At 62.1% G+C, this 211,635-nt stretch carries 212 protein-coding genes, 4 tRNA genes, 2 pseudogenes and 2 riboswitches (1 of these 220 running past the window's edge); of the genes and pseudogenes, 86 read left to right on the top strand and 132 right to left on the bottom strand.

Features of this window, described 5'->3' with window-relative positions; all coding sequences use genetic code 11:
- On the top strand, positions 1-209 hold the 3' end of the coding sequence (locus tag KPG71_RS02205) for an exonuclease domain-containing protein (RefSeq protein WP_216336439.1). It extends 1,852 nt beyond the left edge of the window; the window shows 209 of its 2,061 coding nt (coding positions 1,853-2,061); its start codon lies off the left edge, out of view; the stop codon is at positions 207-209.
- 33 nt (positions 210-242) lie between these two features.
- Here the strand turns inward: KPG71_RS02205 and KPG71_RS02210 are convergent, their stop codons facing one another.
- Both KPG71_RS02210 and KPG71_RS02215 read right to left on the bottom strand, forming a co-directional pair.
- Positions 243-1,271 carry a diguanylate cyclase gene (locus tag KPG71_RS02210; protein WP_367397295.1) on the bottom strand — a complete coding sequence of 343 codons (1,029 nt, stop codon included), beginning with the start codon at positions 1,269-1,271 and terminating at the stop codon, positions 243-245.
- On the bottom strand, positions 1,268-1,864 hold the full coding sequence (locus KPG71_RS02215; protein WP_216336440.1) for a heme NO-binding domain-containing protein: 597 nt from the start codon (positions 1,862-1,864) through the stop codon (positions 1,268-1,270). Before KPG71_RS02215 ends, KPG71_RS02210 begins: the two co-directional genes overlap by 4 nt.
- Before the next feature lie 130 nt (positions 1,865-1,994).
- Positions 1,995-2,094, top strand: a riboswitch (TPP riboswitch).
- A 64-nt stretch (positions 2,095-2,158) separates the two neighbouring features.
- Here KPG71_RS02215 and KPG71_RS02220 point away from each other — a divergent pair.
- The 5 genes from KPG71_RS02220 to KPG71_RS02240 are packed head-to-tail and all read left to right on the top strand — an operon-like array spanning position 2,159 to position 5,898.
- The gene (locus KPG71_RS02220; RefSeq protein WP_216336713.1) at positions 2,159-3,094 is read left to right on the top strand and encodes an ABC transporter substrate-binding protein; all 936 of its coding nucleotides are present in this window, start codon (positions 2,159-2,161) and stop codon (positions 3,092-3,094) included.
- Positions 3,091-3,765, top strand: a complete 675-nt coding sequence (tenA, locus tag KPG71_RS02225) for a thiaminase II (protein ID WP_216336441.1) — start codon at positions 3,091-3,093, stop codon at positions 3,763-3,765. The genes KPG71_RS02220 and tenA overlap by 4 nt, the downstream gene beginning before the upstream one ends.
- Positions 3,762-4,487, top strand: a complete 726-nt coding sequence (locus KPG71_RS02230) for an ABC transporter ATP-binding protein (protein WP_216336443.1) — start codon at positions 3,762-3,764, stop codon at positions 4,485-4,487. Before tenA ends, KPG71_RS02230 begins: the two co-directional genes overlap by 4 nt.
- A gap of 17 nt (positions 4,488-4,504) precedes the next feature.
- Complete coding sequence (locus tag KPG71_RS02235; RefSeq protein WP_216336445.1) at positions 4,505-5,161, top strand: TenA family protein; 657 nt, start codon at positions 4,505-4,507, stop codon at positions 5,159-5,161.
- Complete coding sequence (locus tag KPG71_RS02240; RefSeq protein ID WP_216336447.1) at positions 5,158-5,898, top strand: ABC transporter permease; 741 nt, start codon at positions 5,158-5,160, stop codon at positions 5,896-5,898. Before KPG71_RS02235 ends, KPG71_RS02240 begins: the two co-directional genes overlap by 4 nt.
- A gap of 157 nt (positions 5,899-6,055) precedes the next feature.
- On the opposite strand, the gene KPG71_RS02245 is transcribed toward KPG71_RS02240, so the two are convergent.
- From KPG71_RS02245 to KPG71_RS02260, 4 genes are all read right to left on the bottom strand, one after another.
- On the bottom strand, positions 6,056-7,618 hold the full coding sequence (locus KPG71_RS02245; RefSeq protein ID WP_216336449.1) for a trimethylamine methyltransferase family protein: 1,563 nt from the start codon (positions 7,616-7,618) through the stop codon (positions 6,056-6,058).
- 107 nt (positions 7,619-7,725) lie between these two features.
- Positions 7,726-8,613: a DMT family transporter gene (locus tag KPG71_RS02250; protein WP_216336451.1), complete on the bottom strand. Its 888-nt coding sequence runs from the start codon at positions 8,611-8,613 to the stop codon at positions 7,726-7,728.
- Positions 8,610-9,326, bottom strand: a complete 717-nt coding sequence (locus KPG71_RS02255; protein ID WP_253196014.1) for an HAD family hydrolase — start codon at positions 9,324-9,326, stop codon at positions 8,610-8,612. The genes KPG71_RS02250 and KPG71_RS02255 overlap by 4 nt, the downstream gene beginning before the upstream one ends.
- Positions 9,323-9,607: a DUF3572 domain-containing protein gene (locus KPG71_RS02260; protein ID WP_216336715.1), complete on the bottom strand. Its 285-nt coding sequence runs from the start codon at positions 9,605-9,607 to the stop codon at positions 9,323-9,325. The genes KPG71_RS02255 and KPG71_RS02260 overlap by 4 nt, the downstream gene beginning before the upstream one ends.
- Positions 9,608-9,693: 86 nt before the next feature.
- On the opposite strand from KPG71_RS02260, the gene KPG71_RS02265 reads away from it, so the two are divergent.
- A complete protein-coding gene (locus KPG71_RS02265; RefSeq protein WP_216336454.1) occupies positions 9,694-11,085 on the top strand; it encodes a diguanylate cyclase in 1,392 nt (463 codons plus the stop codon).
- A gap of 28 nt (positions 11,086-11,113) precedes the next feature.
- On the opposite strand, the gene KPG71_RS02270 is transcribed toward KPG71_RS02265, so the two are convergent.
- The 4 genes from KPG71_RS02270 to KPG71_RS02285 form a co-directional block, all read right to left on the bottom strand.
- A complete protein-coding gene (locus tag KPG71_RS02270) occupies positions 11,114-11,590 on the bottom strand; it encodes a periplasmic heavy metal sensor (protein ID WP_216336455.1) in 477 nt (158 codons plus the stop codon).
- Positions 11,590-11,967, bottom strand: coding sequence for a hypothetical protein (locus KPG71_RS02275; protein WP_216336457.1), 378 nt, complete (start codon positions 11,965-11,967; stop codon positions 11,590-11,592). The genes KPG71_RS02270 and KPG71_RS02275 overlap by 1 nt, the downstream gene beginning before the upstream one ends.
- Positions 11,960-12,538: an RNA polymerase sigma factor gene (locus KPG71_RS02280; RefSeq protein WP_216336459.1), complete on the bottom strand. Its 579-nt coding sequence runs from the start codon at positions 12,536-12,538 to the stop codon at positions 11,960-11,962. Before KPG71_RS02280 ends, KPG71_RS02275 begins: the two co-directional genes overlap by 8 nt.
- 107 nt (positions 12,539-12,645) lie before the next feature.
- Complete coding sequence (locus KPG71_RS02285) at positions 12,646-13,308, bottom strand: EF-hand domain-containing protein (RefSeq protein ID WP_216336461.1); 663 nt, start codon at positions 13,306-13,308, stop codon at positions 12,646-12,648.
- Positions 13,309-13,534: 226 nt separating this feature from the next.
- Here KPG71_RS02285 and KPG71_RS02290 point away from each other — a divergent pair, with 226 nt between their 5' ends.
- Both KPG71_RS02290 and KPG71_RS02295 read left to right on the top strand, forming a co-directional pair.
- Positions 13,535-13,924: a DUF983 domain-containing protein gene (locus KPG71_RS02290; RefSeq protein ID WP_216336716.1), complete on the top strand. Its 390-nt coding sequence runs from the start codon at positions 13,535-13,537 to the stop codon at positions 13,922-13,924.
- 28 nt (positions 13,925-13,952) lie between these two features.
- Positions 13,953-14,651, top strand: coding sequence for an NUDIX hydrolase (locus tag KPG71_RS02295; RefSeq protein ID WP_216336463.1), 699 nt, complete (start codon positions 13,953-13,955; stop codon positions 14,649-14,651).
- Positions 14,652-14,676: 25 nt separating this feature from the next.
- Here the strand turns inward: KPG71_RS02295 and KPG71_RS02300 are convergent, their stop codons facing one another.
- Genes KPG71_RS02300 through KPG71_RS02310 form a run of 3 tightly spaced genes read right to left on the bottom strand, consistent with a single transcriptional unit; the run spans position 14,677 to position 16,708 of the window.
- Positions 14,677-15,579: a DMT family transporter gene (locus KPG71_RS02300; RefSeq protein ID WP_216336465.1), complete on the bottom strand. Its 903-nt coding sequence runs from the start codon at positions 15,577-15,579 to the stop codon at positions 14,677-14,679.
- Between the two features lie 21 nt (positions 15,580-15,600).
- Positions 15,601-16,509, bottom strand: a complete 909-nt coding sequence (locus KPG71_RS02305) for a fatty acid desaturase (protein ID WP_216336467.1) — start codon at positions 16,507-16,509, stop codon at positions 15,601-15,603.
- Positions 16,502-16,708 (bottom strand): DUF2061 domain-containing protein, encoded by a 207-nt coding sequence (locus tag KPG71_RS02310; protein WP_216336469.1) that lies wholly within the window; start codon positions 16,706-16,708, stop codon positions 16,502-16,504. Before KPG71_RS02310 ends, KPG71_RS02305 begins: the two co-directional genes overlap by 8 nt.
- Before the next feature lie 106 nt (positions 16,709-16,814).
- Between KPG71_RS02310 and KPG71_RS02315 the strand changes: the two genes are divergently transcribed.
- Entirely contained in the window at positions 16,815-17,681 is an 867-nt protein-coding gene (locus tag KPG71_RS02315; protein ID WP_216336472.1) for a helix-turn-helix domain-containing protein, read from the top strand.
- A 3-nt stretch (positions 17,682-17,684) separates the two neighbouring features.
- Here KPG71_RS02315 and KPG71_RS02320 read toward each other — a convergent pair whose 3' ends face one another.
- The gene (locus KPG71_RS02320; RefSeq protein ID WP_073033210.1) at positions 17,685-18,269 is read right to left on the bottom strand and encodes an HNH endonuclease; all 585 of its coding nucleotides are present in this window, start codon (positions 18,267-18,269) and stop codon (positions 17,685-17,687) included.
- Positions 18,270-18,506: 237 nt separating this feature from the next.
- On the opposite strand from KPG71_RS02320, the gene KPG71_RS02325 reads away from it, so the two are divergent.
- Positions 18,507-18,938, top strand: coding sequence for a VOC family protein (locus KPG71_RS02325; protein WP_216336474.1), 432 nt, complete (start codon positions 18,507-18,509; stop codon positions 18,936-18,938).
- A gap of 32 nt (positions 18,939-18,970) precedes the next feature.
- Here the strand turns inward: KPG71_RS02325 and KPG71_RS02330 are convergent, their stop codons facing one another.
- The 4 genes from KPG71_RS02330 to KPG71_RS02345 are packed head-to-tail and all read right to left on the bottom strand — an operon-like array spanning position 18,971 to position 22,030.
- Positions 18,971-19,636: an alpha/beta hydrolase gene (locus KPG71_RS02330; RefSeq protein ID WP_216336476.1), complete on the bottom strand. Its 666-nt coding sequence runs from the start codon at positions 19,634-19,636 to the stop codon at positions 18,971-18,973.
- Positions 19,633-20,262 (bottom strand): DNA-3-methyladenine glycosylase, encoded by a 630-nt coding sequence (locus tag KPG71_RS02335; protein WP_216336478.1) that lies wholly within the window; start codon positions 20,260-20,262, stop codon positions 19,633-19,635. The genes KPG71_RS02330 and KPG71_RS02335 overlap by 4 nt, the downstream gene beginning before the upstream one ends.
- Positions 20,259-20,987: a cobalt-precorrin-6A reductase gene (locus tag KPG71_RS02340; RefSeq protein WP_216336480.1), complete on the bottom strand. Its 729-nt coding sequence runs from the start codon at positions 20,985-20,987 to the stop codon at positions 20,259-20,261. The genes KPG71_RS02335 and KPG71_RS02340 overlap by 4 nt, the downstream gene beginning before the upstream one ends.
- The gene (locus KPG71_RS02345) at positions 20,984-22,030 is read right to left on the bottom strand and encodes a cobalt-precorrin-5B (C(1))-methyltransferase (protein ID WP_216336482.1); all 1,047 of its coding nucleotides are present in this window, start codon (positions 22,028-22,030) and stop codon (positions 20,984-20,986) included. Before KPG71_RS02345 ends, KPG71_RS02340 begins: the two co-directional genes overlap by 4 nt.
- A 143-nt stretch (positions 22,031-22,173) precedes the next feature.
- Here KPG71_RS02345 and cobA point away from each other — a divergent pair, with 143 nt between their 5' ends.
- From cobA to metG, 9 genes are all read left to right on the top strand, one after another.
- The gene (cobA, locus tag KPG71_RS02350) at positions 22,174-23,025 is read left to right on the top strand and encodes a uroporphyrinogen-III C-methyltransferase (protein ID WP_216336484.1); all 852 of its coding nucleotides are present in this window, start codon (positions 22,174-22,176) and stop codon (positions 23,023-23,025) included.
- Between the two features lie 91 nt (positions 23,026-23,116).
- Positions 23,117-24,391, top strand: a complete 1,275-nt coding sequence (locus KPG71_RS02355; RefSeq protein WP_216336485.1) for a cobyrinate a,c-diamide synthase — start codon at positions 23,117-23,119, stop codon at positions 24,389-24,391.
- 56 nt (positions 24,392-24,447) lie between these two features.
- Positions 24,448-25,665, top strand: a complete 1,218-nt coding sequence (locus KPG71_RS02360; RefSeq protein ID WP_216336486.1) for an MFS transporter — start codon at positions 24,448-24,450, stop codon at positions 25,663-25,665.
- Between the two features lie 417 nt (positions 25,666-26,082).
- Complete coding sequence (locus KPG71_RS02365) at positions 26,083-26,736, top strand: isochorismatase family protein (protein WP_216336487.1); 654 nt, start codon at positions 26,083-26,085, stop codon at positions 26,734-26,736.
- Between the two features lie 184 nt (positions 26,737-26,920).
- Positions 26,921-28,342 carry a cytochrome P450 gene (locus tag KPG71_RS02370; protein ID WP_216336488.1) on the top strand — a complete coding sequence of 474 codons (1,422 nt, stop codon included), beginning with the start codon at positions 26,921-26,923 and terminating at the stop codon, positions 28,340-28,342.
- Positions 28,339-29,478, top strand: coding sequence for an alkane 1-monooxygenase (locus tag KPG71_RS02375; protein WP_216336489.1), 1,140 nt, complete (start codon positions 28,339-28,341; stop codon positions 29,476-29,478). The genes KPG71_RS02370 and KPG71_RS02375 overlap by 4 nt, the downstream gene beginning before the upstream one ends.
- A 95-nt stretch (positions 29,479-29,573) precedes the next feature.
- The gene (locus tag KPG71_RS02380; RefSeq protein WP_216336490.1) at positions 29,574-30,797 is read left to right on the top strand and encodes an MFS transporter; all 1,224 of its coding nucleotides are present in this window, start codon (positions 29,574-29,576) and stop codon (positions 30,795-30,797) included.
- A gap of 153 nt (positions 30,798-30,950) precedes the next feature.
- Positions 30,951-32,297 carry a ferric reductase-like transmembrane domain-containing protein gene (locus KPG71_RS02385; RefSeq protein ID WP_216336492.1) on the top strand — a complete coding sequence of 449 codons (1,347 nt, stop codon included), beginning with the start codon at positions 30,951-30,953 and terminating at the stop codon, positions 32,295-32,297.
- A gap of 195 nt (positions 32,298-32,492) precedes the next feature.
- Positions 32,493-34,211 carry a methionine--tRNA ligase gene (gene metG / locus KPG71_RS02390; RefSeq protein WP_216336494.1) on the top strand — a complete coding sequence of 573 codons (1,719 nt, stop codon included), beginning with the start codon at positions 32,493-32,495 and terminating at the stop codon, positions 34,209-34,211.
- Positions 34,212-34,383: 172 nt separating this feature from the next.
- Here metG and KPG71_RS02395 read toward each other — a convergent pair.
- From KPG71_RS02395 to KPG71_RS02405, 3 genes are all read right to left on the bottom strand, one after another.
- Positions 34,384-34,469 (bottom strand) — tRNA-Leu (locus KPG71_RS02395).
- Positions 34,470-34,515: 46 nt separating this feature from the next.
- The gene (locus tag KPG71_RS02400) at positions 34,516-35,061 is read right to left on the bottom strand and encodes a tetratricopeptide repeat protein (protein WP_216336496.1); all 546 of its coding nucleotides are present in this window, start codon (positions 35,059-35,061) and stop codon (positions 34,516-34,518) included.
- A 32-nt stretch (positions 35,062-35,093) separates the two neighbouring features.
- Positions 35,094-35,570: an Lrp/AsnC family transcriptional regulator gene (locus tag KPG71_RS02405; protein WP_216336498.1), complete on the bottom strand. Its 477-nt coding sequence runs from the start codon at positions 35,568-35,570 to the stop codon at positions 35,094-35,096.
- A gap of 108 nt (positions 35,571-35,678) precedes the next feature.
- Between KPG71_RS02405 and putA the strand changes: the two genes are divergently transcribed.
- From putA to KPG71_RS02420, 3 genes are all read left to right on the top strand, one after another.
- Entirely contained in the window at positions 35,679-39,110 is a 3,432-nt protein-coding gene (gene putA / locus KPG71_RS02410) for a bifunctional proline dehydrogenase/L-glutamate gamma-semialdehyde dehydrogenase PutA (protein WP_216336500.1), read from the top strand.
- A 106-nt stretch (positions 39,111-39,216) separates the two neighbouring features.
- Positions 39,217-39,963: a rhomboid family intramembrane serine protease gene (locus KPG71_RS02415; protein WP_216336502.1), complete on the top strand. Its 747-nt coding sequence runs from the start codon at positions 39,217-39,219 to the stop codon at positions 39,961-39,963.
- Positions 39,960-40,328, top strand: coding sequence for a GFA family protein (locus KPG71_RS02420; protein WP_216336504.1), 369 nt, complete (start codon positions 39,960-39,962; stop codon positions 40,326-40,328). Before KPG71_RS02415 ends, KPG71_RS02420 begins: the two co-directional genes overlap by 4 nt.
- A gap of 108 nt (positions 40,329-40,436) precedes the next feature.
- On the opposite strand, the gene KPG71_RS02425 is transcribed toward KPG71_RS02420, so the two are convergent.
- Together KPG71_RS02425 and KPG71_RS02430 are read right to left on the bottom strand one after the other, a co-directional pair.
- On the bottom strand, positions 40,437-41,225 hold the full coding sequence (locus KPG71_RS02425) for an inositol monophosphatase family protein (protein WP_216336506.1): 789 nt from the start codon (positions 41,223-41,225) through the stop codon (positions 40,437-40,439).
- 52 nt (positions 41,226-41,277) lie between these two features.
- A complete protein-coding gene (locus KPG71_RS02430; protein ID WP_216336507.1) occupies positions 41,278-42,207 on the bottom strand; it encodes a LysR family transcriptional regulator in 930 nt (309 codons plus the stop codon).
- Positions 42,208-42,309: 102 nt separating this feature from the next.
- Between KPG71_RS02430 and metF the strand changes: the two genes are divergently transcribed.
- The gene (gene metF, locus KPG71_RS02435) at positions 42,310-43,176 is read left to right on the top strand and encodes a methylenetetrahydrofolate reductase [NAD(P)H] (protein WP_216336508.1); all 867 of its coding nucleotides are present in this window, start codon (positions 42,310-42,312) and stop codon (positions 43,174-43,176) included.
- A 72-nt stretch (positions 43,177-43,248) separates the two neighbouring features.
- Positions 43,249-43,731, top strand: a complete 483-nt coding sequence (locus tag KPG71_RS02440) for a PaaI family thioesterase (protein WP_216336509.1) — start codon at positions 43,249-43,251, stop codon at positions 43,729-43,731.
- Here the strand turns inward: KPG71_RS02440 and KPG71_RS02445 are convergent.
- From KPG71_RS02445 to KPG71_RS02455, 3 genes are all read right to left on the bottom strand, one after another.
- Positions 43,699-44,808: a DUF2235 domain-containing protein gene (locus KPG71_RS02445; RefSeq protein WP_216336510.1), complete on the bottom strand. Its 1,110-nt coding sequence runs from the start codon at positions 44,806-44,808 to the stop codon at positions 43,699-43,701. The two genes, KPG71_RS02440 and KPG71_RS02445, sit on opposite strands and share 33 nt — an antisense overlap.
- A complete protein-coding gene (locus KPG71_RS02450) occupies positions 44,786-47,083 on the bottom strand; it encodes a xanthine dehydrogenase family protein molybdopterin-binding subunit (RefSeq protein ID WP_216336511.1) in 2,298 nt (765 codons plus the stop codon). The genes KPG71_RS02445 and KPG71_RS02450 overlap by 23 nt, the downstream gene beginning before the upstream one ends.
- 65 nt (positions 47,084-47,148) lie before the next feature.
- Entirely contained in the window at positions 47,149-48,279 is a 1,131-nt protein-coding gene (locus KPG71_RS02455; RefSeq protein WP_216336512.1) for a type III PLP-dependent enzyme, read from the bottom strand.
- 113 nt (positions 48,280-48,392) lie between these two features.
- Between KPG71_RS02455 and KPG71_RS02460 the strand changes: the two genes are divergently transcribed.
- The gene (locus tag KPG71_RS02460; RefSeq protein ID WP_216336514.1) at positions 48,393-48,827 is read left to right on the top strand and encodes an Lrp/AsnC family transcriptional regulator; all 435 of its coding nucleotides are present in this window, start codon (positions 48,393-48,395) and stop codon (positions 48,825-48,827) included.
- A 6-nt stretch (positions 48,828-48,833) separates the two neighbouring features.
- On the opposite strand, the gene KPG71_RS02465 is transcribed toward KPG71_RS02460, so the two are convergent.
- Positions 48,834-49,793: a zinc transporter ZntB gene (locus KPG71_RS02465; protein WP_216336516.1), complete on the bottom strand. Its 960-nt coding sequence runs from the start codon at positions 49,791-49,793 to the stop codon at positions 48,834-48,836.
- Positions 49,794-49,945: 152 nt separating this feature from the next.
- Here KPG71_RS02465 and KPG71_RS02470 point away from each other — a divergent pair, with 152 nt between their 5' ends.
- The 3 genes from KPG71_RS02470 to KPG71_RS02480 all read left to right on the top strand — a co-directional run bounded on the left by KPG71_RS02470 (position 49,946) and on the right by KPG71_RS02480 (position 54,305).
- On the top strand, positions 49,946-52,810 hold the full coding sequence (locus tag KPG71_RS02470; protein ID WP_216336518.1) for a valine--tRNA ligase: 2,865 nt from the start codon (positions 49,946-49,948) through the stop codon (positions 52,808-52,810).
- A gap of 116 nt (positions 52,811-52,926) precedes the next feature.
- Positions 52,927-54,033, top strand: coding sequence for a pyridoxal phosphate-dependent aminotransferase (locus tag KPG71_RS02475; protein WP_216336520.1), 1,107 nt, complete (start codon positions 52,927-52,929; stop codon positions 54,031-54,033).
- A gap of 56 nt (positions 54,034-54,089) precedes the next feature.
- Positions 54,090-54,305, top strand: a complete 216-nt coding sequence (locus tag KPG71_RS02480) for a hypothetical protein (RefSeq protein WP_253196016.1) — start codon at positions 54,090-54,092, stop codon at positions 54,303-54,305.
- Here KPG71_RS02480 and KPG71_RS02485 read toward each other — a convergent pair.
- Positions 54,270-55,466, bottom strand: a complete 1,197-nt coding sequence (locus KPG71_RS02485; protein WP_216336522.1) for an alanine--glyoxylate aminotransferase family protein — start codon at positions 55,464-55,466, stop codon at positions 54,270-54,272. The genes KPG71_RS02480 and KPG71_RS02485 overlap by 36 nt on opposite strands.
- Positions 55,467-55,601: 135 nt before the next feature.
- Here KPG71_RS02485 and KPG71_RS02490 point away from each other — a divergent pair, with 135 nt between their 5' ends.
- Entirely contained in the window at positions 55,602-56,285 is a 684-nt protein-coding gene (locus KPG71_RS02490; protein ID WP_216336524.1) for a tyrosine-protein phosphatase, read from the top strand.
- 3 nt (positions 56,286-56,288) lie between these two features.
- On the opposite strand, the gene KPG71_RS02495 is transcribed toward KPG71_RS02490, so the two are convergent.
- Positions 56,289-56,960 carry a TIGR04283 family arsenosugar biosynthesis glycosyltransferase gene (locus tag KPG71_RS02495; protein ID WP_216336526.1) on the bottom strand — a complete coding sequence of 224 codons (672 nt, stop codon included), beginning with the start codon at positions 56,958-56,960 and terminating at the stop codon, positions 56,289-56,291.
- Positions 56,961-57,025: 65 nt separating this feature from the next.
- Between KPG71_RS02495 and KPG71_RS02500 the strand changes: the two genes are divergently transcribed.
- Together KPG71_RS02500 and KPG71_RS02505 are read left to right on the top strand one after the other, a co-directional pair.
- Positions 57,026-57,757: a folate-binding protein YgfZ gene (locus tag KPG71_RS02500; protein WP_216336528.1), complete on the top strand. Its 732-nt coding sequence runs from the start codon at positions 57,026-57,028 to the stop codon at positions 57,755-57,757.
- Positions 57,754-58,554 carry a fructosamine kinase family protein gene (locus tag KPG71_RS02505; RefSeq protein ID WP_216336530.1) on the top strand — a complete coding sequence of 267 codons (801 nt, stop codon included), beginning with the start codon at positions 57,754-57,756 and terminating at the stop codon, positions 58,552-58,554. The genes KPG71_RS02500 and KPG71_RS02505 overlap by 4 nt, the downstream gene beginning before the upstream one ends.
- Before the next feature lie 3 nt (positions 58,555-58,557).
- On the opposite strand, the gene efp is transcribed toward KPG71_RS02505, so the two are convergent.
- Complete coding sequence (gene efp, locus KPG71_RS02510; RefSeq protein WP_073033284.1) at positions 58,558-59,121, bottom strand: elongation factor P; 564 nt, start codon at positions 59,119-59,121, stop codon at positions 58,558-58,560.
- A 217-nt stretch (positions 59,122-59,338) separates the two neighbouring features.
- Between efp and KPG71_RS02515 the strand changes: the two genes are divergently transcribed.
- Together KPG71_RS02515 and KPG71_RS02520 are read left to right on the top strand one after the other, a co-directional pair.
- On the top strand, positions 59,339-59,659 hold the full coding sequence (locus KPG71_RS02515; protein WP_073033294.1) for a DUF6280 family protein: 321 nt from the start codon (positions 59,339-59,341) through the stop codon (positions 59,657-59,659).
- Between the two features lie 144 nt (positions 59,660-59,803).
- The gene (locus tag KPG71_RS02520; protein WP_216336532.1) at positions 59,804-61,255 is read left to right on the top strand and encodes a cobyric acid synthase; all 1,452 of its coding nucleotides are present in this window, start codon (positions 59,804-59,806) and stop codon (positions 61,253-61,255) included.
- Here KPG71_RS02520 and KPG71_RS02525 read toward each other — a convergent pair.
- The 3 genes from KPG71_RS02525 to KPG71_RS02535 all read right to left on the bottom strand — a co-directional run bounded on the left by KPG71_RS02525 (position 61,252) and on the right by KPG71_RS02535 (position 64,370).
- On the bottom strand, positions 61,252-62,184 hold the full coding sequence (locus KPG71_RS02525) for a hypothetical protein (protein WP_216336534.1): 933 nt from the start codon (positions 62,182-62,184) through the stop codon (positions 61,252-61,254). The genes KPG71_RS02520 and KPG71_RS02525 overlap by 4 nt on opposite strands.
- 72 nt (positions 62,185-62,256) lie before the next feature.
- Positions 62,257-63,630, bottom strand: coding sequence for a TolC family outer membrane protein (locus tag KPG71_RS02530; RefSeq protein WP_216336535.1), 1,374 nt, complete (start codon positions 63,628-63,630; stop codon positions 62,257-62,259).
- A gap of 86 nt (positions 63,631-63,716) precedes the next feature.
- Positions 63,717-64,370 carry a protein-L-isoaspartate O-methyltransferase gene (locus tag KPG71_RS02535; protein ID WP_216336538.1) on the bottom strand — a complete coding sequence of 218 codons (654 nt, stop codon included), beginning with the start codon at positions 64,368-64,370 and terminating at the stop codon, positions 63,717-63,719.
- Positions 64,371-64,516: 146 nt separating this feature from the next.
- Here KPG71_RS02535 and KPG71_RS02540 point away from each other — a divergent pair.
- Positions 64,517-64,590, top strand: a tRNA-Cys gene (locus tag KPG71_RS02540).
- 671 nt (positions 64,591-65,261) lie between these two features.
- Here KPG71_RS02540 and KPG71_RS02545 read toward each other — a convergent pair.
- The 8 genes from KPG71_RS02545 to KPG71_RS02580 form a co-directional block, all read right to left on the bottom strand.
- Positions 65,262-66,752, bottom strand: coding sequence for a TadE/TadG family type IV pilus assembly protein (locus tag KPG71_RS02545; RefSeq protein WP_216336540.1), 1,491 nt, complete (start codon positions 66,750-66,752; stop codon positions 65,262-65,264).
- Entirely contained in the window at positions 66,752-67,144 is a 393-nt protein-coding gene (locus KPG71_RS02550) for a TadE/TadG family type IV pilus assembly protein (protein WP_216336541.1), read from the bottom strand. The genes KPG71_RS02545 and KPG71_RS02550 overlap by 1 nt, the downstream gene beginning before the upstream one ends.
- A gap of 983 nt (positions 67,145-68,127) precedes the next feature.
- Positions 68,128-68,586 (bottom strand): GNAT family N-acetyltransferase, encoded by a 459-nt coding sequence (locus tag KPG71_RS02555; protein ID WP_216336543.1) that lies wholly within the window; start codon positions 68,584-68,586, stop codon positions 68,128-68,130.
- A 275-nt stretch (positions 68,587-68,861) separates the two neighbouring features.
- Positions 68,862-69,278: a DUF4345 domain-containing protein gene (locus KPG71_RS02560; protein WP_216336545.1), complete on the bottom strand. Its 417-nt coding sequence runs from the start codon at positions 69,276-69,278 to the stop codon at positions 68,862-68,864.
- 25 nt (positions 69,279-69,303) lie between these two features.
- Complete coding sequence (locus KPG71_RS02565) at positions 69,304-70,131, bottom strand: NAD(P)H-binding protein (RefSeq protein ID WP_216336548.1); 828 nt, start codon at positions 70,129-70,131, stop codon at positions 69,304-69,306.
- Positions 70,132-70,239: 108 nt separating this feature from the next.
- Positions 70,240-71,244 (bottom strand): AraC family transcriptional regulator, encoded by a 1,005-nt coding sequence (locus tag KPG71_RS02570; protein ID WP_216336550.1) that lies wholly within the window; start codon positions 71,242-71,244, stop codon positions 70,240-70,242.
- Between the two features lie 419 nt (positions 71,245-71,663).
- Complete coding sequence (locus tag KPG71_RS02575; protein WP_216336552.1) at positions 71,664-72,413, bottom strand: DUF6782 family putative metallopeptidase; 750 nt, start codon at positions 72,411-72,413, stop codon at positions 71,664-71,666.
- Between the two features lie 489 nt (positions 72,414-72,902).
- Entirely contained in the window at positions 72,903-73,244 is a 342-nt protein-coding gene (locus tag KPG71_RS02580) for a c-type cytochrome (RefSeq protein ID WP_216336554.1), read from the bottom strand.
- A gap of 522 nt (positions 73,245-73,766) precedes the next feature.
- On the opposite strand from KPG71_RS02580, the gene KPG71_RS02585 reads away from it, so the two are divergent.
- On the top strand, positions 73,767-73,982 hold the full coding sequence (locus tag KPG71_RS02585) for a hypothetical protein (protein ID WP_216336556.1): 216 nt from the start codon (positions 73,767-73,769) through the stop codon (positions 73,980-73,982).
- 105 nt (positions 73,983-74,087) lie between these two features.
- Here the strand turns inward: KPG71_RS02585 and KPG71_RS02590 are convergent, their stop codons facing one another.
- Both KPG71_RS02590 and KPG71_RS02595 read right to left on the bottom strand, forming a co-directional pair.
- Positions 74,088-75,305: a hypothetical protein gene (locus KPG71_RS02590; protein ID WP_216336558.1), complete on the bottom strand. Its 1,218-nt coding sequence runs from the start codon at positions 75,303-75,305 to the stop codon at positions 74,088-74,090.
- A gap of 145 nt (positions 75,306-75,450) precedes the next feature.
- Complete coding sequence (locus KPG71_RS02595; RefSeq protein ID WP_216336560.1) at positions 75,451-77,805, bottom strand: outer membrane beta-barrel protein; 2,355 nt, start codon at positions 77,803-77,805, stop codon at positions 75,451-75,453.
- A gap of 248 nt (positions 77,806-78,053) precedes the next feature.
- On the opposite strand from KPG71_RS02595, the gene KPG71_RS02600 reads away from it, so the two are divergent.
- A complete protein-coding gene (locus KPG71_RS02600; protein ID WP_216336718.1) occupies positions 78,054-78,527 on the top strand; it encodes a GNAT family N-acetyltransferase in 474 nt (157 codons plus the stop codon).
- A 303-nt stretch (positions 78,528-78,830) separates the two neighbouring features.
- On the opposite strand, the gene adh is transcribed toward KPG71_RS02600, so the two are convergent.
- Both adh and KPG71_RS02610 read right to left on the bottom strand, forming a co-directional pair.
- Positions 78,831-80,351, bottom strand: coding sequence for an aldehyde dehydrogenase (gene adh, locus KPG71_RS02605; RefSeq protein WP_216336562.1), 1,521 nt, complete (start codon positions 80,349-80,351; stop codon positions 78,831-78,833).
- Positions 80,352-80,473: 122 nt separating this feature from the next.
- The gene (locus KPG71_RS02610; RefSeq protein WP_216336563.1) at positions 80,474-81,439 is read right to left on the bottom strand and encodes a GAF domain-containing protein; all 966 of its coding nucleotides are present in this window, start codon (positions 81,437-81,439) and stop codon (positions 80,474-80,476) included.
- A 367-nt stretch (positions 81,440-81,806) separates the two neighbouring features.
- On the opposite strand from KPG71_RS02610, the gene KPG71_RS02615 reads away from it, so the two are divergent.
- The 3 genes from KPG71_RS02615 (at position 81,807) to KPG71_RS02625 (ending at position 84,096) form a co-directional block, all read left to right on the top strand.
- Positions 81,807-82,403 carry a hypothetical protein gene (locus tag KPG71_RS02615; protein ID WP_216336564.1) on the top strand — a complete coding sequence of 199 codons (597 nt, stop codon included), beginning with the start codon at positions 81,807-81,809 and terminating at the stop codon, positions 82,401-82,403.
- Between the two features lie 271 nt (positions 82,404-82,674).
- Positions 82,675-83,655 carry an NAD(P)-dependent alcohol dehydrogenase gene (locus KPG71_RS02620; RefSeq protein ID WP_216336565.1) on the top strand — a complete coding sequence of 327 codons (981 nt, stop codon included), beginning with the start codon at positions 82,675-82,677 and terminating at the stop codon, positions 83,653-83,655.
- 144 nt (positions 83,656-83,799) lie between these two features.
- Positions 83,800-84,096, top strand: coding sequence for an antibiotic biosynthesis monooxygenase (locus KPG71_RS02625; RefSeq protein WP_216336566.1), 297 nt, complete (start codon positions 83,800-83,802; stop codon positions 84,094-84,096).
- A 299-nt stretch (positions 84,097-84,395) separates the two neighbouring features.
- Here the strand turns inward: KPG71_RS02625 and KPG71_RS02630 are convergent, their stop codons facing one another.
- Positions 84,396-86,408 (bottom strand): DEAD/DEAH box helicase, encoded by a 2,013-nt coding sequence (locus tag KPG71_RS02630; RefSeq protein ID WP_216336719.1) that lies wholly within the window; start codon positions 86,406-86,408, stop codon positions 84,396-84,398.
- A 908-nt stretch (positions 86,409-87,316) separates the two neighbouring features.
- On the opposite strand from KPG71_RS02630, the gene KPG71_RS02635 reads away from it, so the two are divergent.
- The gene (locus KPG71_RS02635; protein WP_216336567.1) at positions 87,317-87,961 is read left to right on the top strand and encodes a hypothetical protein; all 645 of its coding nucleotides are present in this window, start codon (positions 87,317-87,319) and stop codon (positions 87,959-87,961) included.
- Positions 87,962-88,105: 144 nt separating this feature from the next.
- Here the strand turns inward: KPG71_RS02635 and glpK are convergent, their stop codons facing one another.
- From glpK to glpD, 9 genes are all read right to left on the bottom strand, one after another.
- A complete protein-coding gene (gene glpK / locus KPG71_RS02640) occupies positions 88,106-89,602 on the bottom strand; it encodes a glycerol kinase GlpK (protein ID WP_216336568.1) in 1,497 nt (498 codons plus the stop codon).
- Positions 89,603-89,773: 171 nt separating this feature from the next.
- Positions 89,774-91,495, bottom strand: a complete 1,722-nt coding sequence (locus KPG71_RS02645; RefSeq protein WP_216336570.1) for an ABC transporter substrate-binding protein — start codon at positions 91,493-91,495, stop codon at positions 89,774-89,776.
- 103 nt (positions 91,496-91,598) lie between these two features.
- Positions 91,599-91,871 carry a DUF2160 domain-containing protein gene (locus KPG71_RS02650; RefSeq protein WP_216336572.1) on the bottom strand — a complete coding sequence of 91 codons (273 nt, stop codon included), beginning with the start codon at positions 91,869-91,871 and terminating at the stop codon, positions 91,599-91,601.
- A 12-nt stretch (positions 91,872-91,883) separates the two neighbouring features.
- Entirely contained in the window at positions 91,884-92,213 is a 330-nt protein-coding gene (locus tag KPG71_RS02655; protein WP_253196018.1) for an SH3 domain-containing protein, read from the bottom strand.
- A gap of 64 nt (positions 92,214-92,277) precedes the next feature.
- Positions 92,278-93,129, bottom strand: coding sequence for a carbohydrate ABC transporter permease (locus tag KPG71_RS02660; protein ID WP_216336573.1), 852 nt, complete (start codon positions 93,127-93,129; stop codon positions 92,278-92,280).
- 1 nt (position 93,130) lies between these two features.
- Positions 93,131-94,006, bottom strand: coding sequence for a carbohydrate ABC transporter permease (locus tag KPG71_RS02665; protein ID WP_216336721.1), 876 nt, complete (start codon positions 94,004-94,006; stop codon positions 93,131-93,133).
- Positions 94,006-95,082 carry an ABC transporter ATP-binding protein gene (locus KPG71_RS02670; protein ID WP_216336574.1) on the bottom strand — a complete coding sequence of 359 codons (1,077 nt, stop codon included), beginning with the start codon at positions 95,080-95,082 and terminating at the stop codon, positions 94,006-94,008. Before KPG71_RS02670 ends, KPG71_RS02665 begins: the two co-directional genes overlap by 1 nt.
- A 12-nt stretch (positions 95,083-95,094) precedes the next feature.
- Entirely contained in the window at positions 95,095-96,183 is a 1,089-nt protein-coding gene (locus KPG71_RS02675) for an ABC transporter ATP-binding protein (protein ID WP_216336576.1), read from the bottom strand.
- Entirely contained in the window at positions 96,180-97,811 is a 1,632-nt protein-coding gene (glpD, locus tag KPG71_RS02680) for a glycerol-3-phosphate dehydrogenase (protein WP_216336577.1), read from the bottom strand. The genes KPG71_RS02675 and glpD overlap by 4 nt, the downstream gene beginning before the upstream one ends.
- A gap of 257 nt (positions 97,812-98,068) precedes the next feature.
- On the opposite strand from glpD, the gene KPG71_RS02685 reads away from it, so the two are divergent.
- The gene (locus KPG71_RS02685) at positions 98,069-98,830 is read left to right on the top strand and encodes a DeoR/GlpR family DNA-binding transcription regulator (protein ID WP_073033313.1); all 762 of its coding nucleotides are present in this window, start codon (positions 98,069-98,071) and stop codon (positions 98,828-98,830) included.
- Between the two features lie 6 nt (positions 98,831-98,836).
- Here KPG71_RS02685 and dacB read toward each other — a convergent pair whose 3' ends face one another.
- On the bottom strand, positions 98,837-100,327 hold the full coding sequence (dacB, locus tag KPG71_RS02690; RefSeq protein WP_216336579.1) for a D-alanyl-D-alanine carboxypeptidase/D-alanyl-D-alanine-endopeptidase: 1,491 nt from the start codon (positions 100,325-100,327) through the stop codon (positions 98,837-98,839).
- Between the two features lie 60 nt (positions 100,328-100,387).
- The gene (locus KPG71_RS02695) at positions 100,388-101,002 is read right to left on the bottom strand and encodes a nicotinate-nucleotide adenylyltransferase (protein ID WP_216336722.1); all 615 of its coding nucleotides are present in this window, start codon (positions 101,000-101,002) and stop codon (positions 100,388-100,390) included.
- 86 nt (positions 101,003-101,088) lie between these two features.
- Here KPG71_RS02695 and KPG71_RS02700 point away from each other — a divergent pair, with 86 nt between their 5' ends.
- Both KPG71_RS02700 and ettA read left to right on the top strand, forming a co-directional pair.
- The gene (locus KPG71_RS02700; protein WP_216336581.1) at positions 101,089-101,979 is read left to right on the top strand and encodes a helix-turn-helix domain-containing GNAT family N-acetyltransferase; all 891 of its coding nucleotides are present in this window, start codon (positions 101,089-101,091) and stop codon (positions 101,977-101,979) included.
- Between the two features lie 73 nt (positions 101,980-102,052).
- Entirely contained in the window at positions 102,053-103,708 is a 1,656-nt protein-coding gene (gene ettA, locus KPG71_RS02705) for an energy-dependent translational throttle protein EttA (protein ID WP_216336584.1), read from the top strand.
- Positions 103,709-103,775: 67 nt separating this feature from the next.
- On the opposite strand, the gene KPG71_RS02710 is transcribed toward ettA, so the two are convergent.
- Positions 103,776-104,258, bottom strand: coding sequence for a transposase (locus tag KPG71_RS02710; RefSeq protein WP_216336586.1), 483 nt, complete (start codon positions 104,256-104,258; stop codon positions 103,776-103,778).
- 242 nt (positions 104,259-104,500) lie between these two features.
- Between KPG71_RS02710 and KPG71_RS02715 the strand changes: the two genes are divergently transcribed.
- Complete coding sequence (locus KPG71_RS02715; RefSeq protein WP_216336587.1) at positions 104,501-104,707, top strand: cold-shock protein; 207 nt, start codon at positions 104,501-104,503, stop codon at positions 104,705-104,707.
- Between the two features lie 86 nt (positions 104,708-104,793).
- Here the strand turns inward: KPG71_RS02715 and KPG71_RS02720 are convergent, their stop codons facing one another.
- Positions 104,794-105,201 (bottom strand): BrnA antitoxin family protein, encoded by a 408-nt coding sequence (locus tag KPG71_RS02720; RefSeq protein WP_216336588.1) that lies wholly within the window; start codon positions 105,199-105,201, stop codon positions 104,794-104,796.
- 200 nt (positions 105,202-105,401) lie between these two features.
- Between KPG71_RS02720 and KPG71_RS02725 the strand changes: the two genes are divergently transcribed.
- Together KPG71_RS02725 and KPG71_RS02730 are read left to right on the top strand one after the other, a co-directional pair.
- Complete coding sequence (locus tag KPG71_RS02725) at positions 105,402-105,956, top strand: L,D-transpeptidase (protein ID WP_216336589.1); 555 nt, start codon at positions 105,402-105,404, stop codon at positions 105,954-105,956.
- 209 nt (positions 105,957-106,165) lie between these two features.
- Complete coding sequence (locus KPG71_RS02730; protein ID WP_073033336.1) at positions 106,166-106,372, top strand: cold-shock protein; 207 nt, start codon at positions 106,166-106,168, stop codon at positions 106,370-106,372.
- Between the two features lie 58 nt (positions 106,373-106,430).
- Here the strand turns inward: KPG71_RS02730 and KPG71_RS02735 are convergent, their stop codons facing one another.
- A complete protein-coding gene (locus tag KPG71_RS02735) occupies positions 106,431-107,108 on the bottom strand; it encodes an arylesterase (protein WP_216336590.1) in 678 nt (225 codons plus the stop codon).
- Here KPG71_RS02735 and KPG71_RS02740 point away from each other — a divergent pair.
- The 4 genes from KPG71_RS02740 to KPG71_RS02755 all read left to right on the top strand — a co-directional run bounded on the left by KPG71_RS02740 (position 107,107) and on the right by KPG71_RS02755 (position 113,152).
- Positions 107,107-107,796, top strand: a complete 690-nt coding sequence (locus tag KPG71_RS02740; RefSeq protein ID WP_216336591.1) for an ABC transporter ATP-binding protein — start codon at positions 107,107-107,109, stop codon at positions 107,794-107,796. The genes KPG71_RS02735 and KPG71_RS02740 overlap by 2 nt on opposite strands.
- Positions 107,793-110,312, top strand: a complete 2,520-nt coding sequence (locus KPG71_RS02745) for an ABC transporter permease (RefSeq protein WP_216336592.1) — start codon at positions 107,793-107,795, stop codon at positions 110,310-110,312. The genes KPG71_RS02740 and KPG71_RS02745 overlap by 4 nt, the downstream gene beginning before the upstream one ends.
- Positions 110,313-110,382: 70 nt before the next feature.
- Positions 110,383-111,264 carry an inositol monophosphatase gene (locus KPG71_RS02750; RefSeq protein ID WP_216336593.1) on the top strand — a complete coding sequence of 294 codons (882 nt, stop codon included), beginning with the start codon at positions 110,383-110,385 and terminating at the stop codon, positions 111,262-111,264.
- Between the two features lie 103 nt (positions 111,265-111,367).
- Positions 111,368-113,152 carry a LuxR C-terminal-related transcriptional regulator gene (locus KPG71_RS02755; RefSeq protein WP_216336594.1) on the top strand — a complete coding sequence of 595 codons (1,785 nt, stop codon included), beginning with the start codon at positions 111,368-111,370 and terminating at the stop codon, positions 113,150-113,152.
- A gap of 357 nt (positions 113,153-113,509) precedes the next feature.
- On the opposite strand, the gene gcvP is transcribed toward KPG71_RS02755, so the two are convergent.
- The 4 genes from gcvP to KPG71_RS02775 all read right to left on the bottom strand — a co-directional run bounded on the left by gcvP (position 113,510) and on the right by KPG71_RS02775 (position 118,705).
- Positions 113,510-116,359 (bottom strand): aminomethyl-transferring glycine dehydrogenase, encoded by a 2,850-nt coding sequence (gene gcvP / locus KPG71_RS02760; protein ID WP_216336595.1) that lies wholly within the window; start codon positions 116,357-116,359, stop codon positions 113,510-113,512.
- A 98-nt stretch (positions 116,360-116,457) separates the two neighbouring features.
- The gene (gene gcvH / locus KPG71_RS02765; RefSeq protein WP_073033351.1) at positions 116,458-116,817 is read right to left on the bottom strand and encodes a glycine cleavage system protein GcvH; all 360 of its coding nucleotides are present in this window, start codon (positions 116,815-116,817) and stop codon (positions 116,458-116,460) included.
- 31 nt (positions 116,818-116,848) lie between these two features.
- On the bottom strand, positions 116,849-117,976 hold the full coding sequence (gene gcvT, locus KPG71_RS02770) for a glycine cleavage system aminomethyltransferase GcvT (RefSeq protein ID WP_216336596.1): 1,128 nt from the start codon (positions 117,974-117,976) through the stop codon (positions 116,849-116,851).
- Positions 117,977-118,136: 160 nt separating this feature from the next.
- Positions 118,137-118,223, bottom strand: a riboswitch (glycine riboswitch).
- 29 nt (positions 118,224-118,252) lie between these two features.
- Positions 118,253-118,705: an Rrf2 family transcriptional regulator gene (locus KPG71_RS02775; protein ID WP_216336597.1), complete on the bottom strand. Its 453-nt coding sequence runs from the start codon at positions 118,703-118,705 to the stop codon at positions 118,253-118,255.
- Positions 118,706-118,800: 95 nt separating this feature from the next.
- Here KPG71_RS02775 and KPG71_RS02780 point away from each other — a divergent pair, with 95 nt between their 5' ends.
- Entirely contained in the window at positions 118,801-119,367 is a 567-nt protein-coding gene (locus tag KPG71_RS02780; protein WP_216336598.1) for a gamma-glutamylcyclotransferase family protein, read from the top strand.
- Positions 119,368-119,433: 66 nt separating this feature from the next.
- On the top strand, positions 119,434-120,681 hold the full coding sequence (locus KPG71_RS02785) for a DUF2254 domain-containing protein (RefSeq protein WP_216336599.1): 1,248 nt from the start codon (positions 119,434-119,436) through the stop codon (positions 120,679-120,681).
- Between the two features lie 25 nt (positions 120,682-120,706).
- Here KPG71_RS02785 and gltX read toward each other — a convergent pair whose 3' ends face one another.
- A complete protein-coding gene (gltX, locus tag KPG71_RS02790) occupies positions 120,707-122,032 on the bottom strand; it encodes a glutamate--tRNA ligase (RefSeq protein WP_216336600.1) in 1,326 nt (441 codons plus the stop codon).
- Positions 122,033-122,243: 211 nt separating this feature from the next.
- Between gltX and KPG71_RS02795 the strand changes: the two genes are divergently transcribed.
- Entirely contained in the window at positions 122,244-123,173 is a 930-nt protein-coding gene (locus KPG71_RS02795) for an MBL fold metallo-hydrolase (RefSeq protein WP_216336601.1), read from the top strand.
- A gap of 44 nt (positions 123,174-123,217) precedes the next feature.
- The gene (locus tag KPG71_RS02800; RefSeq protein ID WP_216336602.1) at positions 123,218-123,613 is read left to right on the top strand and encodes a metallopeptidase family protein; all 396 of its coding nucleotides are present in this window, start codon (positions 123,218-123,220) and stop codon (positions 123,611-123,613) included.
- Between the two features lie 267 nt (positions 123,614-123,880).
- Here the strand turns inward: KPG71_RS02800 and KPG71_RS02805 are convergent, their stop codons facing one another.
- Positions 123,881-124,411: a hypothetical protein gene (locus KPG71_RS02805; protein WP_216336603.1), complete on the bottom strand. Its 531-nt coding sequence runs from the start codon at positions 124,409-124,411 to the stop codon at positions 123,881-123,883.
- A 66-nt stretch (positions 124,412-124,477) separates the two neighbouring features.
- Positions 124,478-126,142 (bottom strand): NAD+ synthase, encoded by a 1,665-nt coding sequence (locus tag KPG71_RS02810; RefSeq protein ID WP_216336604.1) that lies wholly within the window; start codon positions 126,140-126,142, stop codon positions 124,478-124,480.
- A gap of 154 nt (positions 126,143-126,296) precedes the next feature.
- Here KPG71_RS02810 and KPG71_RS02815 point away from each other — a divergent pair, with 154 nt between their 5' ends.
- The 3 genes from KPG71_RS02815 to KPG71_RS02825 all read left to right on the top strand — a co-directional run bounded on the left by KPG71_RS02815 (position 126,297) and on the right by KPG71_RS02825 (position 130,014).
- Positions 126,297-127,778 (top strand): MORN repeat-containing protein, encoded by a 1,482-nt coding sequence (locus KPG71_RS02815; RefSeq protein ID WP_216336605.1) that lies wholly within the window; start codon positions 126,297-126,299, stop codon positions 127,776-127,778.
- Positions 127,779-127,905: 127 nt separating this feature from the next.
- The gene (locus KPG71_RS02820) at positions 127,906-128,202 is read left to right on the top strand and encodes an antibiotic biosynthesis monooxygenase (protein WP_216336606.1); all 297 of its coding nucleotides are present in this window, start codon (positions 127,906-127,908) and stop codon (positions 128,200-128,202) included.
- Positions 128,203-128,424: 222 nt separating this feature from the next.
- On the top strand, positions 128,425-130,014 hold the full coding sequence (locus KPG71_RS02825) for a 2-isopropylmalate synthase (RefSeq protein ID WP_216336607.1): 1,590 nt from the start codon (positions 128,425-128,427) through the stop codon (positions 130,012-130,014).
- A gap of 215 nt (positions 130,015-130,229) precedes the next feature.
- Here the strand turns inward: KPG71_RS02825 and KPG71_RS02830 are convergent, their stop codons facing one another.
- Positions 130,230-132,137: an acyl-CoA synthetase gene (locus KPG71_RS02830; protein WP_216336608.1), complete on the bottom strand. Its 1,908-nt coding sequence runs from the start codon at positions 132,135-132,137 to the stop codon at positions 130,230-130,232.
- 140 nt (positions 132,138-132,277) lie between these two features.
- A complete protein-coding gene (locus KPG71_RS02835) occupies positions 132,278-133,342 on the bottom strand; it encodes a zinc ABC transporter substrate-binding protein (protein WP_216336609.1) in 1,065 nt (354 codons plus the stop codon).
- A gap of 91 nt (positions 133,343-133,433) precedes the next feature.
- Here KPG71_RS02835 and KPG71_RS02840 point away from each other — a divergent pair, with 91 nt between their 5' ends.
- The 6 genes from KPG71_RS02840 (at position 133,434) to KPG71_RS02865 (ending at position 138,655) form a co-directional block, all read left to right on the top strand.
- Positions 133,434-133,913: a transcriptional repressor gene (locus tag KPG71_RS02840; protein ID WP_216336610.1), complete on the top strand. Its 480-nt coding sequence runs from the start codon at positions 133,434-133,436 to the stop codon at positions 133,911-133,913.
- On the top strand, positions 133,910-134,671 hold the full coding sequence (locus KPG71_RS02845) for a metal ABC transporter ATP-binding protein (protein ID WP_216336611.1): 762 nt from the start codon (positions 133,910-133,912) through the stop codon (positions 134,669-134,671). The genes KPG71_RS02840 and KPG71_RS02845 overlap by 4 nt, the downstream gene beginning before the upstream one ends.
- On the top strand, positions 134,668-135,477 hold the full coding sequence (locus KPG71_RS02850) for a metal ABC transporter permease (protein ID WP_216336612.1): 810 nt from the start codon (positions 134,668-134,670) through the stop codon (positions 135,475-135,477). Before KPG71_RS02845 ends, KPG71_RS02850 begins: the two co-directional genes overlap by 4 nt.
- Positions 135,478-135,602: 125 nt before the next feature.
- On the top strand, positions 135,603-136,625 hold the full coding sequence (locus KPG71_RS02855; protein WP_216336613.1) for an extracellular solute-binding protein: 1,023 nt from the start codon (positions 135,603-135,605) through the stop codon (positions 136,623-136,625).
- A 152-nt stretch (positions 136,626-136,777) separates the two neighbouring features.
- The gene (locus KPG71_RS02860) at positions 136,778-137,668 is read left to right on the top strand and encodes a cation diffusion facilitator family transporter (RefSeq protein ID WP_216336614.1); all 891 of its coding nucleotides are present in this window, start codon (positions 136,778-136,780) and stop codon (positions 137,666-137,668) included.
- A 33-nt stretch (positions 137,669-137,701) separates the two neighbouring features.
- A complete protein-coding gene (locus KPG71_RS02865; RefSeq protein WP_216336615.1) occupies positions 137,702-138,655 on the top strand; it encodes a cation diffusion facilitator family transporter in 954 nt (317 codons plus the stop codon).
- 21 nt (positions 138,656-138,676) lie between these two features.
- Here the strand turns inward: KPG71_RS02865 and KPG71_RS02870 are convergent, their stop codons facing one another.
- Positions 138,677-139,570, bottom strand: a complete 894-nt coding sequence (locus KPG71_RS02870) for a hydrogen peroxide-inducible genes activator (protein WP_216336616.1) — start codon at positions 139,568-139,570, stop codon at positions 138,677-138,679.
- 177 nt (positions 139,571-139,747) lie between these two features.
- Here KPG71_RS02870 and katG point away from each other — a divergent pair, with 177 nt between their 5' ends.
- From katG to KPG71_RS02895, 5 genes and pseudogenes are all read left to right on the top strand, one after another.
- On the top strand, positions 139,748-141,913 hold the full coding sequence (gene katG / locus KPG71_RS02875) for a catalase/peroxidase HPI (RefSeq protein WP_216336617.1): 2,166 nt from the start codon (positions 139,748-139,750) through the stop codon (positions 141,911-141,913).
- Positions 141,914-142,163: 250 nt separating this feature from the next.
- A pseudogene (locus tag KPG71_RS02880) lies at positions 142,164-143,474 on the top strand (circularly permuted type 2 ATP-grasp protein); the annotation flags it as partial.
- Positions 143,475-143,480: 6 nt separating this feature from the next.
- Positions 143,481-144,422, top strand: a complete 942-nt coding sequence (locus tag KPG71_RS02885; protein WP_216336618.1) for an alpha-E domain-containing protein — start codon at positions 143,481-143,483, stop codon at positions 144,420-144,422.
- A 4-nt stretch (positions 144,423-144,426) separates the two neighbouring features.
- Positions 144,427-145,224 (top strand): transglutaminase family protein, encoded by a 798-nt coding sequence (locus KPG71_RS02890; RefSeq protein WP_216336619.1) that lies wholly within the window; start codon positions 144,427-144,429, stop codon positions 145,222-145,224.
- 10 nt (positions 145,225-145,234) lie between these two features.
- Positions 145,235-145,975, top strand: a complete 741-nt coding sequence (locus KPG71_RS02895; RefSeq protein ID WP_216336620.1) for a proteasome-type protease — start codon at positions 145,235-145,237, stop codon at positions 145,973-145,975.
- Positions 145,976-146,066: 91 nt separating this feature from the next.
- Here KPG71_RS02895 and KPG71_RS02900 read toward each other — a convergent pair whose 3' ends face one another.
- Positions 146,067-149,696 carry a hydantoinase B/oxoprolinase family protein gene (locus tag KPG71_RS02900; RefSeq protein WP_253196021.1) on the bottom strand — a complete coding sequence of 1,210 codons (3,630 nt, stop codon included), beginning with the start codon at positions 149,694-149,696 and terminating at the stop codon, positions 146,067-146,069.
- A gap of 142 nt (positions 149,697-149,838) precedes the next feature.
- Here KPG71_RS02900 and KPG71_RS02905 point away from each other — a divergent pair, with 142 nt between their 5' ends.
- The 5 genes from KPG71_RS02905 to KPG71_RS02925 all read left to right on the top strand — a co-directional run bounded on the left by KPG71_RS02905 (position 149,839) and on the right by KPG71_RS02925 (position 154,189).
- Entirely contained in the window at positions 149,839-150,819 is a 981-nt protein-coding gene (locus tag KPG71_RS02905) for a TRAP transporter substrate-binding protein (protein ID WP_253196023.1), read from the top strand.
- 76 nt (positions 150,820-150,895) lie between these two features.
- Entirely contained in the window at positions 150,896-151,438 is a 543-nt protein-coding gene (locus tag KPG71_RS02910) for a TRAP transporter small permease (protein WP_253196025.1), read from the top strand.
- Positions 151,438-152,742: a TRAP transporter large permease gene (locus KPG71_RS02915; RefSeq protein WP_216336622.1), complete on the top strand. Its 1,305-nt coding sequence runs from the start codon at positions 151,438-151,440 to the stop codon at positions 152,740-152,742. Before KPG71_RS02910 ends, KPG71_RS02915 begins: the two co-directional genes overlap by 1 nt.
- Positions 152,739-153,269 carry a winged helix DNA-binding protein gene (locus tag KPG71_RS02920; RefSeq protein ID WP_216336623.1) on the top strand — a complete coding sequence of 177 codons (531 nt, stop codon included), beginning with the start codon at positions 152,739-152,741 and terminating at the stop codon, positions 153,267-153,269. The genes KPG71_RS02915 and KPG71_RS02920 overlap by 4 nt, the downstream gene beginning before the upstream one ends.
- Entirely contained in the window at positions 153,266-154,189 is a 924-nt protein-coding gene (locus KPG71_RS02925) for a hypothetical protein (RefSeq protein WP_216336624.1), read from the top strand. Before KPG71_RS02920 ends, KPG71_RS02925 begins: the two co-directional genes overlap by 4 nt.
- An 80-nt stretch (positions 154,190-154,269) precedes the next feature.
- Here KPG71_RS02925 and KPG71_RS02930 read toward each other — a convergent pair.
- The 10 genes from KPG71_RS02930 to KPG71_RS02975 all read right to left on the bottom strand — a co-directional run bounded on the left by KPG71_RS02930 (position 154,270) and on the right by KPG71_RS02975 (position 161,179).
- Positions 154,270-154,344 (bottom strand) — tRNA-Phe (locus tag KPG71_RS02930).
- A 79-nt stretch (positions 154,345-154,423) separates the two neighbouring features.
- On the bottom strand, positions 154,424-154,606 hold the full coding sequence (locus tag KPG71_RS02935; protein WP_073033491.1) for a DNA gyrase inhibitor YacG: 183 nt from the start codon (positions 154,604-154,606) through the stop codon (positions 154,424-154,426).
- Complete coding sequence (locus KPG71_RS02940; RefSeq protein WP_216336625.1) at positions 154,603-155,628, bottom strand: ribonuclease E/G; 1,026 nt, start codon at positions 155,626-155,628, stop codon at positions 154,603-154,605. The genes KPG71_RS02935 and KPG71_RS02940 overlap by 4 nt, the downstream gene beginning before the upstream one ends.
- A complete protein-coding gene (locus tag KPG71_RS02945; protein WP_216336626.1) occupies positions 155,625-156,203 on the bottom strand; it encodes a nucleoside triphosphate pyrophosphatase in 579 nt (192 codons plus the stop codon). Before KPG71_RS02945 ends, KPG71_RS02940 begins: the two co-directional genes overlap by 4 nt.
- Before the next feature lie 66 nt (positions 156,204-156,269).
- Positions 156,270-156,488 carry a translation initiation factor IF-1 gene (gene infA / locus KPG71_RS02950; protein WP_023849011.1) on the bottom strand — a complete coding sequence of 73 codons (219 nt, stop codon included), beginning with the start codon at positions 156,486-156,488 and terminating at the stop codon, positions 156,270-156,272.
- 82 nt (positions 156,489-156,570) lie between these two features.
- Positions 156,571-157,455, bottom strand: a complete 885-nt coding sequence (locus KPG71_RS02955; protein ID WP_216336627.1) for a carbon-nitrogen hydrolase family protein — start codon at positions 157,453-157,455, stop codon at positions 156,571-156,573.
- Between the two features lie 135 nt (positions 157,456-157,590).
- A complete protein-coding gene (lysM, locus tag KPG71_RS02960) occupies positions 157,591-158,019 on the bottom strand; it encodes a peptidoglycan-binding protein LysM (RefSeq protein WP_216336628.1) in 429 nt (142 codons plus the stop codon).
- A 71-nt stretch (positions 158,020-158,090) separates the two neighbouring features.
- Positions 158,091-159,887, bottom strand: coding sequence for an ABC transporter transmembrane domain-containing protein (locus KPG71_RS02965; protein WP_216336629.1), 1,797 nt, complete (start codon positions 159,885-159,887; stop codon positions 158,091-158,093).
- A gap of 125 nt (positions 159,888-160,012) precedes the next feature.
- A tRNA-Gly gene (locus tag KPG71_RS02970) sits at positions 160,013-160,086 on the bottom strand.
- Positions 160,087-160,351: 265 nt separating this feature from the next.
- On the bottom strand, positions 160,352-161,179 hold the full coding sequence (locus tag KPG71_RS02975; protein WP_216336630.1) for an ATP-dependent Clp protease proteolytic subunit: 828 nt from the start codon (positions 161,177-161,179) through the stop codon (positions 160,352-160,354).
- A gap of 170 nt (positions 161,180-161,349) precedes the next feature.
- Here KPG71_RS02975 and KPG71_RS02980 point away from each other — a divergent pair, with 170 nt between their 5' ends.
- Positions 161,350-161,688, top strand: a complete 339-nt coding sequence (locus tag KPG71_RS02980) for a hypothetical protein (RefSeq protein WP_216336631.1) — start codon at positions 161,350-161,352, stop codon at positions 161,686-161,688.
- 15 nt (positions 161,689-161,703) lie between these two features.
- Here the strand turns inward: KPG71_RS02980 and KPG71_RS02985 are convergent, their stop codons facing one another.
- Positions 161,704-162,507, bottom strand: coding sequence for an ABC transporter permease (locus KPG71_RS02985; RefSeq protein ID WP_253196027.1), 804 nt, complete (start codon positions 162,505-162,507; stop codon positions 161,704-161,706).
- Positions 162,508-162,639: 132 nt separating this feature from the next.
- Here KPG71_RS02985 and KPG71_RS02990 point away from each other — a divergent pair, with 132 nt between their 5' ends.
- Positions 162,640-163,221 (top strand): GcrA family cell cycle regulator, encoded by a 582-nt coding sequence (locus KPG71_RS02990; protein WP_073033504.1) that lies wholly within the window; start codon positions 162,640-162,642, stop codon positions 163,219-163,221.
- Between the two features lie 64 nt (positions 163,222-163,285).
- Here the strand turns inward: KPG71_RS02990 and KPG71_RS02995 are convergent, their stop codons facing one another.
- The gene (locus KPG71_RS02995; protein WP_216336632.1) at positions 163,286-165,292 is read right to left on the bottom strand and encodes an AsmA family protein; all 2,007 of its coding nucleotides are present in this window, start codon (positions 165,290-165,292) and stop codon (positions 163,286-163,288) included.
- A 103-nt stretch (positions 165,293-165,395) separates the two neighbouring features.
- Between KPG71_RS02995 and rimO the strand changes: the two genes are divergently transcribed.
- The 3 genes from rimO (at position 165,396) to cutA (ending at position 167,955) form a co-directional block, all read left to right on the top strand.
- The gene (gene rimO, locus KPG71_RS03000; RefSeq protein ID WP_216336633.1) at positions 165,396-166,775 is read left to right on the top strand and encodes a 30S ribosomal protein S12 methylthiotransferase RimO; all 1,380 of its coding nucleotides are present in this window, start codon (positions 165,396-165,398) and stop codon (positions 166,773-166,775) included.
- Positions 166,776-166,859: 84 nt separating this feature from the next.
- On the top strand, positions 166,860-167,510 hold the full coding sequence (locus tag KPG71_RS03005) for a hemolysin III family protein (RefSeq protein ID WP_216336634.1): 651 nt from the start codon (positions 166,860-166,862) through the stop codon (positions 167,508-167,510).
- Between the two features lie 133 nt (positions 167,511-167,643).
- Positions 167,644-167,955: a divalent-cation tolerance protein CutA gene (gene cutA / locus KPG71_RS03010; RefSeq protein WP_084728919.1), complete on the top strand. Its 312-nt coding sequence runs from the start codon at positions 167,644-167,646 to the stop codon at positions 167,953-167,955.
- Positions 167,956-167,989: 34 nt separating this feature from the next.
- Here the strand turns inward: cutA and KPG71_RS03015 are convergent, their stop codons facing one another.
- From KPG71_RS03015 to KPG71_RS03035, 5 genes are all read right to left on the bottom strand, one after another.
- Positions 167,990-168,268: a DUF6455 family protein gene (locus tag KPG71_RS03015; RefSeq protein ID WP_216336635.1), complete on the bottom strand. Its 279-nt coding sequence runs from the start codon at positions 168,266-168,268 to the stop codon at positions 167,990-167,992.
- The gene (locus KPG71_RS03020) at positions 168,265-168,537 is read right to left on the bottom strand and encodes a DUF6455 family protein (protein ID WP_216336636.1); all 273 of its coding nucleotides are present in this window, start codon (positions 168,535-168,537) and stop codon (positions 168,265-168,267) included. The genes KPG71_RS03015 and KPG71_RS03020 overlap by 4 nt, the downstream gene beginning before the upstream one ends.
- Position 168,538: 1 nt before the next feature.
- Positions 168,539-168,805 (bottom strand): DUF6455 family protein, encoded by a 267-nt coding sequence (locus KPG71_RS03025; RefSeq protein WP_216336637.1) that lies wholly within the window; start codon positions 168,803-168,805, stop codon positions 168,539-168,541.
- An 85-nt stretch (positions 168,806-168,890) separates the two neighbouring features.
- Positions 168,891-169,247 (bottom strand): YigZ family protein, encoded by a 357-nt coding sequence (locus KPG71_RS03030; protein ID WP_216336638.1) that lies wholly within the window; start codon positions 169,245-169,247, stop codon positions 168,891-168,893.
- Complete coding sequence (locus KPG71_RS03035) at positions 169,244-169,957, bottom strand: M48 family metallopeptidase (protein ID WP_216336639.1); 714 nt, start codon at positions 169,955-169,957, stop codon at positions 169,244-169,246. The genes KPG71_RS03030 and KPG71_RS03035 overlap by 4 nt, the downstream gene beginning before the upstream one ends.
- Before the next feature lie 118 nt (positions 169,958-170,075).
- Here KPG71_RS03035 and KPG71_RS03040 point away from each other — a divergent pair, with 118 nt between their 5' ends.
- Positions 170,076-170,321: a hypothetical protein gene (locus KPG71_RS03040; protein WP_216336640.1), complete on the top strand. Its 246-nt coding sequence runs from the start codon at positions 170,076-170,078 to the stop codon at positions 170,319-170,321.
- Positions 170,322-170,333: 12 nt separating this feature from the next.
- Here the strand turns inward: KPG71_RS03040 and KPG71_RS03045 are convergent, their stop codons facing one another.
- Positions 170,334-170,597: a DUF167 domain-containing protein gene (locus tag KPG71_RS03045; RefSeq protein WP_216336641.1), complete on the bottom strand. Its 264-nt coding sequence runs from the start codon at positions 170,595-170,597 to the stop codon at positions 170,334-170,336.
- Between the two features lie 113 nt (positions 170,598-170,710).
- On the opposite strand from KPG71_RS03045, the gene KPG71_RS03050 reads away from it, so the two are divergent.
- Together KPG71_RS03050 and KPG71_RS03055 are read left to right on the top strand one after the other, a co-directional pair.
- On the top strand, positions 170,711-171,289 hold the full coding sequence (locus KPG71_RS03050) for a nitroreductase (protein ID WP_216336642.1): 579 nt from the start codon (positions 170,711-170,713) through the stop codon (positions 171,287-171,289).
- A complete protein-coding gene (locus KPG71_RS03055; protein ID WP_253196029.1) occupies positions 171,286-171,984 on the top strand; it encodes an EI24 domain-containing protein in 699 nt (232 codons plus the stop codon). The genes KPG71_RS03050 and KPG71_RS03055 overlap by 4 nt, the downstream gene beginning before the upstream one ends.
- A 31-nt stretch (positions 171,985-172,015) precedes the next feature.
- On the opposite strand, the gene KPG71_RS03060 is transcribed toward KPG71_RS03055, so the two are convergent.
- Together KPG71_RS03060 and mce are read right to left on the bottom strand one after the other, a co-directional pair.
- On the bottom strand, positions 172,016-172,315 hold the full coding sequence (locus KPG71_RS03060) for a DUF1467 family protein (protein ID WP_216336644.1): 300 nt from the start codon (positions 172,313-172,315) through the stop codon (positions 172,016-172,018).
- Entirely contained in the window at positions 172,315-172,719 is a 405-nt protein-coding gene (mce, locus tag KPG71_RS03065; protein ID WP_073033537.1) for a methylmalonyl-CoA epimerase, read from the bottom strand. Before mce ends, KPG71_RS03060 begins: the two co-directional genes overlap by 1 nt.
- A 148-nt stretch (positions 172,720-172,867) precedes the next feature.
- Here mce and KPG71_RS03070 point away from each other — a divergent pair, with 148 nt between their 5' ends.
- Complete coding sequence (locus KPG71_RS03070) at positions 172,868-173,590, top strand: response regulator (protein WP_216336645.1); 723 nt, start codon at positions 172,868-172,870, stop codon at positions 173,588-173,590.
- Here KPG71_RS03070 and KPG71_RS03075 read toward each other — a convergent pair.
- On the bottom strand, positions 173,587-174,294 hold the full coding sequence (locus tag KPG71_RS03075; protein ID WP_216336646.1) for a GNAT family N-acetyltransferase: 708 nt from the start codon (positions 174,292-174,294) through the stop codon (positions 173,587-173,589). The two genes, KPG71_RS03070 and KPG71_RS03075, sit on opposite strands and share 4 nt — an antisense overlap.
- 88 nt (positions 174,295-174,382) lie before the next feature.
- A complete protein-coding gene (gene aspS / locus KPG71_RS03080) occupies positions 174,383-176,161 on the bottom strand; it encodes an aspartate--tRNA ligase (protein ID WP_216336647.1) in 1,779 nt (592 codons plus the stop codon).
- Between the two features lie 254 nt (positions 176,162-176,415).
- On the opposite strand from aspS, the gene KPG71_RS03085 reads away from it, so the two are divergent.
- On the top strand, positions 176,416-177,648 hold the full coding sequence (locus tag KPG71_RS03085) for a cyclopropane-fatty-acyl-phospholipid synthase family protein (RefSeq protein ID WP_216336648.1): 1,233 nt from the start codon (positions 176,416-176,418) through the stop codon (positions 177,646-177,648).
- Between the two features lie 7 nt (positions 177,649-177,655).
- Here the strand turns inward: KPG71_RS03085 and KPG71_RS03090 are convergent, their stop codons facing one another.
- A complete protein-coding gene (locus KPG71_RS03090; protein ID WP_216336649.1) occupies positions 177,656-178,783 on the bottom strand; it encodes an aminodeoxychorismate synthase component I in 1,128 nt (375 codons plus the stop codon).
- A gap of 186 nt (positions 178,784-178,969) precedes the next feature.
- Between KPG71_RS03090 and carB the strand changes: the two genes are divergently transcribed.
- A complete protein-coding gene (gene carB / locus KPG71_RS03095) occupies positions 178,970-182,266 on the top strand; it encodes a carbamoyl-phosphate synthase large subunit (RefSeq protein ID WP_216336650.1) in 3,297 nt (1,098 codons plus the stop codon).
- Positions 182,267-182,720: 454 nt separating this feature from the next.
- Here carB and KPG71_RS03100 read toward each other — a convergent pair whose 3' ends face one another.
- The 28 genes from KPG71_RS03100 to KPG71_RS03235 all read right to left on the bottom strand — a co-directional run bounded on the left by KPG71_RS03100 (position 182,721) and on the right by KPG71_RS03235 (position 205,429).
- Positions 182,721-184,412 (bottom strand): ABC transporter ATP-binding protein, encoded by a 1,692-nt coding sequence (locus KPG71_RS03100; RefSeq protein ID WP_216336651.1) that lies wholly within the window; start codon positions 184,410-184,412, stop codon positions 182,721-182,723.
- Position 184,413: 1 nt separating this feature from the next.
- Positions 184,414-185,478, bottom strand: a complete 1,065-nt coding sequence (locus KPG71_RS03105) for an ABC transporter permease (RefSeq protein WP_216336652.1) — start codon at positions 185,476-185,478, stop codon at positions 184,414-184,416.
- Positions 185,479-185,491: 13 nt separating this feature from the next.
- Positions 185,492-186,448 carry an ABC transporter permease gene (locus KPG71_RS03110; protein WP_216336653.1) on the bottom strand — a complete coding sequence of 319 codons (957 nt, stop codon included), beginning with the start codon at positions 186,446-186,448 and terminating at the stop codon, positions 185,492-185,494.
- Between the two features lie 209 nt (positions 186,449-186,657).
- Entirely contained in the window at positions 186,658-188,268 is a 1,611-nt protein-coding gene (locus KPG71_RS03115; RefSeq protein ID WP_216336654.1) for an ABC transporter substrate-binding protein, read from the bottom strand.
- Positions 188,269-188,475: 207 nt separating this feature from the next.
- The gene (locus tag KPG71_RS03120; protein WP_216336655.1) at positions 188,476-190,086 is read right to left on the bottom strand and encodes an ABC transporter substrate-binding protein; all 1,611 of its coding nucleotides are present in this window, start codon (positions 190,084-190,086) and stop codon (positions 188,476-188,478) included.
- Between the two features lie 297 nt (positions 190,087-190,383).
- On the bottom strand, positions 190,384-191,697 hold the full coding sequence (locus KPG71_RS03125; protein WP_216336656.1) for a replication-associated recombination protein A: 1,314 nt from the start codon (positions 191,695-191,697) through the stop codon (positions 190,384-190,386).
- Between the two features lie 3 nt (positions 191,698-191,700).
- Complete coding sequence (locus KPG71_RS03130; RefSeq protein WP_216336657.1) at positions 191,701-193,080, bottom strand: trypsin-like peptidase domain-containing protein; 1,380 nt, start codon at positions 193,078-193,080, stop codon at positions 191,701-191,703.
- Between the two features lie 159 nt (positions 193,081-193,239).
- A complete protein-coding gene (gene rplQ / locus KPG71_RS03135) occupies positions 193,240-193,665 on the bottom strand; it encodes a 50S ribosomal protein L17 (RefSeq protein ID WP_216336658.1) in 426 nt (141 codons plus the stop codon).
- Between the two features lie 182 nt (positions 193,666-193,847).
- Positions 193,848-194,864 (bottom strand): DNA-directed RNA polymerase subunit alpha, encoded by a 1,017-nt coding sequence (locus KPG71_RS03140; protein ID WP_216336659.1) that lies wholly within the window; start codon positions 194,862-194,864, stop codon positions 193,848-193,850.
- A 110-nt stretch (positions 194,865-194,974) separates the two neighbouring features.
- Entirely contained in the window at positions 194,975-195,364 is a 390-nt protein-coding gene (gene rpsK, locus KPG71_RS03145; RefSeq protein ID WP_073033583.1) for a 30S ribosomal protein S11, read from the bottom strand.
- Positions 195,365-195,379: 15 nt separating this feature from the next.
- Complete coding sequence (gene rpsM / locus KPG71_RS03150) at positions 195,380-195,748, bottom strand: 30S ribosomal protein S13 (RefSeq protein WP_073033585.1); 369 nt, start codon at positions 195,746-195,748, stop codon at positions 195,380-195,382.
- Between the two features lie 192 nt (positions 195,749-195,940).
- Entirely contained in the window at positions 195,941-196,585 is a 645-nt protein-coding gene (locus tag KPG71_RS03155) for an adenylate kinase (RefSeq protein ID WP_216336660.1), read from the bottom strand.
- A complete protein-coding gene (gene secY, locus KPG71_RS03160; protein WP_216336661.1) occupies positions 196,582-197,952 on the bottom strand; it encodes a preprotein translocase subunit SecY in 1,371 nt (456 codons plus the stop codon). The genes KPG71_RS03155 and secY overlap by 4 nt, the downstream gene beginning before the upstream one ends.
- Positions 197,953-198,062: 110 nt before the next feature.
- Positions 198,063-198,536, bottom strand: a complete 474-nt coding sequence (rplO, locus tag KPG71_RS03165; RefSeq protein WP_216336662.1) for a 50S ribosomal protein L15 — start codon at positions 198,534-198,536, stop codon at positions 198,063-198,065.
- 173 nt (positions 198,537-198,709) lie between these two features.
- Positions 198,710-199,354 carry a MarC family protein gene (locus KPG71_RS03170; RefSeq protein ID WP_253196033.1) on the bottom strand — a complete coding sequence of 215 codons (645 nt, stop codon included), beginning with the start codon at positions 199,352-199,354 and terminating at the stop codon, positions 198,710-198,712.
- Between the two features lie 173 nt (positions 199,355-199,527).
- Complete coding sequence (rpmD, locus tag KPG71_RS03175) at positions 199,528-199,716, bottom strand: 50S ribosomal protein L30 (RefSeq protein WP_216336664.1); 189 nt, start codon at positions 199,714-199,716, stop codon at positions 199,528-199,530.
- A 12-nt stretch (positions 199,717-199,728) separates the two neighbouring features.
- Positions 199,729-200,292: a 30S ribosomal protein S5 gene (gene rpsE, locus KPG71_RS03180; RefSeq protein ID WP_073033596.1), complete on the bottom strand. Its 564-nt coding sequence runs from the start codon at positions 200,290-200,292 to the stop codon at positions 199,729-199,731.
- A gap of 123 nt (positions 200,293-200,415) precedes the next feature.
- Positions 200,416-200,775, bottom strand: a complete 360-nt coding sequence (gene rplR, locus KPG71_RS03185; protein WP_073033598.1) for a 50S ribosomal protein L18 — start codon at positions 200,773-200,775, stop codon at positions 200,416-200,418.
- Between the two features lie 11 nt (positions 200,776-200,786).
- Positions 200,787-201,320: a 50S ribosomal protein L6 gene (gene rplF / locus KPG71_RS03190; protein WP_073033600.1), complete on the bottom strand. Its 534-nt coding sequence runs from the start codon at positions 201,318-201,320 to the stop codon at positions 200,787-200,789.
- 11 nt (positions 201,321-201,331) lie between these two features.
- Positions 201,332-201,724, bottom strand: a complete 393-nt coding sequence (gene rpsH, locus KPG71_RS03195; protein ID WP_073033602.1) for a 30S ribosomal protein S8 — start codon at positions 201,722-201,724, stop codon at positions 201,332-201,334.
- A 12-nt stretch (positions 201,725-201,736) separates the two neighbouring features.
- Positions 201,737-202,042, bottom strand: coding sequence for a 30S ribosomal protein S14 (rpsN, locus tag KPG71_RS03200; RefSeq protein WP_073033604.1), 306 nt, complete (start codon positions 202,040-202,042; stop codon positions 201,737-201,739).
- Between the two features lie 18 nt (positions 202,043-202,060).
- Positions 202,061-202,624 (bottom strand): 50S ribosomal protein L5, encoded by a 564-nt coding sequence (rplE, locus tag KPG71_RS03205; RefSeq protein ID WP_216336665.1) that lies wholly within the window; start codon positions 202,622-202,624, stop codon positions 202,061-202,063.
- Positions 202,617-202,928, bottom strand: a complete 312-nt coding sequence (gene rplX / locus KPG71_RS03210; RefSeq protein ID WP_216336666.1) for a 50S ribosomal protein L24 — start codon at positions 202,926-202,928, stop codon at positions 202,617-202,619. The genes rplE and rplX overlap by 8 nt, the downstream gene beginning before the upstream one ends.
- Position 202,929: 1 nt before the next feature.
- Positions 202,930-203,298: a 50S ribosomal protein L14 gene (gene rplN / locus KPG71_RS03215; protein ID WP_073033610.1), complete on the bottom strand. Its 369-nt coding sequence runs from the start codon at positions 203,296-203,298 to the stop codon at positions 202,930-202,932.
- 75 nt (positions 203,299-203,373) lie between these two features.
- Positions 203,374-203,604, bottom strand: a complete 231-nt coding sequence (gene rpsQ / locus KPG71_RS03220) for a 30S ribosomal protein S17 (protein WP_073033613.1) — start codon at positions 203,602-203,604, stop codon at positions 203,374-203,376.
- A 15-nt stretch (positions 203,605-203,619) separates the two neighbouring features.
- Positions 203,620-203,826 carry a 50S ribosomal protein L29 gene (rpmC, locus tag KPG71_RS03225; RefSeq protein ID WP_216336667.1) on the bottom strand — a complete coding sequence of 69 codons (207 nt, stop codon included), beginning with the start codon at positions 203,824-203,826 and terminating at the stop codon, positions 203,620-203,622.
- 275 nt (positions 203,827-204,101) lie between these two features.
- Positions 204,102-204,587: a bacterioferritin gene (locus tag KPG71_RS03230; protein WP_216336668.1), complete on the bottom strand. Its 486-nt coding sequence runs from the start codon at positions 204,585-204,587 to the stop codon at positions 204,102-204,104.
- Positions 204,588-204,808: 221 nt separating this feature from the next.
- The gene (locus tag KPG71_RS03235; RefSeq protein ID WP_216336669.1) at positions 204,809-205,429 is read right to left on the bottom strand and encodes a 2OG-Fe(II) oxygenase family protein; all 621 of its coding nucleotides are present in this window, start codon (positions 205,427-205,429) and stop codon (positions 204,809-204,811) included.
- A 101-nt stretch (positions 205,430-205,530) separates the two neighbouring features.
- Here KPG71_RS03235 and KPG71_RS03240 point away from each other — a divergent pair, with 101 nt between their 5' ends.
- Positions 205,531-206,226 (top strand): class I SAM-dependent methyltransferase, encoded by a 696-nt coding sequence (locus KPG71_RS03240; protein ID WP_216336670.1) that lies wholly within the window; start codon positions 205,531-205,533, stop codon positions 206,224-206,226.
- Between the two features lie 92 nt (positions 206,227-206,318).
- Here the strand turns inward: KPG71_RS03240 and rplP are convergent, their stop codons facing one another.
- From rplP to tuf, 10 genes and pseudogenes are all read right to left on the bottom strand, one after another.
- On the bottom strand, positions 206,319-206,732 hold the full coding sequence (rplP, locus tag KPG71_RS03245) for a 50S ribosomal protein L16 (RefSeq protein WP_073033628.1): 414 nt from the start codon (positions 206,730-206,732) through the stop codon (positions 206,319-206,321).
- A gap of 13 nt (positions 206,733-206,745) precedes the next feature.
- Positions 206,746-207,453: a 30S ribosomal protein S3 gene (gene rpsC, locus KPG71_RS03250; RefSeq protein WP_073033629.1), complete on the bottom strand. Its 708-nt coding sequence runs from the start codon at positions 207,451-207,453 to the stop codon at positions 206,746-206,748.
- Positions 207,453-207,833, bottom strand: coding sequence for a 50S ribosomal protein L22 (rplV, locus tag KPG71_RS03255; RefSeq protein WP_073033630.1), 381 nt, complete (start codon positions 207,831-207,833; stop codon positions 207,453-207,455). The genes rpsC and rplV overlap by 1 nt, the downstream gene beginning before the upstream one ends.
- A gap of 3 nt (positions 207,834-207,836) precedes the next feature.
- Entirely contained in the window at positions 207,837-208,115 is a 279-nt protein-coding gene (gene rpsS / locus KPG71_RS03260; RefSeq protein ID WP_216336671.1) for a 30S ribosomal protein S19, read from the bottom strand.
- A gap of 3 nt (positions 208,116-208,118) precedes the next feature.
- The gene (rplB, locus tag KPG71_RS03265) at positions 208,119-208,961 is read right to left on the bottom strand and encodes a 50S ribosomal protein L2 (RefSeq protein ID WP_073033632.1); all 843 of its coding nucleotides are present in this window, start codon (positions 208,959-208,961) and stop codon (positions 208,119-208,121) included.
- Between the two features lie 385 nt (positions 208,962-209,346).
- Entirely contained in the window at positions 209,347-209,643 is a 297-nt protein-coding gene (locus KPG71_RS03270; protein WP_216336672.1) for a 50S ribosomal protein L23, read from the bottom strand.
- A complete protein-coding gene (gene rplD / locus KPG71_RS03275; RefSeq protein WP_216336673.1) occupies positions 209,640-210,257 on the bottom strand; it encodes a 50S ribosomal protein L4 in 618 nt (205 codons plus the stop codon). Before rplD ends, KPG71_RS03270 begins: the two co-directional genes overlap by 4 nt.
- Complete coding sequence (gene rplC / locus KPG71_RS03280; protein ID WP_073033635.1) at positions 210,254-211,078, bottom strand: 50S ribosomal protein L3; 825 nt, start codon at positions 211,076-211,078, stop codon at positions 210,254-210,256. Before rplC ends, rplD begins: the two co-directional genes overlap by 4 nt.
- A 13-nt stretch (positions 211,079-211,091) precedes the next feature.
- Positions 211,092-211,400, bottom strand: a complete 309-nt coding sequence (gene rpsJ / locus KPG71_RS03285; RefSeq protein ID WP_057795293.1) for a 30S ribosomal protein S10 — start codon at positions 211,398-211,400, stop codon at positions 211,092-211,094.
- 104 nt (positions 211,401-211,504) lie between these two features.
- Positions 211,505-211,635, bottom strand: a pseudogene (gene tuf / locus KPG71_RS03290) (elongation factor Tu); the annotation flags it as partial.

A 211,635-nucleotide genomic window follows, 5' to 3' on the forward strand; every position in this document is an offset into this window, starting at 1 on the left:
GGCAGCACACGCTGGATGCGCTGGCAGAACGCTTTGGCGTCACGATCCCGCCCGAACACCGTCATACCGCGCTTGGCGATTCCTTCGCGACGGCCGAGGTTTTCGTGCATATGCTGGATGTCATGAAATCTGCCGGCATCGTAACCTTGGGCGACGCCTTGGCCGAGGCCGAGCGGATGGTCAAAATCCGCCGCGCCCAGGCCTATTAGCAACTGAATCTTGCGACCTCACTTGCGGCCTCCTTACCTGTCTGGGCCGGATATGCTTGTTTCCTGCATATGAACGACATGGCAACCGCGCCCGCGCTCCTTGGCGGCATACAACGCCCGGTCGGCGTCTTCCATCATGCGCTGCCCGGACGGAACACGATAATCGCGGGACAGCGCGGCACCGATACTGGCCGAAACGCGGCAAGTCCCGTTCGGCAACGCGATCGGATGCTCAAGCCGTTTGACTAGACGCGCCGCGATCTCGCCAACGCGGTAATGGTCGGCCACATCAGGCAGAATCACCACGAATTCGTCGCCACCAATTCGCGCAACAATATCGGCGCTGCGCGTTTCCGCGACCATTGCCTGCGCAACGGCCTGCAGCACATGATCGCCCGCTGCGTGGCCCAACCGATCGTTAACCGCCTTAAAGTAATCCAGATCCACATTCATCAGCGCGAAGTCCCGTTCGCCCTCCGTCAGGCGGGTCAGAACCGCGTCCAGGGCGCGGCGGTTCCTCAATCCCGTCAAAGTGTCGGTAAAGGCCTGCTCTTCTGCCGCGATCTTGGCGCCTTGCAACCGACTGTTCAGTTTGCGCGAGGCCTCCATCGCAACTGACTTGGCCTCGATCAGGTACAGCAGTTCGATGGCCAGATCCGTTGCGGCAAAATCCCTGCTGGTCAGGGCAAAATCACGCACCGCCTCCTGTAATCCAATGCCGAAGGACAGGTTCAGCACCACACCACCGCTCAACGGCCCGTCACCGTCGTCGGGCAAGGGAACCAGCATACCCTTCACCTCGGTCTGGCGTGGGCTGCACAGACGCAAATGCAACTTTGCTCCCGCCAGCCCACGCAATGCCGCCATCGAGCCATCGGTGTGCGGGCGGCGCAATTCGAACGCGTCCTGAAACGTCCGGTCGATCAGATCGCCGTTCTCATACAGCTTGGCCAATGTCGGCCCGGCATGCAAAACACGACCGGACGCGCCCAGAACCGCATGCATCGGGCAAAACATGTCCAGCAGCGATATCAGGGTATTTCCGGTCAGGCCCAACGTCACGGCGCCGCCTTTCCAAGGGTAAAGACCCGTCCTTGGCCATGCGCAGCCGACAGAAGATGGATACGCAGCGTTTCCTGATGCCCCGCCGCCCCCATGTGTTCCAGCATGACCAGTGCCCCATAGTCATCGGCCAAAGCCCGCAACAACCCAAGCACCACATAGCCAAACGGCACATCCACCGCCTGCGGATTATGTACCTTGAGACAAAACCGACCCGGCCCGAGATCAACGAGCGTCAATTCCGGCAAGGCCAAATCCGGTAGGGCGAGCCGCGTTCTCTCGGGCAGATCGTCAAGCGAATGCAGAAATTCCTGAAATGTCGGACCTCCGAACCGCAACAAACGCCGGACCGCAGCCATGTTGGGATGAGACACCAGGTAGGTGCCGATATCCTCCAGCACCTCGTCACGGGATTTGTTCAACCTGTCGGCAACCGCTCCCAACAAACGGGGCGTGACGTGCGCATCATAGCTCAACATCGCCTCGAACTCGCTAAATCCAAGATCGAGGCACCTCATGATGTCCAGCCAGACATCACGTCCGTATGTATCGCGCACGAACCGTTCCACCGCGCGATTGATCACCCCGTGCATGACACACCCCTTACAATCGACAGTAGCGTCGCTCACAAAGATTAACGCTCTGCCAACAGATACAATTGCCGGGATTTTTATCGCCCGGCAACGGACCGCTTGCCGTCGGACAGCACCGTTGTTACAGTCCGGCCATCCGTTGGGGTGCCGCATGCGGCTGAGAGACCTCTGGTCAACCCATCGAACCTGATCCGGTCAGCACCGGCGGAGGGAACGGAGATTCGACAGGGCGCTCGCACCTGTCCCGCTCTTCCTTAGGCTGGCCGCAACGCGCACGAAAGGAGAGCCCCTTTGATACGCCTTCTCGCACTCGCGGCCAGTCTTCTGACGGCTGCACCAGCCATGGCTCAGGACAAGCTGACGCTGGTTCTGGACTGGTTCGTCAACCCCAATCACGGCCCGATCATCGTTGCACAGGAACAGGGCTATTTCGAGGATGAGAACCTCGAGGTCGAGGTGATCGCCCCCGCCGATCCGTCCGCGCCCCCCAAGATGGCCGCCGCGGGCAAGGCCGATCTGGCGATTTCCTATCAGCCGCAATTACACCTCCAGGTCGCCGAGGGCCTGCCTCTCAAACGTGTGGGCACGCTCGTGGCCAGCCCTCTGAACTGCTTGCTGGTGCTTGAGGACGGCCCCATAAAGTCGGTCGCCGATCTTGAGGGTGGCAAGGTGGGTTATTCCGTCGCCGGCGTGGAAGAGGCCCTTCTGGGCGCCCTTCTGGCCAACGCGGGCCTGACCATGGACGATATCGACCTGATCAACGTCAATTGGTCGCTATCGCCCTCGCTGATGTCGGGACAGGTCGATGCCGTTCTGGGGGCCTACCGCAATTTCGAACTGAACCAGATGGAACTGGAAGGTATCGAAGGCCGTTGCATGTATCTGGAAGAAATGGGCGTGCCCGCCTATGACGAGTTGATTTATGTCGCCAATCCCGACCTGGCCGACATGGACGCCATCGCACGTTTCCAGCGCGCAACCGGACGGGCCACGCAGTATATCGTAAACCACCCCGAGGACAGCTGGGAGGTTTTCTCGGGCACTTCGGCCGACCTTCAGGACGATCTGAACGCCATGGCATGGGCCGATACGCTGACCCGCTTCGCCCTGCGCCCTGCGGCTCTGGATCACGGGCGGTACCGCGATTTCGGCGCCTTCCTGCAAAAGGCCGGCTTGATCGACACCGCCCCGCCGGTGAGCGCCCTCGCCCTGGACCCGAACGAACAATGACGGGCTATGGCGATACGTTCACGGCTTGGCGCACGGCGGCGGGCGATCAGTGGTCCGCCTATACGCGTCATGCCTTTGTCGAGGGGCTGCGCGACGGCACTCTGCCGCCCACGGCTTTTCTGGATTACCTGGTGCAGGATTACCTGTTCCTCATCCACTTCTCGCGCGCTTGGGCCCTGGCGGTGACCAAGGCCGATACCGTGGATGAAATGCGCCTTGCCGCCACCACGGTGAACGCGTTGATCAATGACGAACTCGCCTTGCATATCCGGACCTGCGCCAAAGCCGGGCTTTCGGAATCCGATCTGTTCACGGCGCAGGAAAAACCGCAGAACATCGCCTATACGCGCTATGTTCTGGATGCCGGGCACTCGGGCGATTTTCTGGATTTGCTGGCCGCCCTTGCACCCTGCGTCATGGGGTATGGAGAAATCGGCACGCGGCTGGCCACTGAAAAGACCTCGACCACCTATGCCGAGTGGATCGGCACCTATGCCGGCGAGGAGTACCAACAGGTCTGCCGCGACGTGGGCGGCCTGATCGACACCGCCATCACCCGCCGCCTGGGCGATAGGCCACAAAACAGCCCCCGCTGGCCCCACCTGTGCCAGAGGTTCACAACGGCCACTCGGCTTGAGGTCGGGTTCTGGGACATGGGGCTTGAGACATGACATCTCCGGGCCTGCATATCCGTGGCACCGCCCGGATCGGCGACACCCATGTGTTCGGCCCGCTGGACCTGACCGTCGCGGGCGGGGAATGGACCTGCCTCCTGGGCCCCTCCGGTGTGGGCAAGACGACCCTCTTGCGCCTTGTCGCGGGGCTGGATCGGGTGACCACGCTTGACGGGCAGATCGCCGCCTCGGACGGCAAACCCCTACAGGGCCGGCTGGCGCTGATGGCGCAAAGCGATCTGCTGATGCCGTGGCTCGACGTGATGGGAAATACCCTGCTGGGCGCGCGCCTGCGCGGGGAGCGCCCCGACCGGCATCGCGCGACCGATGTATTGGCGCGCGTGGGGCTGAGCGATCACGTACATAAAACGCCTGGCCAGTTGTCTGGCGGGCAACGACAGCGCGTGGCGCTCGCCCGAACCCTGATGGAGGATAGGGCCATCGTGCTGCTCGACGAACCCTTTTCCGCCCTCGATGCGCGCACCCGCTCGCAAATGCAGGATCTCGCCTGTGATCTGCTGGCGGGCCGCACCGTTCTCATGGTCACACATGACCCGGCCGAGGCCGCCCGGCTGGGCGACACGATCCTGATCATGGAACCCGGTGGTCTTTCGCCCTTCGCCCCGCCCCCCGGCGCAGCACCGCGCCCGATAGACGACCCCGCGACTCTCACCGCACAGGCCGATTTGCTGACCCGCCTGCGCAACAGCGCCGCCTGATCAAAGGACACCCGCCCATGCGCCCCACCGATCACCTGCGTGCCCTCGCCATCGACGACTGGCAGGCCGCCACCCGGCACCCGTTCACCGACGCTCTGGCCGATGGGACATTGCCCGCCGACAGGATGCTGGCCTATCTGCAACAGGATCACCTGTTCATCGACGGTTTCGTGCGCCTCCTGGCCTCGGCCATCGCCCACGCCCCCAGCCTGCCCGATGCGATCCCGGCGGCGCAGTTTCTCGGCCTGATTTCAGGACCGGAGAACACTTATTTCCTGCGCGCGATCGACGCGCTTGGCGGCACCTGCGAGCCTCTCGCACCCGCAGCCCCCATCACCGCCGAGTTTCAGGCACTGATGGCACAGGCGGCCCGTTCGGGCCGCTATGAGCAAATGCTCGCGGTGCTGGTGGTGGCGGAGTGGAGTTATCTCGACTGGGCCACACCCCATGCCGACAAGGCCGCCGATCTGCCCTTCTGGTTCGGGGAATGGATCACCCTGCATTCCGGCGAGGGGTTCGAAGGCGTCGTCGCCTATCTGCGCGGTCAGCTTGATAGCGCCTGGCACACACTGGACGACGACGCAAAACATGCCGTCGAAACCACCTTCCACCATGCCGTAACCCTTGAGCGCCGCTTCTTCGATGCAGCGCAGTCCGGTTTCCCATCCCCATGAAGAACTGGCTTTCAATCCTTGCGTCGACGGTTTTCGGTCTGGCCCTCTGGCAGGCGGTCGTCACGCTGACTGCACCCCCCTCCTACATCCTGCCCGCCCCGTGGGACGTGGCCGAAACCCTCTGGACCGCACGAGGGCAGATCGCCCATCACTCGCTTTACACCATGGGCGAGGTGCTTCTTGGCCTCGTGCTTGGTGCGGCGCTTGGGGCGCTGTCGGCCATCGGTTTGGCCTCTTCATCGCTGGCACAAACCCTTTTGCGCCCGATGATGGTGTTCAGTCAGGCGATCCCTGTTTTCGTGCTCGCCCCGATCCTGACGCTCTGGCTGGGATACGGCATCTGGCCCAAGGTGATCATGGCCTTGCTGATCATCTACTTCCCCGTCACATCGGCCTTTTTCGACGCTCTGATGCGCACGCCCGTGCCGTGGCTGGATCTGGCACAGGTCATGGGCGCAAGTCGGCGGCGGGTCATGTGGCACATCCGCATTCCAGCCGCCCTGCCCGGTCTCGCCTCGGGCCTGCGGCTGGCCGCCGTCTATGCCCCCATCGGCGTGATCATCAGCGAATGGGTCGGCGCATCACAAGGGCTCGGCTACCTGATCCTGCTGGCCCTAGGGCGCGTCAAGGTGGACCTGATGTTCGCCACAACCATCGCCCTGGCCGTCTTTACCCTGCTGACCTACGTCGCGGTCGACCGTTTCTGCCGCCGCTGGCTCGATGCCCCAGCGGAGTGATCTCTGATTGGTCAGGGTCCAATACGCCCGCCGGGTGCTCCTGCCCTGTCCAAAAGCCCCCGTCTATCAACTGCCCCACCCATGTCGCGAGAGCGGGCGGGAGGACACCGACACAATACCGACGCGATACCGACGTTATACAGATGCCGGTTTCGGCTCAAAAATCGGTTGGCGCTCCCCCCTCGGCCTTGCGGCGCTCGACGAAGGATTCCAGCTCTTCCCGGATCGCCTCGTCCATCGGCGGCGCCTCGAATTCGGCGATGATCTCCTGATAGATCTGATGGGCCCTTTGCGCCGTCCAGACGCCGCCCGCCGCCTCCCACGCCTCGTAGTTGCGCCAGTCGCTCAGGAAGGGTTGATAGAACGCGGTGGTATAACGATCCTGCGTATGCTGGATGCCAAAGAAATGCCCCTGATCCCCCACCTCACGCACCGCCTCGACCGCGATGTCGTCCGGGCCCGTCGCCATGATCGCAGGGTCCATATACCTCTGAATATGCTGGATTATTTCACAATCCATCACGAATTTCTCCGGGCTGGCGATCAGCCCGCCTTCCAGCCATCCGGCCGAATGATAGACCATATTGGCGCCCGCCTGCACTGCCGACCAAAGGCTGTTCGAGGTTTCCCACATCGCCTGCCCATCCGGCACATTGGCCGCACAGACCCCGCTAGCACGCATCGGCAACCCGTAGAACCGCGCCAGTTGCCCGGTCATTTGCGTGGCTCGCATATATTCCGGCGTCCCGAACGCCGGCGCACCCGATTTCATGTCCACATTGCTGGTGAAGGTTCCGATTGCACAGCACGCACCGGGCCGGATCACCTGCGCCAGCACCACGGCGCACAGGCTTTCGGCGAGGGATTGCGCCACCGCCCCGGCCATGGTCACTGGCGCCATCGCCCCGGCCAGGGTGAAGGGTGTCACGACCAATCCCTGATTGCGCCGCGCGATCCGCATCCAGCCATCCAGCATCGGGTAATCGTGTTTGAGCGGCGAGGTCGAGTTGATGTTGGTGTACATGTGAGGGCGGGCCTCGAACTCGTCATCGTTCAACCCGCCCGCAATGCGCACCATCTCCATCACGTCCTCGACCCGCTCCTTGCCCAGACAATAGGCATGGGCGACCTTGTCGGTGAGTGTCAGCTTGTCATACAGAACATCCAGATGCCGCACGCTGGCGTGAATATCCTGCGGCTCGACCGGATAGCCGCCGACGAAGTGGATACAATTGAAAAACTGGCTGAGCTTGAGCAGATCACGGCACATTTCCCGCGTACCCGTCACCTTGCGTCCCAGCTTCATGTCCCAATAACTGGGAGGCGAGGACACGTTGCCGAAATTGATGTGTCGCGCCCCCATCGTCAGGGTATGGTCAGGGTTGCGCGGTGTGATCGTCCATTCGGACGGGGCCTTGCCGATCATCTCCATCACGAAATCGCGCCCCATACGCACATTTTCGCCATTGATCGTACATCCGCCCGAACCGCGCAGGATCTCAACAGCCTCTTCATGAAGGAACTGGATGCCGATTTCTTCAAGGATTTGCATCGCGCCGTTATGAATGGCCTCCACGCCCTCGTGGCTCAGAGGTTCAATCGGCCGGTCGATATTGATCGGCGGGTTCCACGGCATCTGTTCGATCACCGCTCCGCCGCGCCGTTGTGCATTTCCAGCCCGTCCGCCGCTGCGCTTCCTGCGTTTTGGTGCTTCTGCCATGGGGCTCTCCGCTTGTGGTTCCATCTATGGAAACACTGAGCGCCCCTGCAGGTTTGCCGCTTTGCGACTGATCCTGTCGTTTTTGTGAAAGATGAAATAGCCGAGCGTCAGGCCAGGCACCTCCGGCGCGACCGCCCGGTCAGAAAAACATAAAGCGCCAGACTGCTCACCACGATCCCACCGCCAACCAGCATGGCCGGTGTTGGCTTTTCCCCGACACCAAACCAGACCCAAAGCGGCCCAAGAACGGTTTCCAACAGCATCAGCAAGCTGACATTGGACGCGTGCGTGTAACGCGACGCCAGAGACAAAAGAAAGAACGACAAGGGCAACACCAACATACCGGTCATGGCCATCGCCCAAACCTGCCCGTCCAACATCCGGGCGGGCCCCGTCACGATCAATCCGAACACCCCCGCCAGAAAAGCGCCGACGCCGACCACCAGCAAGATCGGCAATTGCGGATGCGCCCGGATAACGACAAAATTCAGAGCAAGCGCAAGCGCCACCCCGAGGCCAAGCCCTGCCCCGATCAGAGCGTGCAGGTTCAGGCGCATCTCGTCTCCTTCACCCCCCGTGACGGCAATCAGGATTCCCGTGATCACCGCAGCAATTGTCAGCCATGTCGCCGCGCGCGTTGGTTCACCCGAAATCAACCACGCCAGCACTGCGGCGCAAACCGGCACTGTCGCCAGCCCGAACAACACCACCGCCACCGGTGCCACCGCAATAGCGAGGCAAAACAACAGCGAATTGAAAAACTGACAGGCTATGATGACCGCACCGGGTTTACTGAACAGGTGGCGCATGTCGCCGCCCCGATCACGCCCGAAGCACGCCCATAGCGCAATCATCACCGCCCCCATCAGCAGACCGCGCCAGGCGGTCATCTGAAAGCCGTCCATTTGCGACAAACGCATGAACAGGGAATCCGGGGTCAGAACCAGGGTTCCGACCGCTGCCAGGCCCAAACCATAGTACGGGTGACGTGTCACGCGGCAAGCCAGGTGGGAAGATGCCCGATATCGGGCAGAACGACATCTGCAAGCGCAGAAAGTTCATCGTGCCCGGCCATGCCGGTCAGAACGCCCACCGTCTGCATACCCGCCGCGCGCCCCGCAACCAGATCATGAGCGCTGTCGCCCACCATGACCACCCGCGCGGGCGCAAGCTGCATCTCGCGGGCGAACGCCAGCAACGGGTCAGGATCGGGCTTGGCCCCATGCCCGGAATCGAACCCGGCAATAAAATCGAAATGTCCCTCGATGCCTGCCGTCCGCAGGTGGCTGCGGGCGCCGAACTCGGTATCGTTCGTCATGACCCCCAGTTTGAGCCCCCGCGCCGACAAACCTTGCAGGAACGGCGTTAACGGCACCGCAGGAGCCAAGGGGGCGTCGGTGGAGCTGTGCATCAGAAAATGCTCGATCTCTTCCACGGATTGATCGGGCAAAACCCGCACCAGACGTTCCGCGGCCTCGCGATTGGTTTCGGCGATGATCGGGCTTGTCGGGTGGAACCGTGTTTCGGCCAGGTCGAACTCCAGCGCTTGCGCGATACGCTCCATCAGGTCCGGTTGATCTTGCGCCAGTTCCCGGATCGCTCCCGCCGCCCAAGTATTCCATGTTGCGCCGAAATCGAACAGCGTGCCGTCCTTGTCGAACAGAACACCGTCAACCCTCATTGAAGAAATCTGAATGTTCAAGGTCATGTCCAGTTCACCTGCTCGCCACCCGGCAATGCCATCCGTGCACGCATCGGTATATCTGCCGCGATGCCCTGCGCCTCGCAAAAGGAAACGACCCAAGCATCGTCCATCAGGACAAAATCCAAGACCGACCCAAGAAAATCAGGGTTTTGCGCGCCTTCACGAATATCCGCTTCGGATACGCCGGTGGCCCCCATAAAGACGGGAAGCAATTCGTCATTTCCGGCCAGCCAGGCCAGGCATTGCAATGCGACGGTTTGAGCGGATTCCTGCGTAAGTGCCAAAAGCGTTAATTCCCGGAAAGGTTTTCTTAACCTCTGACAGGGATAGTCGAGCAAACAAAAAGAGCAAGTCTGAAAGGCGGCATCCCATGTCAGGGAAAATCCTTGTGGTGGACGGTTTGGCGACGAACAGGATCGTTCTCAAGGTCAAGCTGGCCACAGCATATTACGAAGTGATCCAGGCCGCTAACGGTGCCGACGCCCTGTCGCTTGCTCAACGCGAACGCCCCGACCTGATCCTGCTGGCCGCCCGGCTTCCCGACCAATGCGGATCTGATTTTCTGACGGCCCTCAAAGGACGACTGGGGCGGGAGGCCCCTCCAGCCCTCATGTTCCTTACAGAGGACAATTCACAAACACGGCTGGACGCACTCAAGGCGGGCGCGGCGGACATTCTGGTCAAACCGGTTGACGAACAGGTATTGCTGGCTCGACTGCGCAGCTTGTTGCGTCAGCATCAGGCAGCACGCGACATGCGCATGCACCTGGAAAGCGCAAGCGAATTCGGGTTTTCCGAAGCTTCGGGGCGCTTCGAGATACCAGGCCGGATCGGCCTGATATCTGGCGGGAATGCCGCTGCCGAACGGCTTCAGACCGAGTTGCGGACAATGAGCCGACATCGAGTGATGTCTCTCGACCCCGAAGGCGCATTGACCTCGCCCGGACCGGAAGAGGGACCGGATGTTTACCTGCTTTGTATCAGTGCCTCCAATGCCAATGAAATGCGCGGTCTGATCACCAAACTGCGTGCCGCGCCCCACAGCCATCACCGCCCGGTCATGGTTATACTTGCACCGGATGCCTCTGAGCAAATGGCCAGCGCACTGGACCTGGGAGCCGATGACGCCATACAAGACATGCAGGATATGCGAGAACTGGCGTTCCGGATCGACCGGCAAATAAACGAAATGCGCTGTGCGGAATCGATGCGCAAACACCTGCGGCATAGCCTTCAGGCCGCGATGGTCGATCCTTTGACCGGCCTCTATAATCGCCGATATGCACTGCCCTATCTCGACAGGTTGATCGACGCGGCCCATTGCGAAAATCGCAGCTACGCCGTGATGGTCGCCGATCTGGACTATTTCAAACGGGTCAACGATCGCTACGGGCATGCGGCGGGTGACGCAGTGCTCAATCATGTCGCGCGCATTCTGAAATCCTGCCTGCGACCAGACGACATGATCGCCCGCATCGGCGGTGAAGAATTTCTGATCGTTGTCCCAAACAGTTCCCCGGCAGCGGCGCGGGAACTGGCCAGCCATCTGTGCGACACGGTGCGCAAATGCCCTGTCCATACCGTGGCCGGAGCGCCTCCGGTAACGGTGACCGTCAGCATTGGGGTCATGCTGGGACATCCGTTGCCAGATGGCGCCAAACCCGATGCGCATACGCTTCTGGACGAAGCGGACCGTGCGCTCTACCGCTCGAAATCGATCGGGCGCGACACGGTGACTTTCGGGCCGCGAACTGCGGCCTGACGGCACCGTATACACCTTGAAAAGGGTGTCAGCGGCGGCGCTTACCCTCAGTCAAGCGATCCGCATACTCCGCACGCTCCTGCGGAGACATGGCTTCCAGACGGTCCAGAAGCAGGGTCTCTCCCAGTTCCAGACGATCCCGCATCAGAGTGCGCATTTCCGACATGCGGGACTGAACGACTGCACGCTCGAACGGATTGGCCCGCAGCGCCGTTATCAATCCGTCGAACGCCTCACGCTGCGCAGTCCGGCCCGGCCTGCCGTCACGATAGGCGGCACGCATTTGCCGACCGATCTCACGACGATCATCGTGACTCAGCGCCCGTGTCATTGGCCCGCCCGCCCTGTCAAAGCCCGGCGCATGGTGCGGATGTTTACCTCCGCTCATGATCAAAACACCGCCGACCGCCCCGACCACAAGCAGATTCAAAGCCAGAGACGCCACGAGAATCAAACGCATCCACCGACCGCCGCCGACCTTGGTTTCGTTGTCGTTCACACCCATCACAATGCTCCTTCGTCAAGCTCGAACAGGGCGTCGGCAGACAGATCCACAAGGTACAATGCTTCGTCCGGCTCGTCATAGGTAGCGTAGGCGATCAATGCCGATGACTGGCTCATTCCGATCCAAAGTCCCGTGACTGTCGCTGCAGCCAGGCCAGCCACGGCAGGCCAGCCGCCCAATCCCTGCACCAATTGCCGGACAAACCCGCCCACTCGCACGCCCGATGCTCGGCCTACAGGAAATCCGGCCTGTACATCTGCCGCGTCCGCCAAAATCCGGGCCATCAACTCGGATGAAGGAGCACGACATTCCTTGCGGGCGGCTTCAAAATAGGTCTCCAGCACCCGGCCAGCATTATGTTTATCTGTCTCACGCATCGCCAAATCCCAGTTCTTCACGTCGCCCGGCCAGATCCGCCATCAAACCTCTGCGGCCTCGGGCCAGCAGGCTTTCCACGGCCTCGACGCTGGTTTCCATGATTTCCGCGACCTCGGGATTGGCCAGCCCTTCGAGGTCGCGCAGAACAACTGCCTGTCTTTGCCGCGCGGGCAAATGACCAAGCGCCACCTGCAAAGCCTGCGCGCGTTCAGCCCCCTGCAGCGTTTCCGCAGGGCCCTTGCGTTCATCCTGAGGCTCGGGCACCGACTCCAGAGATTCCCCCTGTGTCCGGCGCAAGCGGTCAATGCACAAATTGGCAACCACGCGATACAGCCAAGTCGTGATACGCGCTTCGCCCCTGCGCCACTCGGGCGCGATTTTCCAAAGCCTCAACATCGCCTCCTGGCTGACATCTTCGGCCTCGGCATGATTGCCCAACAAACGAAAGGCGTGGGCCATGACCTGCGGCGTCAATCGCATCGTCAGTGCGCGTGCCGCCGCCGCATCGCCAAGAGCGAAACGCTCCAACAAGGCCTCATCCGGTATATCGCTCATCATGTCCAGCGGCATGTCCCTTGTCCTGCACCACAGTCTGAGCCGGTCCACCGCCGCCGACAATGGGAAAAAACCGGGACGGAGCGGCGGATCATACGCCACCCCGCCCCCGGCGCAAAAGATCACTGGTTGCCCTGGCCTTTCTGTTGACCCTGACCGGGTTTCATTCCCTGACTATCGCCATAATAGTGATAGTGATAATGGATTTCCTGCCCGTGGCCGTGGTGGCCGCCTTTGTGCATGCCACCATGGCGGCCCGCTCCTTTCATGCCATCGCACTGGCCCCGATCATGCATGCGGCCCTGCCGGCCCTCGCCGCTGCGTGCTTTGCGATGCGCCTTGCGCTTGTCGCCCATGGCTTCGAATTCTTCTTCTGAAATCGCACCATCACCATCCGTGTCGGCACGTTCCATCATCCGACCCATACGGCCCCCGCGCATTTCATCAAGGCTCAGCATGCCATCGCTATCGCCATCCATACGCTCGATCATCTGAGTTGCACGGCGCGCCATGCGTTCAGCCATCTGGGCGCGCATGCGCTCAGTCATTTCCTCTGCCGACAGCTTGCCGTCGCCATCGGTGTCCGCTTCGCCAAAACGCGTCTCCGCGCGCGTTGACATCTCTTCAGCGGTGATCTTGCCATCGCCATCCGTATCCAGTTCTTCGAAATCGAAGGCAGGACCAGCCGGACCTTTGCCCATGCCGCTTTGCTGGGCCATGACAAAACCCGAGGTTGCGGCTACAAAGGCCACTGCAGCGCCAGTCATCAGGTACGCGCGTTTCATGAAAAATCTCCTTCACGTTTGTCTGGTTCCGAAACGTGCCCGCAGGCCATTTCACCCTGTCAAACGCTGGCCTTCCCCAATTCCGTCGAAAAAAGTGGCGCATTGACTTCACGGATGCGTGAATGTCGGCGACACTTTGCGACATCGGGACGCAAGACCAACCTCCTGTCTTCATATCTTCGGGCAAATGCCCCATCTTTTCAGGATTCGTTATCCGAGGGACGTTATGACTGATCAGACTATTAATCGAAGCGAACGCGATCTGTGGCCCGCATTGCGCAAGGGTTTCCGCCGCAAATGCCCCAATTGCGGCAGCGGCCCGCTGCTGCAAAGTTATCTTAAAGTAAGAGATACCTGTGCAGTCTGCCGCGAAGATTTGAGTCATCATCGCGCCGATGACGGCCCTGCCTATCTGACGATCCTGCTGGTCGGTCACCTGATGGCGCCGCTGCTACATGTGTCCTTCGTGATGTGGCGCCCCGAGCCCCTGGTGCTGTTCACCATTTTCGCGGTTGGATGTGTCACACTCTCGCTATACCTTCTGCCACGACTGAAAGGGATGATCGTGGCGTTCCAATGGGCCCGGCATATGCATGGGTTCGGAAACACGGCTTGACCCTTTTCGCAATCTGAAATGGGTTATCATGAACGCTGTCGACAAATCCGCCATCCGAAATGCCTCCACGGTGATCGCTCTTCGCAACCGCATGGACGACCCCCATGTGCTTATGGGGCAGCGCGGGTCCAAAGCCGCGTTCATGCCCAACAAGTTCGTCTTTCCCGGCGGCGCGGTCGATCCCGACGATGCAACCATCCCCTTGGCGCGTCCCCTGCCCGCACTGTGCACCAAGCGCCTGACCGAAGATTGCACGGCGGATATCGGCCATGCCCTGGCCGCCGCCGCAATTCGCGAACTATGGGAGGAAACGGGCCTGATTCTGGGCGCTCCCGGCAAATGGCCGGCCATAGCGCCACGGGACTGGGCCGGTTTTGCCGCGCAGGGCTTCATGCCGTCGGCCCACGCGTTGCAATTCGTCTTCCGTGCGATCACCCCGCCGGGGCGGCCCCGTCGGTTTGACGCGCGGTTTTTCCTGATCGACGCGGATGAAATCGCAAGCGACCTCGATGATTTCTCAGGCGCCTGTGACGAGCTTTCTCACCTGCAATGGATACCGTTGGCCCGCGCGCGGGAATTCGACCTTCCGTTTATCACCGAGGTCGTTCTCGCGGAAATCTCGGCGCGGGCGCAGGATACGTCGCCACCCGCCTCTGTGCCATTCTTCCGCAACAACGACGAAGAAAGCCTGTTCTTGCGCCTGCAAGGCAAAAGCCCACTCGACTGAGTGAGGCGCTGCCATTCGGCGTGGTTCACCCCAGCCACACCAGTGCAAGAATACTGACGCTCAACAAGGCGATTCCCACGATTTCGCGCATGGTCACGCGCTCGCGAAACACCAATACGGACGCCATCAACGAAAAGATCACCTCGATTTGCCCCACGGCAAACACCAGCGCGGCAGCCTGTAACGTAAAGGCCGTGAACCAGCACAGGCTTCCGCCCATGCTCGTAAGCCCCACCCACACCGCTACCCGCCGGGCGCGCCATACAGCTGCCAACTGCCCGGTCTCTCGCCAATGCAGCCACAACGCCAACCCCACAGCCTGGCTGCTGGTCACGACGGCCAGCGCGAGCCCTGCCCGCACCAACAAATCGCTGCTGGCAATTTCCAGCGTCGCACCGCGATAGCCTACGGCGGAAACCGCAAAGAGCCCCCCCGAAGCCAGCCCGAGCACCGCTGCACGATTGATCATCCGCTGCAGACTCAACCCCGGCAGGCCAGCGTTATCCGACAGGATAAGAACACCGATCAACCCGAGGACAATCGCGGCAAGAGCCAATAGGCTGATACGATCCCCCAGGATCACGAGACCGACCAATGCTGTCAGAACCACTTCGGTTTTCTTGAACGTAATTCCCACAGCGAAATTCCGGGCAGAAAACAAAGCAATGACACACCACGTCGCCACCACCTGCGCGACGGCCCCTGTCAGTGCATATATCCAGAACAGTCCCGACAGGCCCGGCACACCGCCCCCCTGCCAGATCATATACCCGGTCATTCCTGCCACGACGAAGGGAGCAGAATAGGCAAATCGTGCAAATGTCGCGCCCCCTGCGGAAAGCGCACCAAGGCTGAGTTGCTTTTGCAACATGAATCGCAGCGTCTGAAAGGCCGCAGCGGCAATGGAAAGAATGATCCAGGCGTCCATGGATTGGGCTATGCCCGGAAATCACTCCTTGCGCCAGAGCGGATGCGGCACCGGGTCTTTCGCGCGCAGGAAATGCTTGCGAAAAATCTCGCCATAGGACCGGTAGAGATACCCGTCATTGCGGCCAAGGTAATGACTGCGATGCGCCGCATAAAGCGCAGGCAGACGATACCACGGAACCTTGGGGTGCATGTGATGCACGACATGCAGATTGTTGTTCAGAAATATCAGCGCCAGGGGGCCGCGATCCTCGATGATCACCGTGCGGCCACGCGCCTTTTCGTGGGCACGATGTTCCAGAAAGGTGCGGATTTTCAGGATCGAAAGTCCCGCGTAAGTCGCCAGCAAATAGGCCCAGACCGGCATGACTGAGAAACTGGTGATCCACCAGACAACCAGCCCAACAGCCGGAAGATGCCACAGCCATGCGGCCAAGACCCCCGGCACCCCGGCGCGGATTGCGCGCCAGTCGTCTCGCATGAAGGCAACCTGCCCGACCACGGGACCGACCAACAAACGCCCCACCAGCGTGTTGTTGAAGGCCAGAACCATTCTGGCCCATCCCGGCAAGGTCTGCCAGACAGCAGGGTCCATGTAGTTCGACTCGGGATCGTCATAGGGGTCTGTCAGATGTTCATCATGGTGATGTGCCAGATGCGTGTCACGGAACCGCCGATACGGTACGATCAGCGCAAGCGCCGGAAACACCAGACTTTCGTTCAGACGGTCGTTGCGAAACGGATGACCATGCAGCGCCTCATGGCACAACGATGAATGCAGCGCGATGCAAATGGCGGTAACGACGATCCCCAACGGCAGCCACAGCGCGGCAAACCAGGTCGTTCCGGCGATCCATCCCCCATAACACACCACCAGCAGGGCCAGTGTCGGCCATTCGGCGAACGCGCGGGCCTTCAACACCTCAGACATGATGGCGGCCCCAACTGATACGCGCCCAGACACGCTCGTACAGAACATACATCGTGAGGCCGATCATCGTATTGACGACCGCCATCGCGCCACCCACCGCGACCGAGCCGGTCAGAGTCAGACCCACCAACGCCATCACGGTCAAGCCGATGATATTCCAGACGATTGCTTTCACAAGCGTGCGCTTGCGCGTTTCCATAAGGCCCTCCGTTGTTTGATGCTGATCCTGTGGTATGACGAATTGCGGCAGCCGGGGATTGCCAATCTGGTTAACATTTTTCTGCGTTGGTGATATTTATCACCACATGGTGAAAAATACCGACAAACGCCTGCGCGCCGATCTGTTCCGCACCCGCCTGAGTGAAGCCATCCGCGAGCGTGACACCAATCAAAGCGCGCTCGCCCGCGCCGTGGGCGTAGATCGTTCGACCATTTCGCAACTGCTCAAAGGAGAAGGCGCACGCCTGCCCAATGCGCAGGTCGTAGGCGAGTGCGCCCGCGCACTCGGCGTATCCGCCGACTGGCTTCTCGGCCTTACCGATCGCCCGGAAACCGCCGCCGACATCCTGCGCACCACCATGTCACTGACCGAAGCCCCCCGCGCCCTGGTGGATGAACAGATCTTCCAGTGGCACAAGGAGGCCGCCGGCTACAAGATTCGCCATGTTCCGGCAGGCCTGTCGGATATGCTCAAGACCCGCGAAATGCTGGAATGGGAATACACCCCCCATCTGGGCCGCAGTACGCAACAGGCCATCGGAGCGTCCGAGGACCGGATGGACTGGATGCGCGGCACGCAGTCGGATTACGAAATCGCCATGCCGCTGTTCGAGGTCTACAGCCTTGCCCGTGGCGAAGGCTATTACGCCGGTTTGCCCTACGAGGTGCGCAAGGCACAGGTCGAGCGCATGATTGATGTTACTCAGCAGTTGTATCCACGATTGCGCATCTATCTCTATGATGCCCGTCGGCTTTTTTCAGCGCCTGTCACGATCTTCGGCCCGCTGCTGGCCGTGGTGTATATCGGACAGAATTACATGGCCTTTCGGGATACAGAACGCGTGCAGGCCCTGACCCAGCATTTCGATCATCTGGTACGGGAGGCACATGTCAGCGCCCGGCAGTTACCGGATCACTTGCACAAGCTTTGGCAGGATGCCGAACGCGGCTGAGTTTCAGGCTTCGAGTTCGGCGTCCCAGTACAGGAAGTCCAGCCAACTGTCGTGCAGGTAATTGGGCGGAAATTTACGGCCCATATTGCGCAACTGCTCGGCCTCGGGTGCGCGTGGCGGCTTGTAAAGGCTCATCCCTGCCTGCCGCAGACTTTTCGATCCTTTGCGCAGATTGCACCTGCTGCAGGCCGCTACCACATTTTCCCAGCTCGTGATCCCGCCCCGTGCGCGGGGTATCACATGATCGAAAGTCAAATCGCCCTTAGAGCCACAGTACTGGCAGCGGAATTCGTCCCTCAGAAAAAGATTGAAGCGCGTGAATGCCACGCGCTTCTGGGGTTTGACGTAATCTTTCAGGACGATAACGCTTGGTATGCGTATTTCGGTACTTGGGCTTCGGACCGTGCTTTCGTACTCGGCAACGATGTCAACCCGATCCAGATAGACCGCCTTGACCGCATCCTGCCACGGCCAGAGCGACAACGGGTAATAGGACAAGGGCCGATAATCGGCGTTCAACACCAAAGCCGGATGCTGTCGTAACGCCGAGGGCTCCCTTACGAACTCCGTCCTGAAATCACCATCCATCTCGTTCAAAGCTCCCCGCCCGGATCACCTTCTGTCGGTTCCGGGGCGGGACACCCGCCCCTTCCATATAGCCACTATATATCGTGTTCGCAGACTGGCAAGCCCAACATATGCGGCACATTTAGCGCGGTGATAACCTGCCCTCGTAACGGCGACATGACAGTTATCCACAGGCTGCGGGTCCCCTTGACCGGCACCGCCCCGCACCGCACACTCGGGCAAAGCTCAGGAGGTTCGATGACCGACGACACCCTGCCCGCGGCACCGCCGCCAGAGGCCATACTGGAAGCCGCGCTTTACGCCGATGATCTGGATGCGGCGCAGCGGTTTTACAGCGATGTAATGGGGTTCGAGGAACTCGCTCGCGTCGAAGGTCGGCATGTATTCTTCCGTGTCGGGCAATCTGTTTTGCTGATTTTCAACCCTGCGGCCACGGCACGCGGTTCGTCCAATGCCGCCCTGCCGGTTCCGGCGCATGGTGCGCAGGGCCCTGGCCATGTGTGCTTTGCCGCCAGCCGGTCCGACATCGCGGCATGGCATACCCGGCTCGCAGCCGCAGGCCATCCTGTCGAGGCTGAATTCGACTGGCCGAACGGCGCGCATTCACTCTATTTCCGTGATCCGGCGGGGAATTCCATTGAATTCGCCGAACCGCGCCTGTGGTTCTGAACACGAGCGAAACGCCCTTCAGGGCGCTCTCATCAAAGCCCCAGCTTGTCGCGCATGAAGGCCAGAGCCACCTGCAGCCCGTCCGGAGCAATCCCGTGGGCCGTGCCTTTCATGATATGCGCATAGACATCCTGCCAGCCTGCGCCCTGCAATGCCTCGGCGGCCTGTGGCAGCGATTGCGGCGGCACCACATCATCGGCATCGCCATGAATCAGGATCACCGGCGGTTTGCTGATCGCTTCATCTTCCAGCAACTCGGGCCGCAGCAAACGGCCGGAAAAGGCCACGACACCCGCCACCGGATCTTCGCGGCGGGGGGCGACATGCAGGGCCATCATCGTGCCCTGACTGAACCCGAACAGAACAACCTGCTCGGGCAGCACGTCCTCGTCCACCATCAGCGCATCCAGAAACGCGTTCAGATCGTCCGCCGCAGCCAACAGTCCGCGCTCGGACTCTTCCTCGGACGAACCGTCGATCCAAGGGATAGGAAACCATTGCAAACCCGTAGGCATCATCGGGATCGTTTCGGGCGCATCGGGGGCCACGAACAATGTGTCGGGCAGATGCTCGCCCAGAACATCGGCAATCCCCAGCAGGTCCGCGCCATTCGCGCCATAGCCATGCAGGAACACCACGATTGACCGGGTGGTTCCCGAAATCGGCTCTTTCCGGCCAGCTTGCAATACCCGTGTCATCTGATCCCTTCCCTCTGTTTCTCATGCGCGTAGTAGGCCCATAACAGACGCGCGGCAACCGATCTCCACGGGGCCCACTCCTGTGCCATCTCGCGCAACGCACGTTCTTTCGGGCGCTCCGGCAAGTCGTAGAGCAGCCGCGCACCTTCCTGCAAAGCCAGGTCGCCGGGCGCGAACACATCCGCACGGCCAAGGCTGAACATCGCATAAATTTCCGCCGTCCAGACACCGACACCGGGCACTTCGGTCAGGGTCGCGATCACCTCATGCGTAGGAGCATCCCGCAACCGGCGATAGTCGATCCGCGCTTCGGCAAGTGCACGGGCATAGCGGATTTTCTGACGGCTCAGACCTGCGGCGCGCAGATCGTCGTCCCCGGCCCAGATGATCTTGCGCGGTCCGGTCAGGCGCGCGGCCTTCATCCGCCGCCAGATCGCATCGGCCGCTGCCACGCTGACCTGCTGACTGACAATCGCGCTCAACAACTGTGCAAACCCGTCGGGGCGGCGGCGCAATGGCAAGGGCGAAGTCAGATCATGGGCATGCGCCATGCGCGGGCAGATCGCGCGCAGATGGGCCGCGCCTTCCTCGACATCCTCACGCGTTTCGATCACCCGTTCTGTCATAGTGCCGCCACCCAATCCAACGCCGCCTGCACGGTTTCGACGCATTCCGCAGCCGGCTGCGCAGGCCGGTTCAGCATGGCGACCCGGACACCGAGTTCCCGCGCGGCCGTCAGCTTGGCGCGGGATGCCTCGCCCCCGGCATTCTTGACCACCAGCCAATCCACCTTCAGGCGGGCAAACGTCTCTCGTTCACTTTCAACCTGAAACGGCGGGCGTCCCACAAGGAAATCCCCCTTGGGAAAGGGAAACGGCCCTTCTGGCGGATCGACCACGCGGCATATCAGATGACAGGCCGAGAGGCCTGCAAACCGTTCAAGCGTTTGCCGACCCGTCGCCAGAAAGACGGTCGATCCCGGCGGGATATGCTGCCCGGCTTCATCTTCGTGATCCAGAAACACCCAGTCGTCACCTGGCTCCGGCCGCCATTCGGGCCGCAAGACCTGACAATACGGCAGGCCCAACTCTGCGCACACTCGTGCGGTGCGGTGCGAAATGTCGGCGGCAAACGGATGCGTGGCATCCAGAACCGCAGTGATTCCGAGGTCTGCCAGACAGGCACGAAACCCCGCCTCACCACCAAAACCGCCCACCCGCGTCGGTATGCCGAGGGGTTTCGGGGTGCGCGTCGCGCCGAACAACGACGCCACCGCCGATATGCCCTGTCTGGCCAAGGCCTGCGTGAGCCGCTGTGCCTCGGTCGTGCCCGCCAACAACAACAGGGTCATACCCCGGCCTTCGCGATAATCGTCCCTGCGCGATCAATCACCACCGTATCGGCGAACACCTCGTCGGGCAGCATGTTCCGCACCCTCTCACGGGCCGCACTGGCCACCCAATCCGCCATCCTGTCTCCAACAATTTCATAGGCTTGCAGCGCAGTGTTCATGTAGCGCACTTCCGGTTCGCCCAAGGTTTCGGCCAACCGCTCGAAATCCACCTGAGACCGCCCCGAATGCAAATCGCGCGCGCCTTGCGCCAGCTTAGTCATCTTGCCGATGCCCCCCCCGATGGTGATGCGCGGCACCGGGTGTTTCGCCAGGTATTTCAGCAACCCGCCCGCAAAATCCCCCATATCCAGCATCGCCACATCTGGCAGATCATAGAGTTCCTGCACGACTTTTTCGCTGGTCGCCCCGGTACATCCTGCCACGTGATCCAGGCCGTTCGACCGCGCCACATCTATACCGCGATGGATCGAAGCGATCCATGCCGCACAGGAAAACGGGCGCACGATTCCGGTTGTTCCGAGAATCGACAGCCCGCCCTTGATGCCCAATCTCGGGTTCCATGTTTTCTGCGCCAGGGCCTGCCCGCCGGGAATGGACACTGTGATTTCGATATCCGGGCTTTCGCCCAATCGCTCTGCCATATCCTCTACCGTGGCGGTCATCATCTGGCGGGGCACCGGGTTGATCGCCGGTTCTCCGGGCGGGATGGGCAGCCCCGGCATCGTCACCCTGCCGACCCCATCGCCTGCGCGAAAAAACACCCCCGCTGCCGAAGCAGTTACCCGCGCGATGACCATCGCACCATGGGTCACATCCGGATCGTCGCCCCCATCCTTGACAATCCCGGCCTCGGCCCATCCATCGCCTTGTCTGACATGGGCGATCTCGAACTCAGGAGTTTCCCCTTTCGGCAAAGTGATCCGCACTTTTGCAGGCACCCCTTCGCCCCAAAGCATCATCAGCGCCGCCCGCACGGCGGCGGTCGCGCAGGCGCCCGTGGTCCAGCCACGGCGCAGTTCTTTCGCCGGTGTCCTGCTCATCCTGCCGCAGACTATAGGGACGCCCCCTGCCCGCGCCAATTACCATTTTCGCATCCATCCACCGCGACGCATGTCGCGACTGGCCGGTGTCCGGGTCGTTTGCAACCTTTCCCGCCTCGGCCGTTCGGGGCATAAAGTAACGCATGAGCGATTCACTGCCCCTCCCCCACGGCGACTGGCCGGTTCTCGAACCCGGCTGGGTCTGGCTGTGCGGCGCGGGCCCCGGCGATCCCGGCCTGCTGACGCTGCACGCGGTAAATGCGCTGCGTCGGGCCGACGTGGTGGTTTACGACGCGCTGGTGCAGGAAGCGATCCTCGACTGGGCACCGCAGGCCGAACACATCTACGCCGGGAAACGTGGCGGCAAACCCTCGGCCAAACAACGCGACATTTCCTTGCGGCTGGTGGACCTGGCGAATGAAGGCAAACGCGTGTTGCGACTCAAGGGGGGCGATCCGTTTGTGTTCGGGCGCGGTGGAGAAGAGGCGCAAACACTGATCCAGCACGGCGTTCCCGTGCGCATCATCCCCGGTATCAGTGCAGGCATCGGCGGGCTGGCCTATGCGGGTATTCCCGTCACCCATCGCGACGTAAACCAGTCGGTCACCTTCGTCACCGGGCACGATCAGTCGGGCGAAACGCCCTCCTCCCTTGACTGGCGGGCCATCGCCAAGGGCAGTCAGGTGCTGGTGATCTACATGGGCATGAAACATGTCGAACGGATCGCAGGGGAACTGCTGAAAGCGGGCAGACCCGGCAGCGAACCCTGTGCCGTGGTCTGTTCGGCCACCACCGGCGATCAGAAGGTGCTGGAAACCACATTGGCCACCATGCCCGCCGATATCGCCGCAAGCGGACTGGAACCGCCGGCAATCCTGTGCGTGGGGCGCTCGGTGCTGATGCGGCAGGTGCTGGACTGGCAGGCGTTGGCCGCTGGCAAATCGCCGCGCAATCTCGACCCGCTTGGCCGGGGGCGTCCGGCCGAAAGCGCATGAGGCGGTTTACGGTCGCGAGGGGGCTCTGCCCCCGTCGCCGCAAGCGGCGACTCCCCCGGGATATTTCCGGCAAGAAGAAGTTGGGCCGCGAATGACCCATGGCGTGATTCTGGCCGCGCCGTCTTCGGGCAGTGGTAAAACAACCGTGACACTGGCGCTGCTCCGGCTGCTGGCACGGCAGGGCATAGCGGTGCGCGGGGCGAAATCCGGCCCAGACTATATCGACCCCAGGTTTCACGAGGCCGCCTGCGCCGCGCCATGTGTCAACCTCGATGCATGGGCGATGACACCCGAGCGCCTGTGTAGCCTTGCGGCGGGCGAGGGAATGCTGATCATCGAGGGCGCGATGGGCCTGTTCGATGGCGCGCCTCCGGATGGCCGTGGCGCTGTTGCCGATCTGGCGCGGCATCTGGCGCTGCCCGTGGTGCTGGTGGTGGATGCCGCGCGCATGGCGCAATCGGTGGCCCCTTTGGTGGCCGGATTTGCCCGACATGACCCACAGGTGCGGGTGGCCGGGGTGATCCTGAACAATATCGGGTCTGACCGGCACGAGGCGATGCTGCGCCGGGCACTGGCCCCGTTGAACCTGCCGGTACTGGCGGCCCTGCGGCGCGACCCTGCGCTGGCCTTGCCTTCGCGCCATCTTGGGCTGGTGCAGGCAGGGGAGCGTGACGATCTGGACGCTTTTCTGGACCGCGCCGCCGATGCGCTGGCCGAGACGCTGGAGCGGGATACATTGCTCGGCCTGGCCTCACCGCTACCCGAGCCGGGACAGACTCGGCGCATGGCGCCGCCCGGGCAAGTGATCGCCGTGGCGCGGGATGCGGCCTTTGCCTTTTCCTATCCGCATCTGCTGAACGATTGGCGGGCACAGGGCGCGGAGTTGCGGTTTTTCTCGCCGCTGGCCGACGATCCGGTGCCCGAGGCCGGTTTCGTTTACCTTCCGGGCGGCTACCCGGAACTGCATGCTGGCCGCATCGCCGCGTCCGCGCGGTTTCTGGGCAGCCTGCGTCACGCGGCGCGAACCACGCAAATCTACGGCGAGTGCGGCGGCTACATGGTGCTTGGGGACGGCCTGACCGACGCCGGGGGTATTCGGCACCAAATGGCGGGGCTGCTGCGGCTGGAAACCTCGTTCGCCACGCGCAGGCTGCATCTGGGATACCGGCACCTGACACCGCTGAACGGCCCCTTCGATACATGTTTCATGGCCCATGAGTTCCATTACGCGACAACGCTAAGCGCCTGTGGAGAAACCCTTTTCAAGGCCACGGACGCAGAAGGCGCGCCCTTGCCCGACATGGGGTTGAGCGATGGAGCGGTCTGCGGGTCATTCGCGCATGTGATAGACGCCATACAGGTCTGAACTGGCAAAGGTCCGTGTCCTTGCGCCCCGGCGTGAATGGGGCTAGCAGGTAGTCCATGACTGACGCCACCCTTCCATATGAGCACAATCGCGCGCGCCGCAATGTCGTCGTTCTGACGTCGGCGCAGGCGTTTCTGGGGGCGCAGATGCCGATGCTGTTCGTGGTCGGCGGGCTGGCGGGACAGACACTGGCCAGCAATGTCTGTTTCGCCACATTGCCGATTTCGCTGATCGTGCTCGGCTCGATGCTGGCGGCTAATCCGTTGTCGTGGTTCATGCAGCGCGCGGGGCGCCGGGCGGGGTTCGTTCTGGGCGCGGGGGCTGGTGCGACGGGGGCGGCCATCGGGGCCTACGGGCTTTATCTGGCCTCCTTTCCCGTCTTCCTGCTGGGCAGTCTGATTACGGGTATCTACATGTCGGCGCAGGGGTTTTACCGCTTTGCCGCCGCCGATACGGCCAGCGACGATTTTCGGCCCAAGGCGATTTCCTATGTGATGGCCGGGGGGTTGGCCAGTGCGATCATCGGGCCGCAGTTGGTCAAGGTGACCAGCCAGTCGATGATCATTCCGTTCATGGGCACCTATCTTGCGGTCGTGGCGGTTAACCTGTTGGGATCGCTTCTTTTTCTGTTTCTCGACATCCCGAAGCCGCCGGTGCCGTCCGAGGATGCCCCCAAGGGGCGGACGCGGTGGGAGTTGATCACGACGCCGCGCATTCTGGTGGCGGTAATCTGCGCGATGGTGTCCTATGCGCTGATGAACCTGGTGATGACCTCGACGCCGCTGGCGGTGGTGGGGTGCGGGTTCGACGAGGGCAACGCGGCGGATATCGTGACCGGGCATGTGCTGGCGATGTATCTGCCGTCATTTTTCACCGGCCACATGATCGCGCGGTTCGGCGTGGAAAAGGTGGTGGGCACGGGGTTGGTGATCCTGGCCGCAGCCGGGGCCGTGGCGCTGCAAGGCGTTGCTTTGGAAAACTTTTTCATCGCCCTGATCCTGTTGGGCGTGGGCTGGAATTTCGGGTTTATCGGCGCGACGACCATGCTGGCCGGGGCGCATGAGCCGCATGAGCGCGGGCGAATGCAGGGGTTGAACGACCTGCTGGTCTTTGGCGGTGTGACGATGGCGTCGCTGTCTTCGGGCGGGTTGATGAACTGTTCGGGCGGGGATGCGCAGACCGGGTGGATGTCGGTCAACCTTGCGATGATCCCGTTCCTGGCGCTGGCGGGGGGTGCGCTGATCTGGCTGGCGATGCGCCCCGCCGACGACTGATCCCCTCAGACAGGCAAGCCCCGGAGTTTCGTACGTTTTGTACGAAGTGTACGCGGGTTTTGTACGAAATTCGGGGGGTGCGCCGGAGTTTGTGTCCATGATGGGCGCAAAGCGGCCTGTCAAAGCCCATGCCGGACCCTGCGCACGCCGGAGCAAGCCGCCGTTAACGTATTCGTGTCAATGATCGGGTATCGCCAAAGGGCGGACATGACGCAATCGAAAGGCCAAACCATATGCTTCGGACACGCGCGCAACTGCACAGAGCCCGCGCTGCGACGCAGGGCGATAACGGATCGGGCATGTCTGCCCCAAACACGCGATCCCCGACCTGACATATTGCGGGTCATGGCGTTGACTCTGTTCCGATGTGCAGGCTGATATGGTCACGACACGCCCTGCAACAGATGGATATTCGAAATGATCCGGCAATTCGGCCTCGACACCGCGCTTCTTTTGATTGACGTTCAGAAGGGGGTTCATGTGTTCGACCACTGGGGCGGCCCGACCGGGCGGATGAACAATCCGGCCTGCCAGGCGCGGCTGGTGTCTCTGCTCAGGGCCTTCAGGGCGGCGGGGCGCGTGGTTGCCTTCACCCGGCATGACAGCCTGGAGCCCGACAGCCCGCTGAAACTCTCGCTGGAGACTGGCGAACAACTGGAGGGGCTGGAGACCGAACCGGACGACATTGTCGTGCGCAAGGATGTCAATTCGGCTTTCCTGGGCACATCGCTTGAGATCGAGCTGCGCCGCGCGGGAATTCAGCGGCTGGTCGTTGCGGGCTATTTTACCAATTTCTGCGTGGAAACATCCGTGCGGATGGCCGGGAACATGGGGTTCGATGTGTATCTGGCGCATGATGCCTGCGCGACCTGCAACCGGATCGACCTGAACGGCACCGACCACGACCCGGATCACCTGCACGATATTTCGGTGGCCGTGATGCATGGCGAATTCTGCACGGCGCTGCCAACGGACAGGTTGACCGGGTTGCTGACCGAACCGGCAGCAGACCTGAACCGCGCCCAGGGGAATGAGGCAGGAAGCCTCAAGCCGGAAATCAGAATTGCCTGACAACTCTGTTTCCCGGGCGGCCTGACGGGGCCTGCCCCCTGCGGCAAATTGAACCTTCGCGCCCCGGTATCGGAAAAGTCGCCGGTGCGAGCGGTGCGATTTGACTTGTATCAAATCACGGCATTCCCGACCGGGCATAGTTGCACCGTAGGCAAAGGTGTGACGCATGTATGTAAAAGGTGCCATGAACGACGAGGGAGAGCCGCCGCCGGGCTGTCCCGTGTCGCGCCCCGTTCCGGCCAAACCGGCACAGCGCCCCGAGCGGGTATCGTTGCTGTCCTACCTGCTGCGGTTTCGCCGGGATATCCTGTCGGCGCAGCCGGCGCGGCTGTACCGGGCGTGGATGGCCGAGTTTCGCACGCCGTTCTTCACGTCGTTCCTGTGCAACGATCCCGACCTGGTCGATCTGGTGCTGACCGAACGCCCCGGCGATTTCCCGAAATCGGGGCGGCTGTTCGAGGCGTTGCAGCCCTTGCTGGGGCATTCGATCTTCATCACCAACGGCAAGGAATGGGAGCGCCAGCGGCGGATCATCGACCCGGCCTTTGAAAGCGGGCGCATCCGCGAGGTGTTTCCGGCGATGTGGGATGCCGCGGTGGCGGCGGTCGGGCGGCTGGAGCCGCTGGCGGACGGGCAGCCCATCGACATCGAGCCGCAGACCTCGCATGTGGCGCTGGACGTGATCTTTCGGGCGCTGTTCTCGATCCCGGTCGAGGACCGCACGGCAAGCGCGGTGTTCGATGCGTTCCGCGCGCATCAGGCCTCGCGTCCGATGATCAATACCGGGTCGTTATTGCCGCTGCCGCGATGGGTGCCGCGCTGGCGGGCGCGCAAGACCAAGGCCACGGCCCGCATCATTCGCGGGCTGATCCAGCAATTGGTGGAGGAACGTCAGGCCGGTCTGGAGGCAGGTCGCGCGCTCGACGATCTGGCGACGCGGATCATGACCACGGCGGACCCGCAGGACGGCAGCACCTTCAGCCCCGAGGAAATGGCCGATCAGGTAGGCATTTTCCTGTTGGCGGGGCATGAGACCTCGGCGGCGGCGCTGGCCTGGGCGCTGTATCTGATGGCGCTGTTCCCCGACTGGCAGGAACGCGTGGCGCAGGAGGCCGAGGCGGTGATCGACCCCGGCAAAATCTATTTCTCGACCGTGTCGAAGCTGAAACTGGCGCGCGCGGTGTTTCGCGAGACGATGCGCCTCTATCCGCCGGTGCCGATGTACCTGCGCGAGGCGGCCCGTGCCGAACGGTTCCGCGCCCGCGACGTGCCCAGAGGGGCGCAGATCATCGTCAGCCCCTGGCATTTGCACCGGCACGAGCGCATCTGGCGCGATCCCGACGGGTTCGACCCGACCCGGTGGGACACGCCCGAGGGGCGCGAGAGTTCGCGCCGGGCCTATATCCCGTTTTCGGCCGGGGCGCGGGTGTGTCCCGGCTCGGCCTTTGCCATGACCGAGGGGCAACTGATCCTCGCGATGATCCTGCGCCATTACCGAGTGGCGCTTGCCCCCGGACATACCCCGGTTCCCGTCGCGCAACTGACCGTGCGCGGGCGTGACGGAATCCGGCTGACCCTGACCCCGCGCAAGTCGGAGACCCCATGACATCCCCCAGCCCCTCTCGACCGCCCGCCGCATGGCCCTATTGGATCACGCTGAGTTTCGTGCCGCTCGCGATCCTCGCGATCGTGAAAGGCGGCTGGTGGATCGCGCTGATCCCGCTCTGGGGCTGGGCGGCGATGCCACTGTTCGACACGCTCCTCGGGCGGGACCTGAGCAACCCGGACCCGGACACGCCCGATACCGAGCTGTTCTGGTTCCGGCTGCTGACATGGATCTGGTTTCCGGTCGAGGCGGTGCTGGTGTTCGGGGCGATCTGGTATCTGACCCCTGTCGCCCAGTATCCGGTGCACGAGAAATTCGCCGTCATGTTCGGCATCGGCGTGACCACCGGAACGGTGGGGATCGTCTATGCGCACGAGTTGTTCCACAAGGCCAACAAGGGCGAGCGGTGGCTGGGCGATCTGCTGATGGCGATGGTGCTCTATTCGCATTTCCGCACCGAGCATCTGCTGGTGCATCACCCCTGGGTCGGCACCCCGCGCGATACGGTGACCGCGCGCTATAACGAAGGGTTCCTGCGGTTTTTCCCGCGTGTCCTGTGGCAGGGGCCGGGCTCGGCGCTGCGGGCGGAAAAGGCGATGCTGAAACGCGCCGGGCTGTCGCCGTGGCATCGGCGCAATCCGCTGTGGCGCTATGGGGCGTTGCAGCTGGGTGTGCTGGGTCTGGCCTTCGTGCTGGGCGGCTGGATGGGGGTGGGCCTGTTCGCGTTTCAGGCCTTTGTCGCGATCTGGCAGCTCGAGCTGACCAATTACGTCGAGCATTACGGGCTGACGCGCCGCCATCTGGGGGACGGGAAATACGAACCCGTCGGCCCGCATCATTCGTGGGATTCGACCCATCGGGTGTCGAACCTGCTGCTGATCAACCTGCAACGGCATGCCGATCATCACCTGCATCCGATGCGGCGGTTTCCGCTGTTGCAATCCTATGCACCCGAGACGGTGCCACAACTGCCCACCGGCTATCCGCCGATGACGGCGCTGGCGATGGTGCCGCCGGTGTGGCGGCGCATGATGAACCCGAAGGTGCGCAACTGGCGGCGACGGCATTATCCCGACATCACCGACTGGACCCCCTACAAGGCGGGCACCCTGCCCGAGCCGCGCGGCGCGGGGTGATCTGACGCGAAAATGAGTCACCAGCGCGGAAAACGACAGCCTCCTGTCGAATACGCGCTGGATTTCCCCGGCCAGACTGTCAGTGTGGGCGCGTCATGCGTTTGCTCATTTCCTTTGCCGCCCTGTTCCTGTCGATCATCCTGCTGCAACTCTCGACCGGAGGGGTTGCGCCGCTGGATGCGATTTCGGGGCTGGCGCTGGATTTCACGACCGAGCAGATCGGTTTCCTGGGCTCGGCTCATTTCCTGGGGTTCTTCATCGGCTGCTGGTGGGCGCCGCGCCTGATGGGCAGCGTCGGGCATTCGCGCGCCTTTGCCGCGATGACGGCGGCGGGCGCGATCGGGCTCTTGATGCATATGCTGATCGTCGATCCCTATGCCTGGGCGCTGATGCGTGTCGCCTCGGGGCTGTGCATCGCGGGCTGTTTCACGGTGATCGAGGCATGGTTGCAGGCCAAGGTCACCAACACCACGCGCGGGCGCACCATGGGGGCCTACCGGGTGGCCGATATGGGCGCGTCGCTGGTGGCGCAGATGTTCATCTCGGTTCTGGAGCCGGCCTCTTACGTGTCCTACAACCTGCTTGCGCTGTTGTGCTGTGCATCGCTGTTGCCGCTGACGCTGACCCGCGTGCGCCCGCCCGAAACGCCGGAGGCCCCGCGCCTGCGGCCCGGTCTGGCCATCGCCTGTTCGCCGCTGGCGGCGCTCGGTGTGGTGGTGGCGGCGCTGTCGAGCGCGACCTTCCGCATGGTCGGGCCGGTCTATGGGCAACAGGTGGGGCTGGCGGTGGACCAGATCGCGTGGTTCCTGGCGGCCTTCGTCCTGGGCGGGGCGCTGGCGCAATATCCCGCCGGGTGGCTGGCGGATCGCTATGACCGGCGATGGGTGCTGATCGGGTTTTCCATTGCCGCCATCGTCAGTTGCGCGGTCACGGCGATGACCCATAACCTGACCTCGAACGGCGTGTTCCTGACGGCGTTCTTCTTCGGGCTGACGACATTCCCGATCTTCTCGGTCTCGGCGGCACATGCCCATGATTTCGCCGAGTCCGATCAGCGGGTGGAGTTGTCGGCGGCGCTGATGTTCTTCTATGCCATCGGAGCCATTGCCGCGCCGCTCTTCGCCTCGAGCCTGATCGAACATTTCGGCCCTGCGGCGATGTTCGTGATGATCGCCGTGGGGCATCTGGTGCTGATCCTGTTCGGCCTTGCCCGGATGCGCGCCCGCAGCGCCAACCGGCCGCGCACACCCTATATCTGGTCGCCGCGCACCAGTTTCCTGATCGGCCGCCTGACCGGACGCAGCCGCGACAGCGACTGAGCCTGCCCGCATTGCAACACATCGAAAAACTTCGGGAATTGCGCGACGGAACAGACCGGCGTGCACGTATGACCATACGGTGCCAGAGGAGAGTCGTCGTTTCAGGCAGGGCAGGCGCCGCACGAGGGTTTCCAAATAACGGGATAATGAAAAATGTCACGGTTGAACTTGCGATTGTTCTGGGGGTTCTGGAGTGTGGCCGGCACGCTCTGGCTTGTCCTCAACCTCGAAATTTTCTCGGCGTCCGGCCTGTTCCCCATCCGGGGGCATATCGTGCAGTGGTCGGGGTTTCTGGCCATGACGGCGATGAGTGTGGCGATGATCCTCTCGCTGCGCCCCCGTTGGCTGGAACCCTATGTCGACGGGCTGGACAAGATGTATCGCATTCACAAGTGGCTCGGGATCGGCGCTCTTGGGGTGTCGGTGTTCCACTGGCTTTGGTCGCAGGGTCCGAAATGGGCGGTCGGCGCGGGATGGCTGGCGCCTCCGGTGCGTGGCCCGCGACCGGAATTCACCGATCCGCTGCGCGCCCTGTTCAGCTCGCTGCGCGGCACGGCCGAAGCTGTGGGCGAATGGGCCTTCTACGCCTCGGCGGCCCTGCTTGTCATCGCGTTGGTGAAACTTGTTCCCTACCGGCTGTTCCGCCAGACGCACCGCCTTTTGCCGGTGGCCTATCTGGTGCTGGTCTTTCACTCGGTGGTGCTGATCGAATACGATATGTGGGTCACGCCGCTTGGCCCGGTTTTCGGGCTGCTGCTGCTTGCGGGCAGCTACGCCGCGCTGGTTTCGCTGCTGGGGGCCATCGGCAAACGCCGCCGCGTTCCGGGTGAAATCACCGCCATGCGCCACTATCCCGGCGTGCGCTCTCTTGAAACCGAAATCCGGCTTGGCGACGGGTGGCCGGGGCACAAGGCCGGACAGTTCGCTTTCGTGACCTCGGACCGGAGCGAGGGCGCGCACCCCTATACCATCGCCTCGTCCTGGCAACCGGACGATCCGAAAATCACCTTCGTGACCAAGGATCTGGGCGATCACACCTCGAAACTGCCCGAAAAGCTGAAGACCGGCCAGCAGGTCAGCGTCGAAGGCCCCTATGGCCGCTTCACCTTCGACGATGGGCTGCCGCATCAGATCTGGGTCGGGGCGGGCATCGGCATCACACCGTTCATTGCCCGCCTGAAAGAGATGGCCACCGCCGCCCCCGATGCGCCCCGGCCCGAAATCGACCTGTTCCATTCAACGCGCGAGGTCGACGATGCCGCGCTGGATCGCCTTGCCGCAGACGCCCGCGCAGCGAATGTGCGCCTGCATGTGCTGATCGACGAACGCGACGGCCACCTTGGCGGCGATCGCATCCGTCAGGCCGTGCCCGACTGGCGCAAGGCCAGCCTGTGGTTCTGCGGGCCGGGCGGTTTCGGCAAGGCCCTGCGGGCCGATTTCGCCGAAAACGGCGTGGATGTGGACGCCCGCTTTCACCAGGAACTTTTCGAGATGAGATGACAGCCCCGCCGGGGGCACTGTCCCGCCCCCGGTCGCACCGCAGCTGAACGACTGTTCCGTATATCGGCACCACCGCCACAGCGCCGGACATTTTGCCGGGGGCAGAGGGCTGCGGCCTCTGGCCCTTTGACGTTCGGGGCATTAAACGGGGGCAACGCGACAGCACATGCAGACGACAAGGCGGGACCACAGACCATGGCACGGCACCTGATCACCTCGGCCATTCCCTATATCAACGGGATCAAACACCTGGGCAATCTGGTGGGCAGCCAGTTGCCCGCCGACCTGTTCGCCCGCTACCAGCGCGGGCGCGGCAACGAGGTGCTGTTCCTGTGCTCCACCGACGAACACGGCACCCCCGCCGAACTGGCCGCCGCCAAGGCCGGGGAACCCGTGGCCGAATATTGCGCGCGGATGCACAAGGTGCAGGCCGACCTGGCCCGCGGTTTCCGGCTGAGCTTCGATCATTTCGGGCGCTCCTCGAGCCCGCAGAACCACAAGCTGACGCAGCACCTTGCCGGGAAACTCCACGAGGCCGGGCTGATCGAGGAAGTGACCGAGAAACAGGTGTATTCCAATGCCGACGGGCGATTCCTGCCGGACCGCTATATCGAGGGCACCTGCCCCAATTGCGGCTATGACAAGGCCCGTGGCGATCAGTGCGAGAACTGCACCAAGCAGCTCGACCCGACCGATCTGATCGATCCGCGCAGCGCGATTTCCGGCTCGACCGACCTCGAGGTGCGCGAAACCAAACACCTCTACCTGCGCCAGAGCCAGATGCGCGACACGCTGAACGCCTGGATCGACTCCAAGACCGACTGGCCGGTGCTGACCACCTCGATCGCCAAAAAATGGCTGAACGACGGCGACGGGTTGCAGGATCGCGGCATCACCCGCGACCTCGATTGGGGCATCCCCGTCAAACGCGGCGACGAAGACTGGCCCGGCATGGAGGGCAAGGTGTTCTACGTGTGGTTCGACGCGCCCATCGAATATATCGCCTGCGCCGCCGAATGGGCCGAGGCACACAGCCTTGACGATGCCGCATGGGAACGCTGGTGGCGCACCGAAAAAGGCGCCGACGACGTGCGCTATACCCAGTTCATGGGCAAGGACAACGTGCCGTTCCACACGCTCAGCTTCCCGGCCACGATGATGGGCTCGGGCGAGGATTGGAAGCTGGTCGATTACATCAAGTCGTTCAACTATCTCAACTATGACGGCGGGCAGTTTTCCACCAGCCAGGGGCGCGGCGTGTTCATGGATCAGGCGCTGGACATCCTGCCTGCCGATTACTGGCGCTGGTGGCTGCTCAGCCATGCGCCCGAAAGCTCGGATTCCGAATTCACCTGGGAAAACTTCCAGCAATCGGTGAACAAGGACCTGGCCGACGTGCTGGGCAATTTCGTCAGCCGCGTGACCAAGTTCTGCCGCTCGAAATTCGGCGAGGCGGTGCCAGCGGGCGGCGAGATGCGCGCGCGCGAACGCGCGCTGATCGACGATCTGGGCGACCGGGTGCGCGCCTATCAGGACCACATGGAGGCGATGGAAGTCCGCAAATCCGCCGCCGCCCTGCGCGCGATCTGGGTCGAGGGCAACGAATACCTGCAGGAGGCCGCCCCCTGGGCCACCTTCAAGGAAGACCCCGAACAGGCCGCCGCGCAGATTCGGCTGGCGCTGAACCTGATCCGGCTCTACGCGGTGCTGTCGGCGCCGTTCATCCCCGATGCCTCGGCGGCGATGCTGAAGGCCATGCAGACCAGCGACGACAGCTGGCCCGACGACGTGGCGCAGGCGCTCGCCCATCTCGAAGCGGGCCACGCCTTCAACGTGCCCGACGTGCTGTTCGCCAAGATCACCGACGATCAGCGCGAAGACTGGGAAGCGCGGTTCTCGGGTACGCGGGACTGATCCGGCAGACGCCTGCCGCAAGAGACGGAGGCATGTGAGCCAGGAAGACTCACTAGCGCAAGTTGCCTCTTCTTCTTGCCGAAAATATCCCGGGGCGTTTGAGGGGCAGCGCCCCTCATTCTAACGAAACAGCGTGGCGCAGCCACTCTATGGGGTCACGTTTCACCCTGGCTGGTACCCGCGGCCGGACTCGAACCGGCACGGCCTTGCGGCCTGGAGATTTTAAGTCTCCTGTGTCTACCATTCCACCACGCGGGCCAGTGAGGCGGCACAATATCGGCTTCGCGCGGGGTGTAAAGGCGGCTTACAATTCTTCTTCCGCGGCTTCCAGCGCGGGAAGGAGATGGCGCTCCTGCAGCCACGGGTTCAGCGTCAGCGCCCGGCGCAATTCCAATGCAGCCTCGGGTTTGCGATCCAGCGCCATCAGCGTCAGCGCCCGGCCCGTCATCGCCGCGACATGGCGCGGCTGGCGCGCCAGCGCATGGTCGAGATCGGGCAGCGCGGCCTCGTAATCCTGGCGGATGAAGTTGACGAAAGCACGCTGGTTGTAGCCCTCGGCGTAATCCGGGCAATAGGCGATCACGGCATCGAAGGCCTTGAGCGCGCCGGTGAAATCATAGGCTTCGCGCCGGGTCATGCCTTCGTCCAGCCAGTCCTGCGCCTGGGAGTCGGGCGCGTCGGCCCACAGCGCCCACATCCGGTTGGCGACTTGCTGCGCCTGGCGTTCGGTTTCGGCGGCCTGCACCTCGGCGAACAGATCGGACAGGGCCGCGCCGTGATCGGGCGGATCGGGGCATTCCCCCGCAAGGGCGGGTGGGGCCAGCATCAGTGCAAGAAGCGCGTGTCGCATGGCCCCACAGGATGGGGCATTTCACTCAGCGGTCAAATAAAATCCGAGAGAGCGTTTTCCTTGACCGCCTGCATCGCCACATAGGTCGAGGTGTTGGCCACATGCGGCAGGGTCGAGATTTTCTCGGCCAGAACAAGACGATAGTCGGTCATGTCCTGGGTGCGCACCTTCATCAGGTAGTCGAAATTCCCGGCGATCAGGTGGACCTGCTCGATCTCGGGGATCTTGCGCACGGCGGCATTGAATTCGGCCAAGGCGGCTTCGCGGGTGTCGTGCAGGCGCACCTCGACAAAACTGACGTGATCCATGCCGAGGCGGATCGGATCGAACAGCGCGCGATAGCCGGTGATCACCCCGTCCTTTTCCAGCCGCCGCAGGCGCGCCTGCGTGGGCGATTTGGACAATCCGATCTCGCGCGCGAGATCGGTGATGCTGATGCGCCCGTCCGCCGCCAGAACCCGCAGAATCGCCCGGTCGAAACGGTCGAGCTCGGAGTGATCGTTTGTCATTTCAAACCCTCGAATTTCTGTTCGGTTTGGCCTGTCGCGGGGCATCATTCGGGAAAACCGACTTATCACCCGATGATATGATAGGTCAATCACCTTGGGGAAATTGCCATGCCTTACGACACCGATATCCGGCGCATCATGGATGCGGCCACCTATGCCGACGAGGCCGAAACCATCAACCGGCTGACAGGGGTTGCCGATCTGAGCGAAAGCGACCGCGCCCGGATTGTCGAAAAGGGCGCGCAACTGGTGCGGGATATTCGCGGCCAGTCCAGCCCCGGCCTGATGGAGGTGTTCCTGGCCGAATACGGGTTGTCCACCGAGGAGGGCATCGCCCTGATGTGCCTGGCCGAGGCGCTGTTGCGGGTGCCGGATGCCGAAACCATCGACGCGCTGATCGAGGACAAGATCGCGCCGTCGGACTGGGGCAAGCACATGGGGCATTCGACCTCGCCGCTGGTCAATGCCTCGACCTGGGCGCTGATGCTGACGGGCAAGGTTCTCAAGGATGAAGAGCCCGGCGTGGTGGGCCATCTGCGCGGCGCGATCCGCCGTCTGGGCGAGCCCGTCATCCGCACCGCCACGGGCCGCGCGATGAAGGAAATGGGCCGTCAGTTCGTTCTGGGCGAAACCATCCAGTCGGCGATGAAGCGCGCCGCCGAGATGGAGAAAAAGGGCTATTCCTATTCCTATGACATGCTGGGCGAGGCCGCGCGCACCGATGCCGACGCGACACGCTATCACTTGGCCTATTCCCGTGCGATCACCGCCATTGCGGACGCCTGCACCAACGCCGACATTCGCGACAACCCCGGCATTTCGGTCAAGCTGTCGGCGCTGCATCCGCGTTACGAGGTGGCCCAGCGCGACCAGGTGATGGATGTTCTGGTGCCGCGGTTGCGTTCGCTGGCGCTGTTGGCGAAATCGGCCCGGATGGGGCTCAATATCGACGCCGAAGAGGCCGACCGCCTGTCGCTGTCTCTGGATGTGATCGAAACCGTGCTGAGCGAGCCCGCGCTGGCAGGCTGGGACGGGTTCGGCGTGGTGGTGCAGGCCTATGGCCAGCGCGCCAGCCATGTTCTGGATTACCTGCACGATCTGGCCACCCGTCTGGATCGCAGGATCATGGTGCGGCTGGTCAAGGGCGCCTATTGGGATACCGAGATCAAGCTGGCGCAGGTCGAGGGCATCGACGGTTTCCCCGTGTTCACCTCAAAGGCGGCGACCGACATTTCCTATATCGCGAATGCGCGCAAGCTGCTGAACATGACGGACCGGATCTATCCGCAATTCGCCACGCATAACGCCCATACGGCAGCGGCGATTCTGGACATGGCGACGGACAAATCCACCTTCGAGTTCCAGCGCCTGCACGGCATGGGCGAGGCGCTGCATGACATCATCCTCAAATCCGAGGGCACGCGTTGCCGCATCTATGCCCCGGTGGGCGCGCATCGCGACCTGCTGGCCTACCTGGTGCGCCGCCTGCTGGAGAACGGGGCGAATTCCAGTTTCGTCAACCAGATCGTCGATGAGGACGTGCCCCCCGAGGTGGTGGCCCGCGATCCGTTCGAAACCATCCATGACGACAGCCCGACGCTGACCACCGGGCCGGACCTGTTCCAGCCCGAGCGCGAGAATTCGAAAGGGTTCGATCTGGCGCATCAGCCGACGCTGGATGCCATCGACGCCGCGCGCAACCCCTATTCAACGCATCAGTGGCAGGCCGCGCCCCTGCTGGCGGGCAAGGCCGCGCCCTTGCCTCCCGAACCGGTCACCAACCCCGCCGACCCTGCGGACAGCCCCGGCACCGTGGCCTGGGCCAGCCCGGCGGATGTGAACACCGCGCTGGAGGCCGCGAAACCGTGGAATGTGCCTGCCTCCGAGCGGGCGGCGGTGCTGAACAAGGTGGCCGATCTCTATGAGGAGAACTTTGGCGAGTTGTTCGCGATCATCCATCGCGAGGCGGGCAAGATGGTGTTCGACGCCGTGGCCGAACTGCGCGAGGCGGTGGATTTCCTGCGCTATTACGCCGCCAACGCGCCCGAGGCCACGCCGGTGGGCACCTTCACCTGCATCAGCCCGTGGAACTTTCCGCTGGCGATTTTCACCGGGCAGATCAGCGCAGCGCTGGCGGCGGGCAATGCGGTGATCTCGAAACCCGCAGAACAGACGCCGCTGATTTCGCATCTGGCGGTGCAACTGATGCACAAGGCGGGCGTGCCACAGGCGGCGCTGCAACTGCTCCCCGGCGCGGGGGATGTGGGCGCGGCGCTGACCTCGGACTCGCGTGTGGACGGCGTGGCCTTTACCGGATCGACCGACACCGCCCTGAAAATCCGCGCTGCGATGGCCGCGAACATGGCGCCCGGCGCGCCGCTCATTGCCGAAACCGGCGGGCTGAACGCGATGATCGTCGATTCTACCGCCCTGCCCGAGCAGGCCGTGCAGGCGATCATCGAATCCGCCTTCCAGTCGGCCGGTCAGCGGTGTTCGGCGCTGCGCTGTCTTTACGTGCAGGAGGATATCGCCGGGCCGTTCATCGAAATGCTGACCGGCGCGATGGACGCGCTGAGCATCGGCACGCCCTGGTACCTGTCCACCGATGTCGGCCCGGTGATCGACGAAGAGGCCCGCCAGGGCATCGCCGATCACATCCAGACCGCGCGCGCCGAAGGCCGCCTGATGCACGAGTTGAAAACCCCCAATGCGGGCACCTTCATCGCCCCCAGCCTGATCCGGGTAAAAGGGATCGGCGATATGGAGCGTGAAATCTTCGGGCCGGTCCTGCATCTGGCCACCTTCAGGTCGGAGGACCTGGACGATGTGATCGACGCGATCAACGCCACCGGCTACGGGCTGACCTTCGGGCTGCAAACCCGGATCGACGACCGCGTGCAGCACGTGACCGACCGCATCCATGCGGGCAACATATACGTGAACCGCAACCAGATCGGCGCGATCGTCGGCAGCCAGCCCTTTGGCGGCGAGGGGCTGTCGGGCACCGGGCCCAAGGCGGGCGGGCCGCATTATCTGGCGCGGTTCTGCCGCCATGACGCCCCGCAACAGGGCGGGGACTGGCCGCGCGACATACCGAAGAACGACCTGCAAGGCGCGCTGGACCGGGCCAACGCCCATATGGCGGAACGCCGTCAGGACATCGTCCTGCCCGGACCGACAGGGGAATCCAACCGCCTGACCACCCATACGCGCGAGGCGCTCCTGTGCCTCGGGCCGGGGGCGCAGGCCGCCGCCGCGCAGGCGCGCGCGGTTGAGGATCTGGGCGGGATCGCCGTGCAGGCCACCGGCCATGTCGCACCCGAGATGCTGAAAATCACGGGCGGGCTGTCCGGTGCCTTGTGGTGGGGCGACGACGCCACAGCACGCGCCTATGGACAGGCCCTGAGCGAGCGCGCCGGCCCGATCATCCCGCTGATCACCGGCCTGCCCGATACCGGCCATGCGCTGCATGAACGCCATGTCTGCGTCGATACCACCGCTGCGGGCGGTAATGCGGCGCTTCTGGGCGGCATGGCCTGACCCACACGCCCATATCCACGGCAGAACGCCCGCCCGACCCGGCGGGCGTTATCATGTCCGCGCGGTTGCGCTTGACCTCTCTCGCGGCGCAGGCCAGTTTCAGCGCATGTTCCCGATCCGCGATCACAACCCATCGACACAGACGCCCTATGTCACCTATGCGCTGATCGCGATCAACGTGGCGGTGTTTCTCAGCTACTGGCCGTTCATCGCCGACCCAAGGCAGTTGCAGATCTTTTTCTACGACTGGGCCATGACGCCCGTGCTGGTCAGCGAACAGGGCACATGGAGCACGTTGTTCACCTCGATGTTCCTGCATGGCGGATGGATGCACCTGGCGGGAAACATGCTGTTCCTGTGGATCTTCGGCGACAACCTCGAAGAGGAAATGGGCCATGTCGGCTATCTGCTGTTCTATATCGCCTCGGGCGTGGGGGCAGCGGCGGCGCATCTGATCTCGGCCCCCTACAGCCAAGTGCCCACGGTGGGGGCCTCGGGGGCGATTGCCGGGGTGATGGGTGGCTATCTGCTGCTATACCCCAAGGCGCGGGTGGACGTGCTTCTGATCTTCATCGTCTTCGTCAAGATCATCCCGGTCCCGGCCTGGCTGATGCTGGGAATCTGGTTCGGGCTGCAATTGTTCAGCGGCATCGGCGCCGATCCGATGGGCGGCGGGGTGGCCTATTGGGCCCATGCCGGGGGCTTCGTGTTCGGCCTGATCCTGACCCTGCCCCTGTTCCTGAAACACGGCGGCCCGGCCTACTGGAACCGCACTCACGGCCACCCGCCACATCCCGAAGCCCGCTATACCTACCGGCGCAGCGATATTCCCCGCGTAAGGAAAAAGAAATGACGCCCCCTCTCAAAGCCACCTGTCACTGCGGCGCGGTCGAGCTGCGCGTCACCCTTGCCGGCGGGTTCGAAGCTGCCCGGCGCTGCGATTGCTCGTTCTGCCGACGGCGCGGCGCGGCGGCCGTCACCGCCCCGCTCGACCAGCTCGAGATCGTAAAGGGCGCGGACAAGCTGACGCTCTACCAGTGGGGGACCAATACCGCGCAACACTATTTCTGCTCGGTCTGCGGCATCTATACCCATCACCAGCGCCGCTCGGACCCCACGCATTACGGGGTCAACCTCGGTTGTATCGAGGGCGTCAACCCGCGCGATCACGAACCGATCGGCTGGGTGGACGGGGTCAATCACCCGTCCGACCGATAACCCTTCTCCTGCTCGTAAATATCCCAGGGGGTTCGGGGGACAGCGTCCCCCGAGGCCTGCGTGGCCCGAACGCGAACGCCCCCTGCGCGCCAGCGGCGCACATCCGGGTCACGCGCCGCGGATCACCTTGGAGAACTTGTCGAAAATCACCTCGTTGGCGCAGATCACATCGCCGCTGTCCAGAATACCTGCGCCATCGGTGAGCGGTTCGGCGAAACCGCCCGCTTCCTGGACGATGATCAGACCGGCGGCCAGATCCCAGGCGTTCAGGCGGCGTTCCCAGAACCCGTCATAGCGGCCCGCGGCCACATAGGCCATGTCCAGCGCCGCCGAGCCCCAGCGCCGCACCCCGGCACAGGCGGGCATCAGCCGCGCCAGATCCTGAAGCGTCAGCGGCAGGTCCGAGCGCCCGCCGAACGGCACGCCCGTGGCGAAGATCGATTCGATCATCCGGCCCCGGCCCGACACGCGCAGGCGGCTTTCGTTCAGCCATGCGCCTTCGCCCTTTTCGGCAAAGAACATTTCGTCCTTGGCGGCGTCGTAGATCACGCCGGCGACGACCTTGCCCTTGTGCTCCAGGGCGATGGAGATCGCCCAATGCGGCAGGCCGTGCAGGAAATTTGTGGTGCCGTCCAGCGGATCGACGATCCAGCGGCGGGTGGGGTCTTCGCCGTCTTCGCCGCCGCCTTCCTCGGCCAGCCAGCCATAGGTGGGGCGTGCGCCCATCAACTCGTCCTTGAGGATCTGCTCGGCGGCGATGTCGGCGCGGCTGACGAAATCGCCCGCGCCCTTCATCGAGACCTGAAGCTGTTCGACCTCGCGGAAGTCCTTGACCAGCGACCGGCCCGCCTTGCGCGCGGCCTTGATCATGATGTTGAGGTTGGCACTGCCCGGCATCGCATCCGCTCCTTTGCGTTCAAGCCGCGCGTATACGCGCCCCGCGCCTTGCTTACAAGGGGCCTTGCCTGCCCAGTTCTCCGCGTTGCAGGCGCACCGGGATTTCCCGCGCGAGCCGCACCAGATGGGCGACATAGGGCTTGTCGGCGTCGTCCTCGCGGATCGCGGCGTAGAGCCGTTTGGTCAGGCCCTTTTCGGTGATCGGGCGGGTCACGAAATCGCTGCTGGTCCTGACTTCGCGCACGACCCAGTCGGGCAGGACGGCAACGCCGCGATTCGAGGCCACCAGAAGCAGGATCACCGCCGTCAGTTCCACCTGCCTCACGGCGCGGGGTTCCACCTTGGCCGGGCTCAGCAATTCCGTGAACACGTCCAGCCGTGAGCGGTCCACCGGGTAGGTGATCAGCGTTTCGTCGCGGAAATCGTCGGCCTCGACAAAGGGTTTCTGCGCCAGCGGGTGCTGGCTGGAGGCGACGAAAACCGGCTCGTAATCGAACAGCGGCTTGAATTCGATTCCCGGCAGGTCCTCGGGGTCGGAGGACACGACCAGATCGACCTCTTCCTTGCGCAGGGCGGGCAGCGCATCGAAGGCGAGGCCGGGGCGGATATCCACATCGACCTCGGGCCAGGCCTTGCGGAAGCGTTCGAGCACCGGGAACAGCCATTCGAAACAGGCGTGGCATTCGATGGCGATATGCATCCGCCCGGCGCTGCCCTGCCGCAATCCGCCGAATTCGCCTTCCAGCGCCTCGATCTCGGGCAGCACCTTTTCGGCCACGCGCAGCAGGCGCTGCCCCGCCGCCGACAGTTTGAGCGGTTTCGAGCGGCGCACGAAGAGTTCGACCCCCGCCTGATCCTCCAACCCCTTGATTTGATGGCTCAATGCGGACTGGGTGATGTGCAGCATATCCGCCGCGCGGGCGATGCCGCCCGCCTGATGGATGGCCCGGATCGTTCGCAGGTGCCGCAACTCGATATGCATTATATTAGCGCGCCTCACATAAACCATGAATATTATGAAGTTGTCTCACAATGCTGCACCTGCAACAAGAGGCCAACGCATATTTCCGCAGGATACACAAAAATGAAAAAGCCGAATGTTTCCTTCGAATTCTTCCCGCCCAAATCGCTGGAGGCGTCGTTTCGCCTGTGGGATACGATTCACACGCTGGCCCCGCTCGGCCCGCGTTTCGTGTCCGTCACCTATGGCGCGGGCGGCACCACCCGCGAGTTGACGCGCGAGGCGGTGGGCACGCTGCACAAGGCCACCGGCCTGAACGTGGCCGCGCACCTGACCTGTGTCGATGCGACCCGCGAGGAAACGCTGGCTATCGCCGATGATTTTCACAAGGCCGGTGTGAGCGAGATCGTCGCGCTGCGGGGCGATCCGCCCAAGGGGTCGAACGGGTTTACCCCCAACCCCGAGGGGTTCGCCAATTCCTGCGAGCTGATCGAGGCGCTGGCCGACACCGGCAAGTTCACCATCCGCGTGGGCGCCTATCCCGAAAAGCACCCCGAGGCGGCGGACCGGCAGGCCGATATCGACTGGCTCAAGCGCAAGATCGACGCCGGGGCGAACGAGGCGATCACGCAGTTCTTCTTCGAGGCCGAGACGTTTTTCCGCTTCCGCGACGATTGCGTGAAGGCCGGGATCGACGCCCCGATCATCCCCGGTGTGCTGCCGATCGAGAACTGGACCGGGGTGCGCAAGTTCGCGCAGGCCTGCGGCACGGCGATTCCGGCTTGGCTGGACGACACGTTCGACAAGGCGATCCGCGACGACCGGCAGGAACTGCTGGCCACCGCGCTGGCAACGGAACTGTGCAGCGAGTTGATCGAAGGCGGGGCCGAAGACCTGCATTTCTACACGCTGAACCGCCCGGAACTGACCCGCGACGTGTGCCATGCGCTTGGCGTGACGCCCAAGGTCGAACTGCGCGACGTGGCGTAACGCTGGCGGCCATTCCCTTTCGGCGTCCGCGCGCATAACGTGGCCGCCGAACACACACGAATGGGAATGGATATGGCGAAACTGGCCGAAACACTCGACGATATGCCGGGCATGGACGATCTGCTGTCGCGGTCGGGGATGGAATTCATGCAGGACATGATCGCGGGCCGCCTGCCTGGCCCGCCCATCGGCGCGACGCTCGGGTTTGCGCCGGTCTCGGTCGAGGAGGGGCGCGTGGTGTTCGAGGGCGCGCCGCAGTTCGCTGTCACCAACCCGATGAGCGCGGTGCATGGCGGCTGGTACGGCGCGATCCTGGACAGTTGCATGGGCTGCGCGGTGATGACCACGGTGCCGCGCGGATCGGTCTATACCACACTGGAATACAAGGTGAATATCACCCGCGCGATCCCGCTTGGCACCCGTGTGCGGGCCATCGGCACGGTCGACCACGCGGGCCGCTCAACGGGTGTGGCCTCGGGTGAAATTCGCGGGATCGACGACGACCGGCTCTATGCGACGTCCTCAACCACTTGTCTGATCATGAAAATGGCCTGAGGCGGGGGCGTCCTCGGTCGCCCGGTCCTTGATGCCGAAGCGTTCGGCATCGCGCCCGTTGACCGTTTCGTGCAGGCGTTCGGACGGGTCGTGCCCGACCCGGCGCCGTTCGCGCATCAGGAAAATCTTGCCCCAGCCCCGCCATGTGCCGACCGATGGGGCCTCGGGGTCCGTCAGGAAGCGGGCGTGCCAGCCTTGCGGTAATGACAGGCCGCATTCCTCAATCCGCTCCAGCATCCAGACCAGCGGGATATTGGCCAGCGGCCGGGCCGGGTGAAAGCCGCTCAGGTGGCCGCCCACATCGCCATGCGTTCCCCGGAACCAGACCTGTTCGACCCGTCCCGTCCAATCCGGCGAGGTCTTCCACAGGACGGGGTCGAAAACGGCGCGGGTTTCGTGCAGGGCCAAGGCGTGAAAGCCGTGCCTGACGGCCGGCCCCAGTTCGTGGCTGTGAAAGGCGTGCGCCTCTTCGCTCCAGCGCCACAGGACCGGCAGGCGCAGGCCGAGCGCCTTGACCGTGTCCCAGCATCCGACCATCTCGACCGGGGTTTCCTCGTGGCAGAAGCGGCGGGTGAAGGCGAGCGCCGCGGCGCTGCCGGGCGGTGACTGGTAGTGACGATAGGCGGTGAGGATATTGCGCTCGGTCGCGTTTTCGGCACGCAGGAGGCCGACCTGGTCGATCACCCCGGCCAGCGAGCGCACCGCATAGCCCCCGCGCGAATAGCCGATCAGGTAAATCCGGTCGCCCGCGCGATAGCGGCTGGCCAGATAGCCATAGGCGCGGCGAATCTGCCGGTTGATGCCGCGCCCCATCATCACGTCCAGCGTGCTGCCCCAGTCCTGCCATTGCAGCCCGGCCTCGTAATAGACCGTCAGGTTGGGTCCGCTGATCTCGGACAGAAGTTTATAGGTCAGCCCGGCATTGCTTTCGCTGCCATCGTCCAGAGAGGACATGGTGCCGTCGAGGATCAGAACATGGCTGACCTGCCCGCGCCTGTGGGCAAGTCCGGTCTGCCCCCGGCGCAGGCCGGGGCGCAGAAACCCGGCAAGTCGTTCAATCCACCGGCGCCACGGCATCGTTCAGCATCTTCCATACACGGTGCGGCGTGAACGGCATATCGGCCTGCCGCACCCCGCGATCCCACAGCGCATCGGCCACCGCATTGGCGGTGGCGGCCATCGCGCCGACGGTTCCCGCCTCGCCGCAGCCTTTCATGCCCATGGCATTGGCCGTCGATGGCACGGGTTCTGTCGCGAAACGGATCATGGGGACATCATCGGCCCTCGGCATCGCGTAGTCCATGAAACTCGCCGTGAGGAGCTGACCGTCCTCGTCATGCACCACATGCTCCACCAGCGCCTGCCCCACGCCCTGAACGGTGCCGCCATGCACCTGACCGGCGACCAGCAAGGGGTTGATCAGGTTGCCGAAATCATCGACCACGGTATAGCGTTCCAGCGTGACCTTGCCGGTGTCGGGATCGACTTCGACCTCGGCCACATGCGCGCCGTTGGGAAAGGAGCGCGCGGGCAGCGTGGCGGTTTCCTTATGCACCAACAGGTCGGTGCGCCCGTCCGCACGGGCCATCTCCGCCGCTTCGATCAGGGTCGGCGTCAGGTTCGAGCCACCGGCGCGGAAGGTTTCATCGTCAAAGCCGACCTCGCCCTCGTCGACGCCCATCTTGTCGGCCAGGTAGGGGATGAAGGCCGCGATCATCTTCGACACGGTGGCAAGCGTGGCGTTGTTCTGCGTGGTCACCGATCGCGAGCCGCCCGTGCCGCCGCCGGTGGCGATGCGGTCGCTGTCGCCCTGCACCACGGTGATGCGATCCACCGGGATGCCCGTCTGGTCCGACAGGAACTGCGCATAGACCGTTTCATGCCCCTGCCCGTTGGATTGTGTGCCCACATAGATCGACACGCTGCCATCCTCGTTGAACTCGACCTTCGCCGTCTCCGAAGGATTCCCCAGAATACTTTCGATATAGTAACACAGCCCCATCCCGCGCAGCCGCCCGCGCGCCGCGCTTTCGGCCTTGCGCGCGGCGAACCCGGCGCGGTCGCTCTCGGCTTCGATCCGGTCGAGCACGCGCGCGAAATCGCCCACGTCATAGGTTTCCCCCGTCGAGGAGACATAGGGGAAGGCGGATTTGGGAATGAAATTCCGGCGGTGCAGGTCCCATGTATCGACGCCCAGTTCGCGCGCCGCGCGGTCCATGATGCGTTCGAGCGCATAGATCGCCTCGGGGCGGCCCGCGCCGCGATAGGCATCGACCTGCGTGGTGTTGGTAAAGAAGCCTTCGACATGCAGGAACGTGTCCTGCACGTCATAAACCCCCATCAGCACCTTCGAGAACAGGTCGGTCTGGATGCCCTGCCCCATGGTGCTGCAATAGGCGCCCAGATCGACGCGGCTGTCCACGCGGTAGGCGGTGATCTTGAGGTCGGCGTCGAAGGCCAGTGTCAGGTCGTGATCCAGCCCGCGGCCGGAATTGTCGCTGAGCATCGTTTCGGTCCGGTCGGCCATCCAGCGCACGGGCCGGTCCAGAACCCGCGCGGCATGGGCCACCAGATAGGTTTCGGGGTAATCCATCGCCTTGGTGCCGAAGCCGCCGCCGACATCGGGATTGGTCACGCGGATATCGCCGGGCTGCATCCCCAGAACACGGGCCAGGTTGCCCTTGGTGCCCCAGACCCCCTGCCCGTTCACCGCGACGTGCAGGCGGTCGCCCGTGGTTTCGGCATAACAGCCGCGCGGCTCCATCGGGTTGGCGATGATCCGGTTGTCGCGCAGGGGCATGCGCACCACATGGGCGGCCTTTTCGATTGCCGCCGTGACGGCCTGTTCATCGCCCATCGCCCAGTCGAACGCGCGGTTGTCGGGGGCGTCGTCATGCAGGGCCTGCCCGCCCGGCCCGATCTCCATATGCGCGGGCAGGTCGTCATGGTCGAATTCGATCATCTCGGCGGCATCGCGGGCCTCTTGCAGGGTGCCGGCCACGATCATCGCCACGGGTTCGCCGACGAAACGCACATGGCCCTCGGCCAGAATGGGGCGGCGGGGGGCGGCGGATTTCGAGCCGTCGCGATTGGTCACGGTGTTGATCGCCATGCCCTCGGTCACGCCCGCACCGGCCAGATCACCGGCGGTCAGCACCAGATGCACGCCGGGGGCCTCGCGGGCCTCGTCGACATCCAGCGTCGTGATCCGTCCATGCGCCACGGATGAGCGCAGGACATAAGCGAACAGCGCCCCCTGGGGGGTAATGTCATCCACATAGCGGCCATGTCCTGTCAGAAACCGCTGATCTTCGAATCGCGTGACGGGTTGGCTTTTGCCGAACTTGTCCATGATTTGCCCTTTCGCACGTGCCTGGGGCCGAACGTAACGGCCCTCACGCTCATGTCCAGAGCCACTCAGCCCAAATGTGCCACCGTCACCGGATCGCCCAATCCGTAACCGTTGAACCGGGTGGTCAGGCTGCGCGAATAGGCGCCCATACCGTCGAACAGCACATAATCGCCCTCGGCCAGGTCGGCGGGCAGCGGCAGCGGATCGGGCAGCCGGTCGATGCTGTCGCAGGTCGGGCCGAACACGATGCGCGGCTGATCCCTGCCGGTGCGCGGCATTCCGTCGGGCGCCAGAACGCGAATCCGCCCCGGCGCACCGATATCGCGCGCCTCGGTCAGGCCGCCATAGATTCCGTCATTCAGGAACACCGCCCCGGTATCGCGCAGCGCCTTGACGCGCGTGCCCAGGGTAAAGGCATCGGCCACCATCGCGCGGCCCGGCTCGCATACCAGATCGGGGGCATGATCGGGGAAATGGCGGTCCAGCTCGGCGCGGATATGGGTGAATATCGCCTCGAGGTCGGGCGCCCGCCCGTCGCGGTGCGACGCGAAACCGCCGCCCACGTTCAGCCGGGCAATCCGCACACCGGCCATCCGGGCCACATCGGCGGCCTCGGCGATATATGCGCCCCATGCGGACGGGTCGGCGCATTGGGTGCCGGGGTGAAAGGTGATCGCCGGGACAAAGCCGCGCGCGGACACCTCTTGCAGCAATTGCGCCGCACGGTCGGGACCGAGGCCGAATTTCTCGCCGAAATCATAAGCCGCGCCCGCCACCGGCAGGGCCAGCCGCACGGCGATCTCGGTGCGCTTGGGCAAGACCGACAGTTTGTCCAACTCACGCCAGCAATCGACCGAGGCCGAAGCCACGCCCAGCGCGCGCGCCACGGTGACCTCTTCGACCGAGCGCACGGGATTGTTGTAATGCAAGACCGCATCGGGGCAGACGGCGCGCACGGCATACATTTCACGCGGGCTGGCCACGTCGAAGGCGCGAATGCCCGCCGCCACCAGATTTGTCAGCACCTCTTCGCCCGCGTTGGCCTTGACCGCGTATGTCACCAGCCCGTCGAACCCGGCCTGAAACCGCTGCGCCGTGGCCTGCAAGGCGGCGGGGCTGAAATACAGCATCGCGGTGTCGGGGGAATGCCGGGCGATATGCGCCGCGGGATCGGGCCAGTTCGGGGTTTCGCGCATCTGAATATCCTGTCGGGCTGCTCGTTTTTTTCAGGATGCGGGCAAAAGGCGTCGATTCCGCGCGTCACTTCGCATAAAGTGACTCTTATTGACGTCATTATGCCGAAACAACGATGCAAACAGACGAAACAGACCGCGCCCTGATTGACCTTCTGGCCGAAAACGCCCGCACGCCGGTGGCCACGCTGGCCCGCAAGCTGAACCTTGCCCGCACCACCGTGCAGGCGCGGCTGGAGCGGCTGGAGAATTCGGGCGTGATCCAGGGCTATACCCTGCGACTGAGCGACAGCCAGCGCGCCCCGCTGCGGGCCACGGCGCTTGTCAGCATCGAGCCGCGCAGCGCCCCGGCCGTGCTGGCGCGGCTGCGTTCGCTGCCGGACGTGAAGACGGTGCATACCACCTCGGGGCGGTTCGACCTGATCGTCGGGATCGAGGCCGCAACGACCGAGGCACTGGACGACACGCTGGACCGCATCGGCGAAACCCGTGGGGTGAAGGGCTCGGAAAGCCTGATCCAGCTGTCCACGAAACTGGACCGGCGCAGGTAGGCGGCGTTAGCGGCGCAGCCAGCCGCGCGCGCGGAAGACCAAGTAGAGCGCCAGCCCGACCACCACGATCCCGGCGGTGACGATCCAGAACGCCCTAGGGTCATCTGCCCCCGGCATACCGCCCACGTTGATTCCCAACAGCCCGGTCAGCAGGCCGAGCGGCAGGAAGATTGCCGCCACCACCGACAGGATCAGCATCTGGTGGTTCATCACCTCCGAGCGATGCTCCATGATCTGATCCTGCACCACCTGCGCACGGTCGCGGATGGCGTCGAGTTCCTCGGACAGGCGGGTGACGCGTTCGACCGCCTCGCGCAGGCGGCTGCGGTCGGCATGGGTAATCCAGGGCAGGTCCTCGATCTCGAAGGTGCTGAGCGCATCGCGCTGCGGGGCGATATGGCGGCGCAGCTTGATCGCCATGCGCCGCACATCCGCCAGATCGGCCCGCGACACCGCCCACGGCCCCTGATCGACCTGCTCCTCGATATCGTCGATCCGTTCGTTCAGCCCGGCGATCACCGGCTCGGCCCGGTCGGCCAGCCGCAACGCCAGCCGCGCCACCAGATCGCCGGTGCGCACCGGCCCCTGCCCGCGCATTGCCGAGTCCCACACATCGCCCACGGCCATCAGCCGCCTGAGCTGCGCCGACACCACCGCATCCCCGGTGATCCACAGCCGGACCGAAACCATGTCCTCGACCTCGTCGCCGGGGTTCAGGTTGACGCCCCGCAGGTTCATCAACGCCCCATCGCCATGCACCGTGCAGCGCGGGCGCGTGTCCTGCGCGGTCAGGGCCGAGACCACCAGCGGATCGAGCCCCGATTGATGCAGCCAATCCCCCGCGCCCTCCTGCGACAGGGCCACCCGCGTCCAACACAGCACACCGCCCTCTGCCGGGGCGATCCCCGGCGTTGTGGCATGGCCCTGCCCGGTTTCGTCGATCTCGATGGATTGCACCGCCTGCATACCGCACCCCCGCTTACCATCCTCAGACGATCCGACAGCCCGCGCGCAAGGTCAATCGCGCAGGGGCAATAATTTCCCGCACCAGCCTTTTCCTTGGGCATCGCATTCGCTAGAGACATCCCGACCCGAGACTTTCCGCAGGACACATCGCAATGGCCATGGACAAGACCTTTAACGCAGCCGAGGCCGAGGGCCGCATTTACGACGCCTGGGAACAGGCCGGGGCCTTCAGGGCCGGCGCGAACGCCAAACCGGGCGCCGATCCCTATTGCATCATGATCCCGCCGCCCAACGTGACCGGCAGCCTGCATATGGGCCATGCCTTCAACAACACCTTGCAGGATATCCTGATCCGCTGGCACCGGATGCGCGGTTTCGACACGCTGTGGCAGCCGGGGCAGGACCATGCGGGCATCGCCACGCAAATGGTGGTGGAGCGCAAACTGGCCGAGGATGGCAACCAGTCGCGCCGCGAACTGGGCCGCGAGAAGTTCCTCGAAAAGGTGTGGGAGTGGAAAACCCATTCCGGCGGCACGATCATCAACCAGCTCAAGCGCCTCGGGGCGTCCTGCGACTGGTCGCGCAACGCCTTTACCATGTCCGGCGCGCCGGGTGCGCCCGCGGGCGAAGAGGGCAATTTCCACGATGCCGTGATCAAGGTGTTCGTGGACATGTACAACAAGGGGCTGATCTATCGCGGCAAGCGTCTGGTCAACTGGGACCCGCATTTCGAAACCGCGATTTCCGACCTGGAGGTCGAGAATATCGAAAAGCCCGGCCATATGTGGCATTTCAAATACCCGCTGGCGGGGGGCGAGACCTATACCTACATCGAAAAGGACGAGGACGGAAATGTCGTGCTGGAGGAAGAGCGCGATTATATCTCCATCGCCACCACGCGGCCCGAAACCATGCTGGGCGACGGGGCGGTCGCGGTTCATCCATCGGATGAACGATACGCGCCAATCGTCGGGAAACTTTGTGAAATCCCTGTCGGTCCCAAGGAACATCGCCGCCTGATTCCGATCATTACGGACGAATACCCCGACCCCGATTTCGGCTCGGGCGCGGTCAAGATCACCGGCGCGCATGATTTCAACGACTACGAGGTCGCCAGGCGCGGCGGCATCCCGATGTACCGTCTGATGGACACCAAGGGCCATATGCGCGCCGACGGCGATGGCTACGCCGCCTGCGCCACCCGCGCGCAGGAGATCGCCAACGGGGCCGACTTCACCGAGGTCGAGGCCGACACGCTGAACCTCGTGCCGGACGATCTGCGCGGGCTGGACCGGTTCGAGGCGCGCCAAAAGGTGGTGGATCAGATCACCTCCGAAGGTCTGGCGGTGATGGTTGAAAATGATCAAGGCGAAACGGTGCCGCTTGTGGATAACAAGCCGATCATGCAGCCTTTTGGCGACCGCTCGAAGGTGGTGATCGAACCGATGCTGACCGATCAGTGGTTCGTGGACACCGCGAAAATCGTCGGCCCGGCGATCGAGGCCGTGCGCTCGGGCGAAACCACGATCATGCCGGAAAGCGACCGCAAGGTGTATTTCCACTGGCTGGAAAATATCGAACCGTGGTGCATCTCCCGCCAGTTGTGGTGGGGGCATCAGATTCCGGTCTGGTATGACGAGGACGGCAACCAGTACTGCGCCGCGACCGAGGCCGAAGCCAGCGAACTGGCAGGCGGCAAGGTCCTGACGCGGGACGAGGATGTGCTCGACACATGGTTCTCGTCGGGCCTCTGGCCCATCGGCACGCTCGGCTGGCCGGAACAGACTCCGGAACTGGAAAAATACTTTCCCACCAATGTGTTGATTACGGGCTTCGACATCATCTTTTTCTGGGTCGCCCGGATGATGATGATGCAATACGCCGTGGTCGGCCAGAAGCCGTTCAGCCATGTCTATGTCCATGCCCTTGTCCGCGACGAGAAGGGCAAGAAGATGTCGAAATCGCTTGGCAATGTTCTGGACCCGCTGGAACTGATCGACGATTACGGCGCGGATGCGGTGCGCTTTACGCTGACGGCGATGGCCGCGATGGGCCGCGACCTGAAGCTTTCCACGCAACGTATTGCGGGCTATCGCAATTTCGGCACCAAGCTGTGGAACGCCGCCCGCTTTGCCGAGATGAACGGCGCGGTCGGAAGCAGCGGCGAAATCCCGCAGCCCACCGCCACGGTGAACAAGTGGATCGTCGGCGAAACCGCCAAGGTGCGCGAAGCGGTGGACGAGGCGCTGGAAAACTTCCGCTTCAACGATGCGGCCAATGCGCTTTATGCCTTTGTCTGGGGCAAGGTCTGTGACTGGTATGTGGAACTGTCCAAGCCCCTGCTGCTGGACGGGGACGACGCCACCAAGGCGGAAACCCAGGCCACGATGGCCTGGGTGATCGACCAGTGCCTGATCCTGCTGCACCCGATCATGCCCTATGTCACCGAGGAACTTTGGGGCACACTGGGCGAGCGTCAGAAAATGCTGATCCATGCCGACTGGCCCGGCTACAGCGCCGCCGATCTGGTGGACGCCGATGCCGACCGCGAGATGAACTGGGTGATCTCGGTGATCGAACAGGTCCGCTCGGCCCGCGCGCAGGTGCATGTGCCCGCCGGTCTTTATGTGCCGGTGCTGTGTACCGATCTGGGCGAGGCCGAACAGCGCGCATGGGATCGCAACGAGGTGATGATCAAGCGCATCGCCCGGATCGAAAGCCTGACCCATGTCGATGCCCTGCCCAAGGGCAGCATCACCGTGGCGGTCGAGGGCGGGCATCTGGGCCTGCCGGTGGCCGACATCATCGACGTGGCCGAGGAAAAGGCGCGGCTCGAGAAAACCCTTGGCAAGCTGGAGAAGGAACTGGGCGGTCTGCGCGGCCGGCTGAACAACCCCAAATTCGTCGCCAGCGCCCCCGAAGAGGTGGTCGAGGAAGCCCGCGAAAACCTGGCCCTGCGCGAGGAAGAAGAGGGCAAGCTGCGCACCGCGCTGGAGCGTCTGGCCGAACTGGGCTGACGGGGGCCGCGCACCGACGCGATACCGACGTTATACCGACACGATACCGAAGGCCGTTTTTCGGCCTTCGGACACACCGCTTGCACATTGGCGCGCAATGGCATTAGCTGCGCGCCATGACCGCACCACGCTATACCGACCTTGTCCAATCCCTGCCCTCAACCGTGCCCTTCGTCGGCCCCGAGGAACAGGAACGCGCCCGCGGCGCCCCCTTCCGCGCCCGTCTGGGCGCGAACGAAAGCCTGTTCGGCCCCTCTCCCGCCGCGGTCAAGGCGATGCAGGCCGAGGTGCTGGAGATCTGGAAATATGGCGAGCCAAGCAGCTATGATCTGCGCCAGGAACTGGCCCGGCACATGCGGGCCCGGCCTGAAAATATCCTTGTGGGAGAAGGGATTGACGGGCTGTTGGGCAATCTGGTGCGGCTGCTGATCGGTCCCGGCGATGCGGTCGTGACCTCGGACGGGGCCTACCCGACCTTCAACTATCATGTGGCCGGGTTCGGCGGTGCGCTGCACAAGGTCCCCTACAAGGACGATCACGAAGACCCAACCGCGCTGTTCCACAAAGCGCGCGAGGTGAACGCCAAGCTGGTCTACCTTGCCAACCCCGACAACCCGATGGGTACATGGCACAGTGGAGAAACCATCGTCGCCGCTCTGGACGACCTGCCCGAAGGCTGTTTGTTGCTGCTGGACGAGGCCTATGTCGAATTCGCCCCCCAAGGCACCGCCGCCCCGATTGAGGTCGACGATCCGCGCGTCATCAGAATGCGCACTTTTTCAAAAGCTTACGGCATGGCAGGCGCGAGGATCGGCTATGCCATCGGCGCGCCCGACCTGATCCGCAGCTTCGACAAGATCCGCAATCATTTCGGGATGAATCGGGTGGCACAGGCTGGGGCGCTGGCCGCTGTTCGCGACAGCGCGTGGCTGGCCCATGTGACGGATCAGGTGGCAAAGGCGCGCGCGCGTATCACGGCCATTGCCACGGAAAATGGACTAAGCGCCCTGCCTTCGGCCACGAATTTCGTGGCAGTCGATTGCGGGGCTGACGGGGCGTTTTCCACCCGCGTTCTGGAAGGGTTGGTGGCGCGTGACGTGTTCGTTCGCAAACCCTTTGTCGCCCCGCAAGACCGCTGTATTCGGATCAGTTGCGGGCGACCGCAAGATCTGGACGTTCTGGCCGAAACCCTGCCCGAGGCTTTGGCCGCAGCCCGCTCATAGCCCGCGATCGCGCGAAATTTGGCTGACAGCTGCGGTGGTCGCGGTAAACTGTCGGCATGAATCGTGGCGTCCTGTCAAAAGCCCCGAATTACACGACCGCCGCATTGGTGATGGGGTTCGTGAATTTGATGTGGGTTTTCATGGTCTTGCGGGCCAGCTTTGGGCTGCCCACCGTATTGGCGGCGGGGTATGGGCTGAACTGGCTGATTTCCCGGCTGGCGCGGCGCATTCGCCGCTCAGGCCCCGGCGATCACCTCGGTCGCAGCCTCTAGCGCCCCTGCCCCGTGCGGGAGGTCGAGCGCCGTCAGGCCGGCCTGCACCACCCCCAACATGCCCAGAACCATATGCGCATTCACATGCCCCATATGCCCGATGCGAAAGAACCCGTGCCAGGCGGGATCGTCAGGCTCGGCCATGCCCAGGCCGATCCCGAGGGTCACGCCCGCCTTGTCCTGCACCCACTGGCGCAATTCGGTGCCATGCGGCGCGCCGATGCGCAACGAGGTCACCGCGCGGCTGCGATGGGTCCGATCCGCCACGTTCAGCGCCAGCGGCCCGCCCTGCCCCCAAGCCTCGCACGCGGCCCAGATGGCCTGCGCCAGACGATCATGACGGGCCCAGACGGCCTCGAGCCCTTCGGCATGGATCATGTCCAGCGCGGCGCGCAGCCCATAGAGGTGATGGGTGGGCGCGGTGCCCCCGAAAAACTGGTAGAAATAGTCCGGGTTGGCGCGCGGTGCCCAATCCCAATAGCTGCTGACCCGGCCCAGCCCGGCCTGAACCTGCGCGGCCTTGTCGTTGAAAAACACGAAGCCCAGTCCGGGCGGCACCATCAGGCCTTTCTGGCTGCCCGCGACCATCACATCGACACCCCAGTCATCCATTTCGAACCTGTCACAGGCCAGCGAGGCGATGCAATCGGCCATCAACAACGCGGGATGCCCGGCGGCATCCATTGCGGCGCGGATCGCGGCGATATCATTCAGGATCGAGGTGGACGTATCCACATGCGTGACCAGAACCGCCTTGATTTTGTGTGATTTATCGGCGCGCAAGGCCTGTTCAAGCCGCTCGGGATCGACCGGGGATTGCTTGCCGAAGTCCAGCATTTCCACCTCAGCCCCAAGCCGTGCGGCGATTTCACTCCAGCCGTGGCCGAACCGGCCCGTCGCGGGAACCAGAACCCGATCACCGGGCGCAAGCACATTGGCCAGCGACGCCTCCCATGCGCCGTGCCCATTGCTGATATAAATCACGGCATGCGCTTCGGTGCGAGCGACGCGACGCAGATCGCGCATCAGGTCGGGCATCATCTCGATCAATTCGCCCTCGTAGATATTGGGCGCGGCGCGGTGCATCGCCTGCAAAACCGCGTCGGGCATGACAGAGGGGCCGGGAATGGCCAGATAGGGGCGTCCGTTACTCAACGTCATTTCACAACCTCCTGAAAGCGCCGGGAGACATTACGCCGATCCCCCGCGCCGTCAATCGCTTGCCATGCCGTGCCCGCCCCCCTAAATGAAGGCAACGCCGGGCCCGGCCCCGACAAAACGGAGCGCACCTATCCCATGAAACTGTTCAAACGGATCACCGACTGGGAGCGGGCGCTGCGCAATTCCTACGATGTGGACCTGTCCACGCCCGAAAACCGACGCCGTGCACATATCTACAACCTGTGGTTCGATCACGCGGTGCTGCGCAAGGTGTGGACCAATTTCTATCCGGTCGCGCCGGGGGTGTACCGTTCGAACCAGCCCACGCATGAACGGTTCGAGCGCCTCAAGCAGATGGGCATCAAGACGGTGCTGAACCTGCGCGGAGCCGCCGGGGCGGCGCATTACCTGGTGGAAGAGGAAAGCTGCCGACGCCTCGGCCTGACTCTGGTCAGCGTCAACCTGATGGCGCGTCAGGCCGCACCGCGCCACGATATCCTGCACCTGATCCGGGCCTTTCGCGAGATCGAGAAACCCTTTGTCATGCATTGCAAATCCGGTGCGGACCGCGCCGGGTTCGCCTCGGCCATCTATTTGATGGAGATCGAGGGCCGTCCGGTTGCGGAGGCGCGCAAGATGCTGGGGGTCAAGTATATCCATTTCAAATGGTCCCGCACCGGGGTGCTGGATTACATTCTGGATCGTTACGAGGCGCGGCAGGCCGAAACCGGCATCGGGTTCGAGGACTGGATCGCCACCGAATACGATGCCGCCAATATGCAGGCGGATTATCTGGCCAATAACAAGCCGATTTTCTGATCCTCAGTAGCGGCGCACCAGCCGCTCGGGGCTGACACCGGAAAAATACCTCAGAAGCAAAGACAGGTTGCGCAGCCCGCGCCGCATCCAGCCATCGCGCCGGTACTTTTCGGCGCTCGTCGTGACGGTTGCGGGCATAACCTGCAGGCGGCGGCCAAGCGCACGGGCCATGGCCACGTCCTCCATCAGGGGAATGTCGCGATATCCGCCGACCGAGTCGTAATCCCGCCGCGATATCAGCAGCCCCTGATCGCCGTAAGGCAGGTGAAACAGGCGCGTCCGCAAGTTGGCCCAACCGGCGACCAGCAAGGGCGCGAGACCCCCGGCGTCAAAGCGCAACCGGAAACAGGCCGACCTTCCCCCGGCGATCTGCGCCTGCACGGTGTCCGGCCAGTCCGGCGGCAGAATCGTGTCGGCGTGCAGGAACAACAGCCATTCGCCTTTGGCTTCCTGTGCCCCGCGCCGCAACTGCCCGCCGCGCGAGGGTGCGCCCTGCACAAGGATCGCGCCCGCCTCTTCGGCGATGGTCAGGGTCGCGTCCTGCGACCCGCCGTCCGACATCACAAGTTCGCGGATCAGTCCGGCCTGTATGCCCTGGGCCAGGGCGGGCAGGCTGCGCGCCAGATCGTCGGCGGCGTTCAGGGTCGGGATGATGACCGATAGTTTCGCCCGCATGACCGCCCCCTGTTGTGTCGCGCGTCATGACCTATATTACGAACCGAAGCGCGACGGGAGAGCCAATGACACGCAAGATCATCGAAATCGCCGGAACCGAGGCGCGCAGCTTTCTGCAGGGGCTGGTCACCAACGATATCGGCAAGCTGGATCAGGGGCTGGTTTATGCCGCCGTGTTGACGCCACAGGGCAAGTATCTGGCGGATTTCTTTTTGGTGCCGCGGGGCGATGCGATCCTGCTGGATGTCGATGCGTCGCTGGCGCAATCGTTGATGCAACGGCTGAGCATGTACAAGCTGCGTGCCGATGTCACCCTGTCGGAAACCGATCTGACCGTGCAGCGTGGGATCGGCCCCGCCCCCGCTGGCGCCATGCCGGACCCGCGCCATCCCGATCTGGGCTGGCGGCTCTATGGCGAGGAATCGGGCGATGACGGGACCGACTGGGACGCGATCCGCGTGGCCCATTGCATCCCCGAAACCGGGATCGAACTGACGCCCGACACCTTTATCCTGGAAGCCGGGTTCGACAGGCTGAACGGCGTCGATTTCCGCAAGGGCTGTTATGTGGGGCAGGAAGTGACCGCGCGGATGAAGCACAAGACCGAGCTGCGCAAGGGGCTGGTCACGGTGCAGATCGACGGCACGTCCCCTGTCGGCACCGAGATCACGGCGGATGGCAAGCCTGCGGGCACGCTGTTCACCCAGTCTGGCGGGCGGGCGATCGCCTATTTGCGGTTTGACCGTGCGAAAGGGCCGATGCAGGCCAACGGTGCGACAGTTACCTACGCCCCATGAGCCTTGAGGCGCGGATCGAGGCGGCGCTCGGCCAACCGGTACTGCGCATCCTGCCCGTTCATGGCGGCGATCTGTCCGATGTCCGGCGGGCCGATCTGGACGATGGCCGCAGCGTCATCGCCAAAGCCGGTCCGCACGTCGCCACCGAGGGGCGGATGCTGAGAGCCTTGCGCACGGCAGCGGCCCCTGTGCCCAAGCTTCTGCATGCCGAAGACGGGCTGATCGTTCTGCAATATCTCGAGGAAACCACACCGACCGGCACTGGCTGGGCCGATCTGGGCACTGCCCTGGGGGCGTTGCATGACAGACCGGGCGAGAGATATGGCTGGCCCGAGGATTATGCGTTCGGGGAGGCGCCCATTCCCAACGATGCCGCAGACGACTGGCCGACATTCTGGGCCGAACGCCGCCTTCTCGCCTTTGGCGATCACCTGCCTGCCGATCTCCGCCAGCGGATCAAGCGGCTGGCTGTCCGGTTGCCCAGGCACCTGCCCCACCAACCGCCGCCCGCCCTGCTGCATGGCGATCTCTGGGCCGGGAACGTGATGTTCACCGCCGCGCGGCCCTGTCTGATCGACCCGGCCTGTTATTACGGGGATGCCGAGGTGGACCTGGCCATGCTATCGCTTTTCGGCGCGCCTCCGGCAGAATTCCATGCCGCCTACGGCCCCCTTGCGCCCGGCCATAAAAAACGCCGGCCGCTGTATCAGCTTTGGCCGGCGTTGGTGCATCTTCGGCTGTTCGGGGCGGGCTATCGCAGCATGGTCAGCCGCCTTCTGGATACGCTTGGCGCCTGAGGGTCAGGCGCGTTCAGCGTAATCCATGGTTTCGGTGTTGACGATGATATCCTCGTCCTGCCCCACGAAGGGCGGCACCATGACCTTGATCCCGTTGTCCAGGATGGCGGGTTTGAAGCTGTTGGCAGCGGTCTGGCCTTTGACCACCGGCTCGGTTTCGACGACGCGGCAAGTCACTTTTTGCGGCAGGGTCGCGTTCAGGGCTTCGCTTTCGTAATATTCGATCTGAACGGTCATACCGTCCTGAAGGAACGGACGGCGCTCGCCAAGGATATCGGCGGGCAGTTCGATCTGTTCAAAGGTCTCGTTGTCCATGAACACCAGCATGCCGTCGGTTTCGTAAAGAAACTGCTGGTCTTTCTGTTCCAGGCGCACGCGTTCGACCTTGTCGGCGCTGCGGAAGCGTTCGTTCAGTTTCGAACCGTTGCGCAGGTTGCGCAGCTCGACCTGAGCGAATGCGCCGCCCTTGCCGGGCTTGACGTGATCGACCTTGACCGCGCTCCAGAGACCGCCGTTATGTTCCAGCACATTGCCCGGTCTGATTTCGTTTCCGTTGATCTTTGGCATAAGACAAAACCATGTCAAAAGGTTGATGAAGGATCACACACCCCTATATCTGGGGAGGCAATGGGTGGCAAGACGACGATATATCGTGCTGCATGTGCAGAAAGCTATGCGCCAAGAGCATAGAAGTTATGCATATTCGCTCTATCCGAATCGATCAAACTCCGCCATAACCATCGCCAAGCCAAAAAGACAAGACCAATAAAAACAAGGACGAAACATGACTGATTTCGTTGACGGCACGGCATTCAATGCCGAGCAGGGCAATCGTGCTCGCAAATTGTTTGCCGCTGTGGTTCTGGCAGCGCTGGACGATGCCATTGCCGATGACAAGAAATACGGAAACGGCCCCGAGCAAATCGCCCGGTGGGCCCGGTCCCGTGATGGCCGCGAAGTGCTGTCCTGCGCCGGAATCGACCCGAACGAGCGTGTCGTTTCGGGCCTGATGGAATTCGTCGGCAAGGGTGTGCGCACGTCGGTCGCCCTGTCGCGCGAAGAAAGCGAACGCCGCAATGCTGCCGCACAGGCCGAAGCCGCCTGATCCAATCGCCTTGCAAGGCTGAACAAGCCCCGCCACGATGGCGGGGCTTTTCTTTTCCGCCCTGCCACCCCGAGGCGCAACAAGCCTTCCCTCATGCCGGTTCGGGCGATATGAGCGCATTGAACCAATCGAGCGGGGCGGCGCATGGCCAAGGCGATCATGATTCAGGGCGCGGGCTCGAACGTGGGCAAGTCGATGCTGGTGGCGGGGCTCGCACGTGCCTTTGCCAATCGTGGCCTGTCGGTCGCTCCGTTCAAACCGCAAAACATGTCGAACAATGCCGCCGTGACGCAGGACGGGGGCGAAATCGGCCGTGCGCAGGCGCTTCAGGCCCTCGCATCCCGCCGCGCCCCGGTGACCGATATGAATCCGGTGCTTCTGAAGCCCGAAACAGAGACAGGCGCGCAGATTGTCGTGCAGGGGCGGCGGGTGGCGACGCTGCGTGCGCGCGACTATTCGTCAACCAAACCCAGCCTGATGCCCCCGGTTCTGGAAAGTTTCCAGCGGCTTAGTGCAACTGCCGATCTGGTGCTGGTCGAGGGCGCGGGCAGCCCTGCCGAGATCAACCTGCGCAGGAATGACATCGCGAACATGGGGTTTGCGCAGGCGGCTGGTGTGCCGGTGGTGCTGATCGGCGATATCGACCGGGGCGGCGTCATTGCCCAGATCGTCGGCACGCAGGCCGTCCTGACACCCGAGGACGCCTCGCAGATCAAGGCCTTCGCGATCAACAAGTTTCGCGGCGATGTGCGCCTGTTCGACGATGGGCTGAACGAGATCGTGCAGCGCACCGGCTGGCCTTCGCTTGGGGTTTTGCCGTGGTTCGACGGGGCGTGGCGTCTGCCCGCCGAGGATGTCATGGACATTGCATCGACACGGGGCGGAACCTTCAGGGTGGCCGTTCCCCGGCTGGGGCGCATCGCAAATTTCGATGATCTCGACCCGCTGTCCTCGGAACCCGATGTCAGTGTCGAGATCATCGAACCGGGCCGCCCCCTGCCCGGCGATGCCGATCTGGTGCTGATTCCCGGCAGCAAATCCACCATCGCCGATCTGGCTTTTTTCAGGGCGCAAGGCTGGGATATCGACCTGCACGCCCACATCCGGCGCGGCGGTCATGTTCTGGGCATCTGCGGCGGCTATCAGATGCTGGGCCGCGAAATCGCGGACCCCGACGGCATCGAGGGGGCTGCGGCCACCGTTCCCGGCCTGGGACATCTGGATGTCGTCACCGTCATGAAGCCCGAGAAGCGCCTGGCCCTGACCGAGGCCACATACCGCCCCACCGGCGATCACGTTCGTGGATACGAAATCCATCTGGGCGAAACCTCGGGCCCGGATTGCGAGCGCGCCTGGCTGGATATCGCGGACCGGGCCGAAGGCGCGGCCTCGGTTTCGGGGCGGGTACGCGGCTGTTACCTGCATGGGCTGTTCAGTTCGGACAGGTTTCGCGCGGCATTCCTGAACGATCTGGGAGGGACATCCACATTGACATATGACAGTGACGTGGACATGACGCTGGATGCCCTGGGCCGTCATGTGGAAACCCATCTGGATCTCGATCTGCTGCTAAGTCTGGCCCGGGCTGTCCGTTAGTCCAGTTCATGGCTGCTGAGGGCGCGATGGATTTCGCGACGCACAAGCTTGCGTACATTGCGGGTGATCCGCTCGCCCAAGGCGCCTTGCAATTCCTGACGGACAATTTCGCTGACCATGTCGCGCAGGGCTTCTTCGTCCAGATAGGCATCGGCGCGCTCGTCCTGCCAAAGCGGCGTATCGTCGTCCTGAGCGGCCCGTGACACCATATCGTCTTCGGCATGATCCGGGCGTTCCGGTTCGGAGTCATCCTGCGGTTCTTCGGGACCGGTCACCTCGGGCTCGGCCGTCGCTTCAGCTTCAGCCTCCTCCGAAGGTTCGGAGTCGGAGTCGTCCTCTTCTTCAGCGGGCTCAGGAGCATAATCTTCCCACGCCATGGGCGAGACGGCACTGCCCGAATACTCATCGCCCGAGTCGCCATCCGGCTCCCACTGATCATCGCGGGCGGCGACTGCAGCCTCGACCTCGGCGATGCGGTCTTCCAGCGCAGCAGAGGCGGGTTCGTCATCCGTGTCGGCAACGGCGTCGTCTTGCGTGATGTCGTCCCCCACCTCGGCCAGTTGATCCGGATCGGCAGACACCTCGTCGTCAGCGCGTTGCGACGTGTCGTCGTCGTGACCGGACTCATCCCCGTCATCGGGCGCATCCTCATCATGCGCGTTGTGGCGGAACTGCCAGACCTCTTCGGCAACCAGCACATCGGTCCCGGCAGGGTCCGATTCGCCGGCCTCCTCTGCGGCTTCGTCGTCATCGGTGTGATCGACCCGCAAGGACGGTGTCAGAACCAGACGGCGCTCGGTATCGGTTGTGTCCGTCTGGGTTTCCTGCGCATCCGTAGTCCCCTCATCGCTGCGGTCGGCTGTCGAAACCAACCGGCGAATAGATGACAGGACATCCTCGATTTCTGCATTGCTGACGGGGTCAGACATGTTTTCGCACCACTCTTGCCTCGCCCCAGTGTAGCCCCGAGGACAAATCCGCACAACAGATCAGGGCGTATTTTAGTTTTCGCCCAACGCGCGCAGAACCCGGTCCAGCTTGCGGCCTTGCGGGCTGATATCCGCGGGAGCCGATTTCACCATGTTGTAGTAAGCCGCCGGATCGTATGTCTGAACCGCAAGGTTCATGTCCTTGGCCGTCAATTGCCCCATGGCCGCCAGAACAGAGTAGGCCGCGGTATAAACGTCGATCTCGGCCGAGATCAGATTGGCCCGCGCATTCAGCAATTCCTGTTCGGCGTTCAACACGTCAAGCGTTGTACGGGCGCCAAGCGTCGCTTCTTCGCGGACCCCGCGAAACGCCACGGTTGCCGCTCGTACCTGTTCGGTGCTGGATGCGCGCCCCGCCCGCGCGGCCCGCAGATTGGCATAGGCATTCCCGACGTCCTGCTGGACGCGGAACTGCGTGACATGCAACGCCCCCCGGTTGGCATCGCGCCGGGCCATCGCCTGCCGGCGCAGCGCGCTCAGACGACCGCCTTGGTAAATCGGACCACTCACGCCCACGCCGACGCTGCCCGTCCGGGTGTAGTTGGAATCACCGACTTCTTCGCTCAGCCCGGCGCGCGCCGTGAGACTTACCGAAGGCCGCATCGCGGCAGCGGCGGCCTCGATGGTCAACTCCGCGGCGGCGACATCGTGCTGGACCTTCAGGACATCGGGGTGATTGCGTGCCGCGACCAACTTGGACTGGTCGATGTCACCGCCGAGAATCGGCAGTGCCCCCGGAGCCTGCAGATCACCAGGCCTGCGCCCGACAGCCGCCACGTATTCCTCGATCGCCTGCGCCAGATCGCCCTGCGCCGCCGCCAGCCCGCTACGGGCCGAAGCCAGGCGCGCCTCGGCTTGCGCCACGTCAGTGCGCGTCACTTCGCCGACCTCGAAACGGTCGCGTGCCGCACGCAATTCCTGCTCCAGCAAACGAAGGTTGTTCTGGCGTAGCGAAACAAACGCGTTGTTCCGGCGCACATTCATGTAGGCGAAGACGCCGCGCAACAGAACCTGCTGCTCTATGCTGCGCAAGGTCTGGCGTGTGGCCAGCACGGTCTCCTTGGCGGCCTCGATCTGGAAGCCCGTGCGACCGAAATCATAAAGCAACCAGTCCGCCGTGATGCCAAGCGACGCGTTGGTTTGCGCAATCGGCTGGCGGTTGCCCGAAACCTTGCTACGACCGAAATCGCGCGTCACATCGACCGACCAGTTGATGATCGGGCGCAGTTGCGACAGCGTGACAGCCACATCTTCGTCCGCCGCACGCAAAAGCGCGCGATTCTGCTCGAGCAGGCCGCTGTTCTGATAGGTGCTGACCAGGGTATCGGCCAGGGTTTCCGACCAGGCCACAACCGGCGCGGCGAAGCTTACTGCCACCGCAAGCACGGGGCCCACTATTCTTCTTACAGTCGCGTGCCTCAATGTATTCTCCTGACGATCAAACCTGTCACACCCCTGCCCGGGACCGCGGCCTAGAGAGTGAATGCCGCGTGGCGTTCAAACCCCGGCAAAACCGGCGCGCCCGCGTTGAACGAAAAGCGCCATGTCATTTCTCCGTCGATCTTGTATCCGATGCGAACCACACCCAGGGCCCCTTCCATGAAAAGACAGGCGATACGACCGCCGTCTTTCAACTGGTCGAGCAATGCATCGGGCAGATGCTCGACCGCGCCCTGCAATACGATCACGTCATAGGGCCCGTGTTCAGCCGCCCCCTGACCGAGCGGTCCCTCGTGCAGCACGACATTGTCGGCCCCGTTTTCCGCCAGCAGGCCCTGTGCCTCGCCGGCCATGTCGGCGTTTTCTTCCACGGCGACGACCGCCTCGGCCATCCGGGCCATGACAGCAGAGGAATATCCAAGAGCGCAGCCGATATCCAGAACCAGCTCATCGCCCTGGATGTCCAGCGCATCCAGCATCTTGGCCAGTGTGCGCGGTTCGATCACCACACGCCCGCCGCCCAGATCGATATTCTCACCGATATAGGCCGCCTCGCGCAGATTGCGCGGCACGAAAGCCTCGCGCGGGACCGACATCATCGCGTCGATGATCGGAAACTTGGTTACGTCGGATGGGCGGACCTGGGTATCGACCATAACGGTGCGCCGCGCGGAATAGTCAGTCATCGGCAAGGCTCTTGTCTTTTTGAAATTTCAGGGAACATTTTGGCACATCCTCTGACGGTGAACAACGCAAATACGTGCCGACATTCCGCAATGCGGCTCTTGCACAGCGCGCAGCGATCGGATAACCGACATGAACCACCCAAGACGGCGAGTTGGCGGAGTGGTGACGCAGCGGATTGCAAATCCGTGTACACCGGTTCGATTCCGGTACTCGCCTCCATTTACTTTCAGTAACTTAGCCAAACCAAGCAGTTACGCGGCACCTGCCGTTTACAGGTGCGTTTACAGTTTTGTTCACGATCTACTCTTTTTAGACTGCGCCAACTTGACCAAAACACTGTGCGTTTAGGCAGGGGATACCTGCGCATAATGCTCGATCACGTTGGCTGCATGTCGTAGCGACCAGCCCATGTGATTGGCAATCTCAGACAGGCTCAATCCGGCGTTCAGCATTCGCGTAGCCGCTGTCCCTCTACAGTCCTGCAAACGCAGTTCACGGCTAAGACCGGCTTTGTCCCGCCACTGCCTCAAACCTTCGGACGCCCGATGTTCGGTATTCCATATCGAGGGCGCCAGGCGCTTGCGGACTTTTCCGGCTGTCGCTTTCTGCACTCGCAACACGTTGTTTTTCAACAGGACCGGCGGTTCCCGGTCATTCGCTGCGCTGCTCGCGAATGACAGAAATGCGCAAAGAAAGCGCCGTTTGTAAACTCTGCCTTCCGAGGGGTCTGGGCGAGATTTCAAGCTGCGACGAGCACACCAAAGCGGGCGCTCTACTGCCGCCCGGAAAGAGGCCGAAAAGCGCTGTCAGTCGGGCGCGCCGCGATGTCCGGGAAAGTCATGAAAAAGGGCCTCGCGGGCCCTTTCGTCGTGTTGTTCATGTCCTGCAAATCAATTCGTGTTGAAGGAATCCTGAAGCGGGAACACATGTCGGATCACCTTCAGCGCTGGCATCAGCCCACTCGGCGGGTTAGCGCATGGATGGAATTCATGATTGGCCGCGATCTTGATTTCGCCGGACGAGTGAAAGCTGACTCCATTGTGGCTGCTCGTGGTAGAATTGCTTTTGGCTGCAAGGTGAATATCGCCGTCCACCACGAAAGCGACATTCGATCCGGCGAAGTCAGACGGGACGTCCATATCGGATTTACCCATGATCGTGCTTTGAAGATCGGGGTCGCACATCGAGTTTGCAACTCCAACGGACGCTCCCTGCGTGGCGGTGATGCTGGCGCTGTTGCTGATCTTGTCTGACAACAGCATCGACGATTGAACCGTCGCGTCGGATGCGAAATCAATGGCGCAATCCGTGATGATCGCGACGCTGTCCAGATTGGCCGTTCCGTCGCTGATCTTCAGTGGCTGGTTCTTTCCGTTACAGGATACGTCATAGGTCAGTCCGCTCGGGACTGCCTCCAAGGCTTCGAAATCCGCTTTATCGATCTCGACCGTGTCACCAGCCTTCAGCGTCCCGGTATTGATGCCGACGGCATCAAGTTCAGGCAGGTCGGCATAGCCCAGTGACTTTCCGTTGAAGAATTCGTCCCTGATGGATGTATCTCCGGTCCCTCGAAAAGCGGCCTCGATCTTGTCGATATGCTCGCCCAGGTCCTCCATGATCAGGTTCTGTTCGAAGGCGGCTTCGGATGCGCCGTCATTGGCATCGTCCACGCATTTATTCTTGCAGTCGTTGAGATCCTGCATGCTGACACCCGAACCGGATTCGAACGTATTATTCTGTGGCATCCAGACGGCGCTTTGACCGTGCAGGCAATAACCTGCCCCGAAAAAGCTTGAAGATGTCAAGTTGACTTCGCCCTTGGCATAGAGGCCGTCCGAGCTGCTGCACCTGCGGGTCTTGACGAAGGCAGCAACTCCGCGAGCCTCGACGTTCCATTCCGACAGGCTGGTTTTAGGTCCGGGCTTCATCAGGTCCGCGATGCGTAACAGGTAAGTCGGAACCGGATTGTTCGTGCTCTCGCTACGGCGCAGAGTGACCGCCACGGCATTCACCTTACCCGATGTGCTGGCCTTGTTGGTGACTGGATCATAGTGCAGCAGTTGCACGTCTTTGGACTGATCTTCGAAAAGCTCGCCATAGTAGTATTTCGGCATGTTGAAACCGACCGAGGAAACAGCGGCGGCGTGGGCGTCTGCAGTGGTGTTGCCCTTCGCCAGTTCAACGGCGCCGGAATGCGCAGCGACATCCGAGGTCTGTTGCAGCAGTTGATGGTGTCGCCAGACATTGGATGTATCCACAGCAACGCCCCCGATTATCAGCACCATGATGATCAGGAAGACGCTTAGAACCGAGCCGACACCGGATTCGTCCTGATGGAAGCGGGTGAGCAGGGTCGTGTCGTTCGTCTTTCGCGCTGTCATCAGATCGGCTCCAGACTTTGGGTGATTGCCGCAGTTACGTCCAGGTCGTCCGCAAAACCGAAGGCATCAAACAGCAAAACCGAGTTCGCTGGAGCTTTCAGGCTCACGCTGACGGTTTCGGCGCGGATAGTGATTTCGGCAATCGGGCTGCCGAAATAGCTTCCGGCACGTGCAACGGCGTAGGCTTGGGCGTCGGGTGTATCCATTGCGTGCCGTGCGACAAGCCTCGCGGTATCGCGTGCGACCCCCCAGTAGTGCGATTGCGTCATGAACAGGATGCTGAAATCGATAGCCGCAATCAGAATGAACATCATGAACGGAGTCCAGATCGCGAATTCGACTGAAACGGTGCCGTCGGACTTCTCCCGAAACTTGTGCAGGCGGGTTCTCAACTTTGTCATCAGGGGCATAAGCCTGACCTCTCATTTGGCGTATCCGTCACCGGGATGGCTGATGAAAAATCTGTTGACACGTGCATCCTGTTTAGTTTTCAGGAAAAAAAGCAGCGCCACCTCAATCGTAAGGGCGAGGCACCGGGCCTCTGAGAATTAACCCGCCGACGGTGCGAAGCAAAAGTGACGAAAAGATGGCGCCTTTATGGTTTGTTAACCAAATTTTAAGATTTTAGGCAGGAATTTCCCGTATAACGGGATGTCAATAACCGACGATTCATTCGCACGGTGCCTCCGCGCGGTGCAGGCGGTCATTGATCGCAAGGCCCAGCCGGTTTGCAGGATCGGGCGGACGGCTGTGAGGCATTAAAAGACCTTGGCGGCGGTGTTTGCGAGGTGAAGCGAATGTTCGCAGCACCGGCATTTCACGGCAAGGGTTTTGGATATTTGCTGGGCGAGCCATCGTCGCCGAAGCGCGGGACACCGGATTTAAGGTTATGCGCCTGGCCACAGGACCAAAGCAGCGCGAGGCGCAGGGGCACTACTGGCGGCTGGGATTGCAGGCGATGGAACCATACTACGATTTGGATAAAAAGATGCGGGAATAGTTGGAGTTTATGGGATTGGACCTGAACCAAAGCCGGTCGCCTGATTGAGCTAGAGTGTGGCTCCACGCTTGCTAGATTTGAAACCGACGATCGCTCGGTTTCGCACAGTGAGAATTCGAGCACACTCTGAATTTGCGCTTGCAGAAAATGGCAGCAATGCGGACTGCGACTGCAGCATCGAAGCGAGGGGCTGAGAGTCCAGTGGGGGCCGTTCAAAGCCGCGTGCTGCCATAGCGGCGCAACGGCCCATAGCTTACTTTTGTGCGGCCAACGCAATGCTGCGCTGTGGCCCACCAGACCGGACGTTCACCCTGGGATCGGCATCCTCACCGCATCTGCGAATGTCCCTGCGTAACGGCGCTGAACTGCCCTTTCTCAGATTTTCAACTTGTATCCGATATGGGTCGGTTCAAAACCCAGACGGTCATAAAAGCGATGGGCGTCTGACCGGGCCTTGTCCGTGGTAAGCTGAATCAACGAACACCCGTTTGCTCGGCATTCTCTGATCGCCCATGCAAACATCGCTTCACCAAGCTTGCCGCCCCGGCGATCGCTCGCGATCCGCACCGCCTCGATCTGTCCTCGCTTGGTTCCATTGCGAGAGAGACCCGGAATGAAGGTGAGATGCAAGGTTCCGACAATCTGCTGCCCGTCCTCGACCACACAAAGAAACTGGTTCGGGTCGGCATCAATCTCCGCAAATGCAGCCCGGTAGCAATCATCTACGGCTGGTGAAGCGTTTTCCCGCGACGCACCGAGCACGTCATCGGCCAGCATTGTGACAATCGCCCTAAGATCCGCTGTGGTCGCCCGGCGGAAACGTGGTTCATCCATGAGCATTGCTCCCTCTCGCTCCATTACCGACCGCTTCCATGGGAGCTGTGGTTGTAAACGAACATGTCGGCGGACAGGGGTCAACTTCACTTCGTTACGCCCTGATGCGGTTCGGTTTTTCAAGCCGCCTGCTCCTGAGACTGCGCGGCCCAGATGAGCGAGAACAGTAGCAGCGCTGCAGACAGTCCGCAGGCGACGGTGCGGACGGCCTCCCTGGATTGGGGCGGTGGCAGGACATTCTGGGCCGTGCCGCCGCAGCAGGCTCAGTTCGCGGGCTACACCGCGGAGAGGCGGGGCGCAGGCTGCAAGAGTCGTCGGCGGAAGGCGGCGAGGCAAAGTACAGCGATGATCAGTTCGACGACGAGGGCACCGATGACGCTCTCGGACGGCGCTCCGTCCACTGCAAGCCCGACCAGCCGCCCGACCGGAAAGGCGATGAAGACCGTCAGGGCCACCGCCATGGCGACGGGCAGGACCGCGTGGCGCTGGATACCGAGTAGCATCAGAATGCCGAAACCAGCGAGACCGGCGCCGGGTGCGCGCAATTCGCTCAGCAGGTTGGCGTCTTCGCCGAGCGTGATGCCGTAGCTGGCGTAGAAGGCGTGCGGCGCGAACAGGATGAAAGCGCCGATGGTGAGCGATGTGAGGCCAGAGAGACCGAGCGCGATCTTCTCGATTAGGGTGGGTTTCATGTCATTTCCCTTTTCTGAGTTGGTTTCAGGCGGCACTTGTCCAGGCGCCAGTTCGGGCGGCGGCCTGGGCGAAGTCCGCAAAGTCACGGGGGCCGCGACCGAGCGCGCGCATCACACCGTCCGTGATGTGGGCGTTGCGCCCATCCAGGGTTTCGCGCGCGATGGCGGTGAATACGTCGGCGACGAAGGCGCCGCCAGCCTGGGCGATGTTCGCGTGAAACTCTTCGAAGCTGATCGGGATATGCCGGATCTCGCGCCCGGTGGCCCGCGAGAGTTCGGTCGACATTTCAGCGAAGGTCATTAACCGTGGGCCCGACACCTCGTAGAGCTCTCCCTTGTGGCCCTCTTCGGTCAGCGCCGTGACAACCACTTCAGCAATGTCATTGATGTCGATAATGGGTTCGGCGACATCGCCGCCAGGCATCGGAAGGATGCCAGCGAGGACCGGATCGCGAAGGTAGCCTTCGGAGAAGTTCTGAGCGAACCAGGCGGCCCGGACGATCGTGAAGTCGACGCCGGAATTGTGCACAACCTCTTCGCCCACCTTCGCGTGGTGTTCGCCGCGGCCGGAGAGCAGCACAAGATGCTCGACGTCCATGTCGCGGGCCGTCTCGCATAGAGACTCAAGCTTTTCCACGGCACCTGGAAAGGCGAGGTCGGGAAAGTAGGTGACATAGGCCGCGCGGGCCCCGCGCAGGGCCGGTCCCCAAGTCTCCGGCGCGTCCCAGTCGAAGGGCGTTGCAGAGTTGCGCGAGCCTTGGCGCACGGGAACGCCCCTCGCCTCGAGGCGGCTGGCGACGCGGCGGCCGGTCTTGCCGGTCGCGCCGATGACGAGAATCTCTTGGTCTTTCATAGGGTATCTCCTTGGCTTTGGTATTGGTAACCAAGGGATAAGCGCGTGAATACTCTGCGGTATTGACCGATGATGCCAGCCTTTTGACCGTCGTCGCCAATGCGCCCGTCAGCGGTGGGAGATATCCTTGCGGTAGGTGGCGGGGGTCGTGCCAACCCAGCGTTTGAAGGCGCGGGTAAAGGCGCTCTGCTCGGAGAAACCGGTGAGAAACGCGATTTCGGCCAGTGAATGGCTCTCGTCTCGCAATAGCCCTTCGGCGAGGTCGCGGCGGGTTTCTTCGGTCAGTGCCTGAAAGTTTATTCCGTATTCGGAGAGGCGCCTGTGGAAGGACCGCACGCTGAGCCCAAGGATGCGGGCTATCTTGGCCATTTTCGGTGCCCCTTCACTGAGAGCCTGAGCGATGGCGGCTTTCGCCTGCCTGATAAGCGCGGGCTCTTGGGTGATCTCGGCCATTTCCGCATCGAGATGCGTGGTGAGGTATTGCGAGATTCCCTTGTCCCCGAGGATGTTGGATCGGGCCAGTGTCTCGTCTGAATAGAGGATCGCGTCGAGTTCGGCTTCGAAGCGCACCGGGCAGCCGAACCACTCCTCGTGCGCAGCGATCGTGCGCGGGGCGGGATGCCGGACCAGAACTTCCATAGGCGTGAGCGGCACCGGGCAGACCTGCCTTGCGATAGATACGGCGCTCGCAAGGGTCGCCTCGTTCGACAGCCGCATCCCAAGACGCCGTTCGCCCGTCCGATGCAGGATGAAGAGTGTGCCCCCAGTCGCCGGCCTCAGCTCGTATTCGACGACGCTGGTCCACAGGCGCGCATAGCGTTCCACCCGCGCGTAGGACGCCCGAAGCGTAGTTGCGGCCTTGAAGGCCAGCCCAAGCGCACCGTATTGGTCAAGCTGCATGGAGGCACCTGTGCGCACTGGCAGGTCGGTCACGTCAATCTGATCCGCGATTCTTTCGAGCATGTCGTAGTAGTGCTCGGCTGGAATCATCTGCCTGGGGTTCCAAGGGCCGTCGGGGTCGATCCCGACTGAAGACAACACCTCTGCAGTATTGACCCCGCTGCCCGCCGCAGCGACCACCTTGCGAGCGAAGAGTGACGTCACATATCCCATGCCCCGCATCCTAAGGTGCGGATGGTGAGCAGCCAAGCTCATGGTGGATCCGAGCGCGAAGCGGATTGGATATTCGCCGGCTGAGTTCTCTCGAAGACGCGAGAAGATGGCAGACACCAGCCATCTGGGTCGCCGTTGGAAAGCAGGTCAGTTGGCGAGGCAATCGCGCAGGAGTCGGCCGCCTTTCCGACTATAAGTCGGTGTCAGACGATCAACAGATGGATGCAGTAGTCGTTCGCGCAAACTGTAGCGAAAGCCCAAAAGGCAACAAACAAATTGCGGGACTAGCCCGCTGCTCTCGTTCCTCGCGTGAGGTCTGCAACCCCAAGCACAGAATTCCTCAGTGGCCAGCGCCAATGAAGACTAGCAATTGGTTGTTTTTGCCATTTGGAACAAAACGCGTTTCACCTCTGCATCTGCTAAGGCCCACGGCACTTATAGGGGCGACCGTCTGGCAGTCGGCACAGGTCGTCAAAATATGCCCCAGACAAACTTCCATACTTCGGCAGCGGATGCTCACGATCGATTTGGTCCAGATAGTTGGAACAAGCCGCGACATAGTAACTGTCACGACGCACATCGCTATCATACCAAGCCTCGAAGGCGGCTGAAGCAGCAAGCCCGACATCGGAAGTCTCGTCCAAAATCCTGTCAAATCTGGCCGCCAGATCCGCTTGCATGGGCCAACCAGCCAGAGCATTCCACATCATTGGCTTGCCCTGCGTTCGCAAATCCGCCGCGACGACAAGGCTCGTGACACTGGCATCGGCCTCCATAGCGAACACCAAACGGACATGTTCCTTCATTGAAAGGTCAAGGCTCGGACAAATGCCGACATCGAACTGTTCGACATGCCGTAATTCGTGCACAGCAACCGCAAGGGTAAGGCCTGGACTCATATCTCTGGCCAGAACGATCGTGCGTTCATCTGGTTCGTAGTATCCGCGCTCAGTTAGCAAGGTATCAGTGAGGCAAAACGTAAGGTCCCTGTTCAAGCTGTGTGCAAGACCCGTATAGGAAGCGACTGTTCCTGAAAGCGCCTCGTAGATTTCCGACAGTTCGGCACTGGCCTCAAAGGGGTATCTATCGCAATCCGACTGCGCCCAGATTGGCGAAATGCCCAGTATAAGAAAGACAGCACTTGTTGCCAGAAACCGCCAGAAAATCACTGCCTCGATCCCTCGTTGCCCCTGCTGACGCCGACGCGCCGGACCAACAATTCGATGCTCGCACCGGATCGTCCTAGCGCCCTTCGAATGAATACCGCAAACACGATGCATCGATTCCAAAGACCTCTCGACTACCCCAAAGCGCGGCAGCTAAACAGCCGATCGGCCACACAGTCCATACAACTACACAAATCTGAGAAAAGTAAGAAGATTAATGGAACTTTGGGGGTGGCTACGTCGGATTTTGCGTCCGATCTGTCCCGTCGATTTGGTGCAACATGCCCGCCTCCGGTCTTCGCCAACAGGCATACATTGCTCGGAGTTTGTACACAGCCTCGGCTGGGAGTGACCATCGCTTTGGCCACTTGGGTAGGCTTCGCAATGGCAAAACGCGTTGCAGATTCCAGAAAACATCACGTTAGGCAACGTCGAAGCATGCCGCTACCGCGCGCGAAGAGCCCGATCAAAAGGTGTGACCGGGCCCCTTCTTTATTGCTGTATCGATTCAAGGTAGTAGACCAACGAGAGGATGCGACCACGAACGACGACCTCCGCACCGTATGGCCCCATTTCTTCGACACTGGCCTTAAAACGACTTCCCCATACGGGCATAGGGTAGCCGTGCCCTCTTGTCCCCTGACGCCCGTCAACCGTATGAATAACCTCTAACATCGGAAATACGCCGTCGTTCTTGGCGCTCAGATCGGTGAGCCCCGGCACCGGGACCGTCATCAGTTCAGCCAGCGGCCCATCACCCAATCCGCTTTCTCCGTGGCAGGTTGCACAGTTCTCCATGTACTCAACTTTGCCAGATTCTTCGGCTAACGACATTGTGCCGACGGCTGCAAACGCACACGCTACACTAACCCTCGAAAGTAATTTGAAAAATCGCATCTTGCTTCCTCCTAAGGTTTTTCACGCATATTGAGCCATGATTGACCCTACGTTAACTTTACTATTGGCGTGTCAAAATCTATTTGACCTCGATCAAATACGGCCGTCTTGATCCAAGCCGGCTTGCTCTAGAAATTGCGACTAGTAGAAATCATTGGCGACTGCTCTGACTGGCCACCCACCAAACCTGACTCAAATTTCCGATGTCAGGAACTGGCGGAAACTCCTCAAAGGTCGCGATCTGCCCATAGCTTCCGCGATTGGCGGCTGCTCCGGCCTCGTCCGTCGCCATATTCAACAGGGCTTGAGTGCGGGCAGGGCGGACAGCAGGCCGCCAGTCTTTCAGAACGGAAGCGACCTGAGCACCCTATCCTCCAGCGAGCGCCCATGGCTCACCCCAACAGGAATGGCTTCGCGCCCGCCACGATAGTACGGGCCTTTCCCCTTTCCCCCGCTGGCATGATCCGAGTCATGGTCATCGGTATGGTCGTCGTCATGGCTGTCAGTGTGATCATCGCCATGATCGTCTTCACCACTATGTGCATCCTCTGGCCGACCATGCTGACCGCCCCCTGCGCCACCGGCACCGGCCCCCCGGCCCGCTCCCGAGGCGTGGTCTGCACCGCCTTCATCCGTATGTTGCGCCAAGCCCGGCCCGGCGAACATCACGGCTAACATGCCGGTTAGAACAAGGCGGCGTTTCACAGCTTCTTGTGACACGTTGATCCTCCTTTCAATGAGTGCGGGGCGGCAACATGGCCGCCCCACAAACCCAATGGATCATTCGATGGCTTCCGGAACCGCGAATTCGTGAATGAACTCGATCACGGCACGCGCATCATCTGCTGCCAAAGTATACGCCTCGAGCGATCCACTCGCCGAGTCATCAACCGAGCCGAACACAACCTCATAAACATCAACGCTTTCCGCCAGGAACGAGCCATCCGACTGCTCGACAAGCACGGTTGCGGTCACGCCCGAATAGGTGTCAGAACGATCATACGAGAACGACGAATAGTCGATCTCGGAATAGGTGACATCACCGACCGACGTCGTGTTGATCCCGAGAAACGCGTCGATATAGGCAATTTCATCCGTCGTGAACTCGCCCGTCTTGTCCGTCGCAGCGGCAAGGAATGCGGCGGATGCGTCAAGATCGGCCTGCGTGTAGGCACCATCCACCAGAAAATCAAAGTCTGTCCCCGCCAGATCGTCGGGCGTCAGCCCCGGAATGCTGCCCGTCGTCAGTAGTGAAACGTAGATCGCCAGGTTCTCCAATGGAGAGTCGATCGTTTTCTCTTCTCCATCCACGGTCAGAACCAGACGGCCTGCGGCATCCGTGGAGATATCCGTAGCACTTGACAGTACGGCGATGACCTCATCGGCACGCGTCTGCAAAACCCGCGACGGCGCACGGCCCACATTCAGGCGGCCAAGTTCAACCTCGGTTGTCAGCGACTCATCGACGGGATGTCCTTCTTCATCAAGCGCGATTGGGTTGCCATCCGCATCCAGCGGTTGGACATACCCCTCGTCGGTCAGGATCGGAACGCCGTTCGCATCCCGCAGAATGACCCAGAGATCGCCGAATATGTCGCCCTTGGTCGACCCGGCATTCGGTGGCTGCCCACCGCCCGCGCCATCCTTGCCCCCGGCTTGGCCGGCCCATTCCGGGCGGTCGGATTCCTCGTCGCCTTCATCCGCAGATTCCGCTGAATCGCCACGACCTCCGACCGGATCATCGTCCATACCGGTAATGTCCCTGAAGATACCTCCAAGGCCCTTTCCTGCGCCACCGCTACCCATCTGACCACCTTGGCCATGACCACCGCCAGCACCACCGCCGGATTGCGCACCATGTGCCTGCTTGCCCGAACCAGCCCCTTGTTGTGCCAACACAACGTCGGGCGTGACCGATACGGTGACAAGCGCCATTGCGGCAACACCAGCCGCGAGCATACCTTTTACCGACTTTTGGAACCGAACCAGTTTAGGCATTGAATATCCTCCTATTAGCCTTGGTTACGCTCCCAACCCACCAAAACGAAATCGGTGTGCCGGAAAATCTCGCACTGATTTAAACACAGAAAAACACATTCTAAAAATGATGTATGTCAATTTTCACGAACCGTGTCTCTCGCGATCAGAATTGTCGTGTCAGACCAATGCGGAACAGGCGTTCCGTCGTATCGAAACTGTCCGTCCCCTGACCGTAAAACACCGAATTCGCGTCATATTCGGTCTGGGTATAGTCCAGCCGGGCCGTCGTCTTTTCACCGATCGGGAATTCGATTCCGCCACCGATCCGAACACCGTCGAGCGTGTCACGCATGTCGACCATCGCCCCACCATAGGTATAGTCGAAATCGAATTTCGAGCGCACGGCGCCAGCCCGCCCGTAAAGCAACACGTTGCCGTTCAGGACATACCCAAGCCGAAGCCCCAACCCGACTGTCCCCAGTTTCTCGACAGAATAGATTCTGCCAACGGGACTGCGTTCGACGTTCCAGTTTGCCGAGGACAGCTCGAACTCGGCCTCGCCACCGGCATAAAATCTTCCGCTTTGGATGCCGTAGCCTGCGAAAACGCCTCCGGTAAACCCTTGCCCCGCCCGCGTGGTGACAAGCGTAAAGGCCGGGGCCGCCGCATTCGGGCGCGGCCCGGAATTGTCGCTCTGCAAGGTACCGTGGCCAATCTGAGCCCCGGCATACAGTCCCGAAAAATCGGTCTCTATGCCGGATTCCGCCGGTTTCGCCTGTCCGCCGAACTCATAAACCAGCCCGAAACGTGCAAGACTTTCCACATTGGCGAAGTTATCATCACCACCTGCCCCCACAGGGGACCCGACGGGATAGTCGTCATAGGCCCTGAGTTGGTACTCCATTCGGCCAGACAATCCGTTCCCAAAGGGTATTTCCGCCCCCATGCCGAACAGCAGCCCGGTTTCGTTCTCTGACCTCAGGACAACAGGGTTGGCGCCCCGCTGATAGGTACTGTCAAACTCGGCCGACACGACGCCGAAGCGACCGTAGACAAGATTTCCGCTCGTGGTACGAAGCCCGGCGATCCCGCTCAGCGCATAAGCGTTTCCGCGTTCGACAGTGAAATCTCGATCCGCCAGATGGGACCAACCAGTATCGTTGAATTCCGCCTCGATCTCGGCCCCCAGAACGAGATTACCGAATTCACGCCGGTATCCGGCAAAAACCCCGCCGGCAAGGCCATGATCGCCGAAATCCGCAGTCAGGTTCCCGCCAGCGCCGCGCGGACCATCCACCTTGGTGTGCATGGCATTATCGCCGACCTGCAAACCGGCATAAAAGCCCCCTGCCCCGGCCTTCGCCAAAGCCGCGGTCTTTTCGTCAAAGCGCGGATCAAGTGAAGCCCCTAGACTCAGGGTGATCCGGTGTTCATCGAAATCCGCACCGGCCACATCGGACAGCCGCTGGCGAAAATCATAGTTCGTATCCAGATAGAGGCGCGGATTGAAGTAATAGCGCAGCGACAGCCCCGTTTCCTTGAGCATATCGGTACGCGGCAAGTTCTGATAGTCATTCTGCGTCAGGAAAGCATACGCCGCCAAAGACATGTTGTTCGCCACCCTGTGGCGCAACCGAAGGCCGGCAGATGTGGAAATATAGCCAGACGCCCCGTTCAGGGTGGTCTCTTCGATGCTACGTTCCACAACCGCGTCAAGCGCGGTGCCATTGCCCAACGGCATTGTCAGATCGGCCCCGAGATCCACCGCAACCGTCGAACCGAAACGCGGATCATCATAGTTTTGGGACATCACCCCCAGAAGAACCTCCCCCTTCATCGGGCCGATCATGCCGGTATAGCCCAGTGCGGCCTGATACCCCGTCGAGCTGCGCTGAAACCCGGTGCCCTGATTGTCGATTGCCTGATCGTAATCGCGCTGATCGTAAATTCCCTGAACGAACACCTCGCCGTTTTCCGTAGCAGCAACTCCGATACGCCCGCCGAACTCGATCTGGCGACGGTCACGATCATCGTTGTCGATGACCCGCCCCAACGCGGCGGGCGTATCGTCATAGTTCAAATCGCGAACATTCAGGCCCAAGCGGAAATTGCGGTCGGCAACTTTCCCGCCCAACCCGACATAGCCGCTGACCTCGCGCAATTCAGTAGGGCGCAAGCCATTCACATCGTCAGGAGATTCACGGCTTTCATGCCCCAAGGTATAATCCAGCCCGCCAAAGGCGAATACTGTATCGCTGATCCGATACTGCGCTTCGGCCCCGAGGAAATAATCTTCGTAATCTTCGTTCGAATAATCGGCAAAACGTGCGATTTCCGCACTCGCCTCGAGATTCAGCCGAAAATCTTCCGCCCGGTATGATAACCCCATCCAGGGCGCGAAAAGCGTCACGAAATCCGACCGGCGGTCATTGGCCGTCAAAAACACATTGTCGGTATACTGCTCCGACAACGTTGCCCCTGCGTCGAATTCGTAAGGCACACTGTCCTGAGCGGACACAGACAGAACATCGGCGTTCTGCGCAAAAGAGAAATCTGCGGAAAGGAGTACAACCGTTGAAACTGATACACCGCAGACAATAGCCGATTTGCCAAACGTCATGGCCAGCTCCTGCAATGGATTGTGATGTCGTCAAACACGCTATGCAACGAAAAGAACAGATTAAATATTCAATTTTACCTATTCTTTTAAAATCTCGACCATGTTGCAAAAATAATGGTCTCAATTTTGTTCAGAAGGCCCTTAAGATGGAACGCCAGATTGCGTTTACCCGATTAACTAAAATTGATCCGGCCGAGATTATTGCTCATATGTCCGATCCTCGCATTGCAGAACATATGCCTCTTCTGACTTCCGGTTGGGATGAAACTACCGTGGCCAATTTTGTCGCAGCCAAAGAGAAGTGCTGGAGCCGCGATGGGCTCGGCCATTGGGCCATTCTGTCAAACAATAAATATGTTGGTTGGGGTGGCTTTCAAAGGGAGGGAGATGAGTGGGATTTCGGCCTTGTTCTAAAGCCGGATTCTTTTGGATTAGGGGCTTGTATCTTGAGAAAAGCGATCAATTTCGCCATCTCCAACGAGCGTATCCCTTTTGTTACCTTTCTACTGCCGCCGTCACGAAGAAATCTGGGAGCGCTTAAAAGGCTTGGCGCAGAATTCATCGGTGAGATTGAATACGATGGATCTACGTTTCTCAAATACCGGTTGAATACCGCATGATCGCTACGCTTCGGATCACAGCCATCAGCGCCATTTGCAGCGAATGGCTGAATTGAACCCGAAATGCCGGAGGCTGCCTATCTATCGAATATCCCTTCTTCGATGGCCCGAGGTAGAACTAAACTGAATCTTGCCAGCAACTCTCTTCAGCGTAGCGGGAATACGCTCTGTGCAACGGCAACGATAAAGGACGACATTGGGTAAATGACAAATGCCCGGCGATGTCCGTTGTAACGTAGAGAGGATTGGGTGCCACTGGTGTCGGCCACTCGGGGTGGCCGACACATGCACATGGAGGCCGGATCAGAAGAAGCCCAGTTTGTTCGGATTGTAGCTGACCAGCATATTCTTGGTTTGCTGGTAGTGATCGAGCATCATCTTGTGGTTCTCGCGTCCGATACCCGATTGCTTGTAGCCGCCGAAGGCTGCGTGGGCCGGATAGGCGTGGTAATTGTTCACCCAGACGCGCCCTGCCTCGATATCGCGACCGAAGCGGTAGGCACGGGTGCCATCGCGGGTCCAGACGCCGGCGCCGAGGCCGTACATCGTATCATTGGCAATAGCGAGAGCTTCTTCCTCATCCTTGAAGGTCGTGACTGACACGACCGGCCCAAAGATTTCCTCTTGGAAAACACGCATCTTGTTGTGTCCCTTCAGAATCGTCGGCTTGATATAGAAGCCCCCGGCAATTTCGCCATTGAAATGCGCTTCCGAACCTCCTGTCAGAACCTCCGCGCCTTCCTCAACACCGATTGTCAGGTAGGATTTGATCTTCGCCTGCTGCTCGGCCGAAGCCTGAGCGCCCACCATCGTGTTGATGTCCCGCGGGTCGCCCTGAACGATGGCTTCGACGCGCGCGATGCAGCGGGCGATGAATTCCTCGTAGATGTCCTCCTGGATCAGCGCGCGTGACGGGCAAGTGCAGACCTCGCCCTGATTGAAGGCGAAAAGGACGAAGCCTTCGACCGCCTTGTCGAGAAAGGCATCATCGGCAGCCATCACGTCGGAAAAGAAGATGTTGGGCGATTTGCCACCCAGTTCCAGTGTTACCGGGATCAGGTTCTTGGTGGCGGCTTTCATGATGATGCGCCCCGTCTCGGTCGAACCTGTAAAGGCGATCTTGGCGATACGCGAGCTTTCGGCCAACGGGCCACCCACGTCCGGCCCCATTCCGTTGACGATGTTCAATACACCGGCTGGCAGCAGATCTGCGATGCACTCCATCAGCACCATGATGGCCGCAGGCGTCTGTTCGGCGGGCTTCAGCACGATGCAGTTCCCTGCTGCCAGAGCAGGGGCGAGTTTCCATGCGGCCATCAGGACCGAGAAGTTCCAAGGGATAATCTGACCGACCACGCCCAGCGGTTCGTGGAAGTGATACGCGACGGTATCATTGTCGATTTCCGACATGTTGCCTTCCTGCGCGCGCAACACACTGGCGAAGTAGCGAAAATGATCGACCGAGAGCGGGATGTCGGCCGCCGTCGTCTCGCGGATCGGCTTGCCGTTGTCCCATGTTTCGGCGGTGGCGATCAGATCAAGGTTTTCTTCGATCCGGTCCGCGATCTTCAAAAGAATGTTCGAGCGTTCGGCGACGCTGGTCTTGCCCCAGGCGTCCTTGGCGGCGTGGGCGGCGTCGAGCGCCAATTCCACATCTTCTGCGGTGGAACGGGCGACTTCGCAGACCTTGGCTCCGGTGATCGGCGTGATGTTGTCGAAATACTGACCGTTTACAGGTGCCACGAATTTGCCGCCGATGAAATTGTCGTAGCGGGATTTAAAGGGCGAAACATAGTCACCTGAAACTTGCGTCATCTCATTCATGATATTTCCTCCATTTGTCCCGGTCCTCCACCGGGAATGGAAGTAAGATGAGCATCGTGCGACGCGCTGTCAGCGGGGAGGTCTCAGTCCAGCCGGGAAGCTTGTCTCAGAAGTGAGACAGTTCAGCTCAGTTTTTCGCCGATACCGAGCCGCTTCATCCGCCGATAAAGGGTTGCACGCCCCACACCAAGAGCACGCGCAGCCTGAGAGACGTTGCCATCGGCCCGCGACAGGGCACGAATCACGGCGGCGCGCTCGGCCTTCTCAAATCCGGTCGGTCCCTCATCGCGGCCGAACAGGTCCGACGCCGGAACGGCGCGCACCGGTCCTGATAGTCCAAGGCCGAAGTTGAGGCGTGCTCCACGCGTGGCCCCGATGACCAGGTCATCGCCGTCCACGGCCAGCAACATGGCCTGGTCGGTATCATCGTCATCGGCCACGATGATGCGCGCGTCGGCGAAAGCGGCGCGGAAGCAGTCGGTCTCGATCTGACGCGCGGTATGGGCAACTTGCGCGGCGATCAACCGGTTGATCGCTTCGGTTTGGTCGGCCCGGGCAGAAGACACATCGAGAGCCCCGATCAGATCACCCTCTGGACCGAAAACGGGCGCGTCGATGCAGCTCATGCCCGTATTTCGGGCATGAAAATGTTCGTCTCGATGAATGATCACGCGGCGGTTTTCGGCAATGCAGGTCCCAATACCATTGGTTCCCTCCGACGCCTCCGACCAGTCCGAACCCGGTGCCAGGCCCCAGGCTTCGAACACCGACCGGTCCGCATCCGACACGCGCACATCCAGCACGACACCGTCGGCATCTGTGAGCAGCACACCGCAGCCGGAACTGCCGACGAGTTGGTAAAGATTGTCAAGCTTGGGTGTCGCGATACGACGAATATTCTCTGCTCTCTCGCGCCGCTCGGAAAACTCCGTCTCGGAAATTCGGTGCACGTCATCTCGCCGGCCAGGGTCCAACCCATGGTGATCCAGAGACCGACGCCAAGAGGCTGCAAGTCGGGAGCGCGCTGCGGCACCCGGGTCCTTGGCGGTCTCTACCACTCGCTCGACATGAGGTATGCGCGGTTTCATGCTATTTTCCCTCTGGTCAGAGATGATACCTGCGCTTCGCAATTCTGGGAAGGCTCTCTCGTTGTCACAGGTATTGCCAACGTTCGGGCAAAATGCAGCTTCGGAAACCTTTGAATCACCTTTGATGAGAACTCTTGATACGCATGAGACGGTCAAAACCATGAATTTTTCTGCTCGTCAGAGAGGGGCGGCTTCTTGATCTGGCGTAGGACAGTGATCAATGGGCAGGCAGTGTGAATATCCTGAAGTCCAGCTTTACAGCCATTGGCACCGCTTGCAGCGAATGACTGGATCGAGCCCGACTTGACCCCTCGTCGTGACGCGGCGAAAGTCTGTTTCGGAACGTCCATGACTTGGGAGGAGCGCCTTGGATTACGTTTGGGGATCGAACACCATAACACAATTTGAACCGGGTTTTGGTCTGCTTTTCGAATGGGACGGTGAGCATCCTGCTGCGGAAGATGACACCACGCTTCGTATTCGAAAAGGCGAACGGGTCGATCCTGGAGCCCTGCCAGTAAGATGTGTCCTGAGCGGTACGGGCAAGCGCGCGCGTGTCCCGGATTTCTTTTTCCTGAACTACTATATCCTCTCCGAAAGTATGGCTCGGATATTCCGGGAGTTTGACCTCGGACATGGCTATCTGCACCCGCTTCAACTAATGGATCGGGATGGCACGACCGTCCTCGGCACGTATTACATCCTCGTCGCCGGGAACGTGAAATCGGCTCTGGTACCCGAAAAATCGGAAAATTTGAAGAAGGATGCCATTAGTCGCCTGAAGTTACCGGTCATCCCGAAGAATGACGCGCTGGTCATGTCGCGCGATGCTTTGGAAGGGCCCGATGTCTGGCACCACCAGCCATTTCTCAAGGGATTATTCCTGAGCGATCGGTTGGTCAGGACGTTGAAATCGCAGAAATGCGACAGGTTGTTCCACCTTTATCGCATCAGGATCGAGTAGTTTGCGCAGTTTTCTTGCGTAAACCGACATTGAAGTAAAACGAGCTGACATCCGCTTTGTCCGCACAACTGCCATCGGCACCGCTTGCAACCAATGACTGGTCGAACCCATACCTCATGATACTGCGGCCTGTATGAATTGGCGCGAGCCCCCTCCGTGCCGCCATTCGCTCGCCTTGAGGCCACAAATCTCAGGACGGTTGTGGTTTTTTCGCAGAGTCGATGCAGACACTCTATAGTGCCTTCATACGTTGAAGAATACTGGAGTGCGCATGAAAGCCCTGACATACCAACGATATGGCGGTCCAGAGGTCCTTCAGATCACTGAGGTCGACACCCCGGTCAACGACGCTAGCGAGGTCCTGGTCCGCGTTATGGCAAGTGGTGTGAATACGGGAGACTGGCGCATCCGGGCTGCGGCCTTTCCCGGCATAATGGCCATTCCGGGCCGACTGATGTTCGGCCTCGTTCGTCCGCGCAACCCTAGGCTTGGAAGTGAGTTCTCTGGTGTCGTCGAAAGCATCGGTTCATCCGTAACACGGTTCGTTGAAGGCGACCAGGTCTTCGGAATGGTTACGTCCGGCGGCGCATCTGCGGAATACATTTCTGTTCCAGAGAAAGGCGCAATCGCCAAGATGCCAGCCTCCCTGAGCCTCGAGGATGCGGCGGGGATGCCGTTTGGCGGGCTTTGCGCATTGGTCTTCCTTGGTCAGCATGCTGATCTAAAGCCGGATCAAAAGGTTCTGATCGTCGGAGCTTCGGGCGGAGTCGGGGCGTACGCCGTGCAGATCGCGAAGGCGCTTGGCGCGCATGTGACGGCCGTGTCAGGTCCTGCTGGCCAAGATTTTGTTGTCGAGCTGGGAGCGGACGAACCAGTCAACTACCGCGAGACAGACATTGCAACGCTTGGTGAGCGGTTCGACGTGGTGTTCGACACGTTCGGAGCGATCTCTCCAAAGGTCTCGCGTGGACTTTTGGCGAAAGGTGGATTGTTTCTGCCGCTCAATTTTGGCCTGAGGGAAATTGGCGCGTTGCTCCTGAACAGTTTTCGGGACCGGAAAATCCATCTAGCCGTAAATGAGGACCGCATGGAAGACATGGTGCGTCTTGCCGAACTAGTCGATTGCGGGAAACTTCGCCCGGTCGTGGACAAGATCTTTCCGTTCGGCGAGGCTGCGCAAGCTCATGCCCAGGTCGAGTTACGACACAAGCGAGGTGCGGTTGTCCTAAAGATTGGCGACGTATGTGGTTGAGAACGGAGCGTCGTCTTCGTCCACCTCCTGTCGGCCGCCGCTGCGCTGCCGCAGGTCTGCTTCGAACCCCAAGAGACTTGCTTTCATGTCACCCTTCTTAGGTAGCACAGCCATATCCAGATCGACATGAAGGGAGGACGCCAAATGATCATGCGAATTTTCCAAGTCTTGATACGCCCCGGCAAGGAAGAGGAGTTCAGTAGATTCTTCCATGAAACGGCTATCCCATTGATGAAGCGAACTGCGGGTATCGCGCAGGTTCTGCCAGGTGCACCAAGACCCGAGAGCCCAAGGGAGTTCAGCTTTGTAATGGTTTGGAAGGATATTGAATCCCTGAAAGCTTTCGTCGGTGATGACTTTGCCGGTGCGCATATCGATCCTGCGGAAGCGGAACTGGTGGAATCTCGAGCGATCAAGCACTACGAACTTGTCACGGAGTGACGCATCCTAATGCCGGCTCCGTCCGCCGACCGTGAGTTTTACCAGCAACAGATTTTGCGCTTGCAGCTAATGTCTGCTCTAACAGGCTGCGCCACAGCATCGATGATCGAAGTTGGATGTCGGCTTTGGGCCGTTTGCAAGGTCCCGAAGAAAAGACAGAGACATGACTTCGATTGCTGGTGCACGGTATTCTCAACGCCTAATTTAACGCCAACATACAGACGACCTCGAAGCCGGGCATCGTTCTGACGTGCAAAATTCAGCTTTGCCCCCAAGCGCGGCCCAAGGTTACCTTGGTGTCATCGCCGTTTCGGCGTGGCATTTCCACCCTTGCCAATCTTCTTGGCCGCCGCGCGGGCGCGGTTTTTCTTGCTGTTGGGCTTGCCCTTTGGCGGCGGTGGGCCTTTTCCACGCCCCCCGGAGGGCTTTTTGGCATCCTCTTTGCCAGAGAATTTGTCAGACGCCGTTCCCTGGACGGCTTTGGCATTTTCCTTCGACTTGAATTTGGCACCTCCTGCCCCGCGTTTACGGGCGCTGATTGGTCCATGCACTGTGTCAGCGGGACCTTCTGCCTTGGGCTTTCGCTTTGGCGGCTTGGAATCTTTGCGAATTCCGGGCTTGGGCTTGAGACGGCGCGGTTTGGGAGCATCGCTCCAATCGACGGGCGACGTGTCTTTCTTGGCGGGCCTTGAATTGGCCTTGGAAGCGCGCTCGGGCTTGGAATGCCTGAAGGCTGGCAAGTCTGGCGCCTTTTCGAGGCGACAGAGCTGCTTGTTCCCCTCGATCGTCATGCTTGGACCGATAGCACTCAGAAAACCGGCAACACTGGTTTCGCGGATCTCTATATAGGTCAGGTCATCGACAATGCGGATCGCTCCAATGTCGTTCTTGGTGAGATCGCCTGCCTTGCAGATCATCGGCAGTACATGACGCGGGGATGCTGCATGATTGCGGCCTTCGGACAAAGAAAACCACACACTGGGGCCAAAGGCGGCGCGCGCCCTGGGCGGCTCGGATTTGATCGGACTCAATTCTTCGGGCGCGGAATGGCGTATCTTGTACTGACGCAAATAGGCGGCGGCGATTTGCTCAGGCGTGAACCTTTCAACCAGTTGATCCACCGACGCGCGCTCTCCCTCGGTGATCTCCGCCTGCCAGTCATCCGCGCCCAGCATGCGCTCCTCGTCGCGCGCATCGACATCTCCCGCTGACGGCGCGGCCCCCCAATCCGCAGTCAGTTTCGCAAACTTCAAAATGCGTTCTGCCTTTTTGCGTGAGGAGGGCACGACAACCAGCGCACTGACACCCTTGCGTCCCGCACGACCAGTGCGCCCCGACCGGTGCAAAAGGGTATCATGGCTGTTGGGCAATTCTGCGTGAACCACCAAGTCCAGGTTGGGCAGATCAATGCCGCGGGCGGCGACATCTGTTGCCACGCAGACCCGCGCTCGCCCGTCACGCATGGACTGCAGCGCATTTGAGCGTTCCCCTTGCGTCAACTCGCCCGACAGGGCCACAACCGAAAAGCCACGGTTCGACAGGCGCGTCGTCAGACGCGCCACCATGGCCCGCGTGTTGCAGAATACGATGGCATTGGGTGCCTCGTAATACCGCAACACGTTGATGATGGCATTTTCGCTGTCATGCGGCGCCACCGTCATGGCGCGATATTCGATATCGGCATGTTGCGTCTGTTCGCCAACGGTCGAGATCCGCTCGGCGTCGCGCTGGTAGCTTTGCGCGAGCCTGGCAATGGCCTCTGGGACAGTGGCCGAAAACAGCAGCGTCTGACGCGTCTGCGGCGTTTCCTCCAGGATGAACTCGAGATCCTCCCGAAAGCCGAGGTCCAGCATCTCATCCGCTTCGTCCAGCACAACCGCACGGACCCCGGTAAGGTCGATCGATCCGCGCATGATATGGTCGCGCAATCGCCCCGGCGTGGCGACAACGATGTGCGCCCCGCGCGCCAGCGCCCGGCGTTCGTCGCGCATATCCATGCCTCCGACACATGACGCAAGGATTGCGCCGGCGTCGGCGTAGAGCCAGCCGAGTTCCCGTTTGACCTGCATTGCCAGTTCACGGGTTGGTGCAATGATCAATGCCAAAGGCGCGTCTGCCTGTGCAAACCTGTCTTCGTCGACCAGCAAGGTTGATGCAATCGCAAGCCCGAAGCCAATGGTTTTGCCAGACCCGGTTTGCGCCGACACCAGAAGGTCCCGCCCATCCAATTCCGGTCGGGTCACGGCCTGCTGAACAGGTGTCAAAACATCATAGCCTTTGCGGGCTAGAGCATCTGCAATGGTTTTTTTCATGGTTTGGGTTCTTTTATGGGCAAGAAGTATGTGGCTTGCGACGCGCCTTCCAAGCGGAAGTCTCGCGTAATATCTGTCAATACAGGGTTTGTATAGGCACAGAAATCTGATTGGACCCGAGATGGCCACGTATCATGGAACCTCGCCGGTCTAACGCCACCGGTTTCCAATTTTCGTCAAGCACACGCGTTCGGCAGATAACGTGTCACTCGCAGAACGAGAGACACCTAGCCAACGAGAAGCGCAACTTTTCCAGCCTCGAAACCATTTACACTCGATCTCTAAGGTTTTGATCTTTCATGTGAACAAATAGTGTACGCTTCCACAAAATTTGTTTGCATTCAATGAATACCGAAGGATTGCGAAGCCGTGTAAACCAGTTCGATTCCGGTACTCGCCTCCATTTCATTCTAAATCATAGGGTTAGCTTCAAACCTATCCGATGTGACACAATAGTGGGACACAGGACCATGAAGCTGTCATCATATTTAAGCCATTCTAGACACGGAATTTATTACGTTCGCTGGCCTATCCCTTCGTCTCATGAGGGAACACGAACCACCATTCGCATATCCCTACGTACAGGCTTGCCGGATCGGGCGGGTGATCTGGCCCGTCATCTGGCGTCTTGCGGCAGAGTGTTGTCCAAGCGCGCGAAAACCTCCCGAACCGGATATCTCCGTATCGTGACCTGACGCATCGCACCCGGTTTGATCCTGTCTCCAGAATTGCCTGCCCCCATGTCGGTCAGCGCCACGAGTGACCTGGAACTTTGGGGGGGCCACTTGCATGACGATCAGTCACTCAATATGCGAGGCATGACCGTTCGGTCCATTCGGCGCTTGCGGCAAAAGTGAAGATGGACGGCAGACCGGATCGGGAATGTTGAATACAGGTTTGGGTGAAATATGAAGATGAAATTCTCAGGTACAGTTCTATTGGTTTCTTTGTTGGGTCTGACCGCATGCGGCGAGACGATGTCCGAAGACGAACGGCAGCGACGCATAGACGATTGGCGCCAGGTCGGACAGCAGATCGAAAAGGATCTGAATGCAAACGCAGACAGCCTGGTTCGCGCCTGTGTGACACGTTTGGAAGGGCAACCCATTGACGATGCAAGGCTTGGTCAGGCTCCGTTCCGCAAGACCGTCTCCGGTGAAAAGATCCAGTATCACGGACACTGGAAAGGCGACTACGTTGCGCAGGTCGATAAAGTCCTGCTCATAACCGAGCCCGGAGAATGCCGTTTCATGTTCGGGACAGAATTGAAGCCAATCGAAGGTCACAAATTCCAAGCGTTCCAGCTGAAACCGCTCTATACGCAACAGTTCAACAAGTCTGGCTATCGTTTGTCAAAATTCGCCCCCGCGCTTCTGGGAGAGCGATTTGCGAATGCATCGCTCAGGGCGTTGATTCCCGGTCCGACCTACAAAAACCCGGAAGGCAGGTTGACTGCGAAAAAGGGAGCGCTTGAGCTGGATATCGATATTTACACGATCCGAAACAAAAGCGACCAAGAGGTCCAGCGTCAGGTTATCGAGATCAAGAAGTGATCTTCGGGGCTTAACAGACGGCCAATCCGAACTTGCTCCAGAACCACGATCCAAGGCAGTCGGCGATGCCCGGCTGCCGAAAATCAATAAAACGGAGCGACCTATCATCCCGGTCCCTGAAGGTGCGCAACCGTTCGCCCCCCCTCAGAAGCTGAGCGTCGCGGTCACTGCGCGTTTCCAGGCGTTGTATTTGCGATCGCGCTCGGTGGGGTCCATGTCGGCGGTGAACTGGCGGTCCAGAACCCAGGTCCGAGCGAATTCCTCCGGTCCCGGATACAGCCCGATCTTCATGCCCGCCAGCCATGCCGCGCCGAGTGCGGTGGTTTCCAGAACCTCGGGGCGGTCCACCGGCGCGTCGATGATGTCGGACAGGAACTGCATCGCCCAGTCCGAGGCGCTCATGCCGCCATCCACGCGCAATGTCGCCACCTCGCCGCGTCCCGCCTGCGCCGCCCAGTCGGCGCGCATCGCGTCCAGCAAATCGCGGGTCTGATAACCCACGCTTTCCAGCGCGGCGCGGGCGAACTCCTCGGGGCGCGAATTGCGGGTCAGGCCGAACACCGCGCCACGGCATTCGGCGTTCCAGTACGGTGCCCCAAGCCCGGTAAAGGCGGGCACCAGCACCACGTTCTGCGCCGGATCGGCGCGTTCGGCCAGGGGTTGCGTCTCCGAGGCCTCACGGATGATCTTCAGCCCGTCGCGCAGCCATTGCACCACCGCCCCGGCGACGAAAATCGACCCTTCGAGCGCATAGGTCGGCTTGCCGTCCAGTTGATAGGCGATGGTCGTCAGCAGGCGGTTTTGCGACGCGACCGGCGTGTCGCCGGTGTTGAGCAGCGCGAAACACCCCGTGCCATAGGTCGACTTCATCATGCCGGGACGGAAACAGGCCTGCCCCACGGTGGCTGCCTGCTGATCCCCCGCGACACCGCGAATTGGAATTTCACGCCCGAACAGGTCGGCGCGGGCCATTCCGTAATCGTCGGCGCTGTCACGTACCTCGGGCAACATCTGTCGGGGGATGTCCAGCAGATCGCAGATGGTCGAACTCCACCGCCCCTTGCGAATATCGTAAAGCAATGTGCGCGCGGCATTGGTGGCGTCGGTGGCGTGCACCGCTCCGCCGGTCAGCTTCCAGATCAGGAAGGTATCGACCGTACCGAACAACAGGTCCCCGGCTTCGGCACGCGCCCGCGCGCCCTCGACATTGTCCAGAATCCATTTCAGCTTGGTCCCCGAAAAATAAGGGTCCAGCAACAGGCCGGTGCGGTCGCTGACCATCGCCTCGTGGCCCGCATCGCGCAATGCGCGACAAAAATCGGCGGTTCGTCGATCCTGCCAGACGATGGCGTTGCAGACTGGCGCGCCGGTCGCGCGATCCCAGACAATGGTCGTCTCGCGCTGGTTGGTGATTCCGATGGCGCTGATATCCGCCACGGTCAGCCCCGCGCGTTCGATGACCTCGCGGCAGGTCCCCGCCGTCGTGGACCACAGATCGTTGGGGTCGTGTTCGACCCAGCCGGAATCGGGAAAATGCTGGCGAAACTCTTCCTGTGCGGTCGCGACCAGTCGCATATCGCGATCAAAAAGGATCGCCCGGCTGGAGGTGGTGCCCTGATCAATGGCTAGGATATGGGTCATCGGTCTGGTCCTGCGCGTTTATCGTGTTCGGGATAAGAGAAAGCGACCGCCACGGGCGCGGCGATCGCAGTTTAGCCGTGCCAGCCATCCGTGCAACACCATCGGCAACCGCATGGCGCCAGGGCAGGGTATCCGGGGCCGGCCGGAACACCGGCCCCGGAGTGTGTGTGCTTACTGCCAGCTGGCGATCAGTTCGTCATAGCTGACGGTGACCGGTTCTTCTTCCTCGTTGTCCAGCTTGGGCTTGGGCGAGCCGGGTTGCGACAGCCAGTGTTCGGCGTCCTGCTCGTCGTTCATCGCCGGGCCGATATCGCCCTGAATGCCCGCGCGTTCCAGACGCTCCATCACGCTTTCCATGTCGCCGCACAGGCTGTCCAGCGCTTCCTGGGCTGTTTTCGCGCCCGACATGGCGTCGCCGATATTCTGCCACCACAGCTGAGCCAGCTTGGGATAGTCGGGCACATTGGTGCCGGTGGGCGACCACTGGGTGCGCGCCGGGCTGCGGTAGAATTCCACCAGGCCGCCCAGTTTCGGTGCCCGTTCGCTAAAGCTGTCATGCTGGATCGAGCTTTCGCGCACGAAGGTCAGTCCGACATGGCTTTTCTTCACATCGACCGTCTTGGAGGTGACGAACTGCGAATAGAGCCACGCCGCCTTGGCACGGTCCTCTGGCGTGGATTTCATCAGCGTCCAGCTGCCCACGTCCTGATAGCCGACCTTCATGCCGTCTTCCCAGTATGCCCCATGCGGGCTGGGGGCCATGCGCCATTTGGGCGTGCCGTCCTCGTTCATCACCGGCAGGTCGGGCTTGACCGAAGCCGCGGTGAACGCGGTGTACCAGAACATCTGCTGTGCGACATTGCCTTGGGCCGGAACCGGACCCGCCTCGGAGAAGGTCATGCCCATGGCCGAGGGCGGCGAATATTTCTGCAGCCACTCAATCGCCTTTTCGACGGCATAGACCGCCGCCGGGCTGTTGGCCGCGCCACCGCGCGTAACACAGGCACCGACCGGCTGACTGTTGTCATTCACCCGGATACCCCATTCATCGACCGGCAGGCCGTTGGGTTCGCCCTTGTCGCCCATACCGGCCATGGACATCCACGCGTCGGTATAGCGCCAGCCAAGGCTGGGGTCTTTCTTGCCATAGTCCATGTTGCCGAAGATTTCACCTTCGACCCCCAGATGGCTCAGGTCGCGCCCGGTGAAGAACTCGGCGATGTCCTCATAGGCCGTCCAGTTGACCGGAACGCCCAGGTCATACCCGTAGGCCTCTTTGAAATCGGCCTTGTTCTTCTCGTCGTTGAACCAGTCGTAGCGGAACCAGTAGAGGTTCGCGAATTGCTGGTCGGGCAATTGATACAGCTTGCCATCGGGTGCCGTGGTGAACTGGGTGCCGATGAAATCGTCCAGATCGAGGCCGGGGTTGGTCACGTCTGCGCCTTCGCCCGCCATCCAGTCGGTCAGGTTGCGCACCTGCTGATAGCGCCAGTGCGTACCGATCAGGTCGCTGTCGTTGACATAGGCGTCATAGATATTCTGCCCAGACTGCATTTGCGTTTGCAGTTTCTCGACCACGTCACCCTCGCCGATCAGGTCGTGGGTGATCTGGATACCCGTGATCGCGCTAAAGGCCGGGGCCAGAACCTTGGCTTCGTATTCATGGGTGGCGATGGTTTCCGACACGACACGAATATCCATACCCGCGAAAGGCTGGGCCGCGTCGACGAACCATTGCATCTCCGCTTCCTGCTCTTCGCGGCTGAGGGCCGACTGATCGCCGATTTCGTCGTCAAGGAACGCGCGCGCCTCGTCCATCCCGGCAAACGCCGGAGCAGACAGCAGCGACAGGGCAAGTCCCAGGGCTGTTGTTGATTTCAAACTCAGGGTCATTGGTTTCTATCCTCCCGTGTTTCGAACCAATTGTCGTCATTTCTGTCCGGGGACCTTCGTGTCGTGCGCCGGATGTCCCCGGCCCCCATGCGCACGCCCTGCCCTAGACCCAGCGGAACACCACAGCGGCATAAAGCAGACAAACCAGCATCGCGTAGGGCTGATGCGCCCCCACGATCCCCAACCAGGCCAGGTTGATGAAGGCCGAGCCCAAGAGCGTGATGAACAACCTGTCGCCACGCGTCGTTTCGATCCCCAGAACGCCGTGCCGGGGCGTTTCGGGAAACCTGACCGCCAACACCGTGAAGGTGATCAACAGTACCGCGATCACCCCAAAGAACGCGGCGGTCGGCCAAGTCCATGCCATCCATTCCATTAGAACACCTCCCTAGGGATAGAATTCGCACCAGGCGTCGTAGATCCAGCCACGAAACTTTGCCTCTTTGCCGCCGACGGCGCCGTTCTCGACATAAAGCCACCGGCCTTTGGGCAAAGCATAGACAAAGGCGGCGTCACCATTGTGAAGACGTCCGATTTGCGCGTAATCCGTACCGGGTCCGGCCCGCAGAGAGAGAAAACCGTCGCCATTGGGGTCCAGCCCTGTCACGAGGCAACCTGTGTCGGTTGGCCCCCGATCAGCCGGAATGACGATATTCTGCGCCACCGCGGTGCCTGAAAGCGTGCTGAAAAGACAAAGCGTAAACATGCCAATCTTCATGGGAACCTCCCTGGACGAATGCCCGGATTGCCCGGATTCGCAACTTTGCGATGATGTCTCATTCTCACACCCTCCCCAGGGCAAAGCCCTTGGCGATGTAGTTGCGCACGAAGTAGATCACCAAAGCGCCGGGCACGATGGTCAGCACCCCGGCGGCGGCCAGCACGCCCCAGTCGATCCCCGACGCGCCGATCGTGCGGGTCATCGTGGCCGCGATCGGCTTGGCGTCGACGCTGGTCAGCGTGCGGCTCAGCAGCAATTCCACCCATGAGAACATGAAGCAGAAAAACGCCGCCACACCGATGCCGCTGGCGATCAAGGGCATGAATATCTTCACGAAGAACCGGCCAAAACCGTACCCGTCGATATAGGCCGTCTCGTCGATTTCCTTGGGCACGCCGCGCATGAACCCTTCCAGAATCCACACCGCCAAAGGCACGTTGAACAGGCAATGCGCCAGGGCCACCGCGATATGCGTGTCGAACAGACCCACCGAGGAATACAGCTGAAAGAACGGCAGAGCGAACACGGCGGGCGGGGCCATCCGGTTGGTCAGCAGCCAGAAGAACAAGTGCTTGTCGCCCATGAAGTGATAGCGGCTGAAGGCATAGGCCGCCGGCAGCGCCACCGCGACCGAGATCACCGTGTTCATCACCACGTAGATCAGCGAATTGACATAGCCCATGTACCAGCTGGCGTCGGTCAGGATGGTGGCATAGTTCGCCAGCGTCAGGTTCTGCGGCCAGAGCGTGAAGGCCCCGAGGATTTCGGAGTTGGTCTTCAGGCTCATGTTCAGCAGCCAGTAGATCGGCAACATGAGGAACACCAGATACAGCGTCATCACCACGGCGCTGCCGTTCACCCTGATCCGGCTGGCCTTGCGGGTGGCGCCGGTGTTTACGGTCAGGTCGGCCATGTCAGTTGCCCTCCCGTTTGTCGAGATTGGTCATCACCGTGTAGAACACCCAGGAGATCAGCAGGATCACCAGGAAATACATGATCGAGAACGCCGCCGCCGGGCCCAGATCGAACTGACCGAGCGCCATTTTCACAAGGTCGATCGACAGGAAGGTGGTGGCATTGCCCGGCCCCCCGCCGGTCACCACGAAAGGTTCGGTATAGATCATGAAACTGTCCATGAAACGCAGCAGGATCGCGATCATCAGCACACCCGCCATCTTGGGCAGTTCGATATAACGGAACACTTTCCAGCGGCTCGCCTGGTCGATCTTGGCCGCCTGATAATAGGCGTCGGGGATGGATTGCAGCCCGGCATAGGCCAGCAGCGCCACCAGCGACGTCCAGTGCCACACATCCATGACGATCACCGTCACCCATGCGTCGATCACGTTCTGGGTGTAGTTGTATTCGATCCCGAGCGCGTCCAGCGTATAGCCCAGCAGGCCGATATCCACCCGCCCGAAAATCTGCCAGATCGTGCCGACCACGTTCCACGGCACCAGCAGCGGCAGCGACATCACCACCAGACAGAAACTGGCCCAGAATCCACGCTTGGGCATGTTCAACGCGACGAAAATGCCCAAGGGCACTTCGATCGCCAGAATGATCGCCGAAAACGCCATCTGTCGGGCCAGCGCATCCCACATGCGTTCCTCGGCCAGCATTTCGCGGAACCATTCGAGCCCCGCCCAGAAGAACTGATTGTTGCCGAAACTGTCCTGGACCGAATAGTTGACAACTGTCATCAGCGGGATCACCGCTGAAAAGGCCACCAGAACCAGAACCGGCAGGACAAGGAACCACGCCTTGTGATTGACCGTCTTTTCCTGCATCACGCGGCCCCCCCCTGAACGCGCCAGTCATTGGCGTAGACATTGACATGCGCGGGATCGAACACGACGCGGGTCTTGTCCGCGCCGATCTCTTCGCCCTCGCCCGCGATGATGTTGATGTCGTTCCCAAAGAAATCGGCCCGCACGATCTTGTGGCGGCCCACATCCTCGACCCGGCGGATATTCACCGGCAGGCCCTCGCTGTCCGAGAGGCGCGCAAATTCGGGGCGCACGCCGATTTCCACCTTGCCCTCCAGCGGGCCATAGCCCTGCCCCAGATCAAGCGAGGAGCCGTTGACATAGGCCTGTCGTCCGTCAACCCTGGCGGGGATCACGTTCATGCCTGGCGAGCCGATGAAATAGCCCACAAAGGTATGTTCGGGCCGCTCGAACAGTTCTTCTGGCGTGCCGATCTGCACTACACGCCCGTCATACATGACCACCACCTTGTCGGCGAAGGTCAGGGCCTCAGTCTGGTCGTGGGTGACATAGATCATCGTATGTCCGAATTCGTGATGCAGCGATTTCAGCTGTGTGCGCAACTCCCACTTCATGTGCGGGTCGATCACGGTCAGCGGTTCGTCGAACAACAGGGCGTTCACGTCCTTGCGCACCATGCCGCGGCCAAGGCTGATCTTCTGCTTGGCATCCGCCGTCAGGCCGCGCGCCTTGCGGTCCAGTTCGGCCTCCATGCCGATCATGCGCGCCACATCCTGCACCCGTTCGGCGACATAGGCCTCGTCCCGCCCCCGGTTGCGCAACGGAAACGCCAGATTGTCCCGCACGGTCATGGTGTCATAGACGACCGGAAACTGGAAAACCTGCGCGATGTTGCGCTCGGCCGTGGGGGCATCGGTGACATCCTGACCGTCGAACAGGATACGCCCCTGGCTGGGATTCAGCAGCCCCGAGATGATGTTGAGCAATGTGGATTTCCCGCAGCCCGACGAGCCGAGCAGGGCATAGGCCGCGCCATCCTCCCAGTCGTGGTTGAGTTCCTTCAGCGCATAATCGGCCTCGCCCGTCGGGTTGGGCAGGTAGGAATGCGCCAGATTGTCCAGAGTGATCTTTGCCATTCGCCCTCCTCCTCAGGCCGCCAGCGCATAGGCGGCGGGCGCGACCAGCGCACCGTCCTCGCCAAAGATGTAGACGTGGCTGGGGTCCAGATAGACGTCCAGATCAGTTCCCAGTGTCAGATCGTGCACGCCATGAACCAGCCCCACCCACCGTTCGCCGTGATGATCGAGATGCACGAAAGTTTCGGACCCGGTCAGTTCCGTCACCGTCAGCCGGGCGGTGAATTTCATGGCATCCGCCGTATGCCGCCCGATTTCCAGATGGTTGGGCCGAAATCCGGCGTTGTAGCGGCCATCGGGCAGATCGGCCAATTTGCCGGTGGCGGGGGTCGTCTGACCGTCCCCGAACAGCAGCTTTCCACCGGTCTTGCTGACCTGCAGGAAATTCATCGGCGGGTCGCTGAAAACCCGCGCCGTCGTGGCGTCCACGGGTTGACGATACACCTCCGGCGTCGGGCCGAACTGCGTGACGCGCCCTTCCCACAGCGTGGCAGTGTTGCCGCCCAGCAAAAGCGCTTCTTCCGGCTCGGTCGTGGCGTAGACGAAAATCGCGCCGGACTCTTCGAAAATCTTCGGAATCTCGACGCGCAATTCTTCACGCAGCTTGTAGTCCAGGTTGGCCAGCGGTTCATCCAGCAGAACCAGCCCGGCCCCCTTGACCAACGCCCGCGCCAAAGCGCAACGCTGCTGCTGACCGCCCGACAATTCCAGCGGCTTGCGCGCCAGCATCGGCGTCAGTTGCATCAGGTCGGCGGTTTTCTGAACCTCCGCGTCGATCTCGGCGGCGGGCCGGCCAAGCAGGCGCAGGGGCGAGGCGATATTGTCGTACACGCTCATCGACGGGTAGTTGATGAACTGCTGATACACCATCGCCACGTTGCGATCCTGTACCTTCTGGCCGGTCACGTCCTGATCGTTCCACAGGATACGGCCCGCATTTGGCGCGTCCAGTCCCGCCATCAGCCGCATCAAGGAGGTCTTGCCAGACAAGGTCGGCCCCAGAAGCACGTTCATCGTGCCCTTTTCCAGGGTCAGGTCGGTCGGATAGATATGTGTCTGCCCGCTCACCGCTTTGGATACGCCCTCCAGTTTCAGCGTCATGCGCCCTGCTCCTCTTTCATACCCGACCGGGCCGTCGGCAGATCGACCTGCCCGGCATCGCCCGATGTCATCCACGCATCCAGAGCCGCAATCTGTTCGACCGTCATCCGAAGCCCCAGCCGAGTACGGCGCCAGACCACATCTTCGGCACAGCGGGCATATTCATGGCGCATCATCCACGCCACCTCGCGCCCTGTCAGGGTTCCGCCGAAATCCGGCCCCAGATCCTCGGCGCATGTGGCATCGCCCAGCACCTGCGCCGCCTCGGTGCCATAGGCGCGCACCATCCGTCCGGCCCAATAGGAGTCGAGAAACGGATATCCCACCCGCAAGTCGTCGATCAGGCGTTGCACGCCGTCCACCTCAAAATCCCCTCCGGGCAGGGCAACCCCGGCCGTCCAGTTGCCGCCCGCATCCTCGAAAAACGGCGTGATCCGCGCCATCGCCGCCTCGGCCAGTTTGCGATAGGTGGTGATCTTGCCGCCAAACACGTTCAACAGAGGCGCGCCGCCCTCGTCATTCAGCTTCAGCACGTAATCGCGCGTTGCCGCCGTGGCCGATTTCGCTCCGTCATCGTAAAGAGGCCGCACCCCCGAATATGTCCACACGATATCGTCGCGCGTGACCGGCTGGCGGAAATATTCCGAGGCGAAATTGCACAGGTACTCGGCCTCTTCGGGCGTGCATTCCGGCTTGGCCGAGACATCCTCGTGTTCGACATCGGTTGTCCCGATCAGGGTGAAATCGGTCTCGTACGGAATGGCGAAGATGATCCGCCCGTCCTTGCCCTGAAAGAAATAGCACTTGTCATGATCGAACAGGCGCCGCGTCACGATATGGCTGCCCCGCACCAGCCGGACACCTTCGCTGGGGGTCTGGTTCAACGTGTTGACGATGACGTCCTTGACCCACGGACCACCCGCATTGATCAATGCCCGCGCCATGGTCTGACGTGTTTCGCCGGTGTCACGGTCCTCGGTCGTGACCACCCAGTGATCCTTCTCCCGCCGGGCGCCGGTGACCTTGGTGCGTGTACGGATCACGGCCCCGCGCCCCTCGGCGTCACGGGCGTTCAGCACCACCAGACGGCTGTCCTCGATCCAGCAATCGGAATACTCGTAGGCGCGCGCGAACTTGTCTTTCAGAACCCGCCCCGCCGGATCGTCACGCAAATCCACGGTGCGCGTTCCGGGCAGGATATCGCGCCCGCCCAGATGGTCATAGAGGAACAGCCCCAGCCGGATCAGCCACGCAGGCCGCCGCCCCTTCATCCACGGCATCACCATGTTCAGAAGTTTCGAGGTGGGCGTTTCCCCTTCGAACCTCATATCGCGATGGTAGGGCAGCACGAAGCGCATCGGCCAACTGATATGCGGCATGGCACGCAGCAGGGTTTCGCGTTCGATCAGCGCCTCACGCACCAGCCGCATCTCGAAATATTCGAGGTAACGCAGCCCGCCATGAAACAGCTTGGTCGAGGCCGAAGAGGTGGCCGAGGCCAGATCGTTCATCTCGGCCAGTTCGACACTCAGCCCACGACCGGAAGCGTCGCGTGCGATGCCGCATCCATTGATGCCGCCACCGATCACGAACAGATCGACACTGTCATTGCCTCGGGCTGATGGCACCGGAGCCTCCCTGATCTCAATGCCGCATGTGAGCGCAAACGAACCACAATCAAGGCAATTAAGTCAATTACGAATGTTCGTTTATTTTCGATTTTGAGGAAAGCGTATGATTCAACGGCGTTTTATTTGTAACCAACGCCAAACAAACCATTAATCATCGCGCAAATCGGACCCAAGCCTCGCCGAATCACATGCGAACCTTGAAACACGGACAAAAACGAACATAATCGAAAACACCAAACGGAGATCCAGCAGACGTGTCGCAGTCCTTTCGTCAGCCCGACATTCTCGAAATCGCCCGCACCGAGGGCAAGGTCATGGTCGAAGATCTGGCCGAACGCTTCGACGTGACCGTGCAGACCATCCGCCGCGACCTGACCGAACTGGCCAACGCCGGCAAGCTGGAGCGCGTGCATGGCGGCGCGATCCTGCCCTCGGGCGTCACCAACATCATCTATGACGAACGCCGCCGCCTGAACGAAGACGCCAAACAAGCCATTGCACGGGCCTGCGCGGCGGCGATTGCCGACAGTTCCTCGGTGTTTCTGGATATCGGCACCACGACCGAGGCCGTGGCCCACGAGTTGCTGGACCATTCAAACCTGATGGTCGTGACCAACAACATGAACGTGGCCAATATCCTTTTGGCGAACAAGACCTGCGAAATCGTCGTGGCGGGTGGCAGCCTGCGCCGGTCCGATAACGGGCTGGTGGGCAACCTGACCGCCCGCACCATCGAGAATTTCAAGTTCGACACCGCGATCCTCGGCTGTTCGGCTCTGGACGAGGATGGCGACCTGCTGGATTTCGACATTCAGGAGGTGGTCGTCGGCCAGACCCTTCTGAAACGCTCGCGCGAGGTATTCCTCGTGGCAGATCATTCGAAATTCCAGCGCAGCGCACCGGTACGGATCGGGTCGCTGCGCGATATCGACCGGATCTTCACCGACCTCCCCCTGCCCGGCGCATTGGCCGAAAGCTGTCGCTCCTGGGGCACCGACATGGTCGTGACGGGCTAAACCCGCTCAGGCGCCATAGATCGTGGCCCAGCGCTCGATCAGTTGTTGCTGCAACTGTTTGGCACGCCTGTTCCAACTGGCCGCCCCCGCTGGCCGCCCCGCCGCCCGGCTGTCGATCTGCTGCCGTCTGGCGGTATCCGCGCAAAAGATCGCAAAGGCCAGTTCGGTGCCGTCCGGCGCGGTCATGTAGCCCGCCAGGGAACTGACGAAATACAAGGTGCCGGTCTTGGCCGTCACCTTGACGGGATGCGCCCGGTCGATCCCGCCATTGTCATCGCGCAGCGCAATGTCCTTCAGGATCGGCTTGAGCTGACCGTCGCCGTGGACCCGCACCAAGGCCTTCGCAAGCGCCCCCGCACTCAGGCGCGATTGCTCGCCCAGCCCGGAATGGTCCACCAGCCCCGCCCCTTGCATGCCAAGTTCGGTCCGCGCCCAACGGCTCATTTCCTGCGCCGACGCCGCCAGCGAAGCCACCCGCCCAAGCCGCGCCGCCGTCGCGGTCAGGCCGACCAGTTCCGCGGTCAGGTTGTTCGAGTATTTCAGCATGTCCCGCAGAACGTCGCGCAATGGCGCACTTCGATGGACAACGATGGCCTCGCCTTCGGGCGCATCGCGCAGCGCAGCGCCCGGCGTCAACACGATCCCCTGCGACCGGGCGAACACGGCGAACACCTCGGCGGCATAAGCCTCGGGTTTGCGCACCGGCAGCCAGCGCGCCCCGGCATTGCCCAACGCGGCCTTGGCAACCGTCCAGGCATCGTGATCGCCAGCGTCCTTGTAGGTGTAAATGGGGGCCTTGCGACCGGCTATGGCCATGCGCGCAATGGTCACCGCCGGGCGGTAGCGTTCCGAGCGCGCATCCATGCTGACGTTATACCCGCTGCCGCCGCGCTTCCATTCGAAATGCACCCGGTTGAAATTCAGGTTCAACCCCGAAACAGAAGGGTTGTACCCCACATGCTCGGGCTGGCTCGGGTCGATCACCCGCTCGAAGGGCAATGCGCCGCCCCAGACCCTGAACGCGCCCTGCACCTCGCGCACACCCTTGTCCTTGAGATCGGCGGCCATCTGCGCCAGGGCATCGGTATCCAGCGTCGGATCGCCTCCGCCCGCCAGAATCAGATCACCCTTCAGAACACCGTTCTCGACCGGGCCTGTGGCGATCAGCCGTGTGGCGAACCGATACTCTACCCCAAGGATGTTCAATGCGTAAAGCGCGGTCACGGCCTTGGTCACGCTGGCCGGTGGCACCCCGCCGGTTTCACCGCGCCCTTCCAGCACCAGTCCCGTTTTCACATCCATCACGGAAAAGGTGACCTCCCCGTCCAGACGCGCCGCCTCGATCAGGGCCTCGGCCCCCGGCGCGGACCGCCGATGCAGCCCCTCGGGGCGCGGGTGCGGACGAAGCGATACGGCAGGCGCACCGGCCCATGCCGCACCCGCCACCGCGCTCAGCGCCGAGCCAAGAAAAATCCGCCGCGATAAAACTCTGCTCATGACGTGAAAATAAGCGCAGTGCGGACATGCGCACAATCGCTTTTCTGCATCACGCCTGCGTCATGCTCGCCCCGATTTCGGCCAATCGCCGCGCGCCCGCAGCCCGGTCGAAGAGACGGCACGCATCGGAACATTGACAAAGCACCATGCCGGAGGGGCTCTGTGGCCTAGCCTATGGCTGAGCGCTGCTGGCAAACGGACATCGGAATAAACCCTTGCCGCCTTGGACATGCGCGCGGAAATACGCTGACCGGGGCGGGCCAGAACCCCCATGGGAACACGCTCGATGATATCGCGCCAATCCTGCCATTGATCGAATTGCGCAAGGTTGTCGGCCCCCATCAGCCATACGAAACGCACACCGGGCCGCACCGCCTGCAAGGCGCGCAGCGTCTGCGCGGTATAGCGCGTGCCCAGTTGCGCCTCGGCGTCGGTGACATGGATGCGCGGATGATCCACCAGTGCCCGGCAGGCCGCCATACGGCGCGCCAGCGGCGCGGGGCCATGGGATTTCAGAGGATTGCCGGGGCTGACCAGCCACCACAACTGGTCCAGCCCGAACCGTTTGAGCGCCTCGCGGCTGATATGCACATGCCCCTCATGAGGCGGATCGAACGATCCGCCCAGCAACCCGACCACCTGACCGGGGCGGACATATGGCAACGCGATTTTCATCATGCTTCCATCACCTTGCCTTTCCACCAGTGTCAACCTCCAAGCCGTCATTGACAGGCGAAAATAGTTTACTTAAGTAAACCATCATGAGTTACGACCCCGTCGCCCGCATCCGCCGTTTCAACCGCGCCGTGACCCGTGAAACCGGGGTTCTGGACACGTCCTTCCTTGGCCGGGGCCGCCCGCTGGGCCTTGCCCGCGTGATCCACGCCATCGGGCGCGACGGGGCGGACCTGGAAGCGATTCGCGACACCCTGGGGCTGGAAAAGGCCCTGCTCAGCCGCTACCTGAAATCGCTTCAGGACGAGGGGCTTGTCACGCTGATCCGGGATACGGAGGACGGCCGCCGCCGCATCGCCGCCCTGACCGACACCGGGCTGGCCGAGCTGGAGGCCTACAACGCCCTGTCCGACACCCGCGCCAATGACCTGCTGGATCGCCACCCGCATCCCGAAACCCTGCTGGCGGCGATGGATCTGGTGGCCTCGGCCCTTGGGCGTGATCGCGTGACGTTTCAGCTTGCCGATCCCCGCAGCTCCGATGCGCTCTATTGCCTTGGCGAATACTACGCCGAACTGGGCCGCCGCCTGAAAACCGGGTTCGATGTCACCCTCAGTTGCGACCCCGAAGCGACCGATATGCTCACCCCACGCGGCGCGTTCCTGCTGGCGCTGTCGGATGGGCTGCCGCTCGGCTGCGTCGGGCTGAAAGGCACCGACAAGGGCTATGCCGAGATCAAGCGCCTCTGGGTCGCGCCCTCGGCGCGGGGCATGAAACTGGCCCGCCGCCTGATGGACAGGATCGAGACCACCGCCCGCACCCTCGGTATCGCCACCCTGCGGCTCGATACCAACTCGGCCCTGCCCGAAGCCGTCGCACTCTACCGCGCCTCCGGCTGGACCGAGATCGACCGCTTCAACGACGATCCCTACCCCGACCATTTCTTCGAAAAAACGCTGAGTGCCGCCCAGCGTTGAGTGATTGCCCCCGCGCCGTGCCTCGGCTATCACAGCCGGCAACACACGATCACCCATCAGGAGCGGACGACAGATGGCAGCCTATCAATACGTCTATCACATGCAGGGCGTCTCCAAGACCTACCCCGGCGGCAAGAAGTGCTTCGAGAACATCAATCTCAGCTTCCTGCCCGGCGTGAAGATCGGCGTCGTCGGCGTGAACGGCGCCGGTAAATCCACCCTGATGAAGATCATGGCCGGCCTCGACACCGATTTCACCGGCGAGGCCTGGGCCGCCGAAGGCGCCAAGGTCGGCTATCTCCCGCAGGAGCCGCAGCTCGACCCGGCCCTGAGCGTGCGCGAAAACGTCATGCTGGGCGTGGCCGCAAAAAAGGCCAAGCTCGACCGCTTCAACGAACTGGCGATGAACTATTCGGACGAAACCGCCGACGAGATGGCCCAGTTGCAGGACGAGATCGACAGCCAGAACCTCTGGGATCTCGACGCGCAGATCGACGTGTCGATGGAGGCCCTGCGCTGTCCGCCCGACGATGCCGATGTCACCACCCTGTCAGGCGGTGAAAAACGCCGCGTCGCCCTGTGCAAGCTGCTACTGGAAGCGCCCGACATGCTGCTTCTGGACGAACCGACCAACCACCTCGATGCCGAAACCATCGCCTGGCTGCAACAGCACCTGATCGACTACAAGGGCACCATCCTGATCGTCACCCACGACCGGTATTTTCTTGACGACATCACCGGCTGGATTCTGGAGCTCGACCGCGGCCGCGGCATCCCCTACGAGGGCAATTACTCAAGCTGGCTGGAACAGAAAGCCAAGCGGCTGGAACAAGAAGCGCGCGAGGACAAGTCCCGCCAGAAAACGCTGGAACGCGAACTGGAATGGATGCGGCAGGGTCAGAAGGCCCGTCAGGCCAAATCCAAGGCCCGGATCAACGCCTATAACGACCTCGCCAACCAGTCCGAGCGCGAAAAACTCGCGCGCGCCCAGATCGTCATCCCCAACGGCCCGCGCCTTGGCTCCAAGGTGATCGAAGTGAACGGCCTCAAAAAACACATGGGCGACAAGCTGTTGATCGAGGATCTGACCTTCTCGCTGCCGCCGGGCGGCATCGTCGGCGTGATCGGCCCCAACGGCGCGGGTAAATCCACGCTGTTCAAGGTGCTGACCGGGCAGGAAGCCCCCGACGAAGGCACCGTCGAATATGGCGACACGGTCGAACTTAGCTATGTCGATCAGTCCCGCGACGACCTGAAAGACAACGAAACCGTGTGGGAGGCCATCACCGGCGGCGCCGAGATCATCCAACTGGGTGACGCGCAGATGAATTCCCGCGCCTATTGTTCGGCCTTCAACTTCAAGGGGGGCGATCAGCAGAAAAAGGTCTCGCTCCTGTCGGGTGGCGAACGCAACCGCGTCCACATGGCCCGCCTGCTGAAATCGGGCGGCAACGTGTTGTTGCTCGACGAACCGACCAACGATCTCGACGTCGAAACGCTGCGCGCTCTGGAAGACGCGCTTGTCGATTTCGCCGGTTGCGCCGTGGTCATCAGCCACGACCGTTTCTTTCTGGACCGCATCTGCACCCATATCCTCGCTTTCGAAGGCGAGGCGCATGTCGAATGGTTCGAAGGCAACTTCGAGGATTACGAGGAAGACAAGAAGCGCCGCCTGGGCCCGGATGCGCTTGAACCCAAACGGATCAAGCACAAGAAATTCGCGCGTTAACCACCGTAGGGTGCGCATTCACTGCGCACCACACACCCCAGACAAACGGTGCGCATGAATGCGCACCCTACGCGGCCCAGCCCCCGGCCCGAATATCGCGATGCACCGAGGAATAGGGCCAATCCTGCGCCCGTTCCACAAACCCGTGCTTCACCGGATTCAAATGGCAATAGGAAACCGCTGCCGCGTAATCCTGCGGGCCGCGAATATGATGTTCCCAATACCGGCGCTGCCAAACGCCGCGTTCTCGGCGGCGGATATGGCTGGGCCGCCTGAGCCCCTCCGGCACCTGCCGGGAAAACCGGGCCTTGATCACGCGCCATCGGGTCGCAAAATCATGGTCTTCCGGCGGCAAGGTCCAAACCGCGTGCAAATGATCCGGCAGCACCACCCAGGCGTCGATATAAAACGGATGATCAAACCGCGTGGCGCGCACCGCCTGTCGCAGAACCTCAACCTGATCCACCAATAATGACGTCCCGCGCTCCGCAAGGGTCACGGTGAAAAACACGGTGGCGCCGGGCACCTTGGGGCGTTTGCAATTCGGCATGTTTCCATGCTGAGCCGACCAATGTTAAAATGACGCTAACGTAGGGTGCGCATTCATGCGCACCGAACCCCCACCTCCACCGAAACCCCTTGCCACAACTCCCGGTCCCTGTCATACGCAGCCCCGCTACGTTATTCTTTTTCGACCCACTGTCTCCCTCACACGGCGCTCAGTCATTCGATCCAGACGACAACGCCGGGCTGCCGCACTTCCGCGGGCAGCAAACATGCAGGAGACTTCACATGGCCAATGGCACCGTGAAATGGTTCAACACCACCAAAGGTTACGGCTTCATCGCCCCTGAAACGGGCGGCAAGGACGTGTTCGTTCACATCAGCGCCGTCGAGCGTTCGGGCCTGACCGGCCTCGCCGACGACCAGAAAGTGACTTTCGACGTCGAAGCGGGCCGTGATGGCCGCGAAAGCGCCGTCAACATCGAACTGGCCTAAGGGCCACGCGCGCCGGTCTGGCGCAGCGTAAAATTGCGCGGGGCGGGCCATTGGCCTGCCCCGTTTCCGTTTGCCTTTGGCAATCGTCAATCCTTCAGCAATCCCTTGCGCCGCATCGAGGCCTCGTAATCCGGGTCCAGCGTCGGCATGTCCTCGGGCGGCTCGGGTTCCTTGTATCCGACGCGTTCGCGCAGATACTCGTCCAGCTTGACCTCGCCGGCGATCTTCATCTGCGCCCATGTGGCCAACAGGCGGTTGATCCGGCCCTGATATCCCTGCCCCATCGCGCGATAAAACCGCGCAACCGACCGATCGAGATAGAGCGTCACCTTCTCCTTTTTCTCCTCGACATCCAGATCGGCCTCGAGCGTGTGCCAGGCTTCGGGAATCTCCTCCTCGATCACCGACGATATCCAGCCATCGCGGTGCAAATGGATCAGGTTCTTCATCAGCCCCTCGCGGGCGATGCGTTCGGTCTTGGTCATGCGGGTCATCAAAGGGCTCCTTTCGCGCCCCCGAGCCTGCCGTGGACGGGGTTAACATCGCGTCAGCCGACCGTGCGGTCGCACCGACAGGATACCGACGTTGTACCGACGCCATACCGGCAGGAATTTCCGGCCCTTCACCGGGTTTTGATTTTTCCCCGTCAGGATGGCAAACTATACGTCGCCGTGTGTATTCCAGAGGACCTGAAATGATAGATCGCCGCTTTTTCATCGGGGCCGGACTGGCCGCAGCAAGCCTGCCCGCCTCCGCCCATGCCTTTGAAGTTGAAGATAAATTCAAACCCACCAAGGTACGTATCTCGGAACAATACGCGCCCGGACAACTTCTGATTCTGCCGCGCGCGCATTTCCTCTATTTTGTCACCGCCCCCCGCGAAGCGCTGCGTTACGGCGTCGGCGTCGGCAAGGCCGGCCTCCAGTTCACCGGCACCGCCACCATCGACGTCAAGAAAAAATGGCCCACCTGGCGCCCCACCGAGGAAATGATCGAGCGCGAACCGCAGACCTACGGTCGCTTCAAGGACAATGATTATGTCCAGCCGGGGGGCCCGGAAAACCCGCTTGGAGCGCGGGCGCTGTACCTGTTCCAGAACGGCCGGGATACCTATTTCCGTATCCACGGCACCACCGCACCGCGCTCGATCGGGCGGTCGGTGTCCAACGGCTGCATCCGCATGCTGAACGAACACGTGAAAGACCTGTACGAACGAGTTCCGGTGGGAACCGTCGTCACCGTTATCTGAGCGAAGTAACGCATGACAACGCGCGGCGGCCACGACCGGCCCCGCGCGATTTTTTCTTGCGTGGCGAGATTTACAGCCCCATATAAACGGCGCGACGTTACCTCTATCGACCATCTGCTCCGTCACGACCGGCTCAGTCACTCGATCTTGCTCTGACATAGCCGGGTTGCCGCAACACCGTGGGCAACACAAACCAAAGGAGAAAACGGATGGCCACAGGCACCGTCAAATGGTTCAACACAACGAAAGGCTACGGCTTCATCGCGCCCGATGGCGGCGGCAAGGACGTATTCGTTCACATCTCGGCCGTTGAACGCGCAGGCCTCACCGGCTTGGCCGATAATCAGAAAGTGACCTTCGACATCGAACCCGGCCGCGATGGCCGCGAGTCGGCGTCGAATATCGCACTGGCCTGATCCCGGCTGGCCAACGCGCCGGAACCGGATCGTTGCGGGCCCCTGACGGGGCCCGTTTTCATTGGATATTCTGCACCAGTTCCACGACCTTCGGTCCAAGAGCCGCGACAATTTTTTTAACGCCTTCGGCATTGGGATGAATACCGTCGGGCTGAAAATAGTCCTGCACTTCAGCCGGATCGGCATCGCCGAGCCCTGCAAAGAAATCCTCGACGTAAAGCGTCTCGTAGGTTTCCGCCAAATCCGGGTAAATGCGGTCGAACGCAGCCTTGTAGCCTGGCCCGTAATTGCCCGGCGCCTTCATGCCCACCAATAAAACCTCGACCCGGTGCGCCTGCGCTGCAGCCAGAATACGATCCAGATTGTCACGCGATACAGCCGGATCGATTCCGCGCAGCATGTCATTGCCGCCAAGGGTAACGATCATTGCATCCACATCCGGCGTCAGGCTCCAGTCGACGCGGGCCGCGCCTCCGGCGGTTGTATCGCCCGAGACACCACCATTAACGATGCGCACCTCATGACCGTTGTCTTCAAGCCATTTGTCCAGTTGCGGAACGAGGCCCTGCTGATCCAATAAACCGTAGCCCTGGGTCAGGCTGTCACCGAAGGCCAGTATGGTGGCCTCCTCGGCCCAGGCCGGGAACGCGGCGAAAAGAAACGCCGCAATCACCTTGCCACGCAACACCGCGACCCCATATGACAGAAATTCCTTTGTAATCAGGTGTAAACCCATGACCGATCCCGTTCTTTCGCTCAAGGATGCCACGCTGTCGCTTCAGGGCAACGCGGGGCTTGTCCGAATACTCCACGGGATCACCCTGGATGTCCAGAAGGGGGAAACCGTTGGTCTTGTCGGACCGTCCGGATCGGGCAAATCTTCGCTTTTGATGTTGATGGGCGGGCTGGAGCGGGCCAGTTCAGGACAGGTGCAAGCCCTCGGGCACGACCTGTCGGCAATGAACGAAGATCAACTGGCCGCCCTGCGCCGCGATCATTTCGGAGTTGTATTCCAGTCCTTCCACCTGATCCCCACCATGACCGCCCTTGAAAATGTCGCAACCCCGCTGGAACTGGCCGGACATGCGGATGCCTTCAAGCGCGCCGCGCGCGAGCTCGAGTCCGTGGGGCTGGCCGAGCGCGGCGATCACTACCCTTCGCAACTCTCGGGCGGTGAGCAACAGCGCGTCGCCCTTGCCCGCGCCGCCGCGCCGCGCCCCGATATCATGCTCGCCGACGAACCGACGGGAAATCTGGACGGCCAGACAGGCGCAGCGATCATAGAGCTTTTGTTCGATCTCAGTGCGCGCAAGGGTTCCACCCTGATCATGGTAACCCATTCTCCCGAACTGGCTGCACGTTGTGACCGGGTGATCGAACTGGTGGACGGACGACTGACCGACACGGCACAGGTGCCCGCATGAGCCTGTCCACCGCTGCGCGTCTGGCCCGCCGGGAACTGCGCGGTGGCTTGCGAGGGTTTCGGATTTTTCTGGCCTGCGTGATCCTTGGCGTCGCGGCCATCGCCGCCGTTGGCACCGTGCGCGAAAGCATCGCCAACGGGCTGGCCCGCGAAGGCGCGACCCTGTTGGGGGGCGATGCCGAGATCGAATTCACCTATCGCTTCGCCACGCAGGCCGAACGCGACTGGATGGAGACCACCGCCACCACTGTGTCCGAGATCGTCGATTTCCGCTCGATGGCGGTCGCCCCCGACGGCGAACGCGGACTGACGCAGATCAAGGCCGTTGACGGGGCCTATCCCCTGTTGGGCGAGGTCGTACTGGACCCGGCCATTCCCCTCTCGGAAGCGTTGAACGGAAAGGACGGTTTGCCCGGCGCGGTCATGCATCCTTTGTTGAGTGGCAAGCTGGGCCTCGTTCCGGGCGATCGCTTTCGCCTCGGCACGGCCGAGTTCGTCCTGAGCGCCGAAATCGTGACCGAACCGGACAATGCCACGTCGGGCTTCGGTCTGGGGCCACGGACCATCCTGCGCCGTGCCGATCTTGAGGGTGCGGGGCTGCTTGGGCCGGGAACGCTCTATTCCACGCATTACCGCATGGCCTTACCGCCCGGCACCGATCTGGCCGCCCTCCAGCACGAGGCGGAAACCACCTTTGCCGAAGCGGGGTTGCGTTGGCGGGATGCGCGAAACGGTGCACCCGGAGTAGCAGAATTCGTCGACCGCCTTGGAGCATTTCTGGTGCTTGTCGGTTTGTCAGGGCTGGCCGTGGGAGGTGTAGGCATATCGGCCGCGTTGCGGGCCTATCTGGCCACCAAAACCGAAACCATCGCCACCTTGCGCACTATCGGGGCAGACCGCCAAACGGTATTCCTGACATACTTTCTGCAGGTCGCGGTGCTGGCGCTAATCGGGATCGCCTGCGGTCTGGCGCTCGGGGTGGGTGTGCCGATCCTTCTGTCGCCGATCATCGAGGCGCGCCTGCCTGTACCGGCCCTTTTTGCCCCTTACCCCGCACCGATGGCCGAGGCCGCGCTCTATAGCGCGCTGACAGTGCTGATCTTTACCCTTTGGCCGCTGGCGCGCGCGCAGGATATCCGCGCCGCCGCCCTGTTTCGCGACGCCTTGGGCCAGGGACGCAAATTGCCCCGCTGGCCTTATCTCGTCGCAACGCTTGCGCTGATCGCCGCCCTGGTCGGCGCTGCGATGTGGCTTTCGGGCAATGCAAGACTGACCCTTGCCACCACCGGCGGAATCATGGGCGCGCTGTTCCTGCTGGTGCTGGCGGCCCTTGCGATTGTCCTGATCGCACGCCGCACCAGGCGTTTGGCCCGTGGACGGCCTGCACTGGCCTGGGCTCTGGCCGCAATCGGCGGGCCGGGCACCACAGCGGGGCCAGTCATGCTTTCGCTCGGGTTGGGATTGTCGGTTCTGGCAGCGGTCGGACAGATCGACCAGAACCTGCGCAACGCGATTTCACGCGATCTGCCCGAACGTGCACCGTCCTATTTCTTCGTCGATATCCAGAAAGATCAAATGCCCGCCTTCATGGATCGGTTGGAGAACGATCCCGCCGTATCGCGCATCGACAACGCCCCGATGCTGCGCGGCGTGATCAGCCGCATCAACGGGCGTCCGGCCATCGAAGTCGCACCCGGCCACTGGGTCGTCGAAGGAGACCGGGGAATAAGCTATGCCGACGCCCTTCCCGAGCGCACGCGGATCGTCGACGGGACGTGGTGGGGTGAGGGGTATACCGGCTCGCCACAGATCAGCTTTGCCGCCGAAGAGGCCGAAGAGATGGGCCTGAAAATCGGTGACGAGATCACGGTGAACATTCTGGGCCGCGACATGACGGCCAAACTGACATCGTTGCGCGAGGTCGATTTCTCGACCGCCGGAATGGGGTTCGTCATGGTGATGAATGCCGCCGCGCTCGAAGCGGCGCCGCATACATTCATTGCGACCGTCTACGCCGATCCCGATGCCGAAAAGGCGATCCTGCGCGATCTGTCAAATCGGATGCCCAATATCACCGCGATCAACGTGCGCGATGCGGTTGACCGGGTGTCGGGCTTGCTGGCAGGATTGGCGTCGGCCACGGCTTGGGGCGCGGCGGCCACTTTGCTGACCGGGTTCCTGGTCCTGATCGGGGCTGCTGCGGCCGATCAGACAGCCCGCACCCGCGAGGCGGCGATCCTCAAGACACTGGGGGCCTCGCGCGGTCGCATCCTGCTGAGTCTCGCGCTGCGGGCCGCGATCCTTGGCGCGGTGGCGGGGCTGGTTGCCCTGGCGGCAGGAATCGCCGGAGGATGGGCCGTCAGTTACTTCGTGATGGAAACCGATTTCGAAATTGCGTGGCTGTCGGCATTGGGAATTGTCTCGGGCGGTGCACTGATCAGCCTTCTGGCCGGGCTAGCCTTTGCCTGGCGTCCCATGCAGGCCCGTCCCGCCCGTGTTTTGCGCGCACGGGAATAACCGCATTGCCATTCGTGTGGCGCGATGGCACTCAAAAGCCGTTCAAGCACCAGAATCCGAGGCCCGAACAATGACCGATTTCCTGCCTGTCGCCCTGACCGCCCCTCTGAGCAAAGCGCAAAAAGTCAGTCTGATCAATCTGGTCCGTCGCACGGCCCGTGCCGAGATCATGCCCCGGTTTCGCAATCTGTCGCATGCAGATATCTCGGCCAAGTCCGACCCCCATGACCTTGTGACCGAGGCCGACACTGCCGCCGAAGCCATGCTGACGCGTGGTATTCAACGCATATTTCCCCACGCGCTGATCGTCGGCGAGGAAGGCGCAGCCAAATCGCCGGACCTGCGCAACAAGATCGCCGAGGCTGAAATGGCGGTGATCCTCGATCCGCTGGACGGCACCTGGAACTTTGCCCATGGCTTGCCACTTTTCGGAATCATCCTGTCGATCACCCGCTTTGGGCACCCGGTGTTCGGCCTGCTTTATGATCCGGTGATGGACGACTGGATCTTCGCCGATTCCGAAACACCTGCACATCTGTCGCGCAATGTGGGGGCCGACCGGCCGCTCAGCGTCTCGCGTGGCGGCGATCTGGAGAAAATGTCGGGCTATATCCACCTCTATCTCCTGCCCGCGGAAAAACAGGCCGAAATGGCCGCCTGCCTGCCGGAATTCGCGCGCACGGTCATGCTGCGCTGTTCCTGTCACGAATACCGGACCCTGGCGCAGGGCGGGATGGATTTCATGCTGTCGGGCATTCCCAATCCCTGGGACCATGCCGCGGGAGTCCTTATCTGCCAGCAGGCCGGAGGAATCGTGCGAATGCTGGACGGACAGGATTATAATGCGGGAATTACCGAAGGTTACATCCTTGCCGCCCCGAACGAAGCCGCCTGGAATGTTTTGAAAACCCGTTTTTCATTCCTTCTTGACACTCAGACAGACAACGGCTGAAACCGCTATCGTGATCCGTTAACAACCATGATTACCCTGACGCGAAACGAGCATGACTTAACATCGCTATACGCGTACCATGCCAAAGCGCGGAGGCAATCGAATGACGAAAGTGGACCCGGCGAACCCTTGTAAGGACACAAGGCAGACACTGTCCGACGAAACACGCGATGCGGCCATCAGCCGTTTGTACGATGTGGCCCTCGCGCCGGACCGCTACGAGGCACTTCTGGATCTATGGGAAGATGCCGTTCGCCCGTTGCGCGGCCAGGCCGATCTGGATGCCCCGCGCCTTCTGGAAGATCCGTTGATTGCCGGGCATTTCGAACGTGCAAGTGCCTTTCTGGATCGTGTCGAAACAGTCGGTTCCGCCACCGAGTTACGAGACATTTTACGTCCCTTTGGTCGCATGTCGGCCTTTTTGCTGGACGCCTCACTGACTGTCTGCGCCGGGAATGCCGCCGCATTGACGGTATCGGGCCTGAAGGAAGGAACGACGCTCAGCGATCTGCGGGTGATGCCCGAAGACATCGACGCAATCAGCAAAGCCGCACGCAATGTTCTGCAAAGCCCACAGCAGGATGCGGTGGTCTTGCGTGTACGTTCGGTCGAGAAAGATCACTACATCATCCTGCGTCTTCAGCTGTGCAAACTGGCAGATGAAACACCCCTCGTTCTGGCGGCCTCGAACGATATCTATTTCTCGGAAGACAGCCAGGAAATATTGCAGCGGGCCTTCGATCTGACCAACGCCGAAGCGGGCGTTCTTCTGGGGCTGGTCGAATGCGGATCGGTTAGCGATATCGCCGAGAAACGGGGCAGATCGGTGGACACGATCCGCGCACAGATCAAGGCCATCATGTCCAAGACCGAGGCGCATTCGCAGGTCGAACTGGTTCGGCTGGCTCTGTCAGTGGTGGACATGGCCGGTATGACCCCGGAAAACATGCCCGCCCCCCGGCAGGTCAGCCGCGGCTACGCGACACTGGAACCAAGCGTTTTTCATTCGCTACGCACACCGGACGGACGGCAGCTGGATTACCTCAGGCTCGGCGATCAGACAGGTCGCCCGATCCTGTTCCTGCCTCTGGATTATGGGTTGGTGCGGTGGCCTGCGTCCGCGGAAGCAGAAGCCAGGCGTCTTGGGCTTCGCATTATCGTACCGGTCCGGGCCGGTTTTGGCGCCTCCGATCCCCTGCCCCGCAGCACCGATTATGACGACGCGGCCACCACCGACTGCCTGCAAATTCTCGATGCCGAAAACGTCGATCACTGTCCGATCATCAGCCTCGGGAGCGATTCATTCTACGCCATGCAGCTGGCCCTCCGGTCTCCAGAAACGATTACCGGGCTGATCTGCTGTGCAGGCACCCTCCCGATGACCCGGCGCGAACAGTATGAACGCATGGAGAAATGGCATCGTTTCATCATCGCCGGGGCGAAATATACGCCGCACCTGCTACCTTTCATGGTCAAGGCGGGGTTTCTTCTGGCCCGGCGGATCGGCAAGCAGGGGTTTGTTCATGCGGTCTATGGCAAATGCCCCGCCGATGTCGACACGTTCGAATCTCCCGAAGTCTTCGAAGCCATGGTCACCGGCTCGGAGGTCGCCCTGTCCCAAACGCATTCTGCTCACGATGCCTTTGTCCGCATGCTGACAGGCCGGTTTCTGGAAGACTGGAGCGCCGACGTGGAAGCCCTGCGCGGGCAGCTACCTGTCATCTTCATGAATGGCCTGCAAGACCCGCAAGTTCCCCCCGCAACACTCGACGAGTTCCGCACGACGTATGACTGGATCGAATATCATGCCTACGAGGATGCTGGACAGTTGATCTTTTTCCGGCATTGGCGGAACGTGCTCGACAAAGTGCAACAGCTGCTAGCCTGAAATATTACCTTGTAATTCGGATTTTACCCAATTCGGGGTATGACCGGACCACTCGCTGCGCCTTAGGGTTTTACCAGTTGGTTTGCGGATGTGTGTCATGGTCGACTTCATTCTGAACAGTCTCAAATACCACCGCCTGTTATCTTCAGGCGTTGAGGCGATGTGTTGTGCGGGTTCGTGAAATGAACACGAAAGCGCCAGGGCAATCAGAATTCGGTCACACGGGTGTTACGTAGTCCGAGCTATCAACGGGTTGCGGTTTAATTTCATCAGCTAACCCTTTTCACAAAGCCCTTTTCAGCAGCAAAAAAGGGGCGGCCGAGATGGCCGCCCCTCCTTCATTGCAAACAATCGCCCTTATTCGGCGGCCTCGGCATAGTCTTCCATCGGGGGACAGGTGCAGACCAGATGCCGATCACCATAGACATTGTCCACGCGGTTGACCGGTGGCCAATATTTATCCACCCGGAAAGCCCCCGGAGGGAAACAGCCCTGTTCACGGCTGTAGGGGCGTTCCCATTCGCCGACCAGATCTTCGACGGTATGCGGCGCGTTCTTGAGCGGGTTGTTCTCGCTATCGCTACGACCCTCCTCGATATCGCGTATCTCGTCACGGATCGCCAGCATCGCGTCACAGAACCGGTCCAGTTCAGCTTTGGTTTCGGATTCGGTGGGCTCCACCATCAGCGTTCCGGCCACCGGAAAGCTCATGGTCGGCGCGTGAAACCCGCAATCGACCAGCCGTTTGGCGATGTCATCCACGGTCACGCCCGCGCTTTTCTCGAACGGTCGGGTGTCCAGAATGCACTCATGCGCGACATGACCTGTGGGCCCCTTGTAGAGAACGTCGTAGGTCCCCTCCAGACGCTTGGCGATGTAGTTGGCGTTCAGGATCGCCACGCGCGTCGCTTGGGTCAGCCCCTCGCCGCCCATCATCAGGCAATACGCCCATGAAATCGGCAACAGCGACGGTGACCCGAACGGCGCCGCCGAAACCGGCCCCTGCTCGCCGCCGGTCGCCGGATGGCCCGGCAGATGCGGAACCAGATGCGCCTTGACCCCGATGGGCCCCATGCCGGGGCCGCCGCCGCCATGCGGAATACAGAAGGTCTTGTGCAGGTTCAGGTGACTCACGTCACCGCCCACGTCGCCGGGCCGTGCCAATCCGACCATGGCGTTCATGTTGGCCCCGTCGATATAGACCTGTCCGCCATGGTTATGCGTGATCTCGCAGACGTCACGCACGGTTTCCTCGAACACGCCATGTGTCGAGGGATAGGTGATCATGCAGCCCGCCAGGTTTTCGGAGTGCTTTTCGGCCTTTGCGCGGAAATCCTCGACGTCGATATCGCCATTCGCCGCCGATTTCACCGCAACCACGTCCCAGCCCACCATATGGGCGCTGGCCGGGTTGGTGCCATGCGCACTCATCGGGATCAGGCAAATCTTGCGGTGCCCCTCACCATTGGCACGGTGATAGGCCGAGATCGTCAGCAACCCCGCATATTCTCCCTGCGCGCCCGAATTGGGCTGCATCGAGATCGCCGCATAGCCGGTGATATCGCACAGCTTGGCGCTGAGGTCGTCGATCATTTCGGTATAGCCCTGCGCCTGATCGGCGGGCACGAAGGGATGCAACAATGAAAACTCGCGCCAGCTCACCGGCATCATCTCGGCGGCCGAGTTCAGCTTCATCGTACAAGATCCAAGCGGGATCATCGCCCGATCCAGCGCCAGGTCGCGATCGGCCAGACGGCGCATATAGCGCATCATCTCGGTTTCGGCGCGGTTCATATGGAAAATCGGATGGGTCAGGTAATCCGAACTGCGCAGCAACGCATCGGGCATCCGGTAATCCGAGGTGAACTCGCGGTCTTCCATGATGATCCCGAAGGCACGCCAGACGGCTTCAATCGTCGCGGTACGGGTGCGTTCGTCCAAGGTGATGCCGATCCTGGTGTCGCCAACGCGACGCAGGTTCACACCTTCGCGCACGGCGGCCTGCAACACCCCGCGCTGCAACAGACCGACATCGACGGTGATTGTATCAAAAAAGGTATCGGGCTCCACCTCGAACCCTGCGGCCTCCAACCCCTTGGCCAGACGCAAGGTCTTGCGATGAATGCGCTGCGCGATGGCCTTGAGGCCCTTGGGCCCGTGGAATACCGCATACATCGACGCCATGACCGCCAGCAACGCCTGCGCGGTGCAGACGTTCGACGTGGCCTTTTCGCGGCGGATATGCTGTTCGCGGGTTTGCAGGGCCAGCCGATAGGCGCGGTTGCCGTGGCTGTCCACGCTGACCCCCACGATACGGCCCGGCAGGGCGCGCTTGTAATCGTCCTTCGTGGCGATATAGGCGGCGTGCGGGCCGCCATAGCCCATCGGCACACCGAAACGCTGCGTCGAACCAACGGCGATGTCGGCCCCCATGGCGCCCGGTTCCTTCAGCAGGGTCAAGGCCAGCGGATCGGCAATGACGATCCCGATTGCCTTGTGTTCATGCAGAGCCGCCATTTCATCGGTGAAATCACGCAAGTGGCCATAGGTGCCGGGATACTGGAAAATCGCCCCGAACACCTTGTCGGCTTCCAGATCCTCGGGGGCTCCGACGATTACCTCGATATCCAGCGGCGCGGCACGGGTTTGCATCACCGCGATGTTCTGGGGGTGGCAGTTTTCATCGACAAAGAACGCCTTGACCTTGGTCTTGGCCACGCGCTGCGCCATGGTCATCGCCTCGGCTGCGGCGGTTGCCTCATCCAGAAGCGACGCATTGGCAATCTCCAGCCCGGTCAGGTCGCTGACCATGGTCTGAAAGTTCAACAGCGCCTCAAGCCGCCCCTGGCTGATTTCGGGCTGATAAGGCGTATAAGCTGTGTACCACGCCGGGTTTTCAAGGATGTTCCGCTGAATCGCCGGCGGCGTGACCGTGCCGTGATACCCCTGCCCGATCAACGAGGTCAGCACCTTGTTCTTACCCGCGACCTTGCGCATGTGGTGCAGCAATTCGCGTTCCGATTTGGGCTTGCCAAAATCCAATGGTGCGTCTTGCCGGATGGATTTCGGAACCGTGTCGTCGATCAGCGCATCCAGACTGTCAACGCCAAGCACCTCGAGCATCTGGGCCATTTCCTCGGGCGATGGCCCGATATGGCGGCGATTGGCGAAATCATAGGGCAGGTAATCGGTGGGTTTGAAAGGCATGGAATGTCCTCGTCCTGACGAAAGAGCGCCCCGCAGACGCGGACAGCCCTTTGAAATTCGCACCCGACCCACCCAACGGGCAGGCCGGGCAAAGTGATTTAACCGATGAAGTCCTTGTAGGCGTCTTCATCCATGTAGTCGTCCATCTGGCCGTCATCGGACGGTTTCACCTTGAAGAACCACGCATCCCCCAACGGGTCTTCGTTCACCTTGCCGGGCTCGTCGACCAAGGCTTCGTTGATCTCGGTGATTTCGCCGTCGATGGGAGCCATGATATCGCTGGCAGCCTTGACGCTTTCGATGACGACGACCTCGTCGCCCTTGGTCACCTGCGTTCCGACTTCGGGCAATTCGACGAATACCACATCGCCCAGTTGCTCACTGGCATGTTCGGTGATTCCAACGACCACGACATCGCCATCGCTGCGCAGCCATTCATGTTCTTCGGTGAATTTCATCTTTGTCTTCCTTGTTGGTCTGATGTGGTTTTCAACGTTTGAAATTGGCCGGGACGAACGGCAAATCGGCCACCGTGACAGGCATCCGCTTGCCGCGCACCTCACCGTACAACGGGGTGCCCGTCTCAGACAATTCATGCGGCACATACCCCATGGACATCGGCGCACCCAAGGTCGGCCCGAAAGCGCCCGATGTCACGATGCCGACAGGATCCCCCCCCTCGGTCGCTGCAAAGAGCGGGGTTCCCTCACGCATCGGCGCGCGCCCCTCGGGGCGCAGCCCGACGCGTTTGCGCGGCGCGCCGCTCTCAAGCTGGCCCAGAATCACGTCGGCCCCAGGAAAGCCCCCGGCACGATCCCCGCCCGCGCGGCGCACCTTCTGGATGGCCCATGCCAGACCGGCCTCGACCGGTGTGGTCGTGGTGTCGATGTCGTGGCCATAAAGGCACAGACCCCCTTCCAGCCGCAGACTGTCACGCGCACCGAGGCCGATAGGTTCAACCGCCTCATGCGCCAGCAGGGCGCGGGCAAATGCTTCGGCCTGATCGGAAACGACCGAGATCTCGAACCCGTCCTCGCCCGTATATCCCGAGCGTGAAATCCACATCTCGCCATAGGCGCTGTCCATCACAGCCACATCCATGAAGCGCAGGGCTTGCACGCCGGGCACTATCTCTTCCAGAACCGCCTCGGCCTGCGGCCCCTGAAGCGCCAGCAGAGCACGGTCGGTGATTTCCTCGACCGCGCAATCGGGCAACCCCGCACGCATATGCGCGATATCGTCGGCCTTGCAGGCGGCGTTGACCACGACAAACAGATGATCACCGCGATTGGCCATCATCAGGTCGTCCAGAATGCCGCCCTGATCGTTGGTGAAAAATCCATAGCGCTGCCGGTTCTCGGCCAGTCCCAGAAGGCTGACGGGCACCAGCCCCTCCATCGCCTGCGCAACGGCCTTGTATCCGCCTTCGGCACGCACGATGACTTGCCCCATATGGCTGACATCGAACAGGCCGGCCGCCGCGCGGGTATGCTGATGTTCCTTCATCACGCCAAGGCCATATTGCACGGGCATATCGTATCCCGCGAACGGGACCATCTTGGCCCCCAACTCCACATGAAGCGCATGCAAAGGGGTCTTGCTCAGGACGTCGCTCATTCGGTTTCTCCCAAACAGCGCCAGCTTGATCTGTGACATCAATCCGGCATCGGTTCCGCGCACCCGTTCCGGTCACGCCACGATGCCCCCTCTGTCCTTTGGCCTGAGATCGCTATCCCTTCGGCGTCCCGGTCAGATCCGGGAACTCTCCAGAGTTTTTCAAATCCGATCGGTCCTTGTCGCCTGAGAGTTTCCGGGGCGGTTGCTCCTTCGGCACCGGGTTTACCGGTTCTCCCGATCAGATAATGAGTACGCTAGTATACCGGCTTCGTGACTTCAAGCGGGATTCATGCACCGTGGCGATACGAATACATCCAGAAGCTGGACGTTATCACAAACCAGCGCATTCAGCGGGATTTCGTCGAGATGGGCGTAAAAGGCCTCGGCCGCATCCGCGATGGCCAGTTTCAGGCGGCAGAAATCGACCAGCGGGCATGTATTGTCCACATCGGCAAAACACTCGGCAATCGGGACATTCGCCTCAAGCTGGCGAAACACGTCGCCGATCACGATCTCGTTCATCGGCCGCGCCAGGGTGATCCCTCCGCTGCGCCCGCGTTGCGTATGCAGAAAACCCAGTTGAGCCAATCGGTTGATGACCTGCGCCAGATGGCTTTCCGAGGTGTTGCAACAGGCCGCAATTTCAGACTTGGTAACCAGACGGTCGGCATTGGCGCCACAGAACATGAGAACACGAATTGCGATGTTGGTACGCTTGGTAATACGCATGAGATAACGGCCCGTTTGCTTGAACTTCAGCCATCGTGACGGCAAAACAGCCTTGAATACATGACTTAGATCAAGGGGGCCGCAAAATAACATACATGCAACATGCATATTTCTTTGGTTACGGCAGCCTCGTGAACCGCGACACCCATACCTTTGCCGAAACCCATTGCGCCACCTTGCGCGGATGGCGGCGCGTGTGGCGGCATACCATGTTGCGCCCGGTCGCGTTCCTGACAGTGGTGCCCGATGACCAAAGCGAGATCGACGGGCTGATCGCGCCGGTACCCGGACAGGATTGGGCGGCACTGGACGAACGTGAACGTGCCTATGACAGGGTTCCCGCCGCCCATCAGATACGCCATGCCCTGCCCCATGATCCGCAGATCGCCGTCTATGCCATCCCCTCCGGCCGTCACGGCACACCGGCTGAATCTCATCCTGCATTGCTCAGCTATATCGACGTGGTTGTTCAGGGATACCTGCGCGAATTTGGCGAACAAGGGGCCATCCGGTTCTTCGACACCACCGATGGCTGGGACACTCCGGTTCTGGATGACCGCGCCGATCCCGCCTATCCGCGTCACCAACGGCTGACCCGTGACGAACGCGGCTTTGTGGACGATCAGTTGCGCGCCCGAAGTATCCGCATCCTGCACCGCTGACAGCCATCTGCAGACTGGACCGCACAGCACCCTTGGGGCATGGTGAATCCCAACCGGGGGCGCAGTATGAAAATCAAGACAGCATCCAAAACCATCCTCATGCTCCTGCGCCTCAGCAGGCTGCTATGGGTGCGCGTCGCATTGATGGCGTTGCTGGCCATTGTCGCATCGGCTGCTGCCATTCTGCTTGAAAACATGATCCCCGCCTCGCTGAGCCAGCGCTTCACTCCCGAAGCGGTCATGCCGATCCTGACGATCCTGGCCTCCAGCATGCTGGCGGTCAGCACCTTTTCGCTGAATGTCATGGTCTCGGCCCATAATGCGGCGGCCTCGCAGGCGACCCCGCGCGTGCATCGTATCCTTCTGGCCGACACCACGACCCAAACCGTCCTGGCGACTTTCATCGGCGCATTCGTCTATGCCCTGACCTCGATCATCCTGTTCAAGGCGCAATTGCACGGCCCCGGAGCCGCCGTAACGGTCCTGGCGTTCACGGTGGTGGTCGTGGTGCTGGTGATCCTGGCCATGCTCCGTTGGATCGACCACCTGAGCGACCTTGGCAGCATGGATACCAGCGTGCGTGCAACCGAGACTGCGGCGCGCGACAGCCTCATGCAGACACGCAGGGCCCCGGCCCTGTGCGCACAGCCGCTGACATCTGAAACCATCATTCCGGAGGATGCCGAGCCCGTCGATGCGCCCCGTTCGGGGTTCCTGCAATTTATCGACCTGCCCCGGCTGAGCTCTGCCCTGGGGGATGGCGAAGCGCGGATATTTTTCCATGCCGCACCGGGGAGCCTCCTCCTTCGGGGGCGTCCTGTCGCCTATGCCGCGGGCCTGACCGAAACGCAGCGCGAGACAGTGCAAAACTGCCTCACCATTTCCGATACGCGCACTTTTGAACAGGATGCCACCTACGGTTTGCTTGTTCTGTCGGAAATCGCATCGCGCGCACTGTCTCCGGGCATCAACGACCCCGGCACCGCGATCGACGTCATTGCCCGGCAACAACGCCTGCTGTGGGATTGGAACAATACCCCGGTCAGTGAAGACCCGCCGCAATTCGACCGCATCTTCATTCCCGACACGTTGCCCGAAGACCTGATCGAAAAAGCCTTTGGCAGCATTGCCCGCGACGGCGCGGGCATGCTCGAGGTGGTCAATCGCCTGCTCGACGCGCTCGATGCGCTAAGCAAATGCACGAACGCGGACCTGGCGCAGGCCGCGCGTGACATGGCCGGGCGCGCCCGCGCCTATGCGGACAAGGCCTTGGCCCTGCCCATCGAGCGGGCAAGCCTGCGAGAGGACACCTGAAGCCAGGCGGTCGCTGGCTCCGGCGTCAGCCCCGCGCCTTGATCGTCTGCAAAAGCGGCAGAACCTGCCCCATGTCGGGTCCGTGGCTTTGCCCGGTCAGCGCCTTGCGCAACGGCATGAACAGACCCTTGCCCTTACGCCCCGTCACCTCCTTGACCCGCGCCGTCCAGTCCGACCAGGTACTATCGTCAAACGGGCCTTCGGGCAGCAATTCCATAGCCTGAGCAATGAACTCGCGATCCTCGTCCTCGATCACGGGCTCGGCCCCGTCACGGAACATCACCCACCAGCCCGGCAGGTCGTTGAGCGTGGTGACGTTTTCACGGGTGACCGTCCAGAACCGCTCGGCCAGGTCGGCGGGGACGCCGACGCGCGCGATTTCATCCCTGACCTCGTCATAGCTGCGCTCATGCAGCAGGCGGGCGGTCAGTGGGAACAGGTCATTGACGTCGAATTTCGTCGGTGCCGCGCCGAAACGGGTGATGTCGAACCCTTCGATCAACTCGTCCATGCTGGTGCGCAACTCGACCGGATCGGCCGACCCGAGCCGCGCCATCAGGCTGAGCAACGCCATCGGCTCGATCCCCTGTGCCCGCAGGTCGCGCAGGCTGAGAACCCCCAGGCGTTTCGACAGCGATTCCCCCTGCGGCCCGGTCAACAGCGAATGATGCGCGAACTCGGGCACGGTGCCGCCAAGCGCCTCGATGATCTGGATCTGGGTGGCGGTGTTGGTCACGTGATCGCTGCCCCGCACGACATGGGTCACGCCCATTTCGGTATCGTCCACGACCGAGGCCAGCGTATAGAGAACCTGCCCGTCGCCCCGGATCAGAACCGGGTCGCTGACGCTGGCCGCGTCAATCGAGATATCGTCAAGGATTCCATCCTTCCACTCGATCCGCTCCTGATCCAGCTTGAAGCGCCACACACCATCGCCGCGCTCGGCCCGCAGCGCATCCTTTTCCTCGTCGGACAAGGCCAATGCCGCGCGGTCATAGACAGGCGGTTTTCCCATATTGAGCTGCTTCTTGCGCTTGAGATCCAGTTCGGTGGGCGTCTCGAATGCCTCATAGAACCGCCCCAGTTCGCGCAGCTTGTCGGCGGCCTCGGCATAGCGGTCCAGCCGCTCGGACTGTCGTTCGACCCGATCCCAGTGCAGGCCCAACCACTCGAGGTCCTGCTTGATCGCATCGACGTATTCCTCTTTCGAGCGCTCCGGGTCGGTGTCGTCGATGCGCAGGATGAAGGTGCCGCCGGCCTTGCGGGCGATGAGATAGTTCATCAGTGCGGTACGCAGATTGCCCACATGGATATAGCCGGTGGGCGACGGGGCGAAACGGGTGGTGGTCATGGGTCTCTCCTGGTTCGCCTGCGCCATGTCACAGCCGCACGCGTTTGTCCAGATTTTGCACCGGCTCCATGACACACCGGACACATCTTCCGGCTGGCCGGACAACGGCGCGCAAACACGCGCGCCACCTCACAATCCCGTTATGACAGACAGTTTCAGGATCGTTTGCACTAGAATTGGTCCAAACATGATCAGACACAGGAGGCTTACCATGACCGATACAAGATTAACCCGCCGCGGCCTAATCGCCTCGGCAGCAGCACTGCCCATCGCCGCCGCCGGAGCTCGCATGGCGAATGCCGCCGCCCCGATGCTGGGGGTGGGCGCTTCGCGGTTCAATCGTGTGACCCTGGGCGGTTTCGAGGTGACGACCATTCTGGCGGGAACGCGCACCGTGCCTGACCCGCAAACCATTTTTGGCATGAATGTCGGCCCCGAGGAATTTGCCAACGCATCCGACGCGGCGCGCATCCCGACCGATGCGGCGCAGTTCTTTTTCACGCCCACCATCGTGAACACCGGCAGCGAGTTGGTCCTTTTCGATACCGGGCTGAGCGCCGACGCCACCACGGCGGCCCTAGCCGAGGCCGGGTACACCCCCGATCAGATCGACGTGGTGGTGATCACCCATATGCATGGCGACCATATCGGCGGGTTGATGACCGGGGAAACTGCGACGTTTCCCAATGCGCGCTATGTCACCGGTGCGGTTGAATACGACGCATGGTCTTCCATGGATAACAACGGGTTCGAGACCAAAGTTAAACCTTTGCATGAACAGATGAGCATGATCGCGGACGGCGACAGCGTGGCCCCCGGCATCACCGGGATGGAAGCCTTCGGGCACACGCCGGGACACATGACCTATATGATCGAAAGCGACGGGGAGCAACTGCTGGTAGCGGCGGATTTTGCCAACCATTATGTCTGGTCTCTGGGGTACCCGGACTGGGAGGTGAAGTTCGACATGGACAAGGCCGCCGCCGCCACGACACGGCGCAGGATTCTGGACATGTTGGCCTCGGACGGGATTCCGTTCATCGGGTATCACATGCCATGGCCGGGACTGGGATATGTCGAGGCGAAGGGGGACGGATTTCGCTATGTTCCCGCCAGTTACCAGTTGATGATGGAACGCTGAGGGATGGGGTTTGTCTTTTCCATACAAATACTTACTTCACGGAAATGAACGCTCCTGACCCCAGCCTCGATGAGATATACCACATGGCCCGCGACACGGTTGCGGGCCTGCCTGCGCCGTTCCGGCCCGCCGCGCGGGAGGTGGCGCTGCGGGTGGAGGAATGGCCTGCGCGCGACATGCTGGAGGAACTGGGGCTGCACGACCCGCTAACCCTGACGGGGCTCTACGAAGGCATCCCGGTGACACAGAAATCCTATATGGATCAGCCGCTTGCACCCGATACCGTCTGGCTGTTCCGACAGCCGATCCTGGCCGAATGGCGCGATCGGGGGGATATCGGGATCGCCAGGCTGGTGGCCCATGTCACTGTTCACGAATTCGCCCATCATTTCGGCTGGTCCGATGCCGACATCGCCAGCATCGACCGCTGGTGGGAGTGAACGGCGTTTTGTACAAAACGTACAAAATGGACATGGGTTTTGTACGAAATACCGGCCATTCTTTCAGATTTGCGTCCATCATGAACGCATCCGCATAACCTGCGAAAAAAGCACGCCACGTTTACCCCGGCTTAATCCGAGTACGGTTCACTGGCTGCAACATGCGAGAGACACCCAGCCAGAGACCGATGCAACCACGCGCCCCTCACACAGACCCGCCCCCGGCAGGCCGACATGGATGACGATATGATCGGAATCTGTGGCCCGTCATTCCATCGGCGGCAGGTCGACGCGCCATTCGATGCGCGCGGGCACCGGGGCGGCGCCCTCCGCCACTTTCGGCTCGGAGGTGTAGCCCGTCAGGCGCAGGACTTCGCCCGTCACGACACCCGAGGCGGTATCGCCCTCCATCGTGAATTCGGACAATTCGCCCGCGCCGCCATCGGCCCCCATGGCCAGCGGCGCGTCGTAGCCCTGATCGTCGAACAGTTCGGCAGACAAAAGCCTCATGCCCCCCATGTGCTTTTGCAGCGTGACCTGAAGCATCGGACGCCCCGGTTCGCCATCCTCATCCACCGCCATCCCCAGGACGTTGATCGTCAGGAACTGGCCCATGATCATTTTCTGCTCGGCAGAGCCGCGCTCTTTTTCGGTGTCGTAGGGAATCACCAGATCGAGCGTGTCACCGCCAATCTGCGCGGTCATGGTGCCCATGGCGGTGTAGCGGTCGGCCAGATCGGCGGCGGCAAGGGGCGTGGCAAGCGCAAGCGCGGCCAGCGCGGGAAAGAAACGGGTCATTGGAAATCTCCCTTGGATCGTGTCAATGGCGGGAGCGTAACACTGGCTGACCTTCCGGCAAAACGGTCAGTTCCCGCTGTCGTCCCGCCACCGATTGACGATGGGATAGCGCCGGTCGAGCCAGAAGGCGCGTTTGGACAGGCGCGTACCTGGGGCGGACTGGAAGCGTTTGTATTCCGAGATATAAAGCAGGTGTTCCACCCGTTTGGCATCGGCCCGGTCATACCCGGCGGCGACGCAATCGGCGATGGACCCGTCCTGATCGACGAGAATGTCGAGGATGCCATCCAGCACCTCATAGGGGGGCAGGCTGTCTTCGTCGCGCTGATCGGGGGCCAGTTCAGCACTTGGCGGACGGTCGATGATGCGCTGCGGGATGACCTGCCCCGCCGGTCCTTCCATCCAGTCGCGGTGATTGGCGTTGCGCCAGCGGCAGGTCTCGAACACGCGGGTTTTATACATATCCTTCAGCGGGTTATACCCGCCCGACATATCGCCGTAGATGGTGGCGTAGCCCACCGCGACCTCGGATTTGTTGCCGGTGGTCAAAAGCATCTCACCGAATTTGTTGGAAATCGCCATGAGCAACAGCCCGCGCAGGCGGGACTGGATGTTTTCCTCGGTCACGTCGGGTTTCATGCCATCGAACAGCGGCGCAAGCGTGTCGGTGATCGCCTGCCGCCCTTGCGCGATGGGCACGAAATCGTACCGGCAGCCAAGGTTTTCGGCCAGCGCCCTGGCGTCTTCCAGCGAGGCGTCCGAGGTGTATTCCGAGGGCAGCATCACGCAGCGCAGGTTGTCCGCGCCCAGCGCATCGGCGGCAACCGTGGCCACCAGCGCCGAATCGATCCCGCCGGAAAGGCCCAGCAGAACCTTGGAAAATCCCGCCTTGCGCAGATAATCGCGCAGGGCCAGCACCATGGCGTGGTAATCCTGTTCGGTGGTCTCGGGGATCGGGGCCAGATCGCCCTTTTCGAAACGCCAGCCGCCGTCGGTGCGGATCAGGTCGAGATGCACGATGTCTTCCTGCATCAAGGGCATTTGCAGGGCCAGTTCGCCCCCCGGATTGAGCGCGAAGGTGCCCCCGTCGAACACCTGATCGTCCTGCCCGCCAACGAGGTTGAGATAGATCAGCGGCAGGCCGGTTTCGACCACGCGGGCGACCATCAATTGATGCCGGTACGAAACCTTGCTGTGGTAATAGGGCGAGCCGTTGGGCACCAGCAGGATCTCGGCCCCGGTTTCGGCCAGGGTTTCGGCCACATCCTCGAACCAGCTGTCCTCGCAGATCGGGCTGCCGATGCGCAGACCGTCAACCGCATAGGGGCCGGTCACGTCGCCCGAGGCGTAGATGCGCTTTTCGTCGAACACGGTTTCGTTGGGCAGGTGATGCTTGAACACCCGCGCGGCAATCTTGCCGCCCTGAAGGATATAATAGGCGTTATAAAGCTCCACCCCTTCCAGCGCAGGGCCGCCGATGGCCAACGCGGGCCCGTCAGCGCAGTCGCGCGCCAGCGCCTCGATTTCGGCGATGGCGTCGGCCTGAAAGGCGGGTTTCATCACCAGGTCCTGGGTGTTGTAGCCGGTGATGAACATCTCGGGCAGGGCCACCAGATTGGCCCCGGCGGCGCGGCCCTCGGCCCAGGCCTTGCGCGCCAGCGCGGCGTTGCCTTTCAGATCGCCCATCGTGGGATTCAATTGCGCCAGGGTCAGGCGAAACCGGTCGGCCATGGGGTGCCTCTTGTTTGAATTTCAAGCCAGATTTAGCAGATCGTTGCGCGAGGGAAAGCCGATTTGGGCAAAACCCGTTGTCACTGCGGCGAGGCTCCACTAGATTTCACAAGCACCCGCAAAGGCGCGGGCAAGCCGGGGATCAGGGGCAGACATGAACGTTTCACTGGGCAGAATCATCCTTGTCGCCATCATGCTGGGCGGGGCCGCGCAGGCCCAGGACGACGAGGTGCGCACCAAGCAATACGACGATGGCGGCATCTACGAGGGCACGTTCCGCAACGGCCTGCAGCACGGCACCGGCACCTATACCCTGCCCAACGGGTACGAATATTCCGGCCAGTGGGTCGATGGCGAGATTCGCGGCGAGGGCGTGGCGCGTTTTCCCAACGGATCGGTCTATGAGGGCGAGTTCGCCAAGGGCAAGCCCGAGGGCGTGGGCCGCATCGTTTTCGCCGATGGCGGCACCTACGAGGGCGAGTGGGTGGATGGCAAGATCACCGGCCAGGGCGTGGCCGTCTATGCCAACGGCGTGCGCTACGAGGGTGGATTCCGCAACGCGATGCATCACGGCAAGGGCCGGATGGAAAGCCCCGGCGGCTATGTCTACGAAGGCGACTGGGTGAACGGCGTCAAGGAGGGCATGGCGAGCATCACCTATCCCGACGGCGCGGTCTATGAGGGCGAGGTTCTGCGCGGGGCGCGCCACGGTCAGGGCAAGCTGACCATGCCGGACGGGCTGATTTACGAGGGGCTCTGGAAAGAGGGCCAGATCGACGGCGAGGGCCGGCTGACCCAGCCTAATGGCGATGTCTACGAAGGTCAGCTCGTGGCCGGGCGCCGGGAAGGGCAAGGCAAGGTCACCTATGAAAACGGCGATGTCTACGAAGGCCAGTTCACGGACGACCGCCGCCACGGGCAAGGCACGTTCACCGGCACCGATGGCTATCATTACGAAGGGTCGTGGGACGCCGGCAAGATTTCCGGTCAGGGCAAGGTGACTTATCCCGACGGCTCGGTTTACGAGGGGCAGTTCCGCGACGACCTGGCCAATGGGCAGGGCGCGATCACCTATCCCGACGGCTCGACCTATGAGGGCGACTGGGCCGGCGGCGTGATCGACGGACAGGGCAAGGCCACCTACCCCAACGGCGTGGTCTATGAAGGCGAGTTCGTGAATGCCCGCAACGAGGGCTTTGGCGTGATGACCTATGCCGATGGCTATCGCTACGAAGGGCAATGGCAGGACGGTCAGCGTCACGGCATGGGCACAGCGACCTATCCCGATGGCACGGTCTACGAGGGCCAGTTCCGGGAAGGCCAGCGCCACGGACAGGGCAAGATCACCATGCCCGACGGGTTCGTCTATGACGGCGCGTGGGAAAACGGCGAAATCTCGGGGCAAGGCGTGGCCACTTACACCAATGGCGATGTCTACGAGGGCACCTTCCTGAACGGCAAGCGGCAGGGCGAGGGCACCATGCGCTATGCCACCGGGGAAGAGGCCAGCGGCACATGGGACAACGGCGCGCTGGCCGATCAGACCGAAACCGCACCCGCCGGGGATGACGCGACCGAAGAGTCCGCCCCTCCCGAAACACCTGCGGACAGCACAAGCGACAGCACAGCGGAGTGATCCGCACTACAAGTTGATCACCGCCTGATGCGCGCGCCCGCCTGGCCAAGGCGGCCAGGTTTGCCCATGTGCTATACTTCCCCCACGGGCCGGACGCCCGGCCCCGCAGCACAAGGGGGAACACGCAATGATCATGCGAATTTTTCAGGTCACGACCCATCCTGGCAAGGAGGGCGAATTCAGCCGGTTCTTTCACGACACCGCCATTCCGCTGATGAGAAACACCGAAGGGATTGTCGATGTCCTGCCCGGCGCGGCGCGGCCAGACAGCCCGCAGGAGTTCAGTTTTGTCATGATCTGGCGCGATCTGGACAGTCTCAGGGCCTTTGTCGGCGAGGATTACACCAGCCCGCACATCGCCCCGGACGAGGCCGAACTGGTCGCCGCGCGACAGATCAGACACTATGATCTGGTCGTCATTTGAGCGGCGCGTGAATTTCGGGGTTTTCAACGGCGCGGCGCGTTCCTATACTGCGCGCCATGACGAAGCAGACCCATATCGCGATTACGCAAGCGCCCCGCCCCGCGGGTTGCGTTTCGGCTCTGCTACTCCTAAGCCGCCTCTGAGCGTGCCGTTCCGGCGCGACCGCTCAGAGGATGTGCCTGCTTTCGCGCCAATGGCTTAGGACAAGAAACGAGTTCCGACATGACTGATCAAACCAAAGACGTATCGCCCGAGGCGAACAAGGACCGCGTCGTGATTTTCGACACCACGTTGCGCGATGGCGAACAATCCCCCGGCGCGACCATGACTCACGAAGAGAAGCTGGAAATCGCCGGCCTGCTGGACGACATGGGCGTCGATATCATCGAGGCGGGGTTCCCCATCGCCTCCGAAGGCGATTTTCGCGCCGTTTCCGAGATTGCACAGCAATCGAAGGACGCCACGATCTGCGGGCTGGCGCGCGCCAATCTCAAGGATATCGACCGCTGCTGGGAGGCGATCAAACACGCCAATTCGCCGCGCATCCACACCTTTATCGGCACCTCTCCGCTGCACCGCGCCATTCCCAACCTGACACAGGACGAAATGGCCGAGCGCATCCATGAAACGGTGACGCACGCGCGCAACCTTTGCGACAACGTGCAGTGGTCGCCGATGGATGCGACGCGCACCGAATGGGAGTATCTGAAACGGGTGGTCGAGATCGCCATCAAGGCGGGTGCCACCACGATCAACATCCCCGATACGGTGGGCTATACCGCCCCGGTCGAAAGCGCCGATCTGATCCGCCGCCTGATCGAAGAGGTGCCCGGCGGGGACGAGGTGGTGTTTGCCACCCATTGCCATAACGATCTGGGCATGGCCACGGCCAACGCGCTGGCCGCCGTTGCGGGGGGCGCGCGCCAGATCGAATGCACGATCAACGGGCTGGGCGAGCGTGCGGGCAACACGGCGCTGGAAGAGGTGGTGATGGCCCTGAAGGTGCGGGGCGACATCATGCCGTTCTATACCGGGGTCGACAGCCGCAAGATCATGAATATCAGCCGCCGCGTGGCGACGGTGTCGGGCTTTCCGGTGCAGTACAACAAGGCGATCGTCGGCAAGAACGCATTCGCCCATGAATCGGGCATCCATCAGGACGGGATGCTGAAGAACGCCGAGACCTTCGAGATCATGCGCCCCGAGGATGTGGGCCTGACCGAGACCAATATCGTCATGGGCAAGCATTCGGGCCGCGCCGCGCTGCGCGCGAAGCTGAAGGACCTGGGCTACGAACTGGCCGACAACCAGTTGAACGACATGTTCGTGCGCTTCAAGGACCTGGCCGACCGCAAGAAGGAAGTCTATGACGAAGACCTGATCGCGCTGATGCGTGCGGGCGAGGACGAGGCCAGCGACCGGCTGATCGTAAAGTCGCTGCGCGTGGTCTGCGGCACAGGCGGCCCCGCCGAGGCCGAACTGGTCATGAGCATCGACGGAGTGGAAAAGACCGCGAAACAATCGGGCGACGGCCCGGTGGACGCGACCTTCAGGGCGGTGCGCGAGTTGCACCCCAATGACGCGCATCTGTCGCTCTATCAGGTGCATGCGGTGACCGAAGGCACCGACGCGCAGGCCACGGTTTCGGTGCGCCTGGAGGAAGAGGGCAATATCGCAACGGGGCAGTCGGCGGATACCGATACGGTGGTCGCCTCGGCCAAGGCCTATGTGAACGCGCTGAACCGGCTGCTGGTGCGCCGTGGCCGCGTGGGCGAAAACCAGAAGGAAATCAGCTATAAAGACGTGAGCTGATCCGTTTCAAGCGGTGATGAACAGGCCCCGGCCCGCCAATGCGCGGCCGGGGTTTTTCTTTGTCCGGCACAGGATCAGGGGGCGCTGCCTCCGTCGCGCGCTGCGCGACTCATCCGGGATATTTCCGGCAAGAAGAAACATGCGGGTCCCGGCTTTTGCCGTGTTGGACTATCCCGAGCGATCCGGGGGGCTGGCCCCCGGCCCCGGGAATGGGGTCACGCGGCCTCGGTTTCCGGGTTGTCGGCCCATTCCCAGGGGCGGGTGAACTGGCCGAGGACGTGGCCGAGTTGTTCTTCATCGACCTCGCCGGTTTTCTCCAGTTGCGCGACGAGGCCGCGCTTCTTGGAATCGATCACGTGGCTGACACGGGCGGCGATGCCCGCCTCGTCCAGCGCGGCGTTGTAGATGCGGGTGATCGCCAGTTTGCGCAGGTCGGGTTTGAAGACCTTGCCCACCGCCGTCTTGGGCAGTTCGTCGAGGATTTCGACATGTTTGGGGATGGCCGCGCGCTCATGCACATGGGTCTTGCAATGGGCCAGCAATTCCTCGGCGGTGGCGGTGCCGCCCTCGACCAGTTCCACATAGACGCAGGGCAGTTCGCCGGAATAGGCATCCGGCTGACCGATGGCGCCCGCGATGGCGACATCGTGATGCGCCATCAGCGCCTCTTCTATATCGGCGGGGTCGATGTTGTGGCCGCCGCGAATGATCAGATCCTTGGCGCGGCCCGTGATCCAGAGATAGCCGTCGGGGTCGATCCGGCCCAGATCGCCGGTGCGCAGGTATTTCTCGTGGAAATAGAGATCGGCGTTCTTGGCGGTTTCGGTATAGGTGTTGCCGGCATAGACGCCCGGATTTGAAATGCAGATTTCGCCCACCTCGTCCACGGCGCATTCGACTGGTCCGCCGCTTTCGTCGGTCTTGTAGATGCGCACATCGGTATAGGGGAACGGCACCCCGACCGAGCCGACCTTTTTCTCGCCCTCGGGCGGGTTGCAGGACACGAGGCAGGTGGCCTCGGTCAGGCCGTAGCCTTCGATGACGGTCATGCCGGTGGCGGATTCGAAGCGGTTGAACAGTTCCAGCGGCATCGGGGCCGAGCCGGAAAAGGCGTTTTTCACGGTCGAGATATCGGCATTCACCTTGCGCTGCATCAGCGCCGACACGGCGGTGGGCACGGTGATGACAAAGGTGGTTTTCCAGCGTTCCAGCAGCTTCCAGAAATTGTCGATCACCCCGTCGCCGCGATAGCCCGCAGGCGTGGGGAACACCACATGCGCCCCGGATTTGATCATCGCCATCAGGATGACGTGGCAGGCAAAGACGTGAAACAGCGGCAGCGGGCACATCACGCTGTCATGTTCGGTGAACAGCAACTGATGCCCCAGCCAGCCGTTATAGACCATGCCGGAATAGCGGTGCTGCGCCACCTTGGGCATGCCGGTGGTGCCGCCGGTGTGGAAATAGGCCGCCACGCGATCCTGCCCGCCGTCGTCAAAGCCGAGCGTGATCGGGTATTTGCGCATTTCCTTGTTGAAGCATTTGACATCGGCGTGGTGATTGCCGGGATTTTTCGGGCGGATCAGCGGGACGATCCAGCTTTTGGGCGGGCTGAGGTAACGGTTGAGGTCGATTTCCAGAACCGTGTGGACATGCGGGGCGTGGCGCACGGCCTCGGCGGTTTTCTGAGCGATGTCGGTTTTCGGGAACGCCTTGAGCGTGACCACGACGCGGGCGTCGGTTTCGCGCAGGATCGCGCCGATCTGTTCGGGTTCGAGCAGCGGGTTGATCGGGTTGACGATCCCGGCGATGGCCGCGCCGATGGTGGCGATGGCGGTTTCCAGCGTGTTGGGCAGGATCAGCGCGACCACGTCGGTTTCGCGAATCCTGAGATCGCGGAACATGTTGGCGGCGCGGCACACCTGTTCGTGGAACTGTTGCCAGGTCAGGGTTTGCGACGGATCGGTCGCGCCTGAGAGCAGTTGATAGCTGATCGCGGGGCGGTCGGGGAAGGCCTCGACCGTGTCGCGCAGCATCTGGTAGAGCGTGGCGGGATGGTCGCGCGACTCCCACGGCATTTCATTCTGAATATCAAGCGCATCCTGCCGCGAGGCAAATGTCATTGCAGTCTCCTCCCGAAGAACGGCCCAAGGACGGGCCGTATCGTTCCCTGCCGATCACCATGGTCAGCTTTGGCGCGTCACGCAAGTTTGACGCTGCGTTTCGCACCAAATGCCACTGCAAGGAGAACTGCAACGGGGGATCAGCCCAGATCGGACAGGCAATCGGTCATCGCATCCGCCATGTCGCGCAGGAGGGCCGGGTAGAGCCCCGGACCCACCGGATGATCGAGGCCCAGCGGATCGAGCTGCCCGATGCGCAGGTCGCCGGCGAAGACGTTTTCGAGGATCGCGGTATTGAACTGCGGTTCGGCAAAGGCGCAGACGATGTTTGCCTCGTCGACAAGGGTGCGCAGTTCGGTCAGGCGCGCCGGGCCGGGATCGGAGGCGTCGCTGAGCGAAACCGCCCCTGCCGCGGCGAGACCGAAACGGGTTTCGAAATACTGGTAGGCGTCATGGAATACCAGGAAGGGACGATCCCCGAGCGGCGCCAGTTGCGCGGTGATATCGCTGCTCAGCGCGGCGAGTTCGGCCCTGGCCTCTTTGGCATTGGCGGTGTAGAGCGCGGCATTTTCGGGATCGAGCACGGAAAGCTCCGCCGCGATCAGGCCCAGCCAGCGTTCGCCGTTCTGCGGATCGAGCCAGGCATGCGGGTCTGTGCCGTCATGTGCATGGCCATCGTGATCGTCGTGGTCACCGTGGTCGTCGGCGTGATCGTCATGGTCGTCGGCATGGTCGTGCGCGTCGCCGTCATGTGCATGATCGTCGTGATCATCGTGATCGGCATGGTCGTCGGCGTGATCGTCGCCTTCGTGATCATGCTCATCTTGGTCCCCGTGATCGTGGGCTTCGAAGCGCGCGCCGGTGCGGGTGGGCAGGATGTGCGTTTCGGGATTGTCCAGCAAGGTGATCACCGCCGCATCCCCGGCCAGCGTTTCGATCGCGTGTTCCATCCACGGGGTCAGGTCGGCCCCCATCCAGATCACCAGATCGGCCTGTTCGAGTGCGCGGGCCTCGGACGGACGCATGGCGTAGCCGTGGGGCGACATGCCGGGGCGCACGATCACATCGGCCTCCCCTGCCCCCTGCATGACACGCGCCACGAGCGACTGGACCGGCGTGATGTCTGTGGCCACGCGCGGGGCCTCGGCCATTGCGGGCAGGCCGCAGGACAGCAGGGCGGCAAGGGAAAGGGATGGCAGGCGCATCGGAAGCTCCATGTGATAATATAACATTTCGGGCGCTTGATATATGTAACCATATAACATATCAAGCCGTAAATTCCGGGAGGCCCTCCGCATGGACGCGATAGGATTCGAACGCCACGATCATAGCAGTTGCATCCGCGCCGGTCTGGACGCGGTCGAGCAAAGCTGCGCCGAACGCGGATTGCAGCTGACGCCGGTGCGCCGCCGGGTGCTGGAATTGCTGCTGGAAGGGCATCGCGCCATGGGCGCTTATGAAATTCTGGACATCCTGCGTGAAGAAGGTATGGGATCGCAGCCGCCGGTGGCCTATCGCGCGCTGGATTTCCTTGTGAGCCACGGATTCGCCCACAAGATCGAGCGGCTGAACGCCTTTGTCGCCTGCATGCATCCGGGCGAGGATCATACCCCCGCCTTTCTGATCTGCCGGTCCTGCGATGCGGTGGCCGAAGCCCATGCCGACCCCGCGCGCGGATTTCTGGGGCAGGCGGTGCGCGAAACGGGTTTCGTCGTGGAACAGGCGGTGGTCGAGGCCGTGGGCCTGTGCCCCCGCTGCGCCGGAGCCCGCGCATGAGCCTGATCAGGACCGAAGGGCTGGGCGTGCAGATCGGCGGCACGCGCATTCTGGAGCATGTGGATTTCGCCATCGAGCGCGGCGAGATCGTCACCATCGTCGGCCCCAACGGGTCGGGTAAATCGACGTTGCTGCGGGCCATCATCGGCGCGGTGAAACCGACCGAGGGCAGCGTCAGCCACGCTCCGGGCCTGAAGATCGGCTATGTGCCGCAAAAGCTGCATATCGACCCGACCCTGCCGATGACTGTGGGGCGGTTCCTGAACCTGCCGCAGCGCCATCCGCGCGCTGCCATCCGCAACGCACTGGAACGCGCGGGCCTGCCCGATCTGGCGGGGCGGCAGATGACCAACCTGTCGGGCGGGCAGTTTCAGCGGGTTCTGCTGGCGCGGGCGTTGATGAACACGCCCGACCTGCTGATTCTGGACGAGGCGACGCAGGGGCTGGATCAACCGGGATCGGCGGCGTTCTATCAGCGGATCGAAGAGGTGCGCCAATCAGTCGGCTGTGCGGTGCTGATGGTGAGCCACGATCTGCATGTGGTGATGAGCGCCAGCGACAGGGTGATCTGCCTGAACCGGCATATCTGTTGCGAGGGCCAGCCCGAGCATGTCGCACAGGCCGAGGAATACCGCGCCCTGTTCGGCAGCGGAACGCATGGCGCGCTGGCGCTTTATCGGCATACGCACGATCATGCGCATGACGATGGCGAAGGCTGCGCCCATTCCCACGATCACGACCATGAGGCGGCGCAATGATGATGCTGGACGATTTCATGATGCGCGCGGCGCTGGCGGGGCTTGGTCTGGCGCTGGCCGCCGCGCCGCTGGGCTGTTTCGTGGTGTGGCGACGGATGGCCTATTTCGGGGATGCGACGGCACATGCCTCGATCCTTGGCGTGGCTTTGGCCCTTGGGTTCGGGGTGTCGGTTTTTGTCGGGGCGCTGGTGATGGCGCTGATCATGGCGATGACGGTGTCCACCCTGTCGGGGCGGGGCTATGCGATGGACACGCTGCTGGGGGTTCTGGCGCATTCGGCGCTGGCCTTCGGGCTGGTGGCGGTGTCGTTCCTGCGAGGGGTACGGATCGACCTGATGGGATACCTGTTCGGGGATATTCTGGCGGTCGGGAAAACCGATCTGGCGGTGATCTGGGGCGGCGCGGCCCTCGTGGTGGGGCTGTTGGTGTGGCGCTGGCAGGCGCTGTTGACGGCCACGCTGAACCCCGATCTGGCTCAAGCCAGCGGAATCGACCCGCGGCGCGAGCAACTGGGCCTGACACTGGCCCTGGCCCTGGTGGTGGCGGTGGCGATCAAGGTGGTGGGCGTGTTGCTGATCGCGGCGATGCTGATCGTGCCCGCCGCCGCCGCACGCCCGATGGCCCACACGCCCGAGCGCATGGCGCTGATCGCCACGGTTCTGGCGGCGGGGGCCGCCGTGGGCGGTTTGCCGGTGTCCTTTGCGCTGGACACGCCAACGGGGCCGACCATCGTGTGCATCGCGGCGTTTATCTTTGCCCTGACCACCGGAGCCGCAGCCATCGGGCGGGCCAGCGCCCGTGGGTGATCTGACCTCACGGCGAAGCTGATGCGAAACCGGGAAACGCCGATCAATTTTCGTCTTGACTGTTTTTGTCGGAAATAGGTAGGGATACCCTATCAATTTCGTCAGAATAAAAGGATGAGTCTGACATGACATTTACAGCCCCCCGCAGCCTAATCGCGGCGCTTGCCCTTTCGGCCATGGCCGCACCGGCCCTTGCGCAGGAGGTCAACGTCTATTCCAGCCGTCACTACGATTCCGACGACGCGCTGTTCGACGAATTCACCAGCCGCACCGGGATCACCGTGAACCGGATCGAGGCCAAGGCCGACGAGCTGATCGCGCGCATTCAGGCCGAGGGCGACAACAGCCCCGCCGACGTGCTGCTGACCGTGGATGTGGGCCGCGTGGGCCGCGCCGAGGAGGCAGGCATCCTGCAGGCGTTTTCCTCGGACGTGATCGAATCCCGCGTGCCGCCGCATCTGCGCGACCCCGAGAACCAGTGGTTCGGCGTGTCGCAGCGCGCGCGCATCATTTTCTACGCCAAGGACCGCGTTGAAAACCCGCCGCGCACCTATGAAGACCTGGCCGCGCCCGAGTGGAAGGGCAAGGTTTGTATCCGTTCGTCCTCGAACATCTACAACCAGTCGCTGCTGGCCTCGCTGATCGACGCGAATGGCGAAGACGCCGCCAAGGAATGGGCCGCCGGTGTGGTCGGAAACATGGCGCGCGCGCCGCAGGGCGGCGACACCGACCAGTTGCGCGGCATCGTCTCGGGCGAGTGCGACGTGGCGGTGGCCAACCACTATTACTTCCTGCGCGGGTTCGAACAGAATGTCGACGGCCTGACCGACGGCATCGACAATATCGGTTTCGTCTGGCCCAACCAGAGCGGCCGGGGCGCGCATGTGAACCTGTCCACGGCAGCCAAGACGGCCAATGCGCCCAATGCGGAAGAGGCCGACAAGCTGCTGGAGTTCTTCACCACCGAGTTCGCGCAACAGCATTTTGCCGGGCAGAACAACGAATACCCCGCCGTCAGCGGCGTGGCACTGGATGAAGACACCGCCCGCCTGGGCATGTTCATCCCCGACACCACCACCAGCACGGCGGTATTCGGCGACAATGCGAAAACCGCACAGACGATTTTCAACGAGGTCGGCTGGGACTGATCCGCGCGGATTTCCGTCCTTCGTCCCCGCGCCCGTCCGGCGCGGGGGGTTTTCTTTTGGGCGGGGATGGCGCAGGACCGCCCGCTTCGGGTTGAGCATTCCGGCGCAGTTCTTTATCCAGAGAGTTCGCAGGCGCCACCCGGAGACCCCGCATGTCAGCCACCCTGAAACTTGCCGTGGGCAGCCTGATCGTCGGTGCGCTGGTGCTGGCGCTGAAGGCGCTGGCGTGGTGGCTGACGGGATCGGTCGCGCTGTTGTCGGACGCCCTGGAAAGCACGGTGAACGTGGCCACGGCGATTGCCGCGCTGGTGGCGATCCAGGTGGCGGCCAAACCGGCGGATGCGACCCACCCGTTCGGGCATCACAAGGCCGAATTTTTCAGTGCCGTCCTGGAAGGCGTGATGATCGTGATCGCCGCGCTGCTGATCCTGAAAGAGGCCTATCACGGGTTCACCGCGCCGCGCAGCATCACCGCCCCGGTCGAGGGGCTGTTGCTGAACGGGGGCGCGACGGCGATCAACGGGATCTGGGCGTGGATACTGATACGGCGCGGCGGCAGGCTGCGTTCGCCCGCTTTGGTGGCGGATGGATGGCACCTGTTCACCGATGTGGTGACATCTGGCGGCGTGGCGGTGGGGATCGTGCTGGCGCTGATCACCGGCTGGTGGGTGCTGGACCCGCTGATGGCGACGCTGGTGGCGGTCAATATCCTGTGGTCGGGCTGGAAGGTGATCGCGCAATCGCTGAGCGGGCTGATGGACGAGGCGGTGCCGGACGAGGACCTGAGCCGCATCCGCGAGGTGATTTCCGAACATGGCGGCGGGGCCGTGGAGGCGCATGACCTGCGCACGCGCCATGCCGGGCGCGCCACCTTTATCGAGTTTCACCTGGTGGTTCCCGGAGAAATGAGCGTGTTCGACGCTCATGAGATCTGCGACCGGCTGGAGGCGGCGCTGCAGCACGCCATTGACGGGGCGCAGGTCACGATCCATGTGGAACCCGAGCACAAGTGCAAACACAGCGGGATCGTCGTGCTGGATTGACGGCGCGCGGCGGGGTGCGGGAAAGGGACCATCATGGCGCATGATCATCACGGGGGCCACGACCACCACGGCCATGCCCATCTGGACCCGGCCAGCGGCGACCGGCGCGTCAGCCTTGCGATCTGGGCCAACGGATTGCTGACCGTGGCACAGATCGTCGGCGGCATCCTGTCGGGCAGTCTGGCGCTGGTGGCGGACGCCATGCACAACCTGTCGGACATGGCGGCGCTGGTGATCGCCTTTGCCGCGCGCAAGATTTCACGCAAACCTGCGGACCGGGCGATGACCTTCGGCTATGGCCGGATCGAGATCGTGGCGGCGCTGATCAATTACACCACGCTGATCCTTGTGGGGTTTTTCCTGATCTACGAGGGGGCGATGCGCCTGATCGAGCCGCCCGAAGTGGCGGGCTGGACGGTGGTGATTCTGGCCGGTGTGGCGCTGATCGTGGATACGCTGACGGCGGTGCTGACCTATGCGATGCAAAAGGACAGCGTGAACATCCGGGCGCTGTTCCTGCACAACCTGTCGGATGCGCTGGCCTCGGTCGCGGTGATGGTGGGGGGCGCGCTGATCCTGCTGTATGACTGGCGAATCGTGGACCCGCTGATCACCATCGGCATCGCGGGCTATATCCTGTACCTGGCCCTGACCGAGATCGGCAGCCCGATCCGAACGCTGATGCTGGGCAGCCCGGCAGGCATCGACAATGACGAGGTGATCGCGGCGATCCGGGGCATCGACGGGGTGCAGGACCTGCACCATGTGCATTTCTGGCAGATGCAGGAACACAGCACGTCGCTGGACGGCCATATCGTCCTGACCGCCGACGCCTGGCCCCGGCAGGAGGCCGTCAAGGCCGAGATCAAGGCGATGCTGGATCATCGGTTCGGGATCGGCCATTCCACGCTGGAATTCGAGCACGCCGCACATGCCCATGAGCACGCAGCGCTTTATGGCTGCGGCAAGGCGGCGGTCGATCTGTAGGCGGCACCCGCAGGCCGCCAGCTATTTCGCGTCCACCGCATCGCGAAAAATCCCTGCGATTTCCGTTAGTTGCAGCGCCAGCGGATTGGTCTTGCGCCAGATCATTCCGACGGTGCGTGTGGGCCTTGGCTGTGGCAGCCGGGCCACGGACACATCCGCCGAGCGGGTTTCGATCGGCACGGCCATATCCGGGATCAGCGTCACGCCGATGCCCGCGCCGACCATCTGCACGAGGGTGGACAGCGAACTGGCCTCCATCAGATCGCGCGGAACCGAAGGCGACATGTTGCAGACAGACAGCGCCTGATCGCGAAAACAATGCCCTTCCTCCAGCAGAAGCAGTTTCATTTCGCGCAGGTGGTCGGGCCTTGGCGCCGGTTTGCCGGCATCCGCAGCGGGGCGCACCAGAACGAATTCCTCGTCGAACAGCGCCACCTCGGTCAGCGCGGGCTCGGACACGGGCAAGGCGACAATGGCGGTATCGAGTTCCCCGTCAGCCAGATCTTCGATCAGTTTCTGCGTCACGGCCTCGCGCGGGCGGATTTCGAGCTCGGGGTAAAGCGCGGTCAGGCTCTGGACCAGCCGGGGCAGAAGATAGGGCGCGACGGTGGGAATCACCCCGATCCGAAGACGCCCGACCAGCCGGCTTTGGGCGGCGCGGGCCAGGTCGCCCAACTCATCGACGCTGCGCAGGATGTCGCGCACACGTTCGGCAAAGGCCTCGCCCAGCCCGGTCAGGCGGATTTCGCGCGCGCCGCGTTCGACCAGCGAGGCGCCGAGGATTTCCTCCAACTCCTTGATCTGAACCGAGAGTGCGGGCTGCGAGATCGCGCAGGAATCGGCGGCGCGTCCGAAATGGCCGTGCCGGGCCAGCGCCTCGAAATAGCGCAGGTGTTTCATGGACAGGCTCTTCATAACAAAACCTTATCGGTTCAATTAAAAAATCCAAATTCCTCTTATCGCATTTCTTTGATACCAAGCAAGCGATCAAGCGAATCCCACAGCGGGCCCGCTTGAGCCATTTTCCACGGCCGCCCCGCCACGGGGCGCGCCAGGCCACGACACCGAAGCGACAAGATGGGAGAAAGCATCATGGACGGCAACAACGCGGGCAAATGCCCGATCATGCATGGCGGCAACACCGCCGTCGGCAATTCCAACATGGATTGGTGGCCCAATGCCCTGAAGCTGGACATCCTGCACCAGCACGACACCAAGACCAATCCGATGGGGAAGGATTTCAACTATCGTGAAGCGGTCAAGGGTCTCGATTTCGACGCGCTGAAGAAAGACATGCACGCCCTGATGACCGACAGTCAGGACTGGTGGCCGGCGGACTGGGGCCACTATGGCGGCCTGATGATCCGCATGTCGTGGCACGCTGCCGGGTCGTACCGCACGGCGGACGGCCGTGGTGGCGGCGGCACCGGAAACCAGCGTTTCGCGCCGCTGAACTCGTGGCCCGACAACGTGAGCCTCGATAAGGCGCGCCGCCTGCTGTGGCCGATCAAGAAGAAATACGGCAACAAGGTGAGCTGGGCCGACCTGATCGTTCTGGCGGGCACCATCGCCTATGAGAACATGGGCCTGAAAACCTACGGCTTCGCCTTTGGCCGCGAAGACATCTGGCACCCCGAGATCGACACCTACTGGGGGTCGGAAACGGAATGGCTGGCGCCCAGCGACGAGCGGTATGAAAACGTCGACGATCCGTCGTCGATGGAAAACCCGCTGGCCGCCGTGCAGATGGGCCTGATCTATGTGAACCCCGAAGGGGTGAACGGCACGCCCGACCCGATGAAAACCGCCGCGCAGGTGCGCGAGACCTTTGCCCGGATGGCGATGGACGACGAGGAAACCGCGGCGCTGACCGCTGGTGGCCACACCGTCGGCAAGACCCACGGCAACGGCGACGCCTCCCTGCTGGGCCCCGATCCCGAGGCCGCGGGCCCCGAGATGCAAGGCATGGGCTGGGACAACCCCAAGATGGACGGCAAGGCCGCCAATGTCGTGACCTCGGGCCTCGAAGGGGCATGGACGACCCATCCGACGCAATGGGACATGGGCTTTTTCGATCTGCTGTTCGGCTATGAATGGGAATTGCGCAAATCCCCCGCCGGGGCATGGCAGTGGGAGCCGATCGACATCAAGGAAGAGGACATGCCGGTGGACGCGACCGATCCGTCGATCCGTCACAATCCGATGATGACCGATGCCGACATGGCGATGAAGGTCGACCCGATCTACAACGAAATCTGCCAGAAGTTCATGGCCGATCCCGCCTATTTCGACGAGGTCTTCGCCCGTGCATGGTTCAAGCTGACGCACCGCGACATGGGTCCTAAAGCCCGCTATATCGGCCCGGACGCGCCGCAGGAAGATCTGATCTGGCAAGATCCGGTTCCGGCAGGCAGCTATGACTATGACGTGAACGCGGCCAAGGCCAAAATCGCGGCTTCGGGTCTGTCGCTGTCGGACATGGTTTCGACCGCATGGGACAGCGCCCGCACCTTCCGCGGATCGGACATGCGCGGCGGCGCCAACGGTGCGCGCATCCGCCTTGCCCCGCAAAAAGACTGGGAAGGCAACGAGCCCGAGCGCCTGGCGCGCGTGCTGTCGGTGCTGGAACCGATCGCGGCGGAAACCGGGGCGAGCGTGGCCGACATGATCGTGCTGGCCGGGAACCTGGGTGTCGAGCAGGCCGCCAAGGCCGCCGGTTTCGACATTGAGGTGCCCTTTGCGCCGGGCCGTGGCGACGCGACCGACGAGATGACCGATGCGGCATCTTTTGACGTGATGGAGCCGCTGGCCGATGGTTATCGCAACTGGCTGAAGAAGGACTATATCGTCAGCCCCGAGGAACTGATGCTGGACCGCACGCAGCTGATGGGCCTGACCGCCAATGAAATGACGGTTCTGGTTGGCGGCATGCGCGTCATGGGCACCAACCACGGCGGCACCAGGCACGGTGTCCTGACCGACAAGGAAGGCGCATTGACGACCGACTTCTTCGTGAACCTGACCGATATGGCGAATACGTGGAAGAAGGCCGATGACGGCGCCTACGAAATCCGCGACCGCAAGACCGACGCGGTCAAGTGGACGGCCACCCGCATGGACCTGGTGTTCGGATCGAACTCGATCCTGCGCTCCTATGCCGAGGTCTATGCCCAGGACGACAACAAGGAGAAATTCGTCAAGGATTTCGTTGCCGCCTGGACCAAGGTCATGAACGCCGATCGCTTCGATCTGGCCTGATACGATCCTGACGGTTCCGCCCGGCCATGATGCGCCGGGCGGGGCTGCTCGCGGCCCTGCGGGGCCTTGCGTGCTCGGCACGCCCTTTCCCCTGACACTCCGTTGAAGAGACCGTCACGCCACGGCGAGACAGGCCCCTGCCAAAACACGCCCAAAAATCAGGCGACTCGCCCATTTTTTGCCCGCAACGCCGGTCCGGCCGGGCCGTGCGGCAGGGTTCGGGGTGGATTGCATGGACAGTCCGCGCGCCAAGCAACGCGAAGCCGACACCCTGTTTCGCCTGACCGGGATCACCTTCAACGTCTATGGGCGTGCCGAAGCCGAAGAACGGCTGATCCCCTTCGATATCATCCCGCGCATCATCTCGGGGCCGGAATGGGCGCGGCTGTCACGCGGAATCGAACAGCGGGTCCGCGCGATCAACGCCTTCATCCACGACATCTATCACAAGCAGGAAATCGTGAAGGCCGGGCGCATCCCCCAGGAGATGATCAGCCGCAACGACGCGTTCCTGCCGCAGATGATCGGGGTCGCGCCGCCCGGCGGCATCTACACCCATATCGTCGGAATCGATCTGGTGCGCACCGGGCCGGGCGAGTTCTATGTGCTGGAAGACAATGCGCGCACGCCCTCTGGCGTCAGCTATATGCTGGAAAACCGCGAAACCATGCTCCAGATGTTTCCCGAGCTGTTTTCGCGCAATCGCGTGCAGCCGGTTCAGACCTATCCCACCGATTTGCGTCAGTCGCTGGCCGCCTGCGCCCCGGCCTGCACCGAAGGCAAGCCAGTGGTGGCCGTCCTGACGCCGGGCATCTACAACTCGGCCTATTTCGAACATGCCTTTCTGGCCGACCAGATGGGTGTCGAACTGGTCGAGGGGCATGACCTGCGCGTGGTGGACGGGCGCGTCGCGATGCGCACGACGCGGGGTTACACCCCCATCGACGTGCTGTATCGCCGGGTGGATGACGATTTCCTCGATCCGCTGAACTTCAACCCCGACAGCCAGCTGGGGGTGCCGGGCATCATGGATGTCTACCGCGCGGGCAATATCACCATCGCCAACGCCCCCGGCACGGGCATCGCAGACGACAAGGCGATCTATTCCTACATGCCCGAGATCGTGGAGTTCTACACCGGCGAGCGCCCCTTGCTGCGCAACGTGCCCACCTTCCGGTGTTCGGAAGCCGACGATCTGGCCTATGTGCTGGACAACCTGGCCGATCTGGTCGTCAAGGAGGTGCACGGTTCGGGCGGGTATGGGATGCTGATCGGTCCCACCGCCTCGAAAAAGGAACTTGCCGCGTTCCGCGCCAAGCTCAAGGCGCGTCCGGGCAATTATATCGCGCAGCCCACGCTCAGTCTGTCCACCGTTCCGATTTTCTCCCGGCAGGGGCTGGCGCCGCGCCATGTCGATTTGCGGCCCTTCGTTCTGGCCAGTCCGAAGGGTATTCGTGTCACGCCCGGCGGGCTGACGCGGGTGGCGCTGAAGAAAGGGTCTTTGGTGGTGAACTCGTCCCAGGGCGGGGGCACCAAGGATACCTGGGTGCTGGAGGACTGAGCGCAGATGCTGGGAAAAACCGCAAATGGCCTGTTCTGGATGTACCGCTATCTCGAACGCGCCGAAAACACCGCCCGCCTGATCGAGACCGGCCAGCGCATCGCGCTGACCCGGCTGAACGACCGGGACGAGGAATGGGGCCCTGTCCTGCAATCGGCGGGAACGCTGGCGGCGTTCCGGGCTCAGGACGAAGACCTGAACAAGGAAACGGCCATCGACTGGATGCTGCGGGCGCGCGGCAACCCGTCGTCGGTCCTGTCCTGCATCGAGGCCGCCCGCCAGAACGCCCGGCTGGTGCGGGCCGCCGTGACCGGCGAGGTCTGGGAGGCGGTCAATGCCGCCTATATGGACGCGCGCGACCTGCTGGCCCGCCGGGTCAGGGAGCGCGACCTGCCACAGGTGTTGCGCGCGATCCGGCAAAGCACCTCGCTTGTGCGGGGGATGACCCACGGCACGATGCTGCGCAATGAAATCTACGATTTCGCCCGGTTGGGCACGTTTCTGGAGCGCGCCGACAACACCGCGCGCATCGTTGACGTGAAATATTACGTGCTGTTGCCCTCGGCGGGGTCGGTGGGCACTTCGATCGATAATGTGCAGTGGGAAACGATCCTGCGCTCGCTGTCGGCGCATGGCGGGTTTCGCATGGAATACGGTGCCGGCGCGGGGCCGCTGGAAATCACGCAATTCCTGATCCTGGACAAGCGCATGCCGCGCAGCCTCGCCTTTTGCGTGGACAAGCTGTGCGACAACCTGCGCTATCTGCACAAGGGCGACCGCGCGCTCATGCCCTCGCTGAAACAGGTGAACCACCTGCAGGCGATGTATCTGTCGCACGATGTCAACGCGATTTTCGATTTCGGGCTGCACGAGTTCATCGGCCAGATCCTGGACCATCTGGGCCAGGTCGCGCGCCAGATCGAAATCGACTACAGGTTCTACGAGTGATCCCATGCGGCTGAAAATCCAACATGCCACCGAATACCGTTTCGACCAGCCGGTCAGCTATGGGCTGCAACAATTGCGCAAGACGCCCAAGACCTCGCCGCAACAGCATATCCTGTCCTGGCAGACCCGCGTCGAGAACGGGCAGAAGGAACTGAGCTTTGAGGACCATTTCCACAACACCGTCGAACTGATCAGTTTCGCCCGCAACGCCACGGCCCTGTCGGTGATCAGCGAAGGCGAGGTCGAACTGACCGATACCAGTGGCGTCATCGGCCCGCACCGCGGCCCGGCGCCCTTGTGGCTGTTCCGCCGCCAAACCGGATTGACCCAGGCGAAAAGCGGGGTGCGCGCCCTTCTGCGCAATGTCGGGGCCGATGGCGGGCTGGAGGGGTTGCATGACCTGGCGAGCGCGATCCGCTCTAGCGTGCGCTATGAAATCGGGGCCTCGCACCCCGGCTGGAGCGCCGAGGACGTGCTGGAGGCCGGGGCGGGGGTGTGTCAGGATCACACTCATGTCTTTCTGGCCTGCGCCCGCGAACTGGGCGTTCCGGCACGCTATGTTTCGGGATACCTGATGCTGGACGATCGCACCGTGCAAGACGCGATGCACGCCTGGGCCGAGGCGCATGTCGAGGGTCTGGGCTGGGTCGGGTTCGATATTTCCAACGGGATTTCCCCCGATGCCCGCTATGTCCGGGTTGCGTCGGGGCTGGACTATGGCGATGCCTCTCCGGTATCCGGCCTGCGCGTGGGCGGCGACGGCGAATTGCTGGACGTTCGCATCGACGTGGCGCAGCAATAGGGACGGCGACATGACATATTGTGTGGGGATGGTTCTGGACAAGGGGCTGTTATTCATGTCCGACACCCGGACGAATGCCGGGTTGGACAATATCTCGACCTTTCGGAAGATGACCGTCTGGGAAACTCCCGGCGAATGCGTGATCACGCTGATGGCGGCGGGCAACCTAGCCACGACGCAGGCCGTGGTCAGCCTGCTGGACGAGCGCAGCAAATCCCCGGAAGAACGCCAACCCTCGCTGCTGACGGCGCCATCGTTGTTTCAGGCGGTGCGCATGGTGGCCGAAACCCTGCGCGAAGTGATCGAGCAACAGGGCAGCGGCGGATTGCGCGCCGACAGCACGTTCAACGCCACGCTGATCGTCGGCGGCCAGATCGCGGGCAGCCCGCCGCGCCTGTTCATGATCTATCCCGAGGGCAATTTCATCGAAGCGGGCCGCGATACCCCGTTTTTCCAGATCGGCGAAACCAAATACGGTCGCCCCATTCTGGTGCGCGCCTACGATCCGGCGATGAGCTTTGAAGAGGCGATGAAGCTGCTGATCGTCAGTTTCGATTCCACGCTCAAGGCGAACCTGACCGTGGGGGCGCCGTTCGATTATCATTTCTACGAAACCGACAGCCTGAAATGCGGTGTGCAGGGCCGGATCGAGCAGGACGACCCTTATTTTCAGGCCGTGTCGAAGGGATGGGGGGATGCCCTCAAGGAGGCGCTGGACAGCCTGCCCGCGTTTTCCACCGAACGGCGATAGCGCGCCGAACGCACACCGCATCTGAAACCGGCCCGCCGCCCGCCATCGGGCCGGGGCGGCCACGGGCGGGGGTCTCCCGCCCGCGTCACCGTCACTCTTTGCTGCCGTAGCCGCCCGCCGTGGGCGTGACCACCGTAACGCAATCGCCCGGCGCGACGCGATTCTGATCGGCGGCGCGCAGCGGCTCCAGCGTGCCGTCGGCGCGCTGGATTTCGGTTTTGCCCACGCGGCCAGCCCCGCCGCCCGCGATGCCTTGCGGCGGTCGCCCGCGATGCGAGGACAGGATCGCCATTTCCATGTCTTCAAGGAAACGGATGCGCCGGGTGGTGCCGTCGCCTGCCGCAAAACGCCCCTGCCCGCCCGATCCGGGATCGATGCGGAAATCCTCCAGCAACACGGGATAGCGCAGTTCCAGCACCTCGGGGTCGGTGAGGCGCGAGTTGGTCATGTGGACATGCACCGCATCCGTCCCGGCAAAGCCGGTGCCATCGTTCAGCACGCCCGCCGGGCTGCCCGAACACAGCGTTTCGTAATACTGGTGCCGGTCGTTGCCGAAGGTCAGGTTGTTCATCGTGCCCTGACTGTTGGCAATCGCCCCCAGCGCCCCGAACAGCGCGTTGGTGACATGCTGCGAGGTTTCCACATTGCCCGCGACCACCGCCGCCGGATAGCGCGGCGACAACATGCAACCATCCGGGATCACGATTTTCACCGGGCGCAAACAGCCCGCATTCATCGGGATCGGGGATTCCACCATCACGCGGAACACGTAAAGCACCGCAGCGCGTGTCACCGGCTCGGGGGCGTTGAAGTTGTTGGCCTGCACCTCGGACGTGCCGGTGAAATCCACCGTCGCCTCGCCCGCGTCGCGATCCACGGTGATCTTTACGCGGATCACTTGCCCGGTGTCGGTTTCGTACTCATAGGCCCCGTCTGACAGGCGCCCGATCACGCGGGCGACCTCGGCGGCGGCGTTGTCCTGCACATGGCCCATATAGGCCTGCACGACCTCGAGCCCGAACTGGCCGATCATCGCCTTCAGCTCGGCCACGCCACGGGCGTTCGCCGCGACCTGCGCCTTGAGGTCGGCGATGTTCTGTTCGGGGTTGCGCGCGGGATAGGGGTGATCGGTCAGCAGGTCATGCAGCGCATCCTCGCGAAAGCGCCCGCCCTCGACCAGCTTGAAATTGTCGATCAACACACCTTCTTCATCCACCGTGGTGGCCAGCGGCGTCATCGAGCCGGGCGCGACCCCGCCCACATCCGCATGGTGCCCGCGAGAGGCGGCCCAGAACAGGATGTCATCGCCAGAGTCGCCAAAGACAGGGGTGACAACGGTGATGTCGGGCAGGTGCGTTCCCCCGTTATAGGGCGCGTTCAGGGCGAACACGTCACCGGGGCGCACCTTGCCCTTGTTCAGCCGGATGATGGTTTCGACCGAGCGATCCATCGAGCCCAGATGCACCGGCATATGCGGCGCGTTGGCGACAAGCGCCCCGTCGGCATCGAACACCGCGCAGGAGAAATCCAGCCGCTCCTTGATATTCACCGACCGCGCGGTTTTCTGAAGCGCCACGCCCATTTGCTCGGCGATGTTCATGAAGAGGTTGTTGAACACCTCCAGCAGGATCGGGTCGGCCTCGGTGCCCATCGCCTTGTCGCGCTGCGCCGCTTCGGCGCGGGTCATCAGGACGTGATCGTGCGGCGTGACTTCGGCGCGCCAGCCGGGTTCGACGACGATGGTCTGGTTCGGTTCGATGATCAGGGCCGGGCCTTCGACGCTGCGCCCCGGTGTCAGGGCCTCGCGCAGAACGACACGGGCCTGATGGGTCTGGCCGCCGGAATAGAGCGGCACCTCGGCCACCGCGTCGGCCTTGCCCGTGGCGGGATCGGCATGGGGTTCGGGATCGGCCGACGGATCGGCAGCCTGTCCTTCGATCTCGGCGGATTCGATCACCAGTTGGGTGTCGGGCGCGGTAAAGCCGAACTCGGCCTCATGCGCGGCCTCGAACGTTGCGCGCGCGGCCAGCACATCGCCCTCCCAGACCACCGGCAGCGCCGTATCGGTGCCCGCGTAGCGCAGGTGCAGACGCGGGATCAGGGTAACGGCTTTACCCGGAACGCCCTGCGCCGCCAATGCGGCGCGCACATCCGCCGAAAGATCGGCAAGGGTGGCTTCGACCTCGGGTTTTCCTTCGTCGGACAGTTCGGTTTCAAGGCCACGCTGGCGCGCTTCGGTCACGCGGGCCAGACCGATACCATAGGCCGACAACAGGCCCGACAGCGGATGCACCAGAACCTTGGTCATGCCAAGGGAATCGGCCACGAGGCAGGCATGCTGCCCCCCGGCCCCGCCAAAGGCGTTGAGCAAATAGCGCGTCACGTCATAGCCGCGCTGCACGCTGATCTTCTTGATTGCGTTGGCCATGTTTTCCACGGCGATGCGCAGGAAACCTTCGGCCACCTCTTCGGGGGTCTTGCCCTCGGCCTTGGCGATGTCGGCGAATTTTGCCGCGACGGTATCGTAATCCAGGCGTTGATCCTGATCGGGGCCGAAGATCGGCGGAAAGTAATCGGGGTTGAGCTTGCCCAGCATCACGTTGGCATCCGTCACCGTCAGCGGCCCGCCCCGGCGGTAACAGGCCGGGCCGGGATCGGCCCCGGCGCTGTCGGGCCCGACGCGGAACCGCCCCGGATCGGCATGCAGGACGGACCCGCCCCCGGCGGCAACGGTATGAACCCGCAACATGGGCGCGCGCATACGTACGCCTGCCACCTGCGTTTCGAAGGCGCGTTCGAAATTGCCGTCGAAATGCGCCACATCGGTCGAGGTGCCGCCCATGTCGAACCCGATCACGCGATCCTCGCCCGCGATCTGGCCGGTGCGCGCCATTCCCACGACGCCCCCCGCCGGCCCCGACAGGATCGCATCGCGCCCCTTGAACCGATCCGCCGCGGTCAGCCCACCCGAGGACATCATGAATTGCAGCGTCGGGCCGTCCTGATCGGGGGGCGTGGCGCCCAGCGCCTGCGCCACCTTTTCCACGTAACGCGACAGGATAGGCGTGAGATAGGCATCGACGACGGTGGTGTCGCCCCGGCCCACCAGCTTGATCAGCGGCGAGACCTCGTGACTGACGGACACCTGCCCGAATCCGGCATCGCGGGCGGCCTCGGCCAGGCGTTGTTCGTGTGCGGGCGACGTCCAGGCGTGCATCAGGACAATGGCTACGGCGTCGATCCCGTCGGCTTTGGCCTGTTCCAGCACCTCGCGCGCGCCGGACAGGTCCAGATCGCGTTCGACCGTACCGTCGGTGCGCACGCGTTCGTCCACCTCGGCGACCCGTTCATACAGCATTTCGGGCAGGACGATGTCCTTGGCAAAGATGTCGGGCCGGTCCTGATAGCCGATTCGCAACGCATCGCGGAACCCTTTGGTGATCAGCAGAAGCGTGCGATCCCCCTTGCGTTCCAGCAGCGCGTTGGTGGCCACGGTGGTCCCCATGCGCACGGTGCCGATCCGTTCGGGCGGGATGGCGCCCGGCGCGGCACCCAGAAAGCGGCGAATCCCTTCTATTGCTGCGTCATCGTAGACACCGGGGTTTTCCGAAAGCAGCTTCATCGCCGACAATTCGCCAGCCGGGTCGCGCCCGATCACATCGGTAAAAGTACCCCCCCGGTCGATCCAGAAATCCCAGCGGCCTGTCATGGCGTCGCTCATCCCCGCGCTCCTCTTGAAACAGCATTCAGTCACAAATCGTTGACAAATTGTCAGCGTCTGGTCAAGCTTTCCAAATCCGGGCCAAGGGCGGCGGGCCCGGTTTTCTCAGATCGCCGCCCCTCAGACGACAGGGAACAATACCATGACCATCAGCCTTTTCCGCAGCCTGCCCGGCGCCATTGCCGCCGCCGCTCTTGCGCTGCCTGCCGCCGCCGCGAACTGGGATATGCCAACCCCTTATGGCGACAGCGTTTTCCACACCCAGAACATTCAGCAATTCGCCGAAGACGTGGCCGCCGCCACCGAGGGCGAAGTCGAGATCACGGTGCATTCCGCCGGGTCGCTTTATGCCCATCCCGAGATCAAGGATTCCGTCCGCCGGGGCCTGGCCCCGATCGGCGAGGTTCTGATGTCGCGGCTGGCCAACGAAGACCCGGTCTTTGCCGTCGATTCGATTCCGTTCCTGGCCTCCAGCTATGACGAGGGCCGCGCGCTCTGGGCCGCGTCGCGCCCGCTGGTCGAGGAAAAACTGGCCGCTCAGGGGCTGACGCTTCTGTTCGCGGTGCCGTGGCCGGGCCAGAGCATCTATACCGAGGCCCCGGTGAACTCGACCGCCGACCTGCAAGGCGCGGCCTTCCGCGCCTATAACGCGGCGACCGAACGGCTGGCGCAACTGATGGGCGCGGTTCCCACACAGCTTGAGACCGGCGATATTCCCACCGCCTTCGCCACGGGCCGGGTGGCCGCGATGATCACGTCGCCCTCGACCGGGGTGTCCAGCCAGGCATGGGATTTCACCTCGCATTACACCGACACGCAGGCCTGGTTGCCCAAGAACATGGTGATCGTGAACTCCGGCGTTTTCGATGCCCTGCCCGACGATCAGCGTCAGGCGATTCTCGATGCCGCCGCCGAGGCCGAGACCCGCGGCTGGGAAATGTCGGCGGCTGAAACCTCGGCCAAGATGGCGACGCTGAAGGAAAACGGCATGACCATCTCGAGCCCGTCGGAAACCCTGTCGGGCGAGCTGGCCGAAATCGGCGCGACCATGACACAGGAATGGCTGGAAAACGCAGGTGACGAGGGCAAGCAGGTCATCGACGCCTATAACGCGGCCAAGTAACGCTGCAGGCGGGGCGCAATAACCGCCCCGCCTCTTTTCTCATTCCCCTATTAGCCGGAGGGCCGGGATGCGCCGGATGCTCGACCGCCTTTATGCTGCCGCGCTATGGCTGGCGGCCATCACCTTTGCACTGATCGCAGTGCTTGTGCTGCTGCAGGTTCTTGGGCGGCTGACAGATCGCGCCGCGCGCCTGATGGACCTGCCCCCGCCCGGCCTGACCATTCCATCGCTCGCGGAATTCGGGGCCTTCCTGTTCACCGGCGCCGTTTTTCTGGGCCTTGCCGGAACCTTGCAGGCGGGCAGCCATGTGCGAGTGAAACTGTTGATCCAGTCCCTGCCCGACACGCTGGCGCGCTGGATGGGCGTTCTGGTCTGCGCGCTGGCCGCTGGACTGGCGGGGTTCGCCACATGGTCCAGCGCGTTGCAGGCGCTGGACAGCCTGAAATTCGGCTCGGTCAGCTATGGGGTCATCCCGATCCCGCTGGCCATTCCCCAAGGGATCATGACCGCTGGCCTTGCGCTGTTCTGCATTGCGCTGATTGACGCGATGGTGACGCTGGCGCGCGGCGGCCTCCCCGCCTATCAGGCCGCCGAGGCCACCACGCAGGAGGCCGAGTGATGGAGATCGCAACGCTTGCGCCGCTTCTTGTGGTGGTCCTGTTCGGTGCCCTGGCCGCCGGACTGTGGGTGGGTTTTGCCCTGATCGCGGTGGGGCTGGTCGCCATGCTGGCCGCTGCGCCGGCGCCGCCCTCGCTGGTGTTTGCCACCAAGGTCTGGGGCGGGCTGTCCGTCTGGGATCTGACGGCGCTGCCGATGTTCATCTGGATGGGCGAAATCCTTGTGCGTTCGCGCCTGTCGTCGGACATGTTTTCGGGGCTCGCGCCCTTCACCTCGCGCCTGCCGGGGCGGCTCTTGCATGTGAACGTGCTGGGCTGTGCGCTGTTCGCCGCTGTGTCGGGATCGTCGGCGGCAACCACCGCCACCATCGGGCGCATGTCCCTGCCCGAGTTGAAAGCGCGCGGGTATGACGACCGCATGGCCATCGGCACGTTGGCCGGGTCGGGCACCTTCGGTTTTCTGATCCCACCGTCGATCATCCTGATCGTCTATGGCGCGGCGACCGAGCAGTCCATCGCGCGGCTGTTTCTGGCCGGGGTGCTGCCGGGGCTGATGCTGGCGGCGCTGTTCGGCGGCTATATCATGCTGTGGTCGATGCTGAACCGCGACCGCATGCCCGAGGCCGAACCGCCCGCCGACCGGCGCGAGGCGCTGGCCGCCGCCGCCCGGCTGCTGCCGGTCGTGGGCCTGATCGTGGCGGTGATCGGCTCGATCTACCTCGGCGTCGCCAGCCCGACCGAAGCCGCCGTGATCGGCGTGACCGGCGCGCTGATCCTTGCGGGGCTGACCGGCGCGCTGTCGCTGGCGGGGTTCTTCGATTCGCTGCGCGCGGCCACGATCACCACCTGCATGATCGCCTTTATCCTGGCCGGGGCGTCCTTCCTGACGGTCGCCATGGGCTATACCGGCATCCCCCGCGAACTGGCCCGCGCCATTGGCGACATGGGCCTGTCCTCCTATGCGCTGCTGGCGATGCTGACGGTGTTCTTCATTGTCATGGGCATGTTCCTTGACGGGATATCCATCGTGGTACTGACCGTTTCGATCATCCTGCCGATGGTGATCGCCGCCGGGATCGATCCGATCTGGTTCGGCATCTTCCTTGTCCTCGTGGTGGAGATGAGCCAGATCACCCCGCCCGTCGGGTTCAACCTGTTCGTCATCCAGACGATCACCGGGCGCGACATATTCGCCGTCGCGCGCTATGCCGCGCCGTTTTTCTGCCTGCTGGTGGTGGCGGTGGCGATCCTGTCGCTGTTCCCGCAGATCGCGCTGTGGCTGCCCGGAACGATGTTGTCGCGATGAGTGAGAACGAGAGGAAACCCCCCGGCGTCGGGCCGGTCGTCAGTTCGGCGCATCTGGCCGCGTCGGGCCTGCCCGAACTGTCCGAGGTCGAATACGCGCTGACCATGGCCAACAACGCCTTTCAGCGCTGGATCACCCGCTGCATGGATGCCGCCGGCGCGCCCGGCATGTCCCCGCTCGAGGTGCTGGTGCTGCATCTGGCAAACCACCGCGACCGCGCCAAGACACTGGCCGACATCCGGCTGGTGCTGCATATCGAAGACGCGCATCTGGTCAGCTATGCCGTACGCAAGCTGTCCGAGCGCAAGCTGGTGACGACCGCCCGCAAGGGCAAGGAAAAATCCGTCGAGATCACCGCGAAGGGCGCGGCGCTCTGCACCCGTTATGCCGAGGTGCGCGAGGCGCTTCTGGTGGACCTGGCACGCGAAACCGGCTTCCGCCCCGAGGACATGTCGCGGCTGGCGGCCCTGCTGCGCGCGGTTTCGGGCAGTTACGATCACGCCGCGCGTGCGGCGACCACCCTTTGAGGGCGCTGGCCACCCTGGCCAGGCACGGGCGCTGGCTGTTGATCGCGGGGCTGGTGGCGGGCGTCTCGCTGCCGGGCCTGGCCGGATACCTGACCCCGGCCATCGTGCCGTTCATCGCGGTCATGCTGTGCATCACGACCCTGCGTGAAGGGCCCCGCGCCGCCCTGCCGCGTCCGGGCAGAGCCCGGCGTGCCCTGACCACCACATTCATCCTGCAATGCGCCGCGCCGTTCGTGGCCGGTGGGGGTCTTTGGGCCTGCGGTTTGCTCGATACCCCTCTGGCCACGGGCGTCGTACTGGCCCTTGCCGGTGCCCCCATTACCGGCACGCCCGGCCTTGCCGTGATGTCCGGCGCCGATGGCGGAGCCGCCCTGCGCATGTTGATCATGGGCACGGCGTTGTTGCCCCTGACGGCGGTGCCGGTGTTTGTCGTCCTGCCGGTCTTTCCCGATCCGTGGGCGGTGATCTCGGGCGCATTGCGGCTCCTGGCGATCATCGGCATATCCGCAGGGATCGCACTGGTTCTGCGCGCCCGCATCCCCGCCCTGACCCGGCCCGAAACGCGCCCGGCGCTCGACGGGATCATGGTGCTCGCGATGGCGCTGATCGTGATCGCCCTGATGTCCGCCGTGGCCCCCGCCGCCCGCGACACCCCCGGCCAGCTGGCGGCGGCATTCGCGCTCGCCTGGGGGCTTTACCTTGTGCAGACCTTCGCCGCATGGCACACCGCCCGCAGCGCCCTGCCCCGGCCCGAAGCCCTGTCCGTCGCCATCGCCGCGGGCAATCGCAACCTCGCACTGTTCCTCGCCGCCGTACCGCCCGAAACGGCGGCCCCCCTGATGGTCTTTGTGGGTTGCTACCAGATCCCGATGTACCTGACCCCGATGCTCCTGCCACGCCTCACGGACGCCCGCCGCTGAAATGCAGGCAACCCGCCAAGGCCCCGGCAGAGCGGCACTGGCGGGTGACGGATAACGGGTGTCTTCTGTTTTGGAAGACGTGGTGCCCGGGGGCGGAATCGAACCACCGACACGAGGATTTTCAATCCACTGCTCTACCCCTGAGCTACCCGGGCACGGGGAACGCGTTTGCGTTCGGGTGGGCGTGTCTTAGGCGAGCGCGGGCGGGGTGTCCAGAGGGATCATTCAATTTTTTCAGTGCGGCTTGGCGCGTTGCCGCTCGACCTCATCGAGGGCGCGTTCGATATCCTCGGGGTCGCGCGACGGCACAGCATATTCACCGCCCAGCCACTTGCCCAGATCGACATCGGCGCAGCGTTTGGAACAGAACGGACGAAAGCGCGGATCGGTCTCTTTTTCGCAGATCGGACAACTCATCGGATCACCTCGCTCAGGGGGATGCGGTCGCGTTTGCGCTGTAGCTCGAAATGGCCCAGCGGCGTCCAGCCGACAAGGGCGGTCTCGACGATATCGGCGCGAAACGCCGCGCGCAGGGTGGTTTCGAACTGGCGGCGGTCCTTCTTGGGCATCGGGGCCGGGTCCATCACGACCTGCCCGCCAAGGCCGCGCAGGCGCAACTGGCGCGGCAGGTCCCTGGCGGCGGCCAGGTTCGCCTTGAGCCCCGCCGCGGGCGAGGTATCGCCGCCGGTGTTCACGTCCACCGCCACCAGCGCCCGTGTCGGCTCGACACTGATCGAGGCCCCGCCGCCCAGCGGCGCATCCGCCAGGCGAAGCGCGTCGATCTGATCGAGCACGCCATGATCGGTAAAGGACCCCGAAGCGGTGTCCACCTGCGCCGGGGCGCTCCATTCCCGCCAGGCCAGCGCATGAGGGCCGTCGCCATCGGTCAGCTTCTCAGGGTCCGCCCCCTCGGCATCCCCTGTCACCGCCTGCGCCAGATCGTGCATGGCGCGGATATCCTCGGCAATCTCATCGTCAGCGGCCTCGGCGCAAGACGAGCGCAGAATCAATCCCATCTCCGAGTCGCCCATTTCCTCATGGGCAACGGCCAGCAGCGCATCGCGCCGGTCATCGTCACGAATGCTGCGCGATATATTCAGCCCCGGCGCATCGGGCGTGACGATGGCATGGCGGCTTTTGAACAGCACCTTTGCGGTCACCGGCAGCGCCTTGCCCGGTTCGGGATACCCCGTCACCTGCACAAGGATCGGCTGGCCGGGGCTCAGCCCCTTGATCTGTCGCAGGAACGCCGCGCCATCGGGGGTGCGCAGGAACATGCCGCCCTGCCCTTTCACCGGCCGGTCGGCGATGCCGCGATAGATCGCGCCGGGGCGCGGGGCGTCGCTGTCCAGAAACAGATCTTCCAGACGGCCATCGACCATCAGCGCGGCGGCCTCGGCCCCGTCCAGATGGTCCAGTGCGATCAATCGTCCCTTCATGCGCCCCCCTGATACACCGGATAGCCCGCGGCCTGCAAAAGCCCTGCGGTTTCACACAGCGGCAGGCCCACCACGGCGGTGAACGAGCCCTGAATCCACGGAATCAGCGCCCCTGCCGGCCCCTGAATACCATATCCGCCCGCCTTGCCCTGCCAGTCGCCAGTGGCGAGATAGGCGTTCAGCTCCTCGTCCGACAGCCGCTTCATCCTGACCGTCGTGACCACGTCACGCTCCCAAACCTGTTCGCCCCGGCGCACGGCCACCGCCGTGATCACCGTATGACGACGGCCCGACATGGCCAGCAGGAATTGCGCAGCCTCGCCCGCATCGGCAGGTTTGCCGAGGATGCGGCGGCCCAGTGCTACGGTGGTATCCGCAGACAACACTACATCATCGGCCCCTGCCGTTACCGCAAGCGCCTTTTCCCGCGCCATGCGGGCGCAATAAGGGCGCGGCAATTCGTTTTTCAATGGGGTTTCGTCGATGTCGGGCGGGCGGATGTCATCCGCCACCACCCCGATCTGCGCCAGCAAATCCCGCCTGCGCGGGCTGCCCGATCCGAGGATCAAACGCATTTTCGTCATAGCATTCCGCATCCTGTCCGAAAACCGGCATCCACCCGAGGGATGCGGATATCGCGCTTACTTGAAGCGATAGTTGATCCGACCCTTGGTCAGATCGTAAGGGGTCATTTCCACCTGAACCCGGTCGCCAGCCAGAACACGGATGCGGTTCTTGCGCATCTTGCCTGCCGTGTGCGCGATGATTTCATGGCCGTTATCCAGCTCGACCCGAAACGTCGCATTCGGCAGGAGTTCCTTCACGACACCGGGAAATTCGAGCGTATCTTCCTTGGCCATGGTCTCTCCTTCGTTGCACGGCCCACCAATTCATGAGCCGCGCCTTAAATGGGACCATTTGCCGTGTTTTTCAAGCGTATAATCAGCGCAGGCGGGTTGTTGTGGCTTTCTCGACGCGACCGGGCTGTTCGTTCCAGTGGCTGCGGTTCAGCACCACACCGTCCGCGCGCACCTGTTCGATCAGATGCGGATCGGCCTGCGCAAAGGTCCATCCGGGGCGGTTCAACTGCCCTTCGGCGATCACGCCGGTGGGCGGAAACCCGGTATCGGGCGGGCCGAACACGCCCCCCATGCCGGTGTTTTCATCCACCGCCGGGCACCACGCCGCATCGCCCACGTTCGAGGCCATCGCCACAACGCATTGATTTTCCAGCGCCCGCGCCATGGCCCCGATCCGCACCCGCCAATAGCCCGCCAACGCCTCGGTGGCCGAAGGCACAAGGATCACGTCCGCCTCGGCCAGCGCCCGGCCCAGCAGCGGGAATTCGCTGTCATAACAGATCAGGATACCGATCCTGCCCAGCGCCGTGTCGAACAGGGTCAGCGGCCCGCCGGGGATCACGTCCCATTCCTCGCGCTCGAAGCGGGTCATGATCTGCTTGTCCTGCACCCCGCAACCGCCCTGCGGCGTGAACAGGCGCGCACGGTTGACCGGGCGCTCGCCCAGCGCCTCGTCGAACACCGGGGCCGAGGCGGCGCAGATATGCACCCCGAATTTCGCCGCCAGGTCGGAGTGCAACTCGTCCACCTGCGGCAGCCAGCGGGCCACCGCATGAAGCGCGCGCTCCAGATCGCCCGCCGCCTCGGGGCCGTCCAGCATGGCCAGTTCCATCGCGCCGTATTCCGGGAACAGCAACAGATCGGCCCCCTGCCCCGCGGCATCCCCCACCCAGTCGCGCAGCTTGTCGGCATAGGCCTGCCAGCCTTGCACGGGGTCCAGCGGATAGGCGGCGGTGGCGATCTTCATCAATGGCATCCCTTACATCCCGAAAGAACTGCTAACGCGCCAAACGCGCCCTGTAAACGCCCGCAAAAAACCGCCCATGAAAAAGGCCCCGCCCGATCGGGGGCGGGGCCGCTTCATTCAGGTCGCAATGGCCGCTCAGGCCATGGTGCCGTCCTGCGGGATACGCAGCTTCTGACCGGGGTAAATCTTGTCCGGGTCGCTCAGCATCGGGCGGTTGGCCTCGAAAATCTTCTGATACTCCGCCCCGTTGCCCAGGGTCTTCTCGGCAATCGCCCACAGGGTGTCGCCCTTCTGGACCTCGTGGAACACCGGATCGGCGCCCCCGGCATTGTCCTCGACCGCGGCGATCCCTTCGAGGTTGCCCACCGCCATGATGATCTTTTCCTTGGCTTCCTGGCTGGCCGCCTGCCCGGACACCTTGACGACGTCACCTTCCACGGTGATGTCCAGCCCTTCGGTATCCAGCCCCAGATCGCTGACTTCCTGTTGCACCTTTTCGGCGCTCGGCTCGTCCCCGCCAAACAGCGACTTGCCCGTGTCTTTCATGAAACTCCAGAGGCCCATTCTTACTCTCCCGTTGCGAAATGATACGCCCATCATTGCCGCACCGCCCGCAGGCGCAAGGGGAAACTCGCCTAAGCCGCCTCACCGTCGGTGAATTGCAGGCGGGCCAGCCGCGCATAAAGCCCGCCCTCGGCCACCAGCGCCTCGTGGGTGCCCTGCGCCACGATGCGCCCGGCCTCCATCACGATGATCCGGTCGGCCTTTTTCACCGTCGCCAGCCGGTGCGCCACGATGATCGTGGTGCGGGTGCGCGCCATCTGTTCCACCGCCGTCTGCACCGCGCGTTCGCTTTCGGCGTCCAGCGCGCTTGTCGCCTCGTCCAGCAACAGCACCGGCGCATCGCGCAGAATGGCCCGCGCAATGGCGATGCGCTGTTTCTGGCCGCCCGACAACATCACGCCACGCTCGCCCACATAGGTGTCATAGCCCTCGGGCAGTGCGGTGATGAAATCATGCGCGGCGGCAGCCTTCGCCGCCTCTTCGACCTCGGCATCGGAGGCGTCCAGCCGCCCGAAACGGATGTTCTCCCGCGCCGAGGTGGCAAAGATCACCGGGTCCTGCGGCACCAGCGCCAGTTCCTGCCGGAAATCGCTGCGCGCCATGTCGCTCAGCGCGATCCCGTCCAGCGTGATGCGCCCCCCGACGGGGTCGTAAAACCGCTGGATCATCTGGATCACGCTGGTCTTGCCCGCCCCCGACGGCCCCACCAGCGCGATGGTTTCGCCCGGTGCGACATTCAGATCGAAATCGTTCAACGCCGGAATATCGGGCCGCGCGGGATAGGCGAACTGCACGTTCTCGAACGCGATTTCACCCCGCACCGGACGCGGCAGCGCCACCGGACTGGCCGGGTCCTGCACCTTGTCCTCGGCGCGCAGCAATTCGACCAGGCGCTCGGTGGCCCCCGCCGCGCGCTGCAACTCGCCCCAGATTTCCGACAGCGCCGCCACGGCCCCCGCCACCATGACCGAATAGATCACGAACTGCACCAGCGTCCCGGCCGTCATCGTGCCCGCGCGCACATCGTTCGCGCCGATCCACAGCACACCGACGATCCCGGTGAACACAAGGAAAATCACGATCACCGTCATCGCCGCGCGGGTGGTGATCCGCCGGCGCGCCGAATCGAAGCTCTGCTCTGTCACCCCGGCAAAGGTCGCGCGGCTGGCGGTTTCATGGGTAAAGGCCTGCACCGTCTGCACCGAAAGCAGCGCCTCGGATGCATTGCCCGAACTGTTGGCGATCCAGTCCTGATTTTCCCGGCTCAGCTTACGCAGCTTGCGCCCCATGGTCAGGATCGGCACGATCACCAGCGGCACCAGCAGCAGAACCATACCCGTCAGCTTGGCCGAGGTCAGCAGCATCAGGCCCAGCCCGCCCACGAAAATCAGCAGGTTCCGCAACGCGATGGACACGGACGAACCGATCACCGACAGGATCAGCGTGGTATCGGTGGTGATCCGGCTCAGTACTTCGCCGGTCATGATACGTTCGAAAAACGCGGGGCTCATGCCGATCACGCGGTCGAACACCGCCTTGCGAATATCGGCGACCACCCGCTCGCCCAACCGGGTCACAAGCGCATAGCGCAGCCCCGTGCCAACGGCCAGCAACGCCGCGATGCCAAGCGCGGCCATGAAATACTGATCCAGAACGGCGCCGTCCTCGGCCCCGAAATTATCGACCACGCGGCGCACGGCCATCGGCAGGATCAGCGACACCGTCGCCGTCAGCGTCAGCGCCAGAAGCGCGGCCAGCACCAGCAGGCGATAGGGCTTCAGAAAGGGCCACAACTCGGCCAGCGCGCCCACTTCCTTCGACTTGTCGCGTTCGATCATATCTGCGCCATTCGAGGCTCTGCGCACCATGGTGTGTTTCCTTCGGCCTGTTCGGTCACGGTTCTTGGCCGCGCAGACGCGCCGGGTCAAGTGCGCAGATTAGCCGCAGGCAGGGTGAAACCGGGTGAATACGTCGTGATCGGGGAAATTCGGGTTGGAGCGGGCAGCGGGAATCGAACCCGCACCAAGAGCTTGGAAGGCTCGTGTGATACCATTTCACCATGCCCGCTCAACTGCGCGACGGGATACGTCATGGCGCATCGGGGGTCAAGCGGATCGTCGCGGCCTGTTGGGCGATGGACCGCGTTTGCGGTCGATCCGGCATTTCGGCTTCGTACGAAACTGGGGGTCGTTTCGTACGAACGGTACGCGCGCGCCTTGTTAACCACGGCGATTTACCGATCCGACACCGACGCGATACCGACGTGATACCGATGCAATACCGAACGCCGTTTTGGCTTGTTAACCAGTGGCTTGACCCTGATTCGCGTTCCTCACCCCATTTTGCGCCCCGGCGGGTCGAACGGCAGGAACTCGACCGCGCTCTGTTTGACCGGCGCAGGGTAGAGTTTCATCAGGTCGAGAATTTCCGGCGGCATCCCCACGGTGATCGCCAGGCCCAGATCCCGCGCCTCTTCCGGGGTCAGCGCATAGTCATGCGTCCACGTCCCCGAAGCCAGCTTGTGCGCCAGCGCCTCGGCCTTGTCGCGCTCCATCCGCGGGGTCATGATCTCGACCGCGCCGCGCGTCACCTGCCGGATCGCCTTGTCGCTGACATCGGCCAGCACCATCGCCACATCCGACACATGCTCGACCGGCTTGGCATCCCGCGCGGCAATGATCGACGCGGCGGAAATCCCCATGATCTGCGGGTCGATCGGCCCCAGCATGGAAAACTCGCCCATCACGATTTCATCCGCCGCGAGGGCGATCAGGGTGCCCCCCGACATCGCATAAATCGGAACGAAAACAGTGACTTTCGCTGGGTGCGCCTCGACCGCGCGGGCGATCTGCATGGCCGCGATCACCAGTCCGCCGGGGGTGTGCAGCACAAGGTCGATGGGTGTATCCCTGGGCGTCGCCTTGATCGCGGAAATGATGGATTGCGCATCCTCGAGGTCGATCATCCGCGACACGTTCATGCCGAAGAAATTGCGCTTTTCCTGCCGGTGAATCATGGTGATCACCCGGCTTTTGCGCTTGCGCTCGATGCTGCGGATTGCCTGTTCGCGGCGAAACCCGAACACCCGCCCCGCCAGCAACGGCTGCAGGATCATGACCATGAAAACAATGAAGAATAATGTGGAAAGACTGAAATCCATGGGGCCTCCGAAGACGCTTGCACAGGCATCCTCGCAGGTCGGGCAGAGGTTGTGAATTGAAAAATCCCCGCCAATCAGGCAATGATCGCTCAGAGCAGGGAAAATCACCGGCGATGCGGCGAAAACGGAACAAACTCCGCCAGATCGTCAAGGAAAACAGGGCAAACAGGATGAAACAGGTATTGGTTATCGGGTGTGTGGCTCTTCTGGCCGGCTGTGGCGGAGGAGGCGGCAACCGGCTGCCGCCCGGCGCCGTCCCCATCGCCTCCGGGCCGATCAGCAACGCCTGCATGGCGTCCAACCGCAAGGCGCGCTCGCACCGCCTGTGCGGCTGCATTCAGGCGGCAGCGGATCAGACCCTCAGCCGCTCGGAACAACGCCGCGCGGTCACCTTCTATTCCGACCCGCATCGCGCACAGGAAATCCGTCAGTCCGACCGCCCTGCGGATGAACGGTTCTGGCTGGCCTACAAGGCTTATGGTGAACGCGCCGAACGCTTGTGCCGCTGAAAAAATGGCTGATCTTCAGGCCTTTAGACGATAGCCCCGCCCGAACATGACCCAGGCCACCAGCGAGATCGCGAGCGTCGCGGCGATACCGACCATCAGGCCCAGAACGGGCGAGCTGTCAGACACCCCGATCATCCCGTAACGCACCCCGTCGATCATGTAGAAGATCGGGTTGAAATGGGTGATCTCGTTGAGCACCGGCGGTAGCGCCTGAACCGAATAGAACGTGCCCGACAGGAACGCCAAAGGCGTGACCACAAAGTTCGTGATCGCCGCCATCTGGTCGAATTTATTGGCAAAAATACCGGCAACCATGCCCAACCCCGACAGGAACCCCGCACCCAGCAATACAAAGACCAGCGCCCAAAGCGGATGCGCGGGAAGCATCCCGCGAAAGACGAACAGGCCAGCCGCGATGGCCACGGCCACCAACAAGCCGCGCCCGACCCCTCCCGCCATGTAGCCGAGCACCATCTCTCCGGGGCTGATCGGCGGCATCAGGGTATCGACGATATTGCCCTGCACCTTGGAAATCACGATAGAGGACGAGGTATTGGCAAAGGCATTCTGGATCACCGTCATCATCATGATGCCCGGTGCGATAAAGGTGGTGAAATCCACGCCCATCACGTCGCCCCTCCGGGGGCCGATCGCGATCGAGAAAATCACCATGAACAACCCTGCCGTAACCAGCGGCGCCAGCAAAGTCTGGGTCCAGACCGCCAGGAACCTCTGAACCTCGCGTGATGCCAGTGTATAAAGCCCCAGCCAGTTGACCCGGCCAAAGCGCCGCGTGCCCATTTCCGTGCTGCCTGCCATGCTGTCCTCATATGTATTGGGTGGACGATTCGATGCCTTGTAACTTACCGGCGAGTGATTAGAATAGGGCCGATATCGGATTTTGCAGGGCGGCGCGGGCAACCGGCCGCCTTTTGAGATAGGAAAAGCACCATGTCCTGGAGCGACGAACGCGTCGAATTGCTGAAAAAACTATGGGGCGAAGGGCAATCCGCCAGCCAGATCGCCAAGGAACTGGGCGGCGTGACCCGCAATGCGGTGATCGGCAAGGTGCATCGCCTCGGCCTGTCCAACCGCAACGGCTCCGGCGGTGGGGCCGCTTCGGAAAGCGCGGCCAAGGCCAAACCCGCCCCCAAGGCCGAGGCCAAGGCGAAACCCGCCGCCAAACCGGCCCCCAAGCCCGATCCCAAACCCGCCGCCGAGGAAAAGCCCGCAGCGGCCCCGGTTTCACGCGTCAAACAGATCATTCCGGCCGGTCAACCCTTGCCGCCGCAACCTTCGGCAAACGAGATCGACCCCGAGGCGCTGGCCAAGGTCAGCGAGATCGAAAAAAAGGCCAAGAAACTGACGCTTATGGAGCTGACCGAGCGGACCTGCAAATGGCCCGTAGGCGACCCGGCAACCGAGGATTTCTGGTTCTGCGGCCTGCCCGTTCAATCCGGCAAACCCTATTGCGAGGCCCATGTCGGCGTGGCCTTCCAGCCCATGAGCAGCCGCCGCGACCGCAAACGCTAGATCGTCGGTGGAACCATCGAAGTGATGACCGGGCGCGACCAGCAAGGACGCGCTCGTTTTATTTCTATTCGAACAGCTTCAGAAGACCCTTGGCGGCTTCTTCTTCCAGTTTTTTCTGAAAGGCATCTTCAAGCGACTGGCCCTCTTCCACCGTCACCCCCAGTTCCTTTTCGACGGTGCGGTTGATCTCTTTCTGGGCTTTTTCTTCCAGCTTCTTGCGCTCTTCGCGCACCTTCTGCTCCAGCTTTTCCTTTTCCGCCTTGAGGTTCAGGTCGATGGCCTTTTCGAGGTCAGGGGTAATGCGCGGATTGGCCCAAGGGCCGCGAATACGCACCGGAATCGCCAGCCCCTTGCGGTCCTCGCCCTCCAGCAGCGTGGGGGTGAACAGATAGTCGATGTCGCGTGCCCCAAGTCCGATACGGCCCTCACCTCGGGCGCGGGCAAGGGGCAGGCTCAGCAGAAGATCGGTGTTAAACAGGTTGCCCTTGTTCATGGTGAAACTGGCGCTCAGGCTGTCGAATACGGTGGTGCCGCCACTCAGGTCGCCCGACCGCATCAGCCGGTCCAGGTCGATCCCCGAGATCACACCGCGCGCCGTTTTGATCGCACCGTTCCCGCTGAGGCTGTTCATGATCGCGTGCAGGGATTGGCCCACGCCAAGAAAGCTGACCTCGGCATCGCCAGTGGTGGAGAAGCGTGAAATGTCGACCGCATCGGTGAGGAAGGTTTTCATGTCGATCCCCCCCGCCTTGATCTTGCCACCCACCGACAGGCCCGAGCGGTTGTTCATCACGAACTCCCCGGTGATCAGGCCGCCATACGCCTGCAACTCCCGCAGTTCGAATACTGCGCGCGAGCGGTCGAGCGTCATCAGGCTGCGGGTTTTGCCCAGTTTGAAATCCCCGAGGTTCACACTGTCGGCCACCAACGCCACCTCGGCATCGGCCAGGGCCAGTGCACTGGCGTCGATCGGGGCTTTCGACCAGCCATCCGTGGGCACGTTGCCGCCACCGGCGGCCCCTGCTCCGCCACCTCCTCCGCCGCCACCCGAGGACGCGGCCAGGGCCGAGAAATCCAGCGCCCCGGCACGCAGATGCGCATTCACCCGCGGCTTGGCCCCACCCAGATAGATATCGGCGGCCCCGGTCAGGCTGTTGTTGTCCAGCGTGATGCCCGCGTCACGCAACGACAGGCGCATTTCCTCGGTCAGGGTCAGATCGGTTTCAAGCGTTGTCGCACGCCCGAATCCCCGGGGAATATCGACACCCGACACCCCGAGCGCAGCCAGAAAACGCGCGGTACTCTCCAGATCGGCGCTCAGGCGCCCACCGATCTGCGGCTGCATCCCGGCCCGGCCCACGAAGGACAGTTTGCCGCCCGGCGCCGAAACATCGGCCCGAACATCCGAAACCCCGCCAGCGATGAAATTACCAACCTTCTCAAGCTGTCCTGAAATCGCGACCGCCTGGCCAGCCGGGCTGAGTGACGCCTCAAGCGTCGCGGCACCGTCGTAATCGGGCCAACGCAGATCGAAATCCATATCCACCATGTCGATCCGCTCGCCCGTCCCGTGATCGACATAGGACAGCACCGCATCGGTGATCAACGCCCGGTCCAGCGTCAGCGACAACCGTTCGGATCGCGCGGGCTGCCCATCGCCGGCCTGCCCCGACGGCGCAACGCCCTCGACCCCCAACTCCCAGTTCACCCGGCCATTGGCGGCACGCTCCAGCAGGATCTGAGGCTTGACCGCCTCAAGACCGGTAATGCGAATGTCGCCACCGAACAGCGCCGTCGGTTCGACCCCGATTTTCAGGCTGTCGGCCTTCAGCATCGGCCCGGCATCGGACCAGTCGGCATTGGCCACCGTGACTGCCCCGGTACTGACCCCCAGAACTGGGTAGAAACTGACGGTCGTATCGCCCGTCATGGTGACCTTGCGGCCGGTCGCATTGCTGATCTGTTCCGCCGCGATGCGCGCGACCCGGTCACCGGGCAACATGAACAACGAGACAACCGCGACCAATGCCACAACGATTACAAGCCCGACCAGGCGCAACAGCCACCGCATACCAGTTCTCCTTCGCTACCTTCGTGAAATGTAAGACCGCATAGGTTTGCCAACAACTGCTTTTCCCTTCCCGCACGGCCCACACTGGATTATACGCCCGTGCATGAGCACCAATCCCCCCGACCTGCGGCCCGATCTGGCCCGCGCCCGCGTGACCGAAACCGCCCGTCAGGGCCAGCCCACCATCGGCATGGTCAGCCTTGGCTGCCCCAAGGCTTTGGTCGACAGCGAACGCATCCTGACCCGCCTGCGGGCGGAAGGGTACGGAATTTCGTCCGACTATTCCGGGGCCGATGCGGTGATCGTGAACACTTGCGGATTCCTTGATTCCGCCAAGGCCGAGTCGCTGGAGGCCATCGGCGAAGCCCTGAACGAAAACGGACGGGTGATTGTGACCGGCTGCCTCGGGGCAGAGCCCGACTACATTACCGGTGCGCACCCCAGGGTGCTGGCGGTGACGGGACCGCACCAGTACGAGCAGGTGCTGGACGCCGTGCATGCCGCCGTGCCGCCCGCTCCCGATCCTTTTGTCGATCTGTTGCCCGCGTCGGGCGTCAAACTGACCCCGCGACATTACAGCTATCTCAAGATTTCCGAGGGCTGCAATCACAAGTGCAGGTTCTGCATCATCCCCGACATGCGCGGAAAGCTGGCCAGCCGCCCGGCCCATGCGGTGCTGCGCGAGGCCGAAAAGCTGGTCGAGAACGGCGTGCGCGAACTGCTGGTCATCAGCCAGGACACAAGCGCCTATGGCGTGGACATCAAACACGCAGAAACGAATGGCCATCGTGCGCATATCACCGATCTGGCCCGCGATCTGGGTGGCCTCGGGGCATGGGTGCGGCTGCACTACGTCTATCCCTATCCGCATGTGCGCCAGTTGATTCCCCTGATGGCCGAGGGGCTGGTGCTGCCCTATCTGGATATCCCGTTCCAACACGCACATCCCGATACCCTGAAACGCATGGCGCGTCCTGCCGCTGCGGCCCGAACGCTTGACGAGATCGCGGCATGGCGCCGGGATTGCCCGGACATCACCCTGCGTTCCACCTTCATCGTGGGTTACCCCGGCGAGACCGAGGATGAATTCCAGACCCTGCTGGACTGGCTGGACGAGGCGCAACTGGATCGTGTGGGGTGCTTCAAATACGAAAACGTGAATGGGGCGCGTTCGAACGACTTGCCCGATCATGTGCCCGAAGACATCAAGCAGGATCGGTGGGAACGCTTCATGCAAAAGGCACAGGCCATTTCCGAAGCGAAACTTTCTGCCAAGGTCGGCACCCGCCAGCAGGTGATCGTTGACGATATCGACGCCGACGGCATTGCCACCTGCCGCACCAGGGGCGACGCGCCGGAAATAGACGGCTGCCTTTTCATTGACGAAGGCACCGAGGCGCTCAGTGTGGGGGATCTGGTTATCGTCGAGGTCGACGAAGCCGGCGAGTATGACCTTTGGGGGCGCCTGATCACACCGAGTTGACACCGGGGCCGACATGTCCTGCGCCTTTTCGAAAAATTCTATGATATTATCCTGGTGTTTACCTTTGTCTGACAGACAGGAGGCATGATCGACTTGTCCTATCCCGACTACACCCGTGCCGAACGTATCGCCGATGGCGTCGTGCATATTGCCGGCATCGTTGCCGCGCTGATCGGAATTGCGGTTCTGTTCGCCTTCTGGGCTTTTCAGATGGATGGACCGACGCTGGCGGCAACGGTTCTGTACTGCACCGCCCTTGTCATGATGCTTACGGCCTCGGCGACGTATCATATGGCGGCGCACACGTCGGCGCGGCCAATATTGCGGCGGCTGGATCATGCGGCGATCTTCGTCAAGATCGCAGGCACCTTCACACCTCTCGGTGTCGTCCTAGGAACGGCATTCGGATATATCGTTCTGGCTGTGGTCTGGGCCTGCGCCCTGATCGGGGCCGGGATGAAATTGATGACCGCACCGGGCAAGATGACAACCGGGTGGGTACCTTACATGGCGCTTGGATGGGCCGGTCTCGCCCTGTTTATCCCGCTCGTCCCGGTTCTGCCGGTGCTGAGCCTGACAATGATCGTGGCCGGAGGTTTGCTGTATACGGGTGGTGTGGCGTTCTATTGCCGGGAAGACCTGCGGTTTTCCAATGCCATATGGCATATCTTCATCGTGATTGCCTCGGGCTGCTTCTTTGTCGGCATCACCGCCGCTGTGGCGCAAGGCAGCTAGGCTCGCTCCATGCGATACTGTGTGGCATCGACCGGCAGACAGGCGAAGTCGTACCGACCCGCTTAACAGAATCCCGGACACGGGTTAGGCTGATCCCCGACCCATCGACCATGGCCAAGAAGGGATGCTCGCCATGATCCACGTAAGCACCACCTGCCCCGATCTCGACGCGGCGCGGATGCTGGCCAGTTCTGCGCTCGAGGCGCGCCTGGCGGCCTGTGCAAACATCACGCCGGGACTGATCAGCCTGTTTCACTGGCAAGGCGCAATCGAAGAAGAACAAGAAGTCCTGCTGACGCTCAAGACCCGTGCAGACCTGCGCCAGCCCCTGACCCGAATGCTGGAAGCGGATCATCCATATGACCTGCCTGTCATAACATGGGAAGATGTCGGCAGCACATCTGACGCCGCCGCATGGCTGTCCGAGGAAACGGGCGGCGACTGACGCCTGCCCGAGGGCGCAAGCCGACAGCCTGCCCCTAGGCTTTAAGTTCAGCCGCCAACCGGTTGAGGATATCGGCATTCGGGCAATGATCGGGCGCGCGGGTGGCCGAAGCGGCGTTCGACGCCAGCCATGCTTCGCATGTTTCGACATGCTGACATTTGCGGCATCGCGTCACGAGGGCCGAATATTCCTGCACATTCAGGCATCCATTGGTCATGGCCTCGGACAAATTGACATATGCGGCCCGCGCAACCGAACGTGTCAGCCAGAAATGCAGCGTCGGATCGCCAAGGCGGGCTACCTGCGCAGTCATGTGCAGTCCAACTCTTCTTCGATCTTCAAAAGCGCCAGCCGCGCCCGGTTGCAGCATCTTGACGGTATATGACGAGGCCCGGGCGCGCCGCGCAACCACGATTGACATCCGTCAGGCCAGCTACAGGCGCGACAGCGACCAACCATACCGGCCCATTCCTGCGTGCTGATCCGCCCTTCGCGAAACGCCCTGGCCAGATCGACCTGGGTGGCTTTCGCCATATCCTGCAACAACCAATAGTGACGGCATTGCGACCCGATCGGTTTCATCTCATATCCGTTTCCCGGCCTTCAGCGCCGCAAACAGATCACTGTTGCGACACATCCCCGGTGGGGCATCTGCCCCCTCATCGTTCAAAGCAAGCCAGTGAACACAATCTTCAGGCCCCGCGCATCCCGTACAGCTCAGGACCGCATCGCTGATCCCGTCAAAGTCGATTTTGCCTTCCATGACCTTTTCTTCCAGATCGACCCCGAGTGCGTTGGCCATCCGATCAACCAGTTCCGCATGGCGTTTCAGCGTAATGGATGTGGACATTCGGACGCTCCCTTTTGCTGCGCCCTCACAGTATGGGCACACACCCAAGCCTAAATCACACGGCCTGCCGGAACCTTGACCTGAGTCAATCGCCGAACCTGTCCAGGTAAGCGCGGACACAATCCTGCACATGCCGAAAGCGATCCCCGCCCAAGTGCTTTCCGCCATACCACCGCGTCACCACGATCACATGATCCCGGATATTCGCGCGTTCCAGCATGCGTAAAATGACCATGCCAGCCCCGGATTCGCCATCATCGCCCTTCATCGGCGTCCCGTCCGACATCAGAGCCGCCCAGGTATTATGCGTGGCCTTGGCGAATTTCTTGTCCCGCTTGAGGGCTTTCAGGAACTCCTCGATTTCCGCGCGATCCGCGACAGGGCCACCCGATACCGCGTATTTTGATCCGCGGTCGCTGATCACACCCGTCAGTTGGTTCATCGCAATTGGGCATCGACGCGGCGCACGGTTTCGATACGTTGCGCATTGGGCGGGTGAGTTCCAAGGAACCGGTCGCCCGGATCGGGGATACGGGTAAAGAAGGCCGCACCGCGCACCGGGTCATATCCGGCCGCCCTTGTAATCGCCGTTCCCAGTGCATCGGCCTCAAGTTCGAATTCCTTCGAATAGCTGCGCGCGCCAACCGATGCACCCAGATCAGCAGCCGTGCGGACGGCATCCGCGCTGGCCCCGCCGAGTGTCGCCAAGCCCCCCAGCAAAACGGCCCCGGCCATCGCGTTCTGCTGTTGGCGTGGAATATGTCCGGCAATGTGGTGCGCGGCCTCGTGCCCCATGACAAAGGCCAGCTCGTCACGGTTGCGCACTTCCGCAATCATGGGAAGCGTGAAGGCGATGATCGGACGCCCTGATTTGTCGAGCGTCTGATAGGCGTTCACTGGCTGGTTGGGGCGGTCATCCACGACAATACGGAAATCGCAATTCGTCCCCGCTGCGGTCCGGCTGCGGCACACATTTTCGGCCACCGGCTCGACCGAGTTCACGACCGACACGAACTGGTCCACCTTAGCGCGCGTCGGCATGGAGGGCGTTGTCGGGGGGGATGTCGGCGCGGGGCGCGACGGGGCGCCGGTTTCGGTCGCAGGCACACAACCAGCGAGGCCGATCAGGCAAAGAATGGCGATCAGGCGCATGGGTAAGCTCCAAATTCCCTTTGGCCCGGAACCTAGCAGGTTTTCAGGCCGCTGGAAGCCCCCACCCCAGGAAGCGCACGACGGTTGCAAAGTGCCGCCAACAGGTTAGGCTGGACCCATGTTTTCGATTGAACACGAATTCGACGCCACCGTGGTGACGCTTGTGGATGACGGCAACGCACCGTTGCAGGAGGATGTCGTCATAAATGCCTTTGAAGAATGCGTCACGGTCGAACAATACGACCCGCGTACAGACACGACCAACAAGGTCACGTTGTCGATGGAGCAGTTGCGCGATCTTGGCGCGGCGCTGAACCTGCCCGAGGGCGTCTATACGATCGGCCCTGACGGCAAGTCATCGTAACGCTCATAATCCTCAAGCGTTATCGATCCTGAACACTTTGTCCCGGGATTTCTGCCCCTGAGTCAGCGTCAAGCGGGATTTCGGAAGCCCGAGGGCCTTTGCCAATAATTTCTGAACGGCTGTATTGGCCTTGCCGTCCTCTGGCGGAACCGTGACATAGATGCGGATGTCGCCTTCGGGGGCCATGACGATACGATTGCGCGATGCCTTGGGCGTGACGCGCACGGCGATGAGTGCACCGGGCAAAGCAAGATGGCTGAGCATCGGATCCGACATGGCCCCTGCATACGTGATCCGATCATTCTACACCAGATGGCACATGCGGGCTTGACCCCATGCGCCCCCGCCCCGACATGTAGGGCTCAGGATCAAACAGTGACAGGACCAATATGCCAGCCCCCAATCCAGATGCCTTGGACTTTCTTCTGACACGACGCTCACGCCCGGCCAAAACACTTTCCGCGCCGGTCCCCACGCGAGAAGAGTTGTTGCCGATTCTGACGGCAGCGGCCCGCAGCCCGGATCACGGCAAGCTGGAACCCTGGCGCTTTATCGTTCTGGAACGCCCGGCACTGGCCCGGCTGGCCGAACTGGCCGGTGCACGCGGTCTTTCCCTGGGCCGGGACGAGGCCGAGATCACGAAAGGGCGCAAGCAGTTCGAAGACAGCCATCTGGCCGTGGCGGTGATCGAAGTTCAGAAACCGTCGGACAAGATTCCGTCGCTCGAGCAGACCTATTCAACCGGAGCCGTTTGCCTCGCCCTGCTCAATGCCGCACTGGCCTCGGGATGGGGCGCGAACTGGCTGAGTGGCTGGCCCGCGCATGATCGCGGTTTTGTGGAAACGGGTCTTGGGTTGGGCACGACCGAGCGCGTGGCCGGGTTCATTCATATCGGAACGGAATCCGCCGCGCCGCCTGAACGACCCCGCCCCGATCTCAACCAGATTGTCGAATGGGTATCGGAATGATCTTCACATCCTTTTTCAAAGCCCTGTCCCAAATCGGCGACCCGCGTTTCCGTAAGGTTCTGTGGCGGGGCATCGGATTGACGTTGTTGCTTCTGGCCGGGATTACCGCGCTCCTGGTGTGGGGCGTGGGCTGGATGGTTGGAGATAGTGTCACCCTGCCGCTTTTGGGCGAGGTGCAATGGGTCGACAACGTGATCAGCTGGGCCTTTGTGGCGCTGATGTTCGTCATGTCGGTCTTCCTGATGGTCCCCGTGGCATCGGCCTTTGTGTCCATGTTCCTGGATGAGGTCGCCGAAGCCGTCGAAGACCGGCATTATCCAGGCCTTCCAAAGGTTTCTGGCGTGCCGCTGCGCGATGGCATCATCGACGGCCTGTCCGCCATGGGCGTTCTGGTCGTGGCGAATATTCTGGCATTGCTGCTGACGCTGGTATTGCCCATTGCCGGTTTGCCGGTGTTCTATGCGGTCAACGGGTTTCTTCTGGGACGGGAATATTTCACCGTGGCCGCGATGCGGCGTTTGGGCCGGGCCGGCGCCATGCAGATGCGCAAGAAGCATGGCCTGACGATCTGGATGGCAGGGGTGCTGATGGCCGTACCGCTGACGGTGCCGATCCTCAACCTCGTGGTGCCGATCCTTGGGGCGGCCACGTTCACCCATCTGTTTCACCGGCTACAGGCGCGTGCGGCAAGGTGATTGAATCGCAGGCTCTACCTCAAGGCGCGTGCTACTCGGTTTCGCTGTACCACATGCTGTCTCCTGGCCCGAGCCGGTGAAACAGGTCGATGTCACGCACCGAGATCACGCCGGAGAGGATGGTCCCTCCGATAATCACCCAGAGAACCGTTGCAATCCCTGTGGTGATCCACGCCTTTTTCTTGAGATGATGCTTTTGCGGTGAGCCCGCATGCGTGCCGGGCACGATTTCCCCCAGATCGCCCTGTGTTTCGATACGGATCGGGATCACGACCAGAAAGGTCATGAACCAGATCACCATGAACAGAACGATGGCCGAGGCGATGCTCATCAGACTTGCTCCAACTCCACGAGCGTGCCCTGAAAGTCCTTGGGATGCAGGAACAGAACCGGCTTGCCATGCGCCCCGATCTTGGGCTCACCCGAGCCCAGAACCCGCGCGCCGCTTGCCTTGAGCGCATCACGTGCTTCGATGATGTCTTCGACCTCGAAGCACATGTGGTGAATCCCACCCGATGGATTCTTTTCCAGGAAACCATTGATCGGGCTGTCCTCTCCCAAGGGATAAAGCAATTCGATCTTGGTGTTTGGCAGTTCGATGAAGATGACGGTCACGCCATGATCGGGTTCGTCCTGAGGGTCCCCGACTTTTGCACCAAGCGCGTTGCGATACTGGTCGGCCGCAGCCTGCAGGTCCGGCACGGCAATGGCGACATGGTTCAGGCGTCCGATCATGGTCAATTCCCTTTGGTTTGGTTGCGCCCGTTATGGAGGCACGCGTCCGCCGAGGCAAGCGACAGGGGGACGCAACCCCGGAATTAACCGCTTGTTAGCCAAGACTGGCCTAGCCTCTGCGAAGCACCTGCAGCCAGAGGATCATGACATGGATGAGTTTGAGACATTTTCACCCTTCCCTGCCCCGACAAATACGCGTCCCTTGCTGGGGCTGACGATTCTCCTGGTCGAGGACAGCCGCTTTGCTTCCGAGGCCATGCGCCTGATGTGTCTGCGCAGCGGCGCGCGCCTGCGGCGGGCGGATTGCCTGTATGCGGCGCGACGTCATCTGAAAGTCTATCGCCCATCGGGCGTGATCGTCGATATCGGCTTGCCTGACGGATCGGGGCTGGAACTGATCGAGGAGTTGAGCACAGCCAGCCCCCGAGTGGGGATGCTGTTGGGCTTGAGCGGCGATCCCGATGCCGCAGACAAGGCCGCGGCAGCCGGGGCCGACGGGTGCCTCATCAAACCGTTGCACAACCTGGCAAGCTTCCAACAGAAAATCCTTGCCGCCCTGCCCGCCGAGCGTCAGCTTGCCGGGCCTCGCGCCCTGACCGACGAGGTCATCGAACCCGACCGGACGGCCTATTGCGATGACATGAGCCGCGCGGCAAACCTTCTGAATGTTCCCGGCGACGAGGGCATTCTTGATTACGTGGCACAGTTCCTTGGCGGCGTTGCCCGGTCTGCCGGGGACGACCAACTGGCCGATGCAGCGCGCAAACTGGCCCATACCCGACGCAACGGCACACCAAGCGATTTACTGGCCGCCACCGCACGGATCGGGACACTTGTGCAGGATCGGATGCAAAAACGCGCCGCGATCTAGGTGTTCGAAGCCGAGGCCAACGCCTGTGCGGTCAGAACGCTCAGGCGGCTTTTCTGACCTCCGGCCGCATCGAAATTATCCGATGCCAGCCAGTCCGCGTAGGCCGTGCGCAACGCGGGCCATTCGCTGTCGATCATCGCGAACCATGCCGTATCGCGGTTGCGCCCCTTGACAACGGTGGCTTGCCGGAAGGTCCCCTCATAGGTAAATCCGAACCTTTGCGCCGCCCGCCGCGAGGGCGCGTTGAGCGCGTCGCATTTCCATTCGAATCGCCGATACCCCGCGTCAAACGCCCATTGCATCATCAGGAAAATTGCCTCGGTCGCCGCACGGGTGCGCTGAAGGTGCGGCGACATGGCGATATAGCCGACTTCGATTGATCCAGAGGCGGGTTTGATCCGAAGAAACGACGCGAACCCGCCCCAAGAGCCAGTATCGCGGTCAAAGATCGCATAGAACAGAATATCGTCGCGGGCGGTCGCGGCTTGCATCCAGTCGGCAAATGCCTCGGGCGTCGCAAAGGGACCGTCGGGCATGTAATCCCATACCCAGTCATGCCCGGCAAAGGCGTCATACAACGCTTGGGCGTGCGTCTTGGCGGAAAGCCGTTCGAGCAGAGCGAAACGCCCCTCCAACCGATCAGGGCCGGGGAATGGCGGCGTTTTCCAGTTCCCGAGTGGCGGGCCAAGGGGGCGGTCTGTCATGAAAGGCTCCGGCGCAATGTCGGCGCAGCATAGGAACCGGAGCGAAGCATGAAAAGGGCGCATCGCTCGGATGCGCCCCTGATCATGATCAGTCCTGCTGTTCGATGACCCGCAGGCTGAGATCCATCAACTGGTCGCTGGTGGGCTCGGAGGGGGCATTCATCATCAGGTCTTCGGCCCGCTGGTTCATCGGGAACATGATGACTTCGCGGATATTGATTTCATCGGCCAGCAGCATCACGATCCGGTCGATCCCTGCAGCGCAGCCGCCGTGGGGCGGTGCACCATACTGGAATGCGTTGACCAGACCGCCAAAGCGTTTGTGCACCTCGGCCTCGTCGTAACCGGCCAGTTCGAACGCCTTGATCATGATGTCCAGCTTGTGATTCCGGATCGCGCCCGAAACCAGCTCATACCCATTGCAGGCAAGGTCATACTGGAAACCCAGAACGTCGAGCGGATCGCCGTTCAGCGCGTCGCGCCCGCCCTGGGGCATCGAGAACGGGTTGTGCGAGAAGTCAACCGCGCCGGTTTCGTCGTCTTTCTCGTACATCGGGAAATCGACGACCCAGCAGAAGGCGAAGCGGTCTTTTTCCGTCAGGCCCAGTTCCTCGCCGATGACGTTGCGGGCACGACCGGCCACCGCCTCGAAGGACGAGGGCTTGCCGCCAAGGAAAAATGCGGCGTCGCCCTTGCCGAGGCCAAGTTGCAGGCGAATGGCTTCGGTACGTTCGGGGCCGATATTCTTGGCAAGGGGGCCAGCGGCCTCCACCCCGTTTTCACCATCGCGCCAGAAGATATAGCCCATGCCCGGCAATCCCTCTTTCTGGGCATAGGCGTTCATGCGGTCGCAGAACTTGCGGCTTCCGCCGGTGGGCGCGGGGATGGCGCGGATTTCGGTGCCGTCCTGCTCCAGCAGCTTGGCGAAGATGGCAAAGCCAGATCCGCGGAAATGCTCGGATACGTCCTGCATCTTGATCGGGTTGCGCAGGTCGGGCTTGTCGCTGCCGTACCACAGCGCCGCGTCACGATAGGAAATATGCGGCCAGTGCTTGTCGACCTTGTGGCCACCGCCGAACTCCTCGAACACGCCTTCGATTACCGGCTGGATGGTGTCGAACACGTCCTGTTGTTCGACAAAGCTCATTTCCAAGTCGAGCTGATAGAAATCGGTGGGCGAGCGATCGGCGCGCGGGTCTTCGTCGCGGAAGCACGGCGCGATCTGGAAATACTTGTCGAAACCCGACACCATGATCAGCTGCTTGAACAGTTGCGGGGCCTGCGGCAAGGCGTAGAACTTGCCGGGATGCAGGCGCGAGGGCACCAGAAAATCGCGCGCGCCCTCGGGCGAGGATGCGGTGATGATCGGCGTCTGGTATTCGCGGAACCCGTTATCCCACATGCGGCGGCGGATCGAGGCGATCACGTCCGAGCGCAAGGTCATGTTGCGCTGCATCTCTTCGCGGCGCAGATCGAGGTAACGATAGCGCAGGCGGGTTTCCTCGGGGTACTCCTGATCGCCGAAAACCATCAGGGGCAGTTCATTTGCACTGCCCAGAACCTCGATATCGCGGATGAACACCTCGATCTCGCCGGTGGGGATCTTGGGATTGATCAGGCTGTCGGCACGCGCCTTCACGTTGCCGTCGATACGGATGCACCATTCCGAACGGACCTGTTCCACCTCGGCAAAGACCGGGCTGTCGGGATCGCACAGAACCTGGGTGATGCCATAGTGGTCGCGCAGGTCGATGAACAAAACCCCGCCGTGATCCCGGATGCGATGCACCCAGCCGGACAGGCGAACGGAGTCGCCCACGTTGGATTTGTCGAGTTCGGCGCAGGTATGGCTGCGATATGCGTGCATGACGTCCTCTCTGGCCCCGGTGGGCTGCGTGGCTTGGTTCGGGCCGATACACCTTGGCAGAAGACCAAAGTCAAGGGGCGGGCGGGCGCGCATCCGGCCTGAGGCAGCTAAAATCGTTTGCAGACAGGGTTTTCTTGGGCAAAAATATGGACATCGGGCAGAAAAGCCGGGGAAACCCGGCCGACCGTCGGCAGGTTTCGTATCTCCGTATGACCGCGTCAGGTGCTGGCGCATTTGCATGGGGGTGAAACAAAATGTGGACGAAAGCACTGGACAGGCTGCTGGAGCACCTGTTCCAAAGCGGTGATCTGAAGATCGTGTTTCCCGACGGGACAGCACGGCGATATGGCGATGGAACCGGGCAATCCGTGTCTGTTGCGCTGCTCGATGACAGCCTGCCCCGCCGGATCACCCTGTCGCCCGACATGGCTGTTGGCGAAGCCTATATGGATGGCCGGCTAACCATCGAGGACGACGACCTCTATGGTTTTTTGACGCTCGCCATTCGCAACATCGCTGCCAGCGGGCAACCGTGGTTCCGCAAGCCGCTGGTCATGGGCCGCCACCTGCTGCGCCGCCTGGATCAGTTCAACCCGATGAGCCGCGCGCAAGCCAACGTCGCGCATCACTATGACCTGTCCGGCGAGTTGTACGACCTGTTTCTGGACAGTGATCGGCAATACTCCTGCGCCTATTTCCGAAATCCCGACATGACGCTCGAACAGGCGCAAGTGGCCAAGAAACACCACATCGCCGGCAAGCTGCTGATCGAACCGGGCATGCGGGTTCTGGATATCGGCTGTGGCTGGGGCGGTATGGGGCTTACGCTTGCGCGCGACTATGGGGCCGAGGTTCTGGGCGTGACCCTGTCGAAGGAACAGCATGCCATGGCCAATGCCCGCGCCGAAAAGGCGGGGTTGGCGGATCGCGCAAAGTTCGAATTGCTGGACTATCGCAAGGTCGAAGGACAGTTCGACAGGATCGTTTCGGTCGGCATGTTCGAACATGTGGGCATTCCGCATTACACTGAGTATTTCCGCAACGTGTCGGAGCGTCTGGCCCCCGATGGCGTCGCCCTGATTCACACCATCGGACGGGCCGAGCCACCGGGCACGACCAGCCCCTGGATCACCAAGTATATCTTTCCCGGCGGCTATGTTCCGTCGATGTCCGAAGCCCTGAAAGCCATCGAGAAACAGCCGCTGTATACGACGGACGTGGAAATCTGGAGGCTGCATTACGCGGAAACCCTGCGCCATTGGTATGACCGCTTCACCGCCAACCTCGACAAGGCGCGCGCACTCTATGACGAACGGTTCTGCCGGATGTGGCGCTACTATCTCGTTGCCTGCGAACTGACGTTCCGCCTGAACCGGCAGGTGGTATTCCAGTTTCAGCTTTCACCCAAGCAGGATGCGGTGCCGTTGACGCGTGATTACCTGTACCCGGACAATGAGAAAGACTCGCTGCGGCACGCGGCTGAGTGAGTGCCCTTCAACCCCGCCCCGACACAAGACGGCTGGCGAAACGGGCTTTCCACAGCGCCTCTTCGTATTCCGAAGCGGCGGTGCTGTCATAGACCACGCCCCCTCCCACGTTCAGCGTTGCGCATTCGTCCTCCAGCAGCAGCGTACGAATGGCCACGTTGAATTCCGAACGCCCGTCCGGCGCGGCCCATCCGATGGACCCACAATAGATGTCGCGCGGGGACGGTTCCAGTTCGGCCAGGATTTCCATGGCGCGCAATTTCGGCGCGCCGGTGATCGACCCACAGGGAAATAGCGCGCGGAAAATATCGGACAGGCCCCTATCTGACTGCATCTGCCCGACAACCAGCGAGGTCATCTGATGCACGGTCTCATAGCTTTCGACCTTGAACAGTTCAGGCACACGCACGCTACCGGGGGTACAAATCCGGCTGATATCGTTGCGCAACAGATCGACGATCATCAGGTTTTCGGCGCGGTTCTTTTCGTCCGTGGCCAGAAAGGTGCGGTACTGGGCATCCTCGGCCGGATCGTCGCTGCGCGGCTGCGTGCCCTTCATGGGCCGCGTTTCGATCCTCCCCTGAGCATCGGTGCGAAAGAACAGTTCGGGTGAGCGTGACAGGATCGCTGGCAGGCCTTCTGCCTCGATCAATGCGCCGAAACGCACGGGCTGAACCCTGCTGAGCGCGGCATAGAGCGCCTGCGCCCCGCCCCTGGCGCGCATACGCAGCGGGAATGTCAGGTTGGCCTGATAGATATCCCCCGCCCCGATATAGTCATGCACGGTCTGAAAGGCGGCGGCGTAGTCCTGTTCGCTCCAGTCCGGGAGAAGGTCGTTCAGGGTCACGTCCGTCAACGGTAGATCGTCTGCCTCGTTCGGTGGTGTGTCATAGACCCCAAAGCGCAACAGTGGCAGGCGGCGCCCCTTGGGCATCAACGCCTCGAGACGCGGCTCCAGCGCATAGCCAAGTTCATAACTTGCGAACCCGGCCAGCCACTTCCCCGCATCGCGCGCCGCATTCAGGGCCAGCAACGCGGCAGGCACATCCGCGATCCGGGACGCCTCGATGATCTGCCGCGGGCGGGCGAAGACCGCCGCATTCCCATCCGGTCCATGATCAAAGCGAATCTGCACTGTGTCTTTCCTCGGGCTCTGGTGGCGGGTATGTAGAGCCTACAGGTGGAAAACACACCCTCAAAAGCGGCCTTTCGACCTTGTTTTGCGATCCCCCTTGCAAGCGGTCGCGTGATGGATATAACGCCAACAATTTGCGCACGCCCCATTGTGGCGGTGCGCCCGCTCAGCTGCCCGAGGATCAACATGCCGAAAAGAACTGACATCTCGTCCATCATGATCATCGGGGCGGGCCCGATCATTATCGGCCAGGCCTGCGAATTCGACTATTCCGGCGCACAAGCCTGCAAGGCCCTGCGCGAAGAAGGCTACCGGGTGATCCTGGTCAATTCCAACCCCGCAACGATCATGACCGACCCAGGATTGGCCGACGCCACCTATATCGAGCCGATCACCCCCGAAGTCGTGGCCAAGATCATCGAAAAGGAACGCCCCGACGCGCTCCTGCCCACGATGGGCGGGCAGACCGGGCTGAACACCGCACTGGCAGTTGCGGATATGGGCGTGCTGGACAAGTTCGGCGTCGAACTGATCGGCGCCAACCGCGAGGCCATCGAAATGGCCGAGGACCGCAAGCTGTTTCGCGAAGCGATGGACCGGCTGGGCATCGAAAACCCGCGTGCCACCATCGCCAACAACATAGACGAATGCATGGCCGCGCTCGAAGACATCGGCCTGCCCGCTATCATCCGCCCCGCCTTTACCCTTGGCGGCACCGGGGGCGGCGTGGCCTATAACCGCGACGATTACGAACATTACTGCAAGACCGGACTGGATGCTTCGCCTGTCAGCCAGATCCTGATCGACGAATCCCTTCTGGGCTGGAAGGAATACGAAATGGAGGTCGTCCGCGACAAGGCGGACAATGCGATCATCGTGTGTTCCATCGAGAACGTCGATCCGATGGGTGTGCATACCGGCGATTCGATCACCGTGGCCCCCGCCCTGACGCTGACCGACAAGGAATACCAGATCATGCGCAACGGCAGCATCGCCGTTCTGCGCGAGATCGGTGTCGAAACCGGCGGGTCCAATGTGCAATGGGCAATCAACCCCGAAAATGGCCGCATGGTGGTGATCGAGATGAACCCGCGCGTGTCGCGCTCGTCCGCGCTCGCCTCCAAGGCCACCGGCTTTCCGATTGCCAAAATCGCCGCGAAACTTGCCGTGGGTTATACGCTCGACGAGCTGGACAACGATATCACCAAGGTCACACCGGCCAGTTTCGAGCCGACCATCGACTATGTGGTCACCAAGATACCGCGCTTCGCCTTCGAAAAGTTCCCCGGCTCGCAACCCAACCTGACCACCGCCATGAAATCCGTGGGCGAGGCGATGGCGATCGGCCGCACGATCCACGAATCTCTGCAAAAGGCCCTGACTAGCATGGAAACGGGGCTGAGCGGTTTCGACGAGGTTGCTATCGAGGGCGCACCGGACAAGGCCGCCGTCATCAAGGCAATCAGCCAGCAAACCCCGGATCGCATGCGCACCATCGCGCAGGCCATGCGCGAAGGCCTGAGCGACGATGAAATTCAGGCCGCTACAGCCTTTGACCCGTGGTTTCTGGCTCGCATCCGCGAAATCGTCGAGGCCGAGGCCGACATCCGCGAAACCGGCCTGCCGCGGGACGAAGAAGGCCTGCGCCGTCTGAAAATGATGGGCTTCAGCGATGCGCGTCTGGCCAAGCTGACCGGCGTTACCGAGGCCGACGTCCGCATCCGGCGCGTGGCCGCCGGTGTGACCGCCGTATTCAAGCGCATCGACACCTGCGCCGCCGAGTTCGAGGCGCAAACGCCCTATATGTATTCCACCTACGAGGCCCCGATGATGGGCGAGGTGGAATGCGAGGCGCGTCCCTCGGATCGCAAGAAGGTGGTCATTCTGGGTGGCGGCCCCAACCGGATCGGCCAGGGGATCGAGTTCGACTATTGCTGCTGTCACGCCTGTTTCGCGCTGAGCGACGCGGGGTACGAAACGATCATGGTCAACTGCAACCCGGAAACGGTTTCGACCGACTATGACACGAGCGACAGGCTGTATTTCGAACCGTTGACGTTCGAGCATGTGATGGAAATCCTGCGGGTCGAGCAAGAGAACGGCACCCTGCATGGTGTGATCGTGCAATTCGGCGGCCAGACCCCGCTGAAACTGGCCAACGCGCTCGAAGCCGAGGGTATTCCGATCCTGGGCACCACTCCGGACGCTATCGACCTGGCCGAAGACCGTGAGCGTTTTCAGGCGCTGGTCAACCAGTTGAAGCTGAAGCAGCCCAAGAACGGCATCGCCAGTACCGACGCTCAGGCGCTTGAAATTGCTGAAAGTATCGGGTTCCCGCTGGTCATCCGCCCGTCTTATGTTCTGGGGGGGCGCGCGATGGAAATCGTGCGCGACATGGCCCATCTGGAACGCTACATCGCCGAGGCGGTAGTCGTTTCGGGTGACAGTCCGGTGTTGCTGGACAGCTACCTTTCAGGCGCTATCGAATGCGACGTGGATGCCCTGTGCGACGGCGAAACCGTGCATGTCGCGGGGATCATGCAGCATATCGAGGAGGCTGGCGTTCACTCGGGCGACAGCGCCTGTTCCCTGCCCCCATATTCCCTAAAATCCGACACCATCGCCGAAATCAAACGCCAGACCGAGGCACTGGCCCTTGCACTGAACGTGCGCGGGTTGATGAACGTGCAGTTCGCCGTGAAGGACGACGAGATTTACCTGATCGAGGTGAATCCCCGCGCCAGCCGGACGGTTCCCTTCGTGGCCAAGGCGACGGATTCGGCCATTGCCTCGATCGCCGCGCGCCTGATGGCCGGTGAGCCGATGGCGAACTTCCCGCATCGCGGCCCCTATCCGGCCGACGCCAAGCCCGGCACATTGCCGATGGCCGATCAGATGACGCTGGCCGATCCGGCGATGCCCTGGTTCTCGGTCAAGGAAGCGGTCTTGCCCTTTGCCCGCTTCCCCGGCGTGGACACCATCCTCGGCCCCGAGATGCGATCGACCGGCGAGGTGATGGGGTGGGACGTGTCCTTCCCGCGGGCCTTCCTCAAGGCGCAATTGGGGGCTGGCAGCGATCTGCCGTCGGGTGGCAAGGTGTTCTTTTCGATCAAGGATGCGGACAAGACTCCACAACTGGTGGACACAGCGCGCCTGCTTGTCGATATGGGCTTCGAACTGGTCGCGACACGCGGCACCGGCGGTTTCCTGGCCGAGCATGACATCGCCTGCGAGATGGTGAACAAGGTTTATGAGGGGCGCCCCAATATCGTTGATATGCTCAAGGATGGTCAGATCGCGCTGGTCATGAACACCACCGAAGGCACACAAGCGGTAGAAGACAGCCGCGAGATTCGTTCGGTGGCGCTGTATGACCGCATACCCTATTTCACCACCGCCGCCGGTGCTCACGCCGCAGCACAGGCGATCAAAGCCCGCGATGAAGGTGAGTTGACGGTCATGCCACTGCAAGGAATTGCTTGAGGCCGACCTAACGCAACATTCAAGCCTTTGATATTTTTGGATTAACCTCCAAAAACATCGCTCAACGCGAAATCCATGCTGTGGCCGGCAAGCTGCCATGCATAAACCGCATGGATTTTAGAGAAGTTTTTGATTGCAAGGTGCGATTTTTCGACTATGTGCGGGATATGGACGTGAGACACGCCCGACTCAACCGCAACCTCGATTAATCAGGAGGCCGACATGACCCGCGACGAACTGAACCGCGAATTGCGTATGCACAGTGCTTCCTGGCCGGCGGTACTCATCGTGTACGGCATCATCGTGGCGACGATGGTGTTCAGCGCGATGTCCATCACCTGATCCAGGGCATGTATTGACCGGCGCCTTTTTGCGGCTCCGGGCACGCATTTCAGAATAGATACGGCGGATGGCATTCCCTCCATCCGCCGTTTTCCTTTGTGACTGGCAGCCCTCAGATATTCGTGCCCTGCACCTTGGCATCGTCGGGGTCGATATCGGACGATGCTGCCTCACCCACGTTGTCGACGCCGCGCTCTTCCAGAAGGGTCGTCAGCCATTCGGGGTCCATCTCGGGAACCGAACTGAGCAACAGATCCGTATAGGGGTGATGCGGAGGCTTGAACATTTCGTCCTTTGGTCCCTGCTCGACCACCTTACCGTGCTGCATGACCACCACCTCGTCAGCTATGGAACGCACCGTCGCCAGATCGTGGGTGATGAACATGTAGGCCAGGTTCAATTCTTTTTGCAGCCGATCCAGCAGGCGCAGGATACCCTCTGCCACCAGCTGATCGAGGGCCGATGTCACCTCGTCACAGATGATGAAAGTCGGGTTCGCCGCCAAAGCCCGTGCAATACCGATCCGCTGTTTTTGCCCACCGGACAGCTCGGGCGGATAGCGGTTGTAGAACTTGGATGGGTCCAGTTCGATCAGGTCCAGCAATTCGTCGACGCGACTTTTCAGCTCGCTTCCTCGTAAGCCCTGATAGAACGCCGCCGGGCGCCCAATGATCTCTGAAATCCGCACCTTGGGATTCAGTGCCGTATCGGCCATCTGATAGATCATCTGACACTGGCGCAACTGATCCTTGGTTCGGTTCCGATAATCGGGCGGGAAAGGTTCGCCCTTGAACAGGACCTCGCCCTTGCTCGGTGGCAACAACCCGGTGATCACCCGTGCCGTTGTCGATTTACCAGAGCCGGATTCCCCCACGACGGCGACGGTCATGCCCTCGTAGACATCGAAACTGACATCATCGAGAACTTTCGCGCCTCCCGTATAGGACGCATCGACATTGCGCACCGAAATCAAAGGCACGCCATCCTTGGGCCGGCTTTTCTGAGGCCGCTTGAAGCTCCGGACAGCCCAGAGGCTTTTGGTATAGTCCTCCTGCGGGTTGTCCAGCATCTCCTTTGTCGTGGCCTCTTCGACCTCTTCGCCCTTGAGCAGCACCTTGATCGTGTCCGCCATCTGGGCCACGACCGCAAGGTCATGGGTGATATAGATCGCCGCCGTATTGAACTGATCTACGATATCGCGGATCGCGGCCAGCACTTCGATCTGGGTGGTCACGTCGAGGGCGGTCGTGGGTTCATCAAAGATGATCAGGTCAGGACGGCACGACATGGCCATAGCCGTCATCGCGCGCTGCAACTGCCCGCCCGACACCTGGTGCGGATAGCGAAACCCGATTTCCTCGGGGTTCGGCAGGCGCAGGCGATTATACAGGTCAATCGCGTCCTCCTGGGCCTCCAACCGCTTTTTCAGCCGATACTGAAGAGGTGCCTCGGTGTGCTGGTCGATGATCTTGTGCGCCGGATTGAACGAGGCCGCCGCCGACTGCGCCACATAGGCGATGCGGTTGCCGCGCAGGCTGCGCTTTTCCGACTCGGTCGCGGTTGTCAGTTCCATGCCATCGAACTCGATGGAGCCGCCCGAGATCCGCGTGCCGTCGCGGGCATACCCCATGGCGGCAGCGCCGATGGTGGATTTGCCCGCCCCCGATTCACCGATCAGCCCCAGAACCTCGCCCCGATGGAGGGTCAGATCGACACCCTTGATGATGTCGACCCATTGTTCATCGGAATAGCCCTGAATTTGCAGATCCTTGATCTCGAGCAGGACTTCTCTTGATTTTACCATCTTATTTCTCCTTCAGGCCCGAGGAACGGAACAGCATCCAGTCCACCACAAAATTGACCGAGACCGTCAACAGAGCAATGGCCGCCGCCGGGATCAGTGGCGTGATGTCACCGAACGAGATCAAGGTTGCGTTTTCCCGCACCATCGATCCCCAGTCTGCCGTGGGCGGCTGGATACCGAGGCCCAGAAAGGACAGGCCAGCAACCAGCAGGAACACGAAGCAGAACTCCAACCCGAATTCCGCAACCAGAGGCGCGGTCGAATTGGGCAGGATTTCCCGGCGGATCAGGTACCATGTGCCTTCGCCACGCAGCTTGGCCGCTTCGATATAGTCCATGACCACCACGTTTCCGGCCACGGCACGCGTCAAGCGGAAGACCCGCGGCGCATAGATCACGGCAACGGCAATGATGATCACATGGATATGCGGCCCGAAGATCGACAGCATCAACAACGCGAAGATCAGCGATGGGATCGACATGATCACATCTGCAAAGCGCCCCATGAACTGATCGAACCAGCCCCCTTTTGTCGCGGCCAGAAGGCCCGCCAGAGCCCCCAGAACGAAAGCCGCGACCGTGGCCGCCAGGGCCAGGCCCACCGAGTTGCGCGTGCCATAAATGATCCGGCTGAAGATATCGCGACCCAACTGATCTGCCCCAAGCAGCATGTTTTCATCCGCCGGCGCAAAGGCCGACGCGATCACCTCGGCCTCGCCGTGCGGGGCGATCCACGGGGCAAAAATCCCCGCGATGGCATAGGTGAAAATGATGAACATGCCGAACGCGGCAGTAAGCGGGGCAGTGCGCAATTCCTTGGCCATCTCATGCGATGCGAGGATGATCAGGAATTCGCGGAACGCGTAGGAAACCATACCCGCCAGAGCCAGCAATCCCGCCCCGATGGCAACGGCCCGAAGTGTCCCTGTTCCGCCGACGATGCCCAGAATGAAGGACACCAGCGTCAGAGAGAACAGCAACAGGAACCATGTGCGCTTGTTGAAATAGGCCGCCAGACACGAGGCGATCAGGAGAAGGGTATAGTAGACGATTACGAAAAGGTTCATTGATCTGCCCCCCTCACTTAGGATGCCGCAGGCGCGGATTGGTCAGGATGGCTCCGACATCTGCCGCAAGGTTCAGCAGGATGAAGGTCGCCGCGAAGATCAGACAGCACGCCTGTACCACGGGGAAGTCACGCTTGGACACTGCATCGACCAGTGCCTGGCCGATCCCCGGATAGACGAACACCACCTCGACCAGAACAACACCGGTAATCAGGTAGGCAAGGTTCAGCGCCACGACGTTGATGATCGGGGCCCATGCGTTCGGCAAGGCGTGCTTGACGATCACTTTCCACGGCGGCGCGCCTTTCAGGCGCGCCATTTCGATATAGGGCGATGCCAGCAGGTTGATGATTGCCGCCCGTGTCATACGCATCATGTGCGCTGTCACCACCAGAACCAGCGTCAGGGCCGGCAGGAATGTGCGATAGAGAAGGTCTCCAAGACTCATCCCCTCGCTCAGGCTGGAGATAGCGGGAAACATGCCCCACTTGACCGAGAAGTAGAGGATCAGGATATACCCGAGAAAGAACTCGGGAGACGAGATCGAGGTCAGCGTCAGCACATTGGCCACCCTGTCGAACACCGAGTTGCGCAACAGCGCGACGATGACGCCAAGGACAATCGCGAACGGCACGGCGATCACTGCGGCATAGGCCGCCAGGAACAGCGTATTCATGAACCGTTCGCCAATCAGCGTGGTCACACGTTCCCCGGTCACCACCGAATTGCCGAAATCAAATGTCACAGCGCCGCTCAACCATTCGAGATAGCGCACGATCGCCGGTTTGTTCAGGCCCATCTGCTCACGCAATGCGGCAAGGTTTTCTTCGGTCGCGCCCTGACCCAGAACCGCCTGAGCGATATCGCCAGGCAGCAATTCGACCATGAAAAAGATAATGATCGAGATCACGAAAAGAATGATCAGTCCGAGACCGAGCCGTCTTCCTATCAGCCCTAGAATGTCTCCCATCTGTCCCTCCTGCTGTTGTGCCTGCGTCTTGGGAACTTCGGATTCCCGGCGCATGGCCGAACAGATTAGTTCTTGTTTCCCTGCCCCGGTGTTGATCTGCGTTTACTTTGTCCGGGGCGGTTTTTGGCCGGATGAGCGAGGCTGGGAAACCTCTGACACATCCGGCAGCGAGCAGGCCCGGCGCGTTTCACGCCGGGCCGTCCTGTCGTTTAGCTGCCGAACCACCAACGGCTGCACGCGCGCGCGCCATCCATCTGCCAACTCGGGGCCAGATCGGGGCCGTGCTGCACATTCTTGCGGCGGGCATAGACGAAGTTCGAGAAGAACGGGATCAGCGTGCCGCCATCGTCACGGGCCAGCATCGCCATTTCACGATACATCTCGCCACGAAGGTCATTGTCCAGCTCACCCTTTGCCTGAAGCAACAGTTCGTTGAACCGTTCGTTCTGCCAGTGGCTTTCGTTCCAGGCCGCGTCGTCCTTGTAAGCCAGCGAGTACATCACGTCCGGCGTCGGACGCGCGCCCCACTGCACCACGCACCACGGGTCTTTCAGCCACACATCCGAATAGTACCCGTCGCTTGGCGAACGATTGACCTTTATGTCGATCCCGGATGCCTTGGCCTGCTCGGAGAACAGAACGCACATGTCGACCGCCCCCGAGAAGACCGAGTCGGCCACCTTGAGTTCGACAGACAGCCCCTCGGCACCGGCCTTTTTCAGCAATGACTTGGCCTGATCGGGATCGTACTCGCGCTGCGGAATATCCTCGGGCCAGTAAGGCATCGCAGGTGAGTGATGGAAATCATTGCCCATCGTCGCAGTGTTGAACGTGATTTTCTCGATCACTTCCTGACGGTTCATGGACAACTTGATGGCATTGCGCACATCGGCATTATCGAACGGCGCCTGATCGCAGAACATCGGCATCGTGATCGCCGCCGCCGACGGTACGTTGTCGATCTCGATATTCGGATCGCGCTGCAACAGGGCCAATGTCTTGAGCTCGATCTGCGTGATGCCATCGACATCGCCGGTCACGAGCGCGGTCTGACGCGCATTCGGATCGTTGAGAACGGTAATCGTGACCTCGTCGAAATACGCACCCTCCAGGTGCCAGTCGTCGTGGCGTACCAGATGGTAATTCACACCGAACTCGGTTTCGACCAGCTTGTACGGGCCACACCCGTCGCCTGACTGCCAGTTCAGCGTGCCATCGTCGTTGGCAGGGCAGACGGCAAAATGGTAGTCCGTCATCAGCCACGGCAGATCGGCATTCCCCGAGCCCAGCTTGATGGTGATCGAATGATCGCCGTTATCGGTAATGTCCTCGACATCCGTCAAAAGCGCTTTCGCCGCCGACGTGGAGCTTTCACCCCGGTGATGGTTCAGCGACGCGACGACATCCGCGGCGGTTACCTTTTTACCGCTGTGGAACGTCGCCCGGTCGTTCAGCTTGAACGTCCACTCCTTGGCATCCGGCGTGGCCGACCATTCAGACGCGACATCCGGCCCCAGAGAGCCATCGGACTCGATCAGGGTCAGATAGCTGCGGAACGTATGGATCAGCATGATCGTCGAATAGGTCACGTAAGTGCCCGGATCATGGCTGTCTGACGTATTGCCGTCATGTGCCCCAAGGCGGAAATGACCGCCCTGCGTGGGGGCGGCATTGGCTTGTGTGGTCCAAAGGCCCGTTGCCGCCGAGGCCGACAGACCTGCCGCCATCGAATAATTCATGAAGGACCGGCGCGATACCTTTCCCTCACGGGCGGCATCAGCTAGCCGATCAATAAGGCTCTGATCTTTTACGGTTTTCATATCGTCTCCCTAGGTGGTTTCAGAGCGCCCCGTTCACGCAGCGCAAGGATACGGCGGCAAGGCGCATTTATTTGCTTTTTTCTTGCCCGTCATACAGCGGGCCAACTGGTTACTTTCTCCTGGTCGTGCCCCCTTGTTCTTTGCTTCATACCTGCAGAAGGGAAAGGTCCGGCGCCCTGCCGGCGCCGGACCTGAATTATTTCGCGATCAGCTTGCGAACCACCAACGGCTGGGTGCCCGCGCGCCATCCAGTTCCCAACTGGCGGCCAGACTATCGCCGCGCATCACGTTGCTGCGGCGCGCGTAGACGAAGTTGTTGAACATCGGAATGATCGTGCCGCCATCATCGCGGGCCAGCATGGCCATCTCGCGATACATTTCCGTCCGCAGATCGTTATCCAGCTCGGACTTGGCCTGAAGCAGCAGTTCGTTGAACCGCTCATTCTGCCAGCGGCTTTCATTCCATGCCGCGTCGGATTTGTAAGCCAGCGTATACATCACATCAGGCGTCGGACGCGCGCCCCAGGATACGGCGCAGAACGGCTTTTTCAGCCAGACATCCGAATAATAGCCATCGTTCGGCTCACGCACGACCTTCACGTTGATCCCTGCCGCCTTGGCTTGCTCGGCATAAAGCACACACATATCCACCGCGCCCGAAAACAGGCTGTCAGCCGTGGAAATGTTGACGGTAATCCCCTCGGCACCGGCCTTCTTCAGAAGCGACTTGGCCTGATCCGGGTCATACTCCCGCTGCGGGATATCCTCGGGCCAGTAGGGTTGCGCCGGCGAATGATGGAAATCGTTGCCTTTGGTCGCGGCGCCGAAAGCGATTTTCTCGATGATCTCATCGCGGTTCATCGACAGTTTCAGCGCATTCCGGACATCGACATTATCGAATGGCGCGGTATCGCAGAACATCGGCATGGTGATCGCCGCCGCCGACGGAACGTTCTCGATCTCGATATTCGGGTCCCGCTGCAGCAGGGCAGATGTCTTGAGGTCGATCAGCGACACCGCATCCACATCTCCCGTCACCAGCGCGGTCTGGCGCGCATTCGGATCGTTGAGGACCAGCATTTCAAGCGCGTCGAAATAGGCCCCTTCCAGATGCCACCCGTCATGACGGCTCAGCGAGAAGCCAACACCCCATTCGCCCTTGTCGATCTTGTAGGGGCCCGAACCATCGCCGGATTTCCAGTTTGCGGTGCCATCCTCGTTGGCCGGACAAACGGCAAGGTGGTAGTCGGTCATCAGCCACGGCAGGTCGGCGATACCACTTTCCAGCGTGACGACCACCGTATGATCGCCGTCGGCTGAAATATCGGTCACCGACGCCAGCAATGCCTTGGCCGCGGATGTCGACTTTTCACCGCGATGGTGGTTCAACGATGCAATGACGTCTGCAGACGTCACAGGCTTGCCACTGTGGAACATGGCATTCGGATTGATCTCGAACGTCCAGACCGAGGCGTCTTCATTGGCCGACCAGCTGCTGGCCAGGTCCGGCCCCAGGGAACCGTCGGATTCGATCTGCGTCAGGTAGCTGCGGTACTGGTGAGCCAGGTAAATCTGCTGACGCGACACATATTGCCCCGGATCGTGCGTGTCCGACGAATTGCCGTCATGTACACCGAAACGGAACGTGCCACCACGCTGAGGCGCCGCATTGGCCGCGCTCCCCCAAAGGCCGGTCGCCGCCGATGCGGTTACCCCTGCGGCCATCGAAAAATGCATGAAGGAACGCCGGGAAATGCGCCCTTCATGAGCGGCATCCGCCAGGCGGCCCATAAATGGCTGATCACTAATGTGTTTCATTTTTTCTCCCTGAATTTGCCGGGTTAGGGCCGGTCTGTGCTGCTGTATCATACAGCTTCACTCCGGATTGAGATATCAGGTAGCCCAATAACGACATGTATCAAACAAAACACGAAATCCGCCCTGCTTCTACCCTCTAGTTGCCGGTTTCAAATTTTTTTTATGTTTATCCGATAGATAAAGAAACTATGCAGCATGGTACGCTGGCGAAATCCGAACTTCAGTGCAAGTGACTATTCCAAAAGCGACATCAAGCCGCCCTGATCGAAAGATCATTCCCGATGGCTTGCCTGAATTTCAGCTCGATTCCCGGCGCGTCCGAAGGCGGGAAAAGTAATCGAGACGCTTCTTCAATTCGCGCTCGAAGCCACGCTCGACAGGCTGATAAAGAACAGGCCGTTTCACCCCTTCCGGAAAGTAATTCTGGCCCGAAAAACCATCTTCGGCATCGTGGTCATAGGCATAGCCTGCGCCATACCCCTGCTCTTTCATCAGCGTCGTCGGCGCGTTCAGAATATGCCGGGGCGGCGGCTCGCTTCCGGTCTTCTTCGCCTCGCGCATTGCCGCCTTGTAGGCCGCATAGCCGGCATTCGATTTGGGGGCGAGCGCAAGGTAGATCACCGCCTGCGCCAAGGCCAGCTCGCCTTCGGGGCTTCCGAGGCGTTCGTAGGTTTCCCAGGCATGCAGGCAAATGGTTTGCGCGTGGCTGTCGGCAAGCCCAATATCCTCGACCGCCATGCGCGTGATACGCCGCGCCAGATAACGCGGGTCTTCTCCCCCGGCCAGCATCCGCGCATACCAGTACAAGGCTGCATCCGGGTCCGAGCCGCGCACCGATTTATGCAGGGCCGAAATCAGATTGTAATGCTCATCCCCGCCCTTGTCGTATTTTGCCGCCCGCCGCATCAGCCGCGCCCCAAGGGCCTGTGCATCCAGTTTGCCGTCCACCTTCCAGGCGGTGACCTGTTCGATCAGGTTCAACAATGCACGTCCGTCGCCATCGGCCATTTCCAACAGCGCCTCACGCGCCGGACCGTCCAGTGGCAACGGCTTGCCCAACTCCCCCTCGGCGCGCTGCGCCAGCCGCTCCAGATCGGCCAGGCTCAACCGTTCCAGCACCAGCACCTGCGCGCGGCTCAGAAGGGCGGCGTTCAACTCGAAACTCGGGTTTTCCGTGGTTGCCCCCACCAAAAGGATCGTTCCGTCCTCCATATGGGGCAGGAAACTGTCCTGCTGGGCCTTGTTGAAGCGATGGATCTCATCCACGAACAGCAACGTCCCCTGCCCGTTCGCGCGGCGATGTCGGGCCTCCTCGAACACCTTTTTCAATTCGGCAACGCCACTGAAAATGGCGCTGATCTGTACGAAATGCAGATCGGTTTCGTCGGCCAGAAGCCGGGCGATGGTGGTCTTGCCCACCCCCGGCGGCCCCCAGAACACCAGTGACGACAGGCTCCCCGAACCGAGCATGACGCCAAGCGGGGCCTCGGCCCCGAGCACCTGTTCCTGTCCGATGACATCGGACAGGCTGCGCGGGCGCAAGCGGTCTGCCAGCGGGCGGGGGGCGCTGTCAGGAGGCGTTTCGCCGGGTGTGTCGAACAGATCGGCCATGGATTACAGCCTGAACCGCATGACCAAACGCTGCCCTGCGCGTTGTATCTCGAGGGTCAGCCACCCTTCGGCCCCGGACAGAAGCGCCTGCGCCACATCGGTATCGGAACACTCCGCCCCGTTGATCGTTCGCAGAATGTCGCCCGGACGCAGCCCGACGCGCGCGCCGATCTGGCCCGGATCGTCCACCACGACACCCTTGGCGGCGAGCGGCAGGTCGTGTTCCGCCACGACCACCGGATTGATGGTCGAGAGCGTCATTCCCGGTATGGCCGATCTGCGGGCGGTTTCGACCTGTGCCCGTGGCGGATCGTTCGGCGGGGCGGTCAGGGCCAGAGTGAAGTCCTCGGCCTGCCCGTCGCGAATACGCGTGATGGTGGTCTCGGCTCCCAGACCCGCCACCGACATCCGAAAAATCATTTCCGCAGGGGTATTTACCGGCTGGCCGTCCACCGCGGTGATCACGTCGCCCGCAGCCACCCCCGCCGCAGCGAAGCCGCTTTGCGGATGCACCTCGGAAATCACCAGCCCGCCGGGCCGGTCCAACCCCAGCCCTTCGGCCATGTCCGCCGTGACGGGCTGCCCCCCCAGACCAGCCCAGGGCCGTTGAAATTCGGTCTCGCCCGCGCGGGCCTGCGCGACGAATTGCGCCACAAGGGCGGATGGGATGGCAAAGCCGATTCCATTGGACCCTCCCGATCTGCTGAGGATTTGCGTATTTATTCCAATGAGTTGACCATTCACATCCACCAGTGCCCCGCCCGAGTTTCCGGGATTGATCGGCGCGTCGGTCTGAATGAAATACCCCCGCCCGTTGCCGGTGGCGGTGCCAGACCGCGCCAGCCCCGAGACGATACCGCTGCTGACGGTCTGGCCCACACCGAACGGGTTGCCGATGGCCAGCACCAGTTCGCCCACCTCGACGCTGTCGCTGTTGCGCAGGGGCAGTGCGGGCATGTCGGGGGAGTTTTCCAGCTGAAGAATGGCCAGATCGCTTTCTTCGTCGGACAGGAGGACGCTTGCGGAGAACTCGCGCCGGTCGTTCAGGACCACGCGGATGTCCGTTGCCTCGCCCACAACGTGGTAATTGGACACGACAATTCCGTCCGCCGACAGGATGACACCGGAGCCGAGCGAGTTCTGAACACGTTGTTGGGGAACATCGAAGTTCCTGAAAAGGTTCTGAAAAAACGGATCACGGCTGAACGGGCTGGAGCGCACGTTGACGATCCGGCGCGCGTAGATGTTGACCACGGCCGGAGCGGTGCGCTTGACCACAGGCGCGAACCCGAGGGAAATTTCGGCCTGGCTGGTCGGCACGCGGGTTTCGGCCCGGACGGGGCCGGCAAGGCAGATCAGAACAATGCAAAGCGCCCGGATCACGTGTCTTCCTCCAAACCTGTGTGCCTGAAACATATGCGAAGAGGGGCCGGGCAATGCAACCGCCGTGTTCTCTTCGAGGGGAAAATCGGCGTCCCGAAAGGCAAAGGCCCCCGCCGATCCGGCGAGGGCCTTGAAAAGAAACCGTTTGGTTTCAGTGCTTTATTCTTCGTCTGCGGTCGCTTCTTCGGCTGCGACGCGCGCGCGGTCAGCGGCGCCTTTGGCATCGACGTCGCGATCGACGAATTCGATGATGGCCATCGGGGCCATGTCGCCATAGCGGAAGCCGGCCTTGAGGACGCGGACGTAACCGCCCTGGCGGTCCTTGTAGCGCGGGCCTAGAACGTCGAACAGTTTCGCGACGTATTGGTCCTGCTTGAGCTGGGCCGCGGCCTGACGGCGTGCGTGCATATCCCCACGTTTTCCGAGGGTTACCAGCTTTTCGATGATACGGCGCAGTTCCTTGGCCTTGGGCAAGGTCGTCTTGATCTGCTCATGCTCGATCAGCGAACCGGCCATGTTGGCCCACAGGGCCTTGCGGTGTTCGTGGGTGCGGTTGAGGCGGCGGTAGCCTTTTGCGTGACGCATTTTTCAGTCTCCTAAACGTGTTTTGCTTTGTCTGGCCGGCGATGCGTGTCACCGACTCTCCTTGGGGCGGATGCCCGAGCGAGTTTCGTACGTTTCGTACAAGGTGTACGCGGGTTTTGTACGAAACCCGGTGGTGTCACCGGGCGGTGTGTCCATCAGGGACGCATCGCCCGGCAAAAACCTCAGAACTGGTCTTCGTATTTCTTGGCCAGGTCTTCGATATTGTCGGGCGGCCAGTCCTCGACATCCATGCCGAGGTGCAGGCCCATGCCCGACAGAACTTCTTTGATCTCGTTGAGCGACTTGCGGCCGAAGTTCGGCGTGCGCAGCATTTCCGCTTCGGTCTTCTGGATGAGATCGCCGATGTAAACGATGTTGTCGTTCTTGAGGCAGTTCGCGGAGCGCACCGACAGTTCCAGCTCGTCCACTTTCTTGAGCAGGAGCGGGTTGAACTCCAGCCCCTCGTCCTCGGACTCGCGACCAGCGGATTCGGGCTCTTCGAAGTTGACGAAGATCGACAGTTGATCCTGAAGAATACGCGCGGCGAAGGCCACGGCATCGTCCGGGGTGATCGAGCCGTCGGTTTCGACCTTCATGGTCAGCTTGTCGTAATCCAGCACCTGGCCCTCACGGGTGGGCTGCACATCGTAGCTGACTTTCTTGACCGGCGAATAGATGGCGTCGATCGGGATCAGGCCGATGGGCGCATCTTCGGGCTTGTTCTTGTCGGCGGCGACATAGCCCTTGCCGGTGTTGACGGTCAGTTCCATGAACAGGTCCGCGCCTTCGTCGAGGTGACAGATGACGTGTTCCTTGTTCAGGATCTCGATGCCTGCGCTGTCCGAAATGTCGCCAGCGGTGACGACTGCGGGACCCTTGACCGAAATCGACAGGCGCTTGGGCCCTTCGACTTCCATGCGCAGGGCGACGCCCTTGAGGTTCAGCACGATGTCGGTGACATCTTCGCGCACACCGGCAACCGAGCTGAATTCATGCAGCACGTTGTCGATCTGAACGCTGGTGATGGCCGCGCCCTGAAGCGAGGACAACAGAACGCGGCGCAGCGCGTTGCCAAGTGTCAGGCCAAAGCCACGCTCCAGCGGCTCGGCGATGACGGTCGCCTGACGCAGCGGGTCATTGCCCGGCTTGACGTCGAGCTGAGTCGGCTTGATCAGTTCTGCCCAATTCTTATGGATCATGCGGTCCCTCCATTCCTGTCCCGGCTCCATGTCCAAAAGCACGGGACGCCCGAGGTTCAAATGACGGAGTGGGGCCGCGACAAAGGCGCAGCCCCACCCATTTAAATTGCTTAGACCCGGCGGCGTTTCGGCGGGCGGCAGCCGTTGTGAGCGATCGGCGTCACGTCACGGATCGACGTGATGTTGAAGCCCACGGCAGCCAGCGCGCGCAGCGCCGATTCACGGCCCGAACCGGGGCCCTGAACTTCGACTTCAAGGGTCTTCATGCCGTGTTCCTGAGCCTTGCGGCCCGCATCCTCGGCGGCCATCTGGGCGGCGTAGGGGGTCGACTTGCGCGAGCCCTTGAAGCCCATGGTGCCAGCCGACGACCACGAGATCGCATTGCCCTGAACGTCGGAGATCAGGATCTTGGTGTTGTTGAACGAAGAGTTCACATGAGCAACGCCGGTGGCGATGTTCTTGGAAACTTTTTTCTTGGTGCGACGGGTATCACGTGCCATTGGTTCAGCCCTCCCTTACTTCTTCTTGCCGGCGATGGGTTTCGCCGGGCCCTTGCGGGTGCGGGCATTGGTGTGCGTGCGCTGACCGCGAACCGGCAGGTTGCGGCGGTGACGCAGGCCGCGGTAGCAACCGAGGTCCATCAGGCGCTTGATGTTCATCTGCGTTTCACGGCGCAGGTCGCCTTCGACGGTGTAGTTGGCGTCGATATGTTCGCGCAGCGCCAGAGCTTCGGCATCCGAAAGCTCGTTGATGCGGCGGGTCTGGTCGATGCCGGTTGCTTCGCAGATGGCTTTGGCCGAGGAATGGCCGATACCGGTGATGTAGGTGAGGGCGATAGGCACCCGCTTGGAAGTCGGGAGGTTAACGCCGGCGATACGTGCCACGTGTCATGTCCTTTCGTTGCGGTTCCGTAGTTCCAGAACCTTTTTTCACAACGTAAGCCCGAGGCAGGATGCATCGGGCCGCAGCTGAATTCAGGTGATTGGCCCTTGCCGGGCCAGCCCCACGTCAGAATCAATTCCGCGTGGGATGGTGCTGGTTAGGGGCAATTTCGGGGGGCGTCAACCCCCCTGCCCTCATTTGTCCAGCGCGCCCGCGATTGCGGCCTTGACCTCGTCGATCTCGCCCAGGCCGTTGATGGAGCTGAGCTGGCCCTTGGCGTAGTAATATCCGATCAGCGGCGAGGTCTTCTTGTAGTATTCCATCAGCCGTTGCTTGAGGCTTTCCTCGTTGTCGTCGGCGCGGCGCTTGAATTCGGTGCCGCCGCATTTGACGCATTTGCCATCCGCCGGGATCGGCTTGGTGATGTCGTTATAGACCTCACCGCAATTGGCGCAGGTCGAGCGCGCGGTGATGCGGCTGACCAGGGCCTCGTCGTCCACCTGCATTTCGATCACGGCATCGAGGGTTTCGCCCTGTTCCTCCAGCAGCGCAGCCAGCGCGTCGGCCTGCGGCAGCGTGCGCGGAAACCCGTCGAAGATGAAACCGCCCTTCTTGTCGCCTTGCAGCTTTTCGCGGATCAGGCCGATCACGATCTCGTCGGTGACGAGTTCGCCGCGGGCCATGACCTCGGCCACCTTGTTGCCCATCTCGGTGCCGCTGTCCTTGGCTTCGCGCAGCATGTCGCCGGTCGAAAGCTGGATCATGTCACGGCCCTCGACGAGGATGTGAGCCTGAGTTCCCTTGCCGGCGCCCGGCGGTCCAAGAAGGATGATATTCATTTGCGGCCTGTCCCTTTCCTGCGAGCGCGCTTCTTGCCTTTGCCCTTGCCGCTCAGCTGCGATTTCTCGATCAGCCCTTCGTATTGATGGGCCAGCAGGTGGCTTTGGACCTGCTGGATCGTGTCCATCGTCACCGAGACCACGATCAGAACAGATGTGCCGCCGAAATAGAAGGGGATGGCGAACTGACTGCGCAGAATTTCCGGCAGCAGGCAAACCAGAGCGAGATAGGCCGAGCCGAGCACCAGAATGCGCGTCACGACATAGTCGAGATATTCGGCGGTTTTCTTGCCCGGACGCACGCCGGGAACGAAACCGTTCTGGTTCTTCAGATTGTCGGCCACCTCGTCGGTCTTGAAGGCGACGTTGTAGGTGTAGAAATACGCGAAGAACACGATCATCGCTGTGAAGAACAACAGGTACAGCGGCTGTCCGGGGCCGAAATAGGCCATGATCGTGGACATGACCGGGCTGGTCTGGTTGCCCGAGAAGGTGCTGATCGTGGTGGGCAGCAGCAGAAGCGAGCTGGCGAAGATGGCCGGGATCACGCCTGCGGGGTTCACCTTGACCGGCAGGTGCGAGGAGCCGCCGTCATAGACCTTCATGCCGACCTGGCGGCGCGGGTACTGGATGTGGATCTTGCGTAGCGAGCGTTCCATGAACACCACGAAGGCGATCACGGCGACGACCATGATGATCACGCCGACGATCACCGCCGGGCTGATCGCGCCCGAGCGGCCCTGGCTGAAGAACTGTGCGAGGGCGGCGGGAACCTCGGCGATGATGCCGACGAAGATGATCAGCGAAATGCCGTTGCCCACGCCGCGCGCGGTGATCTGCTCGCCCAGCCACATCAGGAACATCGTGCCGCCGACGAGGGTGATCATGCAGCTTGCGATGAAGAAGAAACCGGGGTTGGTGACCAGATCGCCCGATTGCAGGCTGACGGCCAGGCCGTAGGATTGCAGCGTCGCCAGCCCCACCGTGCCGTAGCGGGTGTACTGGTTGATCTTCTTGCGGCCCTGTTCGCCCTCTTTCTTGAGCTGCTCCAGCGCGGGCACCATGGCCGCCAGAAGCTGCACGATGATCGAGGCCGAGATATAGGGCATAATCCCGAGCGCGAAGATGCCCATGCGGCCAAGGGCGCCGCCGGTGAACATCGACAGCATCCCGCCGATCGACGCGGCCGCGCCTTCCATGAATTCACGCAGCTCGGCACCGTCGATCCCCGGCACCGGGATATAGGTGCCAAGGCGGTAGACGATCAGGAGCGCCAGGGTGAAGAAGATGCGTTTGCGAAGATCAGTGGCCTTGCCAAGCGCCGACCAGCTGGTGTTGGCGGCCATTTGTTCTGCTGCAGATACCATGCGCGGTCTCTTTCAAGTGACAACGCCGCCACAAGCCGTTTTCCGGCCCAGGCGGCGTTTTCGGGAAAACTTAAGGGTATGTAAGCGGCACGCTGGCCGCTCACAACCTCTTATTCAGCCGCCTGCGCGGTTGTGACCTTCAGAGAGCCACCCGCCTTTTCGACAGCTTCGACGGCCGATTTCGACGCGCCGGTGACTTCGAGCGTCAGCTTGGCGCTGATGTCGCCCTTGGCCAGAACGCGCACACCGTCCAGCTTGCGGCGCACCAGGCCGCTTTCGACCAGCGCGTCCTCGGTGATCGCCTTCTTGGCGTCCAGCTTGCCGTCGTCTACGAATTTCTGGATCAGGCCGAGGTTCACCACGGCGAATTTCTTGCGGTTGGGTTTGGTGAAGCCGCGCTTGGGGAGGCGCTGGTAGATCGGCATCTGCCCGCCTTCAAAGCCCTTGATGGCCACACCCGAACGGGATTTCTGACCCTTGATACCGCGGCCTGCGGTTTTGCCCATGCCCGAGCCGGGGCCACGGCCAACGCGTTTCTTACGTTTGGTTGCGCCGGGATTGTCGCGCAGTTCGTGAAGTTTCATGTCGCTTCTCCTGAAGCCGGATGTGACCCCCGAAGCGTCATGGGGCCAACCACGGCATGTCTTGATCTGTGAATCGTGGCGCGTGAGGCCACCCGCGGGCGTATACGTGGTGTTGGGGTGCGATGCAAGGGGGCAGAGGCGACGACGTGCGGGCTGCGCCCCCCCCTACCCGCTCAGCCGTTTCCGGTCAGGGTCAGCGCGCCGACGACTTCCAGCCCGCTCAGGACGGAATCCACCGCGACCGTCGCCAGAATCATGCCCATCACCCGGCTGATGACATTCGCGCCGGTGTTGCCGATGACCCGCTTGAGCCGCGCCGCCAGCAGCAAAAGCACAAGCGTCAGCGCGAGAACCGCCAGCAGAAGCAGCCCCGTGACCGCCTGATCGGGAATGGAATGACGGTGATTGTCTGTCAGGATCACGATGGCCAGCATCGCGCCGGGCGACGCGATGGACGGGATCGCCAGCGGAAAAACCGCGCCTTTCATGTGGTCTTTCTCGGCCTCTTCGATCTCGCGGGCGGCCTTGGGCTCTCCGAAGATCATCGTGAGGGCGAACAGGAACAGAATGATCCCGCCGGCGATCTGGAACGACCCCAGCCTGAGACCGACGATTTCCAGCACGAATTGACCGCCGATCAGAAACAGAACCAGAACGATGGTCGCAACGATCACCGCGCGGGTGGCCAGACGCCAGTGCAGGTGCTCCGGTACGCCCGCGGTCGCGAAATAGAACACCGGCAATGTTCCGATCGGGTCGATCACGACGAACAGCGTGATGAATTCACGAACAAGCGAAGCGATGTCGAACCCGGTCAACTGGAATGTCCTTTGCGAAATGTGTCTGAGTTTGCTGTAGCAGGTTACACCCTGTGGCGGCACCCCCTCTACAAAATACGAAAGCGCCCCGGCCATTCATGACCGGGGCGTTTCAATTCCGGCGTCGGCAACTTTAAAAGTTTCCGGGCCGTTTTCTTTTCAAGAAAACGGGCTCAGCCCTTTTCTTCGACGATCTGAACCAGGTGCGGGATCTTGTTGACCATGCCGCGCACCGAAGGGGTATCTTCGAGTTCGCGGGTCTTGTGCATCTTGTTCAGGCCCAGGCCGATCAGCGTCTGGCGCTGTTTTTCCGGGCGGCGGATCGGCGAGCCGATCTGCTTGACTACGATGGTCTTTGCCATGGGTCGCTCTCCTTACGCTTCCGCTGCTTCCTTGGCAGGTGCGTCGTCCTTTTTCAGGATGTCGGCGACCTTCTTGCCACGGCGCTGTGCCACCATGCGGGGGCTGGCCTGGAATTGCAGCGCGTTCAGCGTTGCGCGGATCATGTTATAGGGGTTCTGCGAGCCGATCGACTTGGCGACGACGTCCTGAACGCCCAGCATTTCGAACACGGCACGCATCGGACCACCGGCGATGATCCCGGTCCCGGTCGGGGCCGTGCGCATCACCACCTTGCCGGCGCCGTGACGGCCATAGCCATCGTGGTGCAGGGTGCGGCCTTCACGCAGGGGCACGCGGATCATCTGGCGCTTGGCCTGTTCGGTGGCCTTGCGGATCGCCTCGGGCACCTCTTTGGCCTTGCCCTTGCCAAAGCCGACACGGCCTTTCTGGTCGCCTACGACCACGAGCGCCGCGAAGCCAAAGCGCTTACCGCCCTTGACGGTTTTCGACACACGGTTGATCGCGACGAGGCGATCGGCGAATTCCGGCGCTTCGTCGCGATCGCGACCTCCACGACGGTTGTCATCTCTTGCCATTTGGCATCCTTTCAATGCGGCACCCTGCGGCGCCTGTTCCTTGGTCAATCCTGGTGAGCGACGCCACGCGGACGCGCCCCCGGATCATCGAGGCGCCCCGAACACCGTCCGGGGCGCCTGCGCTTAGATTTTCAGGCCGCCTTCACGCGCGGCGTCGGCCAGAGCCTTGATGCGGCCGTGGAACAGGAAACCGCCACGGTCGAACTGAGCCTCGGTGACGCCTGCCTTCTTGGCACGCTCGGCGATGGTCGCGCCGATCTTGGTCGCGGCTTCGACGTTGTTCTTGCCGACCAGACCCAGATCCTTTTCCAGGGTCGAGGCCGAGGCCAGCGTCACGCCGTTGACATCGTCGATCAGCTGAACGCTGATGTTCTTACTGGAGCGGTGAACCGACAGGCGCGGACGCCCGACGTTGACCTTGCGAAGTTTGTTCCGAACGCGCATGCGGCGTTTCTGAAACAGTTGTCTTTTGCTGTTTGCCATCTGTCGCGTCCTTACTTCTTCTTGCCTTCCTTCTGGAAGATGTACTCGCCCTTGTAGCGGATGCCCTTGCCCTTGTAGGGCTCGGGGCGGCGCCAGTCGCGGATATTGGCCGCGACCTGTCCAACGAGTTGCTTGTCATGGCCTTCGACCACCAGTTCGGTGGGCTTGGGCGCGGTGACGGTCACACCTTCCGGAACTTCGAAATCGACATCGTGGCTGAGGCCGAGGTTCAGCTTCAGGGTGTTGCCCTGCATCTGAGCCCGGTAACCGACGCCCTGAATTTCCAGCTCCTTGCGGAACACTTCCTTGGCGCCATGCGCCATGTTGGCGATCACGGTGCGGGTCATGCCCCACTGCTGGCGCGCGCGCTTGGATTTGCCGCGCGGCGTGACAGTGACGGTGCCGTCTTCGACAGTCAGGGTGACGTCATCGGTGGCCGTGAAGCTTTTGGTGGCTTTCGGCCCCTTGATTTCGATGGTCTGACCCGAAAGGTTGGCGGTGACGCCATCGGGCAGAGCCACGGGTTGTTTTCCGATACGAGACATGTCCGAGCTCCTTAGAATACGGTGCAGAGCACTTCACCACCGACGTTGGCGGCACGCGCAGCTGCATCCGACATCACACCCTTGGGGGTGGAGACAATCGACACGCCCAGGCCCTGACGGACCGAAGGGATGTCCTTGACGCTCGCATAGACGCGACGACCGGGCTTGGACACCCGCTTCATCTCGCGAATGGCGGGGGCGCCTTCGAAGTATTTCAGGCTGATTTCCACGGCCGGATGACCGTTTGCATCGGTCGTCTTTTCGTAGCCACGAATGTAGCCTTCGTCAGCCAGCACATCCAGAACCCAGCAACGCAGCTTGGACGCCGGGGAGGAAACGGTGGACTTGCCACGCATAGCCGCGTTGCGGATACGGGTGAGCATATCGCCGATAGGATCGTTCATTTTGCGTCCTCCTTACCAGCTCGATTTCACCATGCCGGGAGCCTGACCGTTCGAGCCAAGCTCGCGCAGGGCGATCCGCGACACTTTGAGTTTACGATAATAAGCGTGCGGACGGCCCGTCAGCTGGCAACGGTTGTGCAGCCGGGTTGCCGAGCTGTTGCGCGGCAGTTCCGCCAGCTTCAGGGAGGCGCGGAAACGCTCTTCCATCGGCTTGCTTTCATCACTGATGATCTCTTTAAGAGCGGCCCGCTTGGCGGCGTATTTCTCGACCAGGCGCTGACGCTTCTTCTCGCGTTCGATCATTGCTTTCTTAGCCATATCTCTTTCCTTCCGCGATCAGCTGTTGAAGGGCATGTTGAAATGCTTCAACAGCGCCTTGGCTTCAGCGTCGGTCTTCGCCGTGGTGGCGATAACGATGTCCATGCCCCAGACTTCATCGACCTTGTCGAATTCGATCTCGGGGAACACGATGTGCTCCTTGAGGCCCATGGCATAGTTGCCGCGGCCATCGAAGGATTTGCCCGACACGCCGCGGAAGTCGCGGATGCGGGGCATTGCGATCGTGATCAGACGATCCAGGAAATCGTACATGCGGTCGCCGCGCAGGGTGACCTTGGCGCCCATCGGCATGCCTTCGCGGACACGGAACCCGGCGATCGAGTTCTTGGCGTTGGTCACCAGGGCCTTCTGGCCGGCGATCAGGGTCAGGTCTTCCTGGGCCGACTTGGCCTTTTTGGAATCCTTCACCGCCTCGGCGCCGCAGCCGATGTTCAGGACGATCTTGTCCAGGCGCGGGATCTGCATGTCGTTGCTGTAGCCGAACTCTTCTTTCAGAGCGGCGCGGATCGTGTCGCGGAACTGCGTGCGCAGGCGCGGGGTGTAGTTTGCACTATCAAGCATCGATCACGTCCCCCGTGGTCTTGGCGAAACGCACTTTCTTGTCGCCTTCGATCTTGAAGCCGACACGGGTGGGTTTGCCGTTCTTGTCGAGGATCGCCAGGTTGCTGAGATCGATCGGCATGGGCTGCGGAATGCGGCCGCCCTGGCTCTGCTGGCTTTGCTTGGTGTGACGGATGGCCATGTTGATGCCATCGACCACGGCCTTGCCGGTCTTCGGGCTGACGGAGGCGATGGTGCCTTCCTTGCCCTTGTCCTTGCCGGCCAGCACGACGACCTTGTCGCCTTTTTTCAGTTTAGCAGCCATCTTACAGCACCTCCGGGGCGAGCGAGATGATTTTCATGAACTTCTTGGCGCGCAGTTCACGCACCACCGGCCCGAAGATACGGGTGCCGACGGGTTCATTGTTGTTGTTCAGAATGACGGCCGCGTTGCGGTCAAAACGGATGGCGGTGCCATCTTCGCGGCGGACTTCCTTGGCGGTGCGCACGACGACGGCCTTGCGGACGTCCCCTTTTTTCACGCGGCCGCGCGGGATGGCCTCTTTCACGGAAACGACGATGATGTCACCCACCGACGCGTATTTCCGCTTGGAGCCACCCAGGACCTTGATGCACTGAACCCGGCGCGCGCCGGAGTTGTCAGCAACATCCAGATTGGTCTGCATCTGGATCATTTGGTTTCTCCCGACCTTTGGGGGGCGTTATTGCCTGTTCCCCAGGGTTTCGCTCAAACCGGAAGGTTTGCAGGCTTACGCCTCCAGAACCTCCCAGCGTTTCGTTTTCGATTTCGGCGCGCATTCGATGATGCGGACAGAGTCGCCGACCTTGAAAGCGTTCTTTTCATCGTGAGCCCGGTACTTCTTGGACTTACGGATGGTTTTCTTCAGAACGGGGTGCGTGAAGCGGCGTTCGACCGAAACGGTCACGGTCTGGTCGTTGGCGTCGCTGGTCACGGTGCCTTGAAGGATACGTTTGGGCATAACTCAAGGCCTCCCTTATTCTGCTGTGGCCGCGTCTGCGGCCTTTTCGTTGAGAATCGTTTTGACACGCGCAGCGTCACGGCGGACCTGCTTCATGCGTGCCGAATTCTCCATCTGCCCGGTGGCAGCCTGAAAGCGCAGGTTGAACTGCTCTTTCTTCAGGGCGACCAGATCCTCGCGGAGTTGATCGGGGGTCTTGTTTCTCAGTTCACTGGCGTTCATCGCCGGTTCCTTTCTCAAAACACCAGCAGGCCCCTGACGGATGGTTCAGGGTAACCCGAGACCTGGTGGATGAATTACAAACGCACGAATCCCCCCGCATCGCGGGGTGACGTGGATTGCGGCTCTATAAGGGAGGCCGGGGCATAGGGCAAGGGTTAGTTCTGAACTTTGCCGTAATTCCGCGATTGGCGATGGATACGCGCGCCCCGGATGTTCAGACCGGCGGCGCCCCGCGACAGGCGCGGCGCCGCATCCCGACAACCTTGCCGGTTTTCTTATTCGCCTTCGGCCTCCCCCGCCGTGACGTATTTCGAGGCATAGCGTTCCTCGCCCAGACGATCCAGCAGGCTCAGCTGAAGTTCCAGCCATTCCTTGTGACCCACTTCCTCGATGGCGATGCTTTCGAACAGGGCCTTCGAGGCCAGATCGTCGGCCTCATACGCGGCTTTCGCGGCGCGTGTATAGAACGTGATCGCATCCTTTTCGTCGGCCAGATCGCTTTCGAACATGTTGCGCAGCGATTGGGAAACCTTGGGCGTCGCGGCAAACCCCATCTCCGGCTCGCCGTCCAGGGCGAAGATACGTGCGAGGAAGCGATCCGCATGGCCGTTTTCCTCTTCGAACTCCCCGCGCATCTGCGCGGCCAGCTTGTCCAGCCCCCAATCGTCCAGCAGATGGGCATGCAATTGGTATTGGTGCGCCGCGGTCAATTCCATCTGCAAAGCGGTGTTCAGGTTTTTCAGTGTGGTTTCATTCGACATGACGAACGCTCCTTTCAATCTGCCTGCAAAGCTACTCATCGACTGGCTGAATTAAACCCCAACCGCGTGACTTTTCCTTTGACGCAGCGCAAAAGGCCATGCGCCCATGCCGCTTGGGTCCTTGGGAAGGACGTTCATTTGCCAGCAGATTCGGAGCGCCCGACACCTGAGTGCCAGCCCTGTTCACAACGGTCATGCGGTGATCGTGGCTTTGGTGGCGCTCACGCCCAGGCGTAGTTGAAGCTCACTGAAATCCGGTCGTCTTCGGACATGTTCATCGGAACCTCGTGGCGCAGCCAGCTTTCCCAGAGCAGCACCTCGCCCACGGAGGGGGCTTCGTAGATGAAGGTCTGCAACTCGCGCCGGGCGGTTTTCCTGCGCGCGGGGGCGGCCATCATCCGGGCCGAACGCGGGTCTTCCAGCTTCAGCGCCGAGGCACCGTCGGGCATGGACACATAGGTGGTGCCCGAGATCACCGAATGCGGGTGCAGGTGCGAGGAATGCGTGCCGCCCTCGGGCAGGATGTTGATCCACAGGTCTTCGAGTTTGAGGTCGCGCCCGTCCAGATCGAACTCCAGATCCTCTGCAAAAGCCGCGACATGGGCGTCGAGCGATTTCACCAGATCGGAAAAGATCGGAAAGCGCCAGGGCAGATCGGTCAGCGACGCATAGGACGTGTAACCGGGATAGCCTTCGGTTTCGCACCATTCCTGGCCCGCCTCGTCATCCTCGGCGATGGAATAGCAGGACGCTTCGAGTTCGGCCGGGTCGATGGCGGGGCCATGCTCGGACAGCTTTGCGCGGTAAAGGCGGGTCACGAAGAGGGAATCAATCTGTGCCATGGCGGTGGTTTAGCCCAGTTACGCGGCTTGCGCGAGATTGAACTGCGCGATGCGCGCGATATAGAGTGCGCCCGACCCACACCTGGCCCCGGAGGTGCCGCATGACGCATTGGATCGCCCGCCTGCGCGCCCGGCGCAAAGCCCGCTTTTTCGCGCGGTATCAATCGGCGATTTCCGATATCCGGCTGGCGCTGCAACAGGAGGCGACCCGATCCACCGCGCGGTATGTGCGGGAGCATATGTACCGTGTGCAATCGGTCGATAGCTGGCGGGCGGTGCATGACGTGGCCATTGACCATGTGCGCCTGAACGGGCTGGTTCTGGAATTCGGCGTCTACAAGGCGCGCACCACGGCCCATATCGCAAGGCGGCGCGACTGGCAGGTGCATGGGTTCGATTCCTTCGACGGGCTGCCCGAGCCGTGGCGCGATGGCTACCCGCGGGCGACATTCGCCCTGCCCGCGCTGCCGGAGGTTCCCGCCAACGTGACATTGCACAAGGGGCTGTTCGCCGACACGCTGCCCACTTTTCTGGCCGCCCTGCCCGCGCCGCCCGACCCTGTGGCCTATCTGCATGTGGACAGCGACCTATACAGTTCCGCCAAATGCATTTTCGAGCATCTGGCGGACCGGATCGTGCCCGGCACGGTGATCGTGTTCGACGAGTATTTCAATTACAGCGGATGGGAACAGGGTGAGTTCCGCGCCTTTCAGGAATTCATCGCCGCGCGGGGCGTCGGGTATGACTACCTGTGCTACAACCACGAACATCAGCAGGTCGCCGTTCAGATCACCTGAGCCATGCCGCTTGGCCGCCCATACACGGCAAAACCCCCGGCGCTTTCGCACCGGGGGTTTTCTTTTTCCAGCGTGGGGTCGCCCCCGTCCGCTTACCAGTCTTCGCGAACCACGACGCGGGTCTTGACCGGCAGCTTCATCGCGGCGAGGCGCAGGGCCTCCATGGCGATTTCCTCGTTGACGCCGTCGATCTCGAACATCACGCGGCCGGGCTTGACCTTGCAGGCCCAACGGTCGACCGAACCCTTACCTTTACCCATCCGAACCTCGATCGGTTTCGCGGTGACGGGGGTGTCGGGGAAGATCCGGATCCAGACGCGGCCCTGACGTTTCATGTGACGCGTCATGGCACGACGGGCGGCTTCGATCTGGCGCGCGGTCACACGCTCGGGCTGGGTGGCCTTGAGGCCATAGGACCCGAAGTTCAGATCAGACCCGCCTTTGGCCAGGCCCTTGATGCGGCCCTTGTGCTGCTTGCGGAACTTTGTACGCTTTGGTTGAAGCATCGTTCAGTCCTCCTTAGCGACGGCCGCCGGCGCCACGGGGCGCGGGACCATCCTGGAGCTCCTGGGCTTTGCGGTCACGGGCACTGGGGTCGTGCTCCATGATCTCACCCTTGAAGATCCACACCTTGATGCCGATGATGCCATAGGGCGTTTCGGCTTCCTTGTGGGCATAGTCGATGTCGGCGCGCAGGGTATGCAGGGGCACGCGGCCCTCGCGGTACCATTCGGTCCGGGCGATTTCAGCACCACCCAGACGGCCGGCCACGTTCACACGGATGCCGAGGGCCCCCATGCGCATCGCGTTCTGCACGGCCCGCTTCATCGCGCGGCGGAACGACACACGGCGTTCCAACTGCTGAGCGATCGACTCGGCGACCAGCGGTGCGTCCAGTTCCGGCTTGCGGACTTCGACGATGTTGAGGTGCAGTTCGCTGTCGGTCATTGCCGACAGTTTCTTGCGCAGGGTTTCGATATCGGCGCCTTTCTTGCCGATGATCACACCCGGACGGGCGGTGTGGATCGTGACGCGGCACTTCTTGTGCGGACGCTCGATGATCACACGGCTGACGCCAGCCTGCTTGCACTCTTTCTCGATGAACTCGCGGATCTTGACGTCTTCCAGCAGAAGATCGCCGTAATCCTTGGTATCGGCATACCAGCGGCTGTCCCAGGTGCGGTTCACCTGAAGGCGCATGCCAATCGGATTGACTTTGTTACCCATTAGGCTTGCTCCTCAATTTGACGCACCTTGATGGTCAGTTCCGAGAACGGCTTGCGCAGGGCGCCAAACCGGCCACGGGCGCGCGGACGACCGCGCTTCATCACAAGGTTCTTACCGACATAGGCCTCGGCCACGATCAGCTCGTCGACGTCGAGGTTATGGTTGTTCTCGGCGTTGGCGATGGCCGACTGGAGGCACTTGCGCACATCCTCGGCGATCCGCTTCTGGCTGAAGGTCAGGTCATTCAGAGCCTTGTCGACCTTCTTGCCACGGATCATCGCCGCGACGAGGTTCAGTTTCTGCGGGCTGGTGCGAAGCATGCGCAGTTTTGCCATTGCTTCGTTGTCTGCCACGCGGCGGGGGTTCTTTTCCTTGCCCATGACTTACTTCCGCTTCGCTTTCTTGTCGGCGGCGTGACCATAGTAGGTACGCGTCGGCGAATATTCACCGAACTTCTGACCGATCATGTCCTCGGATACGTTCACAGGCACATGCTTGTGACCGTTGTAAACGCCGAACGTCAGGCCCACGAACTGGGGCAGGATGGTCGAACGGCGCGACCAGATCTTGATGACTTCGTTACGGCCGCTTTCGCGTGCTGCCTCGGCCTTTTTCAGGACGTAGGCATCAACGAACGGGCCCTTCCATACAGAACGTGCCATGTCTTAGCGGCCCTTCTTCTTGGCGTGACGCGAGCGCAGGATAAGCTTCTGCGACGCCTTGTTCTTGTTGCGGGTGCGCATGCCCTTGGTGGGCTTGCCCCAGGGCGTGACCGGGTGACGACCACCCGAGGTCCGGCCCTCACCACCACCATGAGGGTGGTCGATCGGGTTCATGACGACACCGCGAACCGACGGACGGATGCCCTTGTGGCGCATGCGCCCGGCCTTGCCGTAGTTCTGGTTGCTGTTGTCGGGGTTCGACACGGCACCGACGGTGGCCTTGCATTCCTGACGCACCATGCGCAGTTCGCCCGAGCTCAGGCGGATCTGTGCATAGCCGCCGTCACGGCCGACGAACTGGGCATAGGTGCCCGCGGCGCGTGCGATCTGGCCGCCCTTGCCGGGCTTCAGTTCGATGTTGTGAACGATGGTGCCGATCGGCATGCCCGAGAACGGCATGCAGTTGCCCGGCTTGATGTCCACCTTGGCGCCAGCCAGAACCTTGTCGCCCACAGCCAGACGCTGCGGCGCCAGGATATAGGCCTGTTCACCATCTTCATATTTGATCAGCGCGATAAAGGCGGTCCGGTTCGGGTCATACTCGATCCGCTCGACGGTGGCCGCCACATCGAATTTGTTGCGCTTGAAATCGACGATCCGGTAGAGGCGTTTCGCCCCGCCCCCGCGACGACGCGAGGTAATCCGCCCGGTGTTGTTCCGGCCGCCCGACTTCGTCAGACCCTCGGTGAGGGATTTGACGGGGCGTCCTTTCCACAGCTCCGAACGGTCGATCAGCACCAGCCCGCGCTGGCCCGGCGTCGTCGGCTTATACGACTTGAGTGCCATGCTTTCTGTCTTCCGTTTGCTAACGGCGGGGCCTGAATGCCAGGGTATCCGCCTATGTTTAAGCCCCCCGAAGGTGGCCGGTTTATAGGGCCCCGAAGGTCCCCGATGGAGCGGTGCGCAATGACTGCGTACCCTACGCTGCCGGTCCGATATATGCCCTGCGGCCACCGATCCGGCAAAAACAGGCAGCCCCGGACGAATCCGGGGCCATGCCGATAGGGTCTGTTAGTGGAGCGCGCGCAGCCGGTCAAGGGGGGAACGCCAAGAAATACAAGGTTTCCGCGCCAGCCAGCGCCGGGCCGGAGCCGCAAAAGAAAACCCGGCTGTGAAAACAGCCGGGTTCCCGTATTTCCGTAGGGTGCGCGGTCTCCGCGCACCGCCCCGATCAAAGACCGGTGCTGACGTCGATCGTGTTGCCCTCTTCGAGGGTCACATAGGCTTTCTTCACGTCATTCCGGCGGCCAAGCTGGCCACGGAAGCGTTTCTGCTTGCCCTTGGTGATCGTGGTGTTCACGGCCTTGACCTTGACCCCGAAGAGCGCCTCGACGGCTTCTTTGATCTGGGGTTTGTTGGCGTCCATGTGCACCTCGAAGACGACCGCGCCGTTTTCCGACGCCATGGTGGCCTTTTCGGTGATGATCGGCTTGCGGATCACGTCGTAGTGTTCGGGTTTCGCGCTCATTTCAGACGAGCCTCCAGTGCTTCGACACCCGCCTTGGTGAGCACCAGCGTGTCACGCTTGAGGATGTCATAGACGTTTGCGCCCATCGACGGCAGCACATCGAGACCTTCGATGTTGGCCGCGGCCTTGGCGAATGCGGCATTCACCTCGGCCCCGTCGATGATCAGCGCGCGCTTCCAGCCCAGATCCTTGACCTGCTTGGCCAGGGATTTGGTCTTGCCGTCCGATTCAGCCGTGTCGATCACGACCAGCTCACCGGCTTTGGCCTTGGCGCTGAGGGCATGCTTGAGGCCCAGCTGACGCACCTTCTTGGGCAGGTCATGCGCGTGGCTGCGCGGGGTCGGGCCCTTGTAGATGCCACCCTTGCGGAAGATCGGCGCATTGCGGTCGCCGTGGCGTGCGCCACCGGTGCCCTTCTGGCGGTAGATCTTCTTGGTGGAATACGAGGTTTCCGACCGGGTCTTGACCTTGTGAGTGCCCTGCTGCGCCTTGTTGCGCTGCCAGCGGACCACGCGGTGCAGGATGTCGGCACGCGGCTCCAGGCCGAAGATGTCTTCGCCCAGATCGACCGAGCCGGCCTTCCCGCCGTCCAGTTTGATCACATCGAGTTTCATGCGTCGCTGTCCTTCTTCTCGGCCTCGGCCTCGGCGGCTGCCTCTTCGGCGGCCTGCTCGGCTGCGGCGGCTTCTGCTGCTGCGGCTTCCTCGGCAGCGGCCTGAGCGGCGGCTTCCTCGGCGGCTTTGGCGGCCTCGTCAGCGGCCGATTTCAGCGCGGCGGGCAGGATCGCGTTCTCGGGGAAGGGTTTCTTCACCGCGTCCTTGATCGTGACCCAGCCTCCCTTGGAGCCCGGAACGGCGCCCTTGACCATGATCAGGCCCCGGTCGGCGTCGGTGCGCACGACCTGCAGGTTCTGGGTGGTCACGCGGGCGGCGCCCATGTGGCCGGCCATTTTCTTGCCCTTGAACACGCGGCCCGGGTCCTGACACTGACCGGTCGAACCGTGCGAGCGGTGGCTGATCGACACACCGTGGCTGGCCCGCAGACCGCCAAAGTTGTGACGTTTCATGGCACCGGCAAAGCCCTTACCGATCGAGGTGCCCGAGACATCCACGAACTGACCTTCGAAATAGTGATCAGCGGTGATTTCCTCGCCCACGGCGATCATGTTTTCAGGCGCGACACGGAATTCCGCGACCTTGCGCTTGGGCTCGACCTTGGCAGCCGAGAAATGCCCGCGCATGGCCTGGCTGACCCGCTTGGCCTTGGCCGAACCGGCGCCCAGCTGAACAGCGGCATAGCCGTGCTGCTCGGGGGTGCGTTGTGCGACGACCTGAAGCTTGTCCAGTTGCAGGACGGTCACAGGAACCTGACGGCCGTCTTCCATGAACAGCCGGGTCATGCCGACTTTCTTTGCGATAACGCCAGAGCGCAACATTACCTTGCCCTCCTCAAACCGAAATCTGCACGTCGACGCCAGCGGCGAGGTCGAGCTTCATCAGCGCGTCCACGGTCTGCGGCGTCGGGTCGACGATGTCGAGCAGACGCTTGTGCGTGCGGATCTCGAACTGGTCGCGCGATTTCTTGTTCACGTGGGGACCACGCAGAACGGTGAATTTTTCGATCTTGTTCGGCAGCGGGATCGGGCCCCGCACGTCGGCACCCGTCCGTTTGGCGGTGTTGACGATTTCCTGCGTGCTGGCATCCAGCACACGGTAATCGAATGCCTTCAGCCGAATGCGAATGTTTTGACTTTGCATCAGTCTGGCCTTTCACGGCGTTGGAGTTGATAGGAGGAGGGCCAGATCATTCCGGCCCCCCTCGTCGAACCCTTGCCCCGGGCCGAAGCCCGGAGCCTTTAGGATCAGTCGATGATTTTGGAGACGACGCCGGCGCCGACGGTGCGGCCGCCTTCGCGGATGGCGAAGCGCAGGCCGTCTTCCATGGCGATCGGGGCGATCAGTTCGACTTCGAACTTCAGGTTGTCGCCCGGCA

It is taken from the genome of Roseovarius sp. PS-C2 (assembly GCF_018862045.1).
GTDB lineage: Bacteria > Pseudomonadota > Alphaproteobacteria > Rhodobacterales > Rhodobacteraceae > Roseovarius.

Excerpts from the sequence above, each read along its gene's own strand:
- KPG71_RS03125 (WP_216336656.1), bottom strand. The coding sequence starts at position 191,697 with ATGGCCGATCTGTTCGACACACCCGGCGAAACGCCTCCTGACAGCGCC.
- KPG71_RS03075 (WP_216336646.1), bottom strand. The coding sequence starts at position 174,294 with ATGACAGACCGCCCCCTTGGCCCGCCACTCGGGAACTGGAAAACGCCG.
- KPG71_RS02815 (WP_216336605.1), top strand. The coding sequence starts at position 126,297 with ATGAACGTTTCACTGGGCAGAATCATCCTTGTCGCCATCATGCTGGGC.
- KPG71_RS02560 (WP_216336545.1), bottom strand. The coding sequence starts at position 69,278 with ATGAAACCCACCCTAATCGAGAAGATCGCGCTCGGTCTCTCTGGCCTC.
- KPG71_RS02425 (WP_216336506.1), bottom strand. The coding sequence starts at position 41,225 with ATGCCGGGCAGTGCCAACCTCAACATCATGATCAAGGCCGCGCGCAAG.
- KPG71_RS03070 (WP_216336645.1), top strand. The coding sequence starts at position 172,868 with ATGGATGAGTTTGAGACATTTTCACCCTTCCCTGCCCCGACAAATACG.
- KPG71_RS02315 (WP_216336472.1), top strand. The coding sequence starts at position 16,815 with ATGGTGAAAAATACCGACAAACGCCTGCGCGCCGATCTGTTCCGCACC.
- KPG71_RS03235 (WP_216336669.1), bottom strand. The coding sequence starts at position 205,429 with ATGGCACAGATTGATTCCCTCTTCGTGACCCGCCTTTACCGCGCAAAG.
- KPG71_RS02520 (WP_216336532.1), top strand. The coding sequence starts at position 59,804 with ATGGCCAAGGCGATCATGATTCAGGGCGCGGGCTCGAACGTGGGCAAG.
- KPG71_RS02600 (WP_216336718.1), top strand. The coding sequence starts at position 78,054 with ATGGAACGCCAGATTGCGTTTACCCGATTAACTAAAATTGATCCGGCC.
- cobA (WP_216336484.1), top strand. The coding sequence starts at position 22,174 with ATGAGCGATTCACTGCCCCTCCCCCACGGCGACTGGCCGGTTCTCGAA.
- KPG71_RS02335 (WP_216336478.1), bottom strand. The coding sequence starts at position 20,262 with ATGACAGAACGGGTGATCGAAACGCGTGAGGATGTCGAGGAAGGCGCG.
- KPG71_RS03270 (WP_216336672.1), bottom strand. The coding sequence starts at position 209,643 with ATGAGCGCGAAACCCGAACACTACGACGTGATCCGCAAGCCGATCATC.
- KPG71_RS02295 (WP_216336463.1), top strand. The coding sequence starts at position 13,953 with ATGAACGCTGTCGACAAATCCGCCATCCGAAATGCCTCCACGGTGATC.
- KPG71_RS02570 (WP_216336550.1), bottom strand. The coding sequence starts at position 71,244 with ATGGGATATGTGACGTCACTCTTCGCTCGCAAGGTGGTCGCTGCGGCG.
- aspS (WP_216336647.1), bottom strand. The coding sequence starts at position 176,161 with ATGCACGCATATCGCAGCCATACCTGCGCCGAACTCGACAAATCCAAC.
- KPG71_RS02320 (WP_073033210.1), bottom strand. The coding sequence starts at position 18,269 with ATGGATGGTGATTTCAGGACGGAGTTCGTAAGGGAGCCCTCGGCGTTA.
- gcvT (WP_216336596.1), bottom strand. The coding sequence starts at position 117,976 with ATGAGCGACGTCCTGAGCAAGACCCCTTTGCATGCGCTTCATGTGGAG.
- KPG71_RS02365 (WP_216336487.1), top strand. The coding sequence starts at position 26,083 with ATGATCCGGCAATTCGGCCTCGACACCGCGCTTCTTTTGATTGACGTT.
- secY (WP_216336661.1), bottom strand. The coding sequence starts at position 197,952 with ATGGTATCTGCAGCAGAACAAATGGCCGCCAACACCAGCTGGTCGGCG.
- KPG71_RS03015 (WP_216336635.1), bottom strand. The coding sequence starts at position 168,268 with ATGACTGCGCAGGTAGCCCGCCTTGGCGATCCGACGCTGCATTTCTGG.
- ettA (WP_216336584.1), top strand. The coding sequence starts at position 102,053 with ATGGCAGCCTATCAATACGTCTATCACATGCAGGGCGTCTCCAAGACC.
- KPG71_RS02310 (WP_216336469.1), bottom strand. The coding sequence starts at position 16,708 with ATGGAAACGCGCAAGCGCACGCTTGTGAAAGCAATCGTCTGGAATATC.
- KPG71_RS02945 (WP_216336626.1), bottom strand. The coding sequence starts at position 156,203 with ATGCGTTTGATCCTCGGATCGGGCAGCCCGCGCAGGCGGGATTTGCTG.
- carB (WP_216336650.1), top strand. The coding sequence starts at position 178,970 with ATGCCGAAAAGAACTGACATCTCGTCCATCATGATCATCGGGGCGGGC.
- gltX (WP_216336600.1), bottom strand. The coding sequence starts at position 122,032 with ATGACCACCACCCGTTTCGCCCCGTCGCCCACCGGCTATATCCATGTG.
- rpmD (WP_216336664.1), bottom strand. The coding sequence starts at position 199,716 with ATGGCAAAGACCATCGTAGTCAAGCAGATCGGCTCGCCGATCCGCCGC.
- KPG71_RS02460 (WP_216336514.1), top strand. The coding sequence starts at position 48,393 with ATGCAAACAGACGAAACAGACCGCGCCCTGATTGACCTTCTGGCCGAA.
- KPG71_RS03035 (WP_216336639.1), bottom strand. The coding sequence starts at position 169,957 with ATGCGCCTGATCGCCATTCTTTGCCTGATCGGCCTCGCTGGTTGTGTG.
- KPG71_RS02280 (WP_216336459.1), bottom strand. The coding sequence starts at position 12,538 with ATGCCGCTGGACATGATGAGCGATATACCGGATGAGGCCTTGTTGGAG.
- KPG71_RS02725 (WP_216336589.1), top strand. The coding sequence starts at position 105,402 with ATGATAGATCGCCGCTTTTTCATCGGGGCCGGACTGGCCGCAGCAAGC.
- rplE (WP_216336665.1), bottom strand. The coding sequence starts at position 202,624 with ATGCTTGATAGTGCAAACTACACCCCGCGCCTGCGCACGCAGTTCCGC.
- KPG71_RS02720 (WP_216336588.1), bottom strand. The coding sequence starts at position 105,201 with ATGACCCGCATGACCAAGACCGAACGCATCGCCCGCGAGGGGCTGATG.
- KPG71_RS03060 (WP_216336644.1), bottom strand. The coding sequence starts at position 172,315 with ATGAGCATCGCCTCGGCCATCGTTCTGTTCATGGTGATCTGGTTCATG.
- rplB (WP_073033632.1), bottom strand. The coding sequence starts at position 208,961 with ATGGCACTCAAGTCGTATAAGCCGACGACGCCGGGCCAGCGCGGGCTG.
- KPG71_RS02670 (WP_216336574.1), bottom strand. The coding sequence starts at position 95,082 with ATGGCAAAGATCACTCTGGACAATCTGGCGCATTCCTACCTGCCCAAC.
- KPG71_RS02885 (WP_216336618.1), top strand. The coding sequence starts at position 143,481 with ATGCTGGGAAAAACCGCAAATGGCCTGTTCTGGATGTACCGCTATCTC.
- KPG71_RS03115 (WP_216336654.1), bottom strand. The coding sequence starts at position 188,268 with ATGAAAACCGTAAAAGATCAGAGCCTTATTGATCGGCTAGCTGATGCC.
- KPG71_RS02375 (WP_216336489.1), top strand. The coding sequence starts at position 28,339 with ATGACATCCCCCAGCCCCTCTCGACCGCCCGCCGCATGGCCCTATTGG.
- KPG71_RS02585 (WP_216336556.1), top strand. The coding sequence starts at position 73,767 with ATGATCCGAGTCATGGTCATCGGTATGGTCGTCGTCATGGCTGTCAGT.
- KPG71_RS02870 (WP_216336616.1), bottom strand. The coding sequence starts at position 139,570 with ATGAAGAGCCTGTCCATGAAACACCTGCGCTATTTCGAGGCGCTGGCC.
- KPG71_RS02245 (WP_216336449.1), bottom strand. The coding sequence starts at position 7,618 with ATGGCAGAAGCACCAAAACGCAGGAAGCGCAGCGGCGGACGGGCTGGA.
- KPG71_RS02795 (WP_216336601.1), top strand. The coding sequence starts at position 122,244 with ATGACCGATACAAGATTAACCCGCCGCGGCCTAATCGCCTCGGCAGCA.
- rpsJ (WP_057795293.1), bottom strand. The coding sequence starts at position 211,400 with ATGCAAAGTCAAAACATTCGCATTCGGCTGAAGGCATTCGATTACCGT.
- KPG71_RS02235 (WP_216336445.1), top strand. The coding sequence starts at position 4,505 with ATGCGCCCCACCGATCACCTGCGTGCCCTCGCCATCGACGACTGGCAG.
- KPG71_RS02505 (WP_216336530.1), top strand. The coding sequence starts at position 57,754 with ATGAGCCTTGAGGCGCGGATCGAGGCGGCGCTCGGCCAACCGGTACTG.
- KPG71_RS02555 (WP_216336543.1), bottom strand. The coding sequence starts at position 68,586 with ATGGATGAACCACGTTTCCGCCGGGCGACCACAGCGGATCTTAGGGCG.
- KPG71_RS02610 (WP_216336563.1), bottom strand. The coding sequence starts at position 81,439 with ATGAAACCGCGCATACCTCATGTCGAGCGAGTGGTAGAGACCGCCAAG.
- KPG71_RS02355 (WP_216336485.1), top strand. The coding sequence starts at position 23,117 with ATGACCCATGGCGTGATTCTGGCCGCGCCGTCTTCGGGCAGTGGTAAA.
- KPG71_RS02655 (WP_253196018.1), bottom strand. The coding sequence starts at position 92,213 with ATGAAGATTGGCATGTTTACGCTTTGTCTTTTCAGCACGCTTTCAGGC.
- KPG71_RS03240 (WP_216336670.1), top strand. The coding sequence starts at position 205,531 with ATGACGCATTGGATCGCCCGCCTGCGCGCCCGGCGCAAAGCCCGCTTT.
- KPG71_RS02745 (WP_216336592.1), top strand. The coding sequence starts at position 107,793 with ATGAGCCTGTCCACCGCTGCGCGTCTGGCCCGCCGGGAACTGCGCGGT.
- KPG71_RS02750 (WP_216336593.1), top strand. The coding sequence starts at position 110,383 with ATGACCGATTTCCTGCCTGTCGCCCTGACCGCCCCTCTGAGCAAAGCG.
- rplD (WP_216336673.1), bottom strand. The coding sequence starts at position 210,257 with ATGAAACTCGATGTGATCAAACTGGACGGCGGGAAGGCCGGCTCGGTC.
- rpsS (WP_216336671.1), bottom strand. The coding sequence starts at position 208,115 with ATGGCACGTTCTGTATGGAAGGGCCCGTTCGTTGATGCCTACGTCCTG.
- KPG71_RS02430 (WP_216336507.1), bottom strand. The coding sequence starts at position 42,207 with ATGCATATCGAGTTGCGGCACCTGCGAACGATCCGGGCCATCCATCAG.
- KPG71_RS02835 (WP_216336609.1), bottom strand. The coding sequence starts at position 133,342 with ATGCGCCTGCCATCCCTTTCCCTTGCCGCCCTGCTGTCCTGCGGCCTG.
- KPG71_RS02665 (WP_216336721.1), bottom strand. The coding sequence starts at position 94,006 with ATGCAGGAAAAGACGGTCAATCACAAGGCGTGGTTCCTTGTCCTGCCG.
- KPG71_RS02300 (WP_216336465.1), bottom strand. The coding sequence starts at position 15,579 with ATGGACGCCTGGATCATTCTTTCCATTGCCGCTGCGGCCTTTCAGACG.
- KPG71_RS02990 (WP_073033504.1), top strand. The coding sequence starts at position 162,640 with ATGTCCTGGAGCGACGAACGCGTCGAATTGCTGAAAAAACTATGGGGC.
- KPG71_RS03005 (WP_216336634.1), top strand. The coding sequence starts at position 166,860 with ATGATCGACTTGTCCTATCCCGACTACACCCGTGCCGAACGTATCGCC.
- KPG71_RS02890 (WP_216336619.1), top strand. The coding sequence starts at position 144,427 with ATGCGGCTGAAAATCCAACATGCCACCGAATACCGTTTCGACCAGCCG.
- KPG71_RS02465 (WP_216336516.1), bottom strand. The coding sequence starts at position 49,793 with ATGCAGGCGGTGCAATCCATCGAGATCGACGAAACCGGGCAGGGCCAT.
- KPG71_RS02420 (WP_216336504.1), top strand. The coding sequence starts at position 39,960 with ATGACGCCCCCTCTCAAAGCCACCTGTCACTGCGGCGCGGTCGAGCTG.
- KPG71_RS02370 (WP_216336488.1), top strand. The coding sequence starts at position 26,921 with ATGAACGACGAGGGAGAGCCGCCGCCGGGCTGTCCCGTGTCGCGCCCC.
- KPG71_RS02515 (WP_073033294.1), top strand. The coding sequence starts at position 59,339 with ATGACTGATTTCGTTGACGGCACGGCATTCAATGCCGAGCAGGGCAAT.
- KPG71_RS02660 (WP_216336573.1), bottom strand. The coding sequence starts at position 93,129 with ATGGCCGACCTGACCGTAAACACCGGCGCCACCCGCAAGGCCAGCCGG.
- putA (WP_216336500.1), top strand. The coding sequence starts at position 35,679 with ATGCCTTACGACACCGATATCCGGCGCATCATGGATGCGGCCACCTAT.
- KPG71_RS02490 (WP_216336524.1), top strand. The coding sequence starts at position 55,602 with ATGAAACTGTTCAAACGGATCACCGACTGGGAGCGGGCGCTGCGCAAT.
- KPG71_RS02675 (WP_216336576.1), bottom strand. The coding sequence starts at position 96,183 with ATGACGCTGAAACTGGAGGGCGTATCCAAAGCGGTGAGCGGGCAGACA.
- KPG71_RS02860 (WP_216336614.1), top strand. The coding sequence starts at position 136,778 with ATGTCAGCCACCCTGAAACTTGCCGTGGGCAGCCTGATCGTCGGTGCG.
- rplR (WP_073033598.1), bottom strand. The coding sequence starts at position 200,775 with ATGGCAAACAGCAAAAGACAACTGTTTCAGAAACGCCGCATGCGCGTT.
- KPG71_RS03230 (WP_216336668.1), bottom strand. The coding sequence starts at position 204,587 with ATGTCGAATGAAACCACACTGAAAAACCTGAACACCGCTTTGCAGATG.
- KPG71_RS03155 (WP_216336660.1), bottom strand. The coding sequence starts at position 196,585 with ATGAATATCATCCTTCTTGGACCGCCGGGCGCCGGCAAGGGAACTCAG.
- KPG71_RS02485 (WP_216336522.1), bottom strand. The coding sequence starts at position 55,466 with ATGACGTTGAGTAACGGACGCCCCTATCTGGCCATTCCCGGCCCCTCT.
- KPG71_RS03025 (WP_216336637.1), bottom strand. The coding sequence starts at position 168,805 with ATGTCCACATCCATTACGCTGAAACGCCATGCGGAACTGGTTGATCGG.
- KPG71_RS02230 (WP_216336443.1), top strand. The coding sequence starts at position 3,762 with ATGACATCTCCGGGCCTGCATATCCGTGGCACCGCCCGGATCGGCGAC.
- KPG71_RS02535 (WP_216336538.1), bottom strand. The coding sequence starts at position 64,370 with ATGACTGACTATTCCGCGCGGCGCACCGTTATGGTCGATACCCAGGTC.
- KPG71_RS02255 (WP_253196014.1), bottom strand. The coding sequence starts at position 9,326 with ATGACCTTGAACATTCAGATTTCTTCAATGAGGGTTGACGGTGTTCTG.
- KPG71_RS02955 (WP_216336627.1), bottom strand. The coding sequence starts at position 157,455 with ATGAAGATCGCCACCGCCGCCTATCCGCTGGACCCCGTGCAAGGCTGG.
- KPG71_RS02630 (WP_216336719.1), bottom strand. The coding sequence starts at position 86,408 with ATGAAAAAAACCATTGCAGATGCTCTAGCCCGCAAAGGCTATGATGTT.
- rpsN (WP_073033604.1), bottom strand. The coding sequence starts at position 202,042 with ATGGCTAAGAAAGCAATGATCGAACGCGAGAAGAAGCGTCAGCGCCTG.
- dacB (WP_216336579.1), bottom strand. The coding sequence starts at position 100,327 with ATGAGCAGAGTTTTATCGCGGCGGATTTTTCTTGGCTCGGCGCTGAGC.
- KPG71_RS02455 (WP_216336512.1), bottom strand. The coding sequence starts at position 48,279 with ATGCGCGAAACCCCGAACTGGCCCGATCCCGCGGCGCATATCGCCCGG.
- KPG71_RS02830 (WP_216336608.1), bottom strand. The coding sequence starts at position 132,137 with ATGACATTTGCCTCGCGGCAGGATGCGCTTGATATTCAGAATGAAATG.
- KPG71_RS02645 (WP_216336570.1), bottom strand. The coding sequence starts at position 91,495 with ATGACCCTGAGTTTGAAATCAACAACAGCCCTGGGACTTGCCCTGTCG.
- KPG71_RS02740 (WP_216336591.1), top strand. The coding sequence starts at position 107,107 with ATGACCGATCCCGTTCTTTCGCTCAAGGATGCCACGCTGTCGCTTCAG.
- KPG71_RS02800 (WP_216336602.1), top strand. The coding sequence starts at position 123,218 with ATGAACGCTCCTGACCCCAGCCTCGATGAGATATACCACATGGCCCGC.
- KPG71_RS02500 (WP_216336528.1), top strand. The coding sequence starts at position 57,026 with ATGACACGCAAGATCATCGAAATCGCCGGAACCGAGGCGCGCAGCTTT.
- KPG71_RS02920 (WP_216336623.1), top strand. The coding sequence starts at position 152,739 with ATGAGTGAGAACGAGAGGAAACCCCCCGGCGTCGGGCCGGTCGTCAGT.
- KPG71_RS02775 (WP_216336597.1), bottom strand. The coding sequence starts at position 118,705 with ATGCGTATTACCAAGCGTACCAACATCGCAATTCGTGTTCTCATGTTC.
- lysM (WP_216336628.1), bottom strand. The coding sequence starts at position 158,019 with ATGGGCCTCTGGAGTTTCATGAAAGACACGGGCAAGTCGCTGTTTGGC.
- rpmC (WP_216336667.1), bottom strand. The coding sequence starts at position 203,826 with ATGAACGCCAGTGAACTGAGAAACAAGACCCCCGATCAACTCCGCGAG.
- mce (WP_073033537.1), bottom strand. The coding sequence starts at position 172,719 with ATGATCGGACGCCTGAACCATGTCGCCATTGCCGTGCCGGACCTGCAG.
- rplC (WP_073033635.1), bottom strand. The coding sequence starts at position 211,078 with ATGTTGCGCTCTGGCGTTATCGCAAAGAAAGTCGGCATGACCCGGCTG.
- rplQ (WP_216336658.1), bottom strand. The coding sequence starts at position 193,665 with ATGCGTCACGCAAAAGGCTACCGCCGCCTCAACCGCACCCACGAACAC.
- KPG71_RS02715 (WP_216336587.1), top strand. The coding sequence starts at position 104,501 with ATGGCCAATGGCACCGTGAAATGGTTCAACACCACCAAAGGTTACGGC.
- KPG71_RS02450 (WP_216336511.1), bottom strand. The coding sequence starts at position 47,083 with ATGGACAAGTTCGGCAAAAGCCAACCCGTCACGCGATTCGAAGATCAG.
- KPG71_RS02270 (WP_216336455.1), bottom strand. The coding sequence starts at position 11,590 with ATGGGTGTGAACGACAACGAAACCAAGGTCGGCGGCGGTCGGTGGATG.
- KPG71_RS02855 (WP_216336613.1), top strand. The coding sequence starts at position 135,603 with ATGACATTTACAGCCCCCCGCAGCCTAATCGCGGCGCTTGCCCTTTCG.
- KPG71_RS03030 (WP_216336638.1), bottom strand. The coding sequence starts at position 169,247 with ATGAACCAACTGACGGGTGTGATCAGCGACCGCGGATCAAAATACGCG.
- KPG71_RS03040 (WP_216336640.1), top strand. The coding sequence starts at position 170,076 with ATGTTTTCGATTGAACACGAATTCGACGCCACCGTGGTGACGCTTGTG.
- KPG71_RS03105 (WP_216336652.1), bottom strand. The coding sequence starts at position 185,478 with ATGAACCTTTTCGTAATCGTCTACTATACCCTTCTCCTGATCGCCTCG.
- KPG71_RS02265 (WP_216336454.1), top strand. The coding sequence starts at position 9,694 with ATGTCAGGGAAAATCCTTGTGGTGGACGGTTTGGCGACGAACAGGATC.
- KPG71_RS02275 (WP_216336457.1), bottom strand. The coding sequence starts at position 11,967 with ATGCGTGAGACAGATAAACATAATGCTGGCCGGGTGCTGGAGACCTAT.
- KPG71_RS02985 (WP_253196027.1), bottom strand. The coding sequence starts at position 162,507 with ATGGCAGGCAGCACGGAAATGGGCACGCGGCGCTTTGGCCGGGTCAAC.
- KPG71_RS02525 (WP_216336534.1), bottom strand. The coding sequence starts at position 62,184 with ATGTCTGACCCCGTCAGCAATGCAGAAATCGAGGATGTCCTGTCATCT.
- KPG71_RS02325 (WP_216336474.1), top strand. The coding sequence starts at position 18,507 with ATGACCGACGACACCCTGCCCGCGGCACCGCCGCCAGAGGCCATACTG.
- KPG71_RS02285 (WP_216336461.1), bottom strand. The coding sequence starts at position 13,308 with ATGAAACGCGCGTACCTGATGACTGGCGCTGCAGTGGCCTTTGTAGCC.
- KPG71_RS02695 (WP_216336722.1), bottom strand. The coding sequence starts at position 101,002 with ATGAAAATCGCGTTGCCATATGTCCGCCCCGGTCAGGTGGTCGGGTTG.
- KPG71_RS02710 (WP_216336586.1), bottom strand. The coding sequence starts at position 104,258 with ATGCCGAATTGCAAACGCCCCAAGGTGCCCGGCGCCACCGTGTTTTTC.
- rplX (WP_216336666.1), bottom strand. The coding sequence starts at position 202,928 with ATGGCTGCTAAACTGAAAAAAGGCGACAAGGTCGTCGTGCTGGCCGGC.
- KPG71_RS02380 (WP_216336490.1), top strand. The coding sequence starts at position 29,574 with ATGCGTTTGCTCATTTCCTTTGCCGCCCTGTTCCTGTCGATCATCCTG.
- rplP (WP_073033628.1), bottom strand. The coding sequence starts at position 206,732 with ATGCTTCAACCAAAGCGTACAAAGTTCCGCAAGCAGCACAAGGGCCGC.
- tenA (WP_216336441.1), top strand. The coding sequence starts at position 3,091 with ATGACGGGCTATGGCGATACGTTCACGGCTTGGCGCACGGCGGCGGGC.
- gcvH (WP_073033351.1), bottom strand. The coding sequence starts at position 116,817 with ATGAAATTCACCGAAGAACATGAATGGCTGCGCAGCGATGGCGATGTC.
- KPG71_RS02935 (WP_073033491.1), bottom strand. The coding sequence starts at position 154,606 with ATGAGTTGTCCGATCTGCGAAAAAGAGACCGATCCGCGCTTTCGTCCG.
- rpsK (WP_073033583.1), bottom strand. The coding sequence starts at position 195,364 with ATGGCACGTGATACCCGTCGCACCAAGAAAAAAGTTTCCAAGAACATC.
- KPG71_RS02495 (WP_216336526.1), bottom strand. The coding sequence starts at position 56,960 with ATGCGGGCGAAACTATCGGTCATCATCCCGACCCTGAACGCCGCCGAC.
- KPG71_RS02405 (WP_216336498.1), bottom strand. The coding sequence starts at position 35,570 with ATGACAAACGATCACTCCGAGCTCGACCGTTTCGACCGGGCGATTCTG.
- KPG71_RS03045 (WP_216336641.1), bottom strand. The coding sequence starts at position 170,597 with ATGTCGGATCCGATGCTCAGCCATCTTGCTTTGCCCGGTGCACTCATC.
- KPG71_RS03020 (WP_216336636.1), bottom strand. The coding sequence starts at position 168,537 with ATGAAACCGATCGGGTCGCAATGCCGTCACTATTGGTTGTTGCAGGAT.
- KPG71_RS03085 (WP_216336648.1), top strand. The coding sequence starts at position 176,416 with ATGTGGACGAAAGCACTGGACAGGCTGCTGGAGCACCTGTTCCAAAGC.
- KPG71_RS02895 (WP_216336620.1), top strand. The coding sequence starts at position 145,235 with ATGACATATTGTGTGGGGATGGTTCTGGACAAGGGGCTGTTATTCATG.
- KPG71_RS02415 (WP_216336502.1), top strand. The coding sequence starts at position 39,217 with ATGTTCCCGATCCGCGATCACAACCCATCGACACAGACGCCCTATGTC.
- KPG71_RS02910 (WP_253196025.1), top strand. The coding sequence starts at position 150,896 with ATGCTCGACCGCCTTTATGCTGCCGCGCTATGGCTGGCGGCCATCACC.
- KPG71_RS02590 (WP_216336558.1), bottom strand. The coding sequence starts at position 75,305 with ATGCCTAAACTGGTTCGGTTCCAAAAGTCGGTAAAAGGTATGCTCGCG.
- KPG71_RS02400 (WP_216336496.1), bottom strand. The coding sequence starts at position 35,061 with ATGCGACACGCGCTTCTTGCACTGATGCTGGCCCCACCCGCCCTTGCG.
- KPG71_RS02700 (WP_216336581.1), top strand. The coding sequence starts at position 101,089 with ATGAGTTACGACCCCGTCGCCCGCATCCGCCGTTTCAACCGCGCCGTG.
- KPG71_RS02780 (WP_216336598.1), top strand. The coding sequence starts at position 118,801 with ATGCAACATGCATATTTCTTTGGTTACGGCAGCCTCGTGAACCGCGAC.
- KPG71_RS02940 (WP_216336625.1), bottom strand. The coding sequence starts at position 155,628 with ATGAAGGGACGATTGATCGCACTGGACCATCTGGACGGGGCCGAGGCC.
- KPG71_RS02545 (WP_216336540.1), bottom strand. The coding sequence starts at position 66,752 with ATGACAGCGCGAAAGACGAACGACACGACCCTGCTCACCCGCTTCCAT.
- cutA (WP_084728919.1), top strand. The coding sequence starts at position 167,644 with ATGATCCACGTAAGCACCACCTGCCCCGATCTCGACGCGGCGCGGATG.
- KPG71_RS02290 (WP_216336716.1), top strand. The coding sequence starts at position 13,535 with ATGACTGATCAGACTATTAATCGAAGCGAACGCGATCTGTGGCCCGCA.
- KPG71_RS02440 (WP_216336509.1), top strand. The coding sequence starts at position 43,249 with ATGGCGAAACTGGCCGAAACACTCGACGATATGCCGGGCATGGACGAT.
- metG (WP_216336494.1), top strand. The coding sequence starts at position 32,493 with ATGGCACGGCACCTGATCACCTCGGCCATTCCCTATATCAACGGGATC.
- KPG71_RS02825 (WP_216336607.1), top strand. The coding sequence starts at position 128,425 with ATGACTGATCAAACCAAAGACGTATCGCCCGAGGCGAACAAGGACCGC.
- KPG71_RS02580 (WP_216336554.1), bottom strand. The coding sequence starts at position 73,244 with ATGTCGTTAGCCGAAGAATCTGGCAAAGTTGAGTACATGGAGAACTGT.
- KPG71_RS02845 (WP_216336611.1), top strand. The coding sequence starts at position 133,910 with ATGAGCCTGATCAGGACCGAAGGGCTGGGCGTGCAGATCGGCGGCACG.
- glpK (WP_216336568.1), bottom strand. The coding sequence starts at position 89,602 with ATGACCCATATCCTAGCCATTGATCAGGGCACCACCTCCAGCCGGGCG.
- KPG71_RS02820 (WP_216336606.1), top strand. The coding sequence starts at position 127,906 with ATGATCATGCGAATTTTTCAGGTCACGACCCATCCTGGCAAGGAGGGC.
- rplO (WP_216336662.1), bottom strand. The coding sequence starts at position 198,536 with ATGAAACTTCACGAACTGCGCGACAATCCCGGCGCAACCAAACGTAAG.
- KPG71_RS03110 (WP_216336653.1), bottom strand. The coding sequence starts at position 186,448 with ATGGGAGACATTCTAGGGCTGATAGGAAGACGGCTCGGTCTCGGACTG.
- KPG71_RS02385 (WP_216336492.1), top strand. The coding sequence starts at position 30,951 with ATGTCACGGTTGAACTTGCGATTGTTCTGGGGGTTCTGGAGTGTGGCC.
- KPG71_RS02635 (WP_216336567.1), top strand. The coding sequence starts at position 87,317 with ATGAAGATGAAATTCTCAGGTACAGTTCTATTGGTTTCTTTGTTGGGT.
- KPG71_RS02805 (WP_216336603.1), bottom strand. The coding sequence starts at position 124,411 with ATGACCCGTTTCTTTCCCGCGCTGGCCGCGCTTGCGCTTGCCACGCCC.
- KPG71_RS02730 (WP_073033336.1), top strand. The coding sequence starts at position 106,166 with ATGGCCACAGGCACCGTCAAATGGTTCAACACAACGAAAGGCTACGGC.
- rpsC (WP_073033629.1), bottom strand. The coding sequence starts at position 207,453 with ATGGGTAACAAAGTCAATCCGATTGGCATGCGCCTTCAGGTGAACCGC.
- KPG71_RS02900 (WP_253196021.1), bottom strand. The coding sequence starts at position 149,696 with ATGAGCGACGCCATGACAGGCCGCTGGGATTTCTGGATCGACCGGGGG.
- KPG71_RS02975 (WP_216336630.1), bottom strand. The coding sequence starts at position 161,179 with ATGGATTTCAGTCTTTCCACATTATTCTTCATTGTTTTCATGGTCATG.
- KPG71_RS02850 (WP_216336612.1), top strand. The coding sequence starts at position 134,668 with ATGATGATGCTGGACGATTTCATGATGCGCGCGGCGCTGGCGGGGCTT.
- KPG71_RS02840 (WP_216336610.1), top strand. The coding sequence starts at position 133,434 with ATGGACGCGATAGGATTCGAACGCCACGATCATAGCAGTTGCATCCGC.
- rpsE (WP_073033596.1), bottom strand. The coding sequence starts at position 200,292 with ATGGCAAGAGATGACAACCGTCGTGGAGGTCGCGATCGCGACGAAGCG.
- infA (WP_023849011.1), bottom strand. The coding sequence starts at position 156,488 with ATGGCCAAGGAAGATACGCTCGAATTTCCCGGTGTCGTGAAGGAACTC.
- KPG71_RS02810 (WP_216336604.1), bottom strand. The coding sequence starts at position 126,142 with ATGGCCGACCGGTTTCGCCTGACCCTGGCGCAATTGAATCCCACGATG.
- rpsH (WP_073033602.1), bottom strand. The coding sequence starts at position 201,724 with ATGAACGATCCTATCGGCGATATGCTCACCCGTATCCGCAACGCGGCT.
- KPG71_RS02625 (WP_216336566.1), top strand. The coding sequence starts at position 83,800 with ATGATCATGCGAATTTTCCAAGTCTTGATACGCCCCGGCAAGGAAGAG.
- rpsQ (WP_073033613.1), bottom strand. The coding sequence starts at position 203,604 with ATGCCCAAACGTATCCTTCAAGGCACCGTGACCAGCGACGCCAACGAC.
- rplN (WP_073033610.1), bottom strand. The coding sequence starts at position 203,298 with ATGATCCAGATGCAGACCAATCTGGATGTTGCTGACAACTCCGGCGCG.
- efp (WP_073033284.1), bottom strand. The coding sequence starts at position 59,121 with ATGCCAAAGATCAACGGAAACGAAATCAGACCGGGCAATGTGCTGGAA.
- KPG71_RS02330 (WP_216336476.1), bottom strand. The coding sequence starts at position 19,636 with ATGACACGGGTATTGCAAGCTGGCCGGAAAGAGCCGATTTCGGGAACC.
- KPG71_RS02995 (WP_216336632.1), bottom strand. The coding sequence starts at position 165,292 with ATGCGGTGGCTGTTGCGCCTGGTCGGGCTTGTAATCGTTGTGGCATTG.
- KPG71_RS02755 (WP_216336594.1), top strand. The coding sequence starts at position 111,368 with ATGACGAAAGTGGACCCGGCGAACCCTTGTAAGGACACAAGGCAGACA.
- KPG71_RS03140 (WP_216336659.1), bottom strand. The coding sequence starts at position 194,864 with ATGATCCATAAGAATTGGGCAGAACTGATCAAGCCGACTCAGCTCGAC.
- KPG71_RS02480 (WP_253196016.1), top strand. The coding sequence starts at position 54,090 with ATGAATCGTGGCGTCCTGTCAAAAGCCCCGAATTACACGACCGCCGCA.
- KPG71_RS02360 (WP_216336486.1), top strand. The coding sequence starts at position 24,448 with ATGACTGACGCCACCCTTCCATATGAGCACAATCGCGCGCGCCGCAAT.
- metF (WP_216336508.1), top strand. The coding sequence starts at position 42,310 with ATGAAAAAGCCGAATGTTTCCTTCGAATTCTTCCCGCCCAAATCGCTG.
- KPG71_RS02345 (WP_216336482.1), bottom strand. The coding sequence starts at position 22,030 with ATGAGCAGGACACCGGCGAAAGAACTGCGCCGTGGCTGGACCACGGGC.
- rplV (WP_073033630.1), bottom strand. The coding sequence starts at position 207,833 with ATGGGCAAGGAAAAGAACCCCCGCCGCGTGGCAGACAACGAAGCAATG.
- KPG71_RS02980 (WP_216336631.1), top strand. The coding sequence starts at position 161,350 with ATGAAACAGGTATTGGTTATCGGGTGTGTGGCTCTTCTGGCCGGCTGT.
- KPG71_RS02865 (WP_216336615.1), top strand. The coding sequence starts at position 137,702 with ATGGCGCATGATCATCACGGGGGCCACGACCACCACGGCCATGCCCAT.
- KPG71_RS02445 (WP_216336510.1), bottom strand. The coding sequence starts at position 44,808 with ATGCCGTGGCGCCGGTGGATTGAACGACTTGCCGGGTTTCTGCGCCCC.
- KPG71_RS02340 (WP_216336480.1), bottom strand. The coding sequence starts at position 20,987 with ATGACCCTGTTGTTGTTGGCGGGCACGACCGAGGCACAGCGGCTCACG.
- KPG71_RS03055 (WP_253196029.1), top strand. The coding sequence starts at position 171,286 with ATGATCTTCACATCCTTTTTCAAAGCCCTGTCCCAAATCGGCGACCCG.
- KPG71_RS02735 (WP_216336590.1), bottom strand. The coding sequence starts at position 107,108 with ATGGGTTTACACCTGATTACAAAGGAATTTCTGTCATATGGGGTCGCG.
- KPG71_RS02965 (WP_216336629.1), bottom strand. The coding sequence starts at position 159,887 with ATGGTGCGCAGAGCCTCGAATGGCGCAGATATGATCGAACGCGACAAG.
- KPG71_RS02470 (WP_216336518.1), top strand. The coding sequence starts at position 49,946 with ATGGCCATGGACAAGACCTTTAACGCAGCCGAGGCCGAGGGCCGCATT.
- KPG71_RS03050 (WP_216336642.1), top strand. The coding sequence starts at position 170,711 with ATGCCAGCCCCCAATCCAGATGCCTTGGACTTTCTTCTGACACGACGC.
- KPG71_RS02215 (WP_216336440.1), bottom strand. The coding sequence starts at position 1,864 with ATGCACGGGGTGATCAATCGCGCGGTGGAACGGTTCGTGCGCGATACA.
- adh (WP_216336562.1), bottom strand. The coding sequence starts at position 80,351 with ATGAATGAGATGACGCAAGTTTCAGGTGACTATGTTTCGCCCTTTAAA.
- KPG71_RS02785 (WP_216336599.1), top strand. The coding sequence starts at position 119,434 with ATGAAAATCAAGACAGCATCCAAAACCATCCTCATGCTCCTGCGCCTC.
- KPG71_RS02620 (WP_216336565.1), top strand. The coding sequence starts at position 82,675 with ATGAAAGCCCTGACATACCAACGATATGGCGGTCCAGAGGTCCTTCAG.
- rimO (WP_216336633.1), top strand. The coding sequence starts at position 165,396 with ATGAGCACCAATCCCCCCGACCTGCGGCCCGATCTGGCCCGCGCCCGC.
- KPG71_RS02905 (WP_253196023.1), top strand. The coding sequence starts at position 149,839 with ATGACCATCAGCCTTTTCCGCAGCCTGCCCGGCGCCATTGCCGCCGCC.
- katG (WP_216336617.1), top strand. The coding sequence starts at position 139,748 with ATGGACGGCAACAACGCGGGCAAATGCCCGATCATGCATGGCGGCAAC.
- KPG71_RS02305 (WP_216336467.1), bottom strand. The coding sequence starts at position 16,509 with ATGTCTGAGGTGTTGAAGGCCCGCGCGTTCGCCGAATGGCCGACACTG.
- KPG71_RS03120 (WP_216336655.1), bottom strand. The coding sequence starts at position 190,086 with ATGAAACACATTAGTGATCAGCCATTTATGGGCCGCCTGGCGGATGCC.
- KPG71_RS02240 (WP_216336447.1), top strand. The coding sequence starts at position 5,158 with ATGAAGAACTGGCTTTCAATCCTTGCGTCGACGGTTTTCGGTCTGGCC.
- KPG71_RS03100 (WP_216336651.1), bottom strand. The coding sequence starts at position 184,412 with ATGGTAAAATCAAGAGAAGTCCTGCTCGAGATCAAGGATCTGCAAATT.
- gcvP (WP_216336595.1), bottom strand. The coding sequence starts at position 116,359 with ATGCCTTTCAAACCCACCGATTACCTGCCCTATGATTTCGCCAATCGC.
- KPG71_RS02915 (WP_216336622.1), top strand. The coding sequence starts at position 151,438 with ATGGAGATCGCAACGCTTGCGCCGCTTCTTGTGGTGGTCCTGTTCGGT.
- KPG71_RS02650 (WP_216336572.1), bottom strand. The coding sequence starts at position 91,871 with ATGGAATGGATGGCATGGACTTGGCCGACCGCCGCGTTCTTTGGGGTG.
- KPG71_RS02565 (WP_216336548.1), bottom strand. The coding sequence starts at position 70,131 with ATGAAAGACCAAGAGATTCTCGTCATCGGCGCGACCGGCAAGACCGGC.
- rplF (WP_073033600.1), bottom strand. The coding sequence starts at position 201,320 with ATGTCTCGTATCGGAAAACAACCCGTGGCTCTGCCCGATGGCGTCACC.
- KPG71_RS02475 (WP_216336520.1), top strand. The coding sequence starts at position 52,927 with ATGACCGCACCACGCTATACCGACCTTGTCCAATCCCTGCCCTCAACC.